Consider the following 230,686-nt stretch of genomic DNA (forward strand, 5'->3'; position numbering starts at 1 on the left):
TATGCCGGGCGACGCGCTCGGCCGTGCCTACCGGCACGGTGGACTTGTTCACCACCAGGCACGCCCTGCCCAGGTGACGGCCAAGGCTGTCGGCCACGGCCAGCACGTGCTGCAGGTCAGCCGAGCCATCCTCCTGGCTCGGGGTGCCGACGGCGATGAACACCACCTCGGCACGTGCCAGGGCCTGGCGCCACTGGTCGCTGAAACTCAGCTGGCCGGAACTCAGGCCCGCCTGCAGCAACGCTTGCAACCCGGGCTCGTAGATCGGGCACTGCCCTTGGCGCAACTGCGCAAGGCGCGCCTGGTCGCGCTCCAGGCACACCACACGGTTGCCCATTTCGGCGAAGCAGGCCGCCGTGACCAACCCCACATACCCCGCCCCAATCACACAGAGTTCCATGGCCGCACTCCCTTTCGCAGATTGCGGCCATTGCACCCCAGGCGCCGTTGCAGGGCCGTGACAGGTCGGGGTCAAGGGTGTGACACGTCAGCTGCCGGTGCCCTGCCCGATCAGCACGCCATCGACCTTCTGCCCGTACAGGTTGACGCCGTCGTTGGCGTGGTACTTCACCCGGGTCTTTTCGATCGAGCCGTCCACCAGGCGCGGGTCCTGGGGCCGTTCATGGCGGTTGATCCAGGCCGCCACGTCCCAAGCCTGCTGGTCGCTCAGGCTGCCGGCGCGCCCCAGGGGCATGTTGTGCTTGATGAACGAGGCCGCGGTGTTGATCCGGTGCATGCCGGCACCCCAGTTGTAGGAATCCTTGCCCCACAACGGCGGCATCACGTACTCGCCGGCCACCTTCTGGCCTTCGCCCTGGTCACCATGGCAGAGCGCGCACTGCTCACGGTAAATCTGCTCGCCGCGCTTGAAGTCATAGCCGGCGGCCGGCTGCGCCACCTCCGGGTAGCCGCGCCCCGGTGTTTCGACCCCAGTGGGCGCCTGGGTCGACAGCCAGTAGGCATAGACACTGAGCGCCGTCATCTGCGGGCTGTCGGCCGCCGGCGGCTTGCCGTTCATGCTGAACTGGAAGCACCCCTGGATACGCTCGGCGAAGGTGTTGACCTTATCGTTCTTCTTGCGATACGCCGGGTACATCGGGTAGGCGCCCCACAACGGCGCGGAATGGGCCAGCCGCCCCTGGTCCAGGTGGCAGTTGCTGCAGTTCATGCCATTGCCCACCGCCTCGGGCATCAACCGGCGGGTGTCGACGAACAGGGCATGCCCCTGGCGCACCATCTGGCCGAAGGCATTGTCGGGCAGGTCGCTTTCGGCCGGCGGGCTGAACACCGGTGCAGCCTGGCTGCCGGGTACCTTGAGTTGGGACTGGTCTTCCATGGCGATCGGCGCCGCCTGGGCAGTGCCCAGGGCCAGGAGCAACAGGGCTGGGTAAATCGGCTTCATGGCTGGGCCTCCTGGCTACTGGGCTGGGCGAAGAATGCGGCGACGGCCTTGATCTCGTCATCGGTCATGGCCTTGGCCACACCGACCATCAGCTGGTTGGGGTCGTTGCTGCGGCTGCCGTCGCGCCAGGCATTGAGTTGCGCCACCAGGTAGCTGGCCGGCTGCCCGGCCAGCGGCGGGAAGTGCTCACCGACGCCACCACCGCCCGGGCCGTGGCACTGCACGCAGCCCGGTATCTGGCGGCTCCAGTCGCCATACAGGGCCAGGCGCGACACCGGGTCCTTGGCGATCTGCTGGCGGCGCAAGGTTGGCGCGGGGTCGGCAGGCAGGCTGGCGAGGTAGGCACTGACGGCTTTGATTTCGTCCTCGCCCAGGGCCTTGGCGAGCGGCTCCATGACGGCCTGTTTGCGGCTGCCATTGCGGAAATCGGCCAGCTGTTTGCTCAGGTAGCCGGCCGACAGGCCAGCCAGGCGGGGGAAGCCGGCGGCAGCGATGCCTTTGCCGTCCGGGCCATGACAGCCCAAGCAAGCCATGGCGGCGGGGTTTTGCCCACCCTGGGAGAAGATCTTCTGGCCATCGACGGCATGCGCCGTGGGCCAGGCCAGGATCAGCAGACTGCCGATCACGACGCGACTCAACGGTTTCATCAGGGACGCTCCATTTTCCTTGTTATAAGCTTAGGCTTATTCGATATAAGCCTGGAAAGAGTAGGCCTATCCCCGGTGGGGAACAACGCCCACCGGACAAGAAAATGGCAATTTGCCTGCTAATCGCTCATTGGCTGAGCTGGATCAAGATCCTGAGATGCACTGGGTCGCCGCGGTGCGCACGTCACCCAAGCGCAGAGGGAAGTTGTTCAGCCGCTCGTGCAGCTTGATGCTGCTGCCGCTGCCACGCTTGTCGATATCCACCAGGGCTGCAGGGCCGGCACCTGCGGAAAGCTTCTGCGGCACGATCAAGCGCAGGCCGTCGTCGCCGAGAGGCTCTTCGACCAGAGGGTCGCGGGTTTCGGCCAGCTTGTTCTTGACGCAGTCGGCATACTGGCGAGGCGTCTTGCCAGACATCACGTCAAGGGTCTCCCGGGATTGTTCGAGTTCCGAAACACTGACACAGCCGCCCAGCACCACCAACGACATCGCCGCCACCAACCACTTCATTCGCACCACCCTTGGAATCGACAAGAAACGCTTTGACAACAGCCGGGCGGATTTGCTCCCTGGTTTGGCAGATTTATCTTCGGCCCGACCATCCGGGCGCGAGTCCATCCTGACATCGTGGTATCGTTTGCCTTTGCTGAACCAACCCTTGCGGAGCACCCCATGAAATTCGTACACCAGCGCGAGCACCTGAACGAGGACGACGTGGTCGTCATCGAATGCTCCCAGCGCTGTAATATCCGCCTGATGAACGACGCCAACTTCCGCAGCTTCAAGAATGGCGGCCGGCACACCTACCATGGTGGGCACTTCATCAAGTTCCCGGCCAAGATCACCGTGCCCAGCACCGGCTTCTGGAACATCACCATCGATACCGTGAGCCCGCGCCCGATCTCGGTGACGCGCAAGCCGACCTTCACCCACAAGATCAAGATCATTCGCCGTTCGTCCTCCAGACTCGGATAAGGCCCCGCCATGACCCAGACCATCAAATACGTGATCAAGTACAAGCTCGACGGCGAGCGCCGCTGGGACTTCGCCTTGATGCCCGACGCCTCCCAGGAACAGGCCCTGGAAGCGCTGCGCAAGATCCATGGCGAGGACGCCGAGAAAATCAGCGACATCCAGGTCAGCAAGGCCCTGTAATCCCTCGCCCGCCCCCGCCACAACCCGCCACAAGGAGTAGCGCATGAGCAACTGGCCCGACCGACGCATTCTCGATCTGCTGGGCATCCAGTTGCCCATCCTCCAGGCACCCATGGCGGGCGCCACCGGCTCAGCCATGGCCATCGCCGTAGGCAATGCCGGCGGGCTCGGCGCCCTGCCCTGCGCCATGCTCAGTGCCGAGCAGGTGCGCGCCGAGATCGAGGCGTTTCGTGCCGGCTGCAAAGGCCCGCTCAACTTGAACTTCTTCTGCCACCAGCCACCGGCGCCCGATGCCGAGCGCGACCGGCGCTGGAAGCAGGCGCTCAAGCCGTATTACGAGGAAGTGGGCGCGGACTTCGACGCCCCGACGCCGGTCTCCAACCGTGCCCCGTTCGACGAGCAGAGCTGCCAGTTGGTGGAGCAGCTGCGCCCCGAGGTGGTGAGCTTTCACTTCGGCCTGCCCCAGGCCGACCTGCTGCTACGGGTCAAGGCCAGTGGCGCCAAGGTGCTGTCCAGCGCCACCACGGTGGAAGAAGCCGTGTGGCTGGAGGCCAATGGCTGTGACGCGGTCATCGCCATGGGCTACGAAGCGGGTGGGCACCGCGGCATGTTCCTGAGCGAAGACATCACCAGCCAGGTCGGTACCTTGGCACTGGTGCCCCAGGTGGTGGATGCGGTGCGGGTACCGGTGATCGCCGCCGGCGGTATCGGCGACCACCGCGGCCTGGTCGCCGCCCTGGCCCTGGGTGCCTCGGCGGTACAGCTGGGCACCGCCTACCTGTTCTGCCCGCAGGCCAAGGTATCGCCGGCCCACCGCCGCGCGCTGGACAGCACCCCGGCCAGCGACACAGCACTGACCAACCTGTTCACCGGCCGCCCGGCGCGTGGCATCAACAACCGCATCATGCGCGAGCTGGGGCCGATGAGCCCGCTGGCGCCGCGCTTCCCGCTGGCCGGGGGCGCGCTGATGCCACTGCGGGCGATCCGCGATCCCCAAGGCAACAGCGACTTCAGCAACCTATGGGCAGGCCAGGCGTTGCGCCTGGGGCAGCACCTGGATGCGGGCGAGCTGACCCGGCAGATCGCGAGCAGGGCCCTGCAGCAACTGGGCCTTGCTTCACGGACGTAGTCAGGCAGGCTGCGCCGCCCTTGCAGCAGTACGACGACGGGTCAAGGCGATCAACAGGATGAAGCAGGTCACTGCAGCGGTCATCAACGTCTCGTAGCGGTACGCATCGCTGAACAGCATGTAGCCCAGCACCAGGACGATCAGGCCGATCACCAGCCAGGTCAGCCAGGGGAACAGCCACATCTTCAGCGCCAGCTCCGTGCCTTCGCGCTCGGCGCGGGCACGCATGCGCAGCTGCGACACGGCGATCACCAGGTATACCAGCAAGGCGATGGCGCCGGTGGTCGAGAGCAGGAAGCCGAACACCTTGCCTGGGAACACGTAGTTGACGAAGCAGCCGACGAAACCCGCCAGGGTCGACAGCACCACCGCCACGGTGGGTACGCCATTGCCTGAGATGCGCTTGATCATCCGCGGCGCCTCGCCCCGCGCACCCAGGGAATAGAGCATGCGCGATGCGGTGTAGAGGCCAGAGTTCATGCAACTGGTCACCGCCACCAGCACCACCAGGTCGACCATCAGCTTGGCACCCGGCACGTTCAGTACCTCGAGCACGCGCTGGAACGAGCCGACGGCCTTCAAGCCCGGGTCGTTCCAGGCCACCAGCGACACCACCAGGAAGATGGACGCCAGGTAGAAGATGGCGATGCGGTACACCACCAGGTTGGTCGCGCGGCGGATCTTCTCCTTGGGGTTGGCGGTCTCGTCGGCCGCAATGGTGACGATTTCCGCGCCGAAGAACGAGAAGATGGTGATCAGCACACCCCCAAGCACGGTACCAAAACCATTGGGCATGAAACCGCCGTTGGCCCACAGCTGGCTGACACCGGAGGTTTCAGCCAGGGGCCAGACGCCGAATACCGCCAGGCTGCAGATACCGATGAAGGCCAGGATGGCGATTACCTTGACCAGGGCGAACCAGTATTCGAACTCTCCGAAGTTCTTCACGCTGATGAGGTTGGTGCCCGACAGCACGATCATGATCAGGAAGGCGAACAGCCAGGACGGCACCACCGGGAAGTAGGCGTGGAGAATGTCCGCGCCGGCGATGGCCTCGACTGGGATGATCAACACCCAGAACCACCAGTACAGCCAGCCGATGGTGAAGCCTGCCCAAGGGCCGATGGCCTCAGCGGCATAGGTGGAGAATGAACCGCTGTTGGGGTTGGCGATGGCCATTTCACCGAGCATGCGCATCACCAGCAGCACCAGCAGGCCGGTCATGGCGTAGGAAATGAGGATGGCCGGTCCGGCGGTGGCGATGGCGTTGGAGGAGCCGATGAACAGGCCCGCGCCGATGATGCCGGCGATGGAAATCATGGATACCTGACGTGAGGTCAGGCCGTGCTGCAGCGAACGCTGTTTCTTTTGTTGTTGCGATGCCATGGGGAACCCTCGAATGGGTCGGCCGCCGCAAGGGGCGGCTGAAAAATGGAGCAGGATGCGAGTAAGTCGTAATTGCTGAGTTATTGTTTTATTCGGAAACAGGCGCGGGCAGATCGACAACCTTCATGTTTTTTCTCCTACATCGACAGCGGGTTGTAATCGTTGACGCGGGTCAGTATTAATCGATAAGGCAAGGTCAACAAACGACCTTTTCGAAGCACATAATTCCGTTACGGAATGAATTCCTTCCTTTTTTGCTCAAGGGGGTCGGCGAACGTAACCCATGCATGCTAACCAGATATCCGCAGCGCGCTGGAGCTGTTCGGCCTGGCCTGCTCGATCCAAGAATTAAAGGAATGACCGCAATCGAATAATTCGTTTGCACGAATCGATACCGAGCCCGCACGCTTCGATAATAAGAAACCCGAACAAGAGGTTTGCGTGCCCATGCAACAGGACAGTATCAGCCACTCCATTGCCATCGTTCACCCGATTACACTTTCCCATGGCCGCAATGCCGAAGTCTGGGATACCGATGGCAAGCGTTATATCGACTTCGTCGGCGGTATCGGGGTACTCAACTTGGGCCATTGCAACCCTGCCGTGGTAGAAGCGATCCAGGCCCAGGCTACCCGCCTGACCCATTACGCGTTCAATGCCGCGCCCCATGGCCCGTACCTGGAATTGATGGAACGCCTGCGCCACTTCGTGCCGGTCAGCTACCCGTTGGCGGGCATGCTCACCAACAGCGGTGCGGAAGCGGCTGAAAATGCCCTGAAGGTAGCGCGTGGTGCGACCGGCAAACGTGCCATCGTCGCCTTCGATGGCGGGTTCCATGGCCGTACCCTGGCCACTCTCAACCTCAACGGTAAGGTAATGCCCTACAAGCAGCGCGTGGGCGAGCTGCCAGGGCCGGTCTACCACTTGCCCTACCCCAGTGCCGACACCGGCGTGACCTGCGAACAGGCGCTCAAGGCCATGGACCGGCTGTTCAGCGTCGAGCTGGCCGTGGAGGATGTGGCGGCGTTCATCTTCGAGCCGGTGCAGGGCGAAGGCGGCTTCCTGGCGCTGGACCCGGCATTCGCCCAGGCGCTACGCCGTTTCTGCGACGCGCATGGGATCCTGATCATCATCGATGAGATCCAGTCCGGCTTCGGCCGCACCGGCCAGCGCTTCGCCTTCCCGCGCCTGGGGATCGAGCCAGACCTGTTGCTGCTGGCCAAGAGCATCGCCGGCGGCATGCCGTTGGGGGCCGTGGTCGGGCGCAAGGCGATCATGGACTCGCTGCCCAAGGGCGGCCTGGGCGGCACCTATTCCGGCAACCCGATCGCCTGCGCGGCGGCACTGGCCAGCCTGGCGCAGATGAGCGACGAGAACCTGGCCACCTGGGGCGAGCGCCAGGAACAGGCCATCATCGCACGTTACGAACGTTGGAAGGCGTCCGGGCTGACTTCGGCGCTGGGTCGCCTGACAGGCACCGGGGCCATGCGCGGCCTGGAGTTCGTCAATGCCGACGGCAGCCCGGCACCTGCGCAATTGGCCAAGGTGATGGAGGCTGCGCGAGCCAAGGGGCTGTTGCTGATGCCCAGTGGCAAGGCGCGACACATCATTCGCCTGTTGGCCCCGTTGACGATCGAGCCTGATGTGCTCGAGGAAGGCCTGGATATCCTCGAACAGTGCCTGGCCGAACTGGGCTGCGCTTAGAGCCCCAGCTCCTCGGGCGTGAGCATGTCGGACTCGAAGGCGATCCAGCCGCCTTCGAGCTCGGCGTGGCCGTTGACGATGGGGCCGTAATAGGTCAGGCCGTTCTCCAAGGTCACGCAGATGTGCGTGGCGTTTTTTTCCGGTGCTGCCAGGGTACCAACGAAGTGTACTTTCTTCAGGGTCTCGGTGACCGCCTCCAGGCCCACGCGCATGCCGGGATTCTCCATGGCTTCGGCGTCACCCCCACGGTCTTCGGCGCTGACGGTGATGGTGGCGATGTAGGGGTATTTGCTCAATCGGGATGCCTCATGGGAACTGGGACAGCGCACCAGGCGCGGGGCGCATAGGGTACGGCAGGTGACGGCCAGGTGCGAGTGGCGCAGGAAACATTTGTACTGCCACCCCGTAGTCCGTCCCACAAGCGTGGCCTCCCCTGCCCCAATCTGTTAGGGTGCCCGCCGATGCACGCCACACCACACGAGGATGCCGAGTGAGCGCCGAAGAACCCCTGATCGCTGACCTGTTCGAGGTCGACAAACGCCTGACCCTCAAGCCCGTCGTGGATTTCAATGCCTACCTGCGCAACGCCTTCGGCGAAGGTGCCTGCCGTTGCCACCGCTGCACCGACCTTGGCGGTGACGAAACCGGCTACACCCACCGCCATACCTTCGAGCTGGAAGGCCGTACGCTGCATCGCCGCTTTGCCAACACCGCCGGCAGCGATGTGTTGCAGGTACTGAAGAAAGCCTGGCTGTCCTACACCAAGACCGACCTGAAGTTGCTTGGCGAACTGGACCTGGGCACCGTCAAGGCCTTCACCGAAGCTGCACTGCACGAACGCCTGCTGGCCCTGCTGCCGGCCAGCGGCCTGGCCCGGGAAACCGATGGCCAGTGGCATTTGCAGGCCCTGGCCGACTGATTCGCCCCGACGGCCGCCGGAAGCCGCCGTCTGCGGGAACGCCGAAGCGATGAACGGTGCGAAACGCTCAAGCCGGGTACTGGCCTGGGCAATATCGCCAGCCCCAGCGGCACATCGGGAGGGCCTGAGCGCTTGGGCTACAGCCGGGTTGAACCAGGCGACTGGCGCGTGGCGCGCCAGGTCGGCGATCAGCGGGTGCTGCCGGCACCACGTTTCAGCGGTATTGAAGGGCCATGAGCGACTCCAGCAGACCAGCGAACGTGCCCTGGATCAGGCGGCACATCCCCTCCGGCTTGGCAACCGTCGGATACTCCCCCAGGACCCCGTCAGGTTCGTCATCGTCTGCTACCTTGGGAGAACCCGTTCACCCACAGGTGACTGACCATGGCCCGCACGACCCCCATCGAGCTGTACCGTAATATCGGCATCGTCGCCCATGTCGACGCCGGCAAGACCACCACCACCGAACGCATCCTGTTCTACACCGGGGTCAACCACAAGATGGGCGAGGTCCATGACGGCGCCGCCACCATGGACTGGATGGCCCAGGAACAGGAGCGCGGCATCACCATCACTTCAGCGGCCACCACAGCCTTCTGGCAAGGCTCGACCAAGCAGTTCGCCGACAAGTACCGCTTCAACATCATCGACACCCCAGGCCACGTGGACTTCACCATCGAGGTGGAACGCTCGCTGCGCGTGCTCGACGGCGCGGTGGTGGTGTTCAGCGGCGCCGACGGGGTCGAACCGCAGTCCGAGACGGTCTGGCGCCAGGCCAACAAGTACCACGTCCCGCGCCTGGCCTACGTCAACAAGATGGACCGCCAGGGTGCCGACTTCCTGCGCGTGGTCAGGCAGATCGACCAACGCCTGGGCCACCATCCGGTGCCCATCCAGCTGGCCATCGGCAGCGAGGAGACCTTCGCCGGGCAGATCGACCTGGTGAAGATGAAGGCCATCTACTGGAACGATGCCGACCAGGGCACCAGCTACCGCGAAGAGGAGATTCCCGCCGAACTGCGCGCCCTGGCCGAGGAATGGCGTGCGCACATGGTCGAGGCCGCGGCCGAGGCCAACGACGAATTGACCATGAAGTTCCTTGACGGCGAAGAACTGAGCATCGACGAGATCAAGGCCGGCCTGCGCCAACGCACCCTGGCCAACCAGATCGTGCCGACCATCCTGGGTTCGTCATTCAAGAACAAGGGCGTGCCATTGATGCTCGACGCGGTGATCGACTATCTCCCCGCCCCCAGCGAAATTCCGGCGATCAAGGGTACCGACCCGGACGATGAGAGCAAGCACCTGGAGCGCCACGCCGACGACAACGAGCCGTTCTCGGCCCTGGCCTTCAAGATCGCCACCGACCCTTTCGTCGGCACCTTGACGTTCGCCCGGGTGTACTCCGGCGTGCTCAGCTCAGGCAACGCCGTGCTCAACTCGGTCAAGGGCAAGAAGGAGCGCATCGGCCGCATGGTGCAGATGCATGCCAACCAGCGCGCCGAGATCAAGGACGTGTGCGCTGGCGATATCGCCGCACTGATCGGCATGAAGGACGTGACCACCGGCGATACGCTGTGCGATATGGACAAGCCGATCATCCTCGAGCGCATGGACTTCCCCGACCCGGTGATCTCCGTGGCCGTCGAGCCCAAGACCAAGGCCGACCAGGAGAAGATGGGCATTGCCCTGGGCAAGCTGGCCCAGGAAGACCCGTCGTTCCGGGTCAAGACCGATGAAGAAACCGGGCAGACGATCATCTCCGGCATGGGCGAGCTGCACCTGGATATCATCGTCGACCGCATGAAACGCGAGTTCAACGTCGAGGCGAATATCGGCAAGCCGCAGGTGGCCTACCGTGAGAAGATCCGCAACACCTGCGAGATCGAGGGCCGGTTCGTGCGCCAGTCCGGCGGGCGCGGCCAGTATGGCCACTGCTGGATCCGCTTCGCCCCAGGCGACGAGGGCAAGGAAGGCCTGGAGTTCGTCAACGAGATCGTCGGTGGCGTGGTGCCGCGCGAGTACATCCCGGCGATCCAGAAAGGCATCGAGGAACAGATGAAGAACGGGGTGCTGGCCGGCTACCCGCTGATCAGCCTGAAGGCTGCGGTGTACGACGGCTCGTACCACGACGTCGACTCCAACGAGATGGCCTACAAGATCGCCGCATCGATGGCCACCAAGCAGCTGTCGCAAAAAGGTGGAGCGGTACTGCTGGAGCCGGTGATGAAGGTCGAGGTGGTGACCCCCGAGGAGTACCAGGGCGATATCCTCGGCGACCTGAGCCGGCGCCGGGGGATGATCCAGGACGGCGACGAGACACCGGCGGGCAAGGTGATCCGCGCCGAAGTACCGCTGGGCGAGATGTTTGGCTACGCCACCTCGATGCGCTCGATGACCCAGGGTCGGGCCAGTTTCTCGATGGAGTTCACCCGCTATGCCGAAGCGCCGGCGAGCATTGCCGATGCCATCTTGAAGAAGAATCGCGGGGAGTCATAAGGCGAGCGCTACGCGCTCGATTCGCGGGTAAACCCGCTCCCACAGAACAACGCAGGACCATTTGATTTGCTGCACCCTGTGGGAGCGGGCTTGTCCCGCGATTAGGCCGGACCCGATATCACCGTCGCCTGACAAGGGCTTCGCCCTTGATCGCGGGACAAGCCCGCTCCTACAGGGATCGCGAAATCCTGTGGGAGCGGGTTTACCCGCGAATGCATCAGGTCAGACAGTGCTGCTTGTCAGTGCTGCTCACCCGCCCGCTTGAGCAGCTTCTTGCAGCGTTCCGAAAGATGCACCACCCGCAGGTGCTTGCCCGCCTTGGCATAACGTTCGCGCAAGGTCTTCAGTGCCGCGATTGCCGAATAGTCCACGAAGCTCAGGTGCTTGCAGTCCAGGGTCACGCTGGCCGGGTCCTGCGCCGGGTCGAACTGGTTGAGAAACGGGGTGGTCGAGGCGAAGAACAGGGTGCCGTGCACTTGGTAGACCTTACCGCCTTCGTCATCGACATGGCTGTCGGCATACAGCTCGCGGGCGTGCTGCCAGGCGAAATTGATCGCCGCGATGACGATACCGAACAACACCGCGGCGGCCAGGTCGGTGAAGATCGTGACCACGGTCACCGCGATGATCGCCAGCACATCGCTCGCCGGCACCTTGTGCAGCACCCGCAGCGACGCCCAGGCGAAGGTCTGCTGGGCCACTACGAACATCACGCCCACCAGCGCCGCCAGCGGAATGCGCTCGATCAGCGGCGACAGGAACAGCACGAACAACAGGATCATCACCCCGGCCACCACGCCCGACAGCCGGCCCCGGCCATTGGAGCTGAGGTTGATCACGGTCTGGCCGATCATCGCACAACCGCCCATGCCGCCGCACAAGCCCGAGACCATGTTGGCCGCGCCCAGGGCTACGCATTCGCGATCTGGGTAGCCACGGCTCTCGGTGATCTCGTCGGTGAGGTTCAGGGTCAGCAGCGTTTCCAGCAGGCCGACCATGGCCATCAACACCGCATAGGGCCAGATGATCGTCAGGGTCTCCAAGCTCCAGGGCACCTGCGGCAACGCCAGCTGCGGCAGGCCGCCGGCGATGTGGGCCATGTCGCCGAGGGTGCGGGTCGGCAGGTCGAGCAGGTAGACCAGCAAGCCCACCCCCAGGATCGCGACCAGGGCCGGGGGCACGGCACGGGTCAGACGCGGCAGGACGTAGACCACCAGCATGGTCAGGGCCACCAGGCCGATCATCAGGTACAGAGGCGAGCCGCTGAGCCAGTGCTCGCCGTCCTTGAAGTGCTCGAGCTGGGCCAGGGCGATGACGATGGCCAGGCCGTTGACGAAGCCAAGCATCACCGGGTACGGCACCAGGCGCACCAGCTTGCCCAGGCGCAGCACACCGAACAGGATCATCACCACGCCACCGAGCAGGACCGTGGCCAGCAGGTACTGGGCACCGTGTTGTACCACCAGCGCGACGATGACCACGGCCATGGAGCCTGCGGCGCCGGAAATCATGCCCGGGCGGCCGCCGAACAGCGCCGTCAGGGTACAGATGATGAAAGCGCCATACAGGCCCATGAGCGGGTTGAGGTGGGCCACCAAGGCGAAGGCGATGCACTCGGGCACCAGGGCGAACGAGGTGGTCAGGCCGGCGAGCACGTCGGCGCGGAGTCGGGCAGGTTTCATGGGCATCCTGTGGTTTGCCCGGGCAGCAGGCCTGGGCGAAAATCGAGGGCGCGATGTTACGGAATTTGTCAGGAAGCGACCACACCCTGGATACCCGCTCACGGCCTGCGCCCATCCCGACCGGCAAATACTCGACAAATTTGCCATCATGATCATTCCACCCGCGGAGATCATGGATATGCCGCTACGCCCTCTCATCGCCTCCCTGCTGCTGGCCGCGAGCCTCAATGCGCTGGCCGCCACCGAAGTCCTGCCGCTGCAGCACCGCACCAGCGCCGAACTGCTGCCGACGGCCCAGTCGTTCCTGGGCAAGGATGGCACCGTCAGTGCCTTCGAGAACAAACTGATCGTCAATGCCAGCCCCGAGCGCATCGACGACCTGCGCACTCTGCTGCAGCAACTCGACACCGCGCCCAAGCGCCTGCTGATCAGCGTCGACAACGACGACAGCAACTTCCAGGACAACCACGGCAACGCCCGGGTCATCCAATACGGCACCAGCAACCGCGAAGGCGGCCTGCAACAGATACAGGCTAGCGAAGGCCAGCCGGCGCTGATCCAGGTGGGCCAGAGCATCCCCATCACAAGTACCAGCACCGACGGCTATGGCCGCATCCAGAGCGACACCGAATACCGCAATGTCACCCAGGGTTTCTACGTTACCCCGAGCCTGAGCGGTGATACGGTTCGTCTGCAAATAAGCACCAATAATGACCGACTGAGCAGCGAACGCCAGGATGTAGTAAAAGTCCAGAGCACCGACACGACGGTCACCGGCAAGCTCGGCGAATGGATCACCCTGGCCGGACACAACCAGCAGAGCCAGGCCGGACAAAGCGCCTCGGCCATCACCTACAGCACCCAGCGGGGTGAAAACATGACATTACGGGTCAAAGTCGACCTTCTGGAGTGATCCCAGGCAATTCAAGGCCTCGACCAAAGGCCTTGAAACTGACCGAAGAGTCTCATTAGACCAAAGATGTAGTAAGCGAAAAAAAGCACTACAAAACATTTGACAGGCACTTTTTCCCAAGGGCATGATGGCCTCGCTCCCGCTAATCAGAGGCCCTGGCAAGGGCCTTCGAGATGCGCTCCTCCCTACCCCTTGGAGGCGTCTCGTGTCCATACGGCCCACAAGGCGGTTCGACGGGATTGCGACTGCGACGAAGAAGTTGTCCCGAGGGACGGAAGCGCATCACCGCAGTAACCGGCAGTCCTGTCGTACCGCAGCAAGGCAACCACGAGCCGACCTGTAGTCACACCCTGCCCGCCTGCCCTCTTCCCCTTCGAGCCTCTCGTTCGCAAGCGCTTCCCGCTGGGCAGACAGCCGCTAGGTCTCTGACCGCGCCGAGCACAAGCACCTACTTCACAAGACTGATGCGACGAGGTTTTATTTCCATGGCACTGACACGCGAACAGCAAATTGCAGCCCTTGAGAAAGACTGGGCCGAGAACCCGCGCTGGAAAGGCGTGACCCGTACCTATACCGCCGCCGATGTCGTCCGCCTGCGTGGTTCCCTGCAGCCGGAACACACCTTCGCCCGCCAGGGTGCAGAAAAACTGTGGAAGCTGGTCACCGAAGGTGCCCACCCGTCCTTCCGCCCCGAGAAAGATTTCGTCAACTGCATGGGCGCCCTGACCGGCGGCCAGGCAGTCCAGCAGGTGAAGGCCGGCATCCAGGCCATCTACCTGTCCGGCTGGCAGGTGGCCGCCGACAACAACTCGGCCGAGTCCATGTACCCTGACCAGTCGCTGTACCCGGTCGACTCGGTGCCGACCGTGGTCAAGCGCATCAACAACGCCTTCCGCCGCGCCGACCAGATCCAGTGGAAAGCCGGCAAGAACCCAGGCGACGAAGGCTACATCGATTACTTCGCGCCGATCGTGGCAGACGCCGAGGCTGGTTTCGGCGGCGTACTGAACGCCTATGAACTGATGAAGAACATGATCGAGGCAGGCGCCGCCGGCGTGCACTTCGAAGACCAGCTGGCTTCGGTGAAAAAATGCGGCCATATGGGCGGCAAGGTCCTGGTACCGACCCAGGAAGCGGTGCAGAAGCTGGTTGCCGCACGCCTGGCAGCCGACGTCGCCGGCGTACCGACCATCATCCTGGCCCGTACCGACGCCAACGCCGCCGATCTGCTGACCAGCGACTGCGACCCGTACGACCAGCCGTTCGTGGTCGGCGAGCGCACCCGCGAAGGCTTCTACAAGGTGCGCGCCGGCCTCGACCAGGCCATCGCCCGCGGCCTGGCCTATGCCCCGTACGCCGACCTGATCTGGTGTGAAACCGCCAAGCCGGACCTGGACGAAGCCCGCCGCTTCGCCGAGGCGATCAAGAAGGAATACCCGGACCAGATCCTGTCGTACAACTGCTCGCCATCCTTCAACTGGAAGAAGAACCTGGACGACGCCACCATCGCCAAGTTCCAGCGCGAACTGTCGGCCATGGGCTACAAGCACCAGTTCATCACCCTGGCAGGCATCCACAACATGTGGCATGGCATGTTCAACCTGGCGCACGACTACGCCCGCAACGACATGACCGCCTACGTGAAGCTGCAGGAGCAGGAGTTCGCCGACGCGAGCAAGGGCTATACCTTCGTGGCGCACCAGCAGGAAGTCGGTACCGGCTACTTCGATGACATGACCACCGTGATCCAGGGGGGTGCGTCTTCGGTGACCGCGCTGACCGGCTCGACCGAGGAAGAGCAGTTCCACTGATAGCGAAGCGCTGATGAAGGCCCAGGGCTTGCGAAAGCCCTGGGCCTTTTTATTTCGGGTGTTATGGGAGCGGGCTTACCGACGATAAGGCCAGCGCAGCATCCCTGCGAATCGCGTCTATGCTTATGACTGTTCGCCACAAGAGCCCGCGCTCCGGTCGCGCCCTCCTATATATGCATCGACCAGCGGTCACGATTCAGCCCAGGCCGCTCAATCGATAAAGTGTTGACCTAGAGCGGTACAAAGGTTGTGCGCACCTGCTAGAACGAGACCCTTTCGCATTGGCAAGATGGGGCGCCGCTGAAATGAACTTTGCAAGCGCCAGGCCAAGTTAAAAATGGCAGAACACCTCAAATGATATTAATTATCATTACATAAGCAAGGTGTCGTTACGCCACGCAAGAAACATAATTAACAAAAGCGGCGGGAATGCCCGAAAATCAAGGGTTTCAGCCATTTACGAGTATTTTTGTTCTTAATCCTACGAATAAATTTGCCACAGAAATTTTACTTGCACTGGGTTTACCCATAAAATCAGCCCGATTGATTCAGCTGCGACATTTGGTCACTGCAACCGCGACACCGCGTCGCCGCTCTACTTATTTCAGACTGCAGAGCTGGGTCTCTGTATAAGGATTTCTAGCATGTCCGATTCGGTAGGACTCATCGCCCACAACTGGGGCTTTGCCATCTTCCTCCTGGGTGTCGTCGGCCTGTGTGCCTTCATGCTCGGCCTGTCCAGCCTGCTCGGCAGCAAGGCATGGGGCCGCGCCAAGAACGAACCCTTCGAATCCGGCATGCTGCCCGTCGGCAGCGCCCGCCTGCGCCTGTCCGCCAAATTCTATCTGGTCGCGATGCTGTTCGTGATCTTCGATATCGAAGCCCTATTCCTGTATGCATGGTCTGTGTCCGTCCGCGAAAGCGGCTGGACCGGATTCGTCGAAGCTCTCGTTTTCATTGCAATTCTGTTGGCTGGTCTTGTCTACCTATGGCGCGTCGGGGCGCTCGATTGGGCTCCCGAAGGTCGCCGCAAGCGGCAAGCGAAGCTGAAACAATGAGGCTTTGGCATGCAATACAATCTCACCAGAATCGATCCGGATGCGCCCAACGAGCAGTATCCTGTCGGTGAACGGGAAACCGTCACCGATCAGCTGCTAGAGGACCAGGTCCACAAGAACATCTTCATGGGCAAGCTCGAAGATGTGCTGCGTGGCGCGGTCAACTGGGGTCGCAAGAACTCCCTCTGGCCGTACAACTTCGGCCTGTCCTGCTGCTATGTGGAAATGACCACGGCGTTCACGGCACCCCACGACATCGCCCGCTTCGGCGCCGAGGTCATCCGGGCTTCGCCGCGTCAGGCCGACTTCATGGTCGTCGCTGGCACCTGCTTCATCAAGATGGCGCCGATCATCCAGCGCCTCTACGAACAGATGCTCGAACCCAAGTGGGTGATCTCCATGGGCTCGTGCGCCAACTCCGGCGGCATGTACGACATTTACTCGGTCGTTCAGGGGGTCGACAAGTTCCTCCCCGTGGATGTCTACGTGCCTGGCTGCCCGCCTCGCCCCGAAGCCTTCCTGCAGGGCCTGATGCTGCTGCAGGAGTCGATCGGCCAGGAGCGACGCCCGCTTTCCTGGGTCGTCGGTGATCAAGGCATTTACCGTGCCGAGATGCCCGCCCAGAAAGACCTGCGTCGTGAACAGCGCATCCAGGTCACCAACCTGCGCAGCCCCGACGAAGTCTGATCCAGCGACATGCCGCCCGTTCCGGAAGGAGCCGGCGGCCTGGCTTCATTCTCTACGTTGACTCAAAGCGACCGAGACCATGACAGCGGACACCGCTATTTATATTCCGCCTTACAAGGCTGACGACCAGGATGTGGTCGTCGAACTGCACAACCGTTTTGGCGCCGACGCTTTCGTCGCCCAGGAAACCCGCACCGGTATGCCGGTCCTGTGGGTGAACCGCGCCCAGCTCAAAGATGTCCTCTCCTTCCTGCGCAACGTCGCCAAGCCGTACAGCATGCTGTTCGACCTGCATGGCGTCGACGAGCGCCTGCGTACCCAGCGCCGCGGCCTGCCGGCTGCCGACTTCAGCGTGTTCTACCACCTGCTGTCGGTCGAGCGTAACAGCGACGTGATGATCAAGGTCGCCTTGAGCGAAGGCGACCTGAACCTGCCGTCGGTCACCGGTATCTGGCCCAACGCCAACTGGTACGAACGCGAAGTCTGGGACATGTTCGGCATCGACTTCGCCGGCCACCCGCACCTGTCGCGCATCCTCATGCCGCCGACCTGGGAAGGCCACCCGCTGCGCAAGGACTTCCCGGCGCGCGCCACCGAGTTCGACCCGTACAGCCTGAACCTGGCCAAGCAGCAGCTCGAAGAGGAATCGGCACGCTTCAACCCCGAAGCCTGGGGCATGAAGCGCCATGGCGCCAACGAGGACTACATGTTCCTCAACCTGGGCCCCAACCACCCTTCCGCCCACGGTGCCTTCCGGATCGTCCTGCAGCTGGACGGCGAAGAGATCGTCGACTGCGTCCCGGACATCGGCTACCACCACCGTGGTGCCGAGAAGATGGCCGAGCGCCAGTCCTGGCACAGCTTCATCCCCTACACCGACCGTATCGACTACCTCGGCGGGGTGATGAACAACCTGCCGTACGTGCTGGCCGTCGAGAAGCTGGCCGGCATCAAGGTGCCGCAGAAAGTCGACACCATCCGCGTCATGCTGGCCGAGTTCTTCCGGATCACCAGCCACCTGCTGTTCCTGGGCACCTACATCCAGGACGTCGGCGCCATGACCCCGGTGTTCTTCACCTTCACCGACCGCCAGCGCGCCTACACCGTGATCGAAGCGATCACCGGTTTCCGCCTGCACCCGGCCTGGTACCGCATCGGTGGCGTCGCGCACGACCTGCCGCGCGGCTGGGACAAGCTGGTCAAGGACTTCGTCGAGTGGCTGCCCAAGCGCCTGGACGAGTACGAAAAGGCTGCGCTCAAGAACAGCATTCTCAAGGGCCGTACCATCGGCGTTGCCGCGTACAACACCAAGGAGGCCCTGGCGTGGGGTACCACCGGTGCCGGCCTGCGTGCCACCGGTTGCGACTTCGACCTGCGTAAAGCCCGCCCCTACTCCGGCTACGAGAACTTCGAGTTCGAAGTACCGCTGGCCCACAACGGCGATGCCTACGATCGCTGCATGGTCCGCGTCGAGGAGATGCGCCAGAGTATCCGCATCATCGACCAGTGCCTGCGCAACATGCCGGAAGGCCCGTACAAGGCGGACCACCCGCTGACCACGCCGCCACCGAAAGAGCGCACCCTGCAGCACATCGAGACCTTGATCACCCACTTCCTGCAGGTCTCGTGGGGCCCGGTCATGCCGGCCAACGAGTCGTTCCAGATGATCGAGGCGACCAAGGGCATCAACAGTTACTACCTGACGAGCGATGGCGGCACCATGAGCTACCGCACCCGGATCCGTACCCCGAGCTACCCGCACCTGCAACAGATCCCTTCGGTGATCAAAGGCAGCATGGTCGCGGACCTCATTGCGTACCTGGGCAGTATCGACTTCGTTATGGCTGACGTGGACCGCTAAGCATGAACAGCACGCTTATCCAAACCGACCGTTTCGTCCTGAGCGAAACCGAGCGCTCGGCCATCGAGCACGAGATGCACCACTACGAGGACCCGCGCGCGGCGTCCATCGAGGCCTTGAAGATCGTCCAGAAGGAACGTGGCTGGGTACCGGACGGCGCCATCTACGCCATCGGCGAAGTGCTCGGCATCCCGGCCAGCGACGTCGAAGGCGTGGCCACCTTCTACAGCCAGATCTTCCGCCAGCCGGTCGGCCGCCACATCATCCGTGTCTGTGACAGCATGGTCTGCTACATCGGCGGCCACGAGTCGGTGGTCAGCCAGATCCAGAGCGAGCTGGGCATCGGCCTGGGCCAGACCACGGCCGACGGGCGCTTCACCCTGCTGCCGGTGTGCTGCCTGGGCAACTGCGACAAGGCTCCGGCCCTGATGATCGACGACGACACCTTTGGCGACGTGCAGCCAGCCGGCGTTGCCAAATTGCTGGAGGGCTACGTATGACCATCACTTCCTTCGGCCCGGCCAACCGCATTGCGCGTTCGGCTGAAACCCACCCGCTGACCTGGCGCCTGCGTGACGACGGCGAGCCGATCTGGCTCGAGGAATACCAGGCCAAGAACGGCTATGCCGCCGCCCGCAAGGCGCTGGCGCAGATGTCCGCGGACGACATCGTGCAGAGCGTCAAGGACTCCGGTCTCAAAGGCCGCGGCGGCGCAGGCTTCCCCACTGGCGTGAAGTGGGGCCTGATGCCCAAGGACGAATCCCTGAACATCCGCTACCTGTTGTGCAACGCGGACGAGATGGAGCCCAACACCTGGAAGGACCGCATGCTGATGGAGCAACAGCCCCATCTGCTGGTCGAGGGCATGCTGATCAGCGCCCGCGCCCTGAAGGCCTACCGTGGCTACATCTTCCTGCGTGGCGAATACACCACCGCGGCGAAGCACCTCAACCGCGCCATCGAGGAAGCCAAGGCCGCAGGCCTGCTGGGCAAGAACATCCTCGGCAGCGGCTTTGACTTCGAGCTGTTCGTGCACACCGGTGCCGGGCGCTACATCTGCGGTGAAGAAACCGCACTGATCAACTCCCTGGAAGGCCGCCGCGCCAACCCGCGCTCCAAGCCGCCCTTCCCTGCCGCCGTCGGCGTGTGGGGCAAGCCGACCTGTGTGAACAACGTCGAAACCCTGTGCAACGTCCCGGCCATCGTCGCCAACGGCAACGACTGGTACAAGTCGCTCGCCCGCGAAGGCAGCGAGGACCACGGCACCAAGCTGATGGGCTTCTCCGGCAAGGTGAAGAACCCGGGCCTGTGGGAACTGCCATTCGGCGTCACCGCCCGCGAGCTGTTCGAGGACTACGCCGGCGGCATGCGCGACGGCTACAAGCTCAAGTGCTGGCAGCCTGGCGGCGCCGGTACCGGCTTCCTGCTGCCTGAGCACCTGGATGCGCAGATGTACGCCGGTGGCATCGCCAAGGTCGGCACCCGTATGGGTACAGGCCTGGCCATGGCGGTCGACGACAGCGTCAACATGGTCTCGCTGCTGCGCAACATGGAAGAGTTCTTTGCACGTGAGTCCTGCGGCTGGTGCACCCCGTGCCGCGACGGCCTGCCCTGGAGCGTGAAGATGCTGCGCGCCCTGGAGAAAGGCCAGGGCCGCGCCGAAGACATCGAGACCCTGCTGGGTCTGGTCAACTTCCTCGGCCCAGGCCGCACCTTCTGCGCCCACGCACCGGGCGCCGTGGAGCCACTGGGCAGCGCCATCAAGTACTTCCGCTCGGAATTCGAGGCCGGTGTCGCTCCAGCCGCGGCTGGCGACGCCCTGCGCCCGAACCTGGCAAAGCCAATCCCGGCCGGGCCGGTCGTGGTCGGCGCATAACAAGATGAAACGCGGATGGCCCATGCCATCCGCTCGCCGGCAGGCTCGCCCAAGCGCGCGCCGCAGGCACACCGATTTCCATTAGCCACGCCCGCTCACGCGGGCCAACGAAGAACTTTGAACCATGGCCACTATCCACGTAGACGGCAAAGCGCTCGAAGTCAACGGTGCAGACAACCTGTTACAGGCCTGTCTGTCGCTCGGCCTCGACATCCCCTATTTCTGCTGGCACCCGGCGCTCGGTAGCGTCGGCGCCTGCCGGCAATGTGCGGTCAAGCAGTACACAGACGAGAACGACACCCGTGGTCGTATCGTCATGTCCTGCATGACCCCTGCCTCCGACGGCACCTGGATCTCCATCGATGATGAAGAGTCCAAGGCGTTCCGCGCCAGCGTCGTCGAATGGCTGATGACCAACCACCCGCACGACTGCCCGGTGTGCGAGGAAGGCGGCCACTGCCACTTGCAGGACATGACGGTAATGACCGGCCACAACGAGCGCCGCTACCGTTTCACCAAGCGAACCCACCAGAACCAGGACCTCGGCCCGTTCATCGCCCACGAGATGAACCGCTGCATCGCCTGCTACCGCTGCGTGCGCTACTACAAGGACTACGCCGGCGGCACCGACCTGGGTGTCTATGGTGCCCACGACAACGTGTACTTCGGTCGCGTCGAGGACGGCGTGCTGGAGAGCGAATTCTCCGGCAACCTGACCGAGGTCTGCCCGACCGGTGTGTTCACCGACAAGACCCACTCCGAGCGCTACAACCGCAAGTGGGACATGCAGTTCGCCCCGAGCATCTGCCATGGCTGCTCCAGCGGCTGCAACATCAGCCCCGGTGAGCGCTACGGCGAGCTGCGCCGCGTCGAGAACCGCTTCAACGGTTCGGTCAACCAGTATTTCCTGTGCGACCGCGGCCGCTTCGGCTATGGCTACGTCAACCGCACCGACCGCCCGCGCCAGCCACATCTGGCCGATGGCACCAAGCTGGGCCTGGACGCTGCCCTGGACAAGGCCGCCGACCTGCTGCGCGGCCGTACCATCGTCGGCATCGGCTCGCCGCGCGCGAGCCTCGAGAGCAACTACGGCCTGCGCGAGCTGGTCGGCGCCGACTACTTCTACTCGGGTATGGAAGCCGGCGAACTGGCCCGCGTACGCCTGGTCCTGGACGTGCTGAACAACAGCCCGCTGCCGGTCCCGACCCTGCGCGACATCGAAGACCACGACGCCGTGTTCGTGCTCGGTGAAGACCTGACCCAGACCGCCGCCCGCGTCGCCCTGGCCGTGCGCCAGGCCACCAAGGGCAAGGCCGAGGCCATGGCTGACGCCATGCGCGTACAGCCTTGGCTCGACGCCGCGGTGAAGAACATCGGCCAGCACGCGCTGTACCCGCTGTTCATCGCCAGCCTGGCTGAAACCAAGCTGGACGACGTCGCCGAGGAGTGCGTGCACGCCGCCCCCGCCGACCTCGCCCGCCTGGGCTTCGCCGTGGCCCATGCCATCGACCCGAGCGCGCCTGCCGTTGCCGGCCTGGACGACGAAGCCAAGGCCCTGGCCCAGCGCATCGCCGACGCCCTGGTCGCCGCCAACCGGCCATTGGTGGTCGCCGGTACTTCCCTGGCCGACCCTGCACTGATCGAAGCCGCCGCCAACATCGCCAAGGCCCTGAAGCTGCGCGAGAAGAACGGCTCGCTGAGCCTGGTCGTGCCTGAGGCCAACAGCCTCGGCATGGCCATGATGGGCGGTGAGTCCGTCGACGCCGCGCTGGACGCCGTCATCAGCGGCAAGGCCGACGCCATCGTGGTGTTGGAGAACGACCTGTACGCCCGCGTACCGGCCGCCAAGGTCGACGCAGCCCTGGCTGCGGCCAAGGTAGTGATCGTCGCCGACCACTCCAAGACCCCGACCGTCGACCGCGCCCACCTGGTGCTGCCGGCCGCCACCTTCGCCGAAGGCGACGGCACCCTGGTCAGCCAGGAAGGCCGTGCCCAGCGCTTCTTCCAGGTGTTCGACCCGCAGTACCTGGACAGCAGCATCCTGGTCCACGAAGGCTGGCGTTGGATGCACGCCCTGCGTGCCACCCTGCTGAACAAGCCGGTCGACTGGACCCAGCTCGACCAGGTCACCAGCGCCTGCGCCGAGGTCGCGCCGCAGCTGGCCGGCATCGTCAATGCCGCGCCAAGCGCTGCGTTCCGCATCAAGGGCCTGAAGCTGGCCCGTGAGCCACTGCGCTACTCCGGCCGCACCGCCATGCGCGCCAACATCAGCGTGCACGAGCCGCGCACCCCGCAGGACAAGGACACCGCCTTCGCCTTCTCCATGGAAGGCTACTCGGGCAGCGCCGAACCGCGCCAGCAGGTACCGTTCGCCTGGTCCCCGGGCTGGAACTCGCCCCAGGCCTGGAACAAGTTCCAGGACGAGGTCGGTGGCCACCTGCGCGCCGGCGACCCGGGTGTACGCCTGATCGAGTCGCAGGGCGATCGCCTGAACTGGTTCACTGCCATCCCGGGCGCCTTCAACCCGGCCCGCGGCACCTGGACTGCCGTGCCGTTCTACCACCTGTTCGGCAGCGAGGAATCCTCCTCCCGCGCAGCCCCGGTACAGGAGCGCATCCCGGCCGCCTACGTGGCCCTGGCCAAGTCCGAGGCCGACCGCCTGGGCGTCAACGACGGTGCCCTGCTGAGCCTGAACGTGGCCGGCGTGTCTCTGCGCCTGCCGCTGCGCATCAATGAACAGCTGGGCGCAGGCCTGGTCGCCCTGCCGAAAGGCCTGGCCGGTATTCCGCCAGCCATCTTCGGCGCATCCGTCGAAGGCCTGCAGGAGGCAGCACAATGAGCTGGTTCACCCCCGAAGTGATCGATGTGATCCTCACCGTCGTCCGGGCCATCGTGGTCCTGCTGGCGGTGGTGGTCTGCGGCGCGCTGCTCAGCTTCGTCGAACGCCGCCTGCTGGGCTGGTGGCAGGACCGCTACGGTCCGAACCGTGTCGGCCCGTTCGGCATGTTCCAGATCGCTGCCGACATGCTGAAGATGTTCTTCAAGGAAGACTGGAACCCGCCCTTCGTCGATCGCATGATCTTCACCCTGGCACCGGTGGTGGCCATGAGCGCCCTGCTGATCGCCTTCGTGATCATCCCGATCACCCCGCTGTGGGGCGTGGCGGACCTGAACATCGGCCTGTTGTTCTTCTTCGCCATGGCGGGTCTGTCGGTGTACGCCGTGCTGTTCGCCGGCTGGTCGTCGAACAACAAGTACGCCCTGCTCGGCAGCCTGCGTGCCTCGGCCCAGACCGTGTCGTACGAAGTGTTCCTGGGCCTTGCGCTGATGGGCGTGGTGGTCCAGGCCGGCTCGTTCAACATGCGCGACATCGTCGACTACCAGGCGCAGAACCTGTGGTTCATCATTCCGCAGTTCTTCGGCTTCTGCACCTTCTTCATCGCTGGCGTCGCCGTGACCCACCGTCACCCGTTCGACCAGCCAGAAGCGGAACAGGAACTGGCCGACGGCTACCACATCGAATATGCCGGCATGAAATGGGGCATGTTCTTCGTCGGTGAGTACATCGGCATCATCCTGATCTCGGCGCTGCTGGTGACCCTGTTCTTCGGCGGCTGGCACGGCCCGTTCGGCCTGCTGCCACAGGTTCCGTTCCTGTGGTTCGCCCTCAAGACCGCATTCTTCATCATGCTGTTCATCCTGCTGCGCGCCTCGATTCCGCGCCCACGCTATGACCAGGTGATGGACTTCAGCTGGAAGTTCTGCCTGCCGCTGACCCTGATCAATTTGCTGGTGACCGCTGCGATCGTGCTCTACAACACGCCAGCCGTCGCGGCCCAGTGAGGATTTGACCCATGTTCAAGTATATCGGCGACATCGTTAAGGGCACCGGCACCCAGCTGCGCAGCCTGGCCATGGTGTTCTCCCACGGGTTCCGCAAGCGCGACACCCTGCAATACCCCGAAGAGCCCGTGTACCTGCCGCCGCGCTATCGCGGCCGCATCGTCCTGACCCGAGACCCCGACGGCGAGGAGCGCTGCGTGGCCTGCAACCTCTGCGCGGTGGCCTGCCCGGTTGGCTGCATCTCGCTGCAGAAGGCCGAGACCGAGGACGGCCGCTGGTACCCGGAGTTCTTCCGCATCAACTTCTCGCGCTGCATCTTCTGCGGCCTGTGCGAGGAAGCGTGCCCGACCACCGCGATCCAGCTGACTCCGGATTTCGAAATGGCCGAGTTCAAGCGTCAGGACCTGGTGTACGAGAAGGAAGACCTCCTGATCTCCGGCCCCGGCAAGAACCCTGACTACAACTTCTACCGTGTTGCGGGTATGGCGATCGCTGGCAAGCCGAAAGGCGCTGCGCAGAACGAGGCCGAGCCGATCAACGTGAAGAGCTTGCTCCCATAAGGACAGAAAGATGGAATTCGCTTTCTACTTCGCATCCGGGATCGCCGTGGTCTCCACCCTCCGGGTGGTGACCGGCACCAACCCTGTGCACGCCCTGCTCTACCTGATCATTTCCCTGATCTCCGTGGCGATGATCTTCTTCTCCCTGGGTGCGCCGTTCGCCGGCGCCCTGGAAGTGATCGCCTATGCCGGCGCCATCATGGTGCTGTTCGTCTTCGTGGTGATGATGCTCAACCTCGGGCCGGCCTCGGTCGCCCAGGAACGTGGCTGGCTCAAGCCCGGCATCTGGGCGGGGCCTGTGGTCCTGGCCGCCTTGCTGCTGCTCGAGCTGCTCTACGTGCTGTTCGCCGAGCCAAGCGGCGCAGCCATCAGCGGTACCACCGTGGATGCCAAGGCCGTGGGCATCAGCCTGTTCGGCCCGTACCTGCTGGTGGTCGAACTGGCCTCGATGCTGCTGCTCGCCGCAGCCGTCACGGCCTTCCACCTGGGCCGCAACGAGGCGAAGGAGTAAATCATGGGTGCTATCCCTCTCGAGCACGGTCTGGCAGTCGCCGGTATTCTGTTCTGCCTCGGTCTGGTCGGCCTGATGGTCCGCCGCAACATCCTCTTCGTACTCATGAGCCTGGAAGTCATGATGAACGCCTCTGCCCTGGCGTTCATCGTCGCCGGTGCCCGTTGGGTCCAACCCGACGGCCAGGTGATGTTCATTCTGGTGATCAGCCTGGCAGCCGCCGAGGCCAGCATTGGCCTGGCGATCCTGCTGCAGCTGTATCGCCGCTTCCACACTCTCGACATCGATGCTGCCAGTGAGATGCGCGGATGAACCTTCTCTTCCTGACTTTCGTCTTCCCCCTGATCGGCTTCCTGCTGCTGTCGTTCTCCCGCGGGCGGTTCTCGGAGAACCTGTCCGCGCTGATCGGCGTCGGCTCCGTCGGCCTCTCGGCCGCCGTGGCCGCCTACGTGATCTGGCAATTCAACGTCGCGCCGCCTGAAGGTGGCGCGTACAGCCAGCTGCTGTGGCAGTGGATGTCGGTGGACGGCTTCGCGCCGAACTTCACCCTCTACCTGGACGGCCTGTCGGTCACCATGCTCGGCGTGGTCACCGGTGTGGGCTTCCTGATCCACCTGTTCGCTTCCTGGTACATGCGCGGCGAAGCCGGTTACTCGCGCTTCTTCTCGTACACCAACCTGTTCATCGCCAGCATGCTGTTCCTGGTGCTGGGCGACAACCTGCTGTTCATCTACTTCGGCTGGGAAGGCGTGGGCCTGTGCTCCTACCTGTTGATCGGTTTCTACTACAGCAACCGCAACAACGGTAACGCGGCACTGAAGGCCTTCATCGTCACCCGGATCGGCGACGTGTTCATGGCCATCGGCCTGTTCATCCTGTTCGCCCAGCTCGGTACGCTGAACGTGCAGGAACTGCTGGTGCTGGCACCGCAGAAATTCCAGGCGGGCGACACCTGGATGGTCCTGGCCACCCTGATGCTGCTCGGTGGTGCGGTCGGTAAATCGGCCCAGCTGCCGCTGCAGACCTGGCTGGCCGACGCAATGGCCGGCCCGACGCCGGTCTCGGCGCTGATCCACGCCGCCACCATGGTGACCGCAGGCGTCTACCTGATCGCCCGTACCCATGGCCTGTTCCTGCTGGCGCCGGACATCCTGCACCTGGTGGGCATCGTCGGTGGCGTGACCCTGGTCCTGGCCGGTTTCGCCGCGCTGGTGCAGACCGACATCAAGCGTATCCTCGCCTACTCGACCATGAGCCAGATCGGCTACATGTTCCTGGCCCTGGGCGTCGGTGCCTGGGAAGGCGCGATCTTCCACCTGATGACCCACGCCTTCTTCAAGGCCCTGCTGTTCCTTGCCTCCGGTGCGGTGATCGTCGCCTGCCACCACGAGCAGAACATCTTCAAGATGGGCGGGCTGTGGAAGAAGCTGCCGCTGGCCTACGCCAGCTTCGTGGTCGGTGGCGCCGCCCTGGCTGCCCTGCCGATCCTGACCGCCGGCTTCTATTCCAAGGACGAGATCCTCTGGGAAGCCTTCGCCAGCGGCCACACCGGCCTGCTGTACGCTGGCCTGGTCGGTGCGTTCATGACCTCGCTGTACACCTTCCGCCTGATCTTCATCGCCTTCCACGGCGAAGCGAAGACCGAGGCTCATGCCGGCCACGGGGTTTCCCACTGGCTGCCGCTGGGCGTGCTGATCGTGCTGTCGACCTTCGTCGGCGCCTGGATCCACCCACCGCTGGCAGGTGTGCTGCCGCAGAGCGTCGGCCATGCCGGTGGCGAAGCCCAGCACTCGCTGGAAATCGTCTCCGGTGCCATCGCCATCGCCGGTATCCTGCTGGCCGCGGTGCTGTTCCTGGGCAAACGTACCCTGGTCACGGCCATCGCAAACAGCGGCATCGGCCGCGTCCTGTCGGCCTGGTGGTTCGCTGCCTGGGGCTTCGACTGGATCTACGACAAGCTGTTCGTCAAACCTTACCTGCTGATCAGCCACCTCCTGCGCAAGGACCCGGTTGACCGCAGCATCGGCCTGATTCCTCGTATGGCTCGCGGCGGCCACGTTGCCATGAGCAAGACCGAGACCGGCCAGCTGCGCTGGTACACCGCCTCCATCGCCGTGGGTGCCGTGCTGGTACTGGGCGCCGTGGTAGTAGCGGCGGTATGACTATGAACCTTGCGAACCTTGCGACTCTGCGAAAGGAAACGAACCCGTCATGATTCTGCCTTGGCTGATCCTGATTCCCTTCATCGGCGGCCTCCTGTGCTGGCTGGGTGAGCGCTTCGGCACCACCCTGCCCCGCTGGATCGCGCTGCTGACCATGTCCCTGCTGCTCGGCATCGGCCTGTGGCTGTGGGGTAACGGTGACTACACCCTGGCCCCGGCCCCTGGCGCCGAACCTGCCTGGACCCTCGAATACAAGGTCGAGTGGATCAAGCGCTTCGGCATCAGCATCCACCTGGCCCTCGACGGCCTGTCGCTGCTGATGATCCTGCTCACCGGCCTGCTGGGTGTACTGTCGGTCCTGTGTTCCTGGAAAGAGATCCAGCGTCACGTCGGCTTCTTCCACCTCAACCTGATGTGGATTCTCGGTGGCGTGGTCGGTGTGTTCCTGGCCCTGGACCTGTTCCTGTTCTTCTTCTTCTGGGAAATGATGCTGGTGCCGATGTACTTCCTCATCGCGCTCTGGGGTCACAGCTCGGCCGATGGCAAGAAGACCCGGATCTACGCCGCGACCAAGTTCTTCATCTTCACCCAGGCCAGCGGCCTGATCATGCTGGTGGCGATCCTTGGCCTGGTGCTGGTGAACTACAACGCCACCGGCGTCATCACCTTCAACTACAGCGACCTGCTCAAGGCCGAGCTGCCCGCTGGTGTCGAGTACCTGCTGATGCTGGGCTTCTTCATCGCCTTCGCGGTGAAACTGCCGGTGGTGCCGTTCCACTCCTGGCTGCCTGACGCTCACGCCCAGGCACCGACCGCAGGCTCCGTGGACCTGGCGGGTATCTTGCTGAAGACTGCGGCCTATGGCCTGCTGCGCTTCGCCTTGCCGCTGTTCCCGAACGCCTCGGCCGAGTTCGCGCCGATCGCCATGACCCTGGGCCTGATCGGCATCTTCTATGGTGCCTTCCTGGCCTTCGCGCAAACCGACATCAAGCGCCTGGTCGCGTTCTCCAGCGTTTCGCACATGGGCTTCGTGCTGATCGGCATCTACTCCGGCAGCCAGCAGGCCCTGCAAGGCGCCGTGATCCAGATGCTGGCCCACGGCCTGTCGGCCGCCGCGCTGTTCATCCTGGCCGGCCAGCTGTACGAGCGCCTGCACACCCGTGACATGCGCCAGATGGGCGGCCTGTGGCACCGCATCGCCTACCTGCCGGCGATCAGCCTGTTCTTCGCTGCCGCATCGCTGGGCCTGCCGGGTACCGGCAACTTCGTGGGCGAGTTCCTGATCCTGATCGGCAGCTTCGCCAGCGTACCGTGGATCACCGTGATCGCCACCACTGGCCTGGTCTTCGGTTCGGTCTACTCGCTGATCATGATCCACCGCGCCTACTTCGGCCCGGCCAAGGCCGATACCGTCCTGGCCGGCATGGACGGTCGCGAGCTGATCATGGTCCTGGGCCTGGCTGGCCTGCTGATCCTGCTGGGCGTGTACCCGCAGCCGTTCCTGGACACCTCTGCTGCCACCATGAGTGGTGTACAGCAGTGGCTCGGTTCCGCTTTCACTCAACTCGCTTCGGCCCGGTAAGAGCGCTATGGAATTCACCACTCAACACTTCATCGCATTGGCGCCGATGCTCATCACCACCGTGACCACGGTGGTGGTGATGCTGGCGATCGCCTGGAAGCGCAATCACTCGCAGACCTTCCTGCTGTCAACCGTGGGCCTTAACCTGGCCCTGCTGTCGATCCTCCCGGCGCTGAAGGTCGCGCCGCTGGCGGTCACCTCGCTGGTGACCATCGACAAGTTCGCCTGCCTGTACATGGCCCTGATCCTGGTGGCCACGCTCGCCTGCGTCACCCTTGCCCACGCCTACCTGGGCGAAGGTGCCAAGGGCTACCCGGGCAACCGTGAAGAGCTGTACCTGCTGCTGCTGATGTCTGCCCTGGGCGGCCTGGTGCTGGTCAGCGCCAATCACCTGGCCGGCCTCTTCATCGGCCTGGAGCTGCTGTCGGTACCGGTCTACGGCCTGGTGGCGTACGCCTTCTTCAACAAGCGTTCGCTGGAAGCCGGCATCAAGTACATGGTGCTCTCGGCCGCAGGCTCGGCCTTCCTGCTGTTCGGCATGGCCCTGCTGTATGCCGACGCCGGCAGCCTAACCTTCGACCAGATCGGCAAGGCCCTGGCCAGCACCAGCATGCCAAGCCTGCTGGCCCAGCTGGGCCTGGGCATGATGCTGGTCGGCCTGGCGTTCAAGCTGTCGCTGGTCCCCTTCCACCTGTGGACCCCGGACGTGTACGAAGGTGCTCCGGCGCCGGTCGCCGCCTTCCTGGCCACCGCCAGCAAGGTCGCGGTATTCGCCGTGGTCGTGCGCCTGTTCATGCTCTCCCCCGCTGCCAGCAGCGGAGTGCTGAGCACTGTGCTGGCCGTGATCGCCGTCGCCTCGATCATCATCGGCAACCTGCTGGCGCTGACCCAGAGCAACCTCAAGCGTCTGCTCGGTTACTCGTCCATCGCCCACTTCGGCTACCTGGTCATCGCCCTGGTGGCGAGCAAGGGCCTGGCGACCGAGGCCATCGGTGTCTACCTGGTCACCTACGTGATCACCAGCCTGGGCGCCTTCGGCGTGATCACCCTGATGTCTTCGCCTTATGCCGGCCGTGACGCCGATGCCCTGTACGAATACCGCGGCCTGTTCTGGCGCCGTCCGTACCTGACCGCGGTACTGACCGTGATGATGCTGTCGCTGGCCGGTATCCCGCTGACCGCAGGCTTTATCGGCAAGTTCTACATCATCGCCACCGGCGTCGAGTCGCACCTGTGGTGGCTGGTCGGCGCCCTGGTGATCGGTAGCGCCATCGGCGTCTACTACTACCTGCGCGTCATGGTCACCCTGTACCTGGTCGAGCCGAACCTGCGTCGCCACGACGCCCCGCTGAAGTGGGAACAGCGCACCGGCGGCGTCATGCTGCTGGCCATCGCGATTCTTGCCTTCGTCCTGGGTGTGTACCCGCAGCCTCTGCTGGAAATGGTGCAACAAGCCGGCCTGCAACTGATCGGCTGATCACCCACCCAAAACAAAACACCCCGCTCATGCGGGGTGTTTTGTTTTGGAGTTCTTATTACGGTGCGCTGGCGATCACGCCGCACCGGAAGCAGTCGTAACGCTGCGGGAGGTCTTTCGTGGCCGCCCCGGATTATTGGCTGCCCGGCGCAACTCACCGCCCGCACTTGGAAGGTGGACATCCGGGTTCGGCATGCCGCTGGGAGACAACTCATGGGTCATCTCGAACTGGGCACGGACCGACCAGCCGCAGGCTTCGTTGACGCATTGCAGGTAAGCGATCCGGAGAAAGACGTGACGCCCTTCACTGGTTCGGATCCGCATTTTGCCGCTGCAATGCGGGCATACCAGTTTGTAGCTACTCATAGGAGCCTCCCGCCGTCCTCAGGGAAATCTTCGAACCGCTGAGCACCTTGAGGCAGCCCTGCACACTCATACTTAGCGCCTCGCACAGCCCTCGTAAGGAAATTCGACAGTTGCAGTAAGCATATGCCAATGCACCTATAAGTGTTTTCAACAAATTCATATTACTTACCATTCTATGCTGAGTGGAATCCTGCCAATGTAATGGGATGAACGTTGATCGCAGTGAAACAACAGCCATCACACGATACTCATATTGAGTAATACTTCCGCATCGCAACAACAGAGCCGGGCAGCCCTGCCCTCTTAGCTTATCGCGCCAGATCACTCCATAATCTTGCGTGGCAATTATCGTAGGCGCATACCCAAATATATGTAGTCCTTTTCATCGCAGCCATATTTCGTGCCATCCACGCTGAGTGAGATATCGCCAATATATTCATATTGCATACCTTTGCCTACAAATCTTATCACTACTCTTCCATGGTATTCACAATGAGTAAAACCTGCATTGCTGCGATATTGAGTCGACTGAAGCTGATTGCTGGTTGCACAACCGACATCGAGCTCGCCAAAACGTTGGGGATCAGCCCGCAAACCCTGAGCAGTTGGAAAGTGCGTGGGCGCATCCCGTATTCACTGTGTGTCGCACTGGCCGAACAACATGATTTGTCACTGGACTGGTTATTGTTGGGCGATGGCAACCAGGCTCGCACACCCGCCCCCCCACAGGCGGATACCTCGACGTCAGGCTGGGAGGCGGACCTGCTCGTGCAATTGAGGGAGCTGTCCGACCTGGACCTGCAAACCATCCGCGCGACCGTGCAGGACAAGCTGCGGATCTCTCAGTTGGAACGTCGCCTTGAAGAGCTTGCAAGCCGTCCCGACAGTCATTGAACTAGCCTCCCTTGCGCCAGCGCCGGATGATGTCCTGCAGGTCCGCGTGGTCCACCCAGTGCATGACCTTGATGCTGATGGGAATGACTACCAGGGCTGCGACAAATGCGGCGACACCGCTGGACAGGGAGGGCACCAATGACAGCACGAATGGCGTGAAGAGGTAGCCAACGCCACCTGCCAATGCCAGGGCGACCATGCGTTGCCAGACCTTCAACCGATCATCGTTGCTCAGAATGCCCCAATGCCTTAGTCGACGTCGTGAGCTGCTGACCAGCCAGGCACCCAGCATCGCGCCGAACATGGCATTGAGGTCCAGGCTGGTCGGCCCGCCAACGTCCTGGAAGTGCTCCAGGATCGGCAGGGCTGTCTCTAACATGTCATTCATGGGACACCTCCTTGCGTAATGGCGCGCCCAGGGCAACCTCGGTGACATGGCGAGCCAAGGCGCTGCGGGTACCCGCTTCCACCAGCCGCAGGTAACAGGTCGAAAGCGCCCTGCCCTGGTCGTGCCGGGCGACATCGATGAGCCGCCTGTAGCCACGCTCACGCAGGCACCGCCGCCATTGGGCGAATTCCTGCGCTGCCAGTTCAACGGATGCCCTGGCAGCGACTTCCAGTTGTGTATCGCTGATTTCAGGGGGAAGGTGCAGGCGGTTACGCAATACACCCAGTTCGATACGTGGCCAGAACAGATCGTGGCAAGCCAGGTAGCGCGAACCCTGGAGTTGGGAATCGTCCTCGGTAGTTGCTGAAGCGTTGCTGTTCATCGGCGGCCTCCTTCTCACTGGTCTTTCAGCAGGCCATACCGCAAGGCCTTGATCACCGCCGCGACCCGGGTATTTACAGCAAACTTGCGTAGGATATTGCTGATATGAAAGTTAACGGTCGACTCTTTACAACCCACAATCTGGCCAATTTCCCAAGAGGTTTTGCCATAAGCGCACCAAAGCAGAACTTCCTTTTCCCTTGGCGTGAGGTGGATGGACTGCTCGTCGACAGAGTCGGACTTCAGTTGGCTTTGCAGATTCATTGGACGCTCTCCGTACGTTCATAACTCGCCCGAAAGGGGCTTCGCAGTTGCTGTGCATGCACCTTACGAATGAGAGAGCAGCTCACTCCAGCACTTGGAGTTGTAACAGCGCGCCTGACAAAAATGCCTGTCATTTACCTCGTGCGCTTTTGGATTATTCGACGTGCTCTGGTTGACTTTTCGTGCGTCTGAGGAAAGTTTCCGCCTGAAAATTGCCCGGAGTTCCACGATGCGTCCCGTTTCACCTGTCACCTGCGCTGCCGGCGTGCTGGCTATCTGCGCCTGCAGCCCTGATCTGGCGGCGGCTCCCGTGGAGCTGGACGAGGTATTGATCCAGGAACAGCAAGGCGAACTGGAGCAGGCCGCGCAGCGTCTGCGGGAGACGCCTGGCGCAACCACCCTGGTCGACATGCAGCGGGTGGATCAAGGGCGCGTTGCCACCAACCAGGACGTGCTCGCCTATCAACCAGGGGTCTTCGCCCAATCGGCTGGCAACGACGGCATCAAGCTGTCGGTCCGTGGCTCGGGGATCAACCGCTCCCCTGGCGCCCACGGCTCCGGGATCTATACGATGTTCGACGGCCTGCCGCTGACCGGCCCCGGGGGCACGCCCTATGAGCTGTTCGAGCCACTGTGGCTGAGCCGTGCCGAAGTACTGCGCGGCGCCAACGGGTTCGACCAGGGCGCCTTGGCCCTGGGCGGCGCGATCAACTATGTGACCCATACCGGCCATGACGCCGCGCCCTTGCAGCTGCGTTATGAAGTGGGCAGCCGCGGCTACGCCCATCGGCACATCAGCTCTGGACAGGTGCTGGGTAACCTGGACTATTACCTCGCCCTGACCGACGCCGAATACGACGGTTACCAGGCGCACAGCAGCGGCAGTGCCAAGGGCATTGCCGCCAATATCGGCTATCGCTTTAACGCCAATCTGGAAACGCGCTTCTACCTGCGCTACCGGGAGACCGAGAACGAGTTGGCCGGGCGCTTGACCAAGCAGCAGATCAAGCATGACCCTCGGGCGGCTAACCCGGAGTACCTGCGTCGCGATGCGAGCCGACCACAGCCAGGCAGCACTTGGCTGGCCAACAAGACCACAATCTATCTGGAAGACGAGTCACGCCTGGAAACTGGGCTGGTGTACCACGACTATCCGATGGACCTACGCGAAGGCCCCAATCGCCTAAAAGTCGCTTACACCGATGTGAGCGGAACGCTGAACTACCATCGCCGCGATACACTGTTCGGCCATGAAAGCAAAACCACAATCGGATGGCGTACTACAAAACACTTACCCAATAGCGGTGCATCGGAGTTCGTTCGGGTGCCCGAGAGCAGCAATGGTTTCAAACCTGTCGGCACGCGTACCCGCGACTTCAGCTATCAAGGGTCGGATACCGTGCTGCATGCGAGCAACGATCTGGAGCTCGTCCCCGATTTATGGCTGACCACCGGCCTGGCAATGATCTACACCCGCCGCGAAAGTGACGTCACCTACCCCGCCAACGGCGGCAAGGTCAGCCAGCACGACTGGGACTATGCACCGCGCCTGGGCCTGCGTTACGACATCGACCCGCAATTGCAGGTCTATGGCAACCTGAGCCGATCGGTCGAGCCGCCACACCCGTGGTCGCTCATCTGGAGCTCGACCGTTGCCACCCAGCCGATCGAAATGCAAAACCAGACCGCCACCACACTGGAGCTGGGCGCGCGCGGCGCTTCGGCCTTGGGCGATTGGGACCTGACCTGGTACTACTCACGCGTACGTCACGAACTATTGGCCGTGGAAATCGTGCAAGGTGCTCCAGCCAAGGAATTCAACGCCAGCCCCACCGTCCACCAAGGCATCGAGGCCGGCCTGGACAGCACCCTGTGGGAGCAGGCCGGTATCGGCAGGCTCTCCCTGCGCCAGGCCTACACGTTCAGCGACTTCCACTACCGCGACGATGATAAGTTCGGCGGCAACCGCCTGCCGGGCATCCCCATGCACTACTACCAGGCCGAGGTGCGCTACGACTGGCCCAGCGGGTTCTATGCCGGGCTCAACACCCAGATGGCGTCCAAGGTTCAGGTCGACTATGCCAACAGCAACCACGCCGACGCCTACGCCCTGCTCGGCGCAAGGCTGGGCTGGAATTCGCCCACGCAGGATTGGCAGACCTGGCTGGACCTGCGCAACCTGACCAACAAACGCTATGCCGCCACGGTCACCCCTGGGTATGACGATCAAGGCCAGGACAAGCCGCGTTCCACGCCCGGCGAAGGGTTCGCCGTGTATGCGGGTGTGTCCTACAGCTTGCGCTGAACGTTACGAAGGCAGTTGCACCTGGATCCGACTGCCGGTGAAGATCGCCCAGCTGGACATGAACAGCGCGGCGATCAGCGGCCCGATGACGAAACCGTTCAGGCCAAATACCGCCAGGCCGCCGATGGTTGAAATCAGGATCAGGTAGTCGGGCATGCGGGTGTCCTTGCCCACCAGGATAGGGCGCAGCACGTTGTCCACCAGGCCGATCACCAGCACGCCGAAGGCGATCAGCACCACACCCGGCACGATTGCGCCGGTGGCAAGGAAGTAAGCGGCCACTGGCCCCCAGACCATGGCGGAGCCCACCGCCGGCAGCAATGAAAGAAAAGCCATCAGCACACCCCAGACCAGCGCGCTGGGAATACCCAGCACCCAGAAGATCAGCCCGCCCAAGGCGCCCTGGGTCACCGCCACGAGCAGGTTGCCCTTGACCGTAGCCCGCACCACACGGCTGAACTTGAGCTGCAGGCGGCGCTTTTGCTGTTCGGGCAATGGCACGGCCATACGCACCTTGCGCGCCAGCTCCGCCCCCTCGCGCAGGAAGAAGAACAACAGATAGAGCATCACGCCAAAGCTCACCAGGAAGTCGAAGGTTCCCTGGCCAAAGCTGAACGCCTGACTGGCCAGGAACTGGCTGCCTTGCATGGCCCATTTGGTGATCTTCTCGCGCAGTCCCTCCAGATCGCCCATGCCCATGCGCTCCAGGCCGCTCTGGGCGAAGGAGGGCAATAGCGTCTTGAGCCCTTCGATGTGGCCGGCGATGTCCAGCTCGCCTTTCTCGATGCGCTGGTAGATCGTCGCGCCCTCTTGCACCAGCAGGGCACTGATGATGATCACCGGCAGCACAGCGATCAGTAGGCACACCAGCAGGGTGACCGCCGCCGCCAGGTTGCGTCGGCGGCCCAGGCGCAGCACCAGGTCACGTTGCAGCGGGGCAAACAGGATGGCGAGGATCACCGCCCAGAACACCGCGCCGTAGAACGGCAGCAGGATCCACACGAAGGCGATGGTCACCAGCGCCAGGAGCACGGCCAAGGCCTTGTTCTGCAATGCGGTCTCGTTCATGGGCATTCCTCGTGGGCTCAATCGTTTAGTGCCCACACCGCGCCCAAAAGTGCCGTTGATCTACGTCAATATCGCCTCGTCGAACAGGCCGTAGCATCCGCGCCTTTTGCCCCTGGTGCGCCCATGACCCCTCTTGCCAAGCCCGAATTGCTGGCCCCTGCCGGCACCCTCAAGACCATGCGCTACGCCTTCGCCTATGGTGCCGATGCGGTCTATGCCGGCCAGCCGCGCTACAGTCTGCGGGTGCGCAACAACGAATTCGACCATGCCAATCTGGCGCTGGGCATCCAGGAGGCCCATGCCCTGGGCAAGCGTTTCTACGTGGTCGTCAACATCGCCCCGCACAACGCCAAGCTCAAGACCTTTCTCAAAGACCTGGCACCGGTGATCGAAATGGCGCCGGATGCGCTGATCATGTCCGACCCTGGCCTGATCATGTTGGTGCGCCGGCATTTCCCGGACATGCCCATCCACCTTTCGGTGCAGGCCAATACAGTGAACTGGGCCAGCGTCCAGTTCTGGCAGCACCAAGGCGTGGCCCGGGTGATTCTGTCGCGCGAGCTGTCGCTGGAGGAGATCGAGGAGATCCGCCGACAGGTGCCCAGCATGGAGCTGGAAGTGTTCGTTCACGGCGCCTTGTGCATGGCCTATTCCGGGCGTTGCCTGTTGTCTGGCTACCTCAATCGTCGCGATGCCAACCAGGGCACCTGTACCAATGCCTGCCGCTGGAAATACCAGGCGACAGCGGCCACCGAGAACGCCACAGGCGAGATCGTCCGCGAAGTCGAACCGACCCTGGGCCTGGGGGCACCCACCGACCAGGTATTCCTGCTCCAGGAAGGCAACCGCCCAGGCGAAGAAATGCCCGCCTTCGAGGACGAACACGGCACCTACATCATGAATGCCAAGGACCTGCGCGCGATCCAGCATGTAGAACGGCTGACCCACATGGGCGTGCACTCGTTGAAGATCGAGGGCCGGACCAAGTCGCACTTTTACTGCGCACGCGCCGTGCAATCGTACCGCCAGGCCATCGACGATGCCGTGGCCGGGCGCCCGTTCGACCTGGCACTGATGGACAACCTGGAGTCCCTGGCCCAACGCGGCTACACCGAAGGCTTCCTGCGACGCCATGTGCACGACGAGTATCAGAACTACCAGCGTGGCAATTCCGTATCCGAGCGCCAGCAATTCGTCGGCGAACTGACCGGTGCTCGGGTTGCCGGGCTGGCCGAGGTCAAGGTCAAGAACCGTTTTGCCGTGGGCGATCACCTGGAGCTGATGACGCCTCGCGGCAACTACCACTTCGATCTGGATCGCCTGAGCGATCGCCAGCAACAGGCGATCCAGGTGGCTCCCGGTGATGGTCATGTGGTCTACCTGCCGATCCCGGAGCAGGTACCGCTCGAGCATGGCTTGCTGATGCGTGACCTGGACCCGGGGCAAAGTGCCACCTGACAACGCTGTAATCTTGCCTTCAGCTCAATGACAGCCGGTACAGGCGAGCATGCCACCAGGCGCAATCGACCACCGCTCGCGCTGCACCTGGGGCTGGCTTGCGCTATGCTGCGGGCCACACCTACCAGGCTGTCTGCACGCCTGCGTTTGAAGAGGAGTTTCACCATGCTGCGCAAACACCTGCTCCCCCTCGGCCTGCTGGCGATTTCCAGCCTGGCCCAGGCCGCCGAGACCATCGATGTCTACCGCGACCCCAATTGCGGCTGCTGCAAGGCATGGATCAGCCACCTGCGCGACAACGGCTTCACCGTCAATGACCATGTCGAGCCGAACATGAGCGAAGTCAAGCAGCGCCTGGGCGTGGCGCCGCGCCTGGCCTCGTGCCATACCGGCGTGATCGATGGCAAGTTCGTCGAAGGCCATGTGCCGGCCGAGCAGGTTCGCCTGCTGGCCAAGCGCAATGACCTCAAGGGCATCGCGGTCCCGGGCATGCCCATGGGCTCGCCCGGTATGGAAATGGGCGACCACAAGGACCACTACCAGGTCATCGGCCTGACCCACGAGGGCAAGGACGAAGTACTGGCCGACTATTGATGCTCAGCCTCGGGGCGCTGTTTCTCAGCGCCTTCGGCGCCGCCACGCTGCTGCCGTTGCAATCGGAAGCTGTACTGGTGGGGCTGTTGTTGCGAGAGCCGGCGGCCTGGGCGACCTTATTGCTGGTCGCCACCCTGGGCAACGTGCTGGGCTCGATCGTCAACTGGCTCCTGGGCCGTGCGATCGAGCACCTGCGCGGGCGGCGCTGGTTCCCGTTCAACGCCACTCAACTCGAACGTGCGCAGCAACGCTACCGGCGCTGGGGGCAATGGTCGCTGCTGTTGAGCTGGATGCCTGTGATCGGCGACCCCCTCACCCTGATTGCCGGCATCATGCGCGAACCCTTCTGGCGTTTCGTGCTGCTGGTCACCCTGGCCAAGGGTGGACGCTACCTGGTGTTGACCATGATCACCCTGGGTTGGCTACACGGCCGGTGACATCTTTTTGCCGATCCGGCCGTCAACTGACTGCTAAAGTCGCCTATTCCTACATGGCCCTACACGGAGTGCCCCCATGCTGCGCGCAACCTCCCTGGCTCTGGCCTGCCTCCTCGGCAGCCCCGCCTTCGCCGCCCCGGCGCCGACCTACGGCAAGCAACTCGAAGGTTTCGACTACCCGCATCCCCTCAAGCACTACGACTTCCAGTCCCAAGGCCAAGCACTGCAAATGGGCTACATGGACGTGCCCGCAAAAGGCAAGGCCAATGGCCGCAGCGTGGTGTTGATGCACGGCAAGAACTTCTGTGCCGCTACCTGGGAGACCACCCTGGACGCGTTGAGCCAGGCTGGCTACCGCGTCATCGCCCCGGACCAGATCGGCTTTTGCACCTCCAGCAAGCCGGCGCACTATCAATACAGCTTCCAGCAACTGGCGCAAAACACCCATGCCCTGCTCGAACACCTGGGGATCAAACAGGCGATCATCCTGGGGCACTCCACCGGCGGCATGCTCGCCACCCGTTATGCCTTGATGTACCCCACGCAGGTCGAGCGCCTGGCCATGGTCAACCCGATCGGCCTGGAGGACTGGAAGGCCCTGGGCGTGCCCTATCGCAGCGTGGACCAGTGGTACCAGCGCGAGCTCAAGCTCGATGCCGACGGGGTGCGCAACTATGAGCGCAACACCTATTACGCCGGGCGCTGGAAGCCGGAATACGAACGCTGGGTACAGATGCTGGTCGGCCTGAACCGAGGTCCGGGGCATGAGGCGGTGGCATGGAACTCGGCACTGATCTACGACATGATCTTCACCCAGCCGGTGTACTACGAATTCAAGGACCTGCAGATGCCGACCCTGCTACTGATCGGCGACCAGGACACCACGGCCATCGGCAGCGATATCGCCTCGCCCGAGGTAAAGGCCCGGCTGGGCAAGTACAAGGCGCTGGGGCCGAAGGTGGCCGGGGTGATACCTCAAGGGGAACTGGTGACGTTCGAAGGCCTGGGGCATGCGCCACAGATCGAGGAACCGGCGCGCTTCCACAAAGCGTTGGTCGGTTGGCTGGAGCGCTAGGCCCGTTCGCCGGCAGACGCCGCCATACCTGTGGGGCTTGTGCCGCGTTTGGGCGCCGAGGCTACGTACCCTGCGCTTTCAGCTCCCACCCCAGATCAACGCCTCGCTCCAACCAAGCTCGGCAAAGTCATCGGCCCGCAAGCTAGCCTCTTCTTCGCAGAAGAACTCATCCAGTTGCGGCGGATGCACGGAGGTATCGCTGAGCATCGCATGCACCTGGCCCCGATGATGGATCTGGTGTTCGAACAGGTGCGCCAGCAGGCGCAGACGGGACTCGCGCTGCAAGCGATCTGGGCGCACGATGCTCACGTAACGCTGCAACTGGTCGTCCTGCAGCGACCGGCAATAGGCGATGAGTCGATGATCGGCCTGGGCCTGCTCGGCGAGCAGGTCGGTGCAGGTGGCAAAGGGTTGCTCGGGCTCGAAAAAGCGCTCACCGTCCGGGCCCGGCGCTTCGCCGCGCTGCTCGCACTCCAGCGCGTGCAGGTAGAACCAGTCCACCGTCAATAGATGGTTGAGTGTGGCCTTGATCGAAGGGAAGAAGCTGCAACGGGGGGCGACGAACTCGTCGTGGGTCAGTTGCAGGCACGCCTTGTACAGACGATGGTTGGCCCAGCCATTGTTGTAGGCCTGGGTCAGCAGATGATGCGACAGCGGCTCCATGGTCGACTCCTTCAGACGAAGCGTTGCAGTTGCATCTCCCGTAGCCGGCTCAGGGTTCGCTGGAACGGGAACGCCAGATACCCTTGAGTGTAGAGTGCTTCGAGCGGTACTTCGGCTTCCAGGTACAGGGCGACCCGACGGTCGTAGCATTCGTCGACCAAGGCGATGAAGCGCCGCACACTGTCGTCCTTGGGTGCCAGGGTCGGCAATTCGCGGTCCCCGGCAACCACTCGCTCGGCGCCATCCTCGGTGCCACGTGCGATACGCCCAGCCTGCTGCTGCCCCCCAAGTGCCGGGATACCTTCGACCAGGATCGCCGGAAACAGGTCGCACAAAGCCATGAACTCCACGGCTGCCAGGGGTTGCTCGCACAGGTCGCTGAAGCGACACCACACAACGGCGTCGCTGCGTCGTACCACGTTGACTTGACGGGCGCCGATCGACAGGGGCGCCTCGGTGCCAGCATCGCCTTGGCTCAGTTGGTGAAACACTGCAGGCAGAGCACTGGGTCGCCCCGGTTCGGCCACCCAGTAGCGCTGGTGCGACGCACCGGGGTGCAGGCGATGGTCCTGTTCACCGGCCACGGGCAGGACGCGCATATGCCGCTCGATGGCAGCGATGGCCGGCAGGAAGCGCTCGCGGTTGAAGCCGTCGCGGTAGAGCTGCTCGGGAGGCTGGTTGGACGTCGCCACGACCACTACGCCCTGATCGAAGAGTGTCTGGAACAGACGGCCCAAGATGATCGCGTCGCCAATATCGCTGACGAACAGCTCGTCGAAGCACAACACGCGGATCTCTTGCGCCAATGCCCGGGCCAACGCCTGCAACGGGTCGGCAGTGCCGTTGAGCTGGAACAGCCGTTGATGCACCCAGGCCATGAAATGGTGGAAATGCTGGCGCCGCGCCGGTATTTGCAGGGCTCGATGGAACTGGTCCATCAGCCAGGTCTTGCCACGCCCGACCGGGCCCCAGAGATAGACCCCCTGTGTGGGCCGACCCTGGCGCAGTGCCTCGAAGCAGGCCTGGAGCTCGTCCACTGCCAGGGCCTGGGCGGCATCGGGGACGAATCCATCCTCGTCCAGTGCCTGACGGTAGAGGGTTTGCGGGTCGAGTGACATGCTGGATGCCCCTGGGCAAAAGCGCCATGGTACCCGGCACCGCAGCCCTATGGGCAGCCGATTTACAGCATACAGGCCGGTGGCTTGTCAGTGTTCGTTCAAGCCGACCTTGAGCAACGCGCCATCCTCGGCGTCGGTCAATAGATACAGGTAACCATCCGGCCCTACACGCACGTCACGGATGCGTGCCTTCAACTCGCCGAGCAGGCGCTCCTGGTGAACCACCTTGTCGCCGTCGAGCTGCAAGCGGATCAGTTCGCGGGATACCAGCGCACCGATGAACAGGTTATGGTCCCAGGCCTTGAAGGTCGGGCTGTCATAGAAGGCCATGCCGCTGATGCCCGGTGATTTTTCCCATACGTGGTGCGGGGGCTGGGTGCCCTCCGCATGCTTGCCCTTGGCCTCAGGAATCGGCAGCAACGAATAGTTGATTCCGTGGGTAGCGATCGGCCAGCCATAGTTCTTGCCCGGCCGCGGGATGTTGATTTCGTCGCCCCCTCGGGGGCCGTGTTCATGGGTCCATAGCTGGCCGCTCCAGGGGTTGAGGGCGGCGCCCTGTTGGTTGCGATGGCCGTAGGACCAGATTTCTGGCCGCACATTGGCCTGGCCAACGAAGGGGTTGTCCTTGGGCACTTCGCCATCTGGCAGAATCCGTACGATCTTGCCTTGCAGTTTGTCCAGGTCCTGGGCGGTGGCGCGCTGGTTGTTCTCCCCCAAGGCGACGAACAGGTAGCCGTCATGATCGAATACCAGCCGCGAACCGAAGTGGATGCCATCGGAAAGCTTGGGCTGCTGGCGGAAGATCACCGTGAAATTCTCAAGGCGGGCCAGGTCCTGGGACAGTTGGCCGCGGCCGACCGCAGTACCGCCCTTGCCATCGGCGCCCTGCTCGGCAAACGACAGGTAGACCGTGCGATCCTTGGCGAACGCCGGTGACAGTGCGACATCCAGCAGGCCACCCTGCCCTTCGGCCCAGACCTTGGGTACCCCACTCAGGGCCGGACCGACCTTGCCGTCCGGGCTGACCACGCGCAGGTTGCCGGGCCGCTCAGTGACCAACATGCCCTTGCCTTCGGGTAGGAAGGCCAAGGCCCAGGGATGACGTAGACCATCGGCTACAGTACTGACGGTCAGCTGGCCTTCCTCGCTGGGCAATTGGCGTTCGGAGGCGGCCTGTGCCAACAGCGGCATCAAGGCTGAAATGGCCAAGGTAGTAAACCAAATGCGTGGCTTCATGCTCGGGTCCTTCCAGGTGGCGGCTCAGGGCAGACGTTGACTATCCCGTGGTGGCCGGGCGGGTTCCAGGTTGGGCACGCGCTGCTCCCGGCGCAGGTTCTCGCCATTGCCGATGCCACGGTTATCCAGGGTTGGCGGCCGCGGGTTGGGTTGCGTCGAAGGCCCTCGGATCGGCGGCGCCGCAGGCATGCTGCCCTGGCGGCTGTTGGGGTTGGCGCGCTGGATCGGGCTGTTGTAGGGGTTGTTTCTGTCGCTGGCGATGAACAGCGGTTGCGGCAACGGCGCAGCTGGCAGCGGCAGGCTCAGCATCAGCCCGATGGCCAGGATCGGCAGTGTCGAATTCATGCTTCACCTCCTTTGCAAAAAGGCGCGCCCAAGCATTGGATAGCCTAAGACGTGACAGGTTCGCGGCGAAAGAGCGAATGCCGGTAGAGATGATTCCTGATATTTCAGTATGGCTCGTGGGGCCCGCTGCGCAGCGCCCAATCATGCCTCGGTGCTTTCAACGTCCGCGTGGTTTTGCCACACTGCAGTTTCGACCTGGAGACAAGGCACACGCCATGAGCTTGCGACCAAGCCGTTTCTGGCTGACTACCCTGCTTGCCTGTACGCTCAACGCCTGCGCGCTGTTCCAGCCCAGGGACCCGTTGAACATCAGCGTGGTCGGCATCGAGCCACTCCCGTCCCAGGAGCTGGAAATGCGCATGGCGGTAAAGATCCGCGTGCAGAACCCGAACGAGAAACCGGTCGACTTCAATGGCATCGCATTGAATCTTGAGGTCAACGACCAGCCCCTGGCAGCCGGCGTCAGTGACCAAAAAGGGCACATTGGCCGTTATGGCGAGGCGATGGTGGTGGTGCCGGTGAGCATCACTGCCTTTGCCGTATTGCGCCAAGCCTATGGCCTGAGCCGGCTGGATTCACTGCAGGGCCTGCCTTACGTACTGCGCGGCAAGATGGCTGGCGGCCCGCTAGGCACTGTGCGCTTCACCGACGAAGGCACACTCGACCTGCCCGAGGGCAGCCTGGTTCGCTGATCGATCAGCGGTTACTGCTGGCGGCAGCCATCATCTTGTTGACTTCGCTGCGCACCAGGTTGACGAATTCGGGAGGCGACATACCATCGAGCTCGGCGCGGACCCACTCGGCCCATTTGCTCTTGCGCCGGGGCTTCTCGCCGATGAGTCGGGCGGCCTCGCCCTTGGCTTTGCCAAGGTTGTTCTGCCAATAATCGAATAGCCGAGCCTTTTCCGCCTCGATCTGTGCCCGTTCCTCGAAGCTTCTGTTGGCCAGATTGAAACTCATGGTATTACCTGCCGCTTGAAAATGGGCGTTATCTTACACTGTACCGGCGAGCAACCGGTACGCCGACGCAACTTTCCAGGGGCACAGGTATCCATTGCCCTGACAATCAGCGAATGAGGACGTGTTCATGGCCAGGAAAAGCGCCCCGCAAACAGACAACGAACAAATCAAGGACCAGGTATTCAGTGAGTTGCAGGCCTTGATCGAAGAGTCGGAGCGGTTGCTGAATGACAGCGCAGCCCTGGTAGGCGATGAAGCCGACACGCTGCGTGCCCAAGTCAACCTGAAGCTGCGCCAGGCGAACCGCGCCGTGAACAGGCTACGGAGCAAGGCGCAACCTGCAGTAGCAGCCGCTGAAGATTATATAGGCGGCCATCCCTGGCAGACGGTGGCGATTTCCGCAGGCCTAGGGCTGGTCATTGGGCTATTGTTGGGGCAGCGTCGCTGATCGACATGCGACGCTATTGCGTTCAGGCCGCTCGCGCCATGGGCACGCCACTGTGGAAACGCAGCTCCTGGTCGGCAGAGAGGATCAACTGCACTTCTGCCTCGCGTACCTGCTCCACCACACGTGCGATGTCCGCTTCGTCACCATATTGGTGAGCCAACTTCAGGTAGCCTTGGTAATGACGCGCCTCGCTTTTGAGCAGCCCGTGATAGAACGTCCCCAGTTCTTCGTCCAGGTGCGGTACCAGGGCCGCGAAACGTTCACAGCTACGGGCCTCGATGAAGGCGCCGACCACCAGGGTATCGACCAGCTTGACCGGCTCGTGTGCCCGTACCAGGCGCCGCAACCCAGAGGCGTAGCGCCCTGCCGAAACCGGCCGCAGCGGCACACCGCGGCGCTTCATCAAGCGCAGCACCTGCTCGTGATGGACCAGCTCTTCGCGGGCCAGACGCGACATCATGTTGATCAGGTCAATGTGCGTGTTGTACTTGGCAATCAGGCTCAAAGCCGTGCTGGCAGCCTTGAATTCACAGTTCTTGTGATCGATCAACAGGGTTTCCTGGTCGGCGAGCGCCGCTTCGATCCAGGCGTCAGGAGTCGGGCAGCCGAGGAAGGCGTCGATTTCGGGAATCAGGGACATAAGCTCATAAACTACAGGCCAACGGCAGGATCGGCGATTATACCGGGGGTGACGGCAATCGCCAGCGACTATGCTTGATACACATCAAGCGGCACTGCGCGCAACGCCGACTATAGTCAGGCACTGGCCGTCACTTACCAAGGGAGCTCACGCCCATGCAAGCCGTCCGCAGTATTCTCGTCGTCCTTGACCCCGAGCACGCCCACAGTCGCGCCCTCGCCCGGGCCAAACTCATTTCCGGCGTCACCGGTGCACGCCTGCACCTGCTGATGTGCGACAAGCGACAGGACCACAGCGCCTTGCTCAGCCTGCTCAGCAGCCAACTGCACGATGATGGATACGATAACGTCACCCATGAACAGGCCTGGCATGACAGCTTGCATGAGTCCATCATCGACGTACAGCAAGCCGAGGGCTGCGAGCTGGTCATCAAAGAACATCGCCCGGACAACCCCTTGCGCAAGGCACTGCTCACGCCCAGCGACTGGAAGCTGTTGCGCCAATGCCCGTGTGCAGTACTGATGGTCAAGAGCGAGCGCCCATGGACAGGCGGCGCGATCTTGGCGGCAGTAGATGTAGGTAACAATGATGAAGACCATCGCCGCCTGCATGCCAGCATCATTGACCACGGCTACGCCATAGCAGGGTTGGCCAAGGGGCAATTGCACGTCATCAGCGCCCACCCTTCTCCCATGCTCGCTGCATCCGACCCGATCTACCAGCTTTCGGAAACCATCGAGCAGCGCTACCGGGAAGCGTGCAAGGCTTTTCAGGCGGAATTCGATGTTCCCGACGACCATCTGCATATCGCCGAAGGGCCAGCGGATGTATTGATTCCTTATACGGAGAAGCAGCTCGATGCCGTGGTCACGGTAATAGGTACCGTAGCCCGCACCGGCATTTCAGGTGCCTTGATCGGCAACACTTCCGAGGTGGTGCTCGATTCGCTCGAAGGAGATGTACTGGTACTCAAGAGTGAAGAGGCTGTAGCGCACCTGGCGGAATTGGCGCGCAGTTAAAATCATTCGCTGTGCCCGGTCTGTAGTCCTGACGCCCCACCGTTTCAGCGACCGGAAAGACAAAACCCCTACCTGCTCGCGCAGATAGGGGTTTTGCGAAATGAATCTTGACGATGACCTACTCTCACATGGGGAAGCCCCACACTACCATCGGCGATGCATCGTTTCACTGCTGAGTTCGGGATGGGATCAGGTGGTTCCAATGCTCTATGGTCGTCAAGAAATTCTGTTGCCAGAACGTCCAGATGGACATGCCAGCCAATTCGGATATGTGAATTTGTGATGCAAACTTTCGGTTCGTTCGTCTTCACCACCGCAATTCGCAACAGCAAATTGCTTGGGTGTTATATGGTCAAGCCTCACGGGCAATTAGTATCGGTTAGCTCAACGCCTCACAGCGCTTACACACCCGACCTATCAACGTCGTAGTCTTCGACGGCCCTTCAGGGGATTCAAGATCCCAGTGAGATCTCATCTTGAGGCAAGTTTCCCGCTTAGATGCTTTCAGCGGTTATCTCTTCCGAACATAGCTACCCGGCAATGCCACTGGCGTGACAACCGGAACACCAGAGGTTCGTCCACTCCGGTCCTCTCGTACTAGGAGCAGCCCCTCTCAAATCTCAAACGTCCACGGCAGATAGGGACCGAACTGTCTCACGACGTTCTAAACCCAGCTCGCGTACCACTTTAAATGGCGAACAGCCATACCCTTGGGACCGGCTTCAGCCCCAGGATGTGATGAGCCGACATCGAGGTGCCAAACACCGCCGTCGATATGAACTCTTGGGCGGTATCAGCCTGTTATCCCCGGAGTACCTTTTATCCGTTGAGCGATGGCCCTTCCATACAGAACCACCGGATCACTAAGACCTACTTTCGTACCTGCTCGACGTGTGGGTCTCGCAGTCAAGCGCGCTTTTGCCTTTATACTCTGCGACCGATTTCCGACCGGTCTGAGCGCACCTTCGTACTCCTCCGTTATCTTTGGGAGGAGACCGCCCCAGTCAAACTACCCACCATACACTGTCCTCGATCCGGATCACGGACCTGAGTTAGAACCTCAAGGTTGCCAGGGTGGTATTTCAAGGATGGCTCCATGAGAACTGGCGTCCCCACTTCAAAGCCTCCCACCTATCCTACACAAGCAAGCTCAAAGTCCAGTGCAAAGCTATAGTAAAGGTTCACGGGGTCTTTCCGTCTAGCCGCGGATACACTGCATCTTCACAGCGATTTCAATTTCACTGAGTCTCGGGTGGAGACAGCGCCGCCATCGTTACGCCATTCGTGCAGGTCGGAACTTACCCGACAAGGAATTTCGCTACCTTAGGACCGTTATAGTTACGGCCGCCGTTTACCGGGGCTTCGATCAAGAGCTTCGCTTGCGCTAACCCCATCAATTAACCTTCCGGCACCGGGCAGGCGTCACACCCTATACGTCCACTTTCGTGTTTGCAGAGTGCTGTGTTTTTAATAAACAGTCGCAGCGGCCTGGTATCTTCGACCGGCATGGGCTTACGGAGCAAGTCCTTCACCCTCGCCGGCGCACCTTCTCCCGAAGTTACGGTGCCATTTTGCCTAGTTCCTTCACCCGAGTTCTCTCAAGCGCCTTGGTATTCTCTACCCGACCACCTGTGTCGGTTTGGGGTACGGTTCCCAGTTATCTGAAGCTTAGGAGCTTTTCTTGGAAGCATGGCATCAACCACTTCGTCGCCTGAAGGCAACTCGTCATCAGCTCTCGGCCTTGAAATCCCGGATTTGCCTAAGATTTCAGCCTACCACCTTAAACTTGGACAACCAACGCCAAGCTGGCCTAGCCTTCTCCGTCCCTCCATCGCAATAACTGGAAGTACAGGAATATTAACCTGTTTTCCATCGACTACGCTTTTCAGCCTCGCCTTAGGGACCGACTAACCCTGCGTCGATTAACGTTGCGCAGGAAACCTTGGTCTTTCGGCGTGCGAGTTTTTCACTCGCATTGTCGTTACTCATGTCAGCATTCGCACTTCTGATACCTCCAGCAAGCTTCTCAACTCACCTTCACAGGCTTACAGAACGCTCCTCTACCGCATCACCCTAAGGTGATACCCGTAGCTTCGGTGCATGGTTTGAGCCCCGTTACATCTTCCGCGCAGGCCGACTCGACTAGTGAGCTATTACGCTTTCTTTAAAGGATGGCTGCTTCTAAGCCAACCTCCTAGCTGTCTAAGCCTTCCCACATCGTTTCCCACTTAACCATGACTTTGGGACCTTAGCTGACGGTCTGGGTTGTTTCCCTTTTCACGACGGACGTTAGCACCCGCCGTGTGTCTCCCATGCTCGGCACTTCCAGGTATTCGGAGTTTGCATCGGTTTGGTAAGTCGGGATGACCCCCTAGCCGAAACAGTGCTCTACCCCCTGGAGTGATACATGAGGCGCTACCTAAATAGCTTTCGAGGAGAACCAGCTATCTCCGAGCTTGATTAGCCTTTCACTCCGATCCACAGGTCATCCGCTAACTTTTCAACGGTAGTCGGTTCGGTCCTCCAGTCAGTGTTACCTAACCTTCAACCTGCCCATGGATAGATCGCCCGGTTTCGGGTCTATACCCAGCGACTAAACGCCCTATTAAGACTCGCTTTCGCTACGCCTCCCCTATTCGGTTAAGCTCGCCACTGAATATAAGTCGCTGACCCATTATACAAAAGGTACGCAGTCACCTAACAAAGTAGGCTCCCACTGCTTGTACGCATACGGTTTCAGGTTCTATTTCACTCCCCTCTCCGGGGTTCTTTTCGCCTTTCCCTCACGGTACTGGTTCACTATCGGTCAGTCAGTAGTATTTAGCCTTGGAGGATGGTCCCCCCATGTTCAGACAAAGTTTCTCGTGCTCCGTCCTACTCGATTTCACTGGCAAGAGATTTTCGTGTACGGGGCTATCACCCACTATGGCCGCACTTTCCAGAGCGTTCCACTAATCTCAAACCAGCTTAAGGGCTGGTCCCCGTTCGCTCGCCACTACTAAGGGAATCTCGGTTGATTTCTTTTCCTCAGGGTACTTAGATGTTTCAGTTCCCCTGGTTCGCCTCTTGCACCTATGTATTCAGTGCAAGATACCTAGGTTATCCTAGGTGGGTTCCCCCATTCAGAGATCTCTGGATCACAGTCTGTTTGCCGACTCCCCAAAGCTTATCGCAGGCTACCACGTCTTTCATCGCCTCTGACTGCCAAGGCATCCACCGTATGCGCTTCTTCACTTGACCATATAACCCCAAGCAATCTGGTTATACTGTGAAGACGACATTCGCCGAAAATTCGCATTGATGCTCTTGCGAGCAACTCACAAATTTTACCTTAGCCTGATGGCCCACCAGTGAAAGTGGTCATCAGTCTATCTATCACATATCCGAATTTTTAAAGAACGATCTGACAAAAGTCAGAAATCAACATTCGCAGTGGAATGCTCATTTCTAAGTTCTGCAGGTAACTGTGCAGCAAAGCAAATGGTGGAGCCAAGCGGGATCGAACCGCTGACCTCCTGCGTGCAAGGCAGGCGCTCTCCCAGCTGAGCTATGGCCCCGTCGTCTCTGCACCCAGCGAATGGTAGGTCTGGGCAGATTTGAACTGCCGACCTCACCCTTATCAGGGGTGCGCTCTAACCAACTGAGCTACAGACCTATAACAGGGTCGCGTTACAGCATCGTCTTCTTCAAGGAATCAAGCAATTCGTGTGGGAGCTCATCAGCAGGCTGATGTCTTCGATTAAGGAGGTGATCCAGCCGCAGGTTCCCCTACGGCTACCTTGTTACGACTTCACCCCAGTCATGAATCACACCGTGGTAACCGTCCTCCCGAAGGTTAGACTAGCTACTTCTGGTGCAACCCACTCCCATGGTGTGACGGGCGGTGTGTACAAGGCCCGGGAACGTATTCACCGCGACATTCTGATTCGCGATTACTAGCGATTCCGACTTCACGCAGTCGAGTTGCAGACTGCGATCCGGACTACGATCGGTTTTGTGAGATTAGCTCCACCTCGCGGCTTGGCAACCCTCTGTACCGACCATTGTAGCACGTGTGTAGCCCAGGCCGTAAGGGCCATGATGACTTGACGTCATCCCCACCTTCCTCCGGTTTGTCACCGGCAGTCTCCTTAGAGTGCCCACCATAACGTGCTGGTAACTAAGGACAAGGGTTGCGCTCGTTACGGGACTTAACCCAACATCTCACGACACGAGCTGACGACAGCCATGCAGCACCTGTGTCAGAGTTCCCGAAGGCACCGATCCATCTCTGGAAAGTTCTCTGCATGTCAAGGCCTGGTAAGGTTCTTCGCGTTGCTTCGAATTAAACCACATGCTCCACCGCTTGTGCGGGCCCCCGTCAATTCATTTGAGTTTTAACCTTGCGGCCGTACTCCCCAGGCGGTCAACTTAATGCGTTAGCTGCGCCACTAAAATCTCAAGGATTCCAACGGCTAGTTGACATCGTTTACGGCGTGGACTACCAGGGTATCTAATCCTGTTTGCTCCCCACGCTTTCGCACCTCAGTGTCAGTATCAGTCCAGGTGGTCGCCTTCGCCACTGGTGTTCCTTCCTATATCTACGCATTTCACCGCTACACAGGAAATTCCACCACCCTCTACCATACTCTAGCTCGCCAGTTTTGGATGCAGTTCCCAGGTTGAGCCCGGGGCTTTCACATCCAACTTAACGAACCACCTACGCGCGCTTTACGCCCAGTAATTCCGATTAACGCTTGCACCCTCTGTATTACCGCGGCTGCTGGCACAGAGTTAGCCGGTGCTTATTCTGTCGGTAACGTCAAAACAGCAAGGTATTAACTTACTGCCCTTCCTCCCAACTTAAAGTGCTTTACAATCCGAAGACCTTCTTCACACACGCGGCATGGCTGGATCAGGCTTTCGCCCATTGTCCAATATTCCCCACTGCTGCCTCCCGTAGGAGTCTGGACCGTGTCTCAGTTCCAGTGTGACTGATCATCCTCTCAGACCAGTTACGGATCGTCGCCTTGGTGAGCCATTACCTCACCAACTAGCTAATCCGACCTAGGCTCATCTGATAGCGTGAGGTCCGAAGATCCCCCACTTTCTCCCGTAGGACGTATGCGGTATTAGCGCCCCTTTCGGAACGTTGTCCCCCACTACCAGGCAGATTCCTAGGCATTACTCACCCGTCCGCCGCTGAATCAAGGAGCAAGCTCCCGTCATCCGCTCGACTTGCATGTGTTAGGCCTGCCGCCAGCGTTCAATCTGAGCCATGATCAAACTCTTCAGTTCAATACTGCTTGGGTTTTTAAGAAACCCTAAACTTGGCTCAGCAATCTCAAATGACTATGTGATTTCTCGCATGGCCACTTGTGATGCTGATAATCTTGGCGACTATCAGACCGTACTCACAAGCACCCACACGAATTGCTTGATTCGATTGTTAAAGAGCGATTTGGTTAAGCGCTTTGCTCAACCGAGGCCGCGCATTCTACGCTTTCCTCAGGGTCTGTCAAGCGTTTATTTTGAAGTTTTTCGTTCAACTTCAACCGCTTAACGCGCTGCGATCTCTCGTAGCGGGAGGCGAATCATACAGCGTTAAAACCTGCTGTCAACTGCCTTTTTCACCGCTGCCGATCTGTGAGACCGAAGCCTTCCGATACTACCTGAAGCGTTCAACCCATTGAATCTCAAGGAGTTTTGCGTTTCGACTACGTCGGAAGTGGGGCGCATTATAGGCCCCTGAAACGGCACGTCAACCGTTATTTTCAAAAAACGTTATCAAACCGCTCTTGCCGACGACAGGGACCAATGCGCACTATAGTGCTCAGTCGTATCACTTCCATTTATAAGGATTACCCTCCTGCAATGAACAACCAGCCTCGCAGTCTGGCCGCCACGCTGTTTCCCATCGGCCTGCTGCTGATCGCCATGGCCTCGATCCAGTCAGGAGCCTCCCTGGCCAAAAGCATGTTTCCCGCTGTCGGAGCCCAAGGCACCACCGCCCTTCGCCTGGTATTCGCCAGCATCATCATGTTGCTATTGCTGCGTCCATGGCGTGCACGGATGAATGCCGCCACGCTACGCAGCGTCGTCATCTATGGCCTGGCACTGGGCGGTATGAACCTGCTCTTCTATATGTCCGTGCGTACCGTCCCGCTGGGTATCGCCGTGGCACTGGAATTCACCGGGCCACTGGCCGTCGCGATCCTGGCCTCGCGACGGGTGGTGGACTTCCTATGGATCGGCTTGGCGATCATCGGGTTGCTGCTGTTGATTCCTGTCGGCCAATCCGGCCAGGCCGTCGACCTGGTTGGCGCAGCCTACGCGCTAGGAGCGGGGGTGTGCTGGGCACTGTATATCCTCTATGGCCAACGCGCCGGTGCAGAACACGGCATCCAGACGGCCGCCCTGGGCGTGCTGGTGGCAGCGCTGTTCGTCGCGCCTATCGGCATCGCGCATGCCGGCAGTGCATTGCTCGCACCGGCCCTGATTCCGGTGGCCCTGGGCGTCGCAGTGCTCTCCACCGCCCTCCCCTACAGCCTGGAGATGGTCGCCCTGACCCGCATGCCCGCCCGCACATTCGGTACCCTGATGAGCATCGAGCCCGTATTCGCTGCGCTTTCAGGGTTGTTGTTCCTGGGGGAAGTCCTATCCCTTTCCCAATGGCTCGCCATCCTGGCGATTATCACCGCTTCCGTCGGGGCGACCTTGTCGATGCGCAAGGAGACCCCGACAGCCGTAGCGGCGGATTGACATGAGAAATATTTTCATTCGCTCGGACTTTTCCCATTGTCCCTCCAGCCTAGGCTGATTAAGCTGTCAAAAAAATTTGATCTTTACGCTATCTACTGTACAAGACAGGGACGTTGGGGAAATTCCAGGAAGAAAAGAGCGATAACGACGGGGCCAGGCATGCTGGTCGGCCCTGCATTTAAGGACAGGAATGAAACGTATTTTGCTCATCCTGGCCATCTTGGCCATTGCTGGATGCGCCGCCACCGCCAAGACCGAGGTGAAGCGGGGAAAGAAAGGGCTACATATCAATTGCTCCGGCCTCTCCTCCTCTTGGGAGAAATGCTACAGCAAGGCAGCCACGTCCTGCGGCAACCGCGGTTACAAGGTCATCGCCCGTTCCGGCGATGCGGACGAAGAACCGGGCGATTACCTGTTCGGTATCAATCCGGCCGGTTACACCAGCCGTAGCATGATCGTCCTGTGCAAATGAACTGAAAAGGGCAGCCGAACGGCTGCCCTTTTTCGTTGATGCCCGTCCGCCAGGTTAAATAGGCGCCGTTCGGGCCTCCAGCCAGGCCAGCGCCTCTCCTTGGAGCAAAGGCGCCAACCGCTCACGCACGGTCGCATGGTAGGCGTTGAGCCACTGGATCTCCTCCTGCCCCAACAGCTCGGGCAACAGGCAGCGCGTGTCGATCGGACAAAGGGTCAGGGTCTCGAACGCCAGGAAATCGCCAAAGGCGTTCTTGCCAACTTCCCGGTTGACCACCAGGTTCTCGATACGTACGCCCCAGGCTCCCGGCCTGTAGGTGCCTGGCTCGATCGAACTGATCATGCCCACCTGCATCGCCGTCTGCGGCAATGTTGCAGCCTGATAGGCAATGACCTGGGGCCCTTCGTGTACATTCATGAAGTACCCCACGCCATGACCGGTGCCATGGCCATAGTCGACCTGATCCGCCCAGATCGGCGCGCGGGCGATGGCGTCGAGCAGGGGCGAAAGAATGCCTCGCGGGAACCTGGCCCGCGACAACGCGATCATGCCCTTGAGCACCCGCGTGCAGTCCTGGCGTTGCTCGAGGCTCGGCGTGCCGACCGGTACCATCCGCGTGATATCAGTGGTACCGCCCAGGTATTGGCCACCCGAGTCGATCAACAGCAAGCCATCGCCCTCGATCACCGCATGGGATTGTTCGGTCGCCCGATAATGCGGCATGGCGCCATTGGCATTGAACGCCGCGATGGTGGAAAAGCTCAGCGACACGAAATCCGGCCGACGCGCCCGGGCTGCGGTCAACCGCTCGTCGATGGTCAGCTCGGTGATGGTTTCCTTGCCCAGGTTCGCCTCGAACCAGGCGATGAATTCGCATAACGCGGCGCCATCGTGCTCCATGACCCGGCGGATATGCACCAAGTCATCCTCGCTCTTGCGCGATTTGCTCAAGGTGGTGGGGTTGGCGCCCTCGACCAATTGCACGCGCCCATCCAAGTGCCCCAGCAAACCACAGGTGACGCGCGCCGGATCCACCAGCAGGCGGCTGCCCGGCGCGATCCTGCCCAGGGCCTGGCCCACATCGGCATAATCGCGAACCTCGATGCCATCTGCCGCCAATACCTGTCGCAGATGCTCATCGACCTTGTCCAGCCCAACGAACAGGGTCGCTTGTTCCTGCCCGATCAGTGCGAAGGAAACGAACACCGGGTTGTAGGAGACATCACTGCCCCGCAAGTTGAACAGCCAAGCGATGTCATCGAGAGTGGCGAGGAAATGCCAATCAGCGCCTCGCTCAACCAGCGTGCGACGCAACTCGACGAGCTTCTGCGCACGGTTGACGCTGGCATGGGGTGGCAGGTGCTGGTAGACCGCATTGCCCGGTAGTGCCGGCCGGTCATCCCACACCTTGCCCAGCACGTCCAAGTCGGTGCGCAGCCGCGCCTCCTTCGCCCTGAGGCGCTCCTCCAACAGCCGGGCGGACGCCAGGGCCATGACCGCACCATCGACGGCAACCGTGCCCTGGGGCTTGATATGTTCGCCAAGCCATTCCAGCGCTCCGGGCTGCCCAGGCAGCAGCTTCATGAGTTCGATGCCACTGCCGGCGAGTTCGTGCTGCGCTTGCTCCCAATAGCGGCTGTCGGCCCAGAGCCCGGCAAAGCCCGCCGTCACTACCAGGGTGCCCACCGACCCATGGAAGCCGGACAGCCATTGCCGCCCCTGCCAGTGCCCCGGCAGGTATTCGGACAAGTGGGGATCGGCCGAGGGCACCAGGAGGGCATCCAGCCCGTCGTTGGCCATCACCTCGCGCACACGTGCCAGGCGGGCCTGCACGCTTTGCTGAATCGGGGACTGACTGTTCATACGCACTCCTGCGGATACACCTTCGACTATTCCAGGGCGCTGATAATGGAACAGCCGGCCAAGCGCCGCAATCACGACGAGGTACGCAATGTTTCCCGGCCAACGATTCGAGCCACCTGCCACCGATCGACTGCGCTGAACTTTGGCCGGCCAAGCGGCTTCAGACACCATACATACCTAGCGGACACCTATCGCCCATGCCCCGACCCCGTGATCCGAAGACCGCCGTCGTACTGCTCGATACCCGCGAGCACACGCCCGACCACGAGCACGCGGTCCATCTCAAGCTCCTCGATTACCTGGCGCGCCTGCTCGGCATTGGCAAGGCCACGCCTGACCAGCACCCTGGTAGCGACGATCGCTACTACTACCTACCGACCGAAACCCTGGTCGACCCGCAGCGCTACCGCCCCCTGGGGATCGTGGACGAGCACGACCTGTTCGGCGGCCTGGTCACGCACCCCTTCATGGCCACCAAGGCCATTTCCCACCCTCTGCTAACCGGGGCGAGCTTCCCATCAGGTTGGACCGATGCCTTCGCCCGCGACGCCCGCGACGCCCTGTTGCGCGGCTACACGGTGTTCAGCAAGACCGATGCCCGGCAGGCTGCGGCCTTGCTCCTGCGCGAGGGGCCGATCCGGGTCAAGCCAGTGCTGGCCTGCGCCGGGCGGGGGCAGGAGGTGGTCGAGCACGCCGAGGACCTGGAGCCATTGCTGGCGCAGATGGACGACGCAACACTGGGGCTTGTCGGGCTCGTGCTGGAAGAGAACCTGGACGACGTCGAGACCTATAGCGTGGGCCAGGCCTGCGTCGGCGACCAGGTGTGCAGCTACTATGGCACCCAGCGCCTGACCTGCGATCATCAGGGCACCGAGGTCTATGGCGGTTCTGACCTGGTCGTGGTGCGAGGCGGCTATACGTCCCTGCTGCAGCTACCGCTTGAAGAACACCTGCGCCTGGCCATCAACCAGGCCATGACTTATGAACGCGCCGCGCAACGGCACTTTCCTGGCTTCATCGCTTCCCGCCGCAACTATGACATCGCCCGCGGCCGAGATCACCGGCAGCGCCTGCGCAGCGGGGTGCTGGAACAGTCCTGGCGCCTGGGTGGGGCCAGCAGCGCCGAGATCCTGGCCCTGCAGGCCTTCGCCGACGACCCGGCCCTGCAACGGGTGCATGCCTCGAGCCATGAAGTCTTCGGCCTTTCCGAACTGCCTGCCGACGCCACACTTTTCTACCAGGGAAACGACAGTGAACTCGGACAACTCAGCAAGTATGCACGGATACGCCACCATGACCATCCAGAGTGAATCAGTCGAGCTGCAGGTCGAGGACGACCGGATCGCCGGCACCGTGGTCAGCCCAGGCAGCAAGATGCCGGGCATTCTCTTCGTCCACGGTTGGGGCGGCAGCCAGCAACGCGACCTGGCCCGGGCACGCAACATCACCGGGCTTGGCTGCGTATGCATGACCTTCGACTTGCGCGGCCACGAAAAGACCGAAAGCCAGCGCCTGACCGTCACCCGCCGACAGAACCTGGGCGACGTGCTGGCCGCCTACGACCGGCTGGCCAACCACCCCGCCGTGGACCCGGGCGCCATTGCCGTGATCGGCAGCAGCTATGGCGGCTACCTGGCGACCTTGCTGACGACCCAGAGGCCTGTCAAATGGCTGGCCCTGCGGGTGCCGGCGTTGTATTGGGACGATGACTGGGAAACGCCCAAGCAGGCCCTGGATCGGCAGCGCCTGAACAGCTATCGCCAGCGTATCCTGGGCCCTGCCGATAATCGGGCCCTGGCCGCCTGTGCCGAGTTCGGCGGTGACGTGCTGCTGGTCGAGTCCGAAAACGACGACTATGTGCCGCACAATACGCTGATGAGCTATCGCTCGGCGTTCGTCGCGGCCCACTCGCTGACCCACCGTATCGTCGACGGCGCCGACCATGCCCTTTCCAGCGAGGAATGCCAGAAGGCCTACAGCGCCATGCTCGCGTCCTGGATCGAGGAGATGGTCATAGGCGCACGCCTGGACCGCTACCCGCATTACGCTCCCTGGTACGCCTGAGGCTCGCCCACCTGGCACTGCAACTCGCCATCGGCGCCTCGCACAAGGCTGCGCAGGGTCTGGTAGGCAGCGAAATTGATGCCCCGCGCCTGGTGCTGGCACAGCAAGTCGAGGAACGGCTCCTCCACGAAGCAATCTGCCGCCGCAGCCCACGCCTGGCGTGATTGCCATTGCAGGTACTGCAATACTCGACTGCCATCGTCGCTGGCCTGGATACTGACCGCCAGCAGCCCCTCGCAACGCGCCGCCAACGCTTCGCTGCGCACCACCAAGGCCTCGGCCAGCGCCTGCTGCCGGATCGTTGGCACTTCGTATTCGATCATCTGGGTGAACCATAAGGTCGTGGGCTGGGCCGCCATGGACTGTCTCCTTGCTCCGGACGCTTGCAGCGCGATGGTTTGCAGGGTAAAACCTCGACTTAAGTCAAGGTCAAGGAATTTCTTCCCATGCCAGGCAAAACGCCCTCTTGCGAAGAAAAGCTGCTGAGCGTCGGCCAACTGGCCGCACGCAGCGGCGTTGCCGTCACGGCGCTGCATTTCTACGAGACCAAGGGGTTGATCCACAGTATCCGCAATGCGGGCAACCAGCGCCGCTATCCCAGGGCCACGCTGCGCCGGGTGGCGGTGATCAAGATGGCCCAGCGCCTGGGCATCGCCCTGGCCGACATCGCCCAGGCCCTGGACACCCTGCCCAGGGACCACACGCCCAGCGCCGAAGACTGGGGCCGGCTATCGGCGCGCTGGCGTGACGACCTCAGCCGGCGGATCGACGAACTGATCTTGCTGCGCGATCAGCTGGACGGCTGCATCGGCTGCGGCTGCCTGTCGTTGAAGGAATGCCCCCTGCGCAATCATCACGACCGCCTGGCCGAGCAGGGCCCCGGCCCGCATCCACCCGCCCATTAGGAGATGTCAGGGCTGGGCGATGAAGCGTCGCCGGTAATCGCTGGGGGTCGACCCGACGATACGCTGGAACACCTTGCGAAACGCGCCCGGGTCTTGGTAGCCCACGCCCCAGGCGATCTGGTCCACGCTGCGTCGAGTAAACTCCAGCAACCGGCAGGCCCGCACCACGCGCACCTGTTGGCAGTACTCGGTCGGCCGCAGCCCGGTGGCCGCGCGGAAGCGGCGCAGGAAGGTCCGCGGCTCGAGGCCGGCGCATAACGCCATGCTGGCCAGGTCGGCCTCTTGCGCCCCGTTGCCCTGTAGCCAATGCTGGACCTTGAGCACCGCTTCGTCACCATGGTCCAACCGCGGGCTGAAACGCGCGCCCGGCAAAGCGCTGGCCAACGGCTCCACGGCCAGGTAACGGGCAGTTTCCCGGGCCAGGGTCGCACCGAGGAAACGCTCCAGCAAGCGCAGGCCAAGCTCGGTCCAGGCCATCAAGCCGGCCGATGTCACGATGTCGCCGTCATCGAGCAGCGGCTGGTTGGCCTCCACCCGCACCTTGGGGTAGCGCTCGCCCAATGCCTGCGCATAGTTCCAGTGGGTGCTCGCCGCTCGCCCATCGAGCAGGCCGCTGGCGGCAATGAAGAACACCCCGATGCACACCGAAGCGAGCACGGTGCCCTGCCCATGCCATTGGCACAGGGCAGTACGGTGACGCTCGAGCAACGCAGGGGCCGGTGCCGACTCCAGGCTCGGCGGGATCACCAGGGCACGCAGCGCATGGCGAGGTTGCGCCAGGCTGTCATGGATGGCCTGCAACTGCCCTTCATCGTCGACCTGCCAATGGCTGACACGCAGGCGTGGCAGGCTGCCTTCGCCCAGCTCGGCGGCGACCCGGTTGGCCACCGTGAACAGGTCCGTCAGGCCGTGCACGGCGGCGCCTTGCGCCCCTGGATAGACCAGAACACCGATTTCCAGGGTAGCGGGGCTGTCAGTTTTTGCCGTCATTGTGTCGATCGCGCCAATCCCAGGGAACATCGCCCAAGCCTATAACTATCTTCAACCAACCACTACTGCCACAGGAGGCAGCATGAGCAAGCAGGCCCTGATCATCATCGACATCCAGAACGACTACTTCCCCGGCGGCAAGTGGACCCTCGACGGTGCCGACAGCGCCGCCGACAACGCGGCTCGCCTGCTGGACGCGGCCCGCAGCCGGGGCGACCTGGTGGTACACGTGCGCCATGAATTCGAAAGCGCCGACGCGCCATTCTTCACGCCGGGCTCGGAGGGTGCGCAGATCCATCACAAGGTAGCGCCGGCCAGCGGCGAAGCCGTGGTCACCAAGCACCAGGTCAATGCGTTTCGCGATACCAACCTCAAGGCCCTGCTGGACCAACATGACGTCCGGACCCTGACCATCGTCGGCAGCATGAGCCACATGTGCATCGACGCGGCCACCCGCGCGGCGGCCGACCATGGCTATCAAGTGGCAGTAGCCCACGATGCGTGCGCGACCCTGCCCTTGGACTTCGCCGGCAAGCAGGTCCCCGCAGCGCAGGTCCAGGCGGCCTCCATGGCGGCGCTGGCCTTCGCCTATGCCCGGGTCGAGAGCACCGAGCAATTGCTCGCCGAATACCGCCGCTAAAGCGCTCAGATCACCACGTTGCGCACGAACCGCGTGGGCTCGCTGGCATCGTTGCGGTACACGTACCGGCAGTTGCTGGGGAATACATGGAACTCGCCCGCCTGCAAGCGCAGCTTACGCCCTTCGATGACCAGCGTCAGGCAGCCGGCAGCCACGTAGATCTGCTCGCTCCAACCCTCGGCGTCGGCTTCGCTGGCGTAGGATTCGCCCGGCGCCAGGGTCCACTCCCAGAGCTCGACCTCACGCCGGGCCGGACTGCTGCCCAGCAGGATGGCCTTGCTCCCGGCATGCTCGCCGGCCCAGGCCAGCTCGTTTATACGGCTGGGGTCACGTCGGTCGGGAGCCTGGATGAGCGTGCTGAACGCCACACCCAGGGCTTCGGCGATCAGGTCGAGGGTGGTGAGGCTGACATTCTTTTCGCCCGCCTCGATGGCTACCAACATTCGCCGGCTGACCCCAGAGCGCTCGGCCAGTGCCGTCTGGCTCAGCCCGGCAACGCTGCGTAACTGGCGAACGTTCTGGCTGACATGTTGCAGCACCGATGCCCGGTGCGAAGAATCTTTGTGCACTATATTGCTCACAGGTAGGGATTGCGCAGTATACTGCCCACTTTGCGGCGATTGTGCGCCGCCCCTGTCGAGTAAGCAAGCCCATGAGCCAGCCCAGCCTGCCCACCCAATCCGCCGTCTCCTTGCGTCTGAGCAAGGCGGAACTGGTGCTGGTATTCATCACCATGCTCTGGGGTGGCACCTTCCTGCTGGTGCACAATGTCATGACCGTCAGTGGCCCGATGTTCTTCGTCGGTCTGCGCTTTGCCGCGGCCGCCGTGTTCGTCGGCCTGGTGTCGGCCCGCTCGCTGCCGGGGCTGACCTTCACGGAGCTCAAGGCCGGCATGCTCATCGGTGTGTCGATCATGCTCGGCTATGGTTTGCAGACCATGGGCCTGCAAACCATCAGCAGCAGCCAGTCGGCCTTCATCACGGCCCTCTACGTGCCCTTCGTACCCCTGTTGCAATGGCTGGTACTCGGCCGTCGCCCCGGCCTGATGCCAAGCCTTGGCATCTGCCTGGCGTTCGTCGGGCTGGTGCTGTTGGCCGGCCCGAACGGTGGCACCTTGCATTTCAGCGAAGGCGAGCTGGTCACCCTGGTCAGTGCCGTGGCGATCGCTGGCGAAATCATTCTCATCAGCCGCTATGCCGGCCAGGTCGATGTGCGCCGGGTCACCGTGGTGCAACTGGCGACCGCCTCGGCCCTGGCCTTCCTGATGATCGTTCCGACCCAGGAAGCCCTGCCGGGCTTCTCCTGGCTGCTGCTTTGCAGCGCCCTTGGCCTGGGGGCGATGAGCGCAGTGATCCAGGTGGCGATGAACTGGGCGCAGAAATCCGTTTCGCCCACGCGAGCCACCCTCATCTATGCCGGCGAGCCGGTCTGGGCGGGCGTCGTCGGCCGCATCGCCGGCGAGCGCCTACCGGGCGTCGCGCTGCTAGGAGGCCTGCTGATCGTGATTGCCGTAGTGGTCAGCGAACTGAAGATCCGCCGCGCCAGCCAGGCCCCAGTGGTACAGGAACGCGAAGAGCATCCAGAGCGCGAACCGGGCCTGTGAAGCGCCGGACAGCAGCTATGCTTTGAAAAAAACTGTTATAAAAAAACAGCCTGTCACGCCGCATTTAGAAGATCGTGCAGCCGCTTGCGTGTTGGTGATCACCCGTGCGGCACGTATGATCTTTGCCAAACTTCTCCAGATTAGAACGCTATGTCCTTGATAGTGCTATTGCTTCTGCCGTTCGTGGGCAGTTGCCTGGCAGCTGTGCTGCCGCACAACGCACGTAACGCAGAGTCCATTCTCGCCGGGCTCGTGGCCCTGGCTGGCACCATCCAGGTGGCGTTGATGTACCCGCAGGTCGCCCACGGCGGCGTGATTCGCGAGGAATTCCTCTGGCTGCCGAGCCTGGGGCTGAATCTGGTGCTGCGCATGGACGGCTTCGCCTGGCTGTTCTCCCTGCTGGTGCTGGGCATCGGCACCCTGGTGTCGCTGTACGCACGCTACTATATGTCTCCCCAGGACCCGGTGCCGCGCTTCTTCGCGTTCTTCCTGGCCTTCATGGGCGCCATGCTCGGGGTGGTGATCTCCGGCAACCTGATCCAGCTGGTGTTCTTCTGGGAACTGACCAGCCTGTTCTCCTTCCTGCTGATCGGCTACTGGCACCATCGCAGCGATGCCCGCCGCGGTGCCTACATGGCGTTGATGGTCACTGGCGCGGGCGGCCTGTGCATGCTGGTGGGGGTGCTGCTGCTCGGCCATGTGGTCGGCAGCTACGACCTGGACAAGGTCCTGGCTGCCGGCCAGCTGATCCGTGAGCACACGCTGTACCCGGTGCTGCTGCCCTTGATCCTGATCGGCGCGCTGAGCAAGAGCGCGCAGTTCCCCTTCCAGTTCTGGCTGCCCCACGCCATGGCGGCCCCCACCCCGGTTTCGGCCTACCTGCACTCGGCCACCATGGTCAAAGCCGGCGTATTCCTGCTGGCACGGCTGTGGCCGGTGCTCTCGGGCAGCGAAGAATGGTTCTGGATCGTCGGCGGGGCCGGTGCCCTGACCTTGCTGCTGGGCGCGTTCGCGGCAATGTTCCAGAACGACCTCAAGGGGCTGCTGGCCTATTCGACCATCAGCCATCTGGGCCTGATCACTCTGCTGCTGGGCCTGAACAGCCCGCTCGCGGCCGTGGCGGCCGTGTTCCACATTCTCAACCATGCCACCTTCAAGGCTTCGCTGTTCATGGCCGCTGGCATCATCGACCACGAAAGCGGCACCCGCGACATTCGCCGCCTGAGCGGTTTGTTCCGCCTGATCCCCTTCACCGCCACGTTGGCCATGGTGGCCAGCGCTTCGATGGCTGGCGTGCCCTTGATGAACGGTTTCCTGTCCAAGGAAATGTTCTTCGCCGAAACGGTATTCATCTCGTCCACCGCCTGGGTCGAGACCGCATTGCCGGTGATCGCCACCCTGGCCGGCACCTTCAGCGTGGCTTATGCGCTGCGCTTCACCGTCGACGTGTTCTTCGGCCCTACCGCCCAGGACCTGCCGCACACACCCCACGAGCCACCCCGCTGGATGCGCGCGCCCGTGGAGCTGCTGGTACTGACCTGCCTGGTGGTGGGGATCTTCCCGGCGCAATCGGTCGGCCCGCTGCTGGCTGCCGCCGCGCTACCCGTGGTGGGCGGCACCTTGCCTGAATACAGCCTGGCCATCTGGCACGGCTGGAACGCCCCACTGATCATGAGCCTGATCGCCATGAGCGGTGGCATCGTGCTCTACCTGCTGCTGCGTGAACAACTGCGCCGTGGCCGCTTCCCACACCCGCCGCTGATCGAGCGCTTCAACGGCAAGCGCCTGTTCGAACGCGGCCTCGTACACCTGATGCTGCTGGCCCGTCGCATCGAAAGGCTACTGACCACCCGGCGCCTGCAGAAGCAGCTGTTCATGCTGACCCTGGCCGCGTTCATCGCCGGCCTCATGCCGATGCTCTACAGCGGCCTGAGCTGGGGCGACCGGCCAAAGATCCCGGGTTCGGGCGTGTTCGTCGCACTCTGGCTGATCGCCATCGCCTGCGCCATCGGTGCAGCCTGGCAGGCCAAGTATCACCGCTTGGCAGCCTTGATCATGGTCAGCGTATGCGGCCTGATGACCTGCATCACGTTCGTCTGGTTCTCGGCACCGGACCTGGCCCTGACCCAGCTCGCCGTCGAGGTGGTGACCACGGTGCTGATCCTGCTCGGCCTGCGCTGGCTGCCGCGACGGATCGAAGGTGTCTCGCCCCTGGCGGGCACCCAGGAGCGCGCACGCCTGCGGCGCCTGCGCGACCTGTTGCTGGCCGTGCTGGTCGGCGGTGGCATGGCCCTGCTTTCCTACGCCATGCTGACCCGGCCGACGCCCAACGACATCTCGTCGTTCTACCTGAGCCGGGCACTGCCCCAGGGCGGCGGTACCAATGTGGTCAATGTCATGCTGGTGGACTTCCGCGGCTTCGACACCCTGGGCGAGATCACCGTGCTGGTGGCCGTGTCCCTGACCGTGTTCGCCCTGCTGCGGCGCTTCCGCCCGCCGAAGGAAAGCATGCAATTGCCTGCCCAGCAGCGCCAGCTGGCACCGGACGTGGTCACCGACCTGATCAACCCGCGCCACGCCACCGACACCGCCCTTGGCTTCATGATGGTGCCTGCGGCCCTGGTGCGCCTGTTGCTGCCGATCGCCCTGCTGGTGTCGATGTACCTGTTCATGCGCGGCCATAACCAGCCTGGCGGCGGCTTCGTCGCCGGGCTGGTGATGTCGGTGGCGTTCATCCTCCAGTACATGGTCGCCGGCACCCAGTGGGTCGAGGCACAGATGAGCCTGCGCCCGCTGCGCTGGATGGGCACAGGGCTGCTATGCGCCACCTTGACCGGTGCCGGGGCAATGGTCCTGGGTTACCCGTTCCTGACTACCCATACCGCCCACCTGCACCTGCCGCTGCTCGGTGACCTGCACGTGGCCAGCGCGCTGTTCTTCGACATCGGCGTCTACACCGTCGTGGTCGGCTCCACGCTGCTGATCCTCACCGCCCTGGCGCACCAGTCGGTGCGCGCCCATCGCCCGGGCAGCCCATCCAAGTCCAGCCAAGCAGGAGCCGCCTGATGGAAGAAGTCATTGCCGTGGCCATCGGTGTCCTGGCCGCCTCCGGGGTCTGGCTGATCCTGCGTCCACGGACCTACCAGGTCATCATGGGCCTGTGCCTGTTGTCCTACGGCGTCAACCTGTTCATCTTCAGCATGGGCAGCCTGTTCATCGGCAAGGAGCCGATCATCAAGGACGGCGTACCCCAGGACCTGCTCAACTACACCGACCCCTTGCCCCAGGCGCTGGTGCTCACTGCCATCGTCATCAGCTTCGCCATGACCGCGCTGTTCCTGGTGGTGCTGCTGGCCTCGCGCGGGCTGACCGGCACCGACCACGTCGACGGCCGGGAGCGTGAAGAATGAGCGGGTTGAACCAACTGATCATCGCCCCGATCCTGCTGCCACTGGTGACGGCAGCGTTGATGCTGCTGCTTGGCGAGAAGCGACGCCCGCTCAAGGGCCGTCTGAACCTGTTGTCGACCCTGGCGGGCCTGGGCATCGCCGTCACCCTGCTCGGCTGGGTACGCAGCCAGGGGCAGGCCGAATCCATCGGTGTCTACCTGCCGGGCAACTGGCCAGCGCCGTTCGGCATCGTCCTGGTCGTGGACCACCTGTCCGCGTTGATGCTGACCCTTACCGGCATCGTCGGCGTCAGTGCACTGCTGTTCGCCAGGGCTCGCTGGGATGGCGCAGGTGCCAGCTTCCACGCGCTGTTCCAGATCCAGCTCATGGGCCTGTACGGCGCCTTCCTGACCGCTGACCTGTTCAACCTGTTCGTGTTCTTCGAAGTGCTGCTCGCTGCCTCCTACGGCCTGCTGCTGCATGGCTCGGGGCCGGCGCGGGTCAAGGCAGGCCTGCACTATATCGCCATCAACCTGTTCGCCTCGTCGCTGTTCCTGATCGGCGCCGCCATGCTCTATGGCGTGACCGGCACCTTGAACATGGCCGACCTGGCGTTGAAGATCCCCCTGGTACCGGAAGCCGATCGGGGTCTGCTGCACGCGGGCGCGGCGATCCTGGCCATGGCATTCCTGGTCAAGGCCGGCATCTGGCCGCTGAACTTCTGGCTGGTACCGGCCTATGCCTCGGCCAGCGCACCGGTGGCGGCACTGTTCGCCATCATGACCAAGGTCGGCTTGTATACCGTGCTGCGCCTGTGGACCTTGCTCTTTTCCGGCCAGGCCGGCGCATCGGCGCATTTCGGCGGGCAGTGGCTGGTCTATGGCGGGCTGGCGACCCTGGCGGTCGCCGCAGTGTCGATCCTGGCCGCCCAGCGTCTGGAGCGCCTGGCCGCACTGAGCATTCTCGTTTCGGCCGGCACCCTGCTGGGGGCTGTCGGTTTCGGCCAGCCGATCCTTACCGGCAGTGCACTGTTCTACCTGGTGAGCTCGACACTGGCCCTGTGCGCACTGTTCCTGCTCGCCGAGCTGGTAGAGCGCTCGCGTTCAGCCAACGAAGCGCCCCTGGACGACGAGGAAGATGCCATCCCCCCTCCCCTGGAGTCGCTGCACCCGCCCAAGGGCATCAACCTCGACGACGAACAAAAGGCCGTGATCGGCCAGGTCATTCCCTGGACCATGGCCTTCCTGGGCCTGAGCTTCATCGCCTGCGCCCTGTTGATCATCGGCATGCCACCTTTGTCGGGCTTCATCGGCAAGCTGAGCCTGATCAGTGCGCTGTTCAACCCCCAAGGCCTGGGCACGCCGAACGATGAGCCTTTGTCCGCTACCGCCTGGGGCCTGGTGGCCCTGTTGATCCTCTCCGGCATGGCCTCGCTGATCGCCTTCGGACGGGTCGGCATCCAGCGTTTCTGGAAGCCCGAGGAGCGCCCCTCGCCACTGCTGCGCCGCTATGAATGCCTGCCCATCGTCCTGTTGCTGGGCTTGTGCATCCTGCTCAGCATCCAGGCCGAACCCTTGCTGCGCTACACCCAGGACACGGCGGCCAGCCTGCAGGCACCCGATACCTATATCGATGCCGTGATGGCGACCCGTCCGCTGCCTGGCCCAACCACCCTCGATGCGCAGGTGCAGCCATGAAGCGACTGTTCCCCGCCCCGCTGCTGTCCGTGTCGCTGTTCGTCCTGTGGCTGTTGCTGAACCTGTCCATCAGCCCAGGCAACCTGCTGCTCGCGGCGGTCCTTGCGACCCTGGCGCCGGTGCTGATGACCCCGCTGCGCCCTCAGCACGCTCATGTGCGTCGGCCGTTGGTGGTCGCCCGGCTGATTGGCCGGGTGGGCCTCGATGTCCTTCATTCCAACCTGTTGGTGGCGCGCAGTGTGCTCATGGCCGGCAGACGCTCGCCACGTTCGGCCTTCGTGCATATTCCTTTGGCCCTGCGTGACGCCCATGGCCTAGCAGCGTTGTCGATGATCACCACGGTGGTACCTGGCACGGTCTGGTCGGAGCTGGCGCTGGACCGCAGCGTCCTGCTGCTGCATGTGTTCGACCTGGAGGACGAAGCGGCTTTCATCGAGCACTTCAAGCACACCTACGAACGCCCGCTGATGGAGATCTTCGAATGACTGGCCTGCTCGCCAACGCCATTCTCGCCAGCCTGTTCATCTTCGCCACTGCCATGGCCCTGGCGCTGGTCAGGCTGTTTCGCGGCCCCAGCGCCCAGGACCGGGTCCTGGCACTGGACTACCTGTACATCCTCGGCATGCTGATGATGCTGGTGCTGGGTATCCGCTACGCCAGCGATACCTACTTCGAAGGCGCCCTGCTGATCGCCCTGTTCGGCTTCGTCGGCTCGTTCGCCCTGGCCAAATTCCTGCTGCGCGGCGAGGTGATCGAATGAACGAAACCCTGGAGTTGCCATTCTGGCTGGAACTGATCACTGCACTGCTGTTGCTTGGCGGCAGCCTGTTCGCCCTGATCGGTGCCCTCGGCCTGCTGCGCCTGAAGGACTACTTCCAGCGCATGCACCCACCTGCCCTGGCTTCGACCCTCGGCGCCTGGTGTGTCTGCCTGGCTTCGATCCTGTATTTCTCGTGGGTCAAGCAAGGCCCGGTGCTACATGCCTGGCTGATTCCGGTCCTGCTGTCCATTACCGTGCCCGTGACCACGCTGCTGCTGGCCAGGGCTGCCCTATTTCGCAAGCGCATGTCCGGCGAGCCGGTGCCTGAAGAGGTGAGCAGCGGGCGAGACCACGGCAACTGAGGCTGGTCGCCTGGGGCAAGCCAGGTATACCTCAGCCCTGGGTCAGGCGTTGCAGCTCCCGCCGCACCATGGCGGCGAACTCGGGCGGGCTGAGCTGGTACAACTCACCTGCCACCCAGGCCAACCAGCCGGCCCCCAGCGCCTCACGCCTGGCCAGCAGGCGCTCGGCCTGCGCCACGGCCTGGGCCTGGTGTTGGTGGTGAAAGTGCGCTCTACCGGTGGGCGCCTTGTCGCTCATTCGCTGGCCTTGAAAGTGGTCAGTTCGCCCTTGCGCCATTTGGCGACCTTGCCGGTCACCGCCTTGAGCAGCTTGCCCAGGCCTTCCTGCACCTGTTGCTGGGCGGCGAACACCAGCATCACGCCATGGCCCTCGCGAAACACGATGCCTTCACCTTCCGGCACCGAGACGAAGGCGTAATCGCCAACGCCATAGACGTTCAGCTTGATATCGCGAAAGCGCAGCTCCAGCTTGCCACCCTCGCGACTGGGCAATACCGCAGCGCGAAAGTGGTCGCCGACCTTCAATTCCAGGTGTTGTTTGTTATCGACCACCAAGGCGTCATCGGTGTCGATCTCGGCCATGTACAGGCCATCGGGGTTCTGTTCGGTGACATAGATGAAACGCCCTTGAAACAGCTTGGCCAATTTGGCCCGCAAATCGCCCAGGGCGAACAACGCGTGGGTATCCAGAGTACTGACTGCCAATGAAAAATTCCTCGAACCGGTTACAGGCACCCCAACCCAATACGTGGGGGCGCGATCATTTCAAGTCGATGTCTGAAAGACTAATCAAGCGATGCGCGAAACGTCTGTACAGGTAGGCGATGCGGCAGGCAGGAAGTATTACTCAAGCTTGCCAGCCAAGACCTCAAGACGGCTTTTCGGCAGTATTCCCTACAAGGAACGTAATGTCTGACAACAAAATTGCAGGAAAAGATGCAACAGATAGCGCCGGCCCTCGGCAGAACGGGCCTCGATATCCATCAGCACATTACAGGGGAAGAATATGCACGAAAAGACTGAAATCCGTCGAGAGGGCCAGCGCATTTCTTGCTGTTGAAGGAGGCCAGAACAGAGAGTTGCCGTCAGGACAAAGAAACGCAAAAAGCCCCAGGGATTGCTCCGTGGGGCCTCTGGAAACCGTGACGATCAGACCTGGCGCTGGTGGCGGTCGAGCTGTTCGTGGCGCTCCTGGGCCTCGATGCAGTATTTGGTAGTCGGGCTGATCAACAGGCGCTGCAGGCCAATCGGTTCGCCGCTGTCATCGCACCAACCGAAGCTTTCGTCAGCGATACGGCCCAGGGCCATTTCCAGCTGCGGCAGCAGACGCTGGTCACGCTCGATGGCGTTGACCAACCAGTGGCGCTCTTCCTCCACCGACGCGACGTCAGCCGGATCCGATGGAGTATCCAGGCTTTCGATGGTGTTGCGGCTCAGCTCGATGCGCTCGTGGGTTTCGACTTTCATCGCCTGCAGCAGCTCGGTGAAGAATGCCAGCTGTTCAGCGTTCATGTAGTCATCGGCCGGCATGGCCAGCAACTGTTCCTTGGTCATCGATTTCTCTATGAAAATATGTGCATTTGGGCGATTCGATGTTGCCGACGATACCTCGTCGGCAACGGAATTCTTCAAGCGCCAACCGGCACTTTTTTACAGGGGGCGGCAGTCTAAGGCGGCACGCCGCACGGGGCAACACCATTGACAAGGGAATTTGCCTCAATTGCCGTAGATTCCGCCCACCGGCAGGTATCGTCCGTGCCGTACTGGAGGCGGTAACCGGCTAACGACACGGCACGATGGCCCTCTGGCTTTCTGGCTGCCTTTGAACCAGGAATGCCACGATGAACGCCTTATCTCGACGTCCTCGCAACACGGGCCTGCAATGCCAGGTCGCCAACCGATTCGCCGCGCGCCCCACGCTACTCGATGTCGCGGCAGACATACTGACGCAGTACTGGCAGGCGCATGGATTGCCAGCTCAGATCGACCCTCTGACGTTGTACCTGGTGCGCCAGGGCCCGGCGGGTACCCAGCCCGACGTCAGCCCGTTGTACGAAGTGCTGATCGAGCGCCTGCATCGCCGCAGGACGCTGAACCTGACGCCCCAGGAGGCCTACCTGTCCAGCACCTCGGACGTTGACCCTGCCACCCCCGTGGAGATCGACCTGCACCGCATCGAACTACTCATCAATGCCTGCGGACCATGGGTCATGGACCAATACCGCCGCGCCCTCATCGACTTCTGGAACGAAACCGATACCACCGGGCAATCCCCGTGGCAATGGCTCAGCGACTACCTGCGCCAGCAGTTCGAGCGCCTGGTCACCGAACATCGCCAGCAAGGGACCTTGCCCGCCAGCGCCCTGAGCGTGGCCCAGTGGCTCCAGGACCATCAAGCCTCGGCACCAGGCACCGAACCGGGCATGGAGGTCCATAACCTGCGTGTCGACCTGTTGACCAACTGGCAGCTGGACCCTGACCTGGCCAGCGCCCTGTTGATCGAGCGTACCGGCCAACAGGAGCAAGCACATGTCGCCCTGCTGTATACGCCCACCGGCAGGCTCATCCCATACCGTTCCCGCCAACACTTGCTGGCCATGATCGGCAGACGCTGGCCGCAACCGTTGGCCGCGGTTCAGCCACACGCCCACCTCGAACCGCTGGCGCTCCCTCCGTTCGACGCCCAGGCCCTCGGCTTGTTGCTGCAACAACTCCAAGGGGTGTACCCAACCCTTTCGCTGCTTGCCGAATTCGACAGCCCGCTCAAGGCCGTTATCGTCATGCAGCGCATGACCTCGATGCAGGGGCTGTGCAATGTCGATGAAACCACGCTGCATGAGTCGCTGGCCAAACGCCTGCCCGACTGGCTGCGCGATGCCGACCCCGAGTCGTTGAGTCGCTACAGCCTGCTGCTAATGGACGTGGCGCGAACCTATGAAGCCCAAGGCGCAGCCCACTGGCTCGAAGGCGTGCAGGATGCCAGCGCATTCGCCTACGACAGCCTCCAGCGCCTGATCCAACGTGACCATCCCCAGGCCAAGGTAGACCTGGCCGCTATCCACGTGGTCAACCGGCAGGTCACTGCGGTCGCCATACCCGTCCAGGACAGCCTGGTCAGCACTGGCGACATCCAGCCCCAGCGGTTCACCTTGGCCCAGCTGGCGGTCGCCAACCTCGGCCTGTTGCGCCCGGGCAAGGTCGAGCTCGAATCCACCCGTGGCCACTCGGTACCCGATTGGCTGAACGAAAGCTACCTGCGCCAGTTGATCACCGAAGCGGACGTGGGCAAACGCTACCCCGCCATGCTGCGGGCCACCTTGCTCGATGACCCGGCCCAGCTGCAACGCCGTGCCCGGCTGTTGTGTGGCCAACTGCACAGCCAATTGCCTGCGCTGGCCATGGAGCTGCACATGCGGGGCAAGGGCATCAGCGAAGATGCTGTGCGAAGCGTTGGCCAGGCCTTCGCCGGTATACCGGACGATCCACGTGGCTGCATCGTGCGTGCCTTTGGCCTGTTGCGCACGTTGGACGCCACGCCGGACTACCCCACGAACGTCTGGCTGCTCGAAGCGCGCCAACCCCACGGGCGAACCTGCCTGCTCTATCGTCCATTGCATGCCACCCCCCTCCTGGAGTTCGCCGACCGCCACGCCCTGCTGGATGCAGTGGCCACACCTGGGCCATTGCAGGACGACCTGCTGCAGCGATTGCCCGAACAGGACCGTAAGGTCTACGCCCACGGCGGCTTCCAGGAACCGCACCTGTTCCACCCATTGGAAGACGACTGGGCCGTCCCGTTCGGCTCGCCAGCACCAGTCACGCTGTCGCTGGAGCCTCCCCTGGACAACCCCGCGCAGGCGGTTTACCGCGGCTGTATCGAGGAAGTCATCAGCGATTTCCAGCAGCACGCGTATAGCACTGAACAAGCGCGCTGGGAGCGCTGGAAGCAGGTTGGCTGGCTGCTGCTGAACACCGTTCTGCCCTTCGCGCCCAAACCGGTGGCCGCCGCAGGGTGGGTGTTTCAGATGGAAACCGACCTGTTATCGGTGCTGGCCCCGGAAAAGGGGCAGCCCCGCACTGACCGTATCGCAGCGCTGATCGACTTGTTGTTCAACATCGCCTCGCTGCTCTGCGTCCACGCCTGGAGCAAGATCGAGCGTCTACGCCCTGTCACCCCCCGCCTCGATGCCGCCCAAGTCCAGGCGCCAGGCGAAAGCGCGAGCATACCTTCGGTGGTGCTCGCCGAAGCCGAGCCCCTCCTGGAGCCTGCCTGGGCGAACGCTTCCCGTACCCTTGCCCCTGCGCAGCGCGAGGCCTTGGCAAACCTGCGCGCCAGGCTGCACCCCTCTCAATTGGGCACGGCCATCCCCAACGGCCCGTGGCGCGGGCTGTACCTGCACGACGACAAAAGCTGGGCGGTGGTTGACGGCCACGTCTACCAGGTCGCCTACGACACGCAGCAACAACGACCGCGCATCGTCGATCGCGACCAGAGCAAGCCGGCCGGGCCTTGGTTGTTCCGGGACGAAGCCGGGCGCTGGCAGCTCGACCTGCGCCTGCGCTTGCGGGGCGGCATGCCCTTGAGCAGCCGCCTGGCGGAAATGAAACAGGCCAATCAACAGGCGCTGGCTGCGCTCGACAAAGCCATCGCCGACGACGTGGTCTACAGCAACCAGCAGCAAGCCTACCTGGACAAGGCTTCGCAAGTGGCCAACAACAGCACCGCTGAGCCCATCCTGCGTAACTACCTTGAAAAAGCACAGGCGTTTTCAACCTTCTGGGAGCAGCATCTCAAGCGCCTGGCCGAGCGCAACGAGCGACAGCCCTTGAGAAACTACAAGATCAGCCGCGCCCACGCGCTGGGCCGCCGGATACGCTGCGAGCACTCGATTCTTGCCACACTGCGTCGCTTGCACGATCCCCAGCGCCTGCAAATACAAGAAATGATCAAGCGCCAGCACGAGGGCTATACCCTGACCGAAAGCGACCAACAGGCGATAACCCGTCGCGTGGACAGCCTTCTACCCCTGCTGGACGCGTTGATCGCGCACAGCCAGACCGTGACCGACGCGCTCGACCAGCTCAAGCGTCTGGCCAGCCGCTCACAGCCGAAGATCAACGAATACCTGGCGCAAGCCCAGCAAGGCTACGAAACGCCCTCCTCGCCCTTGGCCTGGCGCTTCAACCGCCTGGAAGCCTGTACCAATCGCCTGATCCTGCTCGAGCAACTGGACGATGAAGGCGGCTACTGGCTTGAGCGCTACTGGACCAACCTGGAGCTTGCGGTCGTCCAACGCCTGAAATTCTCGGACCTTGAAACTATCGACGACGAGGTTGCGGTTCGGTTGTTGGCGAGCATGGAACAGCAGGTGAGTTCAGCGCTCCGCCAACTGGACAATTTGCGCCACCACCTGGGACCGGCCGGCGACCTGCAGGTGTTCCCCCTGATCAAGCAGGACCTTGACGTGCTCGCCAACGATATCCGCCAACAGGCCGAGGAACGGCCCGCGTTCACACCCAACAGCACGATCAACCAATTGCGGGCACAACTACCCGGCCTGATCGAAACCCAGGACCAAGGGGTACTGCTGGGCCAAGTCAGGGCCGACGACGAAAGCATCGTCGACGTACAGGCCCCCGACCAGATCAGCGCGACCCGCAGCTACAAGCTGGAGAACCAACGCTGGGTGCTGGTACAGCCACCTTCCCCACCCCCCAGGGCTGCAGCGCCAGGCAAGCTCAAGCACCTGCTCAAGGCCGCTCGCGCACGCATGGCCTCGGCCCGTGCGGCCATGCGTGGTTTTGGCGAACATTCGCTGACCCGCTACCTGCCTGTCGAGATCGAAGAGCTGCTGCAGCATCAGAGCCAGACGCTGGGCGGACTGAGAGAAGACATCGAACGGCGCCTGACCGCCGATAACAGCACCGACGAAACCAGCGGCTCCGACGACGCCGCCCAGGTGGTCAAGGCCTTGGAGGACCTCAGCGCCGAGGTCACTGCGCATGCACGCTCATTGCGCATTGCCGCGGCCCTCAGGCAAAAACCCAGGATGCAGGAATTGCGCCTGTTGATCGACCAAAGTGTGGTCGAGGTTCGCCCTCAGCAGCCACGCACCGCCATGGCCAAGGTCAAGGGCAGGCCGGACAACTACCTGGACGAGTATGGGATCTACCACGAGCAAAAGCTCATCTGGGTGGCTCACTTCCACTACCGCTCCATGGTGGCCAGCAAGGAGGCGTTCACCGCCGGCCATCTGAAACTGGCGAGCCAACGCTATGCCAAGGGCCAGACGAGCGTCGACCCGGATACCGGCCAGACGGTGAGCGTGTACCGCAGCCCAATCCCCTTCACCGATGCCCAGCACTATTTCTTCACGGTGTAGAACGACCGGGGCGCCCACTGGCGCCCCGTCTGCCTCAACGATCCTTGAACTGCGCCTCACGCTTGGCGATGAAGGCGGCCATGCCCTCTTTCTGGTCCTCGGTGGCGAACGCCGCGTGGAACACCCGACGCTCGAAGCGCACGCCTTCGCTCAAGGTAACTTCGAAGGCGCGGTTGACACTTTCCTTGACCATCATGCTCACCGGGATCGACTTGCTGGCGATGGTCGCGGCGACCTTCAGGGCCTCCTCGAGCAGCTCGGCCTGTGGCACCACGCGGGCCACCAGGCCAGCGCGCTCGGCCTCTTCGGCGCCCATCAGGCGCCCGGTCAGGCACAGCTCCATGGCCTTGGCCTTGCCCACCGCGCGGGTCAAGCGCTGGGTACCGCCCATGCCCGGCAGCACGCCCAGGTTGATCTCCGGCTGGCCGAACTTGGCGTTGTCCGCGGCCAGGATGAAGTCGCACATCATCGCCAGTTCGCAACCACCGCCCAGGGCGAAGCCGGACACCGCGGCGATGATCGGCTTGCGGCGGTTGGCGATGCGGTCGGCGTCGCTGAACAGGTCCTCTACGTAGATCTGTGGGTACTTGAGCTCGGCCATTTCCTTGATGTCGGCACCTGCGGCGAAGGCCTTGGCGGAGCCGGTGAGCACCACGCAGCCGATGTTCGGGTCTCGCTCGAGCTGGTCCAGGGCCTGGTTGATCTCGCCGACGATCTGCGCGTTCAAGGCGTTGAGCGCCTGCGGGCGGTTGAGGGTGATCAGGCCGACCTTGCCGTGGATGTCCAACAGGATGGTTTCGAATGCCATGCAGACTGCTCCTTCAAAGATTGCGCGCAATGACCATGCGCTGAATGTCGCTGGTGCCTTCGTAGATCTGGCAAACCCGAACGTCGCGGTAGATCCGCTCCAGCGGGAAGTCACTCAGATAGCCATATCCGCCGAGCGTCTGCAAGGCGTCCGAACAGACCTTTTCGGCCATTTCCGAGGCGAAAAGCTTCGCCATGGACGCCTCCACCAATGCCGGGCGACCAGCATCGCGCAGGGCCGCGGCATGCAGCACCATCTGCCGGGCCACGGCGATGCGCGTGGCCATGTCGGCCAGGCGGAAGGCCACCGCCTGGTGTTCGATCAGGGGCTTGCCGAAGCTCTGGCGCTCATTGGCATAGTCGCGTGCCACCTCGAACGCCGCGCGAGCCATGCCCACCGACTGGGCGGCGATGCCGATACGCCCGCCTTCCAGGTTGGCCAGGGCGATCTTGTAGCCTTCGCCCTCCTCACCCAGGCGGTTGGCCACCGGCACGCGCACGTTGTCGAACACGATCTGGCAGGTATCGGAGGCATGCTGGCCCAGCTTGTCCTCGACCCGCGCCACCTGGTAACCCGGTGAGTCGGTGGGCACGATGAAAGCACTGATGCCACGCTTGCCGGCTTCAGGGTCGGTCACGGCAAAGACGATCACCACCCCGGCGTTCTGCCCGGAGGTGATGAACTGCTTGCTGCCGCTGAGCACATAGTGGTCACCATCGCGGCGCGCCCGGGTCTTCAGGCTGCTGGCGTCGGAGCCGGCCTGGGGCTCGGTCAGGGCGAACGCCCCGAGCATCTGGCCGCTGGCCAGCGGCATGAGGAACTGCGCCTTCTGCTGCTCGTTGCCAAAGCGCAGGATCGGCACGCAGCCCACCGAGTTGTGCACGCTCATGATGGTCGAGCATGCCCCGTCCCCAGCGGCGATTTCCTCCAGGGCCATGGCATAGGCCACGTAGCCCGTGTCGCTGCCCCCCCACTGCTCTGGCACCAGCATGCCGAACAGGCCCAGGTCAGCCATCTCGGCGATGGCCTCGCGGGGGAAGCGGTGTTCCTTGTCCCACTGCTCGGCAAAGGGTTTCAGGCGCTCTTGCGCGAATGAGCGGACCGCGTCGGCGATCTGTTGTTGCTCGTCAGTTACCAGCATGGCTCACCTCAGTACAGGCATTCGATGGCCATGGCCGTGGCCTCGCCACCGCCGATGCAGATGGCCGCCACGCCACGGCGCAGGTTGTTCTGGCGCAGGGCCGACAGCAGGGTCACCAGGATCCGTGCGCCGGACGCGCCGATCGGGTGGCCCAGGGCGCAAGCGCCGCCATGGATGTTGACCTTCTCGTGGGGCAGGTCCAGGTGCTTCATGGCCGCCAAGGTGACCACCGCGAAGGCTTCGTTGATCTCGAACAGGTCCACCTCGGCCAGGTTCCAGCCGGTGCGTTTGAGCAGCTTGTCGATGGCGCCGATCGGCGCGGTGGGGAACAGCGACGGCGTATCGGCGAAGGCCGCATGGCCGTGGATCACCGCCAAGGGTTTGAGGCCACGTTTTTCGGCTTCGCTGCGGCGCATCAGCACCAACGCGGCGGCGCCGTCGGAGATGGAGCTGGAGTTGGCGGCGGTCACCGTACCGCCTTCGCGGAACGCCGGGCGCAGTTGCGCGATCTTGTCCAGGCGCGCCTTGGGCGGTTGCTCATCGTCACGGATCAGGCGCGTCTGCTTGCCCTCGGTGACTTCCAGCGGCACGATCTCGGCGGCGAAGCGGCCGTTCTTGATAGCGTCCTGGGCGCGGGTCAGCGAGGCGATGGCGAACTGGTCCTGGGCCTCGCGGCTGAACCCATTGGCCTGGGCGCAATCCTCAGCGAAGGTGCCCATCAGGCGCCCCTTGTCGTAGGCGTCTTCCAGGCCGTCCATGAACATGTGGTCAATGATCTTGCCGTGGCCCATGCGGTAGCCGCCGCGAGCCTTGTCCAGCAAGTACGGGGCATTGGTCATGCTTTCCATGCCACCGGCCACCACCACCTCGGCGCTGCCGGCCAGCAGCAGGTCCTGGGCCATGATCGCCGCCTGCATGCCCGAGCCGCACATTTTGTTCAAGGTGGTGCAGGTGGTGTGCTTGTCCAGGCCTGCCCCCAGGGCGGCTTGGCGGGCCGGCGCCTGGCCGAGCCCAGCCGGCAGCACGCAACCGAACAGCACCTGCTCGACGCTGTCGCTGGCGATACCGGCGCGCTCGACCGCTGCACGAATGGCGGCAGCGCCCAGCTGCGGTGCGGTCAGGCTCTTGAGGTCGCCCTGCAGGCCACCCATGGGCGTGCGCACGGCGCTGACGATGACGATCGGGTCGTTGGCGAGAGTCATGTGCGGTTCTCCTTACTTGGCAGCCATGCGCAGGGCACCGTCGAGGCGGATCACCTCGCCGTTGAGCATGCTGTTCTCGATGATATGGCGGGCCAGGGCTGCGTATTCCTGCGGGCGCCCCAGGCGCGGCGGGAATGGCACGCCGGCGGCCAGCGAATCGCGGACCTCCTGGGTCATGCCGGCCATCATGGGCGTTTCGAAGATGCCCGGGGCGATGGTCATGACGCGGATACCGAAACGTGCCAGTTCACGGGCTACCGGCAAGGTCAGGCTGGCGATGGCGCCTTTGGAGGCAGCATAGGCAGCCTGGCCGATTTGGCCGTCGTAGGCAGCGATGGAAGCGGTGTTGATGATCACGCCACGCTCGCCGCCTTCGTCCGCCTGCCCCTCGGCCATGGCTGCGGCGGCCAGGCGCAGCAGGTTGAAGCTGCCGACCAGGTTGACGTTGATGACCTTGGCGAAACTGGCCAGCCCATGGGGGCCTTGTTTGCCCAGGACCTTCTCGGCGCCGACGATGCCAGCGCAGTTGACCAGCCCGTGCAGGCTGCCGAAGGCACTGACGGCGGCCTGCACCGCCGCCTGGGCGGCCTGCTCGTCGCTGATGTCGGCCACGGCGAAGCGGGCCTGCTCGCCCAGTTCGTGGGCCTTGGCCGCGACCGCCTCGGCATTGAGATCGACCAGCATGACCTTGGCGCCGGCTTCGACCAGCATCTGCGCGGTGGCAGCACCGAGCCCGGAGGCGGCGCCGCTGACGATGAAGTGCTTGTTGGCTATGTACATGGCGTTGTTCCTTCAGGCGCTGGCGCGAGCGGCCAGTGCAGCTTGTTGTAGGGCGATTTCCTGATTGCGCAGGATGAAGCGTTGCAGCTTGCCGCTCGGGGTCTTGGGCAGCTCGCTGACGAATTCGATTTCCCGGGGGTAGGCATGGGCATAGAGGCGCTGGCGTACATGCTGGCGCAAGGTTTCTTGCAGTTCGACGCTGCCTTCGACGCCCTTGGCCAGTACCACGAATGCCTTGATCAGCTCGGTACGCTCGGGGTCGGGCTTGCCGATCACGGCGGCCTCGACCACAGCGGGATGTTCGATCAGCGCGCTTTCTACATCGAACGGCCCGACCCGGTAGCCAGATGTGGTGATCACGTCGTCGCTGCGCCCGACGAAGCTGATGCTGCCGTCGGTGTTGAGCTCGACGGTGTCGCCGCTCAGGTAGTACTTGCCGACGAAGGCCTTGGTCGGCAGGCCGTGGTAGCCACCGAACCAGCACAATGGCGATTGCTCGCGGTCGACCGCCAGGATCCCCGGTTGCCCGGCCGGCAGTTCATTGCCTTGCTCATCCAGTACCACGATGCGGTGGCCGGGAATGGCGAAACCCGCCGAGCCGGGATGCACCGGGTGCGCCAGGGCGTGGTGATTGCACAGCACCATACCCAGTTCGGTCTGGCCGTAATGGTCGTGAATGGTCACGCCCAGCTCGTCGGCGAACCAACGGATCACCTCCGGGTTGAGCGGCTCGCCGGCGCTGCTGACGACTCGCAGGCGGCCTTTGATCGGCGCCGAGAACTCGCTGCCGGCAGCGATCAGCAGGCGATAGGCCGTGGGCGACCCGGCCAGGTTGCTGATGCCATGCTTGTCGATCACCCGCGCGCAGGTTTCGACGCTGAACGGGCCATCGTAGAACGTGGTGGCATGACCCAGGGACAACGGCCCCGTGACCGCGTAGTACAAGCCATAGGCCCAGCCAGGGTCGGCCAGGTTCCAGAAGTTGTCTTCCGGGCGCAGGTCGATGGCATCGCGCATGTAGCCCTGGAACGCGACGATGGCCCGCAGTGGCACCTCGAGTGGCTTGGCGGGGCCTGTGGTGCCCGAGGTGAACATTAGCAGGAACGGGTCGTCGCCTGTGCGCAGCACCGGCTCGCAGTCAGCGTCGGCAGTGTCGACAGCGGTGTGGAAATCCAGCTCGCCGGCCGTTGCACCGACGGTGATGATCGTCGGGCAGCCCTGCACCTCGTCCAGTTTGGGGCGGTTGTGGCGATCCGTGACCACCACCCGGGCATGGGATTGCTCAAGACGGTGCTCGATCGCCTTGGGGCCGAACGCCGTGAACAGTGGCTGGTAGACCGCCCCCAGGCGCCAAGTGGCAAGGATCGTCACCAGCAGCTCAGGCGTACGCGGCATCAGGCCGGCGACCCGGTCGCCGACACCGACGCCCTGCCCTTTGAGCACATTGGCGAAACGGCTGGCCAGGATTTGCAATTGGTCGAAGCTGTAGACAGCACCCTGTGCGTCGCGGTCCTCCCAGACCAACGCGGGCCGGTCGCTGCCGACATGGCGGTCGCAACATTCGACGCAGGCATTGAGCGCCTCGAGGTTGCCATGCAGCGCACCTCGAACAGCCTGGGAATAATCGAACGAACGGGCGGCTTCGGCGTAATCACGCATCGTCAGACTCCTGGTTTCTTATTGTTGGAGTGCACCATCGGTCTGACGATAGTCGCGCCACGCCTACGGGTCGGCAATGGCCAAAGGCGTCAATCTGGATGACCGGTTTGGCCGCTCTGCCTTCAGCCCTTTTCCGCGGCCTGGGCCTCGAGGACCTCGTGGGTCAGTTGCTCGACCAAGACCTGCTCGGCCGACTCACGCTCGCTTTGCAAACGGCTCCAGCGTTGGGTGTACACCGTGCTCGACAGCGCGGTTCGTTGCTCATCGAGCTGGGTGCCACGCAGCGCGTAGTGCTCGTCGATGGCAGTGAACGCATCCGGATGACGCGCCTGCAGATACGAACGCCAGAACGCGCGAGCACTCAGGCTCTCGACCAGGGCCCCGGGGGTCTCCGTTGCCTGGACGGTCCGCAGGGCATGCTGCAATTGCGCTTGGCTGACATCGGCCAGATGGGTGAAGCGCATTGAACGCGGCTGCGCGGGCAGCCCCAGCGGCTCGGCCAGACGCACGCGATAGAACAGGCTGACTTCGATAGCATCGACCACCCTCCCGGCGGTCATACGCAGGGCGATATCCTGGGAGGCGAAACGCTCCAGCTGGTCCAGGCGGAACAGCTGACGCCCCAGGCTCAATAGCTCGCGGCCGGCGTCTTCGCTACCGGAGCGGCTCTCGGCCTGGATCACCTGCACCTGCACCAGCAGGTCACTGAACTGGCGCGCCACGCTGTCGCTGCAGCTGCGCGGCAGGTTGGCCCATTCATAGAGACGGGCGCGGGCCGCTGGGTTGTCCGCCAGGAACGCCAAGACAGACCATACCTGTTCGTTCAAGTACTCTCGGGCGCTCTGGAAATCCGCAGTGCGCTGCAATTCGCCCAACAATCGGAACAACCCGGCGCTGTCGGGCGCGGAGCTCAGGTTGTCCCACTGTGCTCGACGTTCATGTCGCACATGCCCCTCACTGTCGTGCAACCATAGGTCACGGGTTTCGGCCAGCGCCCCCGGCTGGTCGGCCGCCGCAGGGTGAGGCAGGTGGTCGATATCCAGCGCAACCAGCCGCGCAACCTGCGATCCTGGCAACGGGTTGCCTTCCACGATGAAGGCCGCCCGGTGCACCAATGGCATCTGCAGGGTATCGTCCGGAACAGTGGCGATCTGGTTGTCACGCAGATCGATATAGCTAAGGCGCTCGCATAGCTCGAGGCCCATCGGCCAGGTAGTCAGATGGCAACGCCGCAGGCGCAACTGGTCCAACCTTGAAAGATGATTCCAACGCATGCTCAAGGCGCCCAGGGGGTTGAAACTCAAGTCCAACACCTCGAGCCTGGGCAGCGCCGCCAGGATCGCGATACCAGCCGGGTCGAGCCGCATACCATTACGTGCCAATTGCAGGGTACGCAGCTCGGTCAGATAGGCGACACCGTCGGGCAGGCGATGCAAACGGTTGTCGGCCAGGCTAAGGCGCTGCAGGGAGCCGAAGCTGCGCAGGAACTCCGTGGATACGGCGGCAAGGTCCATGCCGGCCATCGTCAGCTCTGTGATATGACCGAACGTGACCTCTCCCGGTATTGCAGGCAATACCTGCACGGCGAAACCACTCATGTCCAGACGCATGCCTCGCGGTTGGCCGTCTGCGCCGATCACCTCCTCGGCCTGCAAACGCCAGGCCTGGCGCAACCGCTGGCCCAGGCGCTGGCGCAGGGTTCGCCTGGGTGCGTTCTGCTCGGCCGACGCCCACCGATGCAGCGCCTCGTCGAGCTGCGCATAGCTGTTCTCTTGGGCGAGCAGCACATCGAACGGCGACCCTGGCAGGTCGAGCAAGCGTGCAAGATAGGCCTGGACCCGCTCATCGTCGAAGTGCGGATACAGGTTGCGGATACGCCCACGCAAGGTGGCCCTGGCGTCCCGGCGCACCACGGCACGACCACTGAGCGGATAGCCGAGTCGCCCATCAGCCTGGCGCCGAAGGGGGCTGGACCAGGGCGCCTGTTCTCGCCAACCAAGCAGGTTCAGCAGCGCCTTGCGTGTACTGGGCAGATGTTGTTGGACTCGCAGGCGCAGTGCTTGTGCCGTGTCGTTGTGCGCGAGCCCCAACTGCGTCGCTTGGGCGGGGGTCAACACAGCAGCGACCGCTTGAAAGATCCCGCCCGGTTCGGCCACCGCTTCTTCGAGCGCTCGCCCACGGTAATCGTATAGGCGAAACGTTCCCGCCCGTCGCACCAGCAAGGTGCGCGCTTGCTCCTGCCCCTGAGGGGCGATCACCGCCAGACGGGGGCCGGTGTCCGACCCCTGGCGCAGCTCCAGGTTCACGGCCTGTGGCCAGTTGGGCAGGCGCGAGAGCACCGCCAGCACCAACTCGCCGCACAGGTCGCTGTCGGCACGGTTCAGGTAGACCCCTTCCAAGGCCCGTGCCAGGCGCGCCTGTTGCCGCAAGGCACGCGCCTTGCGGGCCAGCGCCAGGGGCACGCGGGCCTCGAGCAGCGCCAGACGACGCTGGTGCGCCGGCACGTCACGGATCGCTTCCTGGGCATAGGCATCCGGTAACCCGGGAAAGTCCCGCTGCAACAGGTTACGCAGGTCATCGTTGGCCAACACCTCCTGACTCAAGTAGTCGAGCAGCCCGTCGCGCAGCACGGCCTGTTCCGCCAACAACTTTTCACGCAAGGCATCCGAAGCCAACCCCTGCATACCTGGTTGAGCCTCGCACCACGCCTGGATCTGCGGTTCGCCCGCGGTTGCGGCCTGCAACCGTTCGAAAAAAGCCTCAATGCGCTGGTGGGCCTCGAAGCGTCGCAGGGTGTCACGCAGCTGGACTGGCAGGGGCTGGCCCTCCACCAGCAAGCCACGCACCTGCGCCGGCTCCATGACAGCGATGCGCAGTATGTGCTGGGCATGTGCAGCGCCCAAAGGCTCAGCCAAGGGCCATAGGGTGTCCAGCATCCGTGCAGTGTCGCTCCATTGCAGCGGGTTGTCCTGGCGCAGGCGCCAGCTTCGTTCACCATTGGTCTCGACGATCGGGCCAAATGCATCCGGACGCTCGGGGTGGCGCAACCGCCACGGCCCCTCCGCCAGTGGCCGATGAACCTCGTAGTACTGCCGCCCCCTGCGCAACCAGCGGCGCTCGCCCGTACCATACAGCCCGTCCGGTGCTGGCAAGGAATCGCCTGGCGAACATGCATAGACACTCAGGTCGTTGTTCCAGAGCCGAGCCCTCTGGCCGTCGACAATGACCGGCTCCAAGGTATCGACGAAGGCGCTGCGTTCAAAGCCGCTGGCCACGGCCTGGAAACCGGCTGCCATCGCGCTGGCCACAGCCAGGTTTTCGGCAACACCGAGCATATGCTCGAGTGCCTCGTGTTGGTGCCCGCGCTGCCAGTCCAGCGCCCCCTCGAACACATGGTTCAATGTCTGCACGACAAACTGCCCCAGCAGTACCGCACCGACTGCGGGCATGAACAACCCGGCCAGGTTGGCCAGCCCGAGCCCCGCCGTCCTCCAGGCCTGAAGCCTGGCCTTGCTGGCCTGATGGTCCACCTCGGCGGTCGGTACCAGCAGCAGGCGAGCCTCGGCTTTCAAGCGCTCGACCTGACGCTGCACAAGGCCATCGAACACATCGCCCGTCACTGGTTCGCCCTCGATCTGCAGATCGGGCTGGGCATCGGCCAGACGCTCGTTGAGCAGTGCCAACCATGCTGGCCGCTGACCAAGCGCGATCCGTCGACTGAACGATCGTTGGTAGTCAGGGCGCTCGAGTGCCTCGGCCAGGGCCTGATCCAAGGCCCTAGGGGAAGGGTAATGACGCACGCCATGTTCAAGGTCGCCGCCCAGGTACAGTATTTGCCCTACATCTTCGCCCTGGCTGTTGCGCAGCTGCACCAGCAACCCGTCCGCCACTGGTTGCCCGAGCACCGTCAGCAGCCCAGGGTAAGCGAGCGTCTGCTCGCCTTGCTCGCCAGTGGCCTCCACTATCTGTTCCAAGGCCTTCTGCACGGTGCTTCCCAGCCGCCCGTCCAGCACGGCGACAGCGGCCGCCAGTTTCAACCCTGCGCGCTTTTCGGCAGCCAGAGCCGCGCATGTGGCCGGGTCGAATACCTTGTTCAGCAGCGCCTGGTAGCCCGCACCGGCGTCCAGCGAGCGGCATTGCCGGACCAGCGCGGGCAGGTCAGGGGTGAGCACGATGTCTTCACCCTCGGCCACCAAACCACTGCCGTCGAAAAACCGGGCGTCCTCGGTGAAGTTCTGCATCAGCCTGAGCAGGCCGGGATGGCGACTTTCATCGGCCTGGTAATCCAACCAACCCGTGCTCAACGGAACCTTCAGGTTGGGCAGGATCTCGCGCCACTGGAGCTGGTCGGGTGCCGGCGTCGCAGGCAGCAGCGGGCGCAGTTTTTCCTTTGCATACGCCTCGAGCCCGACCAGAGCCTCGGTCGCCTTGCTCACCTTGGCCTGGCTGGCCTTCAGAGCCTTGTAATGCGTCCGTAGCGCGCTGATCTGGCCAGGTGAGCCTTGTGCTAGCCAGGCAGGCAGTCGCTTGGTGATGAAGTCATCGGTGGCCGTGGCCAGTTTCGCTTGTCTTGCCGCCTCCAGGGACGGGTTGTCGCGCGCTGTCATGGTGAGCCCTTCGTGTTGAAAGGCATCACCTTGGCCATGAGCCGCCCTGCGCGACAGACGGAAATCCGCCTAGGGCGCAGCCCTGGCCAGGCCGGACGTTCCGATCAGCTCGCGATAATGCCCTGGGTTGCAACCGAACCACTTGCGAAACGCCTTGTAGAACGAGCTGCTGTCGGCAAAGCCCAGGCGCTCGGCAATGGTACCCAAGGCCACCTCGCAATCGGCCAGCCATGCGATTGCCAGCTGACGCCGCACGCTGTCCTTGAGCCCCTGGTAGGTCTGGCCTTCATCGGCCAGGCGGCGACGCAGGGTCGAGACGGACAGGCACAGCTGGCGCGCGAGCGCTTCGGCATCGGGCCAGGCGGCTGGGTCCAGCGCCAGCAGGTCCTGGCGGATACGCCGGGCCAGACTGGCCGGGTCGCGGTACTTGACCAGGATATTGCCCGGCGCCTCGGCCAGGAACCGTTGCAGTTCCTCAGGCGTGCGGCGCAAGGGTACATCCAGGCAATCGGCGGCGAAGATCATGCGCGTGCGTGGCCGGTCGAACTGCAGGTTTTCCGAGAACATCACCCGGTAGTCATCGCAGAACGGCGGCTCGGCGCAGCGCAAGTCGATGGCCAGGATCGGAATGCGTCGCCCGGCCAGCCAGCAGGCCACGCCATGGACGATCATCCAGAAGGTGAAGTAGGTAAAGGCGCGTCGAGGCTCGTCACGGGGCTCATGGATGACGATTTCGGCCAGGCTCTGTTGGCGCACCAGGCTCGGCTGCAGGTCTTCGAGCATCAATGAAAGGAACGCCGTGGCAGTCTCCAGGGCAGCCCCCAGGGTCGGCTGCGCCATGCTCGCCCGGCACAGGAAGGCCAGGCTGCCGGTGCGCAGCCCACGCGGGTCCATGGCGAAGAATTCGTCGTTGCAACGCCGGGCCAACAGGCGCCAAAGCCGGGCGTAGGCTTCGGCGGTGACCCGGGCGTCAGGCTGTTCGAGCTCGGCGGCGTCGATCCCGGCGCGAGCCAGCAAGGGCGCATCGGGATGGCCGGCCGGGCAGGTCTGCAGCAGTGCCTCGCGCACCAGTTGCATGGAGATGGTGTCTTTGTCGCTCATTGGCCGTCCAGCGCCTGTGTTTATTCAGCCCCGATCTTACCAGTGCGGGCCCTATCGCGGGACGAGCCCGCTCCCACAGGTGCACCGCCGCCGTTAAGGGCAGTCCATACCTGTGGGAGCGGGCTCGTCCCGCGATAGGGCCCGCACAGGCTCACAAGCTCGCCGCCAACCCCAGGAACGCCTGGATCAACCGCAGCTCACGGCGCCGCTCCAGGCAGCCGATCATGTGCCGGTTGACCAACCCTTCCCCCGCCAGCGGCCGCGCCACCACCCGTGGGTCATGGGCCACCTCCATCGACGACACGATACCGATCCCCAGCTCCGCCGCCACCGCCTCCGTGACCGCCTCACGGCTGTCCAGCTCCAGCAGCACCCGAGGCTGCACCTTGGCTTCGCCGCAGGCCTGGTCGAAGGTACGCCGGGTGATCGAACTGGGCTCGCGCAACACCATGATCTGCCGGTCCAGCTCCGCCAGGGGCAGGTCCCCCTCGCCGATCGCCCACGAGTGGCCCACTGGCAACAATGCACAGATACGCGACTCGCCCAGGCTTTGCAGGTACAGACCTTTGCGCGGTTCGACCTCGGTCAGCACCGCCACATCGGCATGCTCGGACACCAGCGCCGCCAGGGTTTCCTGGGCGTTGCCCAGGCGCAGGTTGACGGTGATACCCGGGTAGCGCGCCCTCAGCATGCCCAGCATCGGCATCACCCGGTGGGGCCCGTCCGCCGCCACTTCCAGGCGCCCGGTCAGCAACTGCCGGTTGGCCTCGAGCATGGCCTGGGCTTCCTCGGCCAGGCTGAACATCGCCCGGGTGATGGCCGACAGGCGCGTGCCCTCCTCGGTCAGTTCCACCCGCCGTGCGGTGCGTCGCAACAAGGTGATCTGGTAGTGCTCTTCAAGGGCCTTCACATGCCCGGTCACCGCCGGCTGGCTGATGAACAGGCGCTCTGCAGCACGGGTGAAGCTGCCTTCACGGGCCACCGCATCGAAGGCGCGCAGCTGGAACAGGTTCATATTTATCGGCCTGACTTATGGCTGGCATAACAACAAACAATTTGATTGATGGAGCGGCAAATTGCAACTTAGGCCCCGTAGTTTCAGCCCACCGCTTGTGAGGAATAACGGAATGAGCAACGCCCCGATCCTGCTGACCCCCGGCCCACTGACCACCTCTTCCCGCACCCGCCAAGCCATGCTGGTGGACTGGGGCTCCTGGGACCGCGACTTCAACCAACTGACCGCCAGCCTGTGCGAACAACTGCTGGCCATCGTCAACGGCAACGCCACCCACCACTGCGTCCCGCTGCAAGGCAGTGGCACCTTCGCCGTGGAAGCGGCCATCGGCACCCTGGTACCGCGCGATGGCAAGGTCCTGGTATTGATCAACGGTGCCTATGGCCAGCGCCTGGCGAAGATCTGCAAGGTCCTGGGCCGTGCCTACAGCACCTTCGAGACTGCCGAAGACCAACCGACCACCGCTGCCGATGTCGACCGCCTGCTGGCCGCCGACCCCGCCGTCACCCACGTGGCGCTGATCCACTGCGAAACCAGCACCGGCATCCTCAACCCGCTGCCGGAGATCGCCCAGGTGGTCAAACGCCACGGCAAGCGCCTGGTCATCGATGCCATGAGTTCCTTCGGCGCCCTGCCGATCGATGCCAGCGAAGTGCCGTTCGAAGCCCTGATCGCTGCCTCCGGCAAGTGCCTGGAGGGTGTGCCGGGCATGGGCTTCGTCTTCGCCGAGAAGAACGCCCTGGCCGCTGCCGAAGGCAACAGCCATTCCCTGGCGATGGACCTGCAGGACCAGCAGGCGTACATGGCCAAGACCGGCCAGTGGCGCTTCACCCCGCCGACCCACGTGGTCGCCGCCCTGCACGAAGCCCTGGTGCAATACAACGAGGAAGGCGGCTTGCCGGCGCGCCACCAGCGCTACGCCGATAACTGCAAGACCCTGCTCGACGGCATGGCGAAGATCGGCCTGCGCAGCTTCCTGCCCGCCGAGATCCAGGCACCGATCATCGTCACCTTCCATGCACCCAAAGACGCCCGCTACCAGTTCAAGGACTTCTACGAGCGGGTCAAGGCCAAGGGCTTCATCCTCTACCCGGGCAAGCTGACCCAGGTGGAAACCTTCCGCGTCGGCTGCATCGGCGTGGTGGGAGCCGAAGGCATGCAAGCTGCCGTCGACGCCGTAGCCGAAGTGCTGCGGGAAATGGAAGTGCTGGACATCTAACTCAACGACCGACCCGAATTTCCAGGAAACCGCGCACATGAACTACAGCAACCCCACCCAGCTGCAAGCCGCCATCCTCGACTGGGCCGGCACCGTGGTCGACTTCGGCTCCTTCGCCCCGACCCAGATCTTCGTCGAGGCCTTCGCCGAGTTCGACGTCCAGGTGTCCATCGAAGAAGCCCGTGGCCCGATGGGCATGGGCAAGTGGGATCACATCCGCACCCTGTGCAATGTGCCCGAAATCGCCGAGCGCTACCGCAAGGTGTTCGGCCGTACGCCGACCGACGACGATGTCACGGCCATCTATGAGCGCTTCATGCCGCTGCAGATCGAGAAGATCGCCGTGCACTCGGCGCTGATCCCCGGCGCCCTGGACACCCTCACGGGCCTGCGCAAGGACGGCCTGAAGATCGGCTCTTGCTCCGGCTACCCGAAAGTGGTGATGGACAAGGTGGTGGAACTGGCCAAGCAGAACGGCTATGTCGCCGACCACGTGGTGGCCACCGACGAAACCCCCAATGGCCGTCCATGGCCGGCCCAGGCCCTGGCCAACGTGATCGCCCTGGGCATCGACGATGTGGCGGCTTGCGTGAAAGTCGACGACACCGTGCCGGGCATCCTCGAAGGCCGTCGCGCCGGCATGTGGACCGTTGCCCTGGTGTGCTCGGGCAACGCCCTGGGCCTGACCTGGGAAGGTTACCGCGCCCTGAGCGCCGAGAAGCTGGAAAGCGAGCGCAAGCGTATCCACGCGATGTTCGAGAGCTCCCGCCCGCACTACCTGATCGACACCATCAACGAGCTGCCCGAAGTCATCGCCGACATCAACCGTCGCCTGGCCAAGGGCGAAATGCCGCAGGCGTCGTGATGCCGGGGCCGCTTTGCGGCCCTTTCGCGGCACAAGGCCGCTCCTACAGGAAGCGCAATGTACCTGTAGGAGCGGCCTTGTGCCGCGAAAGGGCTGCAAAGCAGCCCCAATCAGGTCAAACGGCGCGGTTGAGCTTCACCCACGCCGCGAACTTGTCGATGAACGCCTGCAGGAACGGCCGGGTCTTGTCATTGAGCTTGCCAGATTCGTCGAACAGGCTCGCCGCCCCGCCGATGTAAGCCTCGGGCATCTGCATGCACGGCATGTCCAGGAACACCAGGGACTGGCGCACGCCATGATTGGCGCCAAAGCCCCCGATGGCGCCGGGCGAGACGCTCACCACCGCCGCCGGCTTGCCGCTCCAGGCGCTCTGGCCATAAGGCCGCGAGCCGACGTCGATAGCATTCTTCAGGCCGCCCGGCACCGAACGGTTGTACTCGGGCGTTACGAACAACACCGCGTCGCTGCGGCGGATCTGATCGCGAAAACGGGTCCAGGCTTCTGGCGCGCCATCGGCCTCGACGTCTTCGTTGTACAGCGGCAGGTCGCCGATCTCGACGATCTTCAGGGCGAGGTTGGACGGCGCCAGCTCCCCGAGGGCCCGGGCCACCTTGCGGTTGTAGGACTCCTTGCGCAAGCTGCCGACGACGACCGCTACCGAATAGACTTGGCTCATGGTGTTTGCAACCTCTGCTGGCTAGGGAAAGTTGTAGTTATAGATGACCGCTCCCCGCCACCAGAGTTTTTTTGCCATCAGCAGAAAACTTCCAGCCGCCTGCACGGGTCTATGCCTGCAGATATTTCCCAAAAAATTTCAGAGGTTTTCCCGCAAATGGCAGCAATACTGGTCGGCCAATTCCACGCACGTGACGCCGAAGGCCGTATCTACCCCGTGCATGAGTACCAGGAGTCCACCCTCCAGGCCGACGGCAGCAGCCTCGGTGCGCCGATCGTGACCTACCGCCTGCCCGTCGGCGACCGCGTCCGCCACTTGGGCGAGGACCGTTTCGAGCTGGCCCACAGTGGCGTCGAGCTCATCCGCATTCCTTGATGCAGTCGACCGTGTACACGCGCCCCTGGCCATGACCCTCGCGCTGCAGGCCATGGACATCGGCGACGAAGCCAGGGAAGCCGCTGTCGAAGGCCCGGGCGAAGGCCAGGTAGTCGATGATCGAACGCGTGGCCTCGGTGAAGCGCTCGCCGGGCATGATCAACGGGATGCCCGGTGGGTACGGCACCAGCATCACGGCGGCCACCCGCCCCAGCAAAGCCTCGATCGGCACGGCCTCCACCTCCCCGCGCACCATCCGGTCGTAGGCCTGGGCCGGGGTCATGGCCATTTCCGGCAAGCAGGTGAACAGGCGCTTGAGCTGCTTGGCCGTGGCGTTGGCCCGGTAGCAGCCATGCAGTTGGTCGCACAGGTCGCGCAGGCCCAGGCCCTGGTAGCGTGACGGGTCAACCGCCATCACGCTCGGCAGGCATTGGCCCAGGGCCGTGTTGCCATCGTAGTGGCGCTTGAACTCGAGCAACTCGGTGAGCAAGGTGCTCCATTTGCCTTTGGTGATGCCCATGGAGAACAGCACCAGGAAGCTGTACAAGCCGGTCTTCTCCACCACCAGCCCACGCTCCCAGAGGAACTTGCCCACCACCGCTGCCGGGATGCCGTGCTCACCCAAGGCGCCGCCCGCCGTCAGCCCCGGCATCACCAGGGTGACCTTCAGTGGATCGAGCAGCACGTAGTCCTGCTCCACCTCGCCGAAGCCGTGCCACTCGGCGCCCGGCTGCAGCAGCCAGTCCTCGGCGGCCAGGCGCTGGGCACCCTCGGTCGCTGGCGGCTGCCAGATGCTGAACCACCAGTCATCGGCGGCGATGTGCTCGCGCAGGTTGGCCAAGGCTCGGCGAAAGCTCAGGGCCTCGTCGAACATTTCCTGCAGCAGCGAGGTGCCAGCCGGCCCCTCCATCATGGTCGAGGCAACGTCCAGCGACGCCAGGATGCTGTACTGCGGCGAGGTGGAAATATGCATCATGAAGGCTTCGTTGAAACGGTCGCGGTCCAACTGCCGCAGGCTGCCGTCCTGCACGTGGATCATCGACGCCTGGCTGAACGCCGCCAGCAGCTTGTGGGTGGAATGGGTGCTAAATAGCAACGGGCTGTCCTCGCCTCGCGGGGTGCCCATGGCGTAGCGGCCGGCGAAGAACTCGTGGAATGCGGCGTAGGCGAACCAGGCCTCGTCGAAATGCAGGACCTCGACCCGGGTGCCCAGTACCTGTTTGATCAGCCCGGCGTGGTAGCACAGCCCGTCGTAGGTCGAGTTGGTCACCACGGCCAGGCGGATGCGCGACGTTCGCCCCCGCGCCAGCGGGTTGGCGTCGATCTTCGCCTGGATCGACGCCGGGCTGAATTCGCCCAGCGGGATCGGCCCGATGATGCCCAGCTCGTTGCGTTCCGGGCACAGGTAGAGCGGGATGGCGCCGGTCATGATGATGGCGTGCACCACCGACTTGTGGCAGTTGCGGTCCACCAGGACCAGGTCGTCGCGCCCGACCATGGCGTGCCACACGATCTTGTTGGCGGTGGAGGTGCCGTTGATCACGAAGAAGGTGTGGTCGGCGCCGAAGTTGCGCGCGGCCCTGGCTTCGGCCTCGGCCAGGGGGCCTGTATGGTCGAGCAGCGAGCCGAGTTCGGGTACCGAGACCGACAGGTCCGAACGCAGGGTGTTTTCCCCGAAGAACTGGTGGAATGCCTGGCCGACCGGGCTCTTGCGGTAGGCCACGCCACCGCCGTGGCCAGGCGTATGCCAGGAGTAGTTCGATTGCGCGGTGTGCTGCACCAGGGCCTTGAAGAATGGCGGCAGCAGGCCGTCCAGGTAGTTGTGCGCGGCGCGAGCCACCTGGCGAGCGAGAAAAGGGACAGTGTCTTCGAACAAATAGAGGATGCCACGCAGCTGATTGAGCTCGCTCATGGCCTCGGCAGGGGCATTCTCCAGCGTCACCTGTTCACCGAGGGCGAAGATGGGCAGGTTCGGTGCGCGTTGCCGGGCCAGGCGGATCAGCTCGGCCATGTTCTGCAGCAGGCGGGTGTCTTCTCCGACGCCTTCGGCGGCGATCAGCATGCAGGCCAGGCCGTGATGGGTCGCAGCCACCAGGCGGGCCTCTGCCTGGTCGGCTGCCGCTAGGATGGCGAAACCGTCCTGGGCCAGCTCATCGGCGATACCACGTACCCGCTCACCGGCGACGCTGTCGGCCTTGATGGCGCGGTGGACGATGAGGATGGGGAATTTCAGGTCCTTGTACATGGCGCGGTACTACCTCCGAAGGACGGGTCCGTCCTTTCAGGGTAGAAGCTGGCCGATCAGGCTGCGAGTTGGGCGCGAACCTCGGGGCCGCTTTGCGGCCCTTTCGCGGCACAAGGCCGCTCCTACAGGAATCGCGTTGTAGGAGCTACCTGCCGCGAAAGGGCCGCGCAGCGGCTCGGGCGCTAAAAGTCAGCCCGCCGCAGGCTCGGTCAACGCCTGCCACATCGACGGCGCACCCGCCGACTTGGCGATCGCCGCCAGGCGCTCGGCATGGGCCTCGAGCTCTTCGGCATTGGCCATGATCACCCGCCCCGGCTGGCGCCCGACGATCCGCCGGATCTCACTGCCAGTGCCACCCTCACCGCCTTCGTCGCCCTCGACACCATGGGCCGCCAGCGACAGGCTGGTCTGGCCACCGGTCATCGCCAGGTAGACGTCGGCCAGCAGCTCCGAGTCGAGCAGTGCGCCGTGCAGTTCACGGCCGGAGTTGTCGATGCCGTAGCGTTTGCACAACGCGTCGAGGCTGTTGCGCTGGCCCGGGTGGCGGGCCCGCGCCAGCATCAGGGTATCGATGATGGTGCAGTGCTGGGATATGTCGGCACGGTCGTGCTGGCCCAGCAGGGCGAATTCGTTGTTGATGAAACCGACGTCGAACGCCGCGTTGTGGATGACCAGGTGCGCGCCTTGGATGTATTCGAAGAACTCTTCGGCGACATCGGCGAAACGCGGCTTGCCGACCAGGAAGGCATCGGTGATGCCGTGTACCCCGATCGCGCCCTCGTCACTCTCGCGGTCCGGTTGCAGGTAGACGTGGAAGTTGCGCCCGGTCAGGCGCCGGCCGATGACCTCGACGCAGCCGATCTCGATGATCCGATGGCCTTCACTGACCGGCATACCGGTGGTTTCGGTATCGAGGACGACGTACCGGTTGACTTGCTGCTCCACGCGGGTGGCTCCAACTTGCATCACATGACGAAGCCGGGGATTGTAACCCAAACCGAAATGTTGAGGGCTAGTGTGGGAGCGGGTTCACCCGCGAACACGGACGAAGTCCGTGCCAGGCATAGCGCCGCATCCTTCGCGGGTAAACCCGCTCCCACAAAGGTTCGCATTGCCATGCCCAGAGATTCAACGCTTGGCGCGGACCTCGTCGACGCCGCGGTTGGCCAATTGGTCGGCGCGCTCGTTGCCGGGGTGGCCGATGTGCCCGCGCACCCATTTCCAGGTCACTTTGTGCCGATTGACCTGCTCGTCGAGCTGTTGCCACAGGTCGGCGTTCTTCACCGGCTCCTTGGCGGCGGTTTTCCAACCGCGCTTCTTCCAGTTGGCCATCCATTCGTTGATGCCCTTCATCACGTACTGCGAATCGGTGGTCAGCACCACCTCGCATTCGCGCTTGAGGGCCATCAAGCCCTGGATCGCCGCCATGAGTTCCATGCGATTGTTGGTGGTCTCGCGCTCGCCGCCCCACAGCTCCTTCTCGACGCCCTTGTAAATCATCAGCACACCCCAGCCACCCGGGCCCGGGTTGCCCTTGCAGGCACCATCGGTGTAGATCTCGACGCTATCGCTCATGTACTCGCTCTGTGTTATCGACGCCAGGCCCCTCAAGGCTCGCTATGGCGGCGGTTGACCTTGGCCAGCGGCAACGGCAGCAGCTTGCCCATCGGCTCGCGCCGCTCCTGGCGCAGCGGCCGCAGGCCCACCACCATCTTGCGCGCCACCACCAGGTAGACGCCGCCTCCGGCGCCCTGCCAACCGCCGGCCATGCGCTCCCACCCGGCCAGGCGTTGTTGCCAGGCCGGCGAGGCAAGCGGCGGACGATAGCACCCGAAGCGGCGTTTCTCCAGCGCGAAGCCCAGCAGGTTGAGCCAGTCGCCAAGCCGCGAAGGCGAGATGCAGCGCGCCTTGCGCAACGCGCCACGGCTGAACCAATGGCGGATGCCCCAACTGCTCCAGGGGTTGATCCCGACGATCAACAGGTGGCCACCGGGGCGCACCGCGCTGGCTGCTTCGCGCAGCAGGCTGTGCGGCGACAGGCTGAAGTCCAGGCCGTGTTGCAGCACCACCACATCGGCGGCATGCTCGGAAAGTGGCCAGGCCTGCTCCTCGCAGACGATCTCCACCCCCGGCAACGGCGCACCGAGGCGCACGTTACGCTGTACCTGGGGCGCGTTGGGCGCCGGTTCGGCGCATGGGCCGTAGTGCACCAGGAAGCCGCCGAAAAAGCGGCCAAGCTCGTCCTCGAGGAGCTTTTCCTCCTCGCGCAGCATCATCTGCCCCAATGGCCCATCGAACCAGTCACGGGCCAGGCAGGTCAGTTCGATCCAGTCAGGATCGGCCTGGGCAAAGGCTTTGTCGGTCATTGCGTTCTCCCTCGAAGGTTCTCCCCCTGCGCCATCGCAGTTAAGATGCCTTCATGTTCACGCCAGGCGATTCGGTTACGCACATGATACAGATCGATGCTCTTCCCGCTTTCTCCGACAATTACATCTGGCTGTTACAGGATACTGCCAAACGCCGCTGCGCGGTGGTCGACCCAGGCGATGCCGGCCCTGTGCTCGAATGGCTCGGGGCCCACCCCGGCTGGGTGCTGGAAGACATCCTGGTGACCCATCATCACCATGACCACGTCGGCGGCGTGCAAACCCTCAAGCAGGCGACCGGGGCCCGGGTCTGCGGGCCGGCCCACGAGCGCATCCCGGCCCGCGATCTGGCGCTGGACGACGGCGACCAGGTCCAGGTGCTGGATATGGACTTCCAGGTCATCGCCGTGCCAGGCCACACCCTGGGGCACATCGCCTACTATGGTGCGCCGTTGCTGTTCTGTGGCGATACCCTGTTCGCCGGCGGCTGCGGTCGACTGTTCGAAGGCACCCCTGAGCAGATGCACCAGTCCCTGTCGCGCCTGGCCGCGCTGCCGGCCGAAACCCAGGTGTACTGCACCCACGAATACACCCTGAGCAACCTGCGCTTTGCCAAGGCGGTGGAACCTTCGAACCGCGAGCTGGGCCAGCGGTTCGACGACGTTACCCGCTTGCGCGCCAACGATCGCATCACATTGCCATCAACCATCGCTCTGGAACGCGCCACCAACCCCTTTCTTCGCACGGCTGAAACATCCGTTAAACAAAAAGCAGACGAATGGAAGGGGCATTCCAATCCAAGCCAAGCCGCTGTTTTTGCTGCCTTGAGGTCTTGGAAAGACACCTTCTGATAACCCCACGATATATCGCAAGGCGTGGTCAAAGGTTGACCACGCGGGGACCGGTTTCTAGAATCGCCGAAATTTTTCGCCCGGAAACCTGTCCCAGCCGATGTCTTCCCGTAGCCGCAGAACCTCTCAATCCGTCGCCCTGACGCGTCTGGCCCAAATCAGTGCGCTGGCCCTGGCCGCCACCCTGGTGGGCTGCCAGAGCACCCGTCAGCACGACGAATCCGACAGCGTTCGCGCAAGCTACCAAGCGCGGGTCAAGCACAAGCCTGCCCCTCTGCTGGTCAAGCCAGTCGAGCAGGCACCGCAGGATGTCTGGGAGCGCATGCGACAGGGCTTCGCCCTGCAGGACGACATCGGGGTCAACCCGCGCATCGAGCAACAGCGCCTGTGGTTCGCCAGCAACCCTACGTTCCTGGAAAGCGCGGGCGAACGCGGCAGCCTCTACTTGCACTATATCGTCGAGCGCCTCGAAGAGCGCGACATGCCGCTGGAGCTGGCCCTGCTGCCGGCGATCGAGAGCGCCTACAACCCGATGGCCTACTCCCGCGCCCATGCGGTCGGCCTGTGGCAGTTCATTCCCTCCACCGGTCGCCATTTCAACCTGCGCCAGACCAACTTCTATGACGGGCGCCGCGACATCACCGCGTCGACCAACGCCGCCCTGGACTACCTGGGCCGCCTGCACGACATGTTCAACGGCGACTGGCTGCTGGCCCTGGCGGCCTACAATGCCGGTGAAGGCACGGTCAGCCGGGCCATCGAGCGCAACGAGCGCCTGGGCCTGCCCACCGACTACTGGAACCTGCCCCTGCCCCAGGAAACCCGCGACTACGTGCCCAAGCTGCTGGCCCTTTCGCAGGTGGTGCTGACCCCCGATGCCTATGGCGTGAACCTCAGCCCGATCGCCAACGAGCCCTACTTCGAAGCTGTCGCCATCAACGAACGCCTGGACCTGTCCCGGGTCGCCGCGTTCGCCGATATCGACGAAGACGAGCTGATCCAGCTCAACCCGGCCTTCAAGAAACGCATGACCGTGGACGGTCCCAAGCAGTTGCTGGTGCCCACCGCCAAGGCCCAGTTGCTGTCCGACAGCCTGTCCAACCTCAAGCCCGAGGAGCTGGTCAGCCTGCAACCGAACAAGGCCGTGTTCCAGGCCGCCCTGGCCGAGGCCAAGGCGCCGGTGAAGGCGCGCAGCTACCGGGTCAAGCGTGGCGACAACCTGAGCAGCATCGCCAAGGCTCACCGTGTCTCGGTACGTGACCTGCAGCGCTGGAATCGCCTTTCCGGCAACCGCGTCAAGGCTGGCCAGGTGCTCGCCCTGCGCGGCGGCAGTTCGAGCGGCGCCGCCAACCGCGTCGCGTCGTCCAAGCAGCGATCTACCCAATACAAGGTGCGCAAGGGTGATTCGCTCTATGCGGTGGCCAAGCGCTTCAACGTCGAGATGAAGCACCTCAAGCGCTGGAACCCGCGCAGCGGGCATGCGCTCAAGCCCGGGCAGACGCTGACCGTCTACCTGTCGCACTGACCCGAGTGCCCGGGGCCGCTGCGCGGCCCTTTCGCGGCACAAGGCCGTTCCTACAGGTATGGTGCACCCCGAGCGGCCTTGCGCCGCCAAACCCCACCGCCAAACACTCTTTTTCCATCCCAGACAAGCTGTTACTGTAGCCCGATCAAAGCCCAACGCCCCTGGATCGGATGCCGACTTGATACGTCCCCTCCTGCTGTCCCTCAGCCTGGCCTTGAGCTTTCCCGCAGTCGCGACGGTGAGCGAAAGCCACGGTTATGCGCAGTTCGGCACGCTCAAGTATCCAGCCACTTTCACCCATTTCGACTGGGTCAACCCGCAAGCGCCCAAGGGCGGTACCTTGCGGGCCATGGCATTCGGAACCTTCGATACCCTCAACCCCTATACGTTCAAGGGTTCCAGCCCGGTCAGCACGCCGAACTTCCTGCAATACGGCATCAACGAGCTGAACGAGCCACTGATGGTCGGCACCGGCCAGTACGCCCCCTCCGGCGACGAGCCCACCTCCAGCTACGGCCTGATCGCCCGCTCGGTGGAGTACAGCGAGGACCGCAGCTGGGTGGTGTTCAACCTGCGCCCCGAAGCGCGCTTCCACGATGGCCACCCGATCACCTCGGCAGACGTGGCGTTCTCGTACCGCACCCTGCTCAAGGAAGGCCACCCGATGTACCGCACCAACCTGCAGGAAGTGCGGCGGGTGGACATCCTCGGGCCCAAGCGCATCCGCTTCGTCTTCAAACGCGCCGGCAACCCCTTGCTGATCCTGCGCCTGGGCGAAATGCCGGTGCTGCCCAAGCATTACTGGAAAGGCCGCGACTTCAAAGCCACCACCTTCGAGCCGCCACTGGGCAGTGGCCCCTACCGCATCACCCAGGTGGAGCCTGGCCGGCGCCTGGTGTTCGAGCGGGTGAAGAACTACTGGGGCAAGGACCTGGCGGTCAACCGTGGCAAGTACAACTTCGACCGCGTCGAGTACGAGTTCTACCGCGACGCCACGGTGGCCTTCGAAGCGTTCAAGGCCGGCGAGTTCGACATCTACATCGAACATCAGGCCAAGAACTGGGCCAACGGCTATAACTTCCCGGCCATTCGCCGTGGCGAAGTGATCAAGGCGCAGATCCCGCACCGCATCCCCACCCAGACCCAGGGGCTGTTCATGAACAGCCGCCGGGCCGCCTTCAGCGACCCACGGGTGCGCCAGGCCCTGGGGCTGATGCTCGACTTCGAGTGGACCAACCGCGCCCTGTTCAGCAGCGCCTACCGCCGCTCGACCAGCTATTACCCCAACAGCGAATTCGCCGCCACCGGCCTGCCCACAGGCAAAGAATGGCTGTTGCTGGCGCCGTTCCGCGACGAATTGCCGGCCAGGCTGTTCACCGAGCCCTACCGGGTCAGCCACACCGATGGCCGCGGCATCGACCGCAAGACCCTGCGCCAGGCCCTGGCGCTGTTCGCCAAGGCCGGCTGGAAGCTCGACGGCCAGCGCCTGGTCAATGCCAAGGGCCAGCAGTTCCGCATGGAGCTGTTGCTGGTCAACCCGAACTTGGAGCGTATCCTCCAGCCCTACGTGGAGAACCTGGCCAGCATGGGCATCGACGCGCGCCTGCGCACGGTCGACCGCGCCCAGTACAAGCAGCGCCTGGACCAATTCGACTTCGACATGATCCTCATGACCCTGGGCCAGACCTTGAGCCCAGGCCTGGAGCAATGGCTGTACTTCCATTCCAGCCAGGCCTCGGTCAAGGGCAGCAAGAACTACGCAGGTGTGAAGGACCCGGTGGTCGACCACCTGCTCGACACCCTGCTCGCCGCCCGCACCCGTGACGACCAGGTCGCCGCCGCCCGCGCCCTGGACCGGGTGCTGTCATGGCAGTACTACATGATCCCCAACTGGTATCTCGACAATCACCGCCTGGCCTACCGCAACCGGTTCGCCTTCGTCACCACGCCGCCCTATACCCTGGGCCTGAACAGCTGGTGGCTCAAGACCTCGGAGAAAGCCCAATGATGCCAACGCACCCTCTGCGCCGGCTGGCCGGTAGCCTGCTGCTCGCCTGCCTGAGCCTGCCCGCGATGGCCGCACCGCAGCATGCGCTCACCCTGTACGATGAGCCGCCCAAGTACCCGGCCAATTTCAAGCACTTCGACTACGTCAACCCCGACGCGCCCAAGGGCGGCACCTTCCGCCAGTCCAGCTTCGGCAGCTTCGACAGCCTCAACCCCTTCATCAACAAGGGCGTGCCGGCCGATGACGTGAGCATCATCTACGACACCCTGATGCGCCAGAGCCTTGACGAGCCCTTCACCGAGTACGGCCTGGTGGCCGGCAAGATCGAAAAGGCCCCGGACAACAGCTGGGTGCGCTTCTACCTGCGCCCCGAAGCGCGCTTCCACGACGGCCACCCGATGCGTGCCGAGGACGTGGTGTTCACCTTCAACACCCTGATGAGCAAGGGCGCCCCGCTGTTTCGTGGCTACTACGCCGACGTCGCCGAAGTGGTCGCCGAAGACCCGCTGCGGGTGCTGTTCAGGTTCAAGCACAAGAACAACCGCGAGCTGCCGTTGATTCTCGGCCAGTTGCCGGTACTGCCCAAGCACTGGTGGCAAGGCCGGGAGTTCGACCGTGGCAACCTGGAGATCCCCCTGGGCAGCGGCCCGTACAAGGTCGCCGAGGTCAAGGCCGGCCGCTCGGTGCGCTACGAGCGGGTCAAGGACTACTGGGCCAAGGATTTGCCGATCAACCGCGGCCACTACAACTTCGACCAGATGACCTACGATTCCTACCGCGACAACACTGTCGCCCTGGAAGCGCTCAAGGCCGGGCAGTTCGACTACTGGCTGGAAACCAGCGCGAAGAACTGGGCCACGGCCTACAACGTGCCTGCTGTGCAGGAAGGCCGGCTGGTGCGCGAGGAGCTGGCCAACGGCAACCCCACCGGTATGCAGGGTTTCATCTTCAACCTGCGCCGCCCCGTGTTCCAGGACGTGCGCGTACGCCAGGCCCTGAGCCTGCTGCTGGACTATGAGTGGACCAACAAGCAGCTGTTCAACGGCGCCTACACCCGCACCGGCAGCTATTTCGAGAACTCCGAGATGGCCGCCGAGGGCCTGCCGGGGCCCGATGAGCTGAAGATCCTCGAACCGCTGCGCGGCAAGATTCCCGAACAGGTCTTTACCGAGCCCTTCCACAACCCGGTCAGCGACGGCAGCGGCATGATCCGCGACCAGCAACGCAAGGCCTACAAGCTGCTGCAGGAAGCCGGCTGGAAGATCGCCGACGACAAGATGGTCGATGCCCAGGGCAAGCCGGTGGTCATCGAATTCCTGCTGGCCCAGACCGAGTTCGAGCGCATCCTGTTGCCGTTCAAGCGCAACCTCGCCGACCTCGGCATCGAGCTGAACATCCGCCGCGTGGACGTCTCGCAATACATCAACCGCCTGCGCTCGCGCGACTTCGACATGATCGTCGGCGGCTACCCGCAGTCGAGCTCCCCCGGCAACGAGCAGCGCGAATTCTGGACCAGCGCCGCCGCCGACAACCCCGGCAGCCGCAACTTCATCGGCCTGCGCGACCCGGCCATCGATCAGTTGGTGGAGCAATTGATCAACGCCGACTCGCGGCAAAGCCTCATCGCGCATACCCGTGCCCTGGACCGCGTGCTGCTGTGGGGCTACTACGTGATCCCCAACTGGCACATCAAGACCTGGCGCGTGGCCTACTGGAACCACATCGGCCACCCGAAGGTGTCGCCCAAGTACGACATCGGCATCAACACCTGGTGGATCAAGCCCGAAGTGACCCCAGCGGTGGCCGAGCCTGCGGCACAACGGGACGAGGCGAACTGACATGCTCGCCTACATCCTGCGCCGCCTGCTGCTGATCATCCCGACCCTGTTCGGCATCCTGATCATCAACTTCATCATCGTCCAGGCCGCCCCCGGTGGCCCGGTGGAGCAGATGATCGCCAAGCTCGAAGGCTTCGAAGGCGCCACCAGCCGCATCGCCGGCGGCGGCGCCGAAGTGGCCGTGGCCGGCTCCAACTACCGCGGCGCCCAGGGCTTGGACCCGGCCCTGATCGCCGAGATCGAGCGCATGTACGGCTTCGACAAGTCGGCGCCCGAGCGCTTGTGGATCATGATCAAGAACTACGCCCAGCTGGACTTCGGCGAGAGCTTCTTCCGCGATGCCAAGGTCATCGACCTGATCATCGAGAAAATGCCCGTGTCCATCTCGCTCGGGCTATGGAGCACGCTGATCATGTACCTGGTGTCGATCCCCCTGGGGGTCGCCAAGGCCGTGCGCCACGGCAGCCACTTCGACGTCTGGACCAGCTCGGCGATCATCGTCGGCTACGCCATCCCGGCGTTCCTGTTCGCCATCCTGCTGATCGTGCTGTTCGCCGGCGGCAGCTACTTCGACTGGTTCCCCCTGCGCGGCCTGACCTCCAACAACTTCGACGAGCTGTCCACCACCGGCAAGGTGCTCGATTACTTCTGGCACCTGGTGCTGCCGATCACCGCGCTGGTCATCGGCAACTTCGCCACCATGACCCTGCTGACCAAGAACAGCTTCCTCGACGAGATCAACAAGCAGTACGTCATCACCGCCAAGGCCAAGGGCCTGAGCCGGCCACGGGTGCTCTACGGCCACGTGTTCCGCAATGCCATGCTGCTGGTGATCGCCGGTTTTCCCTCGGCGTTCATCGGCATCTTCTTCACAGGCTCCCTGCTCATCGAGGTGATCTTCTCCCTCGACGGCCTGGGCCTGATGAGCTTCGAGGCAGCGATCAACCGCGACTACCCGGTGGTCTTCGGCACCCTGTTCATCTTCACCCTGCTGGGGCTGGTGGTGAAGCTGATCGGCGACCTGACCTACACCCTGGTCGACCCCCGCATCGATTTCGCCAGCCGGGAGCAATGACATGGCACTCTCCCCTCTCAATCGCCGGCGCTTCGAGCGCTTCAAGGCCAACCGCCGCGGCTGGTGGTCGCTGTGGATCTTCATCGTGCTGTTCGGCCTGAGCCTGGGCGCCGAGCTGATCGCCAACGACAAGCCCATTGCCGTGCGCTACGACGGCCAGTGGTACTTCCCGGCCTTCAAGCGCTACCCGGAGACCACCTTTGGCGGCGAATTCCCCCTGGAGGCCAACTACAAGAGCCCCTACATCCGTGAGCTGCTGGCCGCGAAGGACAGCTTCGTGCTGTGGGCACCGATCCCGTTCAGCTACCAGAGCATCAACTACGACCTCAAGGTTCCCGCCCCCGCCCCGCCCTCGGCGGACAACTGGCTGGGCACCGACGACCAGGGCCGCGACGTGCTGGCGCGGGTGATCTATGGCTTCCGCGTGTCGGTGCTGTTCGCCCTGACGCTCACCGTGCTCAGTTCCATCGTCGGCGTGATCGCAGGGGCCCTGCAGGGCTACTACGGCGGCTGGGTGGACCTGGCCGGCCAGCGCTTTCTGGAGATCTGGTCGGGCCTGCCGGTGCTGTACCTGTTGATCATCCTGGCCAGCTTCGTGCAACCCAACTTCTGGTGGCTGCTGGGCATCATGCTGCTGTTCTCCTGGATGAGCCTGGTGGACGTGGTGCGCGCCGAGTTCCTGCGCGGGCGCAACCTCGAGTACGTGCGCGCCGCCCGTGCCCTGGGCATGCGCAACGGCGCGATCATGTACCGGCACATCCTGCCCAACGCCATGATCTCGACCATGACCTTCATGCCCTTCATCCTCACCGGCGCCATCGGCACCCTCACCGCCCTGGACTTCCTCGGCTTCGGCCTGCCGCCCGGCGCGCCCTCGCTGGGCGAGCTGGTGGCCCAAGGCAAGTCCAACCTGCAGGCGCCGTGGCTCGGCATCAGCGCCTTCGCCGTGCTGGCGATCATGCTGAGCCTGCTGGTGTTCATCGGCGAATCCGCCCGCGATGCCTTCGACCCGAGGAAATGACATGAGCGAACAGAACCTGATCGAAGTGCGCGACCTCGCCGTGGAATTCGTCACCGGCGAGCATGTGCATCGGGTGGTCGACGGCATCAGCTTCGACATCCGCAAGGGCGAAACCCTGGCCCTGGTCGGCGAAAGCGGCTCGGGCAAGTCCGTCACCGCCCACTCCATCCTGCGCCTGCTGCCCTACCCGCTGGCGCGCCACCCCAGCGGGAGCATCCGCTATGGCGACAAGGACATGCTGCAACTGGGCGAGAAGCCCATGCAGCGCATTCGCGGTGACCGTATCGCGATGATCTTCCAGGAGCCGATGACCTCGCTGAACCCGCTGCATACCATCGAGAAGCAGATCAACGAAATCCTCCTGCTGCACAAAGGCCTCACCGGCAAGGAAGCCACCGCGCGGACCCTCGAACTGCTGGAGATGGTCGGCATCCCCGAGCCGCAGAAACGCCTCAAGGCCCTGCCCCACGAGCTGTCCGGCGGCCAGCGCCAGCGCGTGATGATCGCCATGGCGCTGGCCAACGAGCCGGAGCTGTTGATCGCCGACGAGCCCACCACCGCGCTCGACGTGACCGTGCAGTTGAAAATCCTCGACCTGCTCAAGGCATTGCAAGCACGGCTGGGGATGGCCCTGCTGCTGATCAGCCATGACCTGAACCTGGTGCGGCGCATTGCCCACCGGGTGTGCGTGATGCAGTGCGGCAAGATCGTCGAGCAGGCCGATTGCGCGACGCTGTTCCGTTCGCCGCAGCATCACTACACCAAGATGCTGATCAATGCCGAGCCCAGCGGCGCGCCGGCGGACAACCCGGTAGGGTCGCCGCTGCTGGAAGTCGAGGACCTGCGGGTGTGGTTCCCGATCAAGAAAGGCCTGCTGCGGCGCACCGTCGACCACGTCAAGGCCGTGGACGGCATCGACTTCAGCCTGCCCCAGGGGCAGACCCTCGGCATCGTGGGGGAAAGCGGCTCGGGCAAGTCTACCCTGGGCCTTGCCATTCTGCGCCTGATCGCCAGCCGCGGCGGCATCCGCTTCCATGGCCAGAATCTCGAAGGGCTCAGCCAGAAGGACGTTCGCCCCCTGCGCCGAGAGATGCAGGTGGTGTTCCAGGACCCCTTCGGCAGCCTCAGCCCCCGCATGTGCGTGGCCGATATCGTCGGTGAAGGCTTACGGATTCACCGCATCGGCACGCCTGCCGAACAGGAAGCCGCGATCATCGCCGCGCTCGAGGAAGTGGGGCTGGATCCGCGAACGCGTCACCGCTACCCGCATGAATTCTCCGGAGGCCAGCGCCAGCGCATCGCCATTGCCCGAGCACTGGTACTCAAGCCTGCATTGATTCTGCTGGATGAACCGACCTCGGCGCTGGACCGGACCGTGCAGCGGCAGGTGGTGGAGTTACTGCGCAATCTACAGCACAAGTACAACCTGACGTACCTGTTCATCAGCCATGACCTGGCGGTGGTCAAAGCGCTCAGTCACCAGTTGATGGTGATCAAGCATGGGCATGTGGTGGAACAAGGGGATGCGCAGGCGATCTTCCAGGCGCCGCAGCATCCGTATACGCGGCAGTTGTTGGAGGCGGCATTCTTGGAGGCGGTTCCGGTTGCCTAGGCTTGTCTCTCATGATGCTCGCGTCCCCAGTCCCGGGGGCAGGCTTCGGATCTGACGATTGGCATACCGGCTGCGACTGGCTTCTTCGGCCTTCGCTGTCTCCATGAGCGGCAGCTTGGGAAGCGGTCGCTCCTGTCTTTGGCTATTGCCCCCAAATAGCCGGCCTTCCGTGTCGAAATCCTCTTAGATGCTTAAAAGCGTGCCTTCGCCAGTTAGCGAATTGTAGATAACCAACGCTTCCTCGCATTCGCCCGCTTGGGTAACCAAGTTACCTTCACGGCTCCAGATTCCCGAATGACCAGATGCGATGTAGTTATCCGCCGGCCCCACACAATTGGCCATCACGACTGCCATTCCATATTGCCGAGCTATCTGCGGATAATGGCTGTACGCCGCAGCCACTCCTCTTGAAGATTTGGCAACACTCGTGAAGTAAATGGTTGACCCCGCCTCTGACGCTTGTTGTGCGTGACCGGGTTGCAACGACTCATAGCAAATGGCCGGAACCAGCACCTCATTGGCGTGGGTGAATACCTGCTGGGTACCCCCAGGTGAGAAAAAGGGCTGCTCATCGGCATGCAGCAGCTGCTTGGCGTAGACGATTCGCTCCGATTTGGGCTGGAAGAAAAACATGGCAATCTGAACGCCGCGCTCGACGCGTAGTGGTGCACCTACGGCAATCAAAATCCCGGAACGGTCGCTGAGCTGCTGGAACACCTCTAGTCTCGGATCGTCGACCTGCATGGCCAAACCCTCAGCAAGCACGGGTTCATAAGCGGTCAGAGACAGTTCAGGGAAGAAAATACCATCCGCTCCGTAGCGTACCGCCTGCTCGATGACAGCGATGTGTTTGGCGATATTTTGTTCAGTCTTCCCTGGGTAGGACGAGATTTGTGCGGCAACAAGCTTCATAAGTTTTCCAATTGATTATGTTGGAGCAGGTTGATTCACATTCCATAAGTTACCTGAAGATGGGCTACTTGTGCTGGGTAAGTGGCTATGAAACTACCGAAACCGCCCCATGAGTGAAAAGGCTATTGCGTAGAGCCATCACCAGGGCCCTGTAAAGGTCGGTTCAGCATTGTTCTAAGAAGCACGCACCAGAATCGAAGCGTTGCCGAGCGATCAATCCAAATCAACATGTCAGCCCGGGCCAGCCGGTTGTTCCATGCGGTCGAATGCCTGCCTTCGAAGATCCAGCGCTCACGGGCCTCGACCTCATGACAAAGACGCATCTTCTCGTCCCGACTCCGCTCGCCCCACCCTGGCTGCATTGCAGGCTTATGCATATCATCCGTCATTATCAATAATCAATTGCATTATCGCTTGCGAGGGAAATAGAGCAAAAGCTCTTTAATCTCAAGCTTCGAAATATGGCACCAACGTGCAGAAACAAAAGAGTATTTGCTCTAGTTGCCACAAAAAAACACTGGTCGCGACAATTGGCTGGCGTCAATTTGACATCACGTTGTTCTGGGGTATATTCACATCGAACTAACCAGATGGTAGTAACCACAAGGCTCGGAGGGTGATGCGGTGATTTCAAATCTTATTAACCAATCGAGCCTTTCAGACTGCCCGAGAGAAAAGCTAACCCAAAAGACGATAGTAATTGCCAGTGGCTCACTGCTCGTGGGGTTAATCGGTTTCGTTATCACGCTCTTGCTCATAACAGAAAAAATTAACGAAAACGCATACCAACAAAGCTTATTTTATGCTGAAAAAGCACTCAACAATCGAAAGGCGCACATAAGTAATACGATAAGGGATTACGCCTATTGGGGCGATGCCTATGAAAACCTTCACAAGCACTTCAACTTCGACTGGGCGTTTACGCGAAGGAATCTTGGCCCTACACTGTTTGAGAACTTCAAAATAGATGGTGTATTTGTTCTAGATCCAAAGTTGAAATCTGTATACAGCCTCATTGAAGGGAATTTTAGCAACCTCACAGCTGAAGACTGGATAGACGGCGACCTTCTCAAACTCGTGCAAAGAGCACAGGCGCAGCAAAAAGAGGAAGGAAGTGTTGTTGCATTGTATGAGGTAGGCGGTAGGCCTGCCTTCGTATTCGCTGCCACGATAACGCCTGGAAACGATCCTTCGGTAAAAGCCACAGACGGGCCACCCTCGATCATTATATTTGTTGATGTTCTGACCCCTCAAAAATTAATTATGCTAGGGCATGAATTCGGGCTAAATCATTTCCGAGCGACGCTGAACATTGACGAGCCAGTAGAGCCCACATCGTTTACGTTACCTACTGACAGCAAAAACGTCTACCTATTGAGCTGGGATGTTTTCCAGCCAGGAAAAGATTTATGCCTATGGATTCTGCCACTCTTTGTAATTATTAGCCTCCTCATAATCGGCTTGTATTGGCTTGCCATACGAAAAATATTAAACACCTCTAGAAAGCTTGACCAAAGCCAGCAGGCCGTCATTGAGAGTGAGAAACTATTCCGCGATATAGCAAAAGCAAGCTCAGATTGGCTATGGGAAATAGACGAAAAGGAGTGTTTCACCTATCTGTCCGAACGCTTCAATCAAGTAACTGGACACGCGCGCGAGGCGTGGATTAGCCGCCCAATACATCAACTGTTAAAATTCAACGGCGGCACCATACAAAGCTGGTTAACCAACCCTGAAGTCAAGAAGAACCTACGAACACCTCTTTCTTGCAGCTACCAGTCCGCCAGTGGAAAGCTCTCTTTATGCGATCTCGTCATTTGTGGCGAACCCGACTCATCTCAAAGAGTCAGAGGCGTTGCTCGAGATATTACATCGGAGCTGGAAAGCCTAGAGCGAATCCAACAACTCCAGCAATGCGACATATTAACCGGCTTACCTAATCGCACGCATTTGCTTGAGCATTTGGCGCTAAGAGTCGAGGCAGCTGAAGAAAATTCAATTGCCGTTCTGAATGTATGGCTTGATGGGCTTGGCCGAATTTGCGATAGCCATGACCGTGCAATAGGTGATCAGGTTCTTATAGATGCAGCGCAGCGATTAAAGGACTTCTTAAGGCATGATGATTTGCTCGCCCATAATGCACCCGATGAATTCATCATTGTCTTGGATGGCGGCTTTTCCTTGAAAAATTATGTCGATTCGCTATGCGGAAAGATAGTTAACTTATTAGAGAAGCCCTTTTATACGTCCCACCATCAAATACTATTAAGTGCACGAATTGGTATTTCGACATTGCCTGCTTCCACGGCGTCGAAACTCTTACGAGCCTCTGAGATTGCATTGCATTACGCACGGCGTCAGAAAAATTCAAAGTGGTGTGTCCTTACCGATACTATGCTGAGGGAGTTCAGCCAGAACAAAGAGCTCGAGCGGGACCTGAATTGCGCCATCACCAATCATGAATTGGATATATTTTACCAACCTCGCGTCAATACCCAAACTCTTCAAGTCGAAGGTATAGAAGCTCTAATCCGTTGGCACCATCCTCAAAAAGGGTTAATTGGTCCCGATGTCTTTATCCCAATAGCTGAAGAGAGTGGAGTGATACTTTCATTGGGGAAATGGGTTTTACATCAAGCCTGCGCCCAAATCCTAAAGCTGGAAGATCATCTTTACATTTCTATAAATCTTTCGCCAAAACAATTTTATTCTCCCGACCTGGTAGAGCTTGTCAAAGACGCGTTAGCGCGTTCCGGCCTACCCGGCCACCGCATGGAGCTTGAAATTACCGAAAGCTGCATGCTTGATGAGAATGGTGAGACGCTCGCTATACTGAACAATTTAAAAGCACTCGGCATTCGCCTTGCCATGGATGATTTCGGCACTGGCTATTCATCATTGAGCTATTTGCAAAACTACCCATTTGATGTCCTAAAAATTGATAGAAGTTTTATCGCTGACATCCATATCAGCGCTAGAAAAAAAGCAATCGTTTTGGCAATCATTCAGCTCGGACATGCGTTGGATATAACGGTTACGGCCGAGGGTGTTGAAGACCAAGGCCAGTACAAACTACTTAAGGACCTAGGCTGTGACGAATTGCAAGGTTATTTTTTTGGAAAGCCGGCGCCAATCGACTCGCTGTCGCACCTCAGTTCAAAAAAAGAGTGAGCTATACATGACCACGTGGGAGCTCAGCATGAAAGACTCTATCAGTTTGATGCGGCGTCACCGAGAACTGAATAATGAACTTCAAGATCTATATCGGATTTTTGAAGGCCATTATGGGTCAAAGGATCTATCCGCAGCGATAGAAGAGCTCAATAGAAAGATCGGGGCACTGCAACGAGACGTTTTCAATATACTCAGCGAGAGATCCCATATAGATACACATACGCGCGGTTAGGCTGCGCATTAAGCTGCTGTGGTTTTTTTCTCCCTACTTGGTTTTAGCATGATGCATAGAACTAAACTTACAGAAAAAGGTATCATGCGTAAGGCATTTGAAAAAAAACGGTGCGAAACGCGCCTGGTCCGTGCAGGCGATGGGTATGCGGATCTTGAAATAAACCATGAATGGTCGATATGGCAATCAGCTTGGCTGGCCGCAATGAGAACCAAGCTTGATCTACATACTGATGAATTACGCAGCGTTTTAACAGACGAAGAAATTGATTTCATGAGGAATATTTTTAGACGCTAGGGCGGGCGCAATTGTCTTGTTCGCGTTCTCAGGGTTGTCACCCGCCCCCTCAGATGCCCCTCTCCGAGCAGGTCAGGCACGACGACCGGTAGTGGATACAGACTCTGATGCCAAAAACAGTGTCTGCGTTTTTACACAGCCTCGGTCAAAAGCGGCCTTACACGTCCATGTTCAGACCATTTTGCAAGTCAACCAGGCTCCCCAGAAAAGGCTGCTGAAGAAACGGGTAGCATTCCCGAATCCGGCATCATTCAGCAGCTTTTGAACCGCTGCCTCGGAATGTGGAGGGTCGGCACCTTGAAGGATTTTCCCAAGCTTGACCTTCACTTCGTCCGGGCTGGCTCCATGCTGCCGCCACCGTTGCCCCCAGGCAGCGAGGAGTAACGGCTGGCTGGCATACGCATATTGATTCCCCGCGACAATCAGCGGCGCACCCGGTTTTAGATGAGCCTGAATGGATCGTAAAATTTGTCGCTTGGATTCATCCCCATCGAGATGGTGGAGTACCCCGATCAAGGTAGCTGCGTCGTATGACTCATCTGCTACCAAGTCTTCAATATGCCCAAGATGCATAGTCGTTCTTTCGAGCAAGTTGTTTGCGTCTAACTGCTGCTTCGCTGCCTCCAGCATAGGCCTGGATGGATCAACGGCAGTGAAGCGCCAACCCGGTTCGAGCTTGGCCATAGAAATGATCTCCTGCGCCGTACCGCCAGCGCCCACCACAAGTATTTTTGCCGAGCCCATGTTGCCCAGACTTGCCGCCAGCATGCACGCAGCCAAGTCTTGGCAGGCATCGTATCCGGCCAGTGCAATGCGGCTTTGTCGGGCGTACTCATTGGCCCGTGAGATATCAAATTTTTCAGCTGAGTTGAGAGAGGATGATTTCAAGGCGGTTCTCCATGTCCTCAGATCACGCTACGCCACCCTCAGGAATAATAAAAATTCATTAATTCTATGCACTGTATTCCTACAAGGAATGTGGGGTTCAAACCATCTCGCCTCTCTCAGATTTTATCTTCGATGAAGGGCAGCTATGGATCAAAACGGCCAACCCTATGGAGCTACGGTCCTACCAAGCGGACCTATTTCGGGTCGGACCTGAACAGTAAAAATCAGACTTCTCCCCTTCCCTGTAGTCCATTTCCCAAACATACTCCTGTCGCCTTTTTTCCGTTGCGGTCGCTCTGGCGGCGCTCTAGTCTCGGCGTGTCGCTGAGATCAGCGATCGGCTTTGACAGGCCGTAACGGTACATGGCAAACAGCTCGTCCTTGATGGCGGCTGTACGTGCGGGCACGCTTGCGTGCGCCGGAGCTCGCTATGTCCGCCGGTCTGTCAACCCACGTACAGCTGCCACCCTTCTGTTTGACAGCAGGCAGGTGGTCGCACCTTTAAAGGACGTATGCAAATGTTGAAGATCGTTCCCGATCCACCCCAGAACCACCACTCTCTCGAAGACACGATCATCCAGGCCTCGGAGTACGCCCTGTGTGCGCAGACCGTGGCGCATCAGGCGAGTCAGCTGCTGCCCAAGTCACCGGTCTCGATGCTGATGATGGCCTCGATGCATGAGCTTGAAGCGCTGCGTGTGTTGCTTGAGTCGGCGCTGCACCAGATGCAGGTGCCGGCGGGGCCGCGGACGCTGCATTGATAAATCGAGTTGTTCGTTGTCTGGGCTGGCCCTATCGCCGGCAAGCCGGCTCCCACTGGTCCTGCGCTGTGTTCAGAGACACCGCCACACCTGTAGGCGCTGGCTTGCCAGCGATAGGGCCGGCTGGGCAACGAGCATTTCAGGGAGATTGAGCAAAATGACCACAGATGACACCCAGGCCAAAACCACCGTTGGCAAGACGAAGTTCTACCAGGGCGCGGGCATGACCGAGCCGCTGTTTTGCATTGAGCCTGGCATTCCCTGCCACTATGCACGCGAGCAGGCTTCGGAGTTGATGGGGTATGTGCGGGATATGACCCTCACCGGGGTGATGGAAGACAAACCTCAGTTGGTGTGGGCGTCGTATTACCTGGCGGCGCTGGCCAAGGCGCTGATGGATGATGCAGAGCTGGGAATGATGCGCCGGGTCTAGTGCCCCGCTGATAATACTTTTTGATTTTGCGGGCTCTTTGTAGAAGCGGGCTTGCCCTGCGATCAAGGACGAAGGCCTTGTCAGACAGTCGCGGTGGCAGGACCGGTCCAATCGCGGGACAAGCCCGCTCCTACAGAGTATGCGCCGCGCTTGCGGTTTGTGAAACAGCCCCAGTCAAGCCGTCGGCGCAACCAGGCGATAGCCCACACCCGCCTCGGTGATGATGAACCGCGGCGCCGTCGGATCATCCCCCAGCTTCTGCCGCACATGCGCCACGACGATGCGCAGGTAGTGGGTGTCGTCCACATGGGTCGGCCCCCAGATGTCCTTGAGCAGTTGCTGCTGGGTGATCACCCGCCCGGGATGGCCGGCCAGCTGGGCCAGGAAGGCGTACTCCTTGCGCGTCAGCGCCACCTCGGCACCGTCGAGCGTCACCTTGCGAAAGGCGAAATCCACCACCAGCGGCCCGAAGCTCGCCGATGACAGCGCGCTGCCCGTCTGGGGAGCCTGGCGCAGCAGTGCGCGCACACGCGCGAGGAATTCCTGGATGCCGAAGGGCTTGGTCACGTAGTCGTTGGCGCCGCCGTCCAGGGCGTCGACCTTCTGTACTTCGCTGGCACGCACCGACAGCACCAGCACGGGCACGGTGCTCCATTCGCGCAGCTCACGCAATACCTGCTGGCCGTCCATGTCCGGCAGGCCGAGGTCGAGCACCACCAGGTCCGGCTTGGCCAACGCCGCCTGGGCCAGGCCTTCGCTGCCGGTGGCGGCTTCGAGCACCTTGTAGCCCTGGGAAGCCAGGCTGATACGCAGGAACTTGCGGATCTGTGGCTCGTCGTCGATGACCAGCAGGGTGGCGGATTGACTCATGAGGCTTCGCTTTCAGGTTCAGGTTGAGGGGGCAGCGGCAAGCATAGAGTGATGCAGGTGCCCTGGCCATCGATGCCATCGTCGACCAGGATCTTGCCGCCGTGGGCACCGATCATGCCCTGGCAGATCGCCAGGCCCAGGCCGGTGCCCTGCCCGCCTCGGTCACCGCGGGCAGCGGTGTAGAACATGTCGAAGATCATTTCACGCTCGGCCACCGGGATGCCTGGGCCTTGGTCGCTGACGGCAAAGCACAGCTGCTCGTTCTGGAGGGCGACGCGCAGTTCCAGGCGGCCGTTGGCAGGCGAGAAGCGGGCGGCGTTTTCCAATACGTTGATCAGGGCCTGTTCGATCAGCGCTGCGTGAACGAACAGCAACGGCAGTTCGGCGGGGACGTCGGTATGCACGCGCAGGGGCGCCAGGACTACGCGCAGGCGGTTGAGGGCGCTGCCGACGATGTCGGCCGGGGCTACCCAGTCACGGGCGAGCTTGAGGGTGCCGTGGCCCAGGCGGGTCATGTCCAGCAGGTTCTGGATATAGCGATCCAGGCGCTCGGCTTCGTTGCGGGTGCCCTCCAGCAGCTCGCGACGGTCGTCCGGGGGGATGGCGTCGCCCAGCGCCAGCAGGCTGTCGATGCTGCCGCGCATGGCGGTCAGGGGGGTGCGCAGGTCGTGGGACACCGAGGCGAGCAAGGCGCTGCGCAATTGCTCGGTCTCGCCATGCAGGCGCGCGGCCTCCAGCTGCTCGCCGAGCCGGGCGCGGGCCAGGGCCTGGGCCAGGGGTTGCCCCAAGGCCATGAGCAAGCGACGGCGCTGGGTGCTCAGGGAAGCATCCGCGCGTGGACGCACACCGAGCAGGGCCAGGGGCTGGTCCTCCACCGACAACGGCCACCACCACCACCGCCCGTCGGGCAAGGTGTCGCTGCCATGCCCAGCAGCCTGGCCGTGTTGCCAGGCCCATTCGGCAGCGGCGCGCTCGTTGTCGGTCAGTTGCGGTTCGTGGCCACTGGCGGCGCGCAGCTGGCGGTCGCTGTCGCGCTCCAGCAGGCACACCTGCATGTCCTGCCAACCGTCCAGGTGCTGGCCAGCGGCGCTGAACACGGCCTGGCGGTCGGTGGCCACGGTCAGCCGGCGCGACAGATCGAGCAATTGCGTGGTTTCGGCCTGGGTTTCCTTCAAGGCCTGTAGCTGCCGGCGCTGACGGGTGGCCAGGTTGCCGGTGAGGGCGGCCATGAGCAGGAAGAACACCAGGGTCAGTACGTCTTCTTCACGCTGGATGCTGAAGGAAAAGGTGGGCGGAATGAACAGGAAGTCGTAGCTCAGGAACGACAGGGCCGCACAGGCCAGGGCCGGCCCCAGGCTGCTACGCACCGCCACCAGCAGCACCGCGACGAGAAACACCAGAGACATGTTGGGCAGCGGCAACAGGCTCGACACGGCCCACGATACGCCAGCCGCCAGCACGGTCGCCAGCAACGCCAGGAGATAATGGCGCCACACCCACACTCGCTTGGCCGCCGCACCTGCTTTTTCGGGCTGGCCGTCACGATCGAGCACATTGATTTCCAGGCCGTGGCTTTCGCGCAGCAGGCGCATCGCCACACCGCCTCCGAACAGACGCCGACGCAGGCGATCACGGGACTGGCCGACCAGCACCAGGCTGGCGCGGCGCTCGATGGCGTGCTGGATCAATGTGCGGGTCACTTCGCCGGCACGCAGCACCACCACCTCACCGCCCAGGCGTTCGGCGAGCTGTTGCGCGGCCTGCAAGCGTTGCCGAGCGACCTCGTCGCGCAGCCGGCCGCTGTCGACATGCACCAGGCTCCACGGCAAGTGTCGGCGCTGGGCGACCCGGCTGGCATGACGTACCAGGCGCTCGGCCTGCTCGTCACCATCGACGCCCACCAGCAGTCGACCGCGCAAGGCCGGAGCCTCCTGGCCACGCTGGCGGTAGCCGCTGGCAAGGTCCGCGTCGACCTGGGCAGCGGCAGTCTGCATGGCCAGCTCACGCAGGGCGGTGAGGTTGGTTTGGGAGAAGAAGGCATCGATCGCTGCCCTCGCCTGCTCCGGCACGTAGACCTTGCCCTCGCGCAGGCGCTCCAGCAACTCGCGGGGCGGCAGGTCGATGAGCACCAGTTCGAAGGCTTCCTGCAGCACCCAGTCCGGCACGGTTTCGCGCACTTGCACGCCGGTGATATCGCGGACCTTGTCGTTGAGGCTTTCCAGGTGCTGGACGTTGACCGTGGTGTAGATGTCGATACCGGCGGCCAGCAGTTCCTGGACGTCCTGCCAGCGCTTGGCATGGCGGCTGCCAGGGGCATTGGTATGGGCCAGCTCGTCGACCAGCACCAGGGATGCAGTGGCCTTGAGCAGGCCATCGAGGTCCATTTCCTCGAGGGTGACGCCGCGGTATTCGCTGCGCAGCAAAGGCTGTTGCGGCAGGCCGCCGAGCAGTGCTTCGGTCTCCGCGCGGCCGTGGGTTTCCACCACCCCGGCCAGCACCCGCGTACCCTGGCGTTGCTGGGCGTGGGCAGCCTGGAGCATGGCGAAGGTCTTGCCTACCCCCGGGGCTGCGCCGAGGAATACCTTGAGCCTGCCGCGACCTTCGTGCGGCAGGCCCGCCAAGAGCGCATCGGCGCGGGTGGCGTTACTCATGTTTCATCCTTCATGTACGCGGCTGTTCCCCTGGAGCGGCCTTGTGCCGCGAAAGGGCCGCAAGGCGGCCCCAGCTATCTGGGCGTTATCGCACAAATCCTGGGGCTGCTTCGCAGCCCTTTCGCGGCACAAGACCGCTCCTACACGCGGAGACACAGGCGCCAAACGCTGCAGAGCCTGGTTCAGCGCCAGCACATTGACCACAGGCGGGCCGATCAATGGGTGGAGGGTGGCCTCTTCGAGCAAGGCTTGCAAGCGCTCCACTGGCACCTGTCGTGCTGCTGCCACACGCGGAATCTGGTAGGCGACCGCTTCCGGTGGAAGCTGCGGGTCCAGGCCGCTGCCCGAAGTGGTCAGCAAAGCCAGCGGCACAGGGCCCTGCCCTGCGTGATAGAGCGCTGCCGCATCGGCCTTGACCCGCTCGGCCAACGCCGTATTGCTCGGTGAGAGATTGCTCGCGCTGCTGGCCACCGTGGCGTAGCCGCCCGCCGAAGGCCGTGAATGGAACCAGGCATCGCCCTCGAACGCCTGGGCGATCAGCGTCGAGCCGCGCACGCGGCCCTGCTCGTCGTGGACCAGGCTGCCATTGGCCTGCTCGGGGAAAGCCACCTGGGCGATGCCGGTCACTGCCAGGGGATAGAGGGCGCCGGTGATCAGCGTCATCGACAGGGCCAGGCTCAGGGCCGGGCGCAGGTAGGTCGTCATGTTCGTCTCCTTCAAACCAGGTGCAGGGCATTGAGCAGCAGGTCGATCAACTTGATCCCGGCGAATGGCACGATGATGCCGCCCACGCCGTAGATCAGCAGGTTGCGCCGCAGCAGCTGGGCCGCGCTCGCGGCTTGCACCCGCACACCGCGCAGGGCGAGCGGGATCAGCACGATGATGATCAGGGCGTTGAACACGATGGCCGAGAGGATCGCGCTCTGCGGGCTTTGCAGTTGCATCAGGTTGAGTACGCCCAGTTGCGGGTAGATCGAGGCGAACAGCGCCGGCAGGATGGCGAAGTACTTGGCCACGTCATTGGCGATGGAGAAGGTGGTCAGCGCACCACGGGTGACCAGCAGCTCCTTGCCCACCTGTACCACGTCCAGCAACTTGGTCGGGTCGCTGTCCAGGTCGACCATGTTGGCCGCCTCGCGTGCGGCCTGGGTGCCATCGTTCATGGCCATGCCGACATCGGCCTGGGCCAGGGCCGGGGCATCGTTGGCGCCATCGCCGCACATGGCCACCAGGCGACCGTCACCTTGTTCCTGGCGGATGCGCGCCAGCTTCTTCTCCGGTGTGGCTTCGGCGAGCACATCGTCCACCCCGGCCTCGGCGGCGATAGCAGCGGCGGTGAGTGGGTTGTCGCCGGTGACCATCACCGTGCGGATACCCAGCTTGCGCAGCTCGGCGAAGCGCTCGCGGATGCCGGGTTTGACCACGTCCTTGAGATGGATCACCCCCAGCAGGCGCGTATCCAGGCATACCAGCAGCGGCGTGCCGCCCCCCTGGGCGATACGCTCCACCTCGCGGGCCAGGGGGGCCGGCATGTCCAGGCGTTGCATGCCGACGAAGGCCAGCACCGCATCCACCGCGCCCTTGCGGTAGCGGCGCTGTTGCAAGTCGACGCCGGACAAGCGGGTTTCGGCACTGAAGGCAATCGGCGCGACTTCGCCTGCCGTGGGTTCGTCGAAGTCGTACTGCTGGCGCAGGTACTCGACGATCGACTTGCCCTCGGCGGTGTCATCGGCGAGCGATGCAAGCCATGCCCCCTCCCCCAGCTCGCGCGCAGTGATGCCCGGTGCTGCATGCAGAGCGCTGCAGCGGCGGTTGCCGAAGGTGATGGTGCCGGTCTTGTCGAGCATCAGCGTGTGCACATCGCCGGCGGCCTCCACGGCGCGGCCCGAACGGGCGATGACGTTCAGCCGCACCAGGCGATCCATGCCGGCGATACCGATGGCCGAGAGCAGGCCGCCGATGGTGGTCGGGATCAGCGTCACCAGCAGCGCGGCGAGGAAGATCAGCGGCAGGCTGCCTCCGGCGAAATGGGCGAACGGCTGCAGGGTGACCACCACGATCAGGAAGATCAGGGTCAAGCCGATCAGCAGGATGTCCAGGGCGATCTCGTTGGGTGTCTTCTGGCGCTTGGCGCCTTCGACCAGGGCGATCATGCGGTCCAGGGTCGACTCGCCGGGGTTGCTGGTGATGCGGACCAGCAGCCAGTCGGAGACCAGGCGGGTGTTGCCGGTGACGGCCGAGCGGTCACCGCCGGACTCACGGATCACCGGCGCCGACTCACCGGTGATGGCCGCCTCGTTGACCGCGGCGATGCCGTCGAGCACCTCGCCATCGCCCGGAATAAACTCGCCGGCGACGACCTTGACCACATCGCCCTTGCGCAACTGGGTGGCGGCGATGGTTTCGAACGAGCCGTCGCTTCTACGCCGTTTCGCGACCAGGCCCTGGCTACCGGCCTTGAGGCTGTCGGCTCGGGCCTTGCCACGGCCTTCGGCGAGGGCTTCGGCAAAGTTGGCGCACAACACGGTGAACCACAGCCACAGGGCGATCTGCGCTGCGACGCCTACGCTCACGCCACTGCCGGGGGCCACACACAGCACAGTGGTCAGCACGGCGGTAAGCGCCACCACCAGCATCACCGGCGAGCGCTTGAGCTGGCGTGGGTCGAGCTTGACGAAGGCTTGCACCAGGGCCGGGCGCCAGAGGGCGGCAAAACGGGTCTGGTCGGCAGCAGCGTGATGGGTGTTCACATCGGAAATGGGCATGTTCATGGAGGATTCCTCAGAAACCCAGGCTCAGGTATTCGGCGACCGGCCCCAGGGCCAGGGTCGGCAGGAAGGTCAGGCCACCGACCAGCAGGATGGTCACCAGCAGCAGGACGGTGAACAGCGGGCCATGGGTGGGGAAGCTGTTCAAGCCTTGGGGGGCGCGCTGCTTCGCCGCCAGGCTGCCCGCCAGCGCCAGCACCGGCAGGATGTAGCCGAAGCGGCCGAGGAGCATGGCCAGGCCGATCATCAGATTGTGGTACGGGGTGTTGGCGCCGAAGCCGGCGAACGCCGAGCCGTTGTTGGCCGTGCCCGAGGTATAGGCATAGAGCAACTGGCTGAAGCCGTGGGGGCCCGGGTTGGTCACCGCACCAGCAGGGCCTGGCAGGCTGGCGGCGAGGGCCCCGAGCACCAGCACACCGATCGGCATCACCAACAAGGTCACCACCAGCAGTTGCACCTCTCGCGCCTGGAGTTTCTTGCCCAGGTATTCCGGCGTGCGCCCGATCATCAGGCCCGCCAGGAACACGGCGACCAGCACGAACAGCAGCATGCCGTACAGGCCAGCCCCCACGCCGCCGAAGATCACCTCGCCCACCATCATGTTGACCATGGCCACCATACCGGTCAGGGGGTTGAGGCTGTCATGCATGGCATTGACCGAACCGTTGGAGGCAGCCGTGGTGGTGACCGTCCACAGCACCGAGGCGGTCGTGCCGAAGCGGCTCTCCTTGCCCTCCAGCGGTGCGGCTTGTTGCACCTGGGCGCTTTGCAGGGCCGGGTTGGGCTGTTGCTCGGACCACAGCGCCGCAGCACCGCCGATCAGGAACAAGCCGAGCATGCAGGCGAGGATGGCGCGGCTCTGGCGCAGGTCCTTGACGTAGTGGCCGAACGTGAACACCAGCGCTGCCGGAATGAGGATGATCGATGCCACCTCGAACAGGTTGCTCCAGGCCGTGGGGTTCTCGAAGGGGTGGGCGGAGTTGACGCCGAAGAAGCCACCGCCGTTGGTGCCCAGTTGCTTGATGGCGATCTGGCTGGCGGCCGGGCCCAGGGGGATGGTCTGGTCGGCGCCTTGCAGGGTCAGGGCATGGGTATAGTCGGCGAAGGTCTGCGGCACGCCCTGCCATACCAGCAGCAGCGCCAGCACCAGGCACAGCGGCAGCAGCACGTAGAGGGTGGCGCGCGTCAGGTCCACCCAGAAGTTGCCCACCGTGGTGGCCGAACGCCGAGCGATGCCCCGGCACAAGGCGACCAGTACGGCCAGGCCAGTGGCGGCACTGACGAAGTTCTGCACGGTCAGGCCGATCATCTGGCTCAGGTAGCTGACCGAAGCCTCGCCGCTGTAGGCCTGCCAATTGGTGTTGGTCATGAAGCTCACGGCGGTGTTGAACGCCAGCGACCACTCCTGGCCCGCCAGGTGTTGCGGGTTGAGCGGCAGGCTGCCCTGCAGCAGCAACACCGCGAACAGGATCACGAAGCCCACCAGGTTGAACGCCAGCAGCGCCAAGGTGTACTGCTTCCAGTTCTGTTCCTGCTCGGCACGTACGCCAGCCAGGCGGTAGCATCCCCGCTCCACCGGCCCGAGCACCGGTGACAGCCAGGTCCGCCGGCCTTCCATGACCCTGAAGCAGAACCGCCCAAGCCAAGGCGCAGGCAGCAGCACGATGGCGAAGAATGCCGCCAGCAATACATAGTCGTAACTGTGCATGGCCACTCCCTAGCCGCGATCGGCGCGCAGCAGCGCCACCAGCAGGTAAACCGCCAACGCCACTGCCAATAGCAGCGACACCCCATCGAGCATGTTCATGTGCGAATCTCCCGTTCCACGGCTTGGGCCGCTTTAGGGAAATTGTCCGAGTCAGGGGCGTAAAGGGGCGAGATCGGGGGGTGGGTCAGGGCATAAAGAGTGCGTAAAAATCAGCTGTTTTCGGTGCCTGAACCGGCCCAATCGCGGGACAAGTAGGAGCGGCCTTGTGCCGCGAAAGGGCCGCAAGGCGGCCCCAGTTGTCGTGGCGTTATCGATGAAATCCTGGGGCCGCCGCGCGGCTCTTTCGCGGCGCGAGGCCGCTCCTACAAGGGAACCGCGTGGGGCTATCGTTATGGCTGCGCCTGCGGGGGCTGCTGCCCGGCGTTGCGGCTCCAGTCCAGCAGCAGGCTGTAGCCCACGGCCAGCAAGGTCGGGCCGATGAACAGGCCGATGAAGCCGAAGGCGATCAACCCACCGAACACCCCGAGCAGCACGATCACCAACGGCAGGTTGCCGCCGCGGCTGATCAAGTAAGGCTTGAGCACGTTGTCCACGCCACTGATGATGAAGGTGCCCCACAAGCCGAGGAACACCGCCATGCCGTACTCGCCCTTCCACACCAGCCAGCCGGTGGCAGGTATCCAGGCCAGCGGCGGCCCCATGGGGATCAGGCTGAGCATGAAGGTGACCAGCCCCAGCACGATGGCACCCGGTACGCCGGCGATCAGGAAACCGATCATGGCCAGCAGGCCCTGGGCGGCGGCGGTGCCGATCACGCCGTTGACCACACGCTGCACGGTCCCGGCCACCAGGTCCAGGTAGTACTCGGCGCGCTCGCCCATCAGCCGCTGCAGCAGGCGCAGGACGAAGGCCGCCAGGCGTGGCCCGTCGCGATAGAAGAAGAACACGAACACCAGGCTCAGGGTCAGCTCGAGCACGCCGCTGCCGATCTGCGCGCTGCGTGCCAGCAACCAGTTGCCCACCTGGCCCAGGTGCGGCTTGACCGACGCCAGCAGCGCAGCGCCCTGTTGGTCCAGGGACGCCCACCAAGCCACCAGGCGTTCCCCCACGAAGGGCATGTTGCCCAGCCAGGCCGGCGCATCGGGCAGGCCATCGACCTGCACGTCGCGCACGAAAGCGGTGGCGTCGCGGATGTGGTCGGCCAGGTTGAAACCCAACCACACCAGCGGCAGGGCCACCAGCAGAATCCACACGGCGGTGAGCAGGCCCGCAGCGAGAGTTTCCCGCCCACCCAAGGCCCGCGTGAGCAGGCGCATCAACGGCCAGCTGGCAAAGGCCAGGATCGCGCCCCACAGCAACGCCGAGATGAACGGGGCCATGACCCACAGGCCGGCGCCGAGCAAGGCCAGGAGAAGGATCTGGATCAACAGCCGGTCATTGTTGGCCATCGTGGCACTCCGCTCAACGGATCAATTCCAGGTGCAGCCCATCGGTGGTGGCAGTGCCCACTTCCAGGCGCGCGGCGCGCACGCCAGCCTGCACCAGTTGCTCGCGCCAGGCTTCGGCCTGGGCGCCGCTGAGGCTGGCGCGCAAGGTGCTGTCCAGGTTCAGGCTGCGCCCGAGCAAGGCCACCCACGCCGGTTGCGGCGCGGCCAGGTCAGGGTAGTCCAGCTTGCCGGTGTCGCGCAGCTCGCGCAGCACCGTGGCCGGGGTCGGCAGCAGCTCGCCCAGGGGGCTGGCGGAGACGAACTCCTCGACATGCAGATAGGCGCGGCGGTTGCCCCGGGTGACGCTGTAGAGTGAGACCAGGGTGTCGGCCTCGTCGGCAGAGCGGCGCAGGAGGATGAACGCCTGCTGCTCGTCGCCGCCGTTGAGCCGGGCGTTGGCGAACACCTCGTTGGCCCATAGGCTGGCCTCGCCGCAATCGCGGCCCTGGCACCAGAACAGCGGGTAGCCGCCATCGCGCTGCAGGGCTTCGCGGGCGCTGGTGAAGGCTTCACGGGCAGTGCGCTCCACAGGCAGCTCGTAGGTGACGGAACTCACCTGCCCGCGGCTCTCGACTTTTTCCTCGACCCGCAACCGGCCACTGATCTTGCGCAGCGGGCCCATGGGGTAGACCCGTTCCTGCTCCACGGCCGGCCGCTGGTCGACCACCTTGGCGTCCACCGGCACCGGCAGGCTGCCCGCCCACGACAACGGGCTGGCCAGGCCCAGGCACGCGGCGATAAAAATACGTGCGCTCATCGGCCACCCTTTACGCCCAGGGCGCCGGTGAAACTGTCCAGGATGTCTGGCATGTGCATGGTTGTCTCCCTGTTCAACCCGCCAAGCCTCGACACTTGTTCGGTGCAAGTCAAGAAAAGCCGAAGAAGCGATTGAAACAGTCTGCAACAAGGGTTGCACCGTGTTCGTCGTTCAGGTGCAGGTGATGGCCACCGGGCAAGGTGACCTGCTCGAAGGGTAGCTGCTCCAGCAAGGCCGTGTGGCGGACGAGCATGCCGTCGGCGGCCACCACCAGGCAGGCCGGGCATGCGACTCGCTGGACGAAGGCCATGGCCTGGGCGTCGTTCAGGCGCATCGGCGATGGCAGGGTCAGGCGGCTGTCGCTGCGCCAGCTGTAGCCACCCGGGACCGGCATCAGGCCACGCTGGGCGAGCAGCTCGGCGGCTTCGCGGCTGACCGCGACCATGCCCTTCATGCGCGCCTGCACGCCCTCCTCCAGGGTCGGATACACCGACTTGCGCTTGCCGTCCAGGCGCAGCTGTGCCTGCAGGGCCATGCCCAGGCGCTCGGCAGCGTCCTGTTCACGCCCGGTGGGCGGTACCACGCCGTCGATCAGCGCCAGGTGGCTGACTCGGTCTGGCAAGGCGCCGGCCAACTGCACCGAAATGATCGCCCCCAAGGAATGCCCGATCAGGCCAAAACGCTGCCAGCCCAACTGCTCGGCCACCCGCAGCACGTCGTGGGCGTAGTCGGTCAAGGCGTAGCCGGCGCCTTGGGGGCGGTGTTCGGAATACCCATGCCCGGCCAGGTCCAGGGCGACGATGCGCAGGCCTTTCAAGCGCGGCGCCAGGCGGATGAAGCTGTTGGCGTTGTCCAGCCAGCCGTGCAGGGCGATCACCGGTAGGCCATCGGCCGGGCCGAACAGGTGCGCGGCCAGCTCGATGTGGCCCAGGGCGAGGCGGACCTCCTCGACCTGCGTGTTCATGGGCGGCTCCAGCGGGCGAACAGGCCTTTGAGCAGGCTGGCGGTATCGCCCGGACGCTCCAGCGGGAACATGTGCCCGCCCGGGATGCTGTGGTATTCACCCTTGGGCAGGGTACGTACGGCCAGGGCATGGTGCCGGCGAATCACCCCGCTGTGATCGCCGCGCACCATGGCCAAGGGCACCTGCAACCGGCGCGCGGGCGCCGGGCTGACATGGGGAATGCTGCGGTAGATGCGGATTTCGGTGTCCGGGTCGAAGCAAAGGCGCAAGCCCTCCCCGGTCGCCTGCAGGCCGTGCTCGAGGTACGCCTCCAGGCACTCGGGATCGAAGTGGCGGAACAGGGTCTTGCTGGCGAAGTAGGCCCGGGCGCTGTCGCGATCGGGAAAGGCCTCGCGTCGCCCCAGGGTGCGCCCAGCCGGCGTGATGCGGTCGATGAAACCAAAACGCTTGGCCGCACGGATCAGCCACTGGTCGGCACGGGTCAGCACCGGGGAGTCGAGCATCACCACGCCACGGTAGTACTGCGGGCAGCGTAGTGCCGCATGCAGGTGCAGCACCCCGCCCAGGGAATGGCCGACGCCCCACACCGGCTGCTCTTGCCGGGCAAGGTGGTGCAGCAGTTCATCGACCAGGTTCTGCCAGTTGTCGTCGACCGGGAAGCGCGGGTCATGGGCATGCTGGGCCAGGTGCTGGACCTGGTAGTCCGGCGCCAGGGCGGCGAACAGCTTGCCGTAGGTGGCCGAGGGGAAGCCGTTGGCGTGGGCGAAGAAGATCTGCTGCGACATGACGGCCGGGTCTGCGTGGAAAATGAGCGTTCATTTTCGACAAGGGGCGCAGGGGCGGCAACGTTCGGAAAAGTCATCCGAGACGGCGATCAGGCCATTCGCGGGCCTTTATGGCACTTGGGGCCCGTTGTGTGCTGCTTCGTCTGTTCATTTAAGGTTGTCAGGGTAGGCCTTGAGACAGGTGCTGCCCGTCAGATCGAGCGCCGCCCGCGCGGCGCTCGATCTGACAAGCACCGAAGCGCTTTAAGGGAACATTACCACTCACCCCGCGTGATGCAGCCCCCGCAAGGTCATCAACCCCGCCAGCGGCCAATCCCCTTCGAGCTCCGCCAGGCTGGCGGTGCTCATGGGCGCCGGTTGCTGGCCATGGCCATGCTCCAGCATACCCACCAGGTTACCCACCAACGGTTGGTGGCTCACCAGCAGCACCTGCTCCAGGCCCAGCTTGTCCAGCTCGCTGATCACCTCGCCGGCAGCGCTGTCAGGGGTCAGCCAGGAAACCGTGCGCACCGGTTCGGCGAACCCGAGTGCATCGTGTACCAGCGCCGCCGTCTGCTGGGCCCGCACGTAGGGGCTGGCGATGATCGCATCCAGTGGCTGCCCCAACAGGCGCGCAGCGCTGCGCACGACCTGCTCGCGCCCGTGGGCGGTCAGGCGCCGCTCGGCATCGGTGTTGGCCCGCGGCTCGGCCTCGCCATGGCGCAGCACCCAGAGCTTCACAGCTTGGGCTCCTCGTCACGCACCGGGTGGGCGGCCGCGGCCACCTCATGGGGTTGCTCGCCCTCCGGGGCGCGGGGCGCTGGCCAGTCAGCAAACGGCCAGGGCTTCTGGTCGCTGTGGAAGGTGCCGAAGCGACCGATCTGCGCCAGGTACTGGCTGAGGCTGTCGCCGAAGTTCATCAGGCTGCCGTTGGGCGCGCCATAGACCAGGCGGTAGATCAGTTGCACCAGCACCAGGCCGCCCAGCAGCAGTTGGGCCACATGCCAGACCAACAGGAATACCAGCATCCACAGTACCCGCAGGATGATCGATTCGCGCTCGGCGCGGTTTACAGGGTCATTCATGGATTGGCTCCGGGGTCAGTTGAAACCGCTGATGGAAATGAAATCGACGTCGGTCTTGGGTTCGGCACGCATCAGGTGCTCGATCACCTGGTTCAGGGTACGCCCTTCGAACAGGATCGCATGCAGCCCGGCCACCAGCGGCATGTATACCTGAACCTCCTGGGCCTTGGCCTTGAGCACTTTGAGGGTGTTGACGCCCTCGGCCACCTCGCCCAGGCGGCTGACCGCCTGCTCCAGACTCAGGCCCTGGCCCAAGGCGTGGCCAACCTGGTAGTTGCGGCTTTTGGGCGAGGAACAGGTGACGATCAGGTCGCCGACGCCGGCAAGGCCCAGGAAGGTCATGGGGTTGGCGCCCAGGCTCACGGCGAAGCGGGTCATCTCGGCCAGGGCACGGGTGATCAGCATGCTCTTGGTGTTCTCGCCCATGCCCAGGGCCACGGCCATGCCAGCGATGATCGCGTAGACGTTCTTCAGCGCCCCACCCAGCTCGACACCGAAGCGGTCGGCGCTGGCGTACACGCGGAAGGTGCGCCCGTGCAGCACGGCCTGCACCCGCTGGCAAAGGTCTTCATCCTCGCTCGCCACCACGGTGGCAGTCAGGGCGTGCTCGGCGATCTCACGTGCCAGGTTCGGCCCCGAGAGCACGCCGATGCGAGCCTGTGGAGCGATCTCTTCGAGGATCTGGCTCATCAGCTTGAAGCTTTGCGCCTCGATGCCCTTGGTCAGGCTCACCAGGCCCTTGCCGCGCAGCAGCTGGGCATGGGGCGCCAGCACGCTGCGCAGGGCACTGGACGGCAGCGCGACGAAGATCAGGTCGCAAGCCTGCAGGGTGGCCAGCAGGTCATTGACCGGCTCGACCCCGTCATGCAGGCGGATGCCCTTGAGGTAGCGCGGATTCTCGCGATTGACGCGCATGGCCTCGGCCTGCTCCGGGTCACGCATCCATTGGCGCACCGGCACGCCGTTCTCCGCCAGCAGGTTCGCCACGGCGGTGCCGAAGCTGCCGCCTCCCAGAACTGCAACAGGTTGCTGTTCAGTCATATCCAATCCGTTAAAGCCAATAAGTTAAGTGGCGACCGGGGCATTATACGGTGCGTATGCGACAGGGCCAGTGTCAGAGCTGTCGCAAACAGGTCATGGGCAGCACAGGGCACTGGCAAAACCCAAACGGTCGGTTAACATGCCTGTTTCATCCCCGAAACAAGGCCGTACCGTGTTCCCTGGCACGCCACCCTTCCCGCGCCTGTTGTTGCTGACTGCCCTCGTGGGCGGCCCGGCCGTGGCCGACGACATGTTCCTCGACAACCAGGACCTGCCCCAGGTTCTGACCGCAACCCGTCTCAAACAATCCCCGGCGGCCGTACCCGGCAGCATGACGGTGCTCGATGCCGAACTGATCCGCGCCAGCGGCGCGCGTGATATCCCCGAGCTGATGCGCCTGGTGCCCGGCATGATGGTCGGCTACGGCGCCGGCAACCAGCCGACGGTCAACTACCACGGCAGCAACGTCAGCGATGCCCGGCGCATGCAGGTGCTGATCGATGGCCGCTCGGTGTACCGCGCGGGCCTGGCCACGGTGGACTGGAGCGACATCCCGCTGGCCATCGAGGACATCGACCGCATCGAGGTGTTCCGCGGCCCCAATACCGTCAGCTATGGCGCCAATGCCCTGATGGCGGTGGTCAACATCCTCACCCGCAACCCAGCCGACAGCCACGGTACCCGCTTGAAGGTGACCCGCGGCCAGGATGGCATCAACGACTTCTATGCAAGCCAGGGCTTCGGCTGGGAAGGCGGCGACATGCGCCTGTCGCTGTCCGGCATGCAGGATGATGGCTTCGATTCGGACGCGCTCGGCAACGACTACCGCGACAGCCGTCGCCTGAATCGCTTCAACCTCAGCGCCAGCCACAACCTGGCCATGAATCAGACCCTGGAGTGGCAACTGGCGGCCAAGGAAGGCAGCAACCAGCGCCCGTATACCTACCAGCCGGTGTTTCGCAACACCCTCACCGGTGACAATGCCGACGTCAATGCCAAGGACTACGCAGGCTCGGTACGCTGGAACATCGACTTCAACCCCGAGCACAGCTTCTATATCCAGAGCTCGGCCCAGCATTTCGAGCGCGAGCAGGTCTGGCGCGCCTGTGATGCCGCGCTGGCGTTCAGCCCGCAGATGACGCGGATGTGGCAACTGGACCCGAATTTCGCCGAACGCGTGGCGCGCAACATCAACAAGGGCAAGGACAGCCTGCCCACCACGAGCGACCCGGTGCTCAACGACCTGCTCGACCAGGTCCAGAATGAATGGAGCAACGGTGCCAGCGACACCGTCTGCGGCGACGTCGACCAAAGCACCCGCGAGAGCCGCTTCGACCTGGAGATCCAGGACACCCTGAGCCTGACCGAAAACCTGCGTCTGCTCAGCGGCATGAACTACCGTTACGACCGGGCCGACTCGCAGACCTACTTCAACGGCAGCCTGGACGACCAGACCTGGCGCCTGTTCGGCCAACTGGAATGGCGCGCCAACGAGCACTGGATCGTCCAGGGCGGCGCGATGTTCGAAGACTCCCGGCTTTCCGGCAGCTCGCTCACGCCGCGCATGGCCGTCAACTACCTGATCACCCCGCGTCATGGGTTACGTGCGGTGTATTCCGAAGCCGTGCGCTCGCCGGACATGTTCGAGAATAACGTCAACTGGAGCTACACGGTCGACAACCTGAGCTCCAACATTTACGGGTTCAAGAGCGGCGAATACTTCGTCAAGACCCGCGGTCCGGGCAACCTCGAACAAGAGCGCATGCGCTCGCGCGAGCTGGGCTACAACGGCAACTTCAGCGACATCGACCTGAGCATGGATGTGAAGCTGTTCTACGACGAGATCACCGGAATGATCAGCGAGCCGCTGCGCAACAACCAGTACATCGCCAGCAATGCCAACAAGGCCCGCTTCAGCGGCAGCGAGGCGCAGCTGGACTGGCGCCCCACCCTGCACGACCGCCTGCGCCTGACCTACGCCTACGTCGACGCCTGGGCCAGCAACCCCAACGACCGCCGCCTCAGCGCGCGCAACAGCGGCTCGGCCGGCTGGATGCGCGATTGGGGCGAAGGCTGGTCGAGCGCCCTCTTCTACTACGGCGACGACGCCCTCAACGGCTACCGCTACGAGCGCATGGACCTGCGCCTGGCCAAGCGCTTTCGCTTCCAGGGCACCAGCCTTGAGCTGGCTGCACTGTGGCAGCAACGCCTGGACGACGAGCCGGTCACCCTCGAACAGAACCGCTACGACAGCCGCCATCGCCTGAGTGTCAGCGCGGAGCTCGAGTTCTGATGCGCCTGTTGCTGCGCCTGTTGCTGTTCTGCCTCTGGCCGCTGGGCACGGTATCGGCCAGTGAGGTGCTGCTGGTCGGGGCCAGCGACCAACCGGGCATCCGCAGCTTCGTCAGCGCCCTGCAAGCGCACCGCCCTCAGGATCAGGTGCACTTCAAGACCGTGGTGGATCTGCCGCGGCCCGGCCAGTTGAAGGCCGACGTGCGCCTGGTGCTGCTCGATGTCGCGGCCCTGGAATGGCGCCTGGGCGAGGCTGCGGGGCCGCCTGCCCTGGCCCTGAGGGTCAGCCGTGTACAGGCCGAACAACGCCTGGGAAAGTCGCGGCCGGCGTACCTCTGCCTGCTGTGGAGCGACCCACCGCCCGCTCGGCAGTTGCGCCTGGTTCGCTACCTGCTGCCCCAGGCTCGCCGGGTCGGTGTGCTGTATGGCGAGCACAGCCGCTTCCTGCTTGACGAGCTGCGCCTGGCAGCCCGTCCGCTGGGTCTGGAGATTGTTGCCCAGGACTGGCCGGACCCGCGTGACAGTCGGCCCCTGCAACGCCTGCTGGGTAACAGCGACGTCCTGCTGGGGATCGACGACCCGGACCTGTACAACTCCAAGACCGCCAAGAACGTCCTGCTCAGCACCTATGGCCGGCAGATGGCGCTGGTGGGTCCGAATGCCGGCTTCGTCCGCGCCGGGGCCCTGGCCAGTACCTTCAGCGACCAGGACGACTGGCTGGCCGTGCTCGATCAGTTGCTCGACCGCCCTCCAGCCAGTTGGCCACGCAGCCACTACCCCGCGCACTATGGGGTGACCGGCAACCAACAGGTGGCACGTGCCCTGGGCCTTGAGCCGATCGACGCCGAGGCCGCGGCCGTGGTGCTGGCCGAAGGAGAACCCCTGCCATGAGCAACCGCCTGAGCTGGGACATCCATACCCGCACCCAGATGATCAGCCTGGGCCCTGCCCTGCTGCTCACCTTGCTGCTGATCAGTTTCTTCACCTTCGTGCGTATCCAGGACTTGCGCCAGGAGCTCAACCATACTGGCCAGCTGATCGCCAACCAGCTGGCGCCAGCTTCGGAGTACGGCGTGATCTCCGGCAACAACGAGGTGCTGGAGAGCCTGATGCGGGCCACGCTGAGCATTCCCCACGTGCGCTTTCTGGAAGTCCAGGACAGCCGCAACCATATCCTGGTGTACGTCGAGCAGAACGGCGAGAACATCAACCGAGCCCAGCGTGTGGAAGTGTTCCAGGCGCCGATCCGCCTGCAGCAGATCCGCCTGGACAACGACTTCCTGCAAGAAGGCAACACGCCCGTCCCAAGCGTTGGCGACGACTACCTGGGCCGCGTCATCGTCGGCATGTCGGACGACGCATTCAGCCAGCGTCAGCAGGAAATCCTCACCAAGGCGGGCATCCTGGCCTTGTTCGCCCTGCTGTTCACCTTCCTCCTCGCGCGGCGCCTGGCCATGAGCCTGGCCAAGCCGATCAGCGACATGGGGCATGCGGTCAAGGCCATCCAGAAGGGTGAATTCAATGTGCCACTGCCGGTGGTCGATGACAGTGAACTGGGTCACCTGGCCCGCCACATCAACAACCTGGCCAGCGCCCTGGACCAGGCCAGCGCCGAACAGAAGCAGGCCATCGCCCAGCTGACCCAAGCCCGCGAAGAGGCCGAGCAGGCCAACCGGGCCAAGTCGGACTTCCTGGCGATGATGAGCCACGAACTGCGTACCCCCATGAACGGCGTGCTGGGCATGCTGCAGCTGCTCGAGACCACCCAGCTGACCAGCGAGCAGGCCGACTACACCGCGGTGGCCAGCGAATCGACCGGCCACCTGCTCAAGGTGATCAACGACATCCTCGATTTCTCGCGCATCGAGCGCACCGCCGTGGAGCTGGAGCAGATCGGCTTCAACCTCGGCGAGCTGGTCGCCAATTGCGTGCAATCGTTCCAGCACAGTGCCCAGCAGCGCGGGCTGGACCTGCGCCTGCAACTGCTGCCAGGGATCGACCGGTTGCAGGTCACCGGCGACCCGACCCGGATCCGCCAGATCCTGCTGAACCTGATCGGCAACGCCTTGAAGTTCACCGAGCAAGGCCAGGTGGAGGTGGACGCCCGCTGGCACATGCTCGACCCGCAGCTGGCGTGGTTCACCTGTGCAGTACGCGACACCGGCATCGGCATCGACAGCGACCGGCTGGAAATGATGTTCGTGGCGTTCCAGCAGGCCGACAGTTCGATTTCCCGGCGCTATGGCGGTACCGGCCTGGGCCTGGCGATCGCGCGCACCCTGGCCGAACGCATGGGTGGGCAACTGCGTGGCGAAAGCCGCGAGGGCCTGGGTTCGACCTTCACCCTGGAAATCCCCCTGCCCCTGGCCTCGCCCTCGGCAGCCCTGCCCAGCACCAGCACGGAGCGCCAGACGCCGCTGCAAGGCGGACGCATCCTGCTGGTGGAGGACAACCCGGTCAACCAGAGCGTCATCGATGCCATGCTGCGCAGCCTGGGCTTCGATGTCAGCATCGCCAGCGATGGTGCCCAGGCGGTGGACCAGGTCGCCCAGCAGTCATTCGCCGCCGTCCTGATGGATTGCCGCCTGCCTGTGGTGGACGGCTATGAGGCCACCCGGCGCATTCGGCTGCTGCCAGATACCGCACAGCTGCCGATCATCGCCCTGACCGCCAACGCGTTGCAGGGCGACCGCGAGCGGTGCCTGGCCGCGGGCATGAACGACTACCTGAGCAAGCCGTTCAAACGCACGGAATTGCAGCAGGTGCTGCAACACTGGTTGTCCGGCCGGACAGCCGCCACTGGCGATTAGCGCGCAAATGCGTCAGTCTAGGGGAAATATGGGCCCGGGCGAGGCTCGTTCGCTGTCATGGAGGGGGTCGCCTGGCGACGCAAGCATCGGAATTCGCGCCGTGGCCACTAGACAGGACCTGCCCAGGCCTTGAAAATAAGCGTTTCAGTGCACACCTGTACTTCTTTGCCAGGTGCGCTGTGACTTTCACCACAACGCAATAGTCTACTTGTAAGCTGCCGCCCCGGACTCAACGCACGTCGGGCCGGCCGGGAAGATTCAGCCCCAGCCGCACGGGGATTATTGAGGAGCTCGCATGACCAAACAAAACGCCTTTACTCGGGAAGATTTGCTGCGCTGCAGTCGCGGTGAGCTGTTCGGCCCAGGTAATGCGCAACTGCCCGCCCCGAACATGCTGATGGTCGATCGCATCACCCATATCAGCGCCGAAGGCGGCAAGTACGGCAAAGGTGAATTGGTCGCCGAGCTGGATATCAATCCGGACCTGTGGTTCTTCGCCTGCCACTTCGAAGGCGATCCGGTCATGCCGGGCTGCCTGGGCCTGGACGCCATGTGGCAGCTGGTCGGTTTCTTCCTCGGCTGGCAGGGCCTGCCGGGCCGTGGCCGCGCCCTGGGCTCGGGCGAAGTGAAATTCTTCGGCCAGGTACTGCCGTCGGCCCAGAAGGTCACCTACAACATTCACATCAAGCGCGTCCTGAAGGGCAAGCTGAACATGGCCATCGCCGATGGCTCGGTCAGCGTCGACGGTCGCGAGATCTACACCGCCGAAGGCCTGCGGGTCGGCGTGTTCACCTCCACTGACAATTTCTAAGGGTTATTCGCATGCGCCGCGTCGTTATCACTGGTCTGGGCATCGTATCGTGCCTGGGCAATGACAAAGCTACCGTCACCGAAAACCTGCGCAACAGCCGTCCGGGTATCCGTTACAACCCGGAATACAAGGAAATGGGGCTGCGTAGCCAGGTTTCCGGTTCCATCGACCTCAACCTCGAAGAGCTGATCGACCGCAAGGTCTATCGCTTCGTCGGCCACGCCGCTGCCTATGCCTACCTGGCGATGCAGGACGCGATCAAGGACGCCGGCCTGACCGAGGAGCAAGTCTCCAACCCGCGTACCGGCCTGGTCGCCGGCTCCGGCGGCGCCTCCACCCTGAACCAGATGGAAGCCCTGGACACCCTGCGCGAGAAAGGCGTCAAGCGCGTCGGCCCGTACCGCGTCACCCGCACCATGGGCAGCACCGTATCGGCGTGCCTGGCCACCCCGTTCAAGATCAAGGGCATCAACTACTCGATCTCGTCGGCCTGCGCCACTTCGGCACACTGCATCGGCACCGCTCTGGAGCAGATCCAATGGGGCAAACAGGACATCGTCTTCGCCGGCGGCGGTGAAGAAGAGCACTGGAGCCAGTCGTTCCTGTTCGATGCCATGGGCGCCCTGTCGACCAAGCGCAACGAAACCCCTGAACTGGCATCGCGCGCCTACGACGCCGACCGTGATGGCTTCGTCATCGCAGGCGGCGGCGGCATGGTGGTGGTCGAGGAGCTGGAACACGCCCTGGCCCGTGGCGCCAAGATCTACGCCGAAATCGTTGGCTACGGCGCGACGTCCGACGGCTACGACATGGTCGCTCCGAGCGGCGAAGGCGCGATCCGCTGCATGCAGCAGGCGCTGTCCACCGTCGACACCCCGATCGACTACCTGAACACCCACGGCACTTCCACCCCGGTCGGCGATGTCGCCGAGATCAAGGGCGTGCGTGAAGTGTTCGGCGACAAGGCACCGAAGATCAGCTCGACCAAGAGCCTGTCGGGCCACTCGCTGGGCGCCGCGGGCGTGCACGAGGCGATCTACTGCCTGCTGATGATGGAAAACAACTTCATCGCCGGCTCCGCCAATATCGACGAGCTGGACCCGGAGGTCGCCGACCTGCCGATCCTGCGCAAGACCGAAGAAAACGCCAAGATCGATACGGTCATGAGCAACAGCTTCGGTTTCGGTGGCACCAACGCCACCCTGGTGCTCAAGCGCTGGACTGGCAAGTGACAGCCTGACCCTGCCGTAACGAAAACGCCCCGACTGGTTCGGGGCGTTTTCATTTGTGCGCCTGGAGATTGCCGGGGGCGCTGTGCGCCCCTTTCGCGGCGCAAGGCCGCTCCTACACCGGACAGGTAGGAGCGGCCTTTTGCCGCGAAAGGGCTGCAAAGCAGCCCCAGGGCCGCACTGTGTAAAGACGCTATCTTGGCGCCCCAGGCAATACGCTGAGGAAGTTCTCCCGCGCCACCTTGCGGGCCACCTCGTCCGGCAGCGCATCAAGGAACGGATCGAAGCCTTTCATTTGCTCGCCGAGGCTGGAGAAGCGCCCCACCACATCGGAGCCGAGCATGAAGCGCTCGGGGAAGCGCTCGACCAGCGCCAGCCACGCCTTGCGCGGCTTGCCGTGCTCATCGAGCAGGTAGGGCTCGCGCATGCTCCAGGACAGGTCGATGTACAGGTTCGGGTAGGTTTCCAGCAACCGGGTGACCACAGGCAGGAGGAACTTCATCTGCGTCTGGTGCCGGTGGATCTCCATGCTGGTACCGGCATGGGCCCAGATGAAGCGGGTATGCGGATGGTCGCGCAGCGGCTGCTCGATCTCAGCCAAGTAGAGCGGGTTGCGTTCGCGCTTGGAGGTGATGTTGGAGTGGATCAGCACCGGCAGGTCGTGCTCGGCGGCCAGGTGATAGATGCGGGTCATGGCCTCGTTGTTGGCCCGTGGGGTATCGCCGCTGGTCAAGGCGGTCAGGTCGTCGTGGCGGGTGAACACCTCGCCGATGCCCTGCCACAGGCCGGGATAGAGCTCGAGCATTCGCTCGACATGATGCACGGCATTCTTGTCCACCGGGTTGAAGCCACTGATGAACGGGTGAAAGCGCCGCCGCTGCTCGGCCGGCAGTTTCTCCAGCGCCGCGGCCACATAGAGGTCGGTGGCACTGTACCAGTAGGCTTCGGCGTCATCGCCTGCGTAGTAGCGGGGGCGCTTGGGCTCGTCCTCGTGCCATTTCTTGGCCACCGGAATCCCGGAAATCATCGACTGGTCGATGCCTGCCGCATCCATCGCCTGGAGCAATGCCGGCATGCCTTCGCTTTCCTGGAAGAAATCGACGTAGTGCAGGTGAGCGTCGCTGTAGCGGTAATCGCGAGCCTGCGCCGCCAGGCACAACCCTCCCGACAACAGCAAGCAAGTCAGCGCTCTGACAATCATGGGCAATGTCCTTTTCGGGCGTACGAAAACAGTAGACCGACAGGTAAGCCAGGCGGTTCAGCGCTGCGCCCCAACCCGCTATGCTAGGGGCATCCGTTGCCTGCCTGGAGCCCTGCCATGAGCCGCCCCCTGGTCATCCACCCACGCGCCGAATCGGTCGAGGGCCAGCCCATCCTGCGCCCGCTGCCGTCGGCCCAGTGCCGTAGCGTCGGCCCCTTCGTGTTCTTCGATCACATGCTGGAAACCGACTACGCCCCCGGCACCGGCATGGACATCCGCCAGCACCCGCATATCGGCCTGTCGACCCTGACCTACCTGTTCGAAGGCCAGATCCTGCACAAGGACAGCCTGGGCTCCGAGCAGCGCGTGCTGCCCGGCGACGTGAGCTGGATGACCGCAGGCAGCGGCGTGGCCCATGTCGAACGTACGCCGGCCGAAGCCTTCGCTGACGGCTCGCGCCTGCACGGTCTGCAGGTCTGGCTGGCTTCACCCAGGGCGTTCGAGCAAGGGCCTGCGAGCTACAGCCATCACCCGGCGGCCAGCCTGCCGGTCAGCGACAGCCTGGGCGTGAGCATCTGCATGATTGCCGGCCAAGGCTTTTGCCTGCAATCCCCGGTACCGGTGCTCTCCCCTACCCTGTATGCCCTGGTGCAGATGCAGGCGGCGACCACGCTTACGGTGCCCACCGAACACGCCCAGCGCGCCTTGTACCTGCTCGATGGCGAACTGCTGGTGGGAGAAGACGAGGTCGAACCCTGCAATTTGCTGGTGCTGCCGGAAGGCGAGGAAGTGACACTGTACGCGCAAGGCGAGTGCCAGCTGGTATTGATCGGTGGCGCACCGCTGGACGGGCCGCGGCGGATGAACTGGAACTTCGTGGCCAGTGATCCGGAATTGATCGAGCAGGCCAGGGCCAGGTGGGCTGCAGGGGATTGGCCCAAGGTACCGGGAGAGACGTCGCGGATCGAATTGCCGCGCTGAGGCGCGATACCGAGTCGCCTTGATCGCGGGGCAAGCCCGCTCCCACATAGGCGCCGCTGCACCCAATCGGTGGGAACGGGCTTGCCCCGCGATGCAGGCAACGCACTACTTCTGGAATACCTCATCCAGCAGGTTGAACATCGCCCGGAAGGCGCGCTCGGACGTGCGCCGGTCGTACTGCATCTTGCCTGGCACATTGGCCTCAGGGTCGGTGAACGAATGCACCGCGCCGCCATAGCTCAGCAGCTGCCAGTCCACCTTGGCAGCGTTCATCTCGTCCTCGAACGCCGGCAACTGCTCCTTGGGCACCAGCGGGTCGGACGCACCATGCAGCACCAGCACCGAGCCCTTGATGCGCTTGGCATCGGCCGGGTTCGGCGTATCCAGGGTGCCGTGGAACGACACCGCTGCCTGCAGGTCGGCACCGGTACGGGCCAGCTCCAGGGCACAGCAACCGCCGAAGCAGAAGCCAAAGGTCGCGACCTTGCCCGGAGCCAGCAACGCCTTGGACTGCCCCAGCAGCTGCGCCAGGGCCTCTTCCATGCGCTTGCGCAGCTCGGCGCGGTCGTTCTTGAGCGGCATCATCGCCGCCCCGGCCTCGTCCGCATTCGAAGGCCGCAGCGACTGCCCGTACAGGTCGGCGATCAACACCACGTAGCCCTGGCTGGCGACTTCCTTGGCGATCCGCTCGGCGCCCTCGCCGATGCCCATCCAGTTCGGCGCCATCACCAGGCCCGGCTGCGGCAGCGCCCCCGGGGCATAGACCAGGCGGCTTTCGTAGGCCTTGCCGGCCAGGTGATAGACCAGCGACTCGACGATTACCTTGCTCATCAAACTCCTCCTTGCATCATGAAAAAAGCCCGCCGAAGCGGGCTTTCCTTGCATCAACTCAAGCAGACAACTCGACCAGCAGCTTGTTCAGGCGACGAACGTAGGCCGCCGGGTCCTTCAGGCTGTCGCCGGCCGCCAGGGCCGCCTGGTCGAACAGGATATGCGACAGCTCCGCGAAGCGGTCCTCGCTCTGTTCGTTATCCAGCTTCTCGATCAGCGGGTGGCCCGGGTTGAACTCGAAGATCGGCTTGGATTCAGGCACCTTCTGGCCGCTGGCCTCGAGGATCTGGCGCATCTGCAGGCCAAGGTCCTGCTCACCGATGGCCAGGATCGCCGGCGAGTCGGTCAGGCGGTGCGAGACGCGCACCTCGGCGACGCTGTCACCCAAGGCCGTCTTCAGGCGCTCGACCAGGCCTTCCTTCTCCTTGGCGACTTCTTCCTGGGCCTTCTTGTCTTCCTCCGAATCCAGGGCACCGAGGTCCAGGTCGCCACGGGCGACGTCGACGAAGGCCTTGCCATCGAACTCGTTGAGGTAGCTCATCAGCCACTCGTCGATGCGGTCGGTCAGCAGCAGGACCTCGATGCCTTTCTTGCGGAAGACTTCCAGGTGCGGGCTGTTCTTGACCTGCGCATAGGACTCGCCGGTCAGGTAGTAGATCTTGTCCTGACCTTCCTTGGCGCGGGCCAGGTAGTCGGCCAGGGCAACGCTCTGCTCGCCGCTGTCGTCGGAGGTCGAGGCGAAGCGCAGCAGGCCTGCGATCTTCTCCTTGTTGGCGAAGTCCTCGGCCGGGCCTTCCTTCATCACCTGGCCGAAGTTCTTCCAGAAGCCCTTGTACTGCTCCGGCTCGTTCTTCGCCAGTTTTTCCAGCATGTCCAGCACACGCTTGGTCAGGGCTGACTTCATCGAATCGATGATCGGGTCCTTCTGCAGAATCTCGCGAGAAACGTTCAGCGACAGGTCGTTGGAGTCGACCACACCCTTGATGAAGCGCAGGTACAGCGGCAGGAACGATTCGGCCTGGTCCATGATGAACACGCGCTGCACGTACAGCTTCAGGCCGCGTGGCGCTTCGCGCTGGTACAGGTCGAACGGCGCACGGGCCGGCACGTACAGCAGCGAGTTGTATTCGAGCTTGCCTTCGACCTTGTTGTGGCTCCAGGCCAGCGGGTTCTCGAAGTCATGGCCGATGTGCTTGTAGAACTCCTGGTATTCCTCGTCCTTGATCTCGGTACGCGGACGGGTCCACAGGGCGCTGGCGCGGTTGACGGTTTCCCATTCCTCGGCTGGCTGCTCCTCGCCTTCGGCGGCGGCCTGCTCTTTGGGCAGCTGGATCGGCAGGGCGATGTGGTCGGAGTACTTCTTGATCACATTGCGCAGGCGCCAGGCGTCAGCGAACTCTTCCTCGCCCTTCTTCAGGTGCAGGACGATACGGGTGCCACGCTGTGGTTTCTCGACCGTGGCAACTTCGAACTCGCCCTCGCCCTTGGAGGACCAGTGCACGCCCTCGGCGGCCGGCAGGCCGGCACGGCGGCTGAAGACGTCGACCTTGTCGGCGACGATGAACGCAGAATAGAAGCCGACACCGAACTGGCCGATCAGGTGCGAGTCTTTCTTCTGGTCGCCGGTCAGGTTCTTCATGAAGTCGGCAGTACCGGACTTGGCGATGGTGCCCAGGTGGGTGATCACGTCTTCGCGGCTCATGCCGATGCCGTTGTCCTCGAGGGTCACGGTGCCGGCGTCCTTGTCGAAGCTCACGCGGATCTTGAGGTCGGCGTCGCCCTCGAGCAGCTCAGGCTTGGCCAAGGCTTCGAAACGCAGCTTGTCGGCGGCGTCGGAGGCGTTGGAGATCAGCTCACGCAGGAAGATCTCCTTGTTCGAATACAGCGAATGGATCATGAGGTGCAGCAGCTGCTTCACCTCGGTCTGGAAGCCCAGGGTTTCCTTTTGAGTTTCCACACTCATGGTCTTCAAAACTCCGATCTGATGGCAGTTGTCGCCTCGCGCCCGGGTGGGCTGCTTTTGGCGGCGGATGTCCAGCAGATGGGGGCAGCCCGGACTATTTCAAGGGCTTTTCCGGCTCGATCTTGAAATGTGCCCGTGCGGTGGCGATCGGCGAGGCTGGGTCGGCCTGCCAGGCCGCGATGGCCACATTGGTCACGCGCCGGCCCTGGCGCCATAACTGGCAGCGGGCGAAGGTATCGCGGTAATGCCCGGCGCGCAGGTAGTCGATGGAAAAATCGATGATCTTGGGAATGCTCGCGCTTTCGCTGTAGATGAGCAGGTACAGCGCCGCCGAAAGCTCCATGAAGCCTGCGAGCACCCCGCCATGGATCGCCGGCAGCAACGGGTTGCCGATATTGTCCGGGTTGGCCGGGAGGCGAAACAGCAGGTCATCGCCCTCGCGCACGCACTCGATGCCGATCAACCCGGCATAGGGAATCAGCGCCAGCAACGGCTCGTAGTTGCCGATGGCATGGGCCTCGTTGAGGCGCTGGCGAACGTCCCGGGGAATCATGGGCGGCCCTCCTTGAGTGTATTGCCGAAACGGATGCCGCCCTTGATGTCCTGGCCCAGGCGCATGAAGGTGCCGACCACATGGCAGATCGGCTGGGCCGGGTCGTCCTGGTAGGCCGTACCGCGAGTGAAGATCACGTCCCGGGTCACTCGGTAGCATTGGGCATGACCATATATAGGCTTGCCGGCTTGTGCCGGGTGCATGTAGTCGATGCGCAGATCGAGGGTCGGGCACACTTCGAACGTGGGCAACACGCATAGCGTTGCCATGCCACAGGTCGTATCCATCAACGTGGTCAGGGCACCGCCATGCACCGCGCCCGTTTGCGGATTACCTACGATCGACGGCGACCAGGGCAGTACCAACGTAATGCCTTCGGTATTGGCATGATGCACCTGCATCTGCAAGCGCTGGCAATGTTTCAATGCCGAAAGAAAGCGTTCGGCCATGGCCATCAGGTCGTTATCAGACATGGGCAACCTTATTTTTCGTGAAGATGTTCACTCTGCACAAATTCAGTGAAAAGTCTATCTAGCTCCGCGTGCGATATATCTGTAATCTGCGCGGAACTAATTCCGCTTACTTGAGCTCAAATGGAACAAGTAAGTTATTCCACAAGGAGAGACACCCCCATGCGTAAACCTTTTGCTTTTGCCCTGATGCTGGCCGCTGCCATGGGCCTGGCCGCTTGTGACAAGGCGAACGAAGAGAAAGCTCCGGAAACCAAGACCGAGCAAGCCGCACCTGAAGCCGCTCCTGCTGCTCCGGCTCCAGAAGCTGCCCCGGCTACTCCTGCTCCAGAAGCTGCTCCTGCTACTCCGGCTCCAGAAGCCACTCCTGCTCCGGAAGCTGCCCCAAGCGAGCCAGCCAAGCAGTAAGCAACACCCACAAAAAACCCGGCGATCGCCGGGTTTTTTTATGCCTGGCCTTTTTAATAAAACGTTTCAGCCTATGCCAGTGACGTTGTCCTTGCCCGCCTCCGCCGGCGCACTTTCGGTTGGCGTGAAGACCATGACTTCCAGCACGTCGGAATGGAATTCACGGCGATACAGAATGCACACCACCCCCACACTCATGGCCATGAACAACCATGGGCTGATGAACCAGCTCAGCATCGCCATGCCGAAATAATAGGAACGCAGGCCGAAGTTGAACTGGTTCGCCGCCAGCGACAGTACACGCGCGGCACGGGAAGCAAATGCCTTACGTTCCAATTCATTGACCAGGCGCTCGCCGATCATCGGCGCCGAGCCGACCAACACCGCTGCAAAGTTGTATTGACGCATGCACCAGCTGAACGTGAAGAACGCATACACGAACACCATTGCCAGGCACAGCAGTTTGAGCTCGGAAACACCTTGCGACGCCTCCTGCACCAACGGCAGGTCAGCCAGCAATGACAACGCGCGATCAGAGGCGCCCAGCACCGTCAGGATGCCCGCCAGGATGATCAGGGTGCTCGAGGCGAAGAACGACGCGTTGCGCTCCAGGTTGCCGATCACGCTGGCATCGGCGATGCGGTTGTCGCGCAGCAACATGCGTCGCATCCAGTCTTCCCGGTACAAGTGCAATACGCTGGCCAGGCAGGCCGTGTCGCGGCCCTTCCAGATGGCATAGCGGGTGTAGCCGCCCCAACACAGGGCGAACCAGCAGAGGGCGAGCACATTGCTCAGGTTGCTTTGGATGAAGTTCATGCAGGCTCCTATCGTTCAGGCACGGTGAATGATATAGACCGGCTTTCGACGCCTGGGGCCTGGAAAAGGCACGCACCGGCAAAAAAGAACCCCGTATCCGGATGGACACGGGGTTCAGGTTTCAACCAAGGCGGGTGCCCTTGGGCTTGTGGCCGGCACCCGCAGTTGGCGTCAACACATCAGGCCAACGCCTCGCGCGGCTTGCCCAGCATGCGGTCGCACGCCACGGCCAGGCCGAGGGTGACCACCGAAGGCACCAGCCAGGCCAGGCCCTGGTCGCTCAGCGGCAGGTGTGCCATGGCGTCCGGCAGCAGGTGCGCCAAGCTGCTGCCCTTGATCGCGTCGACCAGGCCAAACAGCAGCGACACCAGCATCACCGGCGCCAGGATGCGCACGGGCGAATTCCACAGTTCCTTGACGAAGCTCAGGCCTACGACAACGATGCACGGCGGGTAGATGGCCGTGAGCACCGGGATCGAGAACATGATCAACTTGGTCAGGCCCAGGTTGGAGATCAACAGCGAGAAGCCGGCCAGAATCACCACCAGCGCGCGGTACGACAGCGGCAGGATCTGGCTGAAGTACTCAGCACAGGCGCAGGTCAGGCCCACGGCGGTGACCAGGCAGGCCAGGGCGATCAGTACCGCGAGGAAGCCGCTGCCCAACGAGCCGAAGGTGTGCTGCACGTAGGCATGCAGGACGGCCGCGCCATTGGAGGCACCCATGGCGATGTCATGGCTGCCCGCGCCCAGGCGGAACAGGCTGATATACACCAACGCCAGGCCGACACCGGCGATCAGGCCGGCGATGATGGCGTAGCGGGTGATCAGTTTCGGCGACTCGACACCGCGCGAGCGGATGGCGTTGACGATGACGATACCGAATACCAGGGCACCCAGGGTGTCCATGGTCAGGTAGCCGTTGACGAAGCCTTGGGAGAACGGTGCGGCCACGTATTGCGGCTGCGCCTCGCCGATGGTGCCAGCCGGCAGCGCGAACGCGGCGATGCCGAGCACCGCCAGGGCGATGATCTTCAGCGGCGCGAGGAAGCGGCCGACGGTGTCGAGCAGCTTGGTCGGGTACATCGACACGGCCAGTACCACGGCGAAATACACCAGGCTGTAGATGAACAGCGCCAACGGGCTTTCACCGGTCAGCGGTGCCACGCCCACTTCGAACGACACGGTAGCGGTGCGCGGAGTCGCGAACAGCGGGCCTACCGAGAGGTAGCACACAGCCGCCAGCAGGCCGCCGAAGAACTTGCCGATCGGGCTGCTCAGCGCGTCCATGCCGCCGCCCACCTTGGCCAGGGCGACCACGGTGATGACCGGCAGGCCGACTGCGGTGACCAGAAAGCCCAGGGCCGCCATCCATACATGCGGGCCGGACTGCAGGCCTACGATGGGCGGGAAGATGATATTGCCGGCGCCGACGAACAATGCGAACGTCATAAAGCCAAGTGCCAGGATGTCCTGGCCTTTTAACACTTTCATTTAAGGAAGTACCACACTGCTGAAATCGGGATTCGTGAGGGGATTTCCCCATGGGTGAGGGAAATGCTGCCCGGCTTGGTGAGCCAGACCCGTTTAGCGTGTCGTTCCCTTTTGGGGGACGGGCACAGAGTGAGGGCGTAGGTTAACCGTTTTACCCGGCAAACGCACTGGGACAGACGTGCTTGTCCGATGTGCGTATGTTCTTGTCGTCTGGGTGACTCTGTACAGCCGCTATTCTCACCGGAGCATCGACCAGCGTCTGTCAGAAAATACCTATCAAACCCATCGAAAAAATCATTGCCAGCACCTGCCCTGAAAACACAAAGGCCACCCGAAGGTGGCCTTTGTGTTGCGTGGGGGGTATTGCGTGTTACTTACTTCTTCATTTCCCAGCCGGTCAGCTCGGCCAGGGCCTTGCCGATATCAGCCAGGGAACGCACGGTCTTGACACCAGCGTCCTGCAGGGCGGCGAACTTCTCGTCCGCGGTGCCCTTGCCACCCGAGATGATGGCGCCAGCGTGGCCCATGCGCTTGCCCGCAGGCGCGGTAACGCCGGCGATGTAGGAAACGACAGGCTTGGTCACGTTGGCCTTGATGTAGGCCGCGGCTTCTTCTTCAGCCGAACCGCCGATTTCGCCGATCATGACGATCGCTTCGGTCTGCGGGTCTTCCTGGAACAGCTTCAGGATGTCGATGAAGTTGGAGCCCGGGATCGGGTCACCACCGATACCGACGCAGGTCGACTGGCCGAAGCCGGCGTCGGTGGTCTGCTTGACCGCTTCGTAGGTCAGGGTGCCGGAACGGGAAACGATACCGACCTTGCCCGGCAGGTGGATGTGGCCTGGCATGATGCCGATCTTGCACTCGCCCGGGGTGATGACGCCTGGGCAGTTAGGGCCGATCAGGCGTACGCCCAGCTCGTCGCACTTGACCTTGGCGTCCAGCATGTCGAGGGTAGGAATACCCTCGGTGATGCAGACGATCAGCTTGATGCCACCGAAGGCCGCTTCCAGGATCGAGTCCTTGCAGAACGGAGCCGGAACGTAGATCACCGAAGCTTCGGCGCCGGTCGCCTCGACGGCTTCCTTGACGGTGTTGAACACCGGCAGGCCCAGGTGGGTGGTACCACCCTTGCCTGGGGTTACGCCGCCGACCATCTTGGTGCCGTAGGCGATGGCTTGTTCGGAGTGGAAAGTACCCTGCGAGCCGGTGAAGCCCTGGCAGATGACCTTGGTGTCTTTATTGATCAGGACGCTCATTACTTGCCCTCCGCAGCTTTGACAACTTGTTGAGCAGCGTCGGTCAGGCTGGTTGCCGCAATGATGTTCAAACCGCTTTCTGCCAGTACTTTAGCGCCCAGTTCGGCGTTGTTGCCTTCGAGGCGAACGACGACCGGAACCTTGACGCCGACTTCCTTCACTGCACCGATGATGCCTTCGGCAATCATGTCGCAACGAACGATGCCGCCGAAGATGTTGACCAGAACGGCCGCGACATTGCTGTCGGACAGGATGATCTTGAACGCTTCGGTCACGCGCTCCTTGGTAGCACCGCCGCCAACGTCGAGGAAGTTGGCCGGCTTGCCGCCGTGCAGGTTGACGATGTCCATGGTACCCATGGCCAGGCCGGCACCGTTGACCATGCAGCCGATGTTGCCTTCCAGCGCCACATAGTTCAGTTCGAACTTGGCGGCGTGAGCTTCGCGGGCGTCGTCCTGGGAAGGATCGTGGAAGGTTTTCAGCTTAGGCTGACGGTACATGGCGTTGGCGTCGATGTTGATCTTGGCATCGAGGCAGTGCAGGTCGCCGTCGGCCTTGATCACCAGCGGGTTGACTTCCAGCAGGGCCAGGTCGTGGTCCTTGAACAGCTTGGCCAGGCCTACGAAGATCTTGGCGAACTGTTGAACCTGCTTGCCTTCCAGACCCAGCTGGAATGCCAGCTCACGACCCTGGAACGGCTGGGCGCCGACCAGCGGGTCGATGGTAGCCTTGAGGATCTTCTCGGGAGTTTCGTGAGCGACCTTCTCGATGTCCACGCCACCTTCGGTGGAGGCCATGAACACGATACGACGGCTCGAACGATCGACTACAGCGCCCAGGTACAGTTCCTTGGCGATGTCAGTGCAGGATTCGACCAGGATCTTGGAGACTGGCTGACCATTGGCGTCGGTCTGGTAGGTAACCAGGTTCTTGCCCAGCCACTGCGCAGCGAACGCCTTGGCGTCTTCTTTGCTGCGAACCAGCTTGACGCCGCCCGCCTTACCGCGACCACCGGCGTGGACCTGGGCTTTTACCACCCACTCCGAGCCGCCGATCTTGTCGCAGGCTTCTGCAGCTTGCTCAGGGGTATCGACTGCGAAACCCTTGGAAACTGGCAGGCCGTATTCAGCGAACAGCTGTTTACCCTGATACTCGTGAAGATTCATGCTTTTTACCGTCTTCGTTAGGTACTGCGCTTCGGCGCTGCGCCATTTCTGGCGCCGCGCCACCTGTGACCGTTTGCCCCGGGTTATCCCGGTGGCCCGGTCCGGCGGACGTTCCGCGGTGAGTCTTGCACGCAAGACCCACGACGGGCAGCCCGCCGTGGTTTCTTATAATTAACGCTTCTTACGGTTGGCCACGTGGATGGCACCGCCATTCACGGCCAGCGCGGCTTCATGCAGCGCTTCGGACAGGGTCGGATGGCTGAACACCATCATGCCCAGGTCTTCTGCGCTGGTACCGAATTCCATCGCGATCGCACCCTGCTGCACCAGTTCGGCAGCCGATGGGCCGATCACGTGAACGCCCAGTACGCGGTCGGTCTTGGCATCGGCGATGACCTTGACGAAACCACCGGTGTCGTTGGCAGCCATCGCACGGCCGCTGGCCGCGAACGGGAAGGTGCCCACGTTAACCTCAACGCCCTCGGCTTTCAACGCCTGTTCGGTCTTGCCGACCCACGCGATTTCCGGGTGGGTATAGATGACCGACGGGATCAGGTCGTAGTTCATCTGGGCCTTGTGGCCCTTGATGCGCTCGACGACCATGATGCCCTCTTCCGACGCCTTGTGGGCCAGCATCAGGCCACGCACCACGTCACCGATGGCATAGACGCCCGGTACGCTGGTGGCGCAGTGGTCATCGACGTAGATGTAGCCACGCTCGTCGATGGTCACGCCGCTGTCGGCGGCCAGCAGGTCGGTGGTCACAGGACGACGGCCGACGGCGACGATCAGCTTGTCGAAGACGATCTTCTGCTCGCCATTGGCGTCGGTGTAGGTGACTTCGACTTCTTCGCCGTTGACCTTCGAGCCGGTCACGCGAGCGCCCAGCTTGATGTCCAGGCCCTGCTTGGTCAGGGTCTTCTGGGCTTCCTTGGAAACCGCGGTGTCAGCGGCCATCAGGAAGGTATCCAGGGCTTCCAGCACGGTGACCTGGGCACCCAGGCGCGACCATACCGAACCCAGCTCCAGGCCGATCACGCCAGCGCCGATGACGCCCAGACGCTTGGGTACGGTCTGGAATTCCAGGGCGCCGGTGGAGTCGACGATGACTTTCTGGTCGACCGGAGCCGGCGGAATGTCGATCGGACGCGAACCGGAGGCCAGGATCACGTTTTCGGCTTCGATGACTTCGGTGGTGCCGTCAGGCTTGGTGACTTCGACCTTCTTGCCGGCCAGCAGTTTGCCGTGGCCCTGGATTGAGGTCACGCCGTTGGCCTTGAACAGGGTGGCGACGCCACCGGTCAGGTTCTTGACGATGCCAGCCTTGCGGCCAACCATCGCGGCGACGTCCATCTTCACTTCGCCAGTGGAGATACCGTGGACGTTGAAGCTCTCTTTGGCTTCCTTGTACTTCCAGGAGCTGTCCAGCAGGGCCTTGGAAGGAATGCAACCCACGTTCAGGCAGGTACCGCCCAGGGCCAGCTTGCCCTCGGCGTCGGTGTATTTCTCGATGCAGGCGGTCTTGAGGCCGAGCTGAGCAGCCTTGATCGCGGCCACGTAGCCGCCAGGACCTGCACCAATCACTACCACGTCGAATTTCTGGGTCATAAAAGATTCCTTTTAAGCTTCAAGCGGCAAGCCTCAAGCGGCAAGCGACGCACTCCCGAGGGAGCAGGCCACTTGCCGCTTGCAGCTGTGCGTTAGATGTCCAGCAGCAGACGAGCCGGGTCTTCCAGCAGGTTCTTGATGGTCACCAGGAAGGTTACCGCTTCCTTGCCGTCGATCAGGCGGTGGTCATAGGACAGGGCCAGGTACATCATCGGGCGAATGACCACTTGGCCATTGATCGCCATAGGACGCTGGATGATGTTGTGCATGCCCAGGATGGCCGCCTGCGGCGGGTTGACGATCGGGGTCGACATCATCGAGCCGAAGGTACCACCGTTGGTGATGGTGAAGGTACCGCCAGTCATCTCTTCGATGGCCAGCTTGCCTTCACGGGCCTTCTTGCCGAAGGTGGCGATGCCGTTCTCGATTTCGGCCAGCGACATCGACTCGGCGTTGCGCAGGACCGGCACCACCAGGCCACGGTCGCTGGAGACGGCTACGCCGACGTCAGCGTAGCCGTGGTAGACGATGTCATTGCCGTCGATCGAGGCGTTGACTGCCGGGAAGCGCTTGAGCGCCTCGGTGGCGGCCTTGACGAAGAACGACATGAAGCCCAGGCGTACACCGTTGTGGGTCTTCTCGAACAGGTCCTTGTACTTCGAACGCAGGGCCATGACTTCGGTCATGTCCACTTCGTTGAAGGTGGTCAGCATGGCCATGTTCGACTGGGCTTCGACCAGGCGCTCGGCGATCTTGGCGCGCAGGCGGGTCATCGGCACGCGCTTCTCGGTGCGGTCGCCAGCGGCGGTGACCACAGGCGCGGCAGCGGCGGCGGCAGGCTTGGCAGCGGCGGCTGGTGCGGACTTCTTGTTGGCGATGGCGGCAACGACGTCTTCCTTGGTCACGCGACCACCTTTGCCGGTGCCGGCAACGGAAGCCAGGTCGATGCCGTTTTCTTCAGCCAGCTTGCGCGCGGCCGGGGCGGCAACCGGGTCGTCTTCGCCAGCGTCGGCGGCGGCAGCCGGAGCGGCAGCGGCTGGGGCAGCAGCTGGAGCGGCGGCGGCAGCGCCACCTTCAACGATCGAGCCCAGGACCTCGTCGGACAGGACGGTATCGCCCTCGCCCTTGACGATGTCGCCCAGCACGCCATCGGCGGTGGCCAGCACTTCCAGGACGACCTTGTCGGTTTCGATGTCGACGATCAGCTCGTCACGCTTGACGGCTTCGCCCGGCTTCTTGTGCCAGGTGGCAACGGTGCCGTCGGCGACCGATTCCGGGAAGGTTGGGGCTTTGATCTCAATAGCCATTGTCAGTGTTTCCTTAAATTCGGTTTCAGGTGCGCGAAGGCGTTAGACAGTGAAGGCATCCTGCAGCAGTTTTTCCTGCTGCTCGGCGTGCATCGAAGCGTAACCACAGGCTGGCGCGGCGGAAGCGTCGCGGCCGGCGTACTCCAGGACCAGCGCCTTGTTGTGGCGGGTCAGGATGCGGCGCATGTGATGCTGGCTGCTGTACCAGGCGCCCTGGTTCATCGGCTCTTCCTGGCACCACACCGCATGCTTGAGGTTGGTGTACGGCGCCAGGATTTCCACCAGGTCGTCCTCAGGGAACGGATACAGCTGCTCGATACGCACGATGGCGATGTCTTCGCGGCCTTCGGCACGGCGCTTTTCCAGCAGGTCGTAGTAGACCTTGCCGCTGCACAGCACGAGGCGTTCGACCTTGGCCGGATCGAGGCTGTCGATTTCCGGGATCACGGTCTGGAACGAGCCTTCGGCCAGGTCTTCCAGGGTCGAGACGGCCAGCTTGTGGCGCAGCAGCGACTTCGGCGTCAGGACGATCAGCGGCTTGCGCAGCGGGCGGATGACCTGGCGGCGCAGCAGGTGATAGATCTGTGCCGGGGTGGTCGGTACGCACACCTGGATGTTGTGCTCGGCGCACAGCTGCAGGTAACGCTCCAGACGCGCGGAGGAGTGCTCCGGCCCCTGCCCTTCGTAACCGTGCGGCAGCAGCATGGTCAGGCCGCACAGACGGCCCCACTTGTGCTCGCCGCTGGTGATGAACTGGTCGATCACCACCTGGGCACCGTTGGCGAAGTCACCGAACTGGGCTTCCCAGATCACCAGCGCGTTCGGCGTGGTGGTCGAGTAGCCGTATTCGAAGGCCAGTACCGCTTCTTCCGACAGGAAGGAGTCGTACAGTTCGAACTTCGGCTGGCCCGGGAACAGGTTCTGCAGCGGTACGTAGGTGCTGGCGTCCTTCTGGTTGTGCAGCACCGCGTGGCGGTGCGAGAAGGTGCCGCGGCCGATGTCCTGGCCGGTCATGCGGATCGGGTGGCCTTCGAACTGCAGCGTGGCGTAGGCCATGGTCTCTGCATAACCCCAGTTGATCGGCAAGCCGCCGGCCTGCATCTTCTGGCGGTCTTCGTAGATCTTCGCCACCTGGCGCTGGACCACGAAGCCTTCCGGCAGCTCGAGCAGCTTGGCCGAGAGGTCCTGCAAGGTCTTGAGGTCGAAGCGGGTGTCGTGACGCGCGGTCCAGGCATGGCCCAGATAGGGACGCCAGTCGACGAACAGCTCGCGGTTCGGCTCCTTGACCAGGCTCTTGACCACGTGCAGGCCGTTGTCCAGCGCGTTGCGGTACTCGTCGATCTTGGCCTGGGCACGCTCGGCGTCGATACGCCCGGCCTGGATCAGGGCCTCGGCGTACAGCTCGCGGGTGGTGCGCTGCTTGCTGATCTGCTGGTACATCAGTGGCTGGGTGCCGTTCGGCTCGTCGGCCTCGTTGTGGCCGCGACGACGGTAGCAGACCAGGTCGATGACCACGTCACGCTTGAACTGCATGCGGTAGTCGATGGCCAGCTGGGTCACGAACAGGACCGCTTCCGGATCATCGCCGTTCACGTGCAGGATCGGCGCCTGGATCATCTTGGCGACGTCGGTGGCGTACTCGGTGGAGCGCGAGTCCAGCGGGTTGGAGATGGTGAAACCCACCTGGTTGTTGATCACGATGTGCACGGTGCCGCCGGTCTTGAAACCGCGGGTCTGCGACATCTGGAAGGTTTCCATGACCACGCCCTGGCCGGCGAACGCGGCGTCGCCGTGGATCGAGATCGGCAGGACCTTGTCACCGACGGTGTCGTTGCGACGGTCCTGGCGGGCGCGAACCGAACCTTCCACCACCGGCGAGACGATTTCCAGGTGGGATGGGTTGAACGCCATGGCCAGGTGGACTTCGCCACCGGGGGTCATCACGTTGGAGGAGAAGCCCTGGTGATACTTCACGTCACCGGAGCCCAGCTCGTTCATCTTCTTGCCTTCGAACTCGTCGAACAGCTCGCGCGGGTTCTTGCCGAAGGTGTTGACCAGCACGTTGAGGCGGCCGCGGTGGGCCATGCCGATCACGACCTCCTTGGTGCCGTAGGAGCCGGAGCGCTGGATCATTTCGTCCAGCATCGGGATCAGGCTTTCGCCGCCCTCGAGGCCGAAACGCTTGGTGCCTGGGTACTTGGTGCCCAGGTATTTCTCCAGGCCTTCGCCTGCGGTGACGCGCTCGAGCAGGTGGGTCTGCACGTCGGCGGAGAATTCAGGACGGCCACGGACGCTTTCCAGACGCTGCTGGAACCAGCTGCGCTGTTCGGAATCGACGATGTGGGTGAACTCGGCGCCGATGGTGCGACAATATGTCTTCTGCAGCGCATCGAAGATTTCGCGTAGGCTCGCTTCCTCTTTGCCGATGAACAGGTCACCGGTACGGAAGGTCGTATCAAGGTCGGCATTGGTCAAGCCGTAGTGATTGATCGACAGGTCTACGGGCGCAGGGCGCTGCCACAACCCCAACGGGTCGAGCTTGGCAGCCTGATGGCCACGCATACGATAGGCCTGGATCAGTCGCAGAACTTCAACCTGCTTCTTCTCGTGTTCACTGCTCACGCTCCCGGCGGAAACCGGTTGGGCGCGGCGCTGGTTCTTTGCCAGCAGTACGAAATGGTCGCGGATTGTAGAGTGCGATACATCGGTAGCGGTGCTGCCGTCGGCGGGCAACTTCTGGAAGTAGGTGCGCCACTCTTCTGGCACAGCGTTAGGGTCGTGCAGGTAGAGCTCATAAAGCTCTTCCACATATGCAGCGTTACCACCTGAAAGGTGGGCGCTTTCCCACATGCGCTGCATCACGCTTTCTTGCATGCTTGGTCACCCTCGGTTAGGGGACTGATCGGCAAGAGCCACAGCAAACCTGGAAAAGTCCGAACACAGCGACTGAACCACGCCACCTGGATCCTGCAGATTTTCCGGGTACCAGCCCGGAAGCCCCTGCTGGTCTCATATCTTCATAGGTAATGAGCGCGGGCTTTGTGGGCCCTTGCTCGGGTTTTACCTCGGTGCGGGCTCAACGCCCGCACTTCGGCTTACTGCTGGTGCAACATTTTTGGATCAGGTGCCGCTTTGCAGCAGCATGTTACGTACGTGACCGATTGCCTTGGTCGGGTTCAGACCTTTCGGGCAAACGTTTACGCAGTTCATGATCCCGCGGCAGCGGAATACGCTGAACGGGTCATCCAGGGACGCCAGGCGCTCCTGGGTCTTGGTGTCACGGCTGTCGGCCAGGAAGCGATAGGCCTGCAGCAGAGCGGCAGGGCCCAGGAACTTGTCCGGGTTCCACCAGAACGACGGGCAGGAGGTCGAGCAGCAAGCGCACAGGATGCACTCGTACAGACCGTCCAGCTTGTCACGGTCTTCCGGCGACTGCAGACGCTCGATGGCCGGGGCCGGGGTGTCGTTCTGCAGGTACGGCTTCACCTTCTCGTACTGCTTGTAGAAGATGCTCATGTCGACGACCAGGTCACGAATGACCGGCAAGCCCGGCAGAGGGCGCAGGACCAGCTTGTTGCCCTTGACCACCGACGACAGCGGGGTGATGCAGGCCAGGCCGTTCTTGCCGTTGATGTTCATGCCATCGGAGCCGCAAACGCCTTCACGGCAGGAGCGACGGTAGGAGAAGCCCTCGTCCTGCTCCTTGATCAATGCCAGCACGTCCAGGACCATCAGATCCTTGCCACCGGTGTCGACCTGGAAGGTCTGCATCTTCGGCGCCGAATCGGTGTCCGGGTTGTAACGATAAACTTCGACTTGCAACATAGCGGCCACCCTTAGTAAGTCCGGACTTTTGGTTCGAAGGCAGGAACTGTCTTCGGCGCAAAGTTGACGCCACGCTTGGCGACGCGCTTCTCACCCGGGTAGTACAGGGTGTGGCACAGCCAGTTCTCGTCGTCACGGTCTTCGTAGTCTTCACGGGCGTGAGCGCCGCGGGACTCTTTGCGGGCCTCGGCCGCGATGGCGGTCGCTTCGGCGACTTCCAGCAGGTTCTGCAGCTCCAGCGCTTCGATACGCGCGGTGTTGAAGGCCTGGGACTTGTCGTTGATCTTGACGTTGGCGATACGGTCGCGCAGGCCAGCCAGCTGCTCGATACCCTTCTGCATGTATTCGCCGGTACGGAATACACCGAAGTAGTTCTGCATGCAGCTCTGCAGCTCGCGCTTGAGGCTGGCGACGTCTTCGCCGGTGGTGCGCTCGTTGAGCTTGCTCAGGCGGTTCAGGGCAACGTCGACGTCGGTGTCGCTGGCATCGCGGTACTCGACGCCTTCGGTCAGTGCCTTCTCCAGGTGCAGGCCGGCAGCACGGCCGAACACGACCAGGTCGAGCAGCGAGTTGCCGCCCAGGCGGTTGGCACCGTGGACCGATACGCACGCCACTTCACCTACGGCGAACAGGCCAGGAATGATCTGGTCGTTGCCTTGAGCGTCCATGGTGATGGCCTGGCCATGAATGTTGGTGGCAACGCCGCCCATCATGTAGTGGCAGGTCGGGATGACCGGAACCGGCGCGACCACAGGGTCGACGTGGGCGAAGGTCTTGGACAGTTCACAGATGCCTGGCAGGCGGCTGTGCAGCACTTCCTCACCCAGGTGGTCCAGCTTCAGCAGTACGTGGTCCTTGTTCGGGCCCACGCCATTGCCGGCGATGATTTCCTTGACCATGGAACGGGCGACCACGTCGCGGCCAGCCAGGTCCTTCGCGTTCGGTGCGTAACGCTCCATGAAGCGCTCGCCGTGGGCGTTGATCAGGTAGCCACCCTCACCGCGGCAGCCTTCGGTGACCAGTACACCGGCGCCGGCGATGCCGGTCGGGTGGAACTGCCACATCTCGATGTCCTGCACCGGCACGCCGGCGCGCAGGGCCATGCCGACACCGTCGCCGGTGTTGATCAGGGCGTTGGTGGTGGAGGCGTAGATACGGCCCGCACCGCCGGTAGCCAGAACGGTGGCCTTGGACTTGATGTACATGGTCTCGCCGGTTTCGATGCAGATCGCGATCACGCCGACGAAGGCGCCGTCCTGGTTCTTCACCAGGTCAACGGCGTAGTACTCGTTGAGGAAGGTGGTGCCCGCCTTCAGGTTGCCCTGATAGAGGGTGTGCAGCAGCGCGTGACCGGTACGGTCGGAGGCTGCGCAGGTACGGGCGGCCTGGCCACCCTTGCCGAAGTCCTTGGACTGGCCACCGAACGGACGCTGGTAGATACGGCCGGTTTCGGTACGGGAGAACGGCAGGCCCATGTGGTCCAGCTCGAAGACCGCGGCCGGGCCTTCCTGACACATGTATTCGATCGCGTCCTGGTCACCGATGTAGTCGGAGCCCTTGACGGTGTCGTACATGTGCCAGCGCCAGTCGTCGTTCGGGTCGGCCGAAGCGATGGCGCAGGTGATGCCGCCCTGGGCGGAAACGGTGTGCGAACGGGTCGGGAACACCTTGGTGACCACGGCAGTCTTGTGACCGCCCTGGGCCAGCTGCAGCGCAGCGCGCATGCCGGCACCGCCGCCACCGATGATGATGGCGTCGAAGGAAATCGTTGGAATTTTAGCCATGGATCAGATACCCCAGAGAATCTGCACACCCCAGACGAAGTAGGCGAACATCGCAACGCCGCATACAGCCTGGAACAGGAAACGAATCGCAGTCGCCGACTTGCCGAACGACATCGGCGTCAGGTAGTCGGTGGCAATGGTCCACATGCCGACCCAGGCGTGGGCGCCCAGGGCAACGAGTGCCAGCAGACTGAAGATTCGCATCGCGTTGTTGGAGAACAGACCGTGCCACTGGGCATAGTCGAGACCCGGGTGAACGGCGATGTAGCCGATCAGGAAGATGAAGTAAGCCGCGAGAACGACCGCAGATACGCGCTGCGCCATCCAGTCATAGAGGCCCGAACGCGACAGGTTCGTGACATTAGTTACCATACCCAAACTCCCGCCAGAACGATCAGCACCACGGAGATGACGATCACGATTTTCGAGCCCAGCTTGCCGCCTTCCAGCGTCTCGCCGACGCCCATGTCCATGATCAGGTGACGAATGCCGGCCACCAGGTGATACAGCAGGCCGGACAGCAGGCCCCAGGTCACCAGCTTGGCCAGCGGGCTGGTCAGACACGCCTTCACCTCGGCGAAGCCTTCCTCGGAGCCCAGCGACTTGCCCAATGCGTACAGCATGATGGCAAGACCGAGGAACAGGATGACGCCGGAGATACGGTGAAGAATGGACGTGTATGCGGTGATCGGGAGTTTGATGGTCCTTAGGTCTAGGTTTACAGGTCGTTGGCTTTTCACGGCTTTTTTCACACTGAAGAGCCCCTAGCGAACAGGGCAAAGTTGTTGGTAAGTGTACTGGTCAGGTACCCACCACCCAGGGAGCGACGACCCCCAGCGGAACGGGCTTGCAAGCCCCTGGCGGTCGGTTGCGGAGTATAGACAGTTAGGCTGCTTATGACAACGTGAGGGGCTCGCCCAAATAGCGCATTGCCTTTAAAGGATAAAAGGCGTAAATGGGCGACAATTTCGCGAAAAACCAGGGCTCAGAGGGCGTTTCAACCAGCCTTTAGGCAAATTGACATTCGAATTTATCCCTCTATAGTGGTGCGGGCCCTGCGTGGGGGGTCTGTCTGATGATTTCAAGCATTAATAGGAGGCCACATGGCTGACAAAAAAGCGCAGTTGGTCATCGAGGGCGCAGCCCCCGTCGAGCTGCCCATTTTAACCGGCACCGTTGGTCCCGATGTTATCGACGTCCGCGGGTTGGGGGCTACTGGTCACTTCACCTTCGACCCCGGTTTCATGGCGACCGCCTCGTGCGAATCGAAGATTACCTATATTGACGGCGACAAGGGTGTCCTGCTGCACCGCGGCTACCCGATCGAACAGCTCGCCGAAAAATCGGACTACCTGGAAACCTGCTACCTGCTGCTCAACGGCGAATTGCCCAATGCCGAGCAGAAGGCCCAGTTCGTCAGCACCGTGAAGAACCACACCATGGTTCACGAGCAGCTGAAATCCTTCTTCAACGGCTTCCGCCGCGACGCCCACCCGATGGCGGTGATGTGCGGCGTGGTCGGCGCCCTTTCGGCGTTCTATCACGACTCCCTGGACATCAACAACCCGCAGCACCGCGAAATCTCCGCGGTGCGCCTGGTCGCCAAGATGCCGACCCTGGCCGCGATGGTCTACAAGTACTCCATGGGCCAGCCGATGATGTACCCGCGCAACGACCTGTCGTACGCGGAGAACTTCCTGCACATGATGTTCAACACCCCGTGCGAGATCAAACCGATCAGCCCGGTGCTGGCCAAGGCGATGGACCGGATCTTCATCCTCCATGCCGACCACGAGCAGAACGCCTCCACCTCTACCGTGCGCTTGGCAGGCTCCTCGGGCGCCAACCCGTTCGCCTGTATCGCTGCCGGCATCGCCGCACTGTGGGGCCCTGCCCACGGTGGCGCCAACGAAGCCGTGCTGACCATGCTCGATGAAATTGGCGATGTCTCGAACATCGACAAGTACATCGCCAAGGCCAAGGACAAGAACGATCCGTTCAAGCTCATGGGCTTCGGTCACCGCGTTTACAAGAACCGCGACCCGCGCGCCACCGTGATGAAGAAGACCTGCGACGAAGTCCTGAGCGAACTGGGCATCAAGCACGACCCGCAGCTGGAACTGGCCATGCGCCTGGAAGAGATCGCCCTGACCGATCCGTACTTCATCGAGCGCTCGCTGTACCCGAACGTCGACTTCTACTCGGGCATCATCCTCAAGGCGATCGGTATTCCGACCAGCATGTTCACCGTGATCTTCGCCCTGGCACGTACCGTGGGCTGGATCTCGCACTGGAAGGAAATGCTCTCCAGCCCGTACAAGATCGGCCGTCCGCGCCAGCTGTACACCGGCCACGAGCAGCGCGACATCGTTGACCTGAAAGACCGCAAGTAAGCTTCACGCTATTTGTGACATCGCGGGACAAGCCCGCTCCTACAGGGTTCGCGCTGTAGGAGCGGGCTTGTCCCGCGATGGGGCGCGTAGCAGCCCCAATCGTTTCAACCCTGCCCCTCCAGAAACGCCGTCACCCGCTGCGCCGCCGTTTGCAGATGCCGCTCGTGGGTGAACCCTGACGCCTTCAGTGGCTTGAGGTCATGGTCCGCCGCCTCCAGCCAGCAAATCTCGATCGAAGGCGACAACGTATACCCCGCCACCGCCTCCCGGTTACCCAGCGCATCACGCTCGCCCTGGACAATCAGCGTGCGCGTACGCAACCCCGCCAGGTGTTCGACCCGAGGCTTGTCAGGCTTGCCCACCGCATAGAACGGATACCCCAGGCACACCAGGGCGTCGGCGCCCAGCTCATCGGCCAGAAGGCTCGCCATCCGCCCGCCCATGGACTTGCCGCCGATCGCCAGCGGCCCCGTGACCAATGGCCGCACCTGGGCATACACCTGGCGCCAGCAATCGAGCAGCACCGGCTGCGGATTGGGCGGTCGCTTGCCACCCCCAACACGGCGCTGCGCCATGTAGGGAAATTCGAAGCGCACAACCCCTACCCCTTGCTCCGCGAGGCTTTGCGCCATGCCCTCCATGAAATCGCTGTCCATCGGCGCGCCTGCGCCGTGGGCCAGGATCAGGCAGCCTTTGTAACCCTCCCTGCCCCCCACCCGAGGTGGATCGCAGCGCAAGCCTGAGACATTTCCCACCTGCGCCCATTGATCCCCGTCAATACCGGCAATGTGCCCATTACTCATGCTTCGCCTCGCTATCTAGCCTGCCTATAACCGTGGATGGGAACCCATACATGAACACAACCAGCAGTACCGCCTATAACTACAAGGTGGTCCGCCAATTCGCCATCATGACGGTGGTGTGGGGAATCGTCGGGATGGGGCTCGGCGTATTCATCGCCGCACAGCTCGTCTGGCCCGCTCTGAACCTCGACCTCCCGTGGACCAGCTTCGGCCGCCTGCGACCACTGCACACCAATGCGGTGATCTTCGCCTTCGGCGGCTGCGCCTTGTTCGCCACCTCCTATTATTCGGTGCAACGCACCTGCCAGACCACCCTGTTCGCGCCGCGCCTGGCGGCGTTCACGTTCTGGGGCTGGCAACTGGTGATCCTGCTGGCAGCCATCACCCTGCCGCTGGGCTACACCAGCTCCAAGGAGTACGCCGAACTGGAATGGCCGATCGACATCCTGATCACCATCGTCTGGGTCGCCTACGCCGTGGTGTTCTTCGGCACGCTGATCAAGCGCAACACCAAGCACATCTACGTCGGCAACTGGTTCTACGGTGGCTTCATCCTCACCGTGGCGATGTTGCACATCGTCAACAACCTGGAGATGCCGGTCAGCCTGACCAAGTCCTACTCGCTGTACGCCGGCGCCACCGACGCGATGGTGCAATGGTGGTACGGCCACAACGCCGTGGGCTTCTTCCTGACCGCAGGCTTCCTGGGCATGATGTATTACTACGTGCCCAAGCAGGCCGAGCGTCCGGTGTATTCCTATCGCTTGTCGATCGTGCACTTCTGGGCGCTGATCACCCTGTACATCTGGGCCGGCCCGCACCATTTGCACTACACCGCGCTGCCTGACTGGGCGCAATCGCTGGGCATGATCATGTCGCTGATCCTGCTGGCCCCGAGCTGGGGCGGCATGATCAACGGCATGATGACCCTCTCCGGGGCCTGGCACAAACTGCGCAGCGACCCGATCCTGCGTTTCCTGGTGGTGTCGCTGGCCTTCTACGGCATGTCCACCTTCGAAGGCCCGATGATGGCCATCAAGACCGTCAACGCCCTCTCCCACTACACCGACTGGACCATCGGCCACGTCCATGCCGGCGCCCTCGGCTGGGTGGCGATGATCTCCATCGGCGCGCTGTACCACACCATTCCGAAAGTGTTCGGCAAGGCGCGCATGTACAGCATCGGCCTGATCAACGCGCACTTCTGGCTGGCAACCATCGGCACCGTGCTGTACATCGCCTCGATGTGGGTCAACGGCATCGCCCAGGGCCTGATGTGGCGCGCGGTCAACGCCGACGGCACGCTCACCTATTCCTTCGTCGAGACCCTGGTGGCCAGCCACCCAGGCTTCATCGTCCGCTTCGTCGGCGGCGCGATCTTCCTCACCGGCATGCTGCTGATGGCCTGGAACACCTGGCGCACCGTGCGCGCACCAGCCACCGCCGACGCCCCTGCGAACGCCCAGCTGGCTTGAGGAGAGAAGCCTGATGAAACACGAAGTCATCGAGAAAAACGTAGGCCTGCTGGCATTGCTGATGGTATTTGCCGTCAGCATCGGCGGCCTGACCCAGATCGTCCCGCTGTTCTTCCAGGACGTGACCAACAAGCCGGTCGAGGGCATGAAGCCCTATACCGCCCTGCAGCTCGAAGGCCGCGACATCTACATCCGCGAAGGTTGCGTGGGCTGCCACTCGCAGATGATCCGCCCGTTCCGCGCCGAGACCGAGCGCTACGGCCATTACTCGGTCGCCGGCGAGAGCGTCTGGGACCATCCGTTCCTGTGGGGCTCCAAGCGCACCGGGCCTGACCTGGCCCGCGTCGGTGGCCGCTACTCCGACGACTGGCACCGTGCGCACCTGTACAACCCGCGCAACGTCGTGCCCGAGTCGAAGATGCCGTCCTACCCATGGCTGGTGGCACAGAAGGTCGACAACAGCCATACCGACACCAAGATGCGCACCCTGCGCACCCTGGGCGTGCCCTACACCGACGAGGACATCGCCGGCGCCCGCGACGCGGTCAAGGGCAAGACCGAAATGGACGCCCTGGTGGCCTACCTGCAGGTGTTGGGCACCTCGATCAAGAACAAGAGGTAAGCGATGGAACTGTCATTGGATATCGGCATGATCCGCGGCCTGGGCACCCTGATGGTGATGATCGCCTTCATCGGCCTGAGCCTGTGGGTATTCAACCGTCGCCGCGACCGCGACTTCGCCGAAGCGCGCCTGCTGCCCTTCGTCGATGACCGCCTGCCCCCGGCCGGGCAGGAACCTGCCACAAGGAGTAACCGGTAATGACCACCTTCTGGAGTACGTACATCAGCGTACTGACCCTCGGCAGCCTCATCGGCCTGACCTGGCTGCTGCTCGGCACCCGCAAGGGCCAGAGCAGGAACACCACCGACCAGACCATGGGCCACAGCTTCGATGGCATCGAGGAATACGACAACCCGCTGCCCAAGTGGTGGTTCTGGCTGTTCGTCGGCACCCTGGTGTTCGCGGTCGGCTACCTGATCCTCTACCCGGGCCTTGGCAACTGGAAAGGCGTTCTGCCGGGCTACGAGAATGGCTGGACCCAGGTCAACGAATGGCAGAAGGAGATGGACAAGGCCGACGCCAAGTTCGGGCCAATCTTCGCCAAGTATGCCGCCATGCCCGTAGAAGAAGTGGCCAAGGACCCGCAAGCCCTGAAGATGGGCGGGCGCCTGTTCGCCTCCAACTGCTCGGTGTGCCATGGCTCCGACGCCAAGGGCGCCTATGGCTTCCCCAACCTGACCGACAAGGACTGGCGTTGGGGTGGCGAGCCGGAGACCATCAAGGCCTCGATCATGGACGGGCGTCACGGCGTGATGCCGGGCTGGGCCGAGGTGATCGGCGAGCAAGGCGTGGCCGACGTGGCCGCCTTCGTGCTGACCAACCTGGACGGGCGCAGCCTGCCGGAAGGCGCCAAGGCCGACCCGGCCAAGGGTCAGGAAATCTTCGCCGCCAACTGCGTGGCCTGCCACGGGCCTGAGGGCAAAGGCACCCCGGCCATGGGCGCACCGAACCTGACCCACCCGCAGGCGTTCATCTACGGCTCGAGCTTTGCCCAGCTGCAGCAGACCATCCGCTACGGTCGCCAGGGCCAGATGCCGGCCCAGCGCGAGATCCAGGGCAACGACAAGGTCCACTTGCTCGCCGCCTATGTGTATAGCCTGTCGCAGGATGTCGCGCCCGAAACCGTGTCCGCCAAGTAACACCCTTCGCGGGTAAACCCGCTCCCACAAGGATCACCGCCGTCCCTGTGGGAGCGGGTTTACCCGCGAAAATCCCGCCGAAAAGCCAGGACGAACCGCATCCGTCAACGGCCTCAGCACCGCCCTCCCCGCCTCATCCCGCCTTGCACCCCCTCTGAACGGAACTAAGCTTGTTGCCACAGCAGCCTCGCTTATCGCGAGACGCTCTGGCACGGCGTGGGGCCTGACGCCGTGCAACGTCTTCGACCTCGATCACCCGCGGCCCTGGAAGCCCGTCCCGCCTTCAAGGACCGCGCAGAGAAAAGCTTGACCGATCGATCAGAAAAAGGCGAAAAACGGTACACATTACAAACATTTATTTGTGTACAATCATCCAGCCCCTAAACCGCGGGACGGTGGTGGAAAGGGCCTGGACACGGGTCGGCGCAAGCATCCTTGCGTTGCCATAACCCTGGTGGTTATCGATACTGGCGCCGATTTTCGACCAACAAGAACACCCTAAACCGTGGAACCTTAGAATGAGCACTGTAATCAGTCCGACTGCTTATAACTATAAGGTCGTCCGCCAGTTCGCCATCATGACGGTGGTCTGGGGGATCCTTGGCATGGGGCTCGGCGTCTTCATCGCCTCGCAACTGGTATGGCCCCAGCTGAACCTGGACCTGCCATGGACGAGCTTCGGCCGCCTTCGCCCGCTGCACACCAACCTGGTGATCTTCGCCTTCGGGGGTTGCGCACTGTTCGCCACCTCCTACTACGTCGTGCAGCGCACCTGCCAGACCCGGCTGATCTCCGACAGCATGGCCGCCTTCACCTTCTGGGGTTGGCAGGCGGTGATCGTCGGCGCCCTGATCACCCTGCCGATGGGCTACACCACCACCAAGGAATACGCCGAGCTCGAGTGGCCGCTGGCGATTCTCCTGGCCATCGTCTGGGTCACCTACGGCCTGGTGTTCTTCGGCACCATCGTCAAGCGCAAGACCAAGCACATCTATGTCGGCAACTGGTTCTACGGTGGCTTCATCGTGGTCACGGCGATGCTGCACATCGTCAACCACATGTCCCTGCCGGTCAGCTGGTTCAAGTCGTACTCGGCCTACTCCGGTGCCACCGACGCGATGATCCAGTGGTGGTACGGGCACAACGCCGTGGGCTTCTTCCTGACCACCGGCTTCCTGGGGATGATGTACTACTTCGTGCCCAAGCAGGCCGAACGCCCGATCTACTCCTATCGCCTGTCGATCGTGCACTTCTGGGCGCTGATCACCCTGTACATCTGGGCAGGCCCGCACCACCTGCACTACACCGCGCTGCCTGACTGGGCGCAGTCGCTGGGCATGGTGATGTCGATCATCCTGCTGGCCCCGAGCTGGGGCGGCATGATCAACGGCATGATGACCCTCTCCGGCGCCTGGCACAAACTGCGCACCGACCCGATCCTGCGTTTCCTGGTGGTGTCGCTGGCCTTCTACGGCATGTCCACCTTCGAAGGCCCGATGATGGCCATCAAGACGGTCAACTCGCTGTCGCACTACACCGACTGGACCATCGGCCACGTCCACGCCGGCGCCCTCGGCTGGGTGGCGATGATCTCCATCGGCTCGGTCTACCACATGATTCCCAAGCTCTACGGCCGCCAGCAGATGCACAGCGTCGGCCTGATCAACGCGCACTTCTGGCTGGCGACCATCGGTACCGTGCTGTACATCGCCTCGATGTGGGTCAACGGCATCACCCAGGGCCTGATGTGGCGCGCCATCAACGACGACGGCACCCTCACCTACTCCTTCGTCGAAGCCCTCCAGGCCAGCCACCCGGGCTACATCGTCCGCGCCCTGGGCGGTGCGTTCTTCGCCTCCGGCATGCTGCTGATGGCCTACAACGTCTACCGCACCGTCCGCGCCTCGAAGCCGGCCGAGGCTGAAGAAGCCGCCAAGATCGTCGTCGTGGGAGCTCACTGATGAAACACGAAGCAGTCGAGAAGAATATCGGCCTGCTGGCCTTCTTCATGGTCATCGCCGTCAGCGTCGGCGGCCTGACCCAGATCGTCCCGCTGTTCTTCCAGGACGTGACCAACAAGCCGGTCGAGGGCATGAAGCCCCGGACCGCGCTGGAGCTCGAAGGCCGCGACATCTACATCCGCGAAGGCTGCGTGGGCTGCCACTCGCAGATGATCCGCCCGTTCCGCGCCGAGACCGAGCGCTACGGCCATTACTCGGTCGCCGGCGAGAGCGTCTGGGACCACCCGTTCCTGTGGGGCTCCAAGCGTACCGGGCCTGACCTGGCCCGCGTCGGTGGCCGCTACTCCGACGACTGGCACCGCGCGCACCTGTACAACCCGCGCAACGTGGTGCCCGAGTCGAAGATGCCGTCCTACCCCTGGCTGGTAGAGAACAAGCTCGACGGCAAGGATACGCCGAAGAAGATGGAAGTCCTGCGCACCCTGGGCGTGCCCTACACCGACGAGGACATCGCCGGCGCCCGCGACGCGGTCAAGGGCAAGACCGAGATGGACGCCATCGTGGCGTACCTGCAAGGCCTTGGCACCATCATCAAGAGCAAGCGGTGACACTGATGGATATCGGGATGATTCGCGGCCTGGGCACCGTCGTGGTGATGGTGGCCTTCGTTGGCCTGGCGCTCTGGGTGTTCAACCCACGGCGCAAGAAGGAGTTCGACGAGGCGACCCGGTTGCCGTTCGCCGATGACCCCGAGGCCAGCCAGCACGTCGAGCAAGCGCAAGCGAAAGCTTCTAGGAGCAACGAACAATGACAACCTTCTGGAGTCTGTACGTCACCGTCCTGACCCTGGGCACCATCTTCTCTCTGACCTGGCTGTTGCTTTCCACCCGCAAGGGCCAGCGCGAGGAAGCCACCGACGAGACCGTCGGCCATGCCTTCGACGGTATCGAGGAATACGACAACCCGCTGCCCAAGTGGTGGTTCTGGCTGTTCGTCGGCACCATCGTGTTCGCCCTGGGCTACCTGGTGCTGTACCCGGGCCTGGGTAACTGGAAAGGCATCCTGCCCGGCTACCAGTACCTGGATAACGAGAAGAAGACCGAGTTCAGCAACGGCCAGCCGGGCTGGACCGGCGTGCACGAGTGGGAAAAGGAAATGGCCAAGGCCGACGCCCGCTTCGGGCCGATCTTCGCCAAGTTCGCCGCCATGCCCATCGAGGAAGTGGCCAAGGACCCGCAAGCCCTGAAGATGGGCGGCCGCCTGTTCGCCTCCAACTGCTCGGTGTGCCACGGCTCTGACGCCAAGGGTGCCTACGGCTTCCCCAACCTGACCGACAACGATTGGCGTTGGGGTGGCGAGCCGGAGACCATCAAGACCACCATCATGAATGGTCGCCATGGCGTGATGCCGGCCTGGGCCGAAGTGCTCGGCGAGCAGGGCGTGGCCGACGTGGCCGCCTTCGTGCTGACCAACCTGGACGGGCGCAGCCTGCCGGAAGGCGCCAAGGCCGACCCGGCCAATGGCCAGAAACTCTTCGCCGCCAACTGCGTGGCCTGCCACGGGCCTGAAGGCAAAGGCACCCCAGCCATGGGCGCGCCGAACCTGACCCACCCACAGGCGTTCATCTACGGCTCGAGTTTCGCCCAGCTGCAACAGACCATCCGCTACGGTCGCCAGGGCCAGATGCCGGCCCAGGCGCAGATGCAGGGCAACGACAAGGTCCACCTGCTGGCGGCCTATGTCTACAGCCTCTCGCACCAGGAACAGGAAACGGCCAAGGCCGAGTGAGTGTGTGACCCAGGCCCCGCCAGTGACCCTGCCGGGGCCTTTTCAATTTGCGGTGCCTGATAAGACCCTATCGCGGGACAAGCCCGCTCCCACAGGTTCGCCCCGCGATGGTTTCAACGCAGCCCGCCAAGGCTAAACGAGCAGCCCATGACCTGGATCAATTGACAGCTGCCATTACACGATCCAATCCATAAACCCAATGCGACTAAAGGTCGCGGCGCGCTCCCTGCCTGCCAGCACAGGCGTATCATGGGCCGCAGAGCGCTAGCAGAATGCGTAGGACTGCGGCCGGCAGGTACTGGCCGCGGCATTTCTCCACTGCCGTGGGACACGATGATGAGCAAGCAAATTCCGGTACATGATGTCACCCCGCCCGCCAAGAAAGGCCAGGAATCCCTCGACCTCTATGCCTCCCGGGAAAAGATCTACACCCGCGCCTTCACCGGCGTGTTCCGCAGGCTGCGGATGGTCGGCGGGGCCATCCTGTTCCTGCTCTACTTCGGCACCGTGTGGCTGAACTGGGGCGACCACCAGGCCGTGTGGTGGAACCTGCCCGAGCGCAAGTTCTACATCTTCGGCGCTACCATCTGGCCCCAGGACTTCATCCTGCTCTCGGGCCTGCTGATCGTCGCCGCCTTCGGCCTGTTCTTCATCACCGTGTTCGCCGGGCGCGTGTGGTGCGGCTATACCTGCCCGCAAAGCGTCTGGACCTGGATCTTCATGTGGTGTGAAAAAGTCACCGAGGGCGACCGCAACCAACGCATGAAGCTGGACAAGGCGCCGATGAGCGGCAACAAGTTGTTGCGCAAGACCGCCAAGCACAGCCTGTGGCTGCTGATCGGCTTCGTCACCGGCATGACCTTCGTCGGCTATTTCTCGCCGATCCGCGAACTGGTCGGCGAATTCTTCACCGGCCAGGCCGATGGCTGGGCCTATTTCTGGGTCGGTTTCTTCACCCTCGCCACCTATGGCAATGCTGGCTGGTTGCGTGAACAGGTGTGCGTGCACATGTGCCCCTACGCGCGCTTCCAGAGCGTGATGTTCGACAAGGACACCCTGATCGTTTCCTACGACCCACGGCGCGGCGAAACCCGCGGGCCACGCAAGAAGGACATGGACTACAAGGCCAAGGGCCTGGGCGACTGCATCGACTGCACCATGTGCGTACAGGTCTGCCCGACCGGCATCGACATCCGTGATGGCCTGCAGATTGAATGCATCGGCTGCGCAGCGTGCATCGACGCCTGCGACAACATCATGGAGAAGATGAACTACCCCAAGGGCCTGATCAGCTATACCACCGAACACAACCTGTCCGGGCAGAAGACCCACATGCTGCGCCCGCGCCTGATCGGCTATGCCCTGGTGCTGCTGGTGATGATCGGCCTGCTGGTCACCGCATTCGCCACTCGCTCGCTGGTGGGCTTCGACGTCAGCAAGGACCGCGTGTTGTACCGCGAGAACGCCCAGGGGCGGATCGAGAACGTGTACAGCCTCAAGGTCATGAACAAGGACCAGCGCGACCACGTGTACGTGCTCGACGCCGCCGGCCTGCCCGGCCTGCAGCTCGCAGGCCACCGCGAGGTGCGTGTCGCCGCCGGCGATATCGTCAGCCTGCCGGTGCAATTGTCGGTCGCGCCCGAGCAATTGCCTTCGACCACCAACGAAATCACCTTCATCCTCAGGGACGCCGATGACAGCGCCACCCAGGTTGAAGCCAAGAGCCGTTTCATCGGCCCGCAAATCCGCTGAGAGAGAACGACATGCCTGCCGCAACCGCCGCCAGCCCCTGGTACAAAGACCTCTGGCCTTGGATCATCATCGGCATCCTGACCACTTCGGTGTGCCTGAGCCTGGCCATGGTCAGCATTGCCGTACGCAACCCCGACAACCTGGTGAACGACAACTACTACGAGGCTGGCAAGGGCATCAACCGCTCCCTGGACCGCGAGTTGCTGGCCCAGACCCTCAACCTCAAGGCGAGCGTGCACCTGGACGAGCTGACCGGCGAAGTCCAGGTACGCCTGAGCGGCGACAGCGACCCACAGACGCTGGAACTGAACCTGATCTCACCGACCCAGCCGGAACGCGACCGCAAGGTACAACTGGCCCGTACCGAACCTGGCCGTTATGTCGGCCAGCTGGAAGACAAGGTAGAAGGCCGACGCTTCGTGGAACTGCTGGGCAGCCAGGACGGCCGCGTGTGGCGGCTGTTCGAGGAGGAGAAGGTCGCCCATGGGGTGAGCCTGGAACTGGGCGATGAAGCCCTGCAGGGTGCCGAGCACCAGGAATGACCTGGGCGCGTTGCGCCCCTTTCGCGGCACGCGGTCGCTCCTACAAGACTTGGTGCTCCTGTAGGAGCGGGCCTGCCCCGCGATGGGCGGCATAGCCGCCCCAGCAATCCAATGGCATAAGACATCATCACAATGACCTCCCCTACCTCCTGCTACCACTGCGCCCTGCCCGTCCCCGCCGGCAGCCGCTTCACCGCCGTGGTCCTCGGTGAACCGCGGTCGTTCTGCTGCCCAGGCTGCCAAGCCGTGGCCGAGTCGATCGTGGCCGGTGGCCTGGAGAGCTACTACCAGCACCGCAGCGACACCAGCGCCAACCCAGAAGCCCTGCCGCGCCAGTTGCAGGACGAGCTGGCACTCTACGACCGCGCCGATGTGCAGCAGGGCTTCGTCCGCCAGCTGGGCGAGCTTCGCGAAACCACGCTGATGATCGAAGGCATCAGCTGCGCCGCCTGTGGCTGGCTGATCGAGAAACACCTGCGCAATCTGCCGGGCGTGGCCGAGGCGCGCCTGAACCTGTCCAATCATCGCCTGCTGGTGGCCTGGGACGACCGCCGGGTACCGCTCTCGCAATTGCTGGCCGAGCTGCGCCAGATCGGCTACGCCGCCCACCCCTACCAGCCCGACCAGGCCGCCGAGCAGCTGGCCCGGGAGAACCGCAGCGCCCTGCGTCGCCTGGGCGTGGCGGGCCTGCTGTGGTTCCAGGCGATGATGGCGACCATGGCCACCTGGCCCGAATTCAACATCGACCTGAGCCCCGAGCTGCATACCATCCTGCGCTGGGTCGCGCTGTTCCTGACCACACCCATCGTCTTCTACAGCTGCGCACCCTTCTTCAAGGGCGCCGCCCGCGACCTGCGCACCCGCCACCTGACCATGGACGTCTCGGTGTCGCTGGCCATCGGCCTGGCCTACGGCGCCGGGATCTGGACAGCCATGACCGGCAGCGGCGAGCTGTACTTCGACACGGTCGGCATGTTCGCCCTGTTCCTGCTCACTGGCCGCTACCTGGAACGCCGTGCCCGGGAGCGCACCGCCGCCGCCACCGCCCAGCTGGTCAACCTGCTGCCGGCCTCGTGCCTGCGCCTGGATGCCGCCGGCCACGGCGAGCGCATCCTGCTGGCAGAACTACGCCAAGGTGACCGGGTGCAGGTGCTGCCCGGCGCGGTGATCCCGGCCGATGGCCGCATCGTCGATGGCCGCTCCAGCATCGACGAGTCGCTGCTGACCGGCGAATACCTGCCCTTGGCGCGCCAGGCCGGCGACCGGGTCACCGGCGGCACGCTGAACGTCGAAAGCACCCTGACCGTGGAAGTCGAGGCACTGGGCCAGGACTCGCGCCTCTCGGCCATCGTCCGCCTGCTCGAACGGGCCCAGTCGGAAAAACCCCGGCTGGCCGAGATCGCTGACCGAGCCTCCCAGTGGTTCCTGTTGTTCACCCTGGTGGCCAGTGTCGCCATTGGCCTGCTGTGGTGGCAGATCGACGCGCCACGTGCGTTCTGGATCGTCCTGGCCATGCTGGTGGCAACCTGCCCGTGTGCGCTGTCCCTGGCCACGCCCACCGCCCTCACCGCAGCCACCGGCACCCTGCACCGGCTAGGCCTGCTGGTAACACGCGGCCATGTGCTCGAGGGCCTGAACCAGGTCGACACGGTGATCTTCGACAAGACCGGCACACTGACCGAAGGCCGCCTGGCCCTGCGCAGCATCCACCCGCTGGGCGCCTTGCCCGCCGATCGTTGCCTGGCCCTGGCCGCCGCGCTCGAAAACCGCTCGGAACACCCGATCGCACGCGCCTTCGGTCGTGCCACCACAGCCGCCGAAGATGTCCAGACGGCGCCTGGGCTGGGCCTTGAGGGGCAGTTCGAAGGCGAGCGCCTGCGCATCGGCCAGGCCACGTTCGTCTGCGCCCTGAGCGGCGCGCCCGTGCCGAGTGTGCCGCAACCGCGTGGCCAATGGCTGTTGCTGGGCGATAGCCAGGGCCCCCTGGCCTGGTTCGGCCTCGATGATCGCCTGCGCGAGGATGCCCCTGCCCTGCTGGCTGCCTGCAAAGCTCGAGGCTGGAAGACGCTGCTGCTGTCCGGCGACAGTTCACCGATGGTCGCCGAGGTGGCGACGCAACTGGGCATCGAGCAGGCCATCGGCGGCCTACGCCCGGACGACAAGCTGGACCGCCTCAAGGCCTTGCAGGCCGAAGGCCGCAAGGTGCTGATGCTGGGTGATGGCGTCAACGACGTGCCAGTGCTGGCCGCCGCCGACATCAGCATCGCCATGGGCTCGGCCACGGACCTGGCCAAGACGTGCGCCGACGCGGTGCTGTTGTCCAACCGCCTCGAGGCATTGGTACAGGCCTTCGAGCTGGCCCGTCGTACCCGCCGCAACATCCTCGAGAACCTGCTCTGGGCGACCCTGTATAATGGCCTCATGTTGCCGTTCGCCGCCCTGGGCTGGATCACGCCGGTGTGGGCGGCCATCGGCATGTCGGTCAGCTCGCTGATCGTGGTCCTCAACGCCCTGCGTCTGACCCGCCTGCCCAGCGCAACGGGCCTGCCCGCACACAAGCCCTCGACACCCGGAAGGAAACCGCTATGCCCGCCCTCTACGTCATGATCCCGGCGGCCCTGCTGATCGTAGGCGTGGCCGTGTACATCTTCTTCTGGGCAGTGGACAGTGGCCAGTACGACGACCTTGACAGCCCGGCCCACAGCATCCTGTTCGATGACCAGGACCCTCGCCACCAGGCTGCCGTGAAACCTGACCAGGCCCCAGCCGAAGAAGACAAGGATTCCAAACCACGTGCCTGACCTGCTCCCGCTCCTCGGTTCGGCGCTGGTCCTGGGCCTGCTTGGCGGCGGCCACTGCCTGGGCATGTGCGGCGGCCTGATGGGCGCCCTGACCCTTGCCATCCCGCCCGAGCAACGTGGCCGACGCCTGCGCCTGCTGCTGGCCTACAACCTGGGGCGCATCCTCAGCTACGCCACTGCCGGCCTGGTGCTGGGCCTTGCCGGCGTGGCGCTGGCCAGCAGCCCATTGGCCCAAGGGCTGCGCGTGGTAGCCGCGCTGCTGCTCATTGCCATGGGGCTGTACCTGGCCGGCTGGTGGAGCGGACTGACGCATATCGAAGCGCTCGGCCGCGGCCTGTGGCGGCATGTGCAACCGCTGGCGACGCGCTTGCTGCCGGTATCGAGCCTGCCCCGTGCCCTGTTGCTCGGCGCCCTGTGGGGCTGGCTGCCGTGCGGCCTGGTCTACAGCACGCTGCTGTGGGCGGCCAGCCAGGGCAATGCGGCCCACAGTGCCGTGCTGATGCTGGCGTTCGGGCTGGGGACCTGGCCTGTGCTGGTGGCCACAGGTCTTGCCGCCGAGCGTGTCGGCGCCGTGCTGCGCAAGCGTGGCGTGCGCATGGCAGGCGGATTGCTGGTGATCCTGTTCGGCCTGTGGACGCTGCCGGGGCCGCATCAGCATTGGTTGATGGGGCATTGATCGGGGTCGCCATACCTGTGGGAACCGGCTTGCCGGCGATCGGGCCGCGCAGCGGCCCGGATGCGCCATCCGAGGCCCGTTGATGCAAATCAAGACGGCGTTTTCACTGGCCCCCTAGACTCCGGACTCTGCTGCTCTATCCGGGGACCACCATGCTCGACGACCTACGCTGGGACTCCGACCTGATCCGCCGCTACGATCTGGCCGGGCCACGCTACACCTCATACCCGACCGCCGTGCAACTGCATGGCGAAGTGGGCTCGTTCGACCTGCTCCACGCCCTGCGCGAGAGCCGCCGTGCGGTTCGCCCGTTGTCGCTGTACGTGCACGTGCCGTTCTGCGCCAACATCTGCTACTACTGCGCCTGTAACAAGGTCATCACCAAGGACCGCGCCCGCGCCCAGCCCTACCTGCAACGCCTGGAGCAGGAAATCCAGCTCGTCGCCTGCCATCTGGCACCCAACCAGCGCGTCGAGCAACTGCATTTCGGCGGCGGCACCCCCACCTTCCTCAGCCATGTGGAGTTGCGCCACTTGATGGCGACCCTGCGCCAGCATTTCCACCTGCTGGACGACGATTCCGGCGACTACGGCATCGAGATCGACCCACGCGAGGCCGACTGGTCGACCATGGGCCTGCTGCGCGAACTGGGCTTCAACCGCGTCAGCCTGGGCGTGCAGGACCTGGACCCGGCGGTTCAGCGGGCGATCAACCGCCTGCAAAGCCTGGAACAGACCCGCACACTGGTCGAGGCTGCACGCACCCTGCAGTTCCGTTCGGTCAACCTCGACCTGATCTACGGCCTGCCCCGGCAGACACCGGAGGGCTTCGCCCGTACCGTCGAGGAAGTGATCCGCCTGCAACCGGACCGTCTCTCGGTGTTCAACTACGCCCACCTGCCCGAGCGCTTCATGCCCCAGCGGCGCATCGACAGCAATGAGCTGCCGGCGCCTGGCGCCAAGCTGGAGATGCTGCACCGCACCATCGAGCAACTGACGGCCGCCGGCTACCGCTACATCGGCATGGACCACTTCGCCCTGCCCGATGACGAGCTGGCCATCGCCCAGGAGGAAGGCACCTTGCAACGCAACTTCCAGGGCTACACCACCCACGGCCATTGCGACCTGATCGGCCTGGGCGTATCGGCCATCAGCCAGATCGGCGACCTCTACTGCCAGAACAGCAACGACCTAGCCAGGTACCAGGAAACCCTCTCCACCGCCCAGCTGGCGACCCAGCGCGGCCTGCTGTGCACCCCGGATGACCGCGTGCGGCGCGCCGTGATCCAGCAGTTGATTTGCCACTTCGAGTTGGATTTCGAGACCATCGAACAGGCCTTCACCATCGACTTCCGCGGCTACTTCAACGAGCAGTGGCCAGAGCTTCAAGCCCTGCAGCGAGACGGCCTGATCAGCCTGGACAGCCGAGGCATCCGCGTACTCCCTGCCGGGCGCCTGCTGGTACGTTCGGTATGCATGGTGTTCGATGCCTACCTGGCCATGCACAACCGCCAACGTTTTTCACGGGTGATCTGATACGAGTCGATCGACCGCATGGACAGACCTCCTTGCCAGGGACACTATGGGCAATAGACAGGCCTGGGCAGCCATTCGCCACGGCCTGGCCAGCGCGCACCAAAATAGCGCATGCTGGCCTACACCCCACGCTGTGAGTTACCCTTACAGCTTATGTGTGCTTTCCCACAAGGATCGATTGAAATGTCCGAGCCAGTCAAACTGCGCCCTCACAACCAGGCCCACTGCAAGGATTGCAGCCTGGCGCCCCTGTGCCTGCCCCTGTCCCTCAATCTGGAGGACATGGACGCACTGGATGAGATCGTCAAGCGCGGCCGCCCGCTGAAGAAAGGGGAATTCCTGTTCCGCCAGGGTGACAATTTCGGCTCGGTCTATGCGGTGCGCTCCGGCGCCCTGAAAACCTTCAGCCTGAGCGACAGCGGCGAAGAGCAGATCACCGGCTTCCACCTGCCCAGCGAACTGGTCGGCCTGTCCGGCATGGACACCGAGGCATACCCGGTATCGGCCCAGGCACAAGAGACCACCTCGGTCTGCGAGATTCCGTTCGAGCGCCTGGACGAATTGTCGGTACAACTGCCGCAACTGCGCCGCCAGTTGATGCGTGTGATGAGCCGCGAAATCCGCGACGACCAGCAGATGATGCTGCTGCTGTCGAAGAAGACTGCCGATGAGCGCATCGCCACCTTCCTGGTCAACCTCTCCGCACGCTTCCGCGCCCGCGGCTATTCGGCCAACCAGTTCCGCCTGAGCATGTCGCGCAACGAGATCGGCAACTACCTGGGCCTGGCGGTGGAAACCGTGTCACGGGTCTTCACCCGCTTCCAGCACAATGGTTTGATCAAGGCCGAAGGCAAGGAAGTGCACATCCTCGACCCGATCCAGCTGTGCGCGCTGGCGGGCGGTGCGATGGAAGTCTGAACAAGCCTCCCCGGCAAGGTATACTGGCGCATCCGTTTTCCAGGAAAGCCACATGCACTGCGATACCTTCGACCTCAAAGCCCTGATCCGCCCGGTCCCGGACTTCCCCAAGCCGGGCGTGATCTTCCGCGACATTACCCCGCTGTTCCAGTCGCCCCGTGGGCTGCGCTACGTCGCCGACCAGTTCATCGAGCGCTACGTCGAGGCCGAGTTCAGCCACATCGGTGCCATGGATGCCCGTGGCTTCCTGATCGGCTCGATCATTGCCCACCAGTTGAACAAGCCCCTGATCCTGTTCCGCAAACAAGGCAAGCTGCCGGCCGACGTGCTGTCGGAGGCCTACCAGACCGAATACGGCGAAGCCTTCCTGGAGGTGCATGCCGACAGCCTGTGCGAGGGTGATTCGGTGTTGATCTTCGATGACCTGATCGCCACCGGCGGCACCCTGCTGGCGGCTGCCAACCTGGTGCGACGTACCGGTGCCGAGGTGTTCGAGGCAGCGGCGATCATCGACCTGCCGGAACTGGAAGGTTCGCGTCGCCTGCAGGCGGCCGGGGTGCCGACCTTCTGCCTGACCGAGTTTTCGCTCAGCGAATATTGATGCCTGCGGGGCCGCTTTGCGGCCCGATCGCGGGGCAAGCCCGCTCCTACAGGGAGGGGCGTATCGGCTTACAACGAAATGGCTTTTCGCCCTGCGAATGCATGGGCCAAGGTCCCGCCATCCACCATCTCCAGCTCCCCTCCCAGCGGCACGCCGTGGGCGATCCGCGAGGCGGTCAGGCCTTTCTCGGCCAGCAGCTGGGCGATGTAGTGAGCGGTCGCCTCCCCTTCAACGGTAGGGTTGGTGGCCAGGATCACCTCACTGAAAGTACCCTGCTCTTCGATCCGTGCCATCAGCTGCGGAATGCCGATGGCCTCTGGGCCCAGGCCATCCAGGGGTGATAGGTGCCCCTTGAGCACGAAATAGCGACCGCGGTACCCGGTCTGCTCCACGGCATACACGTCCATCGGGCCTTCGACCACGCACAGCTGGGTGTCGTCGCGGCGGGTATCGGCGCATTGGGGGCACAACTCCTGCTCGGTCAGGGTGCGGCATTGGCGGCAGTGGCCGACGCCTTCCATGGCCTGGCTCAGGGCCTGTGCCAGGCGCAGGCCGCCGCTGCGGTCGCGCTCGAGCAGCTGCAGGGCCATGCGCTGGGCGGTTTTCTGGCCGACGCCGGGCAAGGTACGCAGGGCGTCGATCAGTTGGCGGATCAGGGGGCTGAAGCTCATGGGAAAGGCCTGACAGATCAATAGGAGGCGGTTTATACCCATCAGGGTCATTCACGTCAAATGGACGCGGGTATGATTCGCGTGGCGTAGTGGTGCGAAGATCCAGCGCCCACGCAATCTATAATCCTATCCCCTGCTATAAAAAAAGCCGCCCCGATAATCGGTAGCGGCTTCGATAGGCAGCCGGTCAACACCGGCAACGCATCAGAACGGCATCTTGAAGCCAGGCGGCAGTTGCATGCCAGCGGTCATGCTGCCCATCTTTTCCTGGCTGTTCTGCTCGACCTTGCGTACGGCGTCGTTCAGCGCAGCCGCGATCAGGTCTTCCAGGACTTCCTTGTCGTCCTCTTCGGTCGACATCAGGCTCTGGTCGATGCTGACGCGCTTCACGTCGTGACGACCGGTCATTACCACGCTCACCAGGCCGCCACCAGACTGGCCGGTGACTTCGGCGTTGGCCAGCTCTTCCTGCATCTTCTGCATTTTTTCCTGCATTTGCTGGGCCTGCTTCATCAGGCCGGCCATGCCACCTTTCATCATGGGGTACACCTCGATTGGTTCATGTGATGCGGCCGACGCAGCGCCGGGCGCATGGTTATCCGTTATTCGTCCTGGCTGGCCAGGGCCTGTACAGGCTCAATAGTATCCTGCCGCACCGTCGCACCGAACTGCCGGATCATCTGCTGGATGAGCGGGTCCTGCTCGATCGACACTTCTGCGTCACGCTGACGCTCGGCACGCTTGCGCGCGGCAGCCTGGGCTGGCGTCTCCTGCTCCGGCCGGATCAGCTCGATCTTCAAGCGCAGGGTACGCCCCAGGTGCTGGTTGAGCGCTTCGTTCAGACGCCGCTGCTGGGTCGAGTTGAACAGCGCGCCCTGGGCCGGATCCAGGTGCAGCAACCAGTCATCACCCTCAGCGGCGATCAGCGTGCAGTTTGCGGCGATGTTGCCTGTCATGCCCGACACAGGCAACTGCGGGAATAATTCCAGCCATTGCAAGGCCAGGCCCGTGGCGGGCTTGGCCGCTGGCAGTGGCTCCGGCGCCTTGGCCGGCTCGGCCTCATGGACATGCTCGGCCAGCTCGTCCAGGTAGCTGAAGGCTGCCGGGTCGCTGTCCGGTGTGTAGTAATCCTCGTCCAGCGGAGGCTCATCGTCCCGGTCCATACCGACAGGGCCGTACGCAGACGGGTCGAACGGCGGCTCGTCGTCGTTCGATTGCTCCACGCTCGGCTCTGGTGCAGGTACCGGCTCAGGGGCAGGCGCCGCAGCGGTAGGTGCGTGCGGAGCAACAGGCTCCTCCCATGGCAGGTCGATGACCTCCTCCACCTGCGGCTCTGGCGCGTGGACCTCGGCCTGCACCTCAGGCTCGGGGTCGCGCTCAGGGTACGCGGGCGGAGCGGGTTCAACCGCCTGTTGCAACGCCTCGACAGGCTCGACGACAGGGTCGGCCACGGCCGGTACGTCCGCAGGTGCAGCGGTGGGCTCCGGCTCGACGGCGACAACCGGCTCGACGGCAGGCTCCGCGGCTGCCACCGGTGTTGCCGGATCAGCTGTGGCCTGGCTGATCCCCACCGGCTTTAGTACCGGCTTCGGTGCATCGTCGGCATCGGCCGGGCGGAAGGCCAGCATTCGCAGCAGGACCATCTCGAAGCCACCGCGCGGGTCCGGCGCCAGTGGCAGGTCGCGACGACCGATCAGGCCCATCTGGTAATAGAACTGCACATCTTCGGCCGGCAGTGCCGAAGCCAGGGCCAGCACCCGGTCGCGATCGCCCTGGCCGTTGTCGACAGCCTCGGGCAACGCCTGGGCGATGGCAACGCGGTGCAGCACGTTGAGCATCTCGGCCAGTACGCCGTTCCAGTCCGGGCCCTGCTCGGCCAGGTTTCGCACCGCTTCGAGCAGTGCCCGGGCGTCGCCTTCGAGCAAGGCCTGGAGCACGCCATAGACCTGCCCATGGTCGAGGGTACCGAGCATCGCCCGTACGTCCGCGGCCAAGACCTTGCCTTCGCCGAAGGCAATGGCCTGGTCGGTCAGGCTCATGGCATCGCGCATCGAGCCATCGGCCGCGCGGCCGAGCAGCCACAGGGCATCTTCCTCGAAGGGCACGTTCTCGGCGCCGAGCACATGGCTCAGGTGCTCGACCACCCGCTCCGGGCTCATGTTCTTCAGAGAGAACTGCAGGCAGCGCGAGAGGATGGTGGCCGGCAGCTTCTGCGGGTCGGTGGTGGCCAGGATGAACTTGACGTAGGGCGGCGGCTCTTCCAGCGTCTTGAGCAGGGCGTTGAACGAGTGGGTCGAGAGCATGTGCACTTCGTCGATCAGGTAGACCTTGAAGCGCCCACGACTAGGGGCGTACTGCACGTTGTCGAGCAGCTCGCGGGTGTCTTCGACCTTGGTGCGGCTCGCGGCGTCGATCTCGATCAGGTCGACGAAGCGGCCTTCGTCGATCTCCCGGCACACCGAACAGGTACCGCACGGCGTGGAAGTGATGCCGGTCTCGCAGTTCAGGCACTTGGCGATGATACGCGCGATGGTGGTCTTGCCCACGCCGCGGGTACCGGTGAACAGATAGGCATGGTGCAGGCGCTGGTTGTCCAGGGCGTTGATCAAAGCCTTGAGCACATGGGTCTGCCCGACCATTTCGCGGAACGAGCGCGGGCGCCATTTACGTGCAAGAACCTGATAACTCATCAAAAACCATCGCAACCTGAACGAGCGGAAGATCGCTAATGCTAGCGGAGCGAGGGCAAAATTGCACCCTGCCGAACTCGTCTACGCTATGAACAGGCACGCTCTGGCAGCGATCAAGGAGGATTGACGTGCGGCGAGTCCTGCTCATCCTCGTATTCTGGGCCAGCCACAGCCTGGCGCAGCAGCCGGTGCTGCGTTTTTCCGTGGCCGAAAGCTGGAGCATGCCGCTGATCCGCCTGGAGCAGGGTCAGCCGGTCGAAGGCATCCTGTTCGACCTGATGCAGGCCCTGGCCCGCGAAGCAGGCGTGCGCCCACGCTATCACCTGATGGCCCGCCTGCGGCTCAAGCAGGCCATGGACAACGGCGATATCGACGTGCGCTGCTACGTCACGCCCCAATGGTTCAGCGAACGCTTCGCCAACTTCGTGTGGAGCGTACCCCTGCTTCGCCAGAGCGACCTGCTGGTCGGCAGCCCTGGCACGCAGCGCCCCACCCAGGTAGACCAGCTGGTGCAGCAACCGGTGGGCACCGTGCTGGGGTACAGCTACCCTGCCCTGGAGGGCCTGTTCGCCCAAGGCAGGTTGCACCGCGAAGACAGCCGCAACCAGCTGCTGGTCTTGCAGAAACTGCAGGCCGGGCGCTATCGCCATGCCGTGAGCAATGCGCTCTCCCTGCACTGGTTCAACCGCCAGCAGCCGCCCGCCTGGAAACTGCCGGCCCTGGCCGTGCTGGAGGAACAGGACCTGCACTGCATGGTCCGCGACGACCCGGCTATTCCTACCCAGCACATCCTCGAAGCGCTGGCTCGCATGAAGCGGTCAGGGCAGATCGACCGGATCGTCCAACGCTACGGCGCACCTGCGATACAACCAGCCGCGTCCCGCCAGGCCATCGATCGCTGAGCCTCGCTACGCAAGCGCAATAGCGCTCAGAAAAATGATGATCCCCAACACGACAAGCCCGATGGCAACCCCCTGAAGCGGGGTCAGCTCTTCTTGTTTCATTGTGCTCATCTGCATGTTTGCGTCTCCGCTTATTCTTGTGATGAGCTTGGATAATAAGAATTAATTTCCTACATAGATGCCGGAAATCTCCGGTCATACTGCAAGGCAACTCCTACGCAATACCCGAGACCATACACAGCATGTTCAATACGCGGACGGGGAAGTAGGTGCGCAAGTGTTAGCCCGCCGGCCCAATCGCGGGACAAGCCCGCTCCCACAGGGTCGGTGTTCGCAGCCCGACAAGGTTGGGTTATCGACCATAGGCTACGACGTGCAGGGTCATGTGGGAGCGGGCTTGCCCTGCGATTGGGCCGGTACAGTCCCCCTTCAATAACCGTGAGACTCCCGGAACGGCTGGCCCTTGTGATAGGCCACCCATTCCTGCACATCGTAGGGCAGGTACAGCTGCCGACGGGCTCGCGACAGGGCGATATACACCGCACAGACCCGAGCATCGAATGCATAGGCATCCTTGAACGGCTCGGTGCTCATCAGCTCCGGCGTCAGCAGCACGTGATCGAACTCCAGCCCCCCGGCATCCTCGGCCAGCATCAGCATGACGCTGCCCGGCTGGCCGGTCACCTGCGCCTTGAGCGCATTCAGGTCGGCCATCCTGAAGCTTTCCTGCAGCCGGGCCTGCACCCAGAGGAACGACGCGTCGTAACGGTGAGCATCTTGCACCTGGCGCCAGTCGGCGCTATGGGCAAAATACGGGTGCGAGGTATCGCCATCGTGCTCGCCGCGAAAGAGCTTGACTGCGGTCTCCATGAAGGCCGGCATACCCGACTGTTCGGCAAAGCCAAGCGCGCAACGCTTGCCCGCCAGCTCCATGGCCCATTTCATGGTGTCCCAGTGCGAGGCCGTCAACACCACGCACCCGACCGGTGGCACGAACCCTTGCGGATAGAACTCGATCCCGACTTCGGCGCTACCGGCGCCCTCGAAGGCGAGCTTGGACTTCTGCGAATGCACGCTGATCAGCGGGTTGATCAAACGCTCGACCTGGGGCCCACTGCGCACGGAGAAGGCAATCTCGCGCTGGCGTACCTCGCGCTGCCTGCGCAAACCCGGCCCCCAGGCGCGCTGGTATTCGTCGCCCAGGGTGATCAGCACCTGGCGGCCACGCTCGATGATCTGCAGCAGCGACGCCGGCACGTCCTGGCTCTCGTCGATGATCACATGGCTGTAGTGCGTCGGCACGCTGCAACCGGCCAGGCTCGCGCGCTTGACCAGCAACAGTGGCGCAAAACCGCTGTGGCGGTCCCACGCAGGGTTGGCCTGCAAGTACGTCCATAGGCGGCTTGCATATTCGAGCAGGACGCGGCTGTCGACATTCGACAAAGGCTGCTCGAAGAACGGCAGGTGCCGGGCAGTGATGCTGTAGTCCCACGATTCGCAATAGGCCTTCAGCACCTCCAGGCAGATCTCCAGCGCCTTCTCCGGCCCGTATTGGCGAACGCCGAGAATCCCCAACTCCTCGGCCAGGGCGCACTTGCGCGGCAACCGGGCCGGCTTGGCCGCAGGCCGTCGTGCACCTTGCAGCAGCTCCTGGGCGAACTCACCGAAGGTCTTGCCGCGCTTGCTGTCGGCCTGCACGCCAAGGCGGCGGCGCAGGGTTTGCAGCTTCCCGGTGGTACGTGCCAACGGCAGTACCCGGCCTGTCGGCAGGCAATCGATCAAGGCGCCGAGCAGATAGCTCTTGCCGATGCCGGCATACCCTTGCACATGCAGGTCCTCCTCCGGGTTGGCTCGCACCACCCGGACCAGTTTGTCCTGCGCATCGGTGAGCCATCGCTCCTTGTTCATGCCGGTGATGGCCTGCTGGCGGAACGGGTTGTTGTTCAGGTGCCGACGGACCTTGAATTCGAAATCCCACTTGCCATCGGGCAACAGATAATCGCGCGCATCGACTTCGTCCGCCGGTAACAGATGCAGCTTCGCCCCCTTCATGACTTCGAGGCCGAAGTACAGCTTGCGCGCATCGAACAACCGACGCGCTTCCGACAGCAACCCAACGCCCGGCGAATGGCGCCCATCGACCGCCCAGGCCAGCAGCTTGGCCAGCACTTTTTCGGCAGCCGCCGGGTCGAGTACCTGCCCTTTGGCATCGGCAAGATGCTGGATGACCAGCACCGCAGCCAACTGCGGATCGTCCAGAGCCTCCAACGCAGGCAACCCAGGTGCATCGAGCAGGCCTTGGCAGGTCTCTGCGGTCACCGGCAGGAACACCGGGCGGGTGAAATCGTAGTGTTCAGGTTGCATACGCGCTCACGCCAAAATCATTCAACAGCGCACGGCTCGGCACCAGCCGCTACCTGCAATGCGTATTCATAGGCCCCAAGGCTGCCGCTCATCCCGCCCGGGTATTCCCGCGCCTGGCCAGCGCCCGCCTCGCCGTCGGCCTCGATCACGCCGTCGAGCTCGTACAACGCCATTTCCAGCAGCTTGCGCAGGTGCCGGGCGTTGCCGGCCGAAACCCGCAACTGCAACTCGAACCCACCGGGGCTCGTCACGACCGGCTTGTCGCTGCTCACCACCTCGGCCTCGCCCAGTATGCGCTCATGCTCTTCTTCCATCTGGTCAAGCACCTTGGTCAGCTCCAGCACCCGCTCGGGGTGGGCAGCCATCAGGTCCTTGATCTCCAGGCGGCGCACCTGCCACTCCCGGATCTTGTGGCGGGTCTGGTCGTCTATGTGGTCCATGGTCGTTACCTCGCGGCCAAAACGGACTGGCGGAATGCCTTGCATGATAAGGCGCGCGAAGGGGCGGGAGAAAGGTGCGTGGTATTACCAGGCGTTGACGGCTGGGTGCGGGGCAAGGTCGGAAGGATGAAACGGCTTTGGCAGAGGCCAAAAATGGAGGCGGCCCCACCAGCCACACCCCGGCACACGATGTTCCCGCTATGGCTGCTCCCTTCCGGGCCTGACCAGGTTAACGGGTAATCGTTGCGGGGGGACCGATGGGGCCACCACTGCGCGGCTCGCCAAGTGACGAGCCGCGCCATTGTACCGGTCTGGGGCGAAGTTACAACCTCTGCATCGAGAAAAAACCATCATTTCTCAATGACTTGTCCCATTCGTCGATCAGACGGCGATGCCCTGGGCCTCGAGGAAGGTGACGAAGGCATCTTCATCGAGCACCTTGAGGCCCAGCTCGTTGGCTTTGGCCAGCTTGGAGCCGGCGCCGGGACCGGCGACCACGCAATGGGTCTTGCCGGACACCGAGCCGGCCACCTTGGCGCCGAGGCTTTCGAGCTTGTCCTTGGCGATGTCGCGGCTCATGCGCTCCAGGGTGCCGGTCAGGACCCAGGTCTGCCCGGCCAGGGGTAGGCCTTCTGCGACCTTCTTCTCGCTGGCCCAGTGCATGCCGAATGCCAGCAGTTGCGCCTCGATGGCGCGGGCCAGGTGCTGGTTGGCCGGCGCCTTGAAGAACTCGCGCACGGCCTCGGCCTGTTTGGTGTTCAAGGCCTGGCGCAGGTCGATGCCGTCGGCTTCGATGATCTTGTCCAGGGTGCCTAGCTTGGCCACCAGCTTCTGCGCACCGGTCGGGCCGACCGAGGGGATGTCGAGCTTGGCGATCATGCCGTCCAGGGTGGTACTGGCGGCGAACTCGGCGGCCAGCTCGCCTTCGTCCTGCAACTGCAGGCCACTGTCGAGCAACTGCTGGATGACGTCGCGGTTGTGGTCGTCCTCGAAGAAGTTGTGGATCTCGTAGGCGACTTCCAGGCCGATGTCCGGCAGGTAGGTCAACACTTGCGGCAAGGCCTGCTGCACCCGCGCCAGGCTGCCCAGGGAACGGGCCAGGACCTTGGCGGTTTCCTCGCCGACATCCGGGATCCCCAGGGCGAAGATGAAGCGCGCCAGGCTGGGCCGCTTGCTGGCCTCGATGGCGTCCAGCAACTTGTTGCTGGAGACCTCGGCGAAACCTTCGAGCTCGACCACCTGCTCGAATGTCAGGCGGTACAGGTCGGCCGGCGAGCGGATCAGGCCTTCATCGACCAACTGCTCGACGCTCTTCTCGCCCAGGCCATCGATGTCCATGGCACGGCGCGAGACGTAGTGGATGATCGCCTGCTTGAGCTGGGCCGCACAGGCCAGGCGGCCGACGCAACGGTATACCGCGCCTTCGCTGGTGGTTTCCTTGCCTTTGCTGCGCTTGACCAGCTGGGTGCGCTCGACCTGCGAACCACAGACCGGGCACTGGCTGGGCACCTGCACGGGCCGGGCGCTCTCGGGACGGCGCTCGGCCACCACCTGCATCACCTGCGGGATGACGTCGCCGGCCCGACGGATGATCACGGTGTCACCGATCATCAGGCCCAGACGGGCGATTTCGTCCATGTTGTGCAAGGTGGCGTTGGAAACGGTGACACCCGCCACCTTGACCGGCTTCAGCCGTGCAACCGGCGTCACCGCACCCGTGCGGCCGACCTGGAATTCGACATCGAGCACTTCGGTGAGCTCTTCCATGGCCGGGAACTTGTGGGCGATGGCCCAACGTGGCTCACGGGCACGGAAACCCAGTTCGCGCTGGGCGGCCAGGCTGTTGACCTTGAATACCACGCCGTCGATTTCATAGGGCAGGTCGTTGCGCCGGGCGCCGATGTCGCGATAGTAGGCCAGGCACTGCTCGACCCCGGCGGCATGCCTGAGCTCACGGCTGATGGGCATGCCCCAGCCCTTGAGCTTCTCGAGGATCCCGATATGGCTGTCGGCGATGGTCTCGGACACCTGGCCCACCCCGTAGCAACAGAACTCCAGCGGGCGGCTGGCGGTGATCTTCGAGTCAAGCTGGCGCAGGCTGCCGGCGGCCGCGTTGCGTGGGTTGGCGAAGGTCTTGCCACCGCTCTCGGCCTGGGCGGCGTTGAGGCGTTCGAAGCCAGCCTTGCTCATGTAGACCTCGCCACGAACCTCCAGCACTGCCGGCCAGCCGCTACCTTGCAGTTTGAGCGGGATGTTGCGCACGGTGCGCACGTTGGCACTGATGTCCTCGCCCGTGGTGCCATCGCCACGGGTGGCGCCTTGCACCAGCAGGCCATCGCGGTACAACAAGCTGACCGCCAGGCCATCGAGCTTGGGCTCGCAGCTGTAGTCGACTGCCGCCTCGTCGGCGAACAGGTCGCCTGACGGCAGGTCCAGGCCTTCCACTACCCGGCGATCGAAATCGCGCAGGTCGTCCTCCTCGAAGGCGTTGCCCAGGCTGAGCATGGGGATTTCGTGACGAACCTGGCTGAACGCCGCCAGCGCCGCGCCGCCTACCCGCTGGGTCGGCGAGTCGGGCGTCACCAGGTGGGGGTGCTCGGCCTCCAGGGCCTTGAGCTCGTTGAACAGGCGGTCGTATTCGGCGTCGGGCACGCTCGGTTCGTCCAGCACGTAATAGCGGTAGTTGTGCTGGTCGAGCTCGGCACGCAATTCATGGATACGGTTTTCGGCGTTCATCGTCCGTTTTCTCTTGCAAAGCAAAAGAGCAGCCTGGAGCCAATGCTGTGTACCTAAGCAATTGGGGCCGCTACGCGCCCCATCGCGGGACAAGCCCGCTCCTACAGGAATCGCACTGTAGGAGCGGGCTTGTCCCGCGATGGGCTGCATAGCAGCCCCAACGAATGCCACAAATAGCTTGAGTGAACAGTACCAGCCTACGGGCTACGCTTTCGTTGAAATCTCGCGGGCAGAATCGAGGCTGATCCACCCGCTTGGCTACATCAACGCTTCTGGGTCAGCGCGCGGCGCTCGAACTCGACGATGCGCTGGCGGTAGTGCTCGATAGTCTGGGCGGTCAGCACGCTGCGCTGGTCGTCCTTGAGCTCGCCGTTGAGTTCGTGGGCCAGCTTGCGCGCCGCAGCCACCATCACGTCGAAGGCCTGCTTCGGATGACGCGGCCCGGGCAGACCCAGGAAGAAGCTCACCGCGCGGGTGCTGAAGTGGTCGATGTCGTCCAGGTCGAACACGCCCGGCTTGACCGCGTTGGCCATGGAGAACAGCACCTCGCCGTGGCCGGCCATGCTTTCGTGGCGGTGGAAGATGTCCATCTCGCCGAAACGCAGGCCGCTTTCGAGAATGTTCTGCAACAGGGCCGGCCCCTTGAAGCCACCCTCGTCACGGGAGATCACGCTGATCACCAGCACTTCCTCCGCCGGCGGCAGCTCCTTGACGGTATTGCTGCCCGCTGCCGCGCCGTTGTGACGCTTGTCGGCAGGGTAGTCGTCGTCGGCATCGGCGAACAGGTCGGGCTCGCGCGGCTCGGCAGCCAGGTTCAGGTCGCCCTGTTGCGGCTCACCCGCACGCTTGCCACGCTTGGCAGCCTTGGCCGGCTTGGGCTCGCGCTCGCGCGCCGGTGCGCTGACCGACGGCAGGTCGCTTTCGTCCAGCTCAGGTTCCTTCTGGGTTTCCAGCACCCGAGCAGGGCCGAGCACCTCGGCGCTGCCCTCGTCGTCCGGCAGGTTGGAATAACTGCGATCCAGACGGAATTTCAACTTGCCCTTGCCGCCGCGCATGCGGCGCCAGCCGTCGAAAAGAATACCGGCGATGACAATGACGCCGATGACGATCAGCCACTCGCGCAGACCGATTTCCATGTAATCCCGTGCCTCTAAAAAATATGCTTGAAAACAAAGGCTTCAAAGCCCTTTAACACGTGGCGCCAACTCTATGTTCTGACAGGCGTTTTACCCACGCAAAAAACAAGTGACATTAAGCTAGCACGACCAAAGACAACTTTACACCGTCTGTCGCACATGTCGGGGGCATTTCCCTCTGGTTCGTGCCCTCTGTTCTCTCATCAGGCGTCGACCATGGCCAGCGCTTCCTCCACATCAACTGCAACAAGACGTGAACAACCCGGCTCGTGCATCGTCACCCCCATCAATTGTTCGGCCATTTCCATGGCGATCTTGTTATGGGTGATGTAGATGAACTGCACGCTTTCGCTCATTTCCTTGACCAACCTGGCGTAACGCCCGACGTTGGCATCGTCCAGCGGGGCATCGACCTCGTCGAGCATGCAGAACGGTGCCGGGTTCAGCTTGAAGATGGCGAACACCAGTGCCAGGGCGGTCAACGCCTTCTCGCCGCCGGACAGCAGATGGATGGTGCTGTTTTTCTTGCCCGGCGGGCGCGCCATGATCGTCACCCCAGTATCGAGTAGATCTTCGCCCGTCAGTTCCAAGTAGGCACTGCCGCCACCGAAAACTTTTGGGAAAAGTGCCTGTAAACCGGCATTTATCTGATCAAAGGTATCCTTGAAGCGGTTGCGGGTCTCCTTGTCGATCTTGCGAATGACGTTTTCAAGGGTCTCCAGGGCTTCCACCAGGTCAGCGTCCTGGGCGTCCAGGTAGCGCTTGCGTTCGGACTGCTGCTGATACTCCTCGATCGCCGCGAGGTTGATCGCGCCCAGGCGCTGGATCCGCCCGTCCAGTTGCTCCAGTTCCTGCTCGGTGCCCTGCTCGCTGGCCTCGGGCTCGAGGGTGGCGAGCACGCCCTGCAAATCATAGCCATCGGCCAGCAATTGCTCTTGCAGCGTCTTGCGGCGCACGTCCAGGCCCTGGAACTCCAGGCGCGACTGCTCCAGCTGGCCACGCAGCAACTGGGCCTGCTGCTCGGCCTGGGTACGGCGGCGCTCGGCATCGCGCAGTTCGCGGTCAGCCTCGCCCATGTGCAGGCGGGCCTGGCGCATCTCTTCATCGACGCCCATGCGCCGCTCGAGCAGCTCTTCGAGCTTCAGGCGCAACTCCTCCAGCGGCGCCTCGCCTTCTTCCAGGTTCAGGTTCAGCTGTTCCTGGCGCTCGCTCAGGCGCGCCGCCTGCAGCTCCAGGCGTTCCAGGGCCTGGCGGGTGGAGTCGTGCTGGGCACGCAGCGAGCCCAGGCGTACGGCCAGCTGGTGGGCGTGATCCTTGTGCTGGCGAGCCTCCTGGCGAATGCGGTCCAGGCCTTCGCGCAGGGTGTCGCGGCGGGCCATCAGCTGCTCACGCTGTTCGGTGTCCTGGGCCATCTGCTCCAGGGCTTCCTGCAGTACCAGGCGCGCCTCGCCCAGTTGTCCATGCTCGAGGGCGCGTTGCTCCTGCAGCTCGGCCAGCTCTTCGCCCAGGCGCTGCTGACGCAACGCCACCTGCTCGGCACGGGCGCGGCCAGCCGACAGGCGTGCCTTGAGCTCGCCCTGCTGGCGGCTTGCCTCCTGGGTGCGCCGGTGCAGTTGCTCACGCTGCGCTTCCAGCTCGCGCTGTTGTTCGCGACGGGCCTGGACCTCACGGTCGAAGTGCTCCAGGCGCTCTTCCAATTCGCGCTGCTCAAGGCCCAGGCGCTCGATCTCCTGGCCACGGGCGAGCACGCCCCCCTGGGACTCGCCACCCCGATTGACCCGCAGAAAATGCCGCCCGACCCAGTAGCCGTCGCGGCTGACCAGGCTATGGCCCTCACCCAGGCCTTCGCGCAGCGCCAGGGCCTGCTCGAGGCTCTCCACCGGGCGCACCTGGCCGAGCCAGGGCGCGAGATCCGTGTGGCCTTCGACTTTATCCAGAAGGCTACCCGGCAGCCGGGCACCTTGGGGCCGCTCCAAGGTCAGGCGCAGTTCGCCCTGCTCGAGGGCAGCGAAGTCCAGGTTACCGAAACCATCGACCAGCACCGCCTGCAGGTCGGCACCGAGCACAGTTTCCACAGCCAGTTCCCACCCCGGCTCGACCCGCAAGCCTTCGGCCAGGCGCGGCCGTTGTGCCAGGCCCTGGCCACGCAGCCAGTCGGCAGCATCGGCACCGGGCTCCAGGGCGGCTTGCTGCAAGGCCTCCAGGGAAGCCAGACGTCCGCCCAGGCGCTGCAACTCACCCTGGGATTGCTGGTGAGCCTCGGTGGCCGACTGTAATTGCTCGCGTACACTTTCGAGCTGCTCGACCACCTGTTGCTCGCCCAGCTGGAGATCCTCGAGCAGCGACTCGCTAGCGGCGAGCTGTTCTGTCAGCTCGAGCAGCACCTCGCCTTCCGGGTCGGCACCCAGCTGGTCGCGCTCCTCGCCCAGCTTGCGCTGGCGCTCGGCCAGACGCTCGAGGCTGGCTTCGAGCTGCTGAAGGCGCGACTGCTGCACTTCGGCCTGACGCCGCGGCTCGGCCGACCGGTTGTTGAACGTGTCCCACTGCTCCTGCCAGCCCTGCATGCCCGCCTCGGCCTCCTCAAGGTGGGCGGTGGCTTCCTCGGCCGCAGCCAGGGTCAGCGCCTGCTCGGGTTCGAGCATCGCCAGCTCTTCACCCAAAGTCGCCAGCAGGGTGCGGTCGTGCCCCAGGTGAGACTCGGTCTCCAGACGGGTACGCTCGGCCTCCTTGAGGTCGTCCTGCAATTGGCGCAGGCGTTGCTGGCCATGCTGGATGCTCTGCTCGACCCGGGCGATGTCGCCTGCGACCGAATAGAACCGGCCCTGAACCTGGTTGAAACGCTCGGACAGCTCATGATGGCCATCACGCAGGCGCTCGATGCTTGCATCGGCATTGCGCTGCTCGGCCACCAGGGCCTCGAAGGCCACCTCCTGGTCGCCGATGACGGCCTCGCGCTGGCGCACACGCTCGTCCAAGTCGCGCCAACGCAGCGCCGACAGGCGCGCCTTGAGCTGACGCTCCTGGGCTTTGTATTCGCGGTACTTCTCGGCGGCCTGGGCCTGGCGGTGCAGGCGCTCGAGCTGGCGCTCCAGCTCTTCGCGCAGGTCGGTCAAGCGGGCGAGGTTTTCCTGGGTGCGGCGGATACGGTTCTCGGTCTCGCGGCGGCGCTCCTTGTATTTGGAGATGCCCGCGGCTTCCTCGATGAAATTGCGCAGTTCCTCAGGTTTGGCTTCGATCAGCTTGGAGATCATGCCCTGTTCGATGATCGAATAGCTGCGCGGCCCCAGGCCTGTACCGAGGAAGATGTCGGTAATGTCACGACGCCGGCACTTGGTGCCGTTGAGGTAGTAGGTGTTCTGCCCGTCACGGGTGACTTTGCGGCGAATGGAGATCTCGGCGTAGGCGGCATATTCGCCAAGCAGCGTGGTTTCGCTGTTGTCGAAGACCAGCTCGATGCTGGCCTGGCTGACGGGCTTGCGACCGGATGAGCCGTTGAAGATGACGTCGGTCATCGACTCGCCACGCAGGTTCTTGGCCGAACTCTCGCCCATCACCCAGCGCACCGCGTCGATGATGTTGGACTTGCCGCAGCCATTGGGCCCCACCACGGCAGCCATGTTGCTGGGGAAGTTGACCGTGGTCGGGTCGACGAACGACTTGAACCCGGCCAGGCGAATGCACTTCAGGCGCATCGATCAGATCCGTGCCAGCGCCGCCAGCACCAGCTCGCAACTGCGCTGGCTATAGGCGACCAGCACTTCGCGGATGCGCACCTGGTCACGGGCGACCACGGCTTCGAGCAGCCGGGCGAACAGTTCCAGGTAATCGACCATGTTGGCCTGGCGCTGGTCCAGGGCCAGGTAGTAGGCGCGGCTCATGGCCGGCTGCAGGTTCTCGACGGTTTCCTGCAGGTAAGGGTTGTCGGCGAACGGGTAGGCCGCGCGCATCACAGCGAAGCTGTCGGCGACGAAGGCCTCGATGTCCTGCCGGGCATGGGCCTGCTGCAGGCGCTGCTGGATCTCCAGGAACGGCTCGAGATCAGCTTCACTGCGCCAGTGTCTGGCCACCGCATTGCCCAACAGGATGTAGAACTCGCCCATCAGGGCGCACAGGCTGCGCACGCCACGTTCGTCCAGCTCGGTGACATGGGCGCCACGGCGCGGCAGGATGGCGATCAGGTGCCGGCGTTCGAGGATCAACAGCGCCTCGCGCACCGAACCACGGCTGACATTGAGCGCCTGGGTGACCTTCTGCTCCTGGATGCGTTCGCCCGGCTTGAGTTCGCCGCGAATGATCCGCTCGGCCAGGTAGTGGGCAATCTGCTCGGAGAGGCTGTCCGGCGCCTTGAACGTCATGGTTTTCCTTCAGAATCTTTGAACGGGGCACAAGGTGGCGATTGTAGCGTAATTGCCCGCCCGTCGCGCAGTGGATCGACGCGCTTTATTCGACCTGCGGGGCCCGCCCGGACGCTGGCAGGCACTATGCTTGAAACAGGACGATCACTACCGTCGGGCGGGGCTGCAGGCAATTTCTTGACCTTTGAGTCAGAAAATTATTGACCAAAAGGTCAGCCGTTGCTTAGAGTCCGCCCGAACAACAATAAAACCATTGCGAGGCCTTCCCCGTGATCCAGTTTCTCGTCAACCAGGAGCTGCGTAGTGAGCACGCCCTGGACCCGAACATGACGGTGCTGCAATACCTGCGTGAGCACCTGGGCAAACCCGGCACCAAGGAAGGCTGCGCCAGTGGCGACTGTGGTGCCTGCACCGTGGTGGTGGGCGAGCTGGCCCAAGACGACCAGGGCCGCGACACCCTGCGCTACCGCAGCCTCAACTCGTGCCTGACCTTCGTTTCGGCCTTGCACGGCAAGCAATTGATCAGCGTCGAAGGCCTCAAGCATCAAGGCGAGCTGCACAGCGTGCAACAAGCCATGGCCGATTGCCATGGCTCGCAGTGCGGCTTCTGCACCCCTGGCTTCGTCATGTCCCTGTTCGCCCTGCAGAAGAACAGCGATGGCCACGACCTGCACCAAGCCCAGGAAGCCCTGGCCGGCAACCTGTGCCGCTGCACCGGCTACCGCCCGATCCTCGCCGCCGCCGAGCAGAGCTGCGCCCGCCCCTGCCGCGACCAGTTCGACGAACAGCAGGCCCAGACCATCGCGCGCCTGAAGGCGATCACCCCGACCGAGACCGGCGAGCTCAACAGCGGCGACAAGCGCTGCCTGGTCCCGCTGACGGTGGCCGACCTTGCCGACCTGTACAGCTCGCACCCCGAGGCGCGCCTACTGGCCGGTGGCACCGACCTGGCCCTGGAAGTCACCCAGTTCCACAAGGCCCTGCCGGTGATGATCTATGTCGGCCATGTGGCCGAGCTCAAGCGCATCGACAAGACCGCGACCCACCTGGAGATCGGCGCCGCCACCCCGCTGACCGACTGCTACACCGCACTCAACGAGGAATATCCGGATTTCGGCGCGCTGCTGCACCGCTTCGCCTCGTTGCAGATCCGCAACCAGGGCACCCTGGGCGGCAACATCGGCAACGCCTCGCCGATCGGCGACTCGCCACCCCTGCTGATCGCCCTCGATGCCCAGGTGGTGCTGCGCCAGGGCGAACACCAGCGCACCCTGGCGCTGGAGGACTACTTCATCGATTACCGCATCACCGCCCGCCAGGACAGCGAGTTCATCGAGAAGATCATCGTGCCGCGTGCCAGCGATGCCTGGGCGTTCCGCGCCTACAAGGTGTCCAAGCGCCTGGACGACGATATCTCGGCGGTATGCGCCGCATTCAATTTGCGCATCGAGGATGGCGTGGTCAGCGACGCACGCATCGCCTTCGGCGGCATGGCGGCCATCCCCAAGCGCGCCCGTGCCTGCGAGGCCGCCCTGGTCGGCAAACCATGGAACCAGGCCAGTATCGAACGAGCCTGCCAGGCCCTGGGCGAGGACTTCACCCCGCTCACCGACTTCCGCGCCAGCCGCGAGTACCGCCTGCTGACGGCGCAGAACCTGCTGCGCAAGTACTTCATCGAACTGCAATCGCCGCACATCGAGACCCGGGTGACCGCATATGTCTAACCATCACGCAGCCAAGAGCCAGGCCGAGATGGCCGAACTGTTCAGCCAGGACCTGACCACCGGAGTCGGTCGCAGCATCAAGCACGACAGTGCGGACAAGCATGTGTCCGGCGAAGCGGTGTACATCGACGACCGCCTGGAATTCCCCAACCAGCTGCACGTCTATGCGCGCACCGCCGACCGCGCCCATGCGCGCATCCTGCGCATCGACACCAGCCCGTGCTATGCCTTCGAGGGTGTGCGCATCGCCATCACCCACGAAGACATCCCCGGGCTCAAGGACATCGGCCCGGTGGTCGCCGGTGACCCGCTGTTGGCCATCGACAAGGTCGAGTACTTCGGCCAGCCGGTGGTCGCCGTGGCTGCGCGCGACCTGGACACCGCTCGCCGCGCGGCGATGGCAGCGATCATCGAGTACGAGGACCTGGAGCCGGTACTGGATGTGGTCGAAGCCCTGCGCAAGAAGCACTTCGTGCTCGACAGCCACACCCACCAGCGTGGCGACTCCAGCGCGGCCCTGGCCAGCGCCCCGCACCGCCTGCAAGGCACCCTGCACATCGGCGGCCAGGAGCACTTCTACCTGGAAACCCAGATCTCTTCGGTGATGCCTACCGAAGATGGCGGCATGATCGTCTTCTGCTCGACCCAGAACCCCACCGAGGTACAGAAACTGGTGGCCGAGGTGCTGGACGTGCCGATGAACAAGATCGTCGTGGACATGCGCCGCATGGGCGGCGGCTTCGGCGGCAAGGAGACCCAGGCGGCCAGCCCGGCCTGCCTGTGCGCGGTGATCGCGCGCCTGACCGGCCAGCCGACCAAGATGCGCCTGCCGCGTGTCGAAGACATGATGATGACCGGCAAGCGCCACCCGTTCTACGTCGAGTACGACGTCGGCTTCGACGACACCGGCCGCCTGCATGGCATCAACCTGGACTTGGCCGGTAACTGCGGCTACTCGCCGGACCTCTCCGGCTCGATCGTCGACCGCGCCATGTTCCACTCCGACAACGCCTACTACCTGGGCGATGCCACGGTGCATGGCCACCGCTGCAAGACCAACACCGCCTCCAATACCGCCTACCGTGGTTTCGGCGGCCCACAGGGGATGGTCGCCATCGAGCAGGTGATGGATCACATCGCCCGCCACCTGGCGCTCGACCCGCTGGCCGTGCGCAAGGCCAACTACTACGGCAAGACCGAGCGCAACGTCACCCACTACTACCAGACCGTCGAGCACAACATGCTCGAGGAAATGACCGCCGAGCTCGAGGCCAGCGCCGACTACGCCGAACGCCGCGAGTCGATCCGCCGCTTCAACGAGCACAGCCCCGTGCTCAAGAAAGGCCTGGCGCTGACACCGGTGAAGTTCGGCATCTCGTTCACCGCCACCTTCCTCAACCAGGCCGGTGCGCTGATCCACATCTACACCGATGGCAGCATCCACCTGAACCACGGCGGCACCGAGATGGGCCAGGGCCTGAACACCAAGGTTGCCCAGGTGGTGGCGCAGGTGTTCCAGGTCGATTTCGAGCGCATCCAGATCACCGCCACCAACACCGACAAGGTCCCCAACACCTCGCCGACCGCAGCCTCCAGCGGCGCCGACCTGAACGGCAAGGCGGCCCAGAACGCCGCCGAGATCCTCAAGAAGCGCCTGACCGAGTTCGCTGCCCGCCACTACAAGGTCACCGAGGAAGACGTGGAGTTCCGCAACGGCCATGTGCGCGTGCGCGACCAGATCGTCAGCTTCGAGCACCTGGTGCAACAGGCCTATTTCGCCCAGGTGTCGTTGTCGAGCACCGGCTTCTACCGCACGCCGAAGATCTACTACGACCGCGATCAAGCCCGTGGCCGGCCATTCTACTACTTCGCCTTCGGCGCAGCCTGCGTCGAGGTGATCGTCGACACCTTGACTGGCGAATACAAGATGCTGCGCGCCGACATCCTGCACGATGTAGGCGCCTCGCTGAACCCGGCCATCGACATCGGCCAGGTCGAGGGCGGCTTCATCCAGGGCATGGGCTGGCTGACCACCGAGGAGCTGGTGTGGAACGCCAAGGGCAAGCTGATGACCAACGGCCCGGCCAGCTACAAGATCCCCGCCGTGGCCGACATGCCGCTGGACCTGCGGGTGAAGCTGGTGGAGAACCGCAAGAACCCGGAAGACACCGTATTCCACTCCAAGGCCGTGGGTGAGCCGCCGTTCATGCTCGGCATCGCGGCCTGGTGCGCGATCAAGGACGCCGTGGCAAGCATCGCCGACTACCGCGTGCAGCCGCAGGTCGACGCACCGGCGACGCCTGAGCGAGTGCTGTGGGGCTGCGAGCAGATGCGTAAGGCGGTGGCCGAGCAGCAGGTGGTCGAACAGGAACTGGAACCTTTGACACATTGACCCTGTAGGAGCGGCCTTGTGCCGCGAAAGGGCTGCGCAGCAGCCCCCAAATCTTCGTTGTTGCCCAGAGCCTGGGGCCGCTACGCGCCCCTTTCGCGGCACAAGGCCGCTCCTACAGGGGAACGTGACGTCCTTTAGAGAGGTTGCATCATGCACCAATGGATCAACGCCCTCGCCGATCACCAGGCCCGCGGCGAAGCCTGTGTCCTGGTGACCATCATCGAGGAGCGTGGCTCCACGCCACGCAACGCCGGCTCCAAGATGGTCGTCAGCGCCACCGGCCTGTTCGACACCATCGGCGGCGGCCACCTGGAGTACAAGGCCCTGCACATCGCCCGGCAGATGCTCCAGGAGCAACGCACCACCCCGCACCTGGAGCGCTTCAGCCTGGGCGCGAGCCTGGGCCAGTGCTGCGGCGGCGTCACCGTGCTGCTGTTCGAACCGATGGCCGCCGTGCAGGCGCAGATCGCCGTGTTCGGCGCGGGCCATGTCGGCCGTGCTCTGGTACCCTTGCTCGCCGCGCTGCCCTGCCGGGTGCGCTGGATCGATTCGCGCGAGCAGGAATTCCCCGAGGTCATCCCCAGCGGCGTGACCAAGGTCATCAGCGAGGAGCCGGTCGACGAGGTGGCCGAGCTGCCAGCGGGCAGCTATTGCATCGTCATGACCCATAACCATCAGCTGGACCTGGAGCTGACCGCAGCCATCCTCAAGCGTAACGATTTCACCTGGTTCGGCCTGATCGGCTCGAAGACCAAGCGGGTCAAGTTCGAACACCGCCTGCGCGAACGCGGCTATGACGACGCCGTGGTGGCGCGGATGCGCTGCCCGATGGGCCTGGCCGAGGTCAAGGGCAAGCTGCCGATCGAGATCGCAGTGTCCATCGCCGGAGAAATCATCGCCACCTACAACGCCTGCTTCGGCCAGCACGACGCTGCCGCCAATTCAGGCCCGATCGCCCAATTGCTGCCGCCTTCCCGGCGCAGCCAAGCCAATTGACGAGACCGTTATGAGCGCAACCCGTAAAGCCTACCGAGCCGCCATCCTGCACAGCATCGCCGACCCGGCCGAGGTGGGCCTCGACGCTTCCCATGAATATTACGAAGACGGCCTGCTGGTGGTCGAAGATGGGCGCATCAGCGCGCTGGGCCACGCCAGCGAGTTGCTGCCCACCCTGGGTGCAGATGTCGAGGTGGTGCACCACCAGGACGCCCTGATCACCCCGGGCTTCATCGACACCCACATCCACTTCCCGCAGACCGGCATGATCGGCTCCTATGGCGAACAGCTGCTGGACTGGTTGAACACCTATACCTTCCCGTGCGAGAAGCAATTCGCCGACAAGGCCCACGCCGACAAGGTGGCGGGCATCTTCCTGAAAGAACTGCTGCGCAACGGCACCACCACGGCGCTGGTGTTCGGCAGCGTCCACCCCGAGTCGGTCGACGCCTTGTTCGAGGAGGCCCAGCGCCTGGACCTGCGCCTGATCGCCGGCAAGGTGATGATGGACCGCAATGCCCCCGACTACCTGACCGACACGGCCGAGTCCAGCTATACCGAAAGCAAGGCCTTGATCGAACGCTGGCACGGCAAGGGCCGCTTGCACTATGCCGTGACGCCACGCTTCGCCCCGACCAGCACACCGGAACAGCTGAGCCTCGCCGGCCAGTTGCTCAAGGAATACCCTGGGCTGTACATGCACACCCACCTGTCGGAGAACCTCAAGGAGATCGAATGGGTCAAGGCGCTGTTCCCGGAGCGCACCGGTTACCTGGACGTCTACGACCACTACGAGCTGTTGGGCGAGCGCTCGGTGTTCGCCCACGGCGTACACCTGTGCGATGACGAGTGCCAGCGCTTGGCCGACACCGGTTCGGCGGTCGCCTTCTGCCCCACGTCCAACCTGTTCCTGGGCAGCGGCCTGTTCAACCTGCCCCAGGCGGAGCGGTTCAAGGTCAACGTCGGGCTGGGGACCGACGTGGGCGCTGGCACCAGCTTCTCGCTGCTCAACACCTTGAACGAAGCCTACAAAGTCATGCAGCTGCAAGGCGCGCGCCTGCACCCGTACAAGTCCCTGTACCTGGCCACCCTGGGCGGCGCTCGCGCCCTGCGCCTGGATGATCGCATCGGTAGCCTGCGCCCCGGCAACGACGCCGACTTCGTGGTGCTCGACTACAAGGCCACGCCGCTGCTGGACTACCGCATCCAGCAGTCCAACAGCATCGAGGAGACCCTGTTCGTCCTCACCACCCTGGGCGACGACCGCACCGTGCGGGAAACCTATGCCGCGGGGCGGTGCGTGCACCAGCGCTGATGCAAAAGGGCCGCTATGCGGCCCTTTTCGATTCCGGCCGAACGGCCAAGCAAACGATCAACCTTTGACCGAGGCCTTGGGCTTTTTCAGCAGGTGCGAGAACACCGCGTGCAAATCGTCCGAAGCGCTTTCCTCGTCCAGGTTGAGCTTGGTATCGATGTGGTCCATGTGGTGCATCATCAGGCTCACCGCCAGGTCGCCGTCGCGCGCCTCGATGGCATCGATCAGTTGCATGTGCTCGTCATAGGAGCAATGCGAGCGGTTGCCGCTTTCGTATTGGGCGATGATCAGCGAGGTCTGGGACACCAGGCTGCGCTGGAAGCTGATCAGGGGGGCATTGCCGGCGGCTTCGGCAAGCTTGAGGTGGAATTCGCCCGAAAGACGGATGCCGGCGCCACGATCGCCGCGGGAGAAGCTGTCGCGCTCCTCGCGGACCATCTGGCGCAACTCGTTCAGTTGCTCGAGCGTGGCATGCTGCACCGCAAGCTCGGTGATGGCGCGCTCGACCATGCGACGGGAAAAGAACACCTGGCGTGCCTCCTCCACCGTGGGGCTGGCCACTACCGCACCACGGTTGGGCCGCAGCAGCACGACGCTTTCATGGGCCAGGCGCGACAGGGCGCGGCGGATGATGGTGCGGCTGACGCCGAAGATCTCGCCCAGCGCTTCCTCGCTCAACTTGGTGCCCGGAGCCAGTCGCTGCTCGAGGATCGCCTCGAAAATATGCGCATAGACGATATCGTCCTGGGTACCGCTGCGGCCGGCCTTGCCATTGCGCGCAGGTTTTTTCAGAGGTTGCAGCTGTTCGTTCATGGGCTCTCGAGCACGAGGATCCGCCAGTCGGGACCTTGACTGTAATACCCGTCAGAGGGTGGCTGGCAAGTCCTGGAAAGAAAAAAGGGATCAAGGTATCGGCCTATTGTACACAGGCATACGGGTTTCTGCAGGTGGCCTTCGCCATATAGCCACTATGCGTCGTATTTCGCCCACAAAAGATAAAACATTATTTGCATTATTTGTACACAAACGCATAATCCTGCGAGCAACTTCTTGACCCAAAAGTCAACAAACGGTCGGAGGTCTGCCAAATCCCCTCGCGGAGCCGCCCAAGTGCATGGCGCAGGACCAGGCTCCGAAACAACAAGAAAGACTTGAGGAGTACTCGCTGTGGAAAGCCGCAAATCCGAAGCCCCTACGCTGGATCTCGCTCCACCGCTCGAAACGAGCTGGCTGGAACGGATTTTCAAACTCAAGCGACATGGCAGCACCGTCAGGACCGAGCTGATCGCCGGGGTGACCACCTTCATCACCATGGCCTACATCATCTTCGTCAACCCCAACATCATGGCCGACGCCGGTATCGACCACGGTGCAGCGTTCGTCGCCACCTGCATCGCCGCAGCCCTCGGCTGCCTATTGATGGGCCTGTACGCCAACTGGCCGGTCGGCCTGGCCCCGGGCATGGGGCTCAATGCGTTCTTCACCTATACCGTGGTCGGCACCATGGGCTACACCTGGGAGGCGGCGCTGGGCGCGGTATTCGTCTCCGGCGTGCTGTTCATGCTGCTGACGCTTTCGCGGGTACGCGAATGGCTGCTCAACAGCATTCCCGTGAGCCTGCGCCATGCCATGGGTGCTGGCGTCGGGCTGTTCCTCGGCCTGATCGGCCTCAAGACCGCGGGTATCGTCGTCGACAGCCCGGCCACGCTGATCAAGCTCGGTTCGCTGCATGAGCCAGGCCCGCTGCTGGCGGCAGTGTGCTTCCTGATGATCGCCGTGCTCAGCTACCACCGGGTATTCGGCGCCATCCTCATCAGCATCATCGCCGTGACCCTGGCGGGTTGGGGCCTGGGGCTGGTGCAGTATGGCGGCGTGTTCTCGCTGCCGCCGAGCCTGGCGCCGACCTGGATGGCCATGGACGTTGCCGGGGTGTTCAACGTCAGCATGATCAGCGTGGTACTGGCGTTCCTCTTCGTGCACATGTTCGACACCGCCGGCACCTTGATGGGCGTGGCTCAGCGGGCTGGCCTGGTGGCTGCCGACGGGCGTATCGAGAACCTGTCGCGTGCGTTGAAGGCGGACAGTGCCTCGAGTGTGTTCGGTGCAGCAGTGGGCGTGCCGCCGGTAACCAGCTACGTGGAAAGTGCCGCGGGGGTTGCCGCCGGGGGCCGCACGGGCCTGACCGCTGTCGTGGTTGGCCTGCTGTTCGTCGCGGCGATGTTCTTCGCGCCGCTGGCAGGGATGATTCCGGCCTATGCCACGGCGGGGGCGCTGATCTATGTGGCGATGCTGATGATGGGGAGCATGGCGCATATTCACTGGGACGAGGCGACCGATGCGATTCCGGCGATCGTGACCGTGATCATGATGCCGTTGACGTTCTCGGTGGCGGATGGGATCGCCCTGGGCTTTATCAGCTATGTGGCGCTCAAGGCGGGGACCGGGAAGTTCAAGGAGATATCCGCTAGCTTGTGGGTGCTGTGCGTGATCTTTATCGCCAAGTTCGTGTTTCTTTGAGGCTTGGGCTTGGGCTTATAGAAAATGTGAATATTCATTTGCGGCGCTGCGCGGCGAGGGGCCATCCATGGCCCTGCGCCGTTTGCCAGGCATCCATGCCTGGCACCCACCTCCACAATGCCTACGCTCGGCCTCCTGACGTCGCAATTGGCGGCGCCTGGGCTGTTGCACAGGAAGAGCAAGAACAACAGCGAAAGCGGCGGGGGTAGCGGCGAAAAATCATATTGATTGGTGGGCTGTTCCGGCCCAATCGCGGGGCAAGCCCGCTCCCACAGAGGCCACGTGATTCTTGGGCTTGCACCGCCCCTGTAGGAGCGGGCTTGTCCCGCGATTGGCCCGAGAGCCCACCGCCACTCCCCCCTGAACAAACAACGCCACCCCAAGCGCCCCTCCCTGACTTGCGCCTCGTCAGCAGGCCAACACCAGCACTAAATCCAAGACAAAAAAAAGCCCGCCAGTGTGAGAGCGGGCCAAGGACCTACGAAGATTCTTCTAGCGACCAACTAGCTTCCACGATAGGTCGAGTAACTGTACGGCGAGATCAGCAGCGGCACATGGTAGTGCTCCTGGTTCTGATCGATACCAAAGCGCAGCACGACAACATCCAGAAACGCGGTTTCAGGCAGTTTCACACCGCGAGCACGGTAGTAATCGCCAGCGCTGAACTGCAGCTGGTACACCCCGGTACGGTAATCGTCACCCTGCAGCAACGGCGCGTCGACGCGGCCATCGCTGTTGGTCAGGGCGGTGTTCACCAGCTCCAGCTGCTGGCCTTCGACACGGTACAACTCGACCTTGATCGAGCTGCCCGGGCAGCCATGAGCGGCATCCAGTACGTGTGTGGTCAAACGTCCCATTTGCTTGTCGCCTCTTGTCATATGCGTGGGCAAAAAATACACGGCAATCACCGCGCCCAGGGGCCTGCGGTGTGCGGGAATGGAGCCATTAAGACATTTTCCCAAGAAATTGTACACAATTTTTTGAACACCTCTTGCACACCCCCCCTGCCCTGCTTGTAAATACACCAATGGCTGCAAAGACAGGCCCCATGCCGACGACGTCGTCATTAGCTGACCGATCAGGCAGGTTTCTTGCAATACATTCTCAACCGACAAATGGGAAGAAATGCGGAAAAACAGGCTTACAAAAGATTTCAGAAGTTGTATACAATCACCCCATCCGGTGGTGCGACAACCCGACGCGGGCCGCCCACCCCACGCACCAACGAACAAGAAGGAAGACTGCAGTGAGCGCTGACTACCCTCGCGACCTGATCGGTTACGGCAACAACCCACCTCACCCGCAATGGCCGGGGAATGCACGCATCGCTCTGTCCTTCGTGCTCAACTATGAAGAAGGTGGCGAACGCAACGTCCTGCATGGTGACAAGGAGTCCGAAGCCTTCCTGTCCGAGATGGTCGCCGCCCAGCCGCTGCAAGGCGTGCGCAACATGAGCATGGAATCGCTCTACGAGTACGGCAGCCGTGCCGGCGTATGGCGCCTGCTCAAGCTGTTCAAGGACACCGGCGTCCCTCTGACCATCTTCGCCGTCGCCATGGCCGCCCAGCGCCACCCCGACGTGATCCGCGCCATGGTCGAAGCCGGCCATGAAATCTGCAGCCACGGCTACCGCTGGATCGACTACCAGTACATGGACGAGGCCCAGGAACGCGAGCACATGCTCGAAGCCATTCGCATCCTCACCGAACTCACCGGCGAACGCCCGCTGGGCTGGTACACCGGCCGTACCGGCCCGAACACCCGCCGCCTGGTGATGGAGGAAGGTGGCTTCCTCTACGACAGCGACACCTACGACGACGACCTGCCCTACTGGGAGCCGAACAACCCGACCGGCAAACCGCACCTGGTGATCCCGTACACCTTGGACACCAACGATATGCGCTTCACCCAGGTCCAGGGCTTCAACTGCGGCGAGCAGTTCTTCCAGTACCTCAAGGATGCCTTCGACGTGCTCTACGCAGAAGGCGCCGAAGCGCCGAAGATGCTGTCGATCGGCCTGCACTGCCGTCTGGTCGGCCGCCCGGCCCGCCTGGCCGCGCTCAAGCGCTTCATCGAATACGCCAAGAGCCACGACCAGGTCTGGTTCGCCCGTCGCGTCGACATCGCCCGCCACTGGCACGCCACCCACCCGTACAAGAACGAGAACGCCTGATGACCGCTTTCAAGACCCTCAAGCCATCGACCCTGGCCCGCGACGCCTTCGTCGAAGCCTTCGCCGACATCTACGAACACTCGCCGTGGGTTGCCGAGAAAGCCTATGACCTGGGTCAGCTGGCTGAACTGGACGAGATCGAAGCGCTGCACCAGCGCATGAGCGACATCCTGCTCAGCGCCAGCCATGAAGACCAGCTGGCCCTGATCAACGCTCACCCGGACCTGGCAGGCAAGGCCGCCATCCAGGGCGAGCTGACCGAGTCGAGCACCAACGAACAGGCCGGCGCCGGTATCCACCAGTGCACCGCCGAAGAGTTCGCGCGCTTCACCGAACTCAACGACGCCTACAAGGCCAAGTTCCAGTTCCCGTTCATCATGGCGGTCAAGGGCAGCAACCGGCACCAGATCCTCGCCGCCTTCGAAAAACGCATCCACAACGACGTCGATGCCGAATTCAAGGAAGCCCTGGCGCAGATCAACCTGATCGCCCTGTTCCGCCTGCTGCAGCTTTAAAAGACGGTGCGATGCCCGGCCCCGAGTGCGCGATACGTTCGCCCCGGGGCCGGCCCACCCCCAAACAGAACATAGAACAAAGAGATAACCGCATGCGCACTCTAGTGATCGAGCCCCTGACCAAAGAAGCCTTCGCCCCGTTCGGTGACGTGATCGAAACCGATGGCAGCGACCACTTCATGATCAACAACGGGTCGACCATGCGCTTCCACAAGCTCGCCACGGTCGAGACCGCCGAGCCCGAGGACAAAGCGATCATCAGCATCTTCCGCGCCGACGCCCTGGAGATGCCACTGACCGTACGCATGCTGGAACGCCATCCGCTGGGCAGCCAGGCTTTCATCCCGCTGCTCGGCAACCCCTTTCTGATCGTGGTCGCGCCAGTTGGCGATGCACCTGTATCAGGCTTGGTCCGAGCCTTCCGCAGTAATGGCAGGCAGGGCGTTAATTACCATCGCGGCGTCTGGCACCACCCGGTGCTGACGATCGAAAAGCGGGATGACTTCCTGGTGGTTGATCGCAGTGGTTCCGGCAACAACTGCGACGAGCATTACTTCACCGAGGAACAGATGCTGGTCCTCAATCCCCACCAATAAGAAAAGGTCGGTCATCCAGGGTTCGCCCAGGGCGTGACCGGCGAGAGGTAAATACTGTGGAAGCACACCTTCACGAATGGCTGAACCTGAGCATTCGCTGGGTTCACATGATCACCGGCATCGCCTGGATTGGTGCCTCGTTCTACTTCGTCTGGCTGGAAAACAACCTGAACCGGAGCAATCCGCGTGACGGGCTGTCGGGTGACCTTTGGGCCATCCACGGTGGTGGTATCTACCACCTCGAGAAGTACAAGCTGGCCCCGCCGAAGATGCCCGAGAACCTGCACTGGTTCAAATGGGAAGCCTACTTCACCTGGATGTCCGGTATCGCCCTGCTCTGCGTGGTGTTCTACTGGAACCCGACCCTCTACCTGCTGGCCCCTGGCAGCACCCTGAGCGGTGCCGAGGGCGTGGCCATCGGTATCGGCTCGCTGGTGGCAAGCTGGTTCATCTATGACTTCCTGTGCGATTCGCCCCTGGGCAAGCGCCCGGCCCTGCTCGGTGCCGTGCTGTTCGTCCTGATCATCGCTGCCTGCTTCGGCTTCAGCCTGGTATTCAGCGGCCGTGGTGCCTACCTGCACACCGGCGCGATCATCGGCACCATCATGGTCGGTAACGTGTTCCGCATCATCATGCCGGCCCAGCGCCAGCTGGTGGCGGCCATCGAGAAGAACGAAACCCCTGATCCGGTCCTGCCGGCCAAGGGCCTGCTGCGTTCGCGCCACAACAACTACTTCACCCTGCCGGTGCTGTTCATCATGATCAGCAACCACTTCCCGAGCACCTACGGCAGCCAGTACAACTGGCTGATCCTGGCCGGGATCGCAGTGGCCGCGGTCTTGATCCGTCACTACTTCAACACCCGTCACGAAAGCAACAAGTACGCCTGGACCCTGCCTGTCGGCGCCCTGGCGATGATCTGCCTGGCCTACGTGACCGGCCCCAAGCCGATGCCGACCGCCCCTGAGCAAGCCGCGGCGAAGATCGAGTACCAGCCGCTGCCGGCGACCGCCATCGGTGGCAAGACCGCTGCCGAACAGCGCGCCGAAGAGGCCACCAAGGCCGCCGAGGCGCCTGCAGCACCGGCCGAGGCACCAGCCCAGGCTACCGCCCAGGCCGCACCCGGTGGTTTCGAGAAGATCCACACCGTCATCCAGGAACGCTGCACCGTGTGCCACTCGGCCAAGCCGACCAGCCCGCTGTTCAGCGCCGCCCCTGCCGGCGTGATGTTCGACACCCCGCAACAGATCCAGGCCCAGGCCGCACGCATCCAGGCACAAGCGGTCGCCAGCCAGATCATGCCACTGGGCAACATCACCCAGATGACCCAGGAAGAACGCAACATGGTCGGTGCCTGGATCGCCAAGGGCGCTCCGGTCAACTGAGTTGCATGCTGTAACACACGTCAAGCTGTAAGTAGTACGTAGCTAGCATCGAGCTAGGACTCCAGAGGGGAAACCCCAGGCTTTCGAGCCTGCCCCTCCGGAGCCCGACGCTTGGATCCGAGAATAAAAACAAAACTCGAGGTGCTGCATGTCCGAGTCCCGCAAGGCGTACATCCCCGTTGCGCCCCCACGACAGCCTCTGCCCCTGTTCCAACTGATCCTGGTGGGCCTGCAACATGTATTGCTGATGTACGGAGGCGCGATCGCCGTGCCTTTGATCATCGGCCAGGCCGCCGGACTGTCTCGTGAAGAAGTTGCCTTCCTGATCAACGCCGACCTGCTGGTCGCAGGCGTTGCCACCATGGTTCAATCGTTCGGTATCGGTCCCGTCGGCATTCGCATGCCGGTGATGATGGGGGCCAGCTTCGCTGCCGTCGGCAGCATGGTCGCCATGGCCGGCATGCCGGGCGTCGGCCTGCAGGGGATTTTCGGCGCGACCATCGCGGCCGGTTTCTTCGGCATGCTGATCGCGCCGTTCATGTCCAAGGTGGTGCGGTTCTTCCCGCCCCTGGTCACCGGCACCGTGATCACCTCGATCGGCCTGTCGTTGTTCCCGGTCGCGGTCAACTGGGCCGGTGGTGGCCATGAGGCCGATACCTTCGGCTCGCCGATCTACCTGCTGGTTGCCGGCCTGGTACTGGCGGTGATCCTGCTGATCAACCGTTTCATGCGTGGGTTCTGGGTCAATGTCTCGGTACTGGTAGGCATGGGCCTGGGCTACATCCTGGCCGGCTCCATCGGCATGGTCGACCTGTCCGGCCTGTCCGAGGCGCCGTGGGTGCAAGTGGTCACCCCACTGCACTTCGGCATGCCGACCTTCAGCCTGGCACCGATCCTGTCCATGTGCCTAGTGGTGGTGATCATCTTCGTGGAATCCACCGGCATGTTCCTCGCCCTGGGCAAGGTCACCGACCGTGAAGTCACCCCTGGCATGCTGCGGCGCGGCCTGATGTGCGACGCGGGGGCGTCGTTCGTCGCCGGCTTCTTCAATACCTTCACCCACTCCTCCTTCGCCCAGAACATCGGGCTGGTGCAGATGACCGGGGTGCGCTGCCGCTATGTCACCATCGTGGCCGGCGCCCTGCTGATCATGCTCAGCCTGCTGCCGAAGGCGGCCTTCCTGATCGCCTCGATCCCGCCTGCGGTACTGGGCGGCGCGTCCATCGCCATGTTCGGCATGGTCACCGCCACGGGCATCAAGATCCTCCAGGAAGCGGACATCTCCGACCGTCGCAACCAGCTGCTGGTCGCGGTCAGCGTCGGCTTCGGCCTGATCCCTGTGGTCCGTCCGGAGTTCTTCGCCCAGATGCCCCAGTGGATGGAACCCATCACCCACAGCGGCATCGCCATGGCCACGGTGAGCGCCCTGGTGTTGAACCTGCTGTTCAACATCCTCGGCGGTGCCGAGCGCGCCGTGCACAACGCCGCGCATCAGCACTGAGTGGTCGGGCGGCAGCATTGCCGCCCTGCTCTTCCCCGCAGTAACCGCAACACCGTCGGCCCACGCGCGTGGGCCGTACGGGGCGCCTGCGCGCCGAAAAAACCACACACAAGAACAAGAACCGGGAATCACAACATGAAGCGCATCACCTCGTCCCTGTTGCTGGGCAGCAGCCTGCTGGCCACCCTCCCCGCCGTCGCGGGCGACTGGCTGGAGTGGCACGGCGAAAGCCTGACGTACCTGTACGGCAAGGACTTCAAGGTCAACCCAGGCATCCAACAGACCGTGACGTTCGAACACGCCAACCGGTGGAAATACGGCGACACCTTCCTGTTCATCGACAAGACCTTCTACAACGGCCAGGCCGATGCCACCAAAGGCCCAACCACCTACTATGGTGAGTTCAGCCCGCGCCTGTCGTTCGGCAAGATCTTCGACCGCAAGCTCGAGTTCGGCCCGATCAAGGACGTCCTGCTGGCCATGACCTACGAGCGCGGCGAAGGCGACAACGAGGCCTACCTGATCGGTCCAGGCTTCAGCCTGGCGGTACCCGGCTTCAACTACTTCAACCTGAACTTCTACTGGCGAAACACCGAGGGCAGCCGCCCTGGGGATGACGTCTGGCAGATAACCCCGAACTGGTCCTACACCATTCCGGTGGGCAAATCCGACATCCTCATCGATGGCTACATCGACTGGGTGGTGGACAACGACCAGACCCGCCGCGGCACTTACCATGCCAACCTGCAGTTCAACCCACAGGTCAAGTACGACCTGGGCAAGGCCCTGAACTGGGGCGCCAAGCAGCTCTATGTGGGTATCGAATACAGCTATTGGAAGGACAAGTACGGCATCGACAGCCAAGGCAATATCGACAGCAATCAGAGCGTAACCAGTGCCTTGGTGAAAGTTCACTTCTAAAAGTTGACTCAAAGATCAGGTTTTATGCCATAGTGCGCCAGGACGGAGCACTTGAGGCCGGGCGCGCAAGTGAGTAATCTGCGCGCCCCCTCGATCAGGGCAGGAAGGATCCTGCCCGCGTTTCCTGACCGCTCAGTCAATGAATTCGGGCGGTTGGCCAACGTGTTGCCAGCCTGAAACACCCTTTTCATCCGTTCAGAACGAAGTCGAGCAGGATGGTTGTGACCAACCCGGAAAGTTGGCGCAGCTCTTGCCAAACAGCTGTGGCCAATCGAAAAAAGCTGACTCGAAAGACAAGAATAGCGCCAAAGAGCGCTGACAACAGATCTGACTCAAGGGAGCGACCTTCGCAATGCGTACCATCAACAGCCTGATACTCGCCGGTGGCCTGCTGGCATCCGGAGCCACGTTCGCCGGCGATCTGCTGCAATGGCAGAACAACAGCCTCACCTACCTGTGGGGCAAGAACTTCAAGGTGAACCCGGAAACCCAGCAGACCTTCACCTTCGAGCACGCCGATGGCTGGAAGTACGGGGACAACTTCATCTTCTTCGACAAGATCTTCTACCAAGGCAAGAAAGACGCCAGCAACGGCCCGAACACGTACTATGGCGAAATCAGCCCGCGGTTGTCGTTCGGCAAGATCTTCGACCAGAAGCTCTCGTTCGGCCCGGTGAAGGACGTGCTGCTGGCCATGACCTACGAGTTCGGCGAAGGCGACACCGAGGCCTACCTGATCGGCCCGGGCTTCGACCTGGACATCCCGGGCTTCGACTACTTCCAGTTGAACTTCTACCAGCGCACCACCGACGGTAGCCGCCCGGGTGACAACGTCTGGCAGATCACCCCGGTGTGGTCCTACACGCTGCCTGTGGGTTCGTCTGACATCCTGATCGACGGATTCATGGATTGGGTGGTGGACAACGACGAGAACCGCCACGGCACCTACCAGGCCAACCTGCACTTCAATCCACAGGTCAAGTACGACCTGGGCAAGGCACTGAAGATCGGCCAGAAACAGCTGTACGTGGGTATCGAGTACGACTACTGGAAGAACAAGTACGGCATCAAGGACAGCGATGCGTTCACCACCGACCAGAACACCATGAGCTTCCTGCTCAAGTATCACTTCTGACGGTGCACGGGGGCTGCTGCGCAGCCCTTTCGCGGCGCAAGGCCGCTTCTACAGGCGTAGGGCACTTCCTGACTGTGGGAGCGGGCTTGTCCCGCGATCCGGGGCTTGCCCCCCGGCCATCCTCCGCGGTCACCTGGCCGGCCGCAGCGCCTTCCACACCTTGCCCACCCCACTCACCACGGCCAGCACCACGGCCCCGGCCACCACGCCGGCCAGGCCATTGAGCACGCCACCGGTCAAGGCACCGCCGCGCCCTTCGCTGAACGCCTCGATGGCATGATGCAGCGGCTCGATGCCATGCACCAGGATGCCGCCGCCAACCAGGAACATGGCCGCAGTGCCGATCACCGACAGGCTCTTCATCATGTAGGGCGCCGCGCGCAGGATGCCATTGCCCACCGCCCGGGCCAGCCCGGATGCCTTGGTGGTCAGCCACAGCCCCAAGTCGTCGAGCTTGACGATGCCACCCACCAGCCCATACACCCCGATGGTCATCACCACGGCGATGCCCGAGAGCACGACGATCTGCTGCGTCAGCGGTGAATCGGCAACGATGCCCAGGGTGATGGCGATGATTTCGGCCGAGAGGATGAAGTCGGTGCGCACCGCGCCTTTGACCTTGTCCTTTTCATAAGCCACCAGGTCGATGTTCGGGTCGGCCAGGGCTTCGTTGTGCGCCGCGTGCTGCGTCGCATCCTCGGCCTTGCTGTGCAGGAACTTGTGCGCGAGCTTCTCGAAGCCTTCGTAGCACAGGAAGGCGCCACCGAGCATCAGCAGCGGGGTCACCGCCCAGGGTATGAACGCACTGATCAGCAAGGCCGCCGGCACCAGGATCGCCTTGTTGACCAACGAACCCTTGGCCACCGCCCAGACGACCGGCAGTTCCCGGTCGGCACGCACGCCTGTGACCTGCTGGGCATTGAGCGCCAGATCGTCGCCCAGCACGCCTGCGGTCTTCTTCGCCGCGACCTTGGTCATCACCGAGACATCATCGAGCACCGTGGCGATGTCGTCGATCAATACCAGTAGACTGCTTCCTGCCATGTTTGCGTGTTTCCAATGGGTTGAATGGGCCGAAGTCTAGCCCAAAGCGGCTGCCTTGAGCGCCCGTCAAGGCGGGTGCTACCATGCCGGACCCTCTTTAGAGGTGGCCAGACAAAGGAAGATTCCCGACATGAGCACCATTCGCGAGCGCAACAAGGAGCTGATCCTGCGCGCGGCCAGCGAAGAATTCGCCGACAAGGGCTTCGCCGCCACCAAGACCAGCGACATCGCCGCCAAGGCTGGCCTGCCCAAGCCGAACGTGTACTACTACTTCAAATCCAAGGAAAACCTCTACCGCGAGGTCCTGGAAAGCATCATCGCGCCGATCATGCAGGCTTCCACACCATTCAACGCCGACGGCGATCCCAAGGAGGTGCTCAGCGGCTACATCCGCTCGAAGATCCGCATCTCCCGCGACCTGCCCCATGCGTCGAAGGTGTTCGCCAGCGAGATCATGCATGGTGCCCCGCACCTGTCGCCCAACCAGGTGCAGCAGCTCAACGAGCAGGCGCGGCACAACATCGAGTGCATCCAGCGCTGGATCGAGCGCAAGCAGATCGCCCCGGTCGACCCGCACCACCTGATGTTCAGCATCTGGGCGGCGACCCAGACCTACGCCGACTTCGACTGGCAGATCTCGGTGATCACCGGCAAGGCCAAGCTGTCCGACACCGACTACGAAGCCGCGGCCGAGACCATCATCCGCCTGGTGCTCAAAGGCTGCGAGCCCGAGGCGGCCTGATAAAAAGCGGGGCCGCTACGCAGCCCTTTCGCGGCACAAGGCCGCTCCTACAAGGATCATCGTTGAACCTGTAGGAGCGGCCTTGTGCCGCGAACGGGCCGCGCAGCGGCCCCAGGATTTCAGACGCTTACGCCACCACCCCGGCATCCGCCGTCAGCCCTACCTCCTCGATCGCACTGATCGCACACTGCTCGTCGATATCCGACGTATCGCCGCTGATCCCTACCGCACCCAGCACCTTGCCGTCCTGATCACGAATCAGCACACCACCCGGTGCCGGTACCACCGGGCGCTCGCCCAGGCCATTGAGCGCCGCGAAGAACGCCGGCCGTTGTTGCGAATCCAGCGCCAGCAGGCGCGAACCCTTGCCCAGGGCGACAGCCCCCCAGGCCTTGCCCATCGCTACCTGTGGGCGCAGCAAGCTGGCGCCGTCCTCGCGCTGCAGCGCGAGCAGGTGCCCACCGGCGTCCAGTACCGCCACCGTCAAGGGGGCGGCGTTGATCTTGCGACCGGCGTCCAGCGCGGCGTTCACCAGGCTGACAGCGACTTTCAGGGTCAATGCGTTCATGGAAAGGTCCTCTTCTTGTTGTGAGAAGCCCTGAGGGCAGTTGAAAACCGATACGACAATAGAACACAACGGCCAGATTTTTTGTATACAATATTTTTAGACTATCGTGCACGATCAGACGAAATACCTTTTTCACGGGCTTCCCGACGAAAGCCACTCCCACGGATGAAAATGGATTTGACCTGAGGCGTCGAGCGTGAATACACTCTGTCGCAAAGCAAGTTGTATACAATTACAAAATCGATGAGGCACAAACCATGAGCAAAATGAGAGCAATCGATGCAGCCGTTCTGGTCATGCGCCGTGAAGGTGTAGATACCGCGTTCGGCATCCCGGGGGCTGCCATCAACCCGCTGTACTCGGCCCTGAAGAAAGTCGGTGGCATCGATCACGTCCTCGCTCGCCACGTCGAAGGCGCTTCCCACATGGCCGAGGGTTACACCCGCGCCAACCCGGGCAACATCGGTGTGTGCATCGGCACCTCCGGCCCTGCCGGTACCGACATGGTGACCGGTCTGTACAGCGCTTCGGCCGACTCCATCCCGATTCTCTGCATCACCGGCCAAGCGCCTCGTGCTCGCCTGCACAAGGAAGACTTCCAGGCCGTCGACATCACCAATATCGTCAAGCCGGTCACCAAGTGGGCCACCACCGTCCTGGAGCCGGGCCAGGTGCCCTACGCCTTCCAGAAGGCCTTCTATGAAATGCGCACCGGCCGCCCAGGTCCTGTGCTGATCGACCTGCCGTTCGACGTGCAGATGGCCGAGATCGAATTCGACATCGACGCCTACGAGCCGCTGCCGGTGCACAAGCCAGCCGCCAACCGTGTCCAGGCTGAAAAAGCCCTGGCCATGCTCAACGAAGCCGAGCGTCCGCTGATCGTTTCCGGCGGCGGCGTGATCAACGCCGATGCCAGCGAAAAACTGGTCGAGTTCGCCGAACTGACCGGCGTACCGGTCATCCCGACCCTGATGGGCTGGGGCACCATCCCGGACGATCACCCGCAGATGGTCGGCATGGTCGGCCTGCAGACTTCGCACCGCTACGGCAACGCCACCCTGCTCAAGTCCGACCTGGTGTTCGGTATCGGTAACCGTTGGGCCAACCGTCACACCGGCTCCGTCGACGTCTACACCGAAGGCCGCAAGTTCGTTCACGTGGACATCGAACCGACCCAGATCGGCCGTGTGTTCACCCCGGACCTGGGTATCGTTTCCGACGCAGGCGCGGCACTGGACGCGTTCCTGGAAGTGGCCCGCGAATGGAAAGCCGCCGGCAAGCTCAAGTGCCGCCGCGAGTGGCTGGAAGACTGCCAGCAGCGCAAGTCGAGCCTGCAGCGCAAGACCCACTTCGACAACGTGCCGGTCAAACCGCAGCGCGTCTACGAAGAAATGAACCAGGTCTTCGGCAAGGACACCTGCTACGTCAGCACCATCGGCCTGTCGCAGATCGCCGGTGCCCAGTTCCTGCACGTGTACAAGCCGCGCCACTGGATCAACTGCGGCCAGGCCGGCCCGCTGGGCTGGACCATTCCGGCTGCCCTGGGTGTGGTCAAGGCCGACCCCAAGCGCAAGGTCGTCGCGCTGTCCGGTGACTACGACTTCCAGTTCATGATCGAAGAGCTGGCCGTGGGCGCGCAGTTCAACCTGCCATACGTCCACGTCCTGGTGAACAACGCCTACCTCGGCCTGATCCGCCAGGCCCAGCGTGGCTTCGACATGGATTACTGTGTACAACTGGCGTTCGAGAACATCAACGCCACCGAAGCCAACAACTACGGCGTCGATCACGTGGCCGTGGTCGAGGGCCTGGGCTGCAAGGCACTGCGTGTGTTCGAGCCGGCTGAAATCGCCCCTGCCCTGCTCAAGGCGCAGAAGATGGCCGAAGAGTTCCGCGTGCCGGTGGTGGTCGAAGTGATCCTCGAGCGCGTGACCAACATTTCCATGGGTACCGAGATCAACGCGGTCAACGAGTTCGAAGACCTCGCCCTGGTCGGCAACGACGCGCCTACCGCGATCTCGATGCTGGACTGACCGCCTGACGCCCCCGCGCCGGCTGTGCCGGGGGCCTTCATCTGCAAGGAGACAACCATGCCTCGCTTCGCTGCCAACCTGTCCATGCTGTTCACCGAGCAGGACTTCCTGGCCCGCTTCAAGGCCGCCGCCGACGCTGGTTTCAGCGGTGTCGAATACCTCTTCCCGTACGATTTCAGCGCCGCCGAGATCAAGCAGCAGCTCGATGCCCATGGCCTGACCCAGGTGCTGTTCAACCTGCCGGCCGGTGACTGGGGCAAGGGCGAGCGCGGCATCGCCTGCCACCCCGAGCGCGTCGAGGAATTCCGCGCAGGTGTCGACAAGGCCATCGAATACGCCAAGGTCCTGGGCAACACCCAGGTCAATTGCCTGGCCGGTATCCGCCCGCAAGGCCCGGACTGCGCCACCGTGCGCAAGACCTTCGTCGACAACCTCAAGTACGCCGCCGACAAGCTCAAGGCTGCAGGTATCCGCCTGGTCATGGAAATGATCAATACCCGTGACATCCCAGGCTTCTACCTGAACACCACCAAACAGGCCCTGGAGATCCAGGCCGAAGTCGGCAGCGACAACCTGTTCCTGCAATACGACATCTACCACATGCAGATCATGGAAGGTGACCTGGCTCGTACCATGGAAGCCAACCTGAAGCTGATCAACCACATCCAGCTGGCCGACAACCCCGGCCGCAACGAACCAGGCACCGGCGAGATCAACTATCGCTTCCTGTTCGAGCACCTGGACCGCATCGGCTACCAGGGCTGGGTGGGCGCGGAATACAAGCCGCTGACCACCACCGAAGCAGGCCTGGGCTGGCTGAAGACCCATAACGCAATCTAAAGATTGAACACCGACCTGTAGGAGCGGGCTTGTCCCGCCATTGCGATGGCGACCTCAGCGCCGCCATCGCGGGACAAGCCCGCTCCTACAGGATCCGCGAACAAATACAACGAGGCACATTGTCATGGCTAAAATCGGTTTCATCGGCACCGGCATCATGGGCAAACCAATGGCCCAGAACCTGCAAAAGGCAGGTCACAGCCTGTTCGTTTCCACTCACCACGACGCCGCCCCGGCCGACCTGGTCGCCGCTGGCGCCGTCGCCCTGGCCAACCCGAAGGAAGTGGCCCAGGAAGCCGAATTCATCATCGTCATGGTCCCGGATACCCCGCAGGTAGAAGCGGTCCTGTTCGGTGAGAATGGCGTGGCCGAAGGCGTCGGCCCGAACAAGGTGGTGATCGACATGAGCTCGATCTCCCCTACCGCGACCAAGGCCTTCGCCGAGAAGATCAAGGCCACCGGCGCTGCCTACCTGGACGCCCCGGTGTCCGGCGGCGAAGTCGGCGCCAAGGCCGGCACCCTGAGCATCATGGTCGGTGGCTGCCCGAAAGCCTTCGAGCGCGCCCTGCCGCTGTTCGAAGCCATGGGCAAGAACATCACCCGCGTCGGTGGCAACGGTGACGGCCAGACCGCCAAGGTCGCCAACCAGATCATCGTCGCCCTGAACATCCAGGCCGTCGGCGAAGCCCTGCTGTTCGCTGCCAAGAACGGCGCAGACCCAGCCAAGGTACGTGAAGCGCTGATGGGCGGCTTCGCCTCCTCGAAGATCCTCGAAGTGCACGCCGAGCGCATGATCAAGGGCACCTTCGACCCAGGCTTCCGCATCAACCTGCACCAGAAGGACCTGAACCTGGCCCTGCAAGGCGCCAAGGAGCTGGGCATCAACCTGCCCAACACCTCCAACGCCCAGCAAGTGTTCAGCACCTGCGTCGCCCTGGGCGGCGGCAATTGGGACCACTCGGCGCTGATCAAAGGCCTGGAGCACATGGCCAACTTCTCGATCCGCGACGACAAGTGACAAGGGGCTGCCTTGCAGCCTAATCGCCCGGCAAGCCGGCTCCCACCAGCCCGAAGTACTCCACTGTACCTGTGGGAGCCGGCTTGCCGGCGATGAAATCCACACCGTTGGACCTGCGACCACAGGCTCAACGGTGACACCGAGCAACACCCGCCCCTGGTTCGGCCTGCACGGAGGCAGTTCCAGGGGCGTTTTCGATTCTGCAGAACAATAAGATTTTGGGAGCCTGCCATGTCGGTCGATCCACAAAGAATTCTCCGCGAGCTGTTCGATACGGCCATCGCCGCCGCTCACCCTCGCCAGGTCCTGGAACCCCACCTGCCCGCCGACCGCAGCGGCCGCGTCATCGTCATCGGCGCCGGCAAGGCCGCCGCAGCCATGGCCGAGGTGGTCGAGAAGAGCTGGCAAGGCGAAGTGTCCGGCCTGGTCGTGACCCGCTACGGCCATGGCGCCAATTGCCAGAAGATCGAAGTGGTCGAAGCCGCCCACCCGGTCCCCGATGCCGCCGGCCTGGCCGTGGCCAAGCGCGTGCTGGAACTGGTCAGCAACCTCACTGAAGACGACCGGGTGATCTTCCTGCTCTCCGGCGGCGGCTCGGCCCTGCTGGCCCTGCCTGCCGAAGGCCTGACCCTGGCCGACAAGCAACAGATCAACAAGGCCCTGCTCAAGTCCGGCGCCACCATCGGCGAGATGAACTGCGTGCGCAAGCACCTCTCGGCGATCAAGGGCGGCCGCCTGGCCAAGGCCTGCTGGCCGGCGACGGTCTACACCTATGCCATCTCCGATGTCCCTGGGGACCTGGCCACCGTCATCGCCTCTGGCCCCACCGTGGCCGACCCGAGCACCTCGGCCGATGCCCTGGCCATTCTCAAGCGCTACGACATCGAAGCGCCCAAGGCCGTCATCGACTGGCTCAACAACCCCGCCTCGGAAACCGTCAAGGCCGACGACCCAGCCCTGGCTCGCAGCCACTTCAAGTTGATCGCCAAGCCCCAGCAGTCGCTCGAGGCCGCGGCCGTCAAGGCCCGCCAGGCGGGCTTCAGCCCGCTGATCCTGGGCGACCTGGAAGGTGAGTCGCGCGAAGTGGCCAAGGTGCATGCCGGTATCGCGCGGCAGATCGTGCTGCACGGCCAGCCGCTCAAGGCGCCTTGCATCATCCTGTCCGGCGGCGAGACCACGGTCACCGTGCGCGGCAACGGCCGTGGCGGGCGCAACGCCGAGTTCCTGCTCAGCCTGACCGAAAACCTCAAGGGCCTGCCGGGTGTCTACGCCCTGGCCGGGGACACCGACGGCATCGACGGCTCCGAGGAGAACGCCGGCGCCATCATGACCCCGCAAAGCTACGCCAACGCCGAGGCCCTGGGCCTGTCGGCCTCGGACGAGCTGGACAACAACAACGGCTATGGCTACTTCGCCGCACTGGATGCGCTGATCGTCACCGAGCCGACCCGCACCAACGTCAACGACTTCCGTGCCATCCTGATCCTCGAGACTCAGCCATCATGACGCCAGACAAGAAAGTCAAAATCCTCGCAACCCTGGGCCCTGCGATCAAAGGCGTCGACGATATCCGCCAACTGGTCGAGGCCGGCGTGAACATCTTCCGCCTGAACTTCAGCCATGGCGAGCACGCCGACCATGCCCTGCGCTACCAGTGGATCCGCGAAGTGGAGCAACAGCTGAATTATCCGCTGGGCATCCTCATGGACCTGCAAGGGCCCAAACTGCGCGTCGGCCGTTTCGCCGACGGCAAGGTGCAACTGCAACGCGGCCAGGCCCTGCGCCTGGACCTGGACACCACCCCGGGCGACAGCCGCCGGGTCAACCTGCCCCACCCCGAGATCATCGCTGCGCTGGAACCGGGCATGGACCTGCTGCTCGATGACGGCAAGCTGCGCCTGCGGGTGACCGCCAAGCACAGCGACGCCATCGACACCGAGGTGGTGGCCGGCGGCGAGCTGTCCGACCGCAAGGGTGTGAACGTGCCCCAGGCCGTGCTCGACCTCAGCCCGCTGACCGAGAAAGACCGCCGCGACCTGGCCTTCGGCCTGGACCTGGGCGTGGACTGGGTGGCCCTGTCGTTCGTCCAGCGCCCGGAAGACATCGTCGAAGCCCGCCAACTGATCGGCGAACGCGCCTACCTGATGGCCAAGATCGAGAAGCCGTCAGCGGTCGAGCAGCTGCAGGCGATCGCCGAGCTGTCCGACGCGATCATGGTCGCCCGTGGCGACCTGGGCGTGGAAGTGCCGGCCGAAAGCGTGCCGCAGATCCAGAAACGCATCATCGGCACCTGCCGCCAGCTGGGCAAACCCGTGGTGGTGGCGACCCAGATGCTCGAGTCGATGCGCTTCTCCCCTGCCCCGACCCGCGCCGAGGTCACCGACGTGGCCAACGCCGTGGCCGAAGGCACCGACGCCGTCATGCTGTCGGCCGAGACCGCCTCGGGCGACTACCCGCTCGAAGCCGTGCAGATGATGAGCAAGATCATCCGCCAGGTGGAGAACGGCCCGGACTACCAGGCCCAGCTCGACGTCGGCCGTCCCAAGGCCGAAGCCACGGTGTCGGACGCCATCAGCTGCGCGATTCGCCGCATCAGTGGCATCCTGCCGGTGGCCGTGCTGGTCAACTACAGCGAGTCGGGTTCCTCGACCCTGCGCGCTGCCCGCGAACGGCCACGTGCACCGATCCTCAACCTGACGCCGAACCTCTCCACTGCCCGCCGCCTGAGCGTGACCTGGGGCGTGCACTCGGTGGTCAACGATCGTCTGCGCCAGGTCGATGAGGTCGTTTCCACTGCGCTGGAAATTGCCCAGGCGCAAGGCATGGCCAGCCGTGGCGACACGCTGCTGATCACCGCCGGTGTGCCTTTCGGCAAGCCAGGGACGACTAATACGCTGCGGATCGAGACCTTGGTCTGAACGGCAGGGCAAGCCCGCTCCCACAGCACGTCCCTGTAGGAGCGGGCTTGTCCCGCGATCGGAGGGCAACGCCCTCCCTGTACACGATAACGGCGGACAACCCGAGGCCCGAAGAGGCCCACCGCGCTTCCATCCACCTTCCCGACTGCCCCATGTACACCAAGAATTTCGTCAACCCGTGCCCCGACTGGGCCACGGCCTTGCTCAACGGCTTCAGCCAGGTACTGCTGCTGCGCAATCCCTTGTGCGGCCTGTGCTGCCTGCTGGCCATCCTGGTCACCGCCCCGAACCTGGTCGGCGGCGCCCTGCTCGGCGCCCTGGCCGGGCTGCTGACCGCCCAGCGCCGCGGTTACGAACGCGCCGATCGCCAGGCCGGTCTGTACTGCTACAACGGCGTACTGATCGGCCTGCTGATCGCCGCGCTGCTGCCGTGGTCGGCCATCATGCCACCGCTGATCATCGCCGCCGGCGGCCTTTCCAGCATCCTCACGCACCAATGGCGCAAGCGCGGCGGCAAGCTGCTGATCGCCTATACGGCACCTTTCGTGCTGCTGGGCTGGGCCACCCTGCTGGTGGCCCAGCCCATGCCGGCCCTCTACACCGAGGCCAACCCGTTGTATGCCTTGCTACGCGGTGTCGGCCAGATCTTCCTGCTGGACAACCCGCTGGCCGGCCTGCTGATCGTCATCGGCATGTTCATCGCCAACCCCTATGCCGCACTCTGGGCGTTGATCGGCTCGGCCGTCGGCGGCGGTGTGGCCCTGCTGGCGGGCGAGGCCCAGGCTGCCTGGATGGGGCTGTTCGGTTTCAACGCAGCGCTCGCCGCGCTGGCCTTCAGCCGCCAGGGCGAACGTGCCTGGGTGACGTTGTTGGCCATCGCCGTGGCACTGTTGCTGCAGCCTTTATTCAACCTGATGCCGATCGCTGGGCTGACCGCACCCTTTGTCGTCGCCTGCTGGCTGATGCACCTGGGCAGCCACCTGGCGCAATCGGCCCAGCGCCGCAACGCAGGCCGCTTGCACAGCTAGGAGGCAGCCCCTAGGCTCAGGTCATCGCCCAATGGAATGAGCCCATGGATAACCCAGCGAGCCTGCGCGAACGGCTCTATGTCATTGTCTTCCAGACCGATACCGTCGCCGGCAGGCGTTTCGACAAGATCCTCCTGCTGGTCATCCTCGCCAGCCTGGTCACGGTCGTGCTCGACAGCATCGACGAAGTGCACCAGCAATACGCCGGCCTGCTGGCCGGGATCGAGTGGTGCTTCACCGCGATCTTCCTGGTGGAGTACCTGGTGCGGCTCTACTGCTCGCCCAAGCCCCTGCGCTATGCCTTCAGCTTCTATGGGCTGGTGGACCTGCTGGCGGTCATCCCGGGTATCCTCGCCCTGTACTACAGTGATGCCCAGTACCTGCTGATCGTGCGGGTCATCCGCATGCTGCGGATCTTCCGCGTGCTCAAGCTCAGCCCCTACCTCAAACAGGCCCATTACCTGCTGGCGGCGCTACAAGGCAGTCGGCAGAAGATCATCGTGTTCCTGGTCAGCGTCTCGACCCTGGTGACCGTGTTCGGCACCTTGATGTACGTGGTCGAGGGCCCCGAGCATGGCTTCACCAGCATCCCCAAGGGCATCTACTGGGCGATCGTCACCCTGACCACCGTGGGCTTCGGCGATATCGTGCCGAAGACGCCGCTGGGCCAGGTGCTGTCGTCGCTGGTGATGATCACCGGTTATTCGATCATCGCCGTACCCACGGGCATCTTCACTGCGGAGCTGGCCAACGCCCTGCGCGGCGAACAGCTGCAGCATGATTGCCCGACGTGCCGCAAGAACACCCATGAACACGGCGCGGCGTTCTGCTCACGCTGTGGCAATGCGTTGTTCCCGAAGCAGTGATGCCTGCCTGTGCGGCGCCCTTCGCGGGTAAACCCGCTCCCACAGGTTTCGCCGTACCGGTGGGAGCGGGTTACCCGCGAAGGGGGTCGCACAAGCACCGGCATAACCAAAGTGTTTTTTGTTCTTTAACCCCTGCCAAGCCACCCGCTATAGTCGCTGGCAAACTGCCTACAACCTCTCAAGAACAAGGAAGCAACGTGAAAAAGCTCTTCACCGCATCGCTGCTCGCCGCCGGTATGGCCCTGGGTAACCTGGCCCAGGCTGCACCGACCCTGCTCAACGTGTCCTACGACGTGATGCGCGACTTCTACAAGGACTACAACCCAGCGTTCCAGAAGCACTGGGAAGCCGAGCACAATGAGAAGGTCAACGTGCAAATGTCCTTCGGCGGCTCGAGCAAGCAGGCACGTGCCGTGATCGATGGCCTGCCGGCGGATGTCATCACCATGAACATGGCCACCGACATCAATGCCCTGGCTGACAACGGCAAGCTGGTACCAGACAACTGGGTCACGCGCCTGCCGAACAACAGCGCGCCGTTCACCTCCGCCACCGTGTTCATCGTGCGCAAGGGCAACCCCAAGGCCCTGAAGGACTGGCCCGACCTGCTCAAGGACGGCGTGCAGGTGATCGTGCCCAACCCCAAGACCTCGGGTAACGGCCGCTACACCTACCTCTCGGCCTGGGGCTATGTGCTCAAGCAAGGCGGCGACGAAGCCAAGGCGCGCGAGTTCGTCGGCAAACTGTTCAAGCAGGCTCCGGTGCTGGATACGGGCGGACGCGCCGCGACCACGACCTTCATGACCAACCAGATCGGCGACGTGCTGGTGACGTTCGAGAACGAGGCGGAAATGATCGCCCGCGAATTCGGTCGCGACCAGTTCGAGGTGGTCTACCCGAGCGTGTCGGCCGAAGCCGAGCCGCCGGTGACCGTGGTCGACAAGGTGGTCGAGCGCAAGAAATCCCGCGCCGTGGCCGAGGAATACCTCAAATACCTATGGTCGCCGGCCGCCCAGGAACTGGCCGCGCAGAACTACCTGCGCCCACGTGACGCGACCGTACTGGCCAAGTACACCGACCGCTTCCCGAAAGTCGATTTCTTGTCGGTGGAGAAGACCTTCGGCGACTGGCGTACCGTGCAGAAGACCCACTTCAATGACGGTGGCGTGTTCGACCAGATCTACACCAACCAGTAACGGTTCGCGACACAAGCCCGCACCGACAGATACGATCTCTGTGGGAGCGGGCTTGTCCCGCGATTGAAGCTTACTCAGGCTCGCTGGCGAAACACCAATGCCTTCAATCCCCCTGCCGGATCCGCATCCGGAAACTCCGGCGGGTTCTCCAGCCGCTCGACGAATACCAGCCCCGGTGCATGCTCGCCCATGCCCTCGATCAAAAAGTCCGGCCCGATCCCCGGGTCATTGACGCACGCCAGCACCGTCCCCTCCTCCGTCAACAGTTCCGGCAGGCGCCGCAGGATCTTCGCGTAATCCTGGGTCAGCACGAAGCTGCCTCTCTGGAAGGTCGGTGGGTCGATGATGATCAAGTCATAGGGCCCGTACTTGCGCACCTTGCCCCAGGACTTGAACAGCTCATGCCCCAGGTAGGCGACCCGGGAGGCATCATGGCCATTGAGCCGGTGGTTGTCGCGGCCACGGGACAATGCCGCCTTGGCCATGTCCAGGTTGACCACTTGCTGCGCTCCGCCGGCAATGGCGGCCACGGAGAAGCCGCAGGTATAGGCGAACAGGTTGAGCACCCGCTTGCCCGCAGCCTGCTCGCGCACCCAGCGCCGGCCGTAGCGCATGTCGAGGAACAGGCCGTTGTTCTGCCGCACGCCCAGGTCCAGAAGATAGGTCAGGCCATCCTCGATCACTTCGCGTTGCTGGCACGGCTCGCCCAGCAGCCACTGGCCGGGGCTGTCCGGCAGGTAGCGGTGCTGGATGAGGATAGCCTGCCCAGCCCACTGCGGGCGCTCGGCGAGGCTGCGCAGAAGGGTCTCCAGCTCCGCCAGTTGGCCTTCGGGCGGCTCGCGGAACAGCGCGACCAGCAGCACGCCCTGCAGCCAGTCGACCGTGATCTGCTCGAGGCCCGGCCAGCAGCGGCCACGACCGTGGAACAGGCGGCGGGTTTCCTCTGGCGCGGGGTCTAGAGCAGTGAGCAGGTGTTGCTCGAGGGTGTGGATCGGCGAGGTCATGGTGGGGTCGCAAGCAAAAAAGAACGCATTCTACCTAATGCCAGCCTATAAGCACTGTCAGAGGCTGCTACGTACCCCATCGCGGGACAAGCCCGCTCCCACAGGTTCACCGCTGCCCGCAAGAGCGGCGCATCCCTGTAGGAGCGGGCTTGCCCCGCGATTGGGCCGCAAGGCAAACCTCGATCAATGCCCCTTCACCGCTACCCTGCGCGAACGGAACCACCACCCCTGCTGCATGCCCGCCGCCGCCAGCAGGATAGCCGCCACACCCAGCCACTGCAGCGGTGCCAGGCGATGGTCGAACGCCACCCAATCGACCAGGATCGCCACGATCGGGTAGATGAACGACAGCGCACCGGTCAGTGCCGTGGGCAGGCGCTGGATGGCGCTGTACAGCAGCACGTACATCAGCCCGGTATGGATGATGCCCAAGGTCACCAGGCTGGCCAGTGCCGATGTTTCTGCCGGTAGCCCTCGCCCCCCGACCCAAGGTGCCAGGAGCACAATACCGGTCACCACCTGGATCAAGGCGATCAAGTGCGGCGGTGTACCGCTCAGGCGCTTGATGATCAACGCCGCCACGGCATAGAGAAAGGCAGCGCCCAATGCCAGGCCGATGCCTTGCAGATAATTCCCCGCCCCACCCTGGCCGCTGCCATGGGCACTGACGATGGCCAGCATGCCGAGGAACGCCAGGCTCAGCCAGGTCATCTTGGGCAGGGTGATCTTCTCGCCCAGGAACACCGCCGCCAGCCCCACCAGCATGAACGGCTGGACGTTGTACACCGCCGTGCCGATCGCGATCGAGGCCCTGGAATAGGAGGCGAACAGCAACACCCAGTTACCGACGATGGCCACGCCGCTGGCCACCGCCAGCAGGAAGGTCGTACGGGTCAGGATGCCGGGCTTGAGGAGCCCCAGGGCCGCGCAGATCAGCAGCAAGGTGCCGGCGCCGAACACACAACGCCAGAACACCACCTCCAGTACCGGCTGCCCGGATACCAGTACGAACCAACCGATGGTACCGGAGATCAGCATGGCGGCCGTCATCTCCAGCGAGCCGCGACGCAACGAATTGTCCATCTCACACCTCCTGTCGAACAGGGCCACAGTATGTGCGAGGCGACGGTCAACCATCCAGCCGAAAGCAAAGCCGTTCTCGCGAATTCACCTTTACTATCAAGGCGAGTTCAGCAATTTACCTAACGAGGGCAATATGACCGATGCCATAGACCAACTGTTGATCAATGCCTTGATGGAAGACTCACGCCGTTCGCTCAAGGCACTGGCCCAGATCAGCGGCCTGTCGGCGCCCAGTGTCAGCGAACGCCTGCGCCGCCTGGAAGAACGCGGCGTGCTGCGCGGCTATACGATAGATATCGACCCCCGCAGCTTCGGTTACCAGCTACAGGCCATCGTGCGTATCCGACCACTGCCGGGACAGTTGCAGGAAGTCGAGCGGCAGATCATCGCCATCCCCGAATTCACCGAATGCGACAAAGTCACTGGCGAGGATTGCTTCATCGCCCGTCTGCATGTGCGCTCCATGGAACAGCTGGACACCCTGCTCGACCGCATCAATGTATTGGCCGAAACCAACACGGCGATCATCAAGAAGACACCGGTCAAACGCCGGTTGCCACCCATGGAATAGCAGTTCGGATACGAGACGATTAATTTTTGTACACATGAATGTCACCTTAGGTGCCATTTTTGTGTGCACTTTTGTCCGGTAACGCCCCAACACGTTACACACTTCCATCGCTAAAAACTGACCAATCGATCAACTAATAATGCACTTCAAAAATAAAAACTGTTCATTTGGTCAACTTATAATTCCTCTATTTCATTCACTTATCTTTCAACAAGATAGATTCGAAAAAGCCTCGCGCTGAAAGTTGCTTTTCGGCTGGCATGGAACTCGCTTTTGTGTCCCCGTGTTTTGTATACAAGTTGAACAAAACATAAATACACAAGAACCCGCAGCGCCTGCCCCGGCAGGCCGTTGCGCCCAGAACCCAGTGATGCCAACGCTGCACCGACGAGATGGCGAGCCCGTGCGCATGCCCGATCATCGCAGTCCACACGCATCAGGAGCCTGCCGGAATGAGTACCAGCCTCAACCTTGCCCCTGAACTATCCGTTGCCAGCACCAACCCCACCTCCACGCCAGTCGCCGGTGATCTACCGGACCTCGAACTCAGCCCACGCCTGCATAACCGCGACCTGGCCCCGACCCGCAGCGAAGGCCGGCGCTGGGGGCGCTACAGCATCTTCGCGCTGTGGACCAACGACGTGCACAACATCGCCAACTATTCATTCGCCATGGGGCTGTTCGCCCTCGGCCTGGGTGGCTGGCAGATCCTGCTGTCCTTGGCCATTGGCGCGGCACTGGTGTATTTCTTCATGAACCTGTCCGGCTACATGGGGCAGAAGACCGGCGTACCCTTCCCGGTGATCAGCCGCATCGCGTTCGGGATCCATGGCGCACAGATCCCAGCCCTGATCCGCGCGGTCATCGCCATCGCCTGGTTCGGCATCCAGACTTACCTGGCCTCGGTGGTATTGCGGGTCTTGCTCACGGCGATATGGCCGCAGCTGGCCACCCATGACCAGGACAGCATCCTCGGCCTGTCGAGCCTGGGTTGGGTGTGCTTCGTGGCGATCTGGCTGGTGCAGCTGGTGATCCTGGCCTACGGCATGGAGATGGTGCGCCGCTACGAAGCCTTCGCCGGCCCGGTGATCCTGCTGACCGTGGCAAGCCTTGCGGGCTGGATGTACTTCCAGGCCGATGCGCGCATCGCCTGGTCGGTGGCCGAGCCGCTGACCGGCTACGAGATGTGGCGCAACATCTTCGCTGGCGGCGCCCTGTGGCTGGCGATCTACGGCACGCTGGTGCTGAACTTCTGTGACTTCGCCCGCTCCTCGCCCTGCCGCAAGACCATTCGCGTGGGCAACTTCTGGGGTCTACCGGTGAACATCCTGGTGTTCGCGACCATCACCGCGGTGCTGTGCGGTGCACAGTTCCAGATCAACGGCCAGGTGATCGACAGCCCCACCCAGATCGTCGCCAATATTCCCAGCACGCCGTTCCTGGTCCTGGGTTGCCTGGCGTTCCTGATCGTCACCGTGGCGGTGAACATCATGGCCAACTTCGTCGCCCCGGCCTTCGTGCTGAGCAACCTGGCGCCACGCCACCTGAACTTCCGTCGCGCGGGGCTGATCAGCGCGACCCTGGCAGTGCTGATCCTGCCTTGGAACCTGTACAACAGCCCGCTGGTGATCGTCTACTTCCTGTCTGGCCTGGGGGCCCTGCTCGGCCCGCTGTACGGTGTGATCATGGCCGACTACTGGTTGCTGCGCAAAGGCCAGGTCAACGTCCCGCAGCTGTACAGCGAGAACCCGGCCGGCGCCTATTTCTACACCCGAGGCATCAACCTGCGCGCTGTCGCCGCCTTCCTGCCCACCGCGCTGCTGGCCATCGTCCTGGCCCTGGTGCCCAACTTCCACAGCGTCGCGCCGTTCTCCTGGCTGATCGGCGCCGGCACCGCCGCCGCCCTGTACCTGCTGCTCGCGCCGCGCAACCGCCAATACCTCGACGTCAGCGGCGAAGCCATCGCCGTCGACCACAGCAGCCATTGATAGGGAGATCCTTCATGCGCATCTTGATCGCCAACGTGAACACCACCTGCGCCATCACCGACGCCATCGCCGAACAGGCCCGCAGCGTGGCCTCGCCGGGTACCGAAATCATCGGCCTGACCCCCTGGTTCGGTGCCGAGTCGGTGGAAGGCAATTTCGAGAGCTACCTGGCCGCCATCGCTGTCATGGACCGCGTGCTGGCCTACGAAGAACCCTTCGATGCAGTGATCCAGGCAGGCTACGGCGAGCATGGCCGCGAGGGCTTGCAGGAGTTGCTGGATGTGCCGGTCGTGGACATCACCGATGCCGCCGCCAGCACCGCCATGTACCTGGGGCACGCCTACTCGGTGGTCACCACCCTGGACCGCACCGTGCCGCTGATCGAGGACCGCCTCAAGCTCTCGGGCCTGTTCGATCGCTGCGCCTCGGTGCGCGCCAGCGGCCTGGCCGTGCTCGACCTCGAAGCCGACCCACGACGCGCGGTGGAGGCGATCGTCGAGCAGGCTGAACGGGCCGTGCGCGACGACAAGGCCGAGGTGATCTGCCTCGGGTGTGGCGGCATGGCTGGGCTGGACGAGCAGATTCGTCAGCGCACCGGCGTGCCAGTGGTCGATGGGGTCAGTGCGGCGGTGACCATCGCCGAGTCGCTGGTGCGCATGGGCCTGAGCACGTCCAAGGTGCGGACCTACGCCACGCCTCGGGCGAAGAAAGTGGTGGGCTGGCCGATGATGTTCGGCCGCTAGGTTCGCAGTTGCGCGCTGCCCGGCCCACTGGTTCAGGTCGGGCAGCTATGCGCCCCATGGTCGAGCCACTGCCGCACGTGGCGGCTGAGCCTATGAACGACTCAATCATCCCGGGTTAGCACTTCCAGCAACTCGATCTCGAATGTCAGGTCCGAATGGGGCGGGATCGAACCCACGCTGCGCTCGCCATAGCCCAGGTGTGCCGGCACCAGCAGCTTGCGCTTACCGCCGACGCGCATTCCCATGAGGCCCTGGTCCCACCCTTTGATCACGCGACCGGTGCCGATCACGCACTGGAACGGCTTGCCCCGCGACCAGGACGAGTCAAACTCGCTGCCGTCGGCCAGCCAGCCGGTGTACTGGGTGGTGATCAGGGCGCCTTTGACCACGGCCTTGCCCTGGCCTTCCTCGAGATCGATGATTTGCAGTTCGCTGCTCATGGCTGTTGTTCCTGAAGCGGATTTTCGTGGCCGCCGTTTTCTCAGGAATGAACTGCTTTGGCAAGGCCGCGAGGCGCCTAGGGTCGCCTAGCCGAGCTGTTCGAAGGCTTCCTGGCCGGTCAGTTCCTTGGTCTGGTTGGCGAAGCAGTACCAGGCGGGTTTCTGTTCGACGAAGATCTGCAGGTCGAAATCCCAGGTTTCGTCGCCGTCCAGCAGGCCAACCGGGATGGCGTAGAAGTCGTTGGCCTTCAGGCGGTAGTACAGGTGCGTGCCACACCGGCCGCAGAAGCCGCGTTGGGCCCAGTCGGAGGAGTCATAGACGGTGGGGGGCGTGCCTTCGATCTGAGGGGGCTGGCTGCAGTGGACGACCAGGAGGGGGCCGCCGGTCCATTTGCGGCACATGCTGCAGTGGCAGGCGCTGATATGGGTGTTGTCGACGGTGACCTTCAGGTGGGTTTGGCCGCAGAGGCAGGTGCCTTGTTTTTCCAGGGGCATGGGTGGAGCTCCTTGGGGATTGGGTTTGGAAGTATAGGTTGGGGATCTCCTGTTGGGCTTGGGCATTTAGGTCGTGTGGGTATTCGTTTTTGGTGGTTGTGCGGTCCCTGTGGGAGCGGGCTTGTCCCGCGATTGGGCCGAGAGCTCGCCACCCATTCCACTGAACAAACAACGCCAGCCCAGGCCCCCCATAACTTGACCCAGGCAGGAGGCCGAAGGCAGCCCATCAGATAGAGATCACCCCACGCAGGTACAACGCCCCCCGCCCGCTGATGATCACCCGCCCATTCCCCGGCACCTCGCACCACAACTGTCCCTTGCGCCGGCCGCCCTGCTCGCATACCAGGCTGCGCTTGCCCAGCCGCTCAGCCCAATAGGGCGCCAGCGAGGTGTGCGCCGACCCTGTCACCGGGTCTTCGTTGACCCCTACCCGCGGCCCGAACCACCGCGTCACGAAATCGAACCCCCGCCCCGGCGCGGTCACCGCGATACCACGCACATCGAACGCGCCCAATGCCACGAAGTCCGGTGCCAACGGCTCCAGCAACGCCGCATCGTCGATCACCACCACATAATCATCGGTCCGATAAACCGCCCGGACACTGTTCAGCCCCAGCGCCTCGAGCAACCCTTCGGGCACGTCGACCGCTACTGGTTGCTTGGCCGGAAAATCCATCGCCAGCAACCCATCGCTGCCACGGCTGACCCGCAATTCCCCGCTGCGCGTATTGAACCGCAGCACCGCGTCCTGCTCACCCAACTGCTCGAACAGCACCCAGGCCGTCGCCAACGTCGCGTGCCCACACAAATCCACCTCCACGCCGGGCGTGAACCAGCGCAAGTCGAACGCCTCGCCGTTGCGTACGAAATACGCCGTCTCGGAAAGGTTGTTCTCCTCCGCCACACGCTGCAGCGTCTCATCCGGCAACCATTGCTCCAACGGCACCACTGCCGCCGGGTTACCGCCGAACGGCGTGGCGGAAAACGCATCGACCTGGAAGATCTCGAGTTGCATGCAAAGGCTCCTATGTCCGGCGTCATGCCAGACAAGTTCAGGGGAAAGAGTCAGGAACGGACAGGGGTCAGCACCGGCTCACCGGCAAAGAACGCCTGCAGGTTAAGCAGCACCAGGTTCACCGTATCCCGTGCGGCATCCGGTGATTGGCCGGCCACATGAGGTGTGAGCACGGTATTGCCGAGCACCTTGAGTGCATCGGGCACGGCAGGCTCGTCATCGAAGACATCCAGCGCGGCGCCTGCGATCGCGCCTCGGCTCAGGGCGTCGACCAGGGCGTGGGTATCGACCACGCTGGCCCGGGCGATGTTGACCAGGTAGCCGTCCGGCCCCAACGCTTGCAGCACCTGGGCATCGACCAGGTGACGGGTGGCGTGCCCGCCGGGCGTCGCTACCACCAGGATGTCCACGGCCTCGGCCAGGCTCGACACGCTGTCGTGCCAGGTGTAGGGCACGTCGCGACGCGGTGTGCGGCTGTGATAGCTGATACTCATGTCGAAGCCCAGGTTCGCCCGCTTGGCGATCGCGCGACCGACCGCGCCCAGGCCAAGGATCCCCAGGCGCTTGCCGCTCACCGAAGGGCTGATGACCCGATTCCACTCCCCCCGGCGCGTGCTGGCATCGGCCCGTGGCACATCGCGCAGCAAGGCCAGCAGAAGCGCCAGGGCATGGTCGGCGACCGCCGCGGCATTGGCGCCGGCACCATTGGTCACGGTAATGCCGCGAGCCGAGGCGGCAGCCAGGTCGACCTGTTCGTAGCCGGCACCGATCACGCAGATGATCCTAAGCGCCGGCAAGGCTTCGATCTCGTTGGCCGTCAGGCCCAGCGGGCCGCGGGTCAGTACCGCATCGACCTGGGCACCGAAGCGCACGATGGCCTCGGCGCGCAATTGCGGCGACGGCGCGCGGATCAGCCGAAAACCGGCCTGCTCGAGTAGCGGCAAGTAGTCATCGACGGTTTCCACCAGCACCAGAACGGTCTTGCTCATGCGCCCTCCGGCTCGTGTGCGAGAAGGGATTATGCGTGGGGACCGGCCAGTACAGTCAATGGAAATATCAGGCCATAACTGTACTGTATCGGTGGCCGACGTTTACTGAGCGAACGCCCGACCCAGGCCGCCCGGAACGCCACTGCTGTCGGTTTCCTGCCAAGGGCCCTCAGGGCTCAGCGACCAGCTCCAGCCATTGTTCCAGCGGTAGTAGGTGCGCTGGCGATAGAAGGTGTTGGGCTTGTTCTCCAGCACATAGACGCCCATGCGCGGGTCCCAGTGGCTGGCGCCGCCCGGCGGCGGTGCAAAGCTGGCGGAGGTGCGCGGCATGGCCTTGGGCGCGCTGGCCGGTTTACTCGGCCGGGTACTCGGCTGCCCGCTCGGCGCCGGCTTGATCACCGGCCCCTGGCGCGGCGGCGCGGTTTCGACCGGCGGCCACGGCTCGTCGCTTGGTTGCTGCACCGTACAGGCGGAAAGACCCAGTGCCAGGGTGATCAGGGTCAGACGGACGGCGCTGTTCATGCAAATGCTCTCTTATTGATCTGGGCTGTCGATAGTCAGGTGCTGGGCTGCCTCGGTATGGGTGGACAGCGGCGCGCTCTGGCCGATCCACTCGCCCCGGGTCGGCTGGCCGGCACGGGACACACGGGCAACCAGTTGGACCTCGCTGAAGTCCGACAGTTTCATCTGCGGCATCATCGCATCGGCGTCGGACAGCTCCACCTCCAGCGGCAACTGGGCCACCGTCACGCGCTTGGCCGCAACGGGCATGGGCGGGCCATTGCTGGCACGGGCGAAGATAAACACCGTGTCGCCGGGCTTGACCTTGTCCTTGAGCTTGTCGGCCAGTGTCACCCGCACCTTCAGGCGAGCAGCCTCGGGCGCGGCCGCGGGTTTACCGCCCGCCGCCTGCAGCCTTTCGGCGGCACGGTCGATGCCGCCCTGAAGGGCGGCGCGTGAAGCGTCGCCCTCGGGCAATTGCGCCAGCAGGCGCTGCCAATAGTCGATTGCCTCCTGGTAGCGCTCGCCCTCGAACGCGGCGATCCCGCGCAGGCCAAGACTGGTCACCTCTTTGGGGTCGGCCTTGAGCGCTTCGTCGGTCAAGGCCTGCACCTGCTCGCTGAACTGCTTGTTCGCGGCGAAATACAAGGCCTGCGCCCATTGGCCAAGCAACTCGGGCTGGCGACCGGCCAAGGCGACGGCGCGCTCGAAGATACGTGCGGCGTCGGCCGGGCGTTGCTCGGCCATGTAGGCGCGGCCAAGGAAGTACAGGCCCTCTGCCGAGTCCGGCTGGGCCTGCACGGCACGCTCCAGGCGCGTGGTCATTTCTTCCATCGATTGCGGCGCCTGGGCGAACTCGCGGGTCAGCTCGACCTTGTCGGCAGCGCCGAAATGCAAGTACAGCCCAAGGCCCATCGCCGGCACCAGGACCGCCGCCAGCAGCGGCAGCGCCTTGCCCAGATGACCCTGGCGTGACGCCTCGGCGCCCTCGGTATCGGCCAACAGTTCACGGGCTGCCTCGTCACGCCCCTTGGCCAGCTGGTCGGCATCGAGCACGCCGGCTTCCTGCTGGGCCGCCAGCTCGGCGACCCGCTCCTGGTACAGGGCGACATTGAGGGCAGTACGGTCTTCTTCCTGCTGCTGGCGGCGGCCGCGCAGGGTCGGGATCAGCAGGAAAGCCAGGGCGGCGAGCAACAGCAGGCCCGCGCTAAGCCAGAATTCAGTCATGGGTTTGTTCTTTATCCAGCAGTTTGGCGAGGCGCTCGCGTTCTTCAGGCGACAATTGCTCGGTCGAGGCCGCTACCGGCCCGCGACGACGGCGCACGATCAGCGCCAGCACCACGAAGCCCGAGGCCAGCAGGATGCCCGGGCCGAACCAGAGCAGCCAGGTGCGGCCGGTGAGCGCCGGCTTGTAGCGCACGAAGTCGCCATAGCGATCGACCATGAAATCGACGATCTGTTGGTTGCTCTTGCCTTCGCCGAGCATGCGGAAGATCTCCCGACGCAAGTCGGCTGCAATCGGCGCATTGGAATCGGCGATGTCCTGGTTCTGGCACTTGGGGCAACGCAGCTCCTTGGTCAGTTGCTGGTAGCGCTCGCGCTCGGCGTCATCGCGGAACTGGTAGGTATCGATGGCGGCCCGGGCCATACCGGCCACACCCAGGACCAACACCGCCACCGCCAACCAGCGCCTCATGGCTTGGCCTCGTCGATCAGGCCCTGGTACAGCGGCGCCAGTTGCTCACGCCAGACCGTGGCATCGACCACCCCCACATGCTTGTAGCGGATGATGCCCTTGGCATCGATCAGGAAGGTTTCCGGTGCCCCGTACACGCCCAGGTCCAGCCCCAGGCTGCCCTGCTCGTCACGGATGTTCAGCTGGTAGGGGTTGTGGAAGTCGGCCAGCCATTTCAGTGCCGCGGCGTTGTCGTCCTTGTAGTTGACCCCGTGGATGACCACGCCCTGCTCGGCGAGCTGGTTCAGGTAAGGGTGTTCGACCTTGCACGACGGGCACCAGGTGGCCCAGACATTGACCAGTGCTGGGCGGCCCTGCAGGTCGGCCGGGGTGAGCGTGCGATCACCCTGGACCGAGGCCAGGGAGAAGACCGGGAACGGCTTGCCGATCATCGCCGAGGGCAGTTCGTCGGGCTTGAGGAACAGGCCCTTGTAGAGGAAGACCGCCATCAGCAGGAACACCGCCAACGGCAACACCATGATCCAACGCTTCATGCAGTTGCTCCAGACATGCCCAGGACATCACGCACCCGGGCCTTGACCTTGACGCGGTAACGTCGGTCGAACGCCGCCAGGAACCCACCCAGCGCGGTCAGCAGACCGCCCAGCCAGATCCAACGGACATAGGGCTTGATATGCACCCGTACCGCCCAGGCACCGTTGTCCAGGGGCTCGCCGAGGGCGACGTACAGGTCGCGGGTGAAGCCGGCGTCGATACCGGCCTCGGTCATCATCGACTGTTGCACGGTGTACAGGCGCTTCTCAGGGTGCAGCACGGTCACCTCGCGGCCGTCGCGGCTGATGCGCACGGTGCCCTTGTCGGAGATGAAGTTCGGCCCCTCGAAGTGCCGGGCGCCCTCGAACAGGAAGTGATACCCCCCCAGCTCCACGGTCTCGCCCGGCGCCATGCGCAGGTCGCGCTCGGCACTGTTGTTGCTCGACAGCACCACGCCCAGGGCACACACCGCCAGGCCCAGGTGCGCCAGGTGCATGCCCCAGTAGCTGCGCGACAAGCCGCGCAAGCCCTTGGCCAGGCCCTTGTGGCGGGTCTTGTCGAGGATGTCGCGCACGCCCGCCAGCACCACCCAGGCGGCCAGGGCGAACGCGCTCAGGGCCGGCCAGTCGAAGTCGTCGACCAGCAGGCCGGCGACCGGCGCCAGCACCGCGCTGCCCAGCAGCACCGGGGTCAACATGCCCACCAGCCATTTGCCCGGGGTGTCCTTCCAACGCACCAGCACGCCGATCCCCAATACCACCATCAGCAATGCCATCAACGGCAGGAACAATGCATCGAAGTAAGGCGGGCCGACCGAAAGCTTCGCCCCGGTCAGGGCATCGAGCACCAGCGGGTAGAGGGTACCGAGCAGGATCATGGAGGCCGCCACCACCAGCACCAGGTTGTTGGCCAGCAGCAAGGTCTCGCGCGACCACAGGGCAAAGCCCACCTGGCTCTTGACCACGGGGGCGCGCAAGGCGAACAAGGTCAGCGAGCCGCCGACCACGAACAGCAGGAAGACCAGGATGAACACGCCACGGGATGGGTCGGATGCGAAGGCATGCACCGAGGTCAGCACGCCGGAACGGACCAGGAAGGTCCCCAGCAGGCTCAGGGAGAAAGCAGCGATCGCCAGCAGCACGGTCCAGCTCTTGAATACCCCACGCTTCTCGGTGACCGCCAGCGAGTGGATCAACGCCGTACCCACCAGCCATGGCATGAAGGAAGCGTTTTCCACCGGGTCCCAGAACCACCAGCCGCCCCAGCCCAGCTCGTAGTAGGCCCACCAGGAGCCCAGGGTGATGCCGACGCCGAGGAAGGCCCAGGCAACGATGGTCCAGGGCCTCGACCAGCGCGCCCAGGCGGCATCCAGGCGCCCGCCCAGCAGGGCGGCGATAGCGAAGGCGAAGGCCACCGAGAAGCCGACGTAGCCCATGTACAGCATCGGCGGATGGACGATCAGGCCGAAGTCCTGCAGCAGCGGGTTGAGGTCGCGCCCGTCGGTCGGCACCTGGGGCAACAGGCGTTCGAACGGGTTGGAGGTGATGATCAGGAACGACAGGAAGCCCACGCTGATCATGCCCATCACCGCCAGTACCCGGGCCAGCATCACCTGCGGCAACTGGCGCGAGAACACCGACACGGCGAAGGTCCAGCCCCCCAGGATCAGCGCCCAGAGCAGCAGCGAGCCTTCATGCGCGCCCCATACGGCGCTGAACTTGTAGTACCAGGGCAAGGCGCTGTTGGAGTTGCTGGCCACATAGGCTACCGAGAAGTTGTCGGTCATGAAGGCATGGGTGAGGCAGGCGAAGGCGAACGCCAGGAAGGCGAACTGCCCCCATGCCGCCGGTCGTGCCAGGCTCATCCACAGGCTGTCGCCGCGCCAGGCGCCGAGCAACGGCACACTGGCCTGCACCACGGCAAAGCAGATCGCCAGGATCATCGACAACTGCCCGAGTTCGGGGATCACCAGGGCCGCATTCATGGCTTGGGCTCCGCGCCGGTGGCCGCCTGGCCGCTCTCCTTGAGGGCCTTGGTGACCTCGGGCGGCATGTATTTCTCGTCGTGCTTGGCCAGTACCTCGTCGGCCACCACCACGCCTTCGGCGTTGAGCTTGCCCAAGGCCACGATGCCCTGCCCTTCGCGGAACAGGTCAGGGAGGATGCCACGGTAGGTGATCGGTACCGACTTGTTGAAGTCGGTGACCACGAAGCGCACGTCCAGCGAGTCGGACGAACGCTGCACCGAGCCTTTCTCGACCATGCCGCCGGCGCGGATGCGGGTATCGAGGGGCGCCTCGCCATTGGCGATCTGAGTCGGGGTGTAGAACAGGTTGATGTTCTGCTGCAGGGCGCTCAGGGCGAAGCCGACGGCGATGGCCACGCCGACCAGCAGGCCGAGGATGAGGAACAGGCGTTTCTTGCGCTGCGGATTCACTGGTTGTTCTCCCGGCGCAGACGGCGCGCCTCTTCTTGCAGGTAGCGGCGGCGGGCCAGCAGGGGCGCTGCGACATTGAGCGCCAGCACCGCCAGGCAGATGCCATAGGCCGACCAGACGTACAGGCCATGATGCCCCATGGCAAGGAAATCACCGAAGGATGCGAAACTCATCAGGCGGCCCTCCGACCCAGGCTGTTCAGTACTTCCTCCCGCACCCAGCTGGCACGGGCTTCACGCTTGAGCACCTCGAGGCGCATGCGCACCAAAAGCACCGCGCCGAAGAAGCAGTAGAAACCGAGCGCGGTCAGCAGCAACGGCAGCCACATTTCGGCCGGCATGGCCGGCTTTTCGGTCAGGGTGAAGGTGGCGCCCTGGTGCAGGGTATTCCACCATTCCACCGAATACTTGATGATCGGGATGTTCACCACGCCGACGATGGCCAGCACCGCGCAGGCCTTGGCCGCGCTGTCTCGGTTGCTGATCGCCTGACCCAGGGCGATGATGCCGAAGTACAGGAACAAGAGGATGAGCATGGAGGTAAGGCGTGCATCCCAGACCCACCAGCTACCCCAGGTCGGCTTGCCCCAGATCGCCCCGGTCACCAGCGCCACCGCGGTCATCCAGGCACCGATGGGGGCGGCGCATTGCAGGGCGACATCGGCCAGTTTCATCTTCCATACCAGCCCCACCACTCCAGCCACCGCCAGCAGCACATAGCACGACTGCGCCAGCATGGCGGCCGGCACATGGATGTAGATGATCCGGAAGCTGTTGCCCTGCTGGTAGTCCTGGGGCGCGAAGGCCAGCCCCCAGGTGATGCCCACCAACAGCAGGAGGATGGCGGAAACGGTCAGCCAGGGCAGCATGCGGCCGCTGATGGCATAGAACCATTTTGGGGAGCCCAGCTTGTGGAACCACGTCCAGCTAATCTTCATCAAGGTACATCCAGGGTATTTGCCGGGCTTGGAAGCCCGAGACTCGTTATTCGCCGACGCTGATCTTCAGGCCGGCCGCGATCGCAAAAGGTGCCAGTGTCACCGCCAGGGCCGTCAGGCTGGCCAACCAGAGCAGATGGCCGGTGGCGGGCATATTCTGCAATGCCGCTTGCAAGGCGCCACTGCCCAGGATCAATACCGGGATATACAGCGGCAGGATCAGCAACGCCAGCAACAGGCCGCCGCGCTTGAGGCCGACAGTCAGCGCCGCGCCCACCGCACCCAGCAGGCTCAGCACCGGGGTACCCAGCAGCAGCGAGCCCAGCAGTACCGGCAGGCAATTGGCGGGCAGACCCAGCATCAGCGCCAGCAGCGGTGCCAACAATACCAGCGCCAGCCCGGAAAAGATCCAGTGCGCCAACACCTTGGCCAGCACCAGCATTGCCAAGGGGTGCGGCGACAGCACCCACTGTTCCAGCGAGCCGTCCTCGAAGTCGCTGCGAAACAGGCCGTCCAGCGACAGCAGCACGGCCAGCAACGCGGCCACCCAG

General features: G+C 63.4%; 204 protein-coding genes, 2 tRNA genes, 3 rRNA genes, 1 other RNA gene and 2 pseudogenes (2 of these 212 running past the window's edge). 107 read left to right on the top strand and 105 right to left on the bottom strand.

The window, feature by feature from the left end:
* From K8374_RS15035 to K8374_RS15050, 4 genes are all read right to left on the bottom strand, one after another.
* Positions 1-400: the 5' end (the start) of a UDP-glucose dehydrogenase family protein gene (locus tag K8374_RS15035; protein ID WP_224456233.1), read on the bottom strand. The gene continues 962 nt to the left of window position 1, outside the view; the window shows 400 of its 1,362 coding nt (coding positions 1-400); the start codon lies at positions 398-400; its stop codon lies beyond the left edge, outside the window.
* Between the two features lie 87 nt (positions 401-487).
* Entirely contained in the window at positions 488-1,402 is a 915-nt protein-coding gene (locus tag K8374_RS15040) for a c-type cytochrome (RefSeq protein ID WP_224456234.1), read from the bottom strand.
* Positions 1,399-2,049 carry a c-type cytochrome gene (locus K8374_RS15045; protein WP_224456235.1) on the bottom strand — a complete coding sequence of 217 codons (651 nt, stop codon included), beginning with the start codon at positions 2,047-2,049 and terminating at the stop codon, positions 1,399-1,401. Before K8374_RS15045 ends, K8374_RS15040 begins: the two co-directional genes overlap by 4 nt.
* 144 nt (positions 2,050-2,193) lie before the next feature.
* Entirely contained in the window at positions 2,194-2,559 is a 366-nt protein-coding gene (locus K8374_RS15050) for a hypothetical protein (RefSeq protein WP_224456236.1), read from the bottom strand.
* Between the two features lie 162 nt (positions 2,560-2,721).
* On the opposite strand from K8374_RS15050, the gene K8374_RS15055 reads away from it, so the two are divergent.
* Genes K8374_RS15055 through K8374_RS15065 form a run of 3 tightly spaced genes read left to right on the top strand, consistent with a single transcriptional unit; the run spans position 2,722 to position 4,333 of the window.
* Positions 2,722-3,024 carry a DUF1883 domain-containing protein gene (locus K8374_RS15055; protein WP_084859148.1) on the top strand — a complete coding sequence of 101 codons (303 nt, stop codon included), beginning with the start codon at positions 2,722-2,724 and terminating at the stop codon, positions 3,022-3,024.
* Positions 3,025-3,033: 9 nt separating this feature from the next.
* Positions 3,034-3,204 (top strand): hypothetical protein, encoded by a 171-nt coding sequence (locus K8374_RS15060; protein WP_172403075.1) that lies wholly within the window; start codon positions 3,034-3,036, stop codon positions 3,202-3,204.
* 43 nt (positions 3,205-3,247) lie between these two features.
* The gene (locus K8374_RS15065) at positions 3,248-4,333 is read left to right on the top strand and encodes an NAD(P)H-dependent flavin oxidoreductase (protein WP_224456237.1); all 1,086 of its coding nucleotides are present in this window, start codon (positions 3,248-3,250) and stop codon (positions 4,331-4,333) included.
* Here K8374_RS15065 and K8374_RS15070 read toward each other — a convergent pair whose 3' ends face one another.
* Positions 4,334-5,719: an amino acid permease gene (locus K8374_RS15070; RefSeq protein ID WP_224456238.1), complete on the bottom strand. Its 1,386-nt coding sequence runs from the start codon at positions 5,717-5,719 to the stop codon at positions 4,334-4,336.
* Positions 5,720-6,166: 447 nt separating this feature from the next.
* On the opposite strand from K8374_RS15070, the gene K8374_RS15075 reads away from it, so the two are divergent.
* Positions 6,167-7,423, top strand: a complete 1,257-nt coding sequence (locus K8374_RS15075; RefSeq protein ID WP_224456239.1) for an aspartate aminotransferase family protein — start codon at positions 6,167-6,169, stop codon at positions 7,421-7,423.
* On the opposite strand, the gene K8374_RS15080 is transcribed toward K8374_RS15075, so the two are convergent.
* The gene (locus tag K8374_RS15080; protein ID WP_411969527.1) at positions 7,420-7,719 is read right to left on the bottom strand and encodes a hypothetical protein; all 300 of its coding nucleotides are present in this window, start codon (positions 7,717-7,719) and stop codon (positions 7,420-7,422) included. The two genes, K8374_RS15075 and K8374_RS15080, sit on opposite strands and share 4 nt — an antisense overlap.
* 194 nt (positions 7,720-7,913) lie before the next feature.
* On the opposite strand from K8374_RS15080, the gene K8374_RS15085 reads away from it, so the two are divergent.
* Both K8374_RS15085 and fusA read left to right on the top strand, forming a co-directional pair.
* On the top strand, positions 7,914-8,342 hold the full coding sequence (locus K8374_RS15085) for a hypothetical protein (protein WP_224456240.1): 429 nt from the start codon (positions 7,914-7,916) through the stop codon (positions 8,340-8,342).
* A 384-nt stretch (positions 8,343-8,726) separates the two neighbouring features.
* A complete protein-coding gene (gene fusA, locus K8374_RS15090; protein ID WP_224456241.1) occupies positions 8,727-10,841 on the top strand; it encodes an elongation factor G in 2,115 nt (704 codons plus the stop codon).
* A 239-nt stretch (positions 10,842-11,080) separates the two neighbouring features.
* On the opposite strand, the gene K8374_RS15095 is transcribed toward fusA, so the two are convergent.
* Positions 11,081-12,523 carry a SulP family inorganic anion transporter gene (locus K8374_RS15095; protein WP_224456242.1) on the bottom strand — a complete coding sequence of 481 codons (1,443 nt, stop codon included), beginning with the start codon at positions 12,521-12,523 and terminating at the stop codon, positions 11,081-11,083.
* Positions 12,524-12,671: 148 nt separating this feature from the next.
* Here K8374_RS15095 and K8374_RS15100 point away from each other — a divergent pair, with 148 nt between their 5' ends.
* From K8374_RS15100 to nuoN, 15 genes are all read left to right on the top strand, one after another.
* The gene (locus K8374_RS15100; RefSeq protein ID WP_224456243.1) at positions 12,672-13,436 is read left to right on the top strand and encodes a secretin N-terminal domain-containing protein; all 765 of its coding nucleotides are present in this window, start codon (positions 12,672-12,674) and stop codon (positions 13,434-13,436) included.
* Between the two features lie 485 nt (positions 13,437-13,921).
* Positions 13,922-15,247: an isocitrate lyase gene (gene aceA / locus K8374_RS15105; protein WP_084859163.1), complete on the top strand. Its 1,326-nt coding sequence runs from the start codon at positions 13,922-13,924 to the stop codon at positions 15,245-15,247.
* A 644-nt stretch (positions 15,248-15,891) separates the two neighbouring features.
* Entirely contained in the window at positions 15,892-16,305 is a 414-nt protein-coding gene (locus K8374_RS15110; protein WP_043209159.1) for an NADH-quinone oxidoreductase subunit A, read from the top strand.
* Positions 16,306-16,314: 9 nt separating this feature from the next.
* Positions 16,315-16,992, top strand: coding sequence for a NuoB/complex I 20 kDa subunit family protein (locus K8374_RS15115; protein WP_043209157.1), 678 nt, complete (start codon positions 16,315-16,317; stop codon positions 16,990-16,992).
* Positions 16,993-17,071: 79 nt separating this feature from the next.
* Positions 17,072-18,853: an NADH-quinone oxidoreductase subunit C/D gene (nuoC, locus tag K8374_RS15120; protein WP_224456244.1), complete on the top strand. Its 1,782-nt coding sequence runs from the start codon at positions 17,072-17,074 to the stop codon at positions 18,851-18,853.
* 2 nt (positions 18,854-18,855) lie between these two features.
* Positions 18,856-19,353 carry an NADH-quinone oxidoreductase subunit NuoE gene (gene nuoE / locus K8374_RS15125; protein ID WP_084859167.1) on the top strand — a complete coding sequence of 166 codons (498 nt, stop codon included), beginning with the start codon at positions 18,856-18,858 and terminating at the stop codon, positions 19,351-19,353.
* A complete protein-coding gene (nuoF, locus tag K8374_RS15130; RefSeq protein WP_224456245.1) occupies positions 19,350-20,729 on the top strand; it encodes an NADH-quinone oxidoreductase subunit NuoF in 1,380 nt (459 codons plus the stop codon). The genes nuoE and nuoF overlap by 4 nt, the downstream gene beginning before the upstream one ends.
* A 124-nt stretch (positions 20,730-20,853) precedes the next feature.
* Positions 20,854-23,568 (top strand): NADH-quinone oxidoreductase subunit NuoG, encoded by a 2,715-nt coding sequence (gene nuoG, locus K8374_RS15135; RefSeq protein ID WP_084859170.1) that lies wholly within the window; start codon positions 20,854-20,856, stop codon positions 23,566-23,568.
* On the top strand, positions 23,565-24,572 hold the full coding sequence (gene nuoH, locus K8374_RS15140; RefSeq protein ID WP_084859172.1) for an NADH-quinone oxidoreductase subunit NuoH: 1,008 nt from the start codon (positions 23,565-23,567) through the stop codon (positions 24,570-24,572). Before nuoG ends, nuoH begins: the two co-directional genes overlap by 4 nt.
* Before the next feature lie 11 nt (positions 24,573-24,583).
* Positions 24,584-25,132 (top strand): NADH-quinone oxidoreductase subunit NuoI, encoded by a 549-nt coding sequence (gene nuoI / locus K8374_RS15145; protein WP_016488223.1) that lies wholly within the window; start codon positions 24,584-24,586, stop codon positions 25,130-25,132.
* 10 nt (positions 25,133-25,142) lie between these two features.
* Entirely contained in the window at positions 25,143-25,643 is a 501-nt protein-coding gene (gene nuoJ, locus K8374_RS15150) for an NADH-quinone oxidoreductase subunit J (RefSeq protein ID WP_224456246.1), read from the top strand.
* Positions 25,644-25,646: 3 nt separating this feature from the next.
* The gene (gene nuoK / locus K8374_RS15155) at positions 25,647-25,955 is read left to right on the top strand and encodes an NADH-quinone oxidoreductase subunit NuoK (protein ID WP_008096201.1); all 309 of its coding nucleotides are present in this window, start codon (positions 25,647-25,649) and stop codon (positions 25,953-25,955) included.
* Positions 25,952-27,805, top strand: coding sequence for an NADH-quinone oxidoreductase subunit L (nuoL, locus tag K8374_RS15160; RefSeq protein ID WP_224456247.1), 1,854 nt, complete (start codon positions 25,952-25,954; stop codon positions 27,803-27,805). The genes nuoK and nuoL overlap by 4 nt, the downstream gene beginning before the upstream one ends.
* A gap of 49 nt (positions 27,806-27,854) precedes the next feature.
* A complete protein-coding gene (gene nuoM, locus K8374_RS15165) occupies positions 27,855-29,387 on the top strand; it encodes an NADH-quinone oxidoreductase subunit M (RefSeq protein ID WP_084859177.1) in 1,533 nt (510 codons plus the stop codon).
* A 7-nt stretch (positions 29,388-29,394) separates the two neighbouring features.
* Positions 29,395-30,864: an NADH-quinone oxidoreductase subunit NuoN gene (gene nuoN, locus K8374_RS15170; RefSeq protein WP_084859178.1), complete on the top strand. Its 1,470-nt coding sequence runs from the start codon at positions 29,395-29,397 to the stop codon at positions 30,862-30,864.
* Between the two features lie 75 nt (positions 30,865-30,939).
* Here nuoN and K8374_RS15175 read toward each other — a convergent pair whose 3' ends face one another.
* Positions 30,940-31,230: an ogr/Delta-like zinc finger family protein gene (locus K8374_RS15175; RefSeq protein ID WP_224456248.1), complete on the bottom strand. Its 291-nt coding sequence runs from the start codon at positions 31,228-31,230 to the stop codon at positions 30,940-30,942.
* Between the two features lie 492 nt (positions 31,231-31,722).
* On the opposite strand from K8374_RS15175, the gene K8374_RS15180 reads away from it, so the two are divergent.
* Positions 31,723-32,124, top strand: a complete 402-nt coding sequence (locus K8374_RS15180) for a helix-turn-helix domain-containing protein (RefSeq protein WP_224456249.1) — start codon at positions 31,723-31,725, stop codon at positions 32,122-32,124.
* Between the two features lies 1 nt (position 32,125).
* Here K8374_RS15180 and K8374_RS15185 read toward each other — a convergent pair whose 3' ends face one another.
* Genes K8374_RS15185 through K8374_RS15195 form a run of 3 tightly spaced genes read right to left on the bottom strand, consistent with a single transcriptional unit; the run spans position 32,126 to position 33,157 of the window.
* Entirely contained in the window at positions 32,126-32,512 is a 387-nt protein-coding gene (locus K8374_RS15185) for a hypothetical protein (protein WP_224456250.1), read from the bottom strand.
* Entirely contained in the window at positions 32,505-32,894 is a 390-nt protein-coding gene (locus tag K8374_RS15190) for a head completion/stabilization protein (RefSeq protein WP_224456251.1), read from the bottom strand. The genes K8374_RS15185 and K8374_RS15190 overlap by 8 nt, the downstream gene beginning before the upstream one ends.
* 14 nt (positions 32,895-32,908) lie before the next feature.
* Positions 32,909-33,157, bottom strand: a complete 249-nt coding sequence (locus K8374_RS15195) for a helix-turn-helix domain-containing protein (RefSeq protein WP_224456252.1) — start codon at positions 33,155-33,157, stop codon at positions 32,909-32,911.
* Positions 33,158-33,386: 229 nt separating this feature from the next.
* On the opposite strand from K8374_RS15195, the gene K8374_RS15200 reads away from it, so the two are divergent.
* Positions 33,387-35,462, top strand: a complete 2,076-nt coding sequence (locus K8374_RS15200) for a TonB-dependent receptor family protein (RefSeq protein ID WP_224456253.1) — start codon at positions 33,387-33,389, stop codon at positions 35,460-35,462.
* Positions 35,463-35,465: 3 nt separating this feature from the next.
* Here K8374_RS15200 and K8374_RS15205 read toward each other — a convergent pair whose 3' ends face one another.
* The gene (locus K8374_RS15205; protein WP_224456254.1) at positions 35,466-36,530 is read right to left on the bottom strand and encodes an AI-2E family transporter; all 1,065 of its coding nucleotides are present in this window, start codon (positions 36,528-36,530) and stop codon (positions 35,466-35,468) included.
* A gap of 123 nt (positions 36,531-36,653) precedes the next feature.
* Here K8374_RS15205 and yegQ point away from each other — a divergent pair, with 123 nt between their 5' ends.
* The 4 genes from yegQ to K8374_RS15225 all read left to right on the top strand — a co-directional run bounded on the left by yegQ (position 36,654) and on the right by K8374_RS15225 (position 40,094).
* Positions 36,654-37,988, top strand: a complete 1,335-nt coding sequence (gene yegQ / locus K8374_RS15210; RefSeq protein ID WP_224456255.1) for a tRNA 5-hydroxyuridine modification protein YegQ — start codon at positions 36,654-36,656, stop codon at positions 37,986-37,988.
* Positions 37,989-38,153: 165 nt separating this feature from the next.
* Complete coding sequence (locus K8374_RS15215) at positions 38,154-38,582, top strand: DUF411 domain-containing protein (protein ID WP_224456256.1); 429 nt, start codon at positions 38,154-38,156, stop codon at positions 38,580-38,582.
* Entirely contained in the window at positions 38,582-39,019 is a 438-nt protein-coding gene (locus K8374_RS15220; RefSeq protein WP_224456257.1) for a YqaA family protein, read from the top strand. Before K8374_RS15215 ends, K8374_RS15220 begins: the two co-directional genes overlap by 1 nt.
* 76 nt (positions 39,020-39,095) lie before the next feature.
* Positions 39,096-40,094 (top strand): alpha/beta fold hydrolase, encoded by a 999-nt coding sequence (locus K8374_RS15225; protein WP_224456258.1) that lies wholly within the window; start codon positions 39,096-39,098, stop codon positions 40,092-40,094.
* A gap of 78 nt (positions 40,095-40,172) precedes the next feature.
* Here K8374_RS15225 and K8374_RS15230 read toward each other — a convergent pair whose 3' ends face one another.
* The 4 genes from K8374_RS15230 to K8374_RS15245 all read right to left on the bottom strand — a co-directional run bounded on the left by K8374_RS15230 (position 40,173) and on the right by K8374_RS15245 (position 43,456).
* A complete protein-coding gene (locus tag K8374_RS15230) occupies positions 40,173-40,757 on the bottom strand; it encodes a DinB family protein (RefSeq protein ID WP_084859198.1) in 585 nt (194 codons plus the stop codon).
* Between the two features lie 11 nt (positions 40,758-40,768).
* Positions 40,769-41,875: a cell division protein ZapE gene (zapE, locus tag K8374_RS15235; protein WP_224456259.1), complete on the bottom strand. Its 1,107-nt coding sequence runs from the start codon at positions 41,873-41,875 to the stop codon at positions 40,769-40,771.
* Positions 41,876-41,962: 87 nt separating this feature from the next.
* Entirely contained in the window at positions 41,963-43,111 is a 1,149-nt protein-coding gene (locus K8374_RS15240; protein WP_224456260.1) for a PQQ-dependent sugar dehydrogenase, read from the bottom strand.
* Positions 43,112-43,135: 24 nt separating this feature from the next.
* Entirely contained in the window at positions 43,136-43,456 is a 321-nt protein-coding gene (locus tag K8374_RS15245; protein ID WP_224456261.1) for a hypothetical protein, read from the bottom strand.
* A 215-nt stretch (positions 43,457-43,671) separates the two neighbouring features.
* Here K8374_RS15245 and K8374_RS15250 point away from each other — a divergent pair, with 215 nt between their 5' ends.
* A complete protein-coding gene (locus K8374_RS15250) occupies positions 43,672-44,148 on the top strand; it encodes an LEA type 2 family protein (RefSeq protein WP_224456262.1) in 477 nt (158 codons plus the stop codon).
* A 4-nt stretch (positions 44,149-44,152) separates the two neighbouring features.
* On the opposite strand, the gene K8374_RS15255 is transcribed toward K8374_RS15250, so the two are convergent.
* Positions 44,153-44,416, bottom strand: coding sequence for a hypothetical protein (locus K8374_RS15255; RefSeq protein WP_224456263.1), 264 nt, complete (start codon positions 44,414-44,416; stop codon positions 44,153-44,155).
* 127 nt (positions 44,417-44,543) lie between these two features.
* On the opposite strand from K8374_RS15255, the gene K8374_RS15260 reads away from it, so the two are divergent.
* Positions 44,544-44,864: a YqjD family protein gene (locus K8374_RS15260; RefSeq protein ID WP_084859208.1), complete on the top strand. Its 321-nt coding sequence runs from the start codon at positions 44,544-44,546 to the stop codon at positions 44,862-44,864.
* A 22-nt stretch (positions 44,865-44,886) separates the two neighbouring features.
* Here the strand turns inward: K8374_RS15260 and K8374_RS15265 are convergent, their stop codons facing one another.
* The gene (locus K8374_RS15265) at positions 44,887-45,504 is read right to left on the bottom strand and encodes a tRNA-(ms[2]io[6]A)-hydroxylase (protein WP_224456264.1); all 618 of its coding nucleotides are present in this window, start codon (positions 45,502-45,504) and stop codon (positions 44,887-44,889) included.
* A 155-nt stretch (positions 45,505-45,659) separates the two neighbouring features.
* Here K8374_RS15265 and K8374_RS15270 point away from each other — a divergent pair, with 155 nt between their 5' ends.
* Positions 45,660-46,523, top strand: coding sequence for a universal stress protein (locus K8374_RS15270; protein ID WP_224456265.1), 864 nt, complete (start codon positions 45,660-45,662; stop codon positions 46,521-46,523).
* A 105-nt stretch (positions 46,524-46,628) separates the two neighbouring features.
* On the opposite strand, the gene rrf is transcribed toward K8374_RS15270, so the two are convergent.
* The 5 genes from rrf to K8374_RS15295 all read right to left on the bottom strand — a co-directional run bounded on the left by rrf (position 46,629) and on the right by K8374_RS15295 (position 51,800).
* A 5S ribosomal RNA gene (gene rrf / locus K8374_RS15275) occupies positions 46,629-46,744 on the bottom strand.
* A gap of 127 nt (positions 46,745-46,871) precedes the next feature.
* Positions 46,872-49,763, bottom strand: a 23S ribosomal RNA gene (locus tag K8374_RS15280).
* Between the two features lie 241 nt (positions 49,764-50,004).
* Positions 50,005-50,080: transfer RNA gene (locus K8374_RS15285), tRNA-Ala, on the bottom strand.
* 21 nt (positions 50,081-50,101) lie between these two features.
* Positions 50,102-50,178 (bottom strand) — tRNA-Ile (locus tag K8374_RS15290).
* Positions 50,179-50,263: 85 nt separating this feature from the next.
* Positions 50,264-51,800 (bottom strand): 16S ribosomal RNA (locus K8374_RS15295).
* Together the 16S, 23S and 5S rRNA genes with 2 tRNA genes alongside form the textbook arrangement of a ribosomal RNA operon.
* A 576-nt stretch (positions 51,801-52,376) precedes the next feature.
* Here K8374_RS15295 and rhtA point away from each other — a divergent pair.
* Both rhtA and K8374_RS15305 read left to right on the top strand, forming a co-directional pair.
* Positions 52,377-53,264 carry a threonine/homoserine exporter RhtA gene (rhtA, locus tag K8374_RS15300; protein ID WP_224456266.1) on the top strand — a complete coding sequence of 296 codons (888 nt, stop codon included), beginning with the start codon at positions 52,377-52,379 and terminating at the stop codon, positions 53,262-53,264.
* Positions 53,265-53,454: 190 nt separating this feature from the next.
* The gene (locus K8374_RS15305; RefSeq protein ID WP_196146725.1) at positions 53,455-53,736 is read left to right on the top strand and encodes a hypothetical protein; all 282 of its coding nucleotides are present in this window, start codon (positions 53,455-53,457) and stop codon (positions 53,734-53,736) included.
* A 54-nt stretch (positions 53,737-53,790) separates the two neighbouring features.
* On the opposite strand, the gene K8374_RS15310 is transcribed toward K8374_RS15305, so the two are convergent.
* Complete coding sequence (locus tag K8374_RS15310) at positions 53,791-55,599, bottom strand: aminopeptidase P family protein (RefSeq protein WP_224456267.1); 1,809 nt, start codon at positions 55,597-55,599, stop codon at positions 53,791-53,793.
* Between the two features lie 197 nt (positions 55,600-55,796).
* Here K8374_RS15310 and K8374_RS15315 point away from each other — a divergent pair, with 197 nt between their 5' ends.
* Positions 55,797-56,909 carry a DUF3182 family protein gene (locus K8374_RS15315; protein WP_224456268.1) on the top strand — a complete coding sequence of 371 codons (1,113 nt, stop codon included), beginning with the start codon at positions 55,797-55,799 and terminating at the stop codon, positions 56,907-56,909.
* Entirely contained in the window at positions 56,893-57,663 is a 771-nt protein-coding gene (locus tag K8374_RS15320) for an alpha/beta hydrolase family protein (protein WP_224456269.1), read from the top strand. Before K8374_RS15315 ends, K8374_RS15320 begins: the two co-directional genes overlap by 17 nt.
* Here the strand turns inward: K8374_RS15320 and K8374_RS15325 are convergent.
* The gene (locus K8374_RS15325) at positions 57,642-58,022 is read right to left on the bottom strand and encodes an antibiotic biosynthesis monooxygenase (protein ID WP_224456270.1); all 381 of its coding nucleotides are present in this window, start codon (positions 58,020-58,022) and stop codon (positions 57,642-57,644) included. The two genes, K8374_RS15320 and K8374_RS15325, sit on opposite strands and share 22 nt — an antisense overlap.
* Before the next feature lie 87 nt (positions 58,023-58,109).
* Between K8374_RS15325 and soxR the strand changes: the two genes are divergently transcribed.
* Positions 58,110-58,568, top strand: coding sequence for a redox-sensitive transcriptional activator SoxR (soxR, locus tag K8374_RS15330; protein WP_084854734.1), 459 nt, complete (start codon positions 58,110-58,112; stop codon positions 58,566-58,568).
* 6 nt (positions 58,569-58,574) lie between these two features.
* On the opposite strand, the gene K8374_RS15335 is transcribed toward soxR, so the two are convergent.
* A complete protein-coding gene (locus K8374_RS15335) occupies positions 58,575-59,558 on the bottom strand; it encodes a GlxA family transcriptional regulator (RefSeq protein ID WP_224456271.1) in 984 nt (327 codons plus the stop codon).
* Between the two features lie 82 nt (positions 59,559-59,640).
* Between K8374_RS15335 and K8374_RS15340 the strand changes: the two genes are divergently transcribed.
* Complete coding sequence (locus K8374_RS15340; RefSeq protein WP_224456272.1) at positions 59,641-60,198, top strand: cysteine hydrolase family protein; 558 nt, start codon at positions 59,641-59,643, stop codon at positions 60,196-60,198.
* A gap of 5 nt (positions 60,199-60,203) precedes the next feature.
* Here K8374_RS15340 and K8374_RS15345 read toward each other — a convergent pair whose 3' ends face one another.
* Positions 60,204-60,767 (bottom strand): helix-turn-helix domain-containing protein, encoded by a 564-nt coding sequence (locus K8374_RS15345; RefSeq protein ID WP_224456273.1) that lies wholly within the window; start codon positions 60,765-60,767, stop codon positions 60,204-60,206.
* Between the two features lie 83 nt (positions 60,768-60,850).
* Here K8374_RS15345 and K8374_RS15350 point away from each other — a divergent pair, with 83 nt between their 5' ends.
* The 7 genes from K8374_RS15350 to K8374_RS15380 all read left to right on the top strand — a co-directional run bounded on the left by K8374_RS15350 (position 60,851) and on the right by K8374_RS15380 (position 68,009).
* Positions 60,851-61,801 carry a DMT family transporter gene (locus tag K8374_RS15350; RefSeq protein WP_224456274.1) on the top strand — a complete coding sequence of 317 codons (951 nt, stop codon included), beginning with the start codon at positions 60,851-60,853 and terminating at the stop codon, positions 61,799-61,801.
* Positions 61,802-61,951: 150 nt separating this feature from the next.
* Entirely contained in the window at positions 61,952-64,867 is a 2,916-nt protein-coding gene (locus K8374_RS15355) for a monovalent cation/H+ antiporter subunit A (RefSeq protein WP_224456275.1), read from the top strand.
* Positions 64,867-65,211, top strand: coding sequence for a Na+/H+ antiporter subunit C (locus K8374_RS15360; RefSeq protein WP_084854729.1), 345 nt, complete (start codon positions 64,867-64,869; stop codon positions 65,209-65,211). The genes K8374_RS15355 and K8374_RS15360 overlap by 1 nt, the downstream gene beginning before the upstream one ends.
* Entirely contained in the window at positions 65,208-66,887 is a 1,680-nt protein-coding gene (locus K8374_RS15365) for a monovalent cation/H+ antiporter subunit D (RefSeq protein ID WP_224456276.1), read from the top strand. Before K8374_RS15360 ends, K8374_RS15365 begins: the two co-directional genes overlap by 4 nt.
* Positions 66,884-67,372 (top strand): Na+/H+ antiporter subunit E, encoded by a 489-nt coding sequence (locus K8374_RS15370; protein ID WP_224456277.1) that lies wholly within the window; start codon positions 66,884-66,886, stop codon positions 67,370-67,372. The genes K8374_RS15365 and K8374_RS15370 overlap by 4 nt, the downstream gene beginning before the upstream one ends.
* Entirely contained in the window at positions 67,369-67,647 is a 279-nt protein-coding gene (locus tag K8374_RS15375) for a K+/H+ antiporter subunit F (RefSeq protein WP_084854726.1), read from the top strand. The genes K8374_RS15370 and K8374_RS15375 overlap by 4 nt, the downstream gene beginning before the upstream one ends.
* A complete protein-coding gene (locus K8374_RS15380) occupies positions 67,644-68,009 on the top strand; it encodes a Na+/H+ antiporter subunit G (RefSeq protein WP_224456278.1) in 366 nt (121 codons plus the stop codon). Before K8374_RS15375 ends, K8374_RS15380 begins: the two co-directional genes overlap by 4 nt.
* Before the next feature lie 31 nt (positions 68,010-68,040).
* Here the strand turns inward: K8374_RS15380 and K8374_RS15385 are convergent, their stop codons facing one another.
* From K8374_RS15385 to K8374_RS15395, 3 genes are all read right to left on the bottom strand, one after another.
* Positions 68,041-68,247 (bottom strand): hypothetical protein, encoded by a 207-nt coding sequence (locus K8374_RS15385; RefSeq protein ID WP_224456279.1) that lies wholly within the window; start codon positions 68,245-68,247, stop codon positions 68,041-68,043.
* The gene (locus K8374_RS15390; RefSeq protein ID WP_084854723.1) at positions 68,244-68,714 is read right to left on the bottom strand and encodes a hypothetical protein; all 471 of its coding nucleotides are present in this window, start codon (positions 68,712-68,714) and stop codon (positions 68,244-68,246) included. Before K8374_RS15390 ends, K8374_RS15385 begins: the two co-directional genes overlap by 4 nt.
* 444 nt (positions 68,715-69,158) lie before the next feature.
* Positions 69,159-69,563 carry a TraR/DksA family transcriptional regulator gene (locus tag K8374_RS15395; protein ID WP_084854722.1) on the bottom strand — a complete coding sequence of 135 codons (405 nt, stop codon included), beginning with the start codon at positions 69,561-69,563 and terminating at the stop codon, positions 69,159-69,161.
* 287 nt (positions 69,564-69,850) lie between these two features.
* Between K8374_RS15395 and K8374_RS15400 the strand changes: the two genes are divergently transcribed.
* Positions 69,851-74,392, top strand: coding sequence for a dermonecrotic toxin domain-containing protein (locus K8374_RS15400; protein ID WP_224456280.1), 4,542 nt, complete (start codon positions 69,851-69,853; stop codon positions 74,390-74,392).
* A gap of 34 nt (positions 74,393-74,426) precedes the next feature.
* On the opposite strand, the gene K8374_RS15405 is transcribed toward K8374_RS15400, so the two are convergent.
* The 8 genes from K8374_RS15405 to K8374_RS15440 form a co-directional block, all read right to left on the bottom strand.
* Positions 74,427-75,200, bottom strand: a complete 774-nt coding sequence (locus K8374_RS15405; RefSeq protein ID WP_043213863.1) for an enoyl-CoA hydratase — start codon at positions 75,198-75,200, stop codon at positions 74,427-74,429.
* 13 nt (positions 75,201-75,213) lie between these two features.
* Positions 75,214-76,341 carry an acyl-CoA dehydrogenase gene (locus K8374_RS15410; protein ID WP_224456281.1) on the bottom strand — a complete coding sequence of 376 codons (1,128 nt, stop codon included), beginning with the start codon at positions 76,339-76,341 and terminating at the stop codon, positions 75,214-75,216.
* Positions 76,342-76,349: 8 nt separating this feature from the next.
* A complete protein-coding gene (locus tag K8374_RS15415; RefSeq protein ID WP_224456282.1) occupies positions 76,350-77,543 on the bottom strand; it encodes an acetyl-CoA C-acyltransferase in 1,194 nt (397 codons plus the stop codon).
* 12 nt (positions 77,544-77,555) lie between these two features.
* The gene (locus K8374_RS15420) at positions 77,556-78,323 is read right to left on the bottom strand and encodes an SDR family NAD(P)-dependent oxidoreductase (protein ID WP_224456283.1); all 768 of its coding nucleotides are present in this window, start codon (positions 78,321-78,323) and stop codon (positions 77,556-77,558) included.
* 12 nt (positions 78,324-78,335) lie between these two features.
* A complete protein-coding gene (locus tag K8374_RS15425) occupies positions 78,336-79,982 on the bottom strand; it encodes an AMP-binding protein (RefSeq protein WP_224456284.1) in 1,647 nt (548 codons plus the stop codon).
* A gap of 122 nt (positions 79,983-80,104) precedes the next feature.
* Positions 80,105-84,589: an NEL-type E3 ubiquitin ligase domain-containing protein gene (locus K8374_RS15430; RefSeq protein WP_224456285.1), complete on the bottom strand. Its 4,485-nt coding sequence runs from the start codon at positions 84,587-84,589 to the stop codon at positions 80,105-80,107.
* 69 nt (positions 84,590-84,658) lie between these two features.
* Positions 84,659-85,690 (bottom strand): AraC family transcriptional regulator, encoded by a 1,032-nt coding sequence (locus tag K8374_RS15435; RefSeq protein ID WP_224456286.1) that lies wholly within the window; start codon positions 85,688-85,690, stop codon positions 84,659-84,661.
* Between the two features lie 151 nt (positions 85,691-85,841).
* Positions 85,842-86,705: a LysR substrate-binding domain-containing protein gene (locus K8374_RS15440; RefSeq protein ID WP_224456287.1), complete on the bottom strand. Its 864-nt coding sequence runs from the start codon at positions 86,703-86,705 to the stop codon at positions 85,842-85,844.
* A 112-nt stretch (positions 86,706-86,817) separates the two neighbouring features.
* Here K8374_RS15440 and K8374_RS15445 point away from each other — a divergent pair, with 112 nt between their 5' ends.
* Together K8374_RS15445 and phnX are read left to right on the top strand one after the other, a co-directional pair.
* Positions 86,818-87,924, top strand: coding sequence for a 2-aminoethylphosphonate--pyruvate transaminase (locus tag K8374_RS15445; RefSeq protein WP_084854713.1), 1,107 nt, complete (start codon positions 86,818-86,820; stop codon positions 87,922-87,924).
* 37 nt (positions 87,925-87,961) lie between these two features.
* Complete coding sequence (phnX, locus tag K8374_RS15450; protein ID WP_084854712.1) at positions 87,962-88,789, top strand: phosphonoacetaldehyde hydrolase; 828 nt, start codon at positions 87,962-87,964, stop codon at positions 88,787-88,789.
* A gap of 115 nt (positions 88,790-88,904) precedes the next feature.
* Here the strand turns inward: phnX and K8374_RS15455 are convergent, their stop codons facing one another.
* On the bottom strand, positions 88,905-89,465 hold the full coding sequence (locus tag K8374_RS15455) for an NADPH-dependent FMN reductase (protein WP_224456288.1): 561 nt from the start codon (positions 89,463-89,465) through the stop codon (positions 88,905-88,907).
* A 156-nt stretch (positions 89,466-89,621) separates the two neighbouring features.
* On the opposite strand from K8374_RS15455, the gene K8374_RS15460 reads away from it, so the two are divergent.
* Positions 89,622-89,840, top strand: a complete 219-nt coding sequence (locus tag K8374_RS15460; protein ID WP_084854710.1) for a hypothetical protein — start codon at positions 89,622-89,624, stop codon at positions 89,838-89,840.
* Here K8374_RS15460 and K8374_RS15465 read toward each other — a convergent pair.
* The 4 genes from K8374_RS15465 to K8374_RS15480 all read right to left on the bottom strand — a co-directional run bounded on the left by K8374_RS15465 (position 89,824) and on the right by K8374_RS15480 (position 94,451).
* Complete coding sequence (locus K8374_RS15465; RefSeq protein WP_224456289.1) at positions 89,824-92,085, bottom strand: Orn/Lys/Arg decarboxylase N-terminal domain-containing protein; 2,262 nt, start codon at positions 92,083-92,085, stop codon at positions 89,824-89,826. The two genes, K8374_RS15460 and K8374_RS15465, sit on opposite strands and share 17 nt — an antisense overlap.
* A 189-nt stretch (positions 92,086-92,274) precedes the next feature.
* Positions 92,275-92,979: a DNA polymerase III subunit epsilon gene (dnaQ, locus tag K8374_RS15470; RefSeq protein ID WP_263498537.1), complete on the bottom strand. Its 705-nt coding sequence runs from the start codon at positions 92,977-92,979 to the stop codon at positions 92,275-92,277.
* A 234-nt stretch (positions 92,980-93,213) separates the two neighbouring features.
* Positions 93,214-93,660 carry a ribonuclease HI gene (gene rnhA, locus K8374_RS15475; RefSeq protein ID WP_196145729.1) on the bottom strand — a complete coding sequence of 149 codons (447 nt, stop codon included), beginning with the start codon at positions 93,658-93,660 and terminating at the stop codon, positions 93,214-93,216.
* Positions 93,661-93,692: 32 nt separating this feature from the next.
* Positions 93,693-94,451: a class I SAM-dependent methyltransferase gene (locus K8374_RS15480; protein WP_084854706.1), complete on the bottom strand. Its 759-nt coding sequence runs from the start codon at positions 94,449-94,451 to the stop codon at positions 93,693-93,695.
* A gap of 83 nt (positions 94,452-94,534) precedes the next feature.
* Between K8374_RS15480 and gloB the strand changes: the two genes are divergently transcribed.
* From gloB to K8374_RS15515, 7 genes are all read left to right on the top strand, one after another.
* The gene (gene gloB, locus K8374_RS15485; protein WP_224456291.1) at positions 94,535-95,302 is read left to right on the top strand and encodes a hydroxyacylglutathione hydrolase; all 768 of its coding nucleotides are present in this window, start codon (positions 94,535-94,537) and stop codon (positions 95,300-95,302) included.
* Positions 95,303-95,402: 100 nt separating this feature from the next.
* Positions 95,403-96,827 (top strand): lytic transglycosylase domain-containing protein, encoded by a 1,425-nt coding sequence (locus K8374_RS15490; RefSeq protein WP_224456292.1) that lies wholly within the window; start codon positions 95,403-95,405, stop codon positions 96,825-96,827.
* A gap of 178 nt (positions 96,828-97,005) precedes the next feature.
* On the top strand, positions 97,006-98,835 hold the full coding sequence (locus tag K8374_RS15495; RefSeq protein ID WP_224456293.1) for an extracellular solute-binding protein: 1,830 nt from the start codon (positions 97,006-97,008) through the stop codon (positions 98,833-98,835).
* Complete coding sequence (locus tag K8374_RS15500; protein WP_224456294.1) at positions 98,832-100,673, top strand: extracellular solute-binding protein; 1,842 nt, start codon at positions 98,832-98,834, stop codon at positions 100,671-100,673. The genes K8374_RS15495 and K8374_RS15500 overlap by 4 nt, the downstream gene beginning before the upstream one ends.
* 1 nt (position 100,674) lies before the next feature.
* Complete coding sequence (locus tag K8374_RS15505) at positions 100,675-101,748, top strand: microcin C ABC transporter permease YejB (protein ID WP_084854702.1); 1,074 nt, start codon at positions 100,675-100,677, stop codon at positions 101,746-101,748.
* Between the two features lies 1 nt (position 101,749).
* Positions 101,750-102,769, top strand: a complete 1,020-nt coding sequence (locus K8374_RS15510) for an ABC transporter permease (protein ID WP_084854701.1) — start codon at positions 101,750-101,752, stop codon at positions 102,767-102,769.
* Between the two features lies 1 nt (position 102,770).
* Complete coding sequence (locus K8374_RS15515; RefSeq protein WP_224456295.1) at positions 102,771-104,381, top strand: ABC transporter ATP-binding protein; 1,611 nt, start codon at positions 102,771-102,773, stop codon at positions 104,379-104,381.
* Between the two features lie 183 nt (positions 104,382-104,564).
* Here the strand turns inward: K8374_RS15515 and K8374_RS15520 are convergent, their stop codons facing one another.
* Together K8374_RS15520 and K8374_RS15525 are read right to left on the bottom strand one after the other, a co-directional pair.
* On the bottom strand, positions 104,565-105,293 hold the full coding sequence (locus K8374_RS15520; protein WP_224456296.1) for a carbon-nitrogen hydrolase family protein: 729 nt from the start codon (positions 105,291-105,293) through the stop codon (positions 104,565-104,567).
* Between the two features lie 143 nt (positions 105,294-105,436).
* A pseudogene (locus K8374_RS15525) lies at positions 105,437-105,652 on the bottom strand (AAA family ATPase); the annotation flags it as partial.
* Between the two features lie 265 nt (positions 105,653-105,917).
* Between K8374_RS15525 and K8374_RS15530 the strand changes: the two are divergent.
* Together K8374_RS15530 and K8374_RS15535 are read left to right on the top strand one after the other, a co-directional pair.
* Entirely contained in the window at positions 105,918-108,464 is a 2,547-nt protein-coding gene (locus tag K8374_RS15530; RefSeq protein WP_224456297.1) for a bifunctional diguanylate cyclase/phosphodiesterase, read from the top strand.
* Positions 108,465-108,783: 319 nt separating this feature from the next.
* Positions 108,784-108,996, top strand: a complete 213-nt coding sequence (locus tag K8374_RS15535; RefSeq protein ID WP_224456298.1) for a hypothetical protein — start codon at positions 108,784-108,786, stop codon at positions 108,994-108,996.
* Between the two features lie 171 nt (positions 108,997-109,167).
* Here K8374_RS15535 and K8374_RS15540 read toward each other — a convergent pair whose 3' ends face one another.
* Positions 109,168-109,884: a class I SAM-dependent methyltransferase gene (locus K8374_RS15540; RefSeq protein ID WP_224456299.1), complete on the bottom strand. Its 717-nt coding sequence runs from the start codon at positions 109,882-109,884 to the stop codon at positions 109,168-109,170.
* Positions 109,885-110,402: 518 nt separating this feature from the next.
* On the opposite strand from K8374_RS15540, the gene K8374_RS15545 reads away from it, so the two are divergent.
* Positions 110,403-110,645: a hypothetical protein gene (locus K8374_RS15545; RefSeq protein WP_224456300.1), complete on the top strand. Its 243-nt coding sequence runs from the start codon at positions 110,403-110,405 to the stop codon at positions 110,643-110,645.
* A 157-nt stretch (positions 110,646-110,802) separates the two neighbouring features.
* Entirely contained in the window at positions 110,803-111,078 is a 276-nt protein-coding gene (locus tag K8374_RS15550; protein ID WP_224456301.1) for a DUF3077 domain-containing protein, read from the top strand.
* Between the two features lie 174 nt (positions 111,079-111,252).
* Here the strand turns inward: K8374_RS15550 and K8374_RS15555 are convergent, their stop codons facing one another.
* The 13 genes and pseudogenes from K8374_RS15555 to K8374_RS15615 all read right to left on the bottom strand — a co-directional run bounded on the left by K8374_RS15555 (position 111,253) and on the right by K8374_RS15615 (position 125,173).
* Positions 111,253-111,948 (bottom strand): response regulator, encoded by a 696-nt coding sequence (locus K8374_RS15555; protein ID WP_084854691.1) that lies wholly within the window; start codon positions 111,946-111,948, stop codon positions 111,253-111,255.
* On the bottom strand, positions 111,945-114,599 hold the full coding sequence (locus K8374_RS15560; RefSeq protein WP_224456302.1) for a sensor histidine kinase: 2,655 nt from the start codon (positions 114,597-114,599) through the stop codon (positions 111,945-111,947). Before K8374_RS15560 ends, K8374_RS15555 begins: the two co-directional genes overlap by 4 nt.
* A gap of 153 nt (positions 114,600-114,752) precedes the next feature.
* Positions 114,753-115,304 (bottom strand): annotated as a pseudogene (kdpC, locus tag K8374_RS15565) (potassium-transporting ATPase subunit KdpC); the annotation flags it as partial.
* Between the two features lie 11 nt (positions 115,305-115,315).
* Complete coding sequence (gene kdpB, locus K8374_RS15570) at positions 115,316-117,370, bottom strand: potassium-transporting ATPase subunit KdpB (protein WP_224456303.1); 2,055 nt, start codon at positions 117,368-117,370, stop codon at positions 115,316-115,318.
* A 10-nt stretch (positions 117,371-117,380) separates the two neighbouring features.
* Complete coding sequence (kdpA, locus tag K8374_RS15575) at positions 117,381-119,075, bottom strand: potassium-transporting ATPase subunit KdpA (RefSeq protein ID WP_224456304.1); 1,695 nt, start codon at positions 119,073-119,075, stop codon at positions 117,381-117,383.
* A 9-nt stretch (positions 119,076-119,084) separates the two neighbouring features.
* Complete coding sequence (kdpF, locus tag K8374_RS15580) at positions 119,085-119,174, bottom strand: K(+)-transporting ATPase subunit F (protein ID WP_224456305.1); 90 nt, start codon at positions 119,172-119,174, stop codon at positions 119,085-119,087.
* A 290-nt stretch (positions 119,175-119,464) separates the two neighbouring features.
* Positions 119,465-120,523, bottom strand: coding sequence for an AI-2E family transporter (locus K8374_RS15585; RefSeq protein ID WP_224456306.1), 1,059 nt, complete (start codon positions 120,521-120,523; stop codon positions 119,465-119,467).
* A gap of 13 nt (positions 120,524-120,536) precedes the next feature.
* Positions 120,537-121,319: a DUF4892 domain-containing protein gene (locus K8374_RS15590; protein ID WP_224456307.1), complete on the bottom strand. Its 783-nt coding sequence runs from the start codon at positions 121,317-121,319 to the stop codon at positions 120,537-120,539.
* A gap of 109 nt (positions 121,320-121,428) precedes the next feature.
* Entirely contained in the window at positions 121,429-122,283 is an 855-nt protein-coding gene (locus tag K8374_RS15595; protein WP_224456308.1) for an alpha/beta hydrolase, read from the bottom strand.
* The gene (locus tag K8374_RS15600) at positions 122,280-123,068 is read right to left on the bottom strand and encodes an alpha/beta fold hydrolase (protein ID WP_224456309.1); all 789 of its coding nucleotides are present in this window, start codon (positions 123,066-123,068) and stop codon (positions 122,280-122,282) included. Before K8374_RS15600 ends, K8374_RS15595 begins: the two co-directional genes overlap by 4 nt.
* Positions 123,069-123,329: 261 nt before the next feature.
* Entirely contained in the window at positions 123,330-123,788 is a 459-nt protein-coding gene (gene sixA / locus K8374_RS15605) for a phosphohistidine phosphatase SixA (protein WP_224456310.1), read from the bottom strand.
* On the bottom strand, positions 123,785-124,132 hold the full coding sequence (locus K8374_RS15610; RefSeq protein WP_224456311.1) for a DUF4389 domain-containing protein: 348 nt from the start codon (positions 124,130-124,132) through the stop codon (positions 123,785-123,787). Before K8374_RS15610 ends, sixA begins: the two co-directional genes overlap by 4 nt.
* Before the next feature lie 15 nt (positions 124,133-124,147).
* Positions 124,148-125,173, bottom strand: coding sequence for an NAD(P)H-dependent glycerol-3-phosphate dehydrogenase (locus tag K8374_RS15615; RefSeq protein WP_224456312.1), 1,026 nt, complete (start codon positions 125,171-125,173; stop codon positions 124,148-124,150).
* 139 nt (positions 125,174-125,312) lie between these two features.
* On the opposite strand from K8374_RS15615, the gene K8374_RS15620 reads away from it, so the two are divergent.
* The 5 genes from K8374_RS15620 to fabB all read left to right on the top strand — a co-directional run bounded on the left by K8374_RS15620 (position 125,313) and on the right by fabB (position 132,318).
* The gene (locus tag K8374_RS15620) at positions 125,313-127,466 is read left to right on the top strand and encodes a TonB-dependent receptor plug domain-containing protein (RefSeq protein ID WP_224456313.1); all 2,154 of its coding nucleotides are present in this window, start codon (positions 125,313-125,315) and stop codon (positions 127,464-127,466) included.
* Positions 127,466-128,356, top strand: a complete 891-nt coding sequence (locus K8374_RS15625; RefSeq protein WP_224456314.1) for an ABC transporter substrate-binding protein — start codon at positions 127,466-127,468, stop codon at positions 128,354-128,356. Before K8374_RS15620 ends, K8374_RS15625 begins: the two co-directional genes overlap by 1 nt.
* Complete coding sequence (locus K8374_RS15630) at positions 128,353-130,275, top strand: ATP-binding protein (protein ID WP_224456315.1); 1,923 nt, start codon at positions 128,353-128,355, stop codon at positions 130,273-130,275. The genes K8374_RS15625 and K8374_RS15630 overlap by 4 nt, the downstream gene beginning before the upstream one ends.
* Positions 130,276-130,570: 295 nt before the next feature.
* The gene (fabA, locus tag K8374_RS15635; RefSeq protein WP_043211383.1) at positions 130,571-131,086 is read left to right on the top strand and encodes a 3-hydroxyacyl-[acyl-carrier-protein] dehydratase FabA; all 516 of its coding nucleotides are present in this window, start codon (positions 130,571-130,573) and stop codon (positions 131,084-131,086) included.
* Between the two features lie 11 nt (positions 131,087-131,097).
* Entirely contained in the window at positions 131,098-132,318 is a 1,221-nt protein-coding gene (gene fabB / locus K8374_RS15640) for a beta-ketoacyl-ACP synthase I (protein WP_084854676.1), read from the top strand.
* A 190-nt stretch (positions 132,319-132,508) separates the two neighbouring features.
* On the opposite strand, the gene K8374_RS15645 is transcribed toward fabB, so the two are convergent.
* Entirely contained in the window at positions 132,509-133,516 is a 1,008-nt protein-coding gene (locus tag K8374_RS15645) for an amidohydrolase family protein (RefSeq protein WP_224456316.1), read from the bottom strand.
* A 117-nt stretch (positions 133,517-133,633) separates the two neighbouring features.
* On the opposite strand from K8374_RS15645, the gene K8374_RS15650 reads away from it, so the two are divergent.
* Positions 133,634-134,497: a pirin family protein gene (locus K8374_RS15650; RefSeq protein WP_224456317.1), complete on the top strand. Its 864-nt coding sequence runs from the start codon at positions 133,634-133,636 to the stop codon at positions 134,495-134,497.
* Between the two features lie 105 nt (positions 134,498-134,602).
* Here the strand turns inward: K8374_RS15650 and K8374_RS15655 are convergent, their stop codons facing one another.
* The 4 genes from K8374_RS15655 to K8374_RS15670 form a co-directional block, all read right to left on the bottom strand.
* A complete protein-coding gene (locus K8374_RS15655) occupies positions 134,603-135,328 on the bottom strand; it encodes a dienelactone hydrolase family protein (RefSeq protein WP_224456318.1) in 726 nt (241 codons plus the stop codon).
* Positions 135,329-135,386: 58 nt separating this feature from the next.
* Positions 135,387-137,291 carry a molecular chaperone HtpG gene (htpG, locus tag K8374_RS15660; RefSeq protein WP_224456319.1) on the bottom strand — a complete coding sequence of 635 codons (1,905 nt, stop codon included), beginning with the start codon at positions 137,289-137,291 and terminating at the stop codon, positions 135,387-135,389.
* Positions 137,292-137,385: 94 nt separating this feature from the next.
* The gene (locus K8374_RS15665) at positions 137,386-137,844 is read right to left on the bottom strand and encodes a PaaI family thioesterase (protein WP_224456320.1); all 459 of its coding nucleotides are present in this window, start codon (positions 137,842-137,844) and stop codon (positions 137,386-137,388) included.
* Complete coding sequence (locus tag K8374_RS15670; RefSeq protein WP_224456321.1) at positions 137,841-138,317, bottom strand: PaaI family thioesterase; 477 nt, start codon at positions 138,315-138,317, stop codon at positions 137,841-137,843. Before K8374_RS15670 ends, K8374_RS15665 begins: the two co-directional genes overlap by 4 nt.
* A 159-nt stretch (positions 138,318-138,476) precedes the next feature.
* Between K8374_RS15670 and K8374_RS15675 the strand changes: the two genes are divergently transcribed.
* Positions 138,477-138,722 carry a hypothetical protein gene (locus K8374_RS15675; RefSeq protein WP_224456322.1) on the top strand — a complete coding sequence of 82 codons (246 nt, stop codon included), beginning with the start codon at positions 138,477-138,479 and terminating at the stop codon, positions 138,720-138,722.
* 66 nt (positions 138,723-138,788) lie between these two features.
* Here K8374_RS15675 and K8374_RS15680 read toward each other — a convergent pair whose 3' ends face one another.
* The 11 genes from K8374_RS15680 to sdhC all read right to left on the bottom strand — a co-directional run bounded on the left by K8374_RS15680 (position 138,789) and on the right by sdhC (position 152,732).
* A complete protein-coding gene (locus tag K8374_RS15680) occupies positions 138,789-139,538 on the bottom strand; it encodes a DUF599 domain-containing protein (RefSeq protein WP_224456323.1) in 750 nt (249 codons plus the stop codon).
* A 179-nt stretch (positions 139,539-139,717) separates the two neighbouring features.
* Positions 139,718-141,031, bottom strand: coding sequence for a branched-chain amino acid transport system II carrier protein (gene brnQ / locus K8374_RS15685; protein WP_224456324.1), 1,314 nt, complete (start codon positions 141,029-141,031; stop codon positions 139,718-139,720).
* 374 nt (positions 141,032-141,405) lie between these two features.
* Positions 141,406-142,290, bottom strand: a complete 885-nt coding sequence (gene sucD, locus K8374_RS15690; RefSeq protein ID WP_043211414.1) for a succinate--CoA ligase subunit alpha — start codon at positions 142,288-142,290, stop codon at positions 141,406-141,408.
* Positions 142,290-143,456, bottom strand: coding sequence for an ADP-forming succinate--CoA ligase subunit beta (gene sucC / locus K8374_RS15695; protein ID WP_011534748.1), 1,167 nt, complete (start codon positions 143,454-143,456; stop codon positions 142,290-142,292). Before sucC ends, sucD begins: the two co-directional genes overlap by 1 nt.
* A 171-nt stretch (positions 143,457-143,627) precedes the next feature.
* Positions 143,628-145,064 (bottom strand): dihydrolipoyl dehydrogenase, encoded by a 1,437-nt coding sequence (gene lpdA, locus K8374_RS15700; RefSeq protein ID WP_084854665.1) that lies wholly within the window; start codon positions 145,062-145,064, stop codon positions 143,628-143,630.
* Positions 145,065-145,156: 92 nt separating this feature from the next.
* Positions 145,157-146,371, bottom strand: a complete 1,215-nt coding sequence (gene odhB / locus K8374_RS15705) for a 2-oxoglutarate dehydrogenase complex dihydrolipoyllysine-residue succinyltransferase (RefSeq protein WP_224456325.1) — start codon at positions 146,369-146,371, stop codon at positions 145,157-145,159.
* A gap of 42 nt (positions 146,372-146,413) precedes the next feature.
* Positions 146,414-149,245, bottom strand: a complete 2,832-nt coding sequence (locus K8374_RS15710; RefSeq protein WP_224456326.1) for a 2-oxoglutarate dehydrogenase E1 component — start codon at positions 149,243-149,245, stop codon at positions 146,414-146,416.
* Between the two features lie 246 nt (positions 149,246-149,491).
* Complete coding sequence (locus K8374_RS15715; protein WP_084854662.1) at positions 149,492-150,196, bottom strand: succinate dehydrogenase iron-sulfur subunit; 705 nt, start codon at positions 150,194-150,196, stop codon at positions 149,492-149,494.
* A gap of 11 nt (positions 150,197-150,207) precedes the next feature.
* On the bottom strand, positions 150,208-151,980 hold the full coding sequence (sdhA, locus tag K8374_RS15720; protein WP_084854661.1) for a succinate dehydrogenase flavoprotein subunit: 1,773 nt from the start codon (positions 151,978-151,980) through the stop codon (positions 150,208-150,210).
* 3 nt (positions 151,981-151,983) lie between these two features.
* Positions 151,984-152,352, bottom strand: coding sequence for a succinate dehydrogenase, hydrophobic membrane anchor protein (sdhD, locus tag K8374_RS15725; RefSeq protein WP_224456327.1), 369 nt, complete (start codon positions 152,350-152,352; stop codon positions 151,984-151,986).
* A complete protein-coding gene (sdhC, locus tag K8374_RS15730) occupies positions 152,346-152,732 on the bottom strand; it encodes a succinate dehydrogenase, cytochrome b556 subunit (protein WP_172402947.1) in 387 nt (128 codons plus the stop codon). Before sdhC ends, sdhD begins: the two co-directional genes overlap by 7 nt.
* 351 nt (positions 152,733-153,083) lie before the next feature.
* Here sdhC and gltA point away from each other — a divergent pair, with 351 nt between their 5' ends.
* Entirely contained in the window at positions 153,084-154,373 is a 1,290-nt protein-coding gene (gene gltA, locus K8374_RS15735; protein ID WP_224456328.1) for a citrate synthase, read from the top strand.
* Positions 154,374-154,477: 104 nt separating this feature from the next.
* On the opposite strand, the gene K8374_RS15740 is transcribed toward gltA, so the two are convergent.
* Positions 154,478-155,176: an alpha/beta family hydrolase gene (locus tag K8374_RS15740; protein WP_224456329.1), complete on the bottom strand. Its 699-nt coding sequence runs from the start codon at positions 155,174-155,176 to the stop codon at positions 154,478-154,480.
* A gap of 50 nt (positions 155,177-155,226) precedes the next feature.
* On the opposite strand from K8374_RS15740, the gene ccoN (K8374_RS15745) reads away from it, so the two are divergent.
* The 16 genes from ccoN (K8374_RS15745) to K8374_RS15820 all read left to right on the top strand — a co-directional run bounded on the left by ccoN (K8374_RS15745) (position 155,227) and on the right by K8374_RS15820 (position 170,986).
* Positions 155,227-156,651 carry a cytochrome-c oxidase, cbb3-type subunit I gene (ccoN, locus tag K8374_RS15745; protein ID WP_224456330.1) on the top strand — a complete coding sequence of 475 codons (1,425 nt, stop codon included), beginning with the start codon at positions 155,227-155,229 and terminating at the stop codon, positions 156,649-156,651.
* A 13-nt stretch (positions 156,652-156,664) separates the two neighbouring features.
* Positions 156,665-157,273 carry a cytochrome-c oxidase, cbb3-type subunit II gene (gene ccoO / locus K8374_RS15750; RefSeq protein WP_084854656.1) on the top strand — a complete coding sequence of 203 codons (609 nt, stop codon included), beginning with the start codon at positions 156,665-156,667 and terminating at the stop codon, positions 157,271-157,273.
* Between the two features lie 9 nt (positions 157,274-157,282).
* Complete coding sequence (locus K8374_RS15755; protein WP_084854742.1) at positions 157,283-157,471, top strand: cbb3-type cytochrome oxidase subunit 3; 189 nt, start codon at positions 157,283-157,285, stop codon at positions 157,469-157,471.
* Complete coding sequence (ccoP, locus tag K8374_RS15760) at positions 157,471-158,412, top strand: cytochrome-c oxidase, cbb3-type subunit III (protein WP_224456331.1); 942 nt, start codon at positions 157,471-157,473, stop codon at positions 158,410-158,412. Before K8374_RS15755 ends, ccoP (K8374_RS15760) begins: the two co-directional genes overlap by 1 nt.
* A 518-nt stretch (positions 158,413-158,930) precedes the next feature.
* A complete protein-coding gene (gene ccoN / locus K8374_RS15765; RefSeq protein WP_224456332.1) occupies positions 158,931-160,373 on the top strand; it encodes a cytochrome-c oxidase, cbb3-type subunit I in 1,443 nt (480 codons plus the stop codon).
* Positions 160,373-160,981, top strand: a complete 609-nt coding sequence (ccoO, locus tag K8374_RS15770) for a cytochrome-c oxidase, cbb3-type subunit II (protein ID WP_196144752.1) — start codon at positions 160,373-160,375, stop codon at positions 160,979-160,981. Before ccoN (K8374_RS15765) ends, ccoO (K8374_RS15770) begins: the two co-directional genes overlap by 1 nt.
* 5 nt (positions 160,982-160,986) lie before the next feature.
* Positions 160,987-161,184: a cbb3-type cytochrome oxidase subunit 3 gene (locus tag K8374_RS15775; RefSeq protein ID WP_084854741.1), complete on the top strand. Its 198-nt coding sequence runs from the start codon at positions 160,987-160,989 to the stop codon at positions 161,182-161,184.
* A complete protein-coding gene (ccoP, locus tag K8374_RS15780) occupies positions 161,181-162,161 on the top strand; it encodes a cytochrome-c oxidase, cbb3-type subunit III (RefSeq protein WP_224456333.1) in 981 nt (326 codons plus the stop codon). The genes K8374_RS15775 and ccoP (K8374_RS15780) overlap by 4 nt, the downstream gene beginning before the upstream one ends.
* Before the next feature lie 336 nt (positions 162,162-162,497).
* The gene (ccoG, locus tag K8374_RS15785; protein ID WP_224456334.1) at positions 162,498-163,913 is read left to right on the top strand and encodes a cytochrome c oxidase accessory protein CcoG; all 1,416 of its coding nucleotides are present in this window, start codon (positions 162,498-162,500) and stop codon (positions 163,911-163,913) included.
* Between the two features lie 11 nt (positions 163,914-163,924).
* Positions 163,925-164,455: a FixH family protein gene (locus tag K8374_RS15790; protein WP_224456335.1), complete on the top strand. Its 531-nt coding sequence runs from the start codon at positions 163,925-163,927 to the stop codon at positions 164,453-164,455.
* A gap of 132 nt (positions 164,456-164,587) precedes the next feature.
* Positions 164,588-167,062 carry a heavy metal translocating P-type ATPase gene (locus tag K8374_RS15795; protein ID WP_224456336.1) on the top strand — a complete coding sequence of 825 codons (2,475 nt, stop codon included), beginning with the start codon at positions 164,588-164,590 and terminating at the stop codon, positions 167,060-167,062.
* Positions 167,041-167,256 carry a cbb3-type cytochrome oxidase assembly protein CcoS gene (gene ccoS / locus K8374_RS15800; RefSeq protein WP_084854648.1) on the top strand — a complete coding sequence of 72 codons (216 nt, stop codon included), beginning with the start codon at positions 167,041-167,043 and terminating at the stop codon, positions 167,254-167,256. Before K8374_RS15795 ends, ccoS begins: the two co-directional genes overlap by 22 nt.
* Complete coding sequence (locus K8374_RS15805; RefSeq protein ID WP_224456337.1) at positions 167,249-167,932, top strand: sulfite exporter TauE/SafE family protein; 684 nt, start codon at positions 167,249-167,251, stop codon at positions 167,930-167,932. Before ccoS ends, K8374_RS15805 begins: the two co-directional genes overlap by 8 nt.
* A 152-nt stretch (positions 167,933-168,084) precedes the next feature.
* Positions 168,085-169,467 (top strand): oxygen-independent coproporphyrinogen III oxidase, encoded by a 1,383-nt coding sequence (gene hemN / locus K8374_RS15810; protein ID WP_224456338.1) that lies wholly within the window; start codon positions 168,085-168,087, stop codon positions 169,465-169,467.
* A gap of 183 nt (positions 169,468-169,650) precedes the next feature.
* Positions 169,651-170,385: a Crp/Fnr family transcriptional regulator FnrA gene (gene fnrA / locus K8374_RS15815; RefSeq protein WP_224456339.1), complete on the top strand. Its 735-nt coding sequence runs from the start codon at positions 169,651-169,653 to the stop codon at positions 170,383-170,385.
* Positions 170,386-170,437: 52 nt separating this feature from the next.
* The gene (locus K8374_RS15820) at positions 170,438-170,986 is read left to right on the top strand and encodes an adenine phosphoribosyltransferase (RefSeq protein ID WP_084854644.1); all 549 of its coding nucleotides are present in this window, start codon (positions 170,438-170,440) and stop codon (positions 170,984-170,986) included.
* A gap of 68 nt (positions 170,987-171,054) precedes the next feature.
* Here the strand turns inward: K8374_RS15820 and recR are convergent, their stop codons facing one another.
* The 3 genes from recR to dnaX form a co-directional block, all read right to left on the bottom strand.
* Positions 171,055-171,657 (bottom strand): recombination mediator RecR, encoded by a 603-nt coding sequence (gene recR, locus K8374_RS15825; protein ID WP_224456340.1) that lies wholly within the window; start codon positions 171,655-171,657, stop codon positions 171,055-171,057.
* 204 nt (positions 171,658-171,861) lie between these two features.
* Positions 171,862-172,197: a YbaB/EbfC family nucleoid-associated protein gene (locus tag K8374_RS15830; RefSeq protein ID WP_084854642.1), complete on the bottom strand. Its 336-nt coding sequence runs from the start codon at positions 172,195-172,197 to the stop codon at positions 171,862-171,864.
* Between the two features lie 62 nt (positions 172,198-172,259).
* Positions 172,260-174,347 (bottom strand): DNA polymerase III subunit gamma/tau, encoded by a 2,088-nt coding sequence (dnaX, locus tag K8374_RS15835; protein WP_224456341.1) that lies wholly within the window; start codon positions 174,345-174,347, stop codon positions 172,260-172,262.
* Between the two features lie 128 nt (positions 174,348-174,475).
* Here dnaX and K8374_RS15840 point away from each other — a divergent pair, with 128 nt between their 5' ends.
* Complete coding sequence (locus tag K8374_RS15840; protein ID WP_224456342.1) at positions 174,476-175,249, top strand: substrate-binding periplasmic protein; 774 nt, start codon at positions 174,476-174,478, stop codon at positions 175,247-175,249.
* 429 nt (positions 175,250-175,678) lie between these two features.
* Here K8374_RS15840 and K8374_RS15845 read toward each other — a convergent pair whose 3' ends face one another.
* From K8374_RS15845 to K8374_RS15875, 7 genes are all read right to left on the bottom strand, one after another.
* Positions 175,679-177,613 (bottom strand): hypothetical protein, encoded by a 1,935-nt coding sequence (locus tag K8374_RS15845; protein WP_224456343.1) that lies wholly within the window; start codon positions 177,611-177,613, stop codon positions 175,679-175,681.
* Between the two features lie 17 nt (positions 177,614-177,630).
* On the bottom strand, positions 177,631-178,053 hold the full coding sequence (locus K8374_RS15850) for a hypothetical protein (RefSeq protein WP_224456344.1): 423 nt from the start codon (positions 178,051-178,053) through the stop codon (positions 177,631-177,633).
* A 163-nt stretch (positions 178,054-178,216) separates the two neighbouring features.
* Positions 178,217-178,313, bottom strand: an RNA gene (gene ffs / locus K8374_RS15855) — signal recognition particle sRNA small type.
* A 121-nt stretch (positions 178,314-178,434) separates the two neighbouring features.
* A complete protein-coding gene (gene ligA / locus K8374_RS15860) occupies positions 178,435-180,789 on the bottom strand; it encodes an NAD-dependent DNA ligase LigA (RefSeq protein WP_224456345.1) in 2,355 nt (784 codons plus the stop codon).
* 263 nt (positions 180,790-181,052) lie between these two features.
* Positions 181,053-181,925, bottom strand: coding sequence for a cell division protein ZipA (zipA, locus tag K8374_RS15865; RefSeq protein ID WP_224456346.1), 873 nt, complete (start codon positions 181,923-181,925; stop codon positions 181,053-181,055).
* Between the two features lie 203 nt (positions 181,926-182,128).
* Complete coding sequence (gene smc / locus K8374_RS15870) at positions 182,129-185,617, bottom strand: chromosome segregation protein SMC (RefSeq protein WP_224456347.1); 3,489 nt, start codon at positions 185,615-185,617, stop codon at positions 182,129-182,131.
* Positions 185,618-185,620: 3 nt separating this feature from the next.
* On the bottom strand, positions 185,621-186,280 hold the full coding sequence (locus K8374_RS15875) for a GntR family transcriptional regulator (RefSeq protein WP_084854634.1): 660 nt from the start codon (positions 186,278-186,280) through the stop codon (positions 185,621-185,623).
* A gap of 269 nt (positions 186,281-186,549) precedes the next feature.
* On the opposite strand from K8374_RS15875, the gene xdhA reads away from it, so the two are divergent.
* The 4 genes from xdhA (at position 186,550) to guaD (ending at position 192,707) form a co-directional block, all read left to right on the top strand.
* Positions 186,550-188,004 carry a xanthine dehydrogenase small subunit gene (gene xdhA / locus K8374_RS15880; protein WP_224456348.1) on the top strand — a complete coding sequence of 485 codons (1,455 nt, stop codon included), beginning with the start codon at positions 186,550-186,552 and terminating at the stop codon, positions 188,002-188,004.
* On the top strand, positions 187,997-190,396 hold the full coding sequence (gene xdhB / locus K8374_RS15885) for a xanthine dehydrogenase molybdopterin binding subunit (RefSeq protein WP_224456349.1): 2,400 nt from the start codon (positions 187,997-187,999) through the stop codon (positions 190,394-190,396). The genes xdhA and xdhB overlap by 8 nt, the downstream gene beginning before the upstream one ends.
* A 150-nt stretch (positions 190,397-190,546) precedes the next feature.
* Positions 190,547-191,392, top strand: a complete 846-nt coding sequence (gene xdhC / locus K8374_RS15890) for a xanthine dehydrogenase accessory protein XdhC (RefSeq protein ID WP_224456350.1) — start codon at positions 190,547-190,549, stop codon at positions 191,390-191,392.
* Positions 191,393-191,402: 10 nt separating this feature from the next.
* Entirely contained in the window at positions 191,403-192,707 is a 1,305-nt protein-coding gene (gene guaD, locus K8374_RS15895) for a guanine deaminase (protein ID WP_224456351.1), read from the top strand.
* A 57-nt stretch (positions 192,708-192,764) separates the two neighbouring features.
* Here the strand turns inward: guaD and K8374_RS15900 are convergent, their stop codons facing one another.
* A complete protein-coding gene (locus K8374_RS15900; RefSeq protein WP_224456352.1) occupies positions 192,765-193,520 on the bottom strand; it encodes a GntR family transcriptional regulator in 756 nt (251 codons plus the stop codon).
* A gap of 354 nt (positions 193,521-193,874) precedes the next feature.
* On the opposite strand from K8374_RS15900, the gene K8374_RS15905 reads away from it, so the two are divergent.
* Positions 193,875-195,224, top strand: a complete 1,350-nt coding sequence (locus K8374_RS15905; RefSeq protein ID WP_411969530.1) for an NCS2 family permease — start codon at positions 193,875-193,877, stop codon at positions 195,222-195,224.
* 503 nt (positions 195,225-195,727) lie between these two features.
* On the opposite strand, the gene uraH is transcribed toward K8374_RS15905, so the two are convergent.
* Positions 195,728-196,081, bottom strand: a complete 354-nt coding sequence (gene uraH / locus K8374_RS15910; protein WP_196144778.1) for a hydroxyisourate hydrolase — start codon at positions 196,079-196,081, stop codon at positions 195,728-195,730.
* 389 nt (positions 196,082-196,470) lie between these two features.
* On the opposite strand from uraH, the gene puuE reads away from it, so the two are divergent.
* The 7 genes from puuE to K8374_RS15945 all read left to right on the top strand — a co-directional run bounded on the left by puuE (position 196,471) and on the right by K8374_RS15945 (position 203,450).
* Positions 196,471-197,397 (top strand): allantoinase PuuE, encoded by a 927-nt coding sequence (puuE, locus tag K8374_RS15915; RefSeq protein WP_084854625.1) that lies wholly within the window; start codon positions 196,471-196,473, stop codon positions 197,395-197,397.
* The gene (uraD, locus tag K8374_RS15920) at positions 197,397-197,912 is read left to right on the top strand and encodes a 2-oxo-4-hydroxy-4-carboxy-5-ureidoimidazoline decarboxylase (RefSeq protein ID WP_224456353.1); all 516 of its coding nucleotides are present in this window, start codon (positions 197,397-197,399) and stop codon (positions 197,910-197,912) included. The genes puuE and uraD overlap by 1 nt, the downstream gene beginning before the upstream one ends.
* Positions 197,913-198,004: 92 nt before the next feature.
* Positions 198,005-198,508: an ureidoglycolate lyase gene (locus K8374_RS15925; RefSeq protein ID WP_084854623.1), complete on the top strand. Its 504-nt coding sequence runs from the start codon at positions 198,005-198,007 to the stop codon at positions 198,506-198,508.
* Positions 198,509-198,564: 56 nt separating this feature from the next.
* Positions 198,565-199,893: a urate hydroxylase PuuD gene (locus K8374_RS15930; RefSeq protein ID WP_224456354.1), complete on the top strand. Its 1,329-nt coding sequence runs from the start codon at positions 198,565-198,567 to the stop codon at positions 199,891-199,893.
* 148 nt (positions 199,894-200,041) lie between these two features.
* Entirely contained in the window at positions 200,042-201,394 is a 1,353-nt protein-coding gene (locus K8374_RS15935; protein WP_224456355.1) for a nucleobase:cation symporter-2 family protein, read from the top strand.
* Positions 201,395-201,529: 135 nt separating this feature from the next.
* On the top strand, positions 201,530-202,315 hold the full coding sequence (locus K8374_RS15940) for an outer membrane protein OmpK (protein ID WP_224456356.1): 786 nt from the start codon (positions 201,530-201,532) through the stop codon (positions 202,313-202,315).
* A 352-nt stretch (positions 202,316-202,667) separates the two neighbouring features.
* Positions 202,668-203,450 (top strand): outer membrane protein OmpK, encoded by a 783-nt coding sequence (locus K8374_RS15945; RefSeq protein WP_224456357.1) that lies wholly within the window; start codon positions 202,668-202,670, stop codon positions 203,448-203,450.
* 129 nt (positions 203,451-203,579) lie between these two features.
* Here the strand turns inward: K8374_RS15945 and K8374_RS15950 are convergent, their stop codons facing one another.
* A complete protein-coding gene (locus K8374_RS15950; RefSeq protein WP_224456358.1) occupies positions 203,580-204,494 on the bottom strand; it encodes a DUF808 domain-containing protein in 915 nt (304 codons plus the stop codon).
* Positions 204,495-204,624: 130 nt separating this feature from the next.
* On the opposite strand from K8374_RS15950, the gene K8374_RS15955 reads away from it, so the two are divergent.
* Positions 204,625-205,236: a TetR/AcrR family transcriptional regulator gene (locus K8374_RS15955; RefSeq protein ID WP_084854617.1), complete on the top strand. Its 612-nt coding sequence runs from the start codon at positions 204,625-204,627 to the stop codon at positions 205,234-205,236.
* Positions 205,237-205,363: 127 nt separating this feature from the next.
* Here the strand turns inward: K8374_RS15955 and K8374_RS15960 are convergent, their stop codons facing one another.
* A complete protein-coding gene (locus tag K8374_RS15960; RefSeq protein WP_084854616.1) occupies positions 205,364-205,804 on the bottom strand; it encodes a GlcG/HbpS family heme-binding protein in 441 nt (146 codons plus the stop codon).
* Positions 205,805-206,061: 257 nt separating this feature from the next.
* Here K8374_RS15960 and gcl point away from each other — a divergent pair, with 257 nt between their 5' ends.
* The 8 genes from gcl to K8374_RS16000 all read left to right on the top strand — a co-directional run bounded on the left by gcl (position 206,062) and on the right by K8374_RS16000 (position 215,703).
* Positions 206,062-207,837, top strand: coding sequence for a glyoxylate carboligase (gene gcl / locus K8374_RS15965; protein ID WP_084854615.1), 1,776 nt, complete (start codon positions 206,062-206,064; stop codon positions 207,835-207,837).
* A 57-nt stretch (positions 207,838-207,894) separates the two neighbouring features.
* On the top strand, positions 207,895-208,677 hold the full coding sequence (gene hyi, locus K8374_RS15970; RefSeq protein WP_224456359.1) for a hydroxypyruvate isomerase: 783 nt from the start codon (positions 207,895-207,897) through the stop codon (positions 208,675-208,677).
* Positions 208,678-208,801: 124 nt separating this feature from the next.
* Positions 208,802-209,695, top strand: coding sequence for a 2-hydroxy-3-oxopropionate reductase (locus K8374_RS15975; protein WP_084854614.1), 894 nt, complete (start codon positions 208,802-208,804; stop codon positions 209,693-209,695).
* Positions 209,696-209,926: 231 nt separating this feature from the next.
* Complete coding sequence (locus tag K8374_RS15980; protein WP_224456360.1) at positions 209,927-211,201, top strand: glycerate kinase; 1,275 nt, start codon at positions 209,927-209,929, stop codon at positions 211,199-211,201.
* The gene (gene pyk, locus K8374_RS15985) at positions 211,198-212,613 is read left to right on the top strand and encodes a pyruvate kinase (RefSeq protein WP_084854612.1); all 1,416 of its coding nucleotides are present in this window, start codon (positions 211,198-211,200) and stop codon (positions 212,611-212,613) included. Before K8374_RS15980 ends, pyk begins: the two co-directional genes overlap by 4 nt.
* Before the next feature lie 152 nt (positions 212,614-212,765).
* Positions 212,766-213,641 (top strand): urea transporter, encoded by an 876-nt coding sequence (locus K8374_RS15990; protein ID WP_224456361.1) that lies wholly within the window; start codon positions 212,766-212,768, stop codon positions 213,639-213,641.
* 44 nt (positions 213,642-213,685) lie between these two features.
* Positions 213,686-214,507 (top strand): ion transporter, encoded by an 822-nt coding sequence (locus K8374_RS15995; protein WP_224456362.1) that lies wholly within the window; start codon positions 213,686-213,688, stop codon positions 214,505-214,507.
* 197 nt (positions 214,508-214,704) lie between these two features.
* Positions 214,705-215,703 carry a sulfate ABC transporter substrate-binding protein gene (locus K8374_RS16000; RefSeq protein ID WP_084854609.1) on the top strand — a complete coding sequence of 333 codons (999 nt, stop codon included), beginning with the start codon at positions 214,705-214,707 and terminating at the stop codon, positions 215,701-215,703.
* A gap of 74 nt (positions 215,704-215,777) precedes the next feature.
* Here K8374_RS16000 and K8374_RS16005 read toward each other — a convergent pair whose 3' ends face one another.
* Positions 215,778-216,707 carry a class I SAM-dependent methyltransferase gene (locus tag K8374_RS16005; RefSeq protein ID WP_224456363.1) on the bottom strand — a complete coding sequence of 310 codons (930 nt, stop codon included), beginning with the start codon at positions 216,705-216,707 and terminating at the stop codon, positions 215,778-215,780.
* 183 nt (positions 216,708-216,890) lie between these two features.
* A complete protein-coding gene (locus K8374_RS16010) occupies positions 216,891-217,790 on the bottom strand; it encodes a DMT family transporter (RefSeq protein ID WP_224456364.1) in 900 nt (299 codons plus the stop codon).
* 133 nt (positions 217,791-217,923) lie between these two features.
* On the opposite strand from K8374_RS16010, the gene K8374_RS16015 reads away from it, so the two are divergent.
* From K8374_RS16015 to K8374_RS16025, 3 genes are all read left to right on the top strand, one after another.
* The gene (locus K8374_RS16015) at positions 217,924-218,361 is read left to right on the top strand and encodes an Lrp/AsnC family transcriptional regulator (protein WP_224456365.1); all 438 of its coding nucleotides are present in this window, start codon (positions 217,924-217,926) and stop codon (positions 218,359-218,361) included.
* 452 nt (positions 218,362-218,813) lie between these two features.
* Entirely contained in the window at positions 218,814-220,349 is a 1,536-nt protein-coding gene (locus K8374_RS16020; RefSeq protein WP_224456366.1) for an NCS1 family nucleobase:cation symporter-1, read from the top strand.
* Positions 220,350-220,363: 14 nt separating this feature from the next.
* Complete coding sequence (locus K8374_RS16025; RefSeq protein ID WP_224456367.1) at positions 220,364-221,092, top strand: aspartate/glutamate racemase family protein; 729 nt, start codon at positions 220,364-220,366, stop codon at positions 221,090-221,092.
* Between the two features lie 101 nt (positions 221,093-221,193).
* Here K8374_RS16025 and K8374_RS16030 read toward each other — a convergent pair whose 3' ends face one another.
* From K8374_RS16030 to ccmB, 13 genes are all read right to left on the bottom strand, one after another.
* A complete protein-coding gene (locus K8374_RS16030) occupies positions 221,194-221,532 on the bottom strand; it encodes an FKBP-type peptidyl-prolyl cis-trans isomerase (RefSeq protein ID WP_224456368.1) in 339 nt (112 codons plus the stop codon).
* 87 nt (positions 221,533-221,619) lie between these two features.
* Positions 221,620-222,027, bottom strand: a complete 408-nt coding sequence (locus K8374_RS16035) for a GFA family protein (protein ID WP_224456369.1) — start codon at positions 222,025-222,027, stop codon at positions 221,620-221,622.
* Between the two features lie 226 nt (positions 222,028-222,253).
* On the bottom strand, positions 222,254-223,042 hold the full coding sequence (locus K8374_RS16040; RefSeq protein ID WP_224456370.1) for a PhzF family phenazine biosynthesis protein: 789 nt from the start codon (positions 223,040-223,042) through the stop codon (positions 222,254-222,256).
* 50 nt (positions 223,043-223,092) lie between these two features.
* Positions 223,093-224,031, bottom strand: a complete 939-nt coding sequence (locus tag K8374_RS16045; protein WP_224456371.1) for an NAD(P)-dependent oxidoreductase — start codon at positions 224,029-224,031, stop codon at positions 223,093-223,095.
* 102 nt (positions 224,032-224,133) lie between these two features.
* The gene (locus K8374_RS16050; protein ID WP_084858198.1) at positions 224,134-224,553 is read right to left on the bottom strand and encodes a hypothetical protein; all 420 of its coding nucleotides are present in this window, start codon (positions 224,551-224,553) and stop codon (positions 224,134-224,136) included.
* 12 nt (positions 224,554-224,565) lie between these two features.
* Positions 224,566-225,759 (bottom strand): c-type cytochrome biogenesis protein CcmI, encoded by a 1,194-nt coding sequence (gene ccmI, locus K8374_RS16055; protein ID WP_224456372.1) that lies wholly within the window; start codon positions 225,757-225,759, stop codon positions 224,566-224,568.
* Positions 225,752-226,228, bottom strand: a complete 477-nt coding sequence (locus K8374_RS16060; protein WP_224456373.1) for a cytochrome c-type biogenesis protein CcmH — start codon at positions 226,226-226,228, stop codon at positions 225,752-225,754. The genes ccmI and K8374_RS16060 overlap by 8 nt, the downstream gene beginning before the upstream one ends.
* Complete coding sequence (locus K8374_RS16065; protein ID WP_224456374.1) at positions 226,225-226,761, bottom strand: DsbE family thiol:disulfide interchange protein; 537 nt, start codon at positions 226,759-226,761, stop codon at positions 226,225-226,227. The genes K8374_RS16060 and K8374_RS16065 overlap by 4 nt, the downstream gene beginning before the upstream one ends.
* Positions 226,758-228,731: a heme lyase CcmF/NrfE family subunit gene (locus tag K8374_RS16070; RefSeq protein ID WP_224459336.1), complete on the bottom strand. Its 1,974-nt coding sequence runs from the start codon at positions 228,729-228,731 to the stop codon at positions 226,758-226,760. Before K8374_RS16070 ends, K8374_RS16065 begins: the two co-directional genes overlap by 4 nt.
* Before the next feature lie 11 nt (positions 228,732-228,742).
* Positions 228,743-229,198, bottom strand: a complete 456-nt coding sequence (gene ccmE, locus K8374_RS16075; protein ID WP_084858203.1) for a cytochrome c maturation protein CcmE — start codon at positions 229,196-229,198, stop codon at positions 228,743-228,745.
* Positions 229,195-229,371: a heme exporter protein CcmD gene (ccmD, locus tag K8374_RS16080; RefSeq protein ID WP_084858204.1), complete on the bottom strand. Its 177-nt coding sequence runs from the start codon at positions 229,369-229,371 to the stop codon at positions 229,195-229,197. The genes ccmE and ccmD overlap by 4 nt, the downstream gene beginning before the upstream one ends.
* Positions 229,371-230,135, bottom strand: a complete 765-nt coding sequence (locus K8374_RS16085) for a heme ABC transporter permease (RefSeq protein ID WP_224456375.1) — start codon at positions 230,133-230,135, stop codon at positions 229,371-229,373. Before K8374_RS16085 ends, ccmD begins: the two co-directional genes overlap by 1 nt.
* 46 nt (positions 230,136-230,181) lie before the next feature.
* A protein-coding gene (ccmB, locus tag K8374_RS16090) for a heme exporter protein CcmB (protein ID WP_411969532.1) crosses the window boundary here: on the bottom strand, positions 230,182-230,686 show its 3' portion. Its footprint extends 173 nt past the window's final position; only the last 505 of its 678 coding nucleotides appear in the window; its start codon lies off the right edge, out of view — the gene reads right to left on this strand; it ends in the stop codon at positions 230,182-230,184.

Source organism: Pseudomonas sp. p1(2021b), from assembly GCF_020151015.1.
In the GTDB taxonomy this organism is placed as follows: Bacteria; Pseudomonadota; Gammaproteobacteria; order Pseudomonadales; family Pseudomonadaceae; genus Aquipseudomonas; species Aquipseudomonas putida_K.

Coding starts and splice junctions, on each gene's coding strand:
- K8374_RS15040 (WP_224456234.1), bottom strand. CDS start 1,402: ATGAAGCCGATTTACCCAGCCCTGTTGCTCCTGGCCCTGGGCACTGCC.
- K8374_RS15045 (WP_224456235.1), bottom strand. CDS start 2,049: ATGAAACCGTTGAGTCGCGTCGTGATCGGCAGTCTGCTGATCCTGGCC.
- K8374_RS15050 (WP_224456236.1), bottom strand. CDS start 2,559: ATGAAGTGGTTGGTGGCGGCGATGTCGTTGGTGGTGCTGGGCGGCTGT.
- K8374_RS15055 (WP_084859148.1), top strand. CDS start 2,722: ATGAAATTCGTACACCAGCGCGAGCACCTGAACGAGGACGACGTGGTC.
- K8374_RS15060 (WP_172403075.1), top strand. CDS start 3,034: ATGACCCAGACCATCAAATACGTGATCAAGTACAAGCTCGACGGCGAG.
- K8374_RS15065 (WP_224456237.1), top strand. CDS start 3,248: ATGAGCAACTGGCCCGACCGACGCATTCTCGATCTGCTGGGCATCCAG.
- K8374_RS15070 (WP_224456238.1), bottom strand. CDS start 5,719: ATGGCATCGCAACAACAAAAGAAACAGCGTTCGCTGCAGCACGGCCTG.
- K8374_RS15075 (WP_224456239.1), top strand. CDS start 6,167: ATGCAACAGGACAGTATCAGCCACTCCATTGCCATCGTTCACCCGATT.
- fusA (WP_224456241.1), top strand. CDS start 8,727: ATGGCCCGCACGACCCCCATCGAGCTGTACCGTAATATCGGCATCGTC.
- K8374_RS15095 (WP_224456242.1), bottom strand. CDS start 12,523: ATGAAACCTGCCCGACTCCGCGCCGACGTGCTCGCCGGCCTGACCACC.
- K8374_RS15100 (WP_224456243.1), top strand. CDS start 12,672: ATGATCATTCCACCCGCGGAGATCATGGATATGCCGCTACGCCCTCTC.
- aceA (WP_084859163.1), top strand. CDS start 13,922: ATGGCACTGACACGCGAACAGCAAATTGCAGCCCTTGAGAAAGACTGG.
- K8374_RS15110 (WP_043209159.1), top strand. CDS start 15,892: ATGTCCGATTCGGTAGGACTCATCGCCCACAACTGGGGCTTTGCCATC.
- K8374_RS15115 (WP_043209157.1), top strand. CDS start 16,315: ATGCAATACAATCTCACCAGAATCGATCCGGATGCGCCCAACGAGCAG.
- nuoC (WP_224456244.1), top strand. CDS start 17,072: ATGACAGCGGACACCGCTATTTATATTCCGCCTTACAAGGCTGACGAC.
- nuoE (WP_084859167.1), top strand. CDS start 18,856: ATGAACAGCACGCTTATCCAAACCGACCGTTTCGTCCTGAGCGAAACC.
- nuoF (WP_224456245.1), top strand. CDS start 19,350: ATGACCATCACTTCCTTCGGCCCGGCCAACCGCATTGCGCGTTCGGCT.
- nuoG (WP_084859170.1), top strand. CDS start 20,854: ATGGCCACTATCCACGTAGACGGCAAAGCGCTCGAAGTCAACGGTGCA.
- nuoH (WP_084859172.1), top strand. CDS start 23,565: ATGAGCTGGTTCACCCCCGAAGTGATCGATGTGATCCTCACCGTCGTC.
- nuoI (WP_016488223.1), top strand. CDS start 24,584: ATGTTCAAGTATATCGGCGACATCGTTAAGGGCACCGGCACCCAGCTG.
- nuoJ (WP_224456246.1), top strand. CDS start 25,143: ATGGAATTCGCTTTCTACTTCGCATCCGGGATCGCCGTGGTCTCCACC.
- nuoK (WP_008096201.1), top strand. CDS start 25,647: ATGGGTGCTATCCCTCTCGAGCACGGTCTGGCAGTCGCCGGTATTCTG.
- nuoL (WP_224456247.1), top strand. CDS start 25,952: ATGAACCTTCTCTTCCTGACTTTCGTCTTCCCCCTGATCGGCTTCCTG.
- nuoM (WP_084859177.1), top strand. CDS start 27,855: ATGATTCTGCCTTGGCTGATCCTGATTCCCTTCATCGGCGGCCTCCTG.
- nuoN (WP_084859178.1), top strand. CDS start 29,395: ATGGAATTCACCACTCAACACTTCATCGCATTGGCGCCGATGCTCATC.
- K8374_RS15175 (WP_224456248.1), bottom strand. CDS start 31,230: ATGAGTAGCTACAAACTGGTATGCCCGCATTGCAGCGGCAAAATGCGG.
- K8374_RS15180 (WP_224456249.1), top strand. CDS start 31,723: ATGAGTAAAACCTGCATTGCTGCGATATTGAGTCGACTGAAGCTGATT.
- K8374_RS15185 (WP_224456250.1), bottom strand. CDS start 32,512: ATGAATGACATGTTAGAGACAGCCCTGCCGATCCTGGAGCACTTCCAG.
- K8374_RS15190 (WP_224456251.1), bottom strand. CDS start 32,894: ATGAACAGCAACGCTTCAGCAACTACCGAGGACGATTCCCAACTCCAG.
- K8374_RS15195 (WP_224456252.1), bottom strand. CDS start 33,157: ATGAATCTGCAAAGCCAACTGAAGTCCGACTCTGTCGACGAGCAGTCC.
- K8374_RS15200 (WP_224456253.1), top strand. CDS start 33,387: ATGCGTCCCGTTTCACCTGTCACCTGCGCTGCCGGCGTGCTGGCTATC.
- K8374_RS15205 (WP_224456254.1), bottom strand. CDS start 36,530: ATGAACGAGACCGCATTGCAGAACAAGGCCTTGGCCGTGCTCCTGGCG.
- yegQ (WP_224456255.1), top strand. CDS start 36,654: ATGACCCCTCTTGCCAAGCCCGAATTGCTGGCCCCTGCCGGCACCCTC.
- K8374_RS15215 (WP_224456256.1), top strand. CDS start 38,154: ATGCTGCGCAAACACCTGCTCCCCCTCGGCCTGCTGGCGATTTCCAGC.
- K8374_RS15220 (WP_224456257.1), top strand. CDS start 38,582: ATGCTCAGCCTCGGGGCGCTGTTTCTCAGCGCCTTCGGCGCCGCCACG.
- K8374_RS15225 (WP_224456258.1), top strand. CDS start 39,096: ATGCTGCGCGCAACCTCCCTGGCTCTGGCCTGCCTCCTCGGCAGCCCC.
- K8374_RS15230 (WP_084859198.1), bottom strand. CDS start 40,757: ATGGAGCCGCTGTCGCATCATCTGCTGACCCAGGCCTACAACAATGGC.
- zapE (WP_224456259.1), bottom strand. CDS start 41,875: ATGTCACTCGACCCGCAAACCCTCTACCGTCAGGCACTGGACGAGGAT.
- K8374_RS15240 (WP_224456260.1), bottom strand. CDS start 43,111: ATGAAGCCACGCATTTGGTTTACTACCTTGGCCATTTCAGCCTTGATG.
- K8374_RS15245 (WP_224456261.1), bottom strand. CDS start 43,456: ATGAATTCGACACTGCCGATCCTGGCCATCGGGCTGATGCTGAGCCTG.
- K8374_RS15250 (WP_224456262.1), top strand. CDS start 43,672: ATGAGCTTGCGACCAAGCCGTTTCTGGCTGACTACCCTGCTTGCCTGT.
- K8374_RS15255 (WP_224456263.1), bottom strand. CDS start 44,416: ATGAGTTTCAATCTGGCCAACAGAAGCTTCGAGGAACGGGCACAGATC.
- K8374_RS15260 (WP_084859208.1), top strand. CDS start 44,544: ATGGCCAGGAAAAGCGCCCCGCAAACAGACAACGAACAAATCAAGGAC.
- K8374_RS15265 (WP_224456264.1), bottom strand. CDS start 45,504: ATGTCCCTGATTCCCGAAATCGACGCCTTCCTCGGCTGCCCGACTCCT.
- K8374_RS15270 (WP_224456265.1), top strand. CDS start 45,660: ATGCAAGCCGTCCGCAGTATTCTCGTCGTCCTTGACCCCGAGCACGCC.
- rhtA (WP_224456266.1), top strand. CDS start 52,377: ATGAACAACCAGCCTCGCAGTCTGGCCGCCACGCTGTTTCCCATCGGC.
- K8374_RS15305 (WP_196146725.1), top strand. CDS start 53,455: ATGAAACGTATTTTGCTCATCCTGGCCATCTTGGCCATTGCTGGATGC.
- K8374_RS15310 (WP_224456267.1), bottom strand. CDS start 55,599: ATGAACAGTCAGTCCCCGATTCAGCAAAGCGTGCAGGCCCGCCTGGCA.
- K8374_RS15315 (WP_224456268.1), top strand. CDS start 55,797: ATGCCCCGACCCCGTGATCCGAAGACCGCCGTCGTACTGCTCGATACC.
- K8374_RS15320 (WP_224456269.1), top strand. CDS start 56,893: ATGACCATCCAGAGTGAATCAGTCGAGCTGCAGGTCGAGGACGACCGG.
- K8374_RS15325 (WP_224456270.1), bottom strand. CDS start 58,022: ATGGCGGCCCAGCCCACGACCTTATGGTTCACCCAGATGATCGAATAC.
- soxR (WP_084854734.1), top strand. CDS start 58,110: ATGCCAGGCAAAACGCCCTCTTGCGAAGAAAAGCTGCTGAGCGTCGGC.
- K8374_RS15335 (WP_224456271.1), bottom strand. CDS start 59,558: ATGACGGCAAAAACTGACAGCCCCGCTACCCTGGAAATCGGTGTTCTG.
- K8374_RS15340 (WP_224456272.1), top strand. CDS start 59,641: ATGAGCAAGCAGGCCCTGATCATCATCGACATCCAGAACGACTACTTC.
- K8374_RS15350 (WP_224456274.1), top strand. CDS start 60,851: ATGAGCCAGCCCAGCCTGCCCACCCAATCCGCCGTCTCCTTGCGTCTG.
- K8374_RS15355 (WP_224456275.1), top strand. CDS start 61,952: ATGTCCTTGATAGTGCTATTGCTTCTGCCGTTCGTGGGCAGTTGCCTG.
- K8374_RS15360 (WP_084854729.1), top strand. CDS start 64,867: ATGGAAGAAGTCATTGCCGTGGCCATCGGTGTCCTGGCCGCCTCCGGG.
- K8374_RS15365 (WP_224456276.1), top strand. CDS start 65,208: ATGAGCGGGTTGAACCAACTGATCATCGCCCCGATCCTGCTGCCACTG.
- K8374_RS15370 (WP_224456277.1), top strand. CDS start 66,884: ATGAAGCGACTGTTCCCCGCCCCGCTGCTGTCCGTGTCGCTGTTCGTC.
- K8374_RS15375 (WP_084854726.1), top strand. CDS start 67,369: ATGACTGGCCTGCTCGCCAACGCCATTCTCGCCAGCCTGTTCATCTTC.
- K8374_RS15380 (WP_224456278.1), top strand. CDS start 67,644: ATGAACGAAACCCTGGAGTTGCCATTCTGGCTGGAACTGATCACTGCA.
- K8374_RS15385 (WP_224456279.1), bottom strand. CDS start 68,247: ATGAGCGACAAGGCGCCCACCGGTAGAGCGCACTTTCACCACCAACAC.
- K8374_RS15395 (WP_084854722.1), bottom strand. CDS start 69,563: ATGACCAAGGAACAGTTGCTGGCCATGCCGGCCGATGACTACATGAAC.
- K8374_RS15400 (WP_224456280.1), top strand. CDS start 69,851: ATGAACGCCTTATCTCGACGTCCTCGCAACACGGGCCTGCAATGCCAG.
- K8374_RS15405 (WP_043213863.1), bottom strand. CDS start 75,200: ATGGCATTCGAAACCATCCTGTTGGACATCCACGGCAAGGTCGGCCTG.
- K8374_RS15410 (WP_224456281.1), bottom strand. CDS start 76,341: ATGCTGGTAACTGACGAGCAACAACAGATCGCCGACGCGGTCCGCTCA.
- K8374_RS15415 (WP_224456282.1), bottom strand. CDS start 77,543: ATGACTCTCGCCAACGACCCGATCGTCATCGTCAGCGCCGTGCGCACG.
- K8374_RS15420 (WP_224456283.1), bottom strand. CDS start 78,323: ATGTACATAGCCAACAAGCACTTCATCGTCAGCGGCGCCGCCTCCGGG.
- K8374_RS15425 (WP_224456284.1), bottom strand. CDS start 79,982: ATGCGTGATTACGCCGAAGCCGCCCGTTCGTTCGATTATTCCCAGGCT.
- K8374_RS15430 (WP_224456285.1), bottom strand. CDS start 84,589: ATGACAGCGCGCGACAACCCGTCCCTGGAGGCGGCAAGACAAGCGAAA.
- K8374_RS15435 (WP_224456286.1), bottom strand. CDS start 85,690: ATGAGCGACAAAGACACCATCTCCATGCAACTGGTGCGCGAGGCACTG.
- K8374_RS15440 (WP_224456287.1), bottom strand. CDS start 86,705: ATGAACCTGTTCCAGCTGCGCGCCTTCGATGCGGTGGCCCGTGAAGGC.
- K8374_RS15445 (WP_084854713.1), top strand. CDS start 86,818: ATGAGCAACGCCCCGATCCTGCTGACCCCCGGCCCACTGACCACCTCT.
- phnX (WP_084854712.1), top strand. CDS start 87,962: ATGAACTACAGCAACCCCACCCAGCTGCAAGCCGCCATCCTCGACTGG.
- K8374_RS15455 (WP_224456288.1), bottom strand. CDS start 89,465: ATGAGCCAAGTCTATTCGGTAGCGGTCGTCGTCGGCAGCTTGCGCAAG.
- K8374_RS15460 (WP_084854710.1), top strand. CDS start 89,622: ATGGCAGCAATACTGGTCGGCCAATTCCACGCACGTGACGCCGAAGGC.
- K8374_RS15465 (WP_224456289.1), bottom strand. CDS start 92,085: ATGTACAAGGACCTGAAATTCCCCATCCTCATCGTCCACCGCGCCATC.
- dnaQ (WP_263498537.1), bottom strand. CDS start 92,979: ATGCCGGTCAGTGAAGGCCATCGGATCATCGAGATCGGCTGCGTCGAG.
- rnhA (WP_196145729.1), bottom strand. CDS start 93,660: ATGAGCGATAGCGTCGAGATCTACACCGATGGTGCCTGCAAGGGCAAC.
- K8374_RS15480 (WP_084854706.1), bottom strand. CDS start 94,451: ATGACCGACAAAGCCTTTGCCCAGGCCGATCCTGACTGGATCGAACTG.
- gloB (WP_224456291.1), top strand. CDS start 94,535: ATGATACAGATCGATGCTCTTCCCGCTTTCTCCGACAATTACATCTGG.
- K8374_RS15490 (WP_224456292.1), top strand. CDS start 95,403: ATGTCTTCCCGTAGCCGCAGAACCTCTCAATCCGTCGCCCTGACGCGT.
- K8374_RS15500 (WP_224456294.1), top strand. CDS start 98,832: ATGATGCCAACGCACCCTCTGCGCCGGCTGGCCGGTAGCCTGCTGCTC.
- K8374_RS15505 (WP_084854702.1), top strand. CDS start 100,675: ATGCTCGCCTACATCCTGCGCCGCCTGCTGCTGATCATCCCGACCCTG.
- K8374_RS15510 (WP_084854701.1), top strand. CDS start 101,750: ATGGCACTCTCCCCTCTCAATCGCCGGCGCTTCGAGCGCTTCAAGGCC.
- K8374_RS15515 (WP_224456295.1), top strand. CDS start 102,771: ATGAGCGAACAGAACCTGATCGAAGTGCGCGACCTCGCCGTGGAATTC.
- K8374_RS15520 (WP_224456296.1), bottom strand. CDS start 105,293: ATGAAGCTTGTTGCCGCACAAATCTCGTCCTACCCAGGGAAGACTGAA.
- K8374_RS15535 (WP_224456298.1), top strand. CDS start 108,784: ATGCGTAAGGCATTTGAAAAAAAACGGTGCGAAACGCGCCTGGTCCGT.
- K8374_RS15545 (WP_224456300.1), top strand. CDS start 110,403: ATGTTGAAGATCGTTCCCGATCCACCCCAGAACCACCACTCTCTCGAA.
- K8374_RS15550 (WP_224456301.1), top strand. CDS start 110,803: ATGACCACAGATGACACCCAGGCCAAAACCACCGTTGGCAAGACGAAG.
- K8374_RS15555 (WP_084854691.1), bottom strand. CDS start 111,948: ATGAGTCAATCCGCCACCCTGCTGGTCATCGACGACGAGCCACAGATC.
- K8374_RS15560 (WP_224456302.1), bottom strand. CDS start 114,599: ATGAGTAACGCCACCCGCGCCGATGCGCTCTTGGCGGGCCTGCCGCAC.
- kdpB (WP_224456303.1), bottom strand. CDS start 117,370: ATGAACATGCCCATTTCCGATGTGAACACCCATCACGCTGCTGCCGAC.
- kdpA (WP_224456304.1), bottom strand. CDS start 119,075: ATGCACAGTTACGACTATGTATTGCTGGCGGCATTCTTCGCCATCGTG.
- kdpF (WP_224456305.1), bottom strand. CDS start 119,174: ATGAACATGCTCGATGGGGTGTCGCTGCTATTGGCAGTGGCGTTGGCG.
- K8374_RS15585 (WP_224456306.1), bottom strand. CDS start 120,523: ATGGCCAACAATGACCGGCTGTTGATCCAGATCCTTCTCCTGGCCTTG.
- K8374_RS15590 (WP_224456307.1), bottom strand. CDS start 121,319: ATGAGCGCACGTATTTTTATCGCCGCGTGCCTGGGCCTGGCCAGCCCG.
- K8374_RS15595 (WP_224456308.1), bottom strand. CDS start 122,283: ATGAACACGCAGGTCGAGGAGGTCCGCCTCGCCCTGGGCCACATCGAG.
- K8374_RS15600 (WP_224456309.1), bottom strand. CDS start 123,068: ATGTCGCAGCAGATCTTCTTCGCCCACGCCAACGGCTTCCCCTCGGCC.
- K8374_RS15610 (WP_224456311.1), bottom strand. CDS start 124,132: ATGAATGACCCTGTAAACCGCGCCGAGCGCGAATCGATCATCCTGCGG.
- K8374_RS15615 (WP_224456312.1), bottom strand. CDS start 125,173: ATGACTGAACAGCAACCTGTTGCAGTTCTGGGAGGCGGCAGCTTCGGC.
- K8374_RS15620 (WP_224456313.1), top strand. CDS start 125,313: ATGCCTGTTTCATCCCCGAAACAAGGCCGTACCGTGTTCCCTGGCACG.
- K8374_RS15625 (WP_224456314.1), top strand. CDS start 127,466: ATGCGCCTGTTGCTGCGCCTGTTGCTGTTCTGCCTCTGGCCGCTGGGC.
- K8374_RS15630 (WP_224456315.1), top strand. CDS start 128,353: ATGAGCAACCGCCTGAGCTGGGACATCCATACCCGCACCCAGATGATC.
- fabA (WP_043211383.1), top strand. CDS start 130,571: ATGACCAAACAAAACGCCTTTACTCGGGAAGATTTGCTGCGCTGCAGT.
- fabB (WP_084854676.1), top strand. CDS start 131,098: ATGCGCCGCGTCGTTATCACTGGTCTGGGCATCGTATCGTGCCTGGGC.
- K8374_RS15645 (WP_224456316.1), bottom strand. CDS start 133,516: ATGATTGTCAGAGCGCTGACTTGCTTGCTGTTGTCGGGAGGGTTGTGC.
- K8374_RS15650 (WP_224456317.1), top strand. CDS start 133,634: ATGAGCCGCCCCCTGGTCATCCACCCACGCGCCGAATCGGTCGAGGGC.
- K8374_RS15655 (WP_224456318.1), bottom strand. CDS start 135,328: ATGAGCAAGGTAATCGTCGAGTCGCTGGTCTATCACCTGGCCGGCAAG.
- htpG (WP_224456319.1), bottom strand. CDS start 137,291: ATGAGTGTGGAAACTCAAAAGGAAACCCTGGGCTTCCAGACCGAGGTG.
- K8374_RS15665 (WP_224456320.1), bottom strand. CDS start 137,844: ATGATTCCCCGGGACGTTCGCCAGCGCCTCAACGAGGCCCATGCCATC.
- K8374_RS15670 (WP_224456321.1), bottom strand. CDS start 138,317: ATGTCTGATAACGACCTGATGGCCATGGCCGAACGCTTTCTTTCGGCA.
- K8374_RS15675 (WP_224456322.1), top strand. CDS start 138,477: ATGCGTAAACCTTTTGCTTTTGCCCTGATGCTGGCCGCTGCCATGGGC.
- K8374_RS15680 (WP_224456323.1), bottom strand. CDS start 139,538: ATGAACTTCATCCAAAGCAACCTGAGCAATGTGCTCGCCCTCTGCTGG.
- brnQ (WP_224456324.1), bottom strand. CDS start 141,031: ATGAAAGTGTTAAAAGGCCAGGACATCCTGGCACTTGGCTTTATGACG.
- sucD (WP_043211414.1), bottom strand. CDS start 142,290: ATGAGCGTCCTGATCAATAAAGACACCAAGGTCATCTGCCAGGGCTTC.
- sucC (WP_011534748.1), bottom strand. CDS start 143,456: ATGAATCTTCACGAGTATCAGGGTAAACAGCTGTTCGCTGAATACGGC.
- lpdA (WP_084854665.1), bottom strand. CDS start 145,064: ATGACCCAGAAATTCGACGTGGTAGTGATTGGTGCAGGTCCTGGCGGC.
- odhB (WP_224456325.1), bottom strand. CDS start 146,371: ATGGCTATTGAGATCAAAGCCCCAACCTTCCCGGAATCGGTCGCCGAC.
- K8374_RS15710 (WP_224456326.1), bottom strand. CDS start 149,245: ATGCAAGAAAGCGTGATGCAGCGCATGTGGGAAAGCGCCCACCTTTCA.
- K8374_RS15715 (WP_084854662.1), bottom strand. CDS start 150,196: ATGTTGCAAGTCGAAGTTTATCGTTACAACCCGGACACCGATTCGGCG.
- sdhA (WP_084854661.1), bottom strand. CDS start 151,980: ATGGCTAAAATTCCAACGATTTCCTTCGACGCCATCATCATCGGTGGC.
- sdhD (WP_224456327.1), bottom strand. CDS start 152,352: ATGGTAACTAATGTCACGAACCTGTCGCGTTCGGGCCTCTATGACTGG.
- gltA (WP_224456328.1), top strand. CDS start 153,084: ATGGCTGACAAAAAAGCGCAGTTGGTCATCGAGGGCGCAGCCCCCGTC.
- K8374_RS15740 (WP_224456329.1), bottom strand. CDS start 155,176: ATGAGTAATGGGCACATTGCCGGTATTGACGGGGATCAATGGGCGCAG.
- ccoN (WP_224456330.1), top strand. CDS start 155,227: ATGAACACAACCAGCAGTACCGCCTATAACTACAAGGTGGTCCGCCAA.
- ccoO (WP_084854656.1), top strand. CDS start 156,665: ATGAAACACGAAGTCATCGAGAAAAACGTAGGCCTGCTGGCATTGCTG.
- ccoP (WP_224456331.1), top strand. CDS start 157,471: ATGACCACCTTCTGGAGTACGTACATCAGCGTACTGACCCTCGGCAGC.
- ccoN (WP_224456332.1), top strand. CDS start 158,931: ATGAGCACTGTAATCAGTCCGACTGCTTATAACTATAAGGTCGTCCGC.
- ccoO (WP_196144752.1), top strand. CDS start 160,373: ATGAAACACGAAGCAGTCGAGAAGAATATCGGCCTGCTGGCCTTCTTC.
- K8374_RS15775 (WP_084854741.1), top strand. CDS start 160,987: ATGGATATCGGGATGATTCGCGGCCTGGGCACCGTCGTGGTGATGGTG.
- ccoP (WP_224456333.1), top strand. CDS start 161,181: ATGACAACCTTCTGGAGTCTGTACGTCACCGTCCTGACCCTGGGCACC.
- ccoG (WP_224456334.1), top strand. CDS start 162,498: ATGAGCAAGCAAATTCCGGTACATGATGTCACCCCGCCCGCCAAGAAA.
- K8374_RS15790 (WP_224456335.1), top strand. CDS start 163,925: ATGCCTGCCGCAACCGCCGCCAGCCCCTGGTACAAAGACCTCTGGCCT.
- K8374_RS15795 (WP_224456336.1), top strand. CDS start 164,588: ATGACCTCCCCTACCTCCTGCTACCACTGCGCCCTGCCCGTCCCCGCC.
- ccoS (WP_084854648.1), top strand. CDS start 167,041: ATGCCCGCCCTCTACGTCATGATCCCGGCGGCCCTGCTGATCGTAGGC.
- hemN (WP_224456338.1), top strand. CDS start 168,085: ATGCTCGACGACCTACGCTGGGACTCCGACCTGATCCGCCGCTACGAT.
- fnrA (WP_224456339.1), top strand. CDS start 169,651: ATGTCCGAGCCAGTCAAACTGCGCCCTCACAACCAGGCCCACTGCAAG.
- K8374_RS15820 (WP_084854644.1), top strand. CDS start 170,438: ATGCACTGCGATACCTTCGACCTCAAAGCCCTGATCCGCCCGGTCCCG.
- recR (WP_224456340.1), bottom strand. CDS start 171,657: ATGAGCTTCAGCCCCCTGATCCGCCAACTGATCGACGCCCTGCGTACC.
- K8374_RS15830 (WP_084854642.1), bottom strand. CDS start 172,197: ATGATGAAAGGTGGCATGGCCGGCCTGATGAAGCAGGCCCAGCAAATG.
- dnaX (WP_224456341.1), bottom strand. CDS start 174,347: ATGAGTTATCAGGTTCTTGCACGTAAATGGCGCCCGCGCTCGTTCCGC.
- K8374_RS15845 (WP_224456343.1), bottom strand. CDS start 177,613: ATGCAACCTGAACACTACGATTTCACCCGCCCGGTGTTCCTGCCGGTG.
- K8374_RS15850 (WP_224456344.1), bottom strand. CDS start 178,053: ATGGACCACATAGACGACCAGACCCGCCACAAGATCCGGGAGTGGCAG.
- ligA (WP_224456345.1), bottom strand. CDS start 180,789: ATGAACGCCGAAAACCGTATCCATGAATTGCGTGCCGAGCTCGACCAG.
- zipA (WP_224456346.1), bottom strand. CDS start 181,925: ATGGAAATCGGTCTGCGCGAGTGGCTGATCGTCATCGGCGTCATTGTC.
- smc (WP_224456347.1), bottom strand. CDS start 185,617: ATGCGCCTGAAGTGCATTCGCCTGGCCGGGTTCAAGTCGTTCGTCGAC.
- K8374_RS15875 (WP_084854634.1), bottom strand. CDS start 186,280: ATGACGTTCAAGGCGCCGGACAGCCTCTCCGAGCAGATTGCCCACTAC.
- xdhB (WP_224456349.1), top strand. CDS start 187,997: ATGTCTAACCATCACGCAGCCAAGAGCCAGGCCGAGATGGCCGAACTG.
- xdhC (WP_224456350.1), top strand. CDS start 190,547: ATGCACCAATGGATCAACGCCCTCGCCGATCACCAGGCCCGCGGCGAA.
- guaD (WP_224456351.1), top strand. CDS start 191,403: ATGAGCGCAACCCGTAAAGCCTACCGAGCCGCCATCCTGCACAGCATC.
- K8374_RS15900 (WP_224456352.1), bottom strand. CDS start 193,520: ATGAACGAACAGCTGCAACCTCTGAAAAAACCTGCGCGCAATGGCAAG.
- uraH (WP_196144778.1), bottom strand. CDS start 196,081: ATGGGACGTTTGACCACACACGTACTGGATGCCGCTCATGGCTGCCCG.
- uraD (WP_224456353.1), top strand. CDS start 197,397: ATGACCGCTTTCAAGACCCTCAAGCCATCGACCCTGGCCCGCGACGCC.
- K8374_RS15925 (WP_084854623.1), top strand. CDS start 198,005: ATGCGCACTCTAGTGATCGAGCCCCTGACCAAAGAAGCCTTCGCCCCG.
- K8374_RS15935 (WP_224456355.1), top strand. CDS start 200,042: ATGTCCGAGTCCCGCAAGGCGTACATCCCCGTTGCGCCCCCACGACAG.
- K8374_RS15940 (WP_224456356.1), top strand. CDS start 201,530: ATGAAGCGCATCACCTCGTCCCTGTTGCTGGGCAGCAGCCTGCTGGCC.
- K8374_RS15945 (WP_224456357.1), top strand. CDS start 202,668: ATGCGTACCATCAACAGCCTGATACTCGCCGGTGGCCTGCTGGCATCC.
- K8374_RS15950 (WP_224456358.1), bottom strand. CDS start 204,494: ATGGCAGGAAGCAGTCTACTGGTATTGATCGACGACATCGCCACGGTG.
- K8374_RS15955 (WP_084854617.1), top strand. CDS start 204,625: ATGAGCACCATTCGCGAGCGCAACAAGGAGCTGATCCTGCGCGCGGCC.
- K8374_RS15960 (WP_084854616.1), bottom strand. CDS start 205,804: ATGAACGCATTGACCCTGAAAGTCGCTGTCAGCCTGGTGAACGCCGCG.
- gcl (WP_084854615.1), top strand. CDS start 206,062: ATGAGCAAAATGAGAGCAATCGATGCAGCCGTTCTGGTCATGCGCCGT.
- hyi (WP_224456359.1), top strand. CDS start 207,895: ATGCCTCGCTTCGCTGCCAACCTGTCCATGCTGTTCACCGAGCAGGAC.
- K8374_RS15975 (WP_084854614.1), top strand. CDS start 208,802: ATGGCTAAAATCGGTTTCATCGGCACCGGCATCATGGGCAAACCAATG.
- K8374_RS15980 (WP_224456360.1), top strand. CDS start 209,927: ATGTCGGTCGATCCACAAAGAATTCTCCGCGAGCTGTTCGATACGGCC.
- pyk (WP_084854612.1), top strand. CDS start 211,198: ATGACGCCAGACAAGAAAGTCAAAATCCTCGCAACCCTGGGCCCTGCG.
- K8374_RS15990 (WP_224456361.1), top strand. CDS start 212,766: ATGTACACCAAGAATTTCGTCAACCCGTGCCCCGACTGGGCCACGGCC.
- K8374_RS15995 (WP_224456362.1), top strand. CDS start 213,686: ATGGATAACCCAGCGAGCCTGCGCGAACGGCTCTATGTCATTGTCTTC.
- K8374_RS16005 (WP_224456363.1), bottom strand. CDS start 216,707: ATGACCTCGCCGATCCACACCCTCGAGCAACACCTGCTCACTGCTCTA.
- K8374_RS16010 (WP_224456364.1), bottom strand. CDS start 217,790: ATGGACAATTCGTTGCGTCGCGGCTCGCTGGAGATGACGGCCGCCATG.
- K8374_RS16015 (WP_224456365.1), top strand. CDS start 217,924: ATGACCGATGCCATAGACCAACTGTTGATCAATGCCTTGATGGAAGAC.
- K8374_RS16020 (WP_224456366.1), top strand. CDS start 218,814: ATGAGTACCAGCCTCAACCTTGCCCCTGAACTATCCGTTGCCAGCACC.
- K8374_RS16025 (WP_224456367.1), top strand. CDS start 220,364: ATGCGCATCTTGATCGCCAACGTGAACACCACCTGCGCCATCACCGAC.
- K8374_RS16030 (WP_224456368.1), bottom strand. CDS start 221,532: ATGAGCAGCGAACTGCAAATCATCGATCTCGAGGAAGGCCAGGGCAAG.
- K8374_RS16035 (WP_224456369.1), bottom strand. CDS start 222,027: ATGCCCCTGGAAAAACAAGGCACCTGCCTCTGCGGCCAAACCCACCTG.
- K8374_RS16040 (WP_224456370.1), bottom strand. CDS start 223,042: ATGCAACTCGAGATCTTCCAGGTCGATGCGTTTTCCGCCACGCCGTTC.
- K8374_RS16045 (WP_224456371.1), bottom strand. CDS start 224,031: ATGAGCAAGACCGTTCTGGTGCTGGTGGAAACCGTCGATGACTACTTG.
- K8374_RS16050 (WP_084858198.1), bottom strand. CDS start 224,553: ATGAACAGCGCCGTCCGTCTGACCCTGATCACCCTGGCACTGGGTCTT.
- ccmI (WP_224456372.1), bottom strand. CDS start 225,759: ATGACTGAATTCTGGCTTAGCGCGGGCCTGCTGTTGCTCGCCGCCCTG.
- K8374_RS16060 (WP_224456373.1), bottom strand. CDS start 226,228: ATGAGGCGCTGGTTGGCGGTGGCGGTGTTGGTCCTGGGTGTGGCCGGT.
- K8374_RS16065 (WP_224456374.1), bottom strand. CDS start 226,761: ATGAAGCGTTGGATCATGGTGTTGCCGTTGGCGGTGTTCCTGCTGATG.
- ccmD (WP_084858204.1), bottom strand. CDS start 229,371: ATGAGTTTCGCATCCTTCGGTGATTTCCTTGCCATGGGGCATCATGGC.
- K8374_RS16085 (WP_224456375.1), bottom strand. CDS start 230,135: ATGAAGATTAGCTGGACGTGGTTCCACAAGCTGGGCTCCCCAAAATGG.